Source organism: Caulobacter segnis (genome assembly GCF_023935105.1).
GTDB classification, from domain to species: domain Bacteria; phylum Pseudomonadota; class Alphaproteobacteria; order Caulobacterales; family Caulobacteraceae; genus Caulobacter; species Caulobacter segnis_B.
On sequence record NZ_CP096040.1, the window covers coordinates 2,462,446 to 2,693,131 of the forward strand.

At 67.9% G+C, this 230,686-nt stretch carries 186 protein-coding genes, 5 tRNA genes, 4 pseudogenes and 1 riboswitch (2 of these 196 running past the window's edge); of the genes and pseudogenes, 125 read left to right on the forward strand and 70 right to left on the reverse strand.

The annotated features are described in order from the left end of the window. Nucleotides 1–417, forward strand: the 3' portion of a protein-coding gene (locus tag MZV50_RS11785; RefSeq protein WP_252634815.1) for a TetR/AcrR family transcriptional regulator. Its footprint begins 192 nt before the window's first position; only the last 417 of its 609 coding nucleotides appear in the window; its start codon lies beyond the left edge, outside the window; its stop codon occupies nucleotides 415–417. Here the strand turns inward: MZV50_RS11785 and MZV50_RS11790 are convergent. From MZV50_RS11790 to MZV50_RS11815, 6 genes are all read right to left on the reverse strand, one after another. Continuing rightward, nucleotides 414–809, reverse strand: coding sequence for an NUDIX hydrolase (locus MZV50_RS11790; protein WP_252634817.1), 396 nt, complete (start codon nucleotides 807–809; stop codon nucleotides 414–416). The two genes, MZV50_RS11785 and MZV50_RS11790, sit on opposite strands and share 4 nt — an antisense overlap. Nucleotides 810–849: 40 nt before the next feature. Next, nucleotides 850–1,938, reverse strand: a complete 1,089-nt coding sequence (locus MZV50_RS11795) for a serine hydrolase domain-containing protein (RefSeq protein ID WP_252634818.1) — start codon at nucleotides 1,936–1,938, stop codon at nucleotides 850–852. A gap of 28 nt (nucleotides 1,939–1,966) precedes the next feature. Further along, the gene (locus MZV50_RS11800) at nucleotides 1,967–2,830 is read right to left on the reverse strand and encodes a helix-turn-helix transcriptional regulator (protein ID WP_252634820.1); all 864 of its coding nucleotides are present in this window, start codon (nucleotides 2,828–2,830) and stop codon (nucleotides 1,967–1,969) included. 2 nt (nucleotides 2,831–2,832) lie between these two features. Continuing rightward, nucleotides 2,833–3,834 carry a porphobilinogen synthase gene (gene hemB, locus MZV50_RS11805; protein ID WP_252634821.1) on the reverse strand — a complete coding sequence of 334 codons (1,002 nt, stop codon included), beginning with the start codon at nucleotides 3,832–3,834 and terminating at the stop codon, nucleotides 2,833–2,835. Between the two features lie 58 nt (nucleotides 3,835–3,892). Beyond that, entirely contained in the window at nucleotides 3,893–5,389 is a 1,497-nt protein-coding gene (locus MZV50_RS11810; RefSeq protein ID WP_252634823.1) for a flavin-containing monooxygenase, read from the reverse strand. Between the two features lie 136 nt (nucleotides 5,390–5,525). Then, nucleotides 5,526–5,990: a DUF2147 domain-containing protein gene (locus tag MZV50_RS11815; RefSeq protein WP_252634824.1), complete on the reverse strand. Its 465-nt coding sequence runs from the start codon at nucleotides 5,988–5,990 to the stop codon at nucleotides 5,526–5,528. 68 nt (nucleotides 5,991–6,058) lie between these two features. Here MZV50_RS11815 and MZV50_RS11820 point away from each other — a divergent pair. From MZV50_RS11820 to hemA, 8 genes and pseudogenes are all read left to right on the forward strand, one after another. Further along, nucleotides 6,059–6,127 (forward strand): annotated as a pseudogene (locus MZV50_RS11820) (hypothetical protein); the annotation flags it as partial. 93 nt (nucleotides 6,128–6,220) lie between these two features. Continuing rightward, nucleotides 6,221–7,366, forward strand: coding sequence for an isobutyryl-CoA dehydrogenase (locus MZV50_RS11825; protein WP_252634825.1), 1,146 nt, complete (start codon nucleotides 6,221–6,223; stop codon nucleotides 7,364–7,366). Then, nucleotides 7,366–7,725: a DUF6968 family protein gene (locus MZV50_RS11830; protein ID WP_252634827.1), complete on the forward strand. Its 360-nt coding sequence runs from the start codon at nucleotides 7,366–7,368 to the stop codon at nucleotides 7,723–7,725. The genes MZV50_RS11825 and MZV50_RS11830 overlap by 1 nt, the downstream gene beginning before the upstream one ends. Then, nucleotides 7,722–8,321, forward strand: coding sequence for a histidine phosphatase family protein (locus MZV50_RS11835; RefSeq protein WP_252634829.1), 600 nt, complete (start codon nucleotides 7,722–7,724; stop codon nucleotides 8,319–8,321). Before MZV50_RS11830 ends, MZV50_RS11835 begins: the two co-directional genes overlap by 4 nt. A 14-nt stretch (nucleotides 8,322–8,335) precedes the next feature. Further along, nucleotides 8,336–9,388 (forward strand): enoyl-CoA hydratase/isomerase family protein, encoded by a 1,053-nt coding sequence (locus tag MZV50_RS11840; RefSeq protein WP_252634831.1) that lies wholly within the window; start codon nucleotides 8,336–8,338, stop codon nucleotides 9,386–9,388. Nucleotides 9,389–9,445: 57 nt separating this feature from the next. After that, complete coding sequence (locus tag MZV50_RS11845) at nucleotides 9,446–10,249, forward strand: class I SAM-dependent methyltransferase (RefSeq protein ID WP_252634833.1); 804 nt, start codon at nucleotides 9,446–9,448, stop codon at nucleotides 10,247–10,249. A gap of 74 nt (nucleotides 10,250–10,323) precedes the next feature. Continuing rightward, complete coding sequence (gene mmsB, locus MZV50_RS11850) at nucleotides 10,324–11,220, forward strand: 3-hydroxyisobutyrate dehydrogenase (RefSeq protein ID WP_252634834.1); 897 nt, start codon at nucleotides 10,324–10,326, stop codon at nucleotides 11,218–11,220. A 177-nt stretch (nucleotides 11,221–11,397) separates the two neighbouring features. Then, nucleotides 11,398–12,624, forward strand: coding sequence for a 5-aminolevulinate synthase (gene hemA / locus MZV50_RS11855; protein WP_252634835.1), 1,227 nt, complete (start codon nucleotides 11,398–11,400; stop codon nucleotides 12,622–12,624). A 139-nt stretch (nucleotides 12,625–12,763) separates the two neighbouring features. On the opposite strand, the gene MZV50_RS11860 is transcribed toward hemA, so the two are convergent. Then, complete coding sequence (locus MZV50_RS11860; protein WP_252634836.1) at nucleotides 12,764–13,207, reverse strand: MucR family transcriptional regulator; 444 nt, start codon at nucleotides 13,205–13,207, stop codon at nucleotides 12,764–12,766. Nucleotides 13,208–13,371: 164 nt separating this feature from the next. Between MZV50_RS11860 and glyA the strand changes: the two genes are divergently transcribed. From glyA to MZV50_RS11895, 7 genes are all read left to right on the forward strand, one after another. Continuing rightward, the gene (gene glyA, locus MZV50_RS11865) at nucleotides 13,372–14,658 is read left to right on the forward strand and encodes a serine hydroxymethyltransferase (RefSeq protein WP_252634837.1); all 1,287 of its coding nucleotides are present in this window, start codon (nucleotides 13,372–13,374) and stop codon (nucleotides 14,656–14,658) included. Nucleotides 14,659–14,690: 32 nt separating this feature from the next. Next, nucleotides 14,691–15,164 carry a transcriptional regulator NrdR gene (gene nrdR / locus MZV50_RS11870; protein WP_252634839.1) on the forward strand — a complete coding sequence of 158 codons (474 nt, stop codon included), beginning with the start codon at nucleotides 14,691–14,693 and terminating at the stop codon, nucleotides 15,162–15,164. Nucleotides 15,165–15,228: 64 nt separating this feature from the next. Further along, nucleotides 15,229–15,693: a 6,7-dimethyl-8-ribityllumazine synthase gene (gene ribH, locus MZV50_RS11875; RefSeq protein WP_252634840.1), complete on the forward strand. Its 465-nt coding sequence runs from the start codon at nucleotides 15,229–15,231 to the stop codon at nucleotides 15,691–15,693. Then, nucleotides 15,690–16,139 carry a transcription antitermination factor NusB gene (gene nusB / locus MZV50_RS11880; RefSeq protein WP_252634842.1) on the forward strand — a complete coding sequence of 150 codons (450 nt, stop codon included), beginning with the start codon at nucleotides 15,690–15,692 and terminating at the stop codon, nucleotides 16,137–16,139. Before ribH ends, nusB begins: the two co-directional genes overlap by 4 nt. After that, complete coding sequence (gene thiL, locus MZV50_RS11885) at nucleotides 16,126–17,157, forward strand: thiamine-phosphate kinase (RefSeq protein ID WP_252634843.1); 1,032 nt, start codon at nucleotides 16,126–16,128, stop codon at nucleotides 17,155–17,157. The genes nusB and thiL overlap by 14 nt, the downstream gene beginning before the upstream one ends. Before the next feature lie 41 nt (nucleotides 17,158–17,198). After that, the gene (locus MZV50_RS11890) at nucleotides 17,199–17,693 is read left to right on the forward strand and encodes a hypothetical protein (RefSeq protein WP_252634844.1); all 495 of its coding nucleotides are present in this window, start codon (nucleotides 17,199–17,201) and stop codon (nucleotides 17,691–17,693) included. Between the two features lie 246 nt (nucleotides 17,694–17,939). Continuing rightward, nucleotides 17,940–20,078, forward strand: coding sequence for a sodium-translocating pyrophosphatase (locus tag MZV50_RS11895; protein ID WP_252634846.1), 2,139 nt, complete (start codon nucleotides 17,940–17,942; stop codon nucleotides 20,076–20,078). Nucleotides 20,079–20,164: 86 nt separating this feature from the next. On the opposite strand, the gene MZV50_RS11900 is transcribed toward MZV50_RS11895, so the two are convergent. Together MZV50_RS11900 and MZV50_RS11905 are read right to left on the reverse strand one after the other, a co-directional pair. Then, a complete protein-coding gene (locus tag MZV50_RS11900; protein WP_252634847.1) occupies nucleotides 20,165–20,707 on the reverse strand; it encodes a response regulator in 543 nt (180 codons plus the stop codon). A gap of 260 nt (nucleotides 20,708–20,967) precedes the next feature. Then, nucleotides 20,968–21,453 (reverse strand): outer membrane protein assembly factor BamE, encoded by a 486-nt coding sequence (locus MZV50_RS11905; protein WP_252634849.1) that lies wholly within the window; start codon nucleotides 21,451–21,453, stop codon nucleotides 20,968–20,970. Nucleotides 21,454–21,573: 120 nt separating this feature from the next. Here MZV50_RS11905 and MZV50_RS11910 point away from each other — a divergent pair, with 120 nt between their 5' ends. The 7 genes from MZV50_RS11910 to MZV50_RS11940 all read left to right on the forward strand — a co-directional run bounded on the left by MZV50_RS11910 (nucleotide 21,574) and on the right by MZV50_RS11940 (nucleotide 25,882). Then, nucleotides 21,574–22,104, forward strand: coding sequence for a ubiquinol-cytochrome C chaperone family protein (locus MZV50_RS11910; RefSeq protein ID WP_252634851.1), 531 nt, complete (start codon nucleotides 21,574–21,576; stop codon nucleotides 22,102–22,104). Then, on the forward strand, nucleotides 22,089–22,622 hold the full coding sequence (locus tag MZV50_RS11915) for a YceD family protein (RefSeq protein WP_252634852.1): 534 nt from the start codon (nucleotides 22,089–22,091) through the stop codon (nucleotides 22,620–22,622). The genes MZV50_RS11910 and MZV50_RS11915 overlap by 16 nt, the downstream gene beginning before the upstream one ends. Before the next feature lie 102 nt (nucleotides 22,623–22,724). Next, entirely contained in the window at nucleotides 22,725–23,795 is a 1,071-nt protein-coding gene (gene plsX / locus MZV50_RS11920; RefSeq protein ID WP_252634853.1) for a phosphate acyltransferase PlsX, read from the forward strand. Beyond that, nucleotides 23,792–24,769, forward strand: coding sequence for a beta-ketoacyl-ACP synthase III (locus MZV50_RS11925; RefSeq protein WP_252634855.1), 978 nt, complete (start codon nucleotides 23,792–23,794; stop codon nucleotides 24,767–24,769). Before plsX ends, MZV50_RS11925 begins: the two co-directional genes overlap by 4 nt. A 196-nt stretch (nucleotides 24,770–24,965) precedes the next feature. Next, nucleotides 24,966–25,268 carry an integration host factor subunit alpha gene (locus MZV50_RS11930; protein ID WP_223395127.1) on the forward strand — a complete coding sequence of 101 codons (303 nt, stop codon included), beginning with the start codon at nucleotides 24,966–24,968 and terminating at the stop codon, nucleotides 25,266–25,268. Nucleotides 25,269–25,280: 12 nt separating this feature from the next. Continuing rightward, nucleotides 25,281–25,706, forward strand: a complete 426-nt coding sequence (locus tag MZV50_RS11935; RefSeq protein WP_252634856.1) for a MerR family transcriptional regulator — start codon at nucleotides 25,281–25,283, stop codon at nucleotides 25,704–25,706. 99 nt (nucleotides 25,707–25,805) lie between these two features. Continuing rightward, nucleotides 25,806–25,882 (forward strand) — tRNA-Pro (locus MZV50_RS11940). Nucleotides 25,883–25,940: 58 nt separating this feature from the next. On the opposite strand, the gene MZV50_RS11945 is transcribed toward MZV50_RS11940, so the two are convergent. Then, nucleotides 25,941–26,192 (reverse strand): DUF2842 domain-containing protein, encoded by a 252-nt coding sequence (locus MZV50_RS11945; protein ID WP_252634857.1) that lies wholly within the window; start codon nucleotides 26,190–26,192, stop codon nucleotides 25,941–25,943. Beyond that, nucleotides 26,189–26,440: a GlsB/YeaQ/YmgE family stress response membrane protein gene (locus MZV50_RS11950; protein WP_252634858.1), complete on the reverse strand. Its 252-nt coding sequence runs from the start codon at nucleotides 26,438–26,440 to the stop codon at nucleotides 26,189–26,191. Before MZV50_RS11950 ends, MZV50_RS11945 begins: the two co-directional genes overlap by 4 nt. A 144-nt stretch (nucleotides 26,441–26,584) precedes the next feature. Between MZV50_RS11950 and MZV50_RS11955 the strand changes: the two genes are divergently transcribed. Next, on the forward strand, nucleotides 26,585–27,616 hold the full coding sequence (locus MZV50_RS11955) for a COX15/CtaA family protein (protein WP_252634859.1): 1,032 nt from the start codon (nucleotides 26,585–26,587) through the stop codon (nucleotides 27,614–27,616). A gap of 99 nt (nucleotides 27,617–27,715) precedes the next feature. Further along, nucleotides 27,716–29,212 carry an alkaline phosphatase gene (locus MZV50_RS11960; RefSeq protein ID WP_252634861.1) on the forward strand — a complete coding sequence of 499 codons (1,497 nt, stop codon included), beginning with the start codon at nucleotides 27,716–27,718 and terminating at the stop codon, nucleotides 29,210–29,212. 719 nt (nucleotides 29,213–29,931) lie between these two features. On the opposite strand, the gene MZV50_RS11965 is transcribed toward MZV50_RS11960, so the two are convergent. Next, the gene (locus MZV50_RS11965; protein ID WP_252634862.1) at nucleotides 29,932–31,332 is read right to left on the reverse strand and encodes an alkaline phosphatase PhoX; all 1,401 of its coding nucleotides are present in this window, start codon (nucleotides 31,330–31,332) and stop codon (nucleotides 29,932–29,934) included. Nucleotides 31,333–31,571: 239 nt separating this feature from the next. Between MZV50_RS11965 and rplM the strand changes: the two genes are divergently transcribed. The 3 genes from rplM to argC all read left to right on the forward strand — a co-directional run bounded on the left by rplM (nucleotide 31,572) and on the right by argC (nucleotide 33,641). Beyond that, nucleotides 31,572–32,045, forward strand: a complete 474-nt coding sequence (gene rplM, locus MZV50_RS11970; RefSeq protein ID WP_252634863.1) for a 50S ribosomal protein L13 — start codon at nucleotides 31,572–31,574, stop codon at nucleotides 32,043–32,045. Between the two features lie 3 nt (nucleotides 32,046–32,048). After that, entirely contained in the window at nucleotides 32,049–32,522 is a 474-nt protein-coding gene (gene rpsI / locus MZV50_RS11975; RefSeq protein ID WP_252634864.1) for a 30S ribosomal protein S9, read from the forward strand. Nucleotides 32,523–32,687: 165 nt separating this feature from the next. Continuing rightward, complete coding sequence (argC, locus tag MZV50_RS11980; protein WP_252634865.1) at nucleotides 32,688–33,641, forward strand: N-acetyl-gamma-glutamyl-phosphate reductase; 954 nt, start codon at nucleotides 32,688–32,690, stop codon at nucleotides 33,639–33,641. A gap of 9 nt (nucleotides 33,642–33,650) precedes the next feature. Here argC and MZV50_RS11985 read toward each other — a convergent pair whose 3' ends face one another. Together MZV50_RS11985 and phaC are read right to left on the reverse strand one after the other, a co-directional pair. Beyond that, a complete protein-coding gene (locus MZV50_RS11985) occupies nucleotides 33,651–34,286 on the reverse strand; it encodes a DUF1287 domain-containing protein (RefSeq protein ID WP_252634866.1) in 636 nt (211 codons plus the stop codon). A 68-nt stretch (nucleotides 34,287–34,354) separates the two neighbouring features. Then, on the reverse strand, nucleotides 34,355–36,343 hold the full coding sequence (phaC, locus tag MZV50_RS11990) for a class I poly(R)-hydroxyalkanoic acid synthase (protein ID WP_252634867.1): 1,989 nt from the start codon (nucleotides 36,341–36,343) through the stop codon (nucleotides 34,355–34,357). Between the two features lie 90 nt (nucleotides 36,344–36,433). Here phaC and MZV50_RS11995 point away from each other — a divergent pair, with 90 nt between their 5' ends. The 13 genes and pseudogenes from MZV50_RS11995 to MZV50_RS12055 all read left to right on the forward strand — a co-directional run bounded on the left by MZV50_RS11995 (nucleotide 36,434) and on the right by MZV50_RS12055 (nucleotide 45,690). After that, a complete protein-coding gene (locus MZV50_RS11995) occupies nucleotides 36,434–36,871 on the forward strand; it encodes a hypothetical protein (RefSeq protein WP_252634869.1) in 438 nt (145 codons plus the stop codon). A gap of 112 nt (nucleotides 36,872–36,983) precedes the next feature. Further along, nucleotides 36,984–38,204 (forward strand): LL-diaminopimelate aminotransferase, encoded by a 1,221-nt coding sequence (locus tag MZV50_RS12000; protein ID WP_223395154.1) that lies wholly within the window; start codon nucleotides 36,984–36,986, stop codon nucleotides 38,202–38,204. Nucleotides 38,205–38,230: 26 nt separating this feature from the next. Further along, nucleotides 38,231–39,520, forward strand: a complete 1,290-nt coding sequence (locus MZV50_RS12005) for a homoserine dehydrogenase (RefSeq protein ID WP_252634870.1) — start codon at nucleotides 38,231–38,233, stop codon at nucleotides 39,518–39,520. 75 nt (nucleotides 39,521–39,595) lie between these two features. Beyond that, complete coding sequence (glpX, locus tag MZV50_RS12010) at nucleotides 39,596–40,549, forward strand: class II fructose-bisphosphatase (RefSeq protein ID WP_252634872.1); 954 nt, start codon at nucleotides 39,596–39,598, stop codon at nucleotides 40,547–40,549. A gap of 61 nt (nucleotides 40,550–40,610) precedes the next feature. After that, nucleotides 40,611–41,585, forward strand: a complete 975-nt coding sequence (locus MZV50_RS12015; protein WP_252634874.1) for a class 1 fructose-bisphosphatase — start codon at nucleotides 40,611–40,613, stop codon at nucleotides 41,583–41,585. A gap of 72 nt (nucleotides 41,586–41,657) precedes the next feature. Then, a complete protein-coding gene (recJ, locus tag MZV50_RS12020; protein ID WP_252634875.1) occupies nucleotides 41,658–43,475 on the forward strand; it encodes a single-stranded-DNA-specific exonuclease RecJ in 1,818 nt (605 codons plus the stop codon). A gap of 123 nt (nucleotides 43,476–43,598) precedes the next feature. Further along, nucleotides 43,599–43,673, forward strand: a tRNA-Glu gene (locus MZV50_RS12025). Nucleotides 43,674–43,718: 45 nt separating this feature from the next. Next, a tRNA-Glu gene (locus MZV50_RS12030) sits at nucleotides 43,719–43,793 on the forward strand. Between the two features lie 172 nt (nucleotides 43,794–43,965). Beyond that, complete coding sequence (gene cspD, locus MZV50_RS12035; protein WP_252634876.1) at nucleotides 43,966–44,556, forward strand: stationary phase survival cold shock domain protein CspD; 591 nt, start codon at nucleotides 43,966–43,968, stop codon at nucleotides 44,554–44,556. 31 nt (nucleotides 44,557–44,587) lie between these two features. Continuing rightward, a pseudogene (locus MZV50_RS12040) lies at nucleotides 44,588–45,101 on the forward strand (DUF192 domain-containing protein). Between the two features lie 76 nt (nucleotides 45,102–45,177). Continuing rightward, nucleotides 45,178–45,254 (forward strand) — tRNA-Pro (locus MZV50_RS12045). Between the two features lie 25 nt (nucleotides 45,255–45,279). After that, the gene (locus tag MZV50_RS12050) at nucleotides 45,280–45,585 is read left to right on the forward strand and encodes an ETC complex I subunit (RefSeq protein ID WP_223395165.1); all 306 of its coding nucleotides are present in this window, start codon (nucleotides 45,280–45,282) and stop codon (nucleotides 45,583–45,585) included. Between the two features lie 28 nt (nucleotides 45,586–45,613). Beyond that, nucleotides 45,614–45,690 (forward strand) — tRNA-Arg (locus MZV50_RS12055). A 57-nt stretch (nucleotides 45,691–45,747) separates the two neighbouring features. Here MZV50_RS12055 and MZV50_RS12060 read toward each other — a convergent pair. From MZV50_RS12060 to mhpT, 10 genes are all read right to left on the reverse strand, one after another. Further along, nucleotides 45,748–46,737, reverse strand: a complete 990-nt coding sequence (locus MZV50_RS12060; protein ID WP_252634878.1) for an NAD(P)/FAD-dependent oxidoreductase — start codon at nucleotides 46,735–46,737, stop codon at nucleotides 45,748–45,750. 150 nt (nucleotides 46,738–46,887) lie between these two features. Then, on the reverse strand, nucleotides 46,888–48,081 hold the full coding sequence (gene pcaDC, locus MZV50_RS12065; RefSeq protein ID WP_252634880.1) for a bifunctional 3-oxoadipate enol-lactonase/4-carboxymuconolactone decarboxylase PcaDC: 1,194 nt from the start codon (nucleotides 48,079–48,081) through the stop codon (nucleotides 46,888–46,890). Then, on the reverse strand, nucleotides 48,081–49,229 hold the full coding sequence (pcaB, locus tag MZV50_RS12070) for a 3-carboxy-cis,cis-muconate cycloisomerase (protein ID WP_252634881.1): 1,149 nt from the start codon (nucleotides 49,227–49,229) through the stop codon (nucleotides 48,081–48,083). The genes pcaDC and pcaB overlap by 1 nt, the downstream gene beginning before the upstream one ends. Before the next feature lie 21 nt (nucleotides 49,230–49,250). After that, the gene (pcaG, locus tag MZV50_RS12075; RefSeq protein ID WP_252634883.1) at nucleotides 49,251–49,937 is read right to left on the reverse strand and encodes a protocatechuate 3,4-dioxygenase subunit alpha; all 687 of its coding nucleotides are present in this window, start codon (nucleotides 49,935–49,937) and stop codon (nucleotides 49,251–49,253) included. After that, complete coding sequence (pcaH, locus tag MZV50_RS12080; protein WP_436792218.1) at nucleotides 49,927–50,640, reverse strand: protocatechuate 3,4-dioxygenase subunit beta; 714 nt, start codon at nucleotides 50,638–50,640, stop codon at nucleotides 49,927–49,929. Before pcaH ends, pcaG begins: the two co-directional genes overlap by 11 nt. Beyond that, nucleotides 50,637–51,287: a CoA transferase subunit B gene (locus tag MZV50_RS12085; protein WP_252634884.1), complete on the reverse strand. Its 651-nt coding sequence runs from the start codon at nucleotides 51,285–51,287 to the stop codon at nucleotides 50,637–50,639. The genes pcaH and MZV50_RS12085 overlap by 4 nt, the downstream gene beginning before the upstream one ends. Then, nucleotides 51,287–51,997, reverse strand: coding sequence for a CoA transferase subunit A (locus MZV50_RS12090; RefSeq protein ID WP_252634886.1), 711 nt, complete (start codon nucleotides 51,995–51,997; stop codon nucleotides 51,287–51,289). The genes MZV50_RS12085 and MZV50_RS12090 overlap by 1 nt, the downstream gene beginning before the upstream one ends. A gap of 18 nt (nucleotides 51,998–52,015) precedes the next feature. Beyond that, nucleotides 52,016–53,191 (reverse strand): 4-hydroxybenzoate 3-monooxygenase, encoded by a 1,176-nt coding sequence (gene pobA / locus MZV50_RS12095; protein ID WP_252634887.1) that lies wholly within the window; start codon nucleotides 53,189–53,191, stop codon nucleotides 52,016–52,018. Then, a complete protein-coding gene (locus tag MZV50_RS12100) occupies nucleotides 53,192–54,262 on the reverse strand; it encodes an aromatic ring-hydroxylating dioxygenase subunit alpha (RefSeq protein WP_252634888.1) in 1,071 nt (356 codons plus the stop codon). It abuts the gene before it with no gap. A 16-nt stretch (nucleotides 54,263–54,278) separates the two neighbouring features. Next, entirely contained in the window at nucleotides 54,279–55,544 is a 1,266-nt protein-coding gene (mhpT, locus tag MZV50_RS12105) for a 3-(3-hydroxy-phenyl)propionate transporter MhpT (protein ID WP_252634889.1), read from the reverse strand. 131 nt (nucleotides 55,545–55,675) lie between these two features. Here mhpT and MZV50_RS12110 point away from each other — a divergent pair, with 131 nt between their 5' ends. Genes MZV50_RS12110 through MZV50_RS12130 form a run of 5 tightly spaced genes read left to right on the forward strand, consistent with a single transcriptional unit; the run spans nucleotide 55,676 to nucleotide 60,506 of the window. Next, entirely contained in the window at nucleotides 55,676–56,146 is a 471-nt protein-coding gene (locus tag MZV50_RS12110) for a MarR family winged helix-turn-helix transcriptional regulator (protein ID WP_252634890.1), read from the forward strand. An 18-nt stretch (nucleotides 56,147–56,164) separates the two neighbouring features. Next, entirely contained in the window at nucleotides 56,165–57,568 is a 1,404-nt protein-coding gene (locus tag MZV50_RS12115) for an aldehyde dehydrogenase (protein WP_252634891.1), read from the forward strand. Between the two features lie 43 nt (nucleotides 57,569–57,611). Continuing rightward, nucleotides 57,612–58,442, forward strand: coding sequence for a p-hydroxycinnamoyl CoA hydratase/lyase (locus tag MZV50_RS12120; protein ID WP_252634892.1), 831 nt, complete (start codon nucleotides 57,612–57,614; stop codon nucleotides 58,440–58,442). A 43-nt stretch (nucleotides 58,443–58,485) separates the two neighbouring features. Further along, entirely contained in the window at nucleotides 58,486–59,976 is a 1,491-nt protein-coding gene (locus MZV50_RS12125; protein ID WP_252634893.1) for an AMP-binding protein, read from the forward strand. Continuing rightward, the gene (locus MZV50_RS12130; RefSeq protein ID WP_252634894.1) at nucleotides 59,973–60,506 is read left to right on the forward strand and encodes a DUF3237 domain-containing protein; all 534 of its coding nucleotides are present in this window, start codon (nucleotides 59,973–59,975) and stop codon (nucleotides 60,504–60,506) included. Before MZV50_RS12125 ends, MZV50_RS12130 begins: the two co-directional genes overlap by 4 nt. Here MZV50_RS12130 and MZV50_RS12135 read toward each other — a convergent pair. Beyond that, nucleotides 60,478–62,031: a tannase/feruloyl esterase family alpha/beta hydrolase gene (locus MZV50_RS12135; RefSeq protein ID WP_252634895.1), complete on the reverse strand. Its 1,554-nt coding sequence runs from the start codon at nucleotides 62,029–62,031 to the stop codon at nucleotides 60,478–60,480. The genes MZV50_RS12130 and MZV50_RS12135 overlap by 29 nt on opposite strands. 613 nt (nucleotides 62,032–62,644) lie before the next feature. Between MZV50_RS12135 and MZV50_RS12140 the strand changes: the two genes are divergently transcribed. Together MZV50_RS12140 and MZV50_RS12145 are read left to right on the forward strand one after the other, a co-directional pair. Continuing rightward, a complete protein-coding gene (locus MZV50_RS12140) occupies nucleotides 62,645–65,524 on the forward strand; it encodes a TonB-dependent receptor domain-containing protein (protein ID WP_252634896.1) in 2,880 nt (959 codons plus the stop codon). A 111-nt stretch (nucleotides 65,525–65,635) separates the two neighbouring features. Continuing rightward, nucleotides 65,636–66,670, forward strand: a complete 1,035-nt coding sequence (locus tag MZV50_RS12145) for a LacI family DNA-binding transcriptional regulator (RefSeq protein WP_252634897.1) — start codon at nucleotides 65,636–65,638, stop codon at nucleotides 66,668–66,670. Here the strand turns inward: MZV50_RS12145 and MZV50_RS12150 are convergent. Beyond that, nucleotides 66,667–67,680, reverse strand: a complete 1,014-nt coding sequence (locus MZV50_RS12150) for a LacI family DNA-binding transcriptional regulator (protein ID WP_252634898.1) — start codon at nucleotides 67,678–67,680, stop codon at nucleotides 66,667–66,669. The genes MZV50_RS12145 and MZV50_RS12150 overlap by 4 nt on opposite strands. 229 nt (nucleotides 67,681–67,909) lie before the next feature. On the opposite strand from MZV50_RS12150, the gene MZV50_RS12155 reads away from it, so the two are divergent. From MZV50_RS12155 to MZV50_RS12210, 12 genes and pseudogenes are all read left to right on the forward strand, one after another. After that, nucleotides 67,910–69,517, forward strand: a complete 1,608-nt coding sequence (locus tag MZV50_RS12155) for a carboxylesterase/lipase family protein (protein WP_252634899.1) — start codon at nucleotides 67,910–67,912, stop codon at nucleotides 69,515–69,517. A gap of 30 nt (nucleotides 69,518–69,547) precedes the next feature. Next, on the forward strand, nucleotides 69,548–71,800 hold the full coding sequence (locus MZV50_RS12160; protein WP_252634900.1) for a beta-glucosidase family protein: 2,253 nt from the start codon (nucleotides 69,548–69,550) through the stop codon (nucleotides 71,798–71,800). 109 nt (nucleotides 71,801–71,909) lie between these two features. Then, nucleotides 71,910–73,109, forward strand: coding sequence for an alpha/beta hydrolase (locus MZV50_RS12165; protein WP_252634902.1), 1,200 nt, complete (start codon nucleotides 71,910–71,912; stop codon nucleotides 73,107–73,109). A 20-nt stretch (nucleotides 73,110–73,129) separates the two neighbouring features. Further along, nucleotides 73,130–74,691, forward strand: a pseudogene (locus MZV50_RS12170) (carboxylesterase/lipase family protein). 22 nt (nucleotides 74,692–74,713) lie between these two features. Beyond that, nucleotides 74,714–76,282, forward strand: a complete 1,569-nt coding sequence (locus MZV50_RS12175) for a tannase/feruloyl esterase family alpha/beta hydrolase (protein WP_252634903.1) — start codon at nucleotides 74,714–74,716, stop codon at nucleotides 76,280–76,282. A 73-nt stretch (nucleotides 76,283–76,355) separates the two neighbouring features. Further along, a complete protein-coding gene (locus tag MZV50_RS12180) occupies nucleotides 76,356–77,267 on the forward strand; it encodes a LysR family transcriptional regulator (RefSeq protein ID WP_252634904.1) in 912 nt (303 codons plus the stop codon). 99 nt (nucleotides 77,268–77,366) lie between these two features. Further along, entirely contained in the window at nucleotides 77,367–78,668 is a 1,302-nt protein-coding gene (locus MZV50_RS12185; RefSeq protein WP_252634905.1) for a CitMHS family transporter, read from the forward strand. Next, entirely contained in the window at nucleotides 78,665–80,023 is a 1,359-nt protein-coding gene (locus MZV50_RS12190; RefSeq protein WP_252634907.1) for an acyclic terpene utilization AtuA family protein, read from the forward strand. Before MZV50_RS12185 ends, MZV50_RS12190 begins: the two co-directional genes overlap by 4 nt. After that, complete coding sequence (locus MZV50_RS12195; RefSeq protein ID WP_252634908.1) at nucleotides 80,020–80,334, forward strand: AtuA-related protein; 315 nt, start codon at nucleotides 80,020–80,022, stop codon at nucleotides 80,332–80,334. The genes MZV50_RS12190 and MZV50_RS12195 overlap by 4 nt, the downstream gene beginning before the upstream one ends. Continuing rightward, nucleotides 80,331–82,319: a D-(-)-3-hydroxybutyrate oligomer hydrolase gene (locus MZV50_RS12200; RefSeq protein ID WP_252634910.1), complete on the forward strand. Its 1,989-nt coding sequence runs from the start codon at nucleotides 80,331–80,333 to the stop codon at nucleotides 82,317–82,319. Before MZV50_RS12195 ends, MZV50_RS12200 begins: the two co-directional genes overlap by 4 nt. Nucleotides 82,320–82,579: 260 nt before the next feature. Further along, a complete protein-coding gene (locus MZV50_RS12205) occupies nucleotides 82,580–85,363 on the forward strand; it encodes a TonB-dependent receptor domain-containing protein (protein WP_252634912.1) in 2,784 nt (927 codons plus the stop codon). A 331-nt stretch (nucleotides 85,364–85,694) separates the two neighbouring features. Beyond that, nucleotides 85,695–87,437, forward strand: a complete 1,743-nt coding sequence (locus MZV50_RS12210) for a PAS domain S-box protein (RefSeq protein ID WP_252634914.1) — start codon at nucleotides 85,695–85,697, stop codon at nucleotides 87,435–87,437. Between the two features lie 34 nt (nucleotides 87,438–87,471). Here MZV50_RS12210 and MZV50_RS12215 read toward each other — a convergent pair whose 3' ends face one another. Further along, entirely contained in the window at nucleotides 87,472–87,732 is a 261-nt protein-coding gene (locus tag MZV50_RS12215; protein ID WP_252634916.1) for a helix-turn-helix domain-containing protein, read from the reverse strand. A 326-nt stretch (nucleotides 87,733–88,058) separates the two neighbouring features. Between MZV50_RS12215 and MZV50_RS12220 the strand changes: the two genes are divergently transcribed. Continuing rightward, nucleotides 88,059–88,736 (forward strand): FadR/GntR family transcriptional regulator, encoded by a 678-nt coding sequence (locus tag MZV50_RS12220; RefSeq protein ID WP_252634917.1) that lies wholly within the window; start codon nucleotides 88,059–88,061, stop codon nucleotides 88,734–88,736. Here MZV50_RS12220 and MZV50_RS12225 read toward each other — a convergent pair. Further along, the gene (locus MZV50_RS12225) at nucleotides 88,707–89,321 is read right to left on the reverse strand and encodes a gluconokinase (RefSeq protein ID WP_289781919.1); all 615 of its coding nucleotides are present in this window, start codon (nucleotides 89,319–89,321) and stop codon (nucleotides 88,707–88,709) included. The genes MZV50_RS12220 and MZV50_RS12225 overlap by 30 nt on opposite strands. A gap of 193 nt (nucleotides 89,322–89,514) precedes the next feature. Here MZV50_RS12225 and MZV50_RS12230 point away from each other — a divergent pair, with 193 nt between their 5' ends. The 5 genes from MZV50_RS12230 (at nucleotide 89,515) to MZV50_RS12250 (ending at nucleotide 101,301) form a co-directional block, all read left to right on the forward strand. Next, nucleotides 89,515–92,475, forward strand: a complete 2,961-nt coding sequence (locus MZV50_RS12230) for a glycosyl hydrolase family 28-related protein (RefSeq protein WP_436792219.1) — start codon at nucleotides 89,515–89,517, stop codon at nucleotides 92,473–92,475. A 77-nt stretch (nucleotides 92,476–92,552) separates the two neighbouring features. Next, nucleotides 92,553–95,591, forward strand: coding sequence for a glycosyl hydrolase family 28-related protein (locus MZV50_RS12235; protein WP_252634920.1), 3,039 nt, complete (start codon nucleotides 92,553–92,555; stop codon nucleotides 95,589–95,591). Between the two features lie 126 nt (nucleotides 95,592–95,717). After that, nucleotides 95,718–98,705, forward strand: a complete 2,988-nt coding sequence (locus tag MZV50_RS12240; protein WP_252634922.1) for a TonB-dependent receptor plug domain-containing protein — start codon at nucleotides 95,718–95,720, stop codon at nucleotides 98,703–98,705. 264 nt (nucleotides 98,706–98,969) lie between these two features. Continuing rightward, entirely contained in the window at nucleotides 98,970–100,013 is a 1,044-nt protein-coding gene (locus tag MZV50_RS12245; RefSeq protein WP_436792220.1) for a LacI family DNA-binding transcriptional regulator, read from the forward strand. Then, nucleotides 100,006–101,301 carry an MFS transporter gene (locus MZV50_RS12250; protein ID WP_252634926.1) on the forward strand — a complete coding sequence of 432 codons (1,296 nt, stop codon included), beginning with the start codon at nucleotides 100,006–100,008 and terminating at the stop codon, nucleotides 101,299–101,301. The genes MZV50_RS12245 and MZV50_RS12250 overlap by 8 nt, the downstream gene beginning before the upstream one ends. 8 nt (nucleotides 101,302–101,309) lie before the next feature. On the opposite strand, the gene MZV50_RS12255 is transcribed toward MZV50_RS12250, so the two are convergent. Beyond that, entirely contained in the window at nucleotides 101,310–102,584 is a 1,275-nt protein-coding gene (locus MZV50_RS12255) for an aminotransferase class III-fold pyridoxal phosphate-dependent enzyme (RefSeq protein ID WP_252634928.1), read from the reverse strand. A gap of 83 nt (nucleotides 102,585–102,667) precedes the next feature. On the opposite strand from MZV50_RS12255, the gene MZV50_RS12260 reads away from it, so the two are divergent. Genes MZV50_RS12260 through MZV50_RS12270 form a run of 3 tightly spaced genes read left to right on the forward strand, consistent with a single transcriptional unit; the run spans nucleotide 102,668 to nucleotide 105,425 of the window. After that, nucleotides 102,668–103,612, forward strand: coding sequence for a carbohydrate kinase family protein (locus MZV50_RS12260; RefSeq protein ID WP_252634929.1), 945 nt, complete (start codon nucleotides 102,668–102,670; stop codon nucleotides 103,610–103,612). Next, nucleotides 103,612–104,262 carry a class II aldolase/adducin family protein gene (locus MZV50_RS12265; RefSeq protein ID WP_252634931.1) on the forward strand — a complete coding sequence of 217 codons (651 nt, stop codon included), beginning with the start codon at nucleotides 103,612–103,614 and terminating at the stop codon, nucleotides 104,260–104,262. Before MZV50_RS12260 ends, MZV50_RS12265 begins: the two co-directional genes overlap by 1 nt. Further along, complete coding sequence (locus MZV50_RS12270; protein ID WP_252634932.1) at nucleotides 104,259–105,425, forward strand: MFS transporter; 1,167 nt, start codon at nucleotides 104,259–104,261, stop codon at nucleotides 105,423–105,425. The genes MZV50_RS12265 and MZV50_RS12270 overlap by 4 nt, the downstream gene beginning before the upstream one ends. On the opposite strand, the gene MZV50_RS12275 is transcribed toward MZV50_RS12270, so the two are convergent. The 9 genes from MZV50_RS12275 to MZV50_RS12315 form a co-directional block, all read right to left on the reverse strand. Continuing rightward, the gene (locus tag MZV50_RS12275) at nucleotides 105,391–106,101 is read right to left on the reverse strand and encodes a TetR/AcrR family transcriptional regulator (RefSeq protein WP_252634933.1); all 711 of its coding nucleotides are present in this window, start codon (nucleotides 106,099–106,101) and stop codon (nucleotides 105,391–105,393) included. The two genes, MZV50_RS12270 and MZV50_RS12275, sit on opposite strands and share 35 nt — an antisense overlap. 74 nt (nucleotides 106,102–106,175) lie before the next feature. Continuing rightward, nucleotides 106,176–108,434 carry a TonB-dependent receptor gene (locus MZV50_RS12280; RefSeq protein ID WP_252634934.1) on the reverse strand — a complete coding sequence of 753 codons (2,259 nt, stop codon included), beginning with the start codon at nucleotides 108,432–108,434 and terminating at the stop codon, nucleotides 106,176–106,178. Between the two features lie 171 nt (nucleotides 108,435–108,605). After that, nucleotides 108,606–108,794: a hypothetical protein gene (locus MZV50_RS12285; RefSeq protein WP_252634935.1), complete on the reverse strand. Its 189-nt coding sequence runs from the start codon at nucleotides 108,792–108,794 to the stop codon at nucleotides 108,606–108,608. Then, nucleotides 108,791–109,879 carry a PepSY-associated TM helix domain-containing protein gene (locus MZV50_RS12290; protein WP_252634936.1) on the reverse strand — a complete coding sequence of 363 codons (1,089 nt, stop codon included), beginning with the start codon at nucleotides 109,877–109,879 and terminating at the stop codon, nucleotides 108,791–108,793. Before MZV50_RS12290 ends, MZV50_RS12285 begins: the two co-directional genes overlap by 4 nt. A 271-nt stretch (nucleotides 109,880–110,150) precedes the next feature. Continuing rightward, the gene (locus MZV50_RS12295; RefSeq protein ID WP_252634937.1) at nucleotides 110,151–111,305 is read right to left on the reverse strand and encodes a hybrid sensor histidine kinase/response regulator; all 1,155 of its coding nucleotides are present in this window, start codon (nucleotides 111,303–111,305) and stop codon (nucleotides 110,151–110,153) included. Next, nucleotides 111,302–111,877, reverse strand: coding sequence for a chemotaxis protein CheB (locus MZV50_RS12300; protein WP_252634938.1), 576 nt, complete (start codon nucleotides 111,875–111,877; stop codon nucleotides 111,302–111,304). The genes MZV50_RS12295 and MZV50_RS12300 overlap by 4 nt, the downstream gene beginning before the upstream one ends. Then, entirely contained in the window at nucleotides 111,874–112,710 is an 837-nt protein-coding gene (locus MZV50_RS12305; RefSeq protein ID WP_252634940.1) for a CheR family methyltransferase, read from the reverse strand. The genes MZV50_RS12300 and MZV50_RS12305 overlap by 4 nt, the downstream gene beginning before the upstream one ends. Beyond that, nucleotides 112,707–116,135 (reverse strand): response regulator, encoded by a 3,429-nt coding sequence (locus MZV50_RS12310; RefSeq protein ID WP_252634942.1) that lies wholly within the window; start codon nucleotides 116,133–116,135, stop codon nucleotides 112,707–112,709. The genes MZV50_RS12305 and MZV50_RS12310 overlap by 4 nt, the downstream gene beginning before the upstream one ends. Nucleotides 116,136–116,406: 271 nt before the next feature. Further along, complete coding sequence (locus tag MZV50_RS12315; RefSeq protein ID WP_252634944.1) at nucleotides 116,407–117,042, reverse strand: FMN-binding negative transcriptional regulator; 636 nt, start codon at nucleotides 117,040–117,042, stop codon at nucleotides 116,407–116,409. Between the two features lie 191 nt (nucleotides 117,043–117,233). Between MZV50_RS12315 and pdxR the strand changes: the two genes are divergently transcribed. Next, nucleotides 117,234–118,712, forward strand: a complete 1,479-nt coding sequence (pdxR, locus tag MZV50_RS12320) for a MocR-like pyridoxine biosynthesis transcription factor PdxR (RefSeq protein WP_252634945.1) — start codon at nucleotides 117,234–117,236, stop codon at nucleotides 118,710–118,712. Here pdxR and MZV50_RS12325 read toward each other — a convergent pair. After that, a complete protein-coding gene (locus MZV50_RS12325) occupies nucleotides 118,709–120,376 on the reverse strand; it encodes an amidohydrolase (RefSeq protein WP_252634947.1) in 1,668 nt (555 codons plus the stop codon). The genes pdxR and MZV50_RS12325 overlap by 4 nt on opposite strands. Nucleotides 120,377–120,674: 298 nt before the next feature. Here MZV50_RS12325 and MZV50_RS12330 point away from each other — a divergent pair, with 298 nt between their 5' ends. Together MZV50_RS12330 and MZV50_RS12335 are read left to right on the forward strand one after the other, a co-directional pair. Continuing rightward, nucleotides 120,675–122,909 (forward strand): TonB-dependent receptor, encoded by a 2,235-nt coding sequence (locus tag MZV50_RS12330; RefSeq protein WP_252634948.1) that lies wholly within the window; start codon nucleotides 120,675–120,677, stop codon nucleotides 122,907–122,909. A 172-nt stretch (nucleotides 122,910–123,081) separates the two neighbouring features. Further along, complete coding sequence (locus tag MZV50_RS12335) at nucleotides 123,082–126,183, forward strand: amidohydrolase family protein (RefSeq protein ID WP_252634949.1); 3,102 nt, start codon at nucleotides 123,082–123,084, stop codon at nucleotides 126,181–126,183. Here the strand turns inward: MZV50_RS12335 and MZV50_RS12340 are convergent, their stop codons facing one another. Further along, nucleotides 126,184–126,702 carry a glycine cleavage system protein R gene (locus MZV50_RS12340; RefSeq protein WP_252634950.1) on the reverse strand — a complete coding sequence of 173 codons (519 nt, stop codon included), beginning with the start codon at nucleotides 126,700–126,702 and terminating at the stop codon, nucleotides 126,184–126,186. Between the two features lie 46 nt (nucleotides 126,703–126,748). Next, nucleotides 126,749–127,444 (reverse strand): helix-turn-helix transcriptional regulator, encoded by a 696-nt coding sequence (locus MZV50_RS12345; RefSeq protein ID WP_252634951.1) that lies wholly within the window; start codon nucleotides 127,442–127,444, stop codon nucleotides 126,749–126,751. Nucleotides 127,445–127,728: 284 nt separating this feature from the next. Between MZV50_RS12345 and MZV50_RS12350 the strand changes: the two genes are divergently transcribed. The 5 genes from MZV50_RS12350 to MZV50_RS12370 are packed head-to-tail and all read left to right on the forward strand — an operon-like array spanning nucleotide 127,729 to nucleotide 135,566. Next, the gene (locus MZV50_RS12350; protein WP_252634952.1) at nucleotides 127,729–130,005 is read left to right on the forward strand and encodes a TonB-dependent receptor; all 2,277 of its coding nucleotides are present in this window, start codon (nucleotides 127,729–127,731) and stop codon (nucleotides 130,003–130,005) included. A gap of 2 nt (nucleotides 130,006–130,007) precedes the next feature. Beyond that, on the forward strand, nucleotides 130,008–130,949 hold the full coding sequence (locus tag MZV50_RS12355; RefSeq protein WP_289781920.1) for an ornithine cyclodeaminase family protein: 942 nt from the start codon (nucleotides 130,008–130,010) through the stop codon (nucleotides 130,947–130,949). Next, nucleotides 130,949–132,652, forward strand: coding sequence for a hypothetical protein (locus MZV50_RS12360; RefSeq protein WP_252634954.1), 1,704 nt, complete (start codon nucleotides 130,949–130,951; stop codon nucleotides 132,650–132,652). Before MZV50_RS12355 ends, MZV50_RS12360 begins: the two co-directional genes overlap by 1 nt. After that, complete coding sequence (locus MZV50_RS12365) at nucleotides 132,640–133,962, forward strand: CapA family protein (protein ID WP_252634955.1); 1,323 nt, start codon at nucleotides 132,640–132,642, stop codon at nucleotides 133,960–133,962. Before MZV50_RS12360 ends, MZV50_RS12365 begins: the two co-directional genes overlap by 13 nt. Continuing rightward, nucleotides 133,959–135,566, forward strand: coding sequence for a M20/M25/M40 family metallo-hydrolase (locus MZV50_RS12370; protein ID WP_252634956.1), 1,608 nt, complete (start codon nucleotides 133,959–133,961; stop codon nucleotides 135,564–135,566). Before MZV50_RS12365 ends, MZV50_RS12370 begins: the two co-directional genes overlap by 4 nt. Before the next feature lie 3 nt (nucleotides 135,567–135,569). Here the strand turns inward: MZV50_RS12370 and MZV50_RS12375 are convergent, their stop codons facing one another. Next, entirely contained in the window at nucleotides 135,570–136,670 is a 1,101-nt protein-coding gene (locus MZV50_RS12375; protein ID WP_252634957.1) for a sialidase family protein, read from the reverse strand. A 113-nt stretch (nucleotides 136,671–136,783) separates the two neighbouring features. On the opposite strand from MZV50_RS12375, the gene MZV50_RS12380 reads away from it, so the two are divergent. Together MZV50_RS12380 and MZV50_RS12385 are read left to right on the forward strand one after the other, a co-directional pair. Then, nucleotides 136,784–139,612, forward strand: a complete 2,829-nt coding sequence (locus MZV50_RS12380) for an alpha-L-rhamnosidase (RefSeq protein ID WP_252634958.1) — start codon at nucleotides 136,784–136,786, stop codon at nucleotides 139,610–139,612. A 33-nt stretch (nucleotides 139,613–139,645) separates the two neighbouring features. Then, nucleotides 139,646–140,431, forward strand: a complete 786-nt coding sequence (locus MZV50_RS12385; RefSeq protein WP_252634959.1) for a 3-keto-disaccharide hydrolase — start codon at nucleotides 139,646–139,648, stop codon at nucleotides 140,429–140,431. On the opposite strand, the gene MZV50_RS12390 is transcribed toward MZV50_RS12385, so the two are convergent. After that, nucleotides 140,428–141,438 carry a LacI family DNA-binding transcriptional regulator gene (locus tag MZV50_RS12390; protein ID WP_252634960.1) on the reverse strand — a complete coding sequence of 337 codons (1,011 nt, stop codon included), beginning with the start codon at nucleotides 141,436–141,438 and terminating at the stop codon, nucleotides 140,428–140,430. The two genes, MZV50_RS12385 and MZV50_RS12390, sit on opposite strands and share 4 nt — an antisense overlap. 178 nt (nucleotides 141,439–141,616) lie before the next feature. Here MZV50_RS12390 and MZV50_RS12395 point away from each other — a divergent pair, with 178 nt between their 5' ends. From MZV50_RS12395 to MZV50_RS12415, 5 genes are read left to right on the forward strand one after another with little or no spacing between them, the layout of a single operon-like run. After that, on the forward strand, nucleotides 141,617–142,873 hold the full coding sequence (locus MZV50_RS12395; RefSeq protein ID WP_252634961.1) for an MFS transporter: 1,257 nt from the start codon (nucleotides 141,617–141,619) through the stop codon (nucleotides 142,871–142,873). 26 nt (nucleotides 142,874–142,899) lie between these two features. After that, nucleotides 142,900–143,841, forward strand: a complete 942-nt coding sequence (locus tag MZV50_RS12400; RefSeq protein WP_252635233.1) for a sugar phosphate isomerase/epimerase family protein — start codon at nucleotides 142,900–142,902, stop codon at nucleotides 143,839–143,841. After that, on the forward strand, nucleotides 143,841–144,974 hold the full coding sequence (locus MZV50_RS12405) for a Gfo/Idh/MocA family protein (RefSeq protein ID WP_252634962.1): 1,134 nt from the start codon (nucleotides 143,841–143,843) through the stop codon (nucleotides 144,972–144,974). Before MZV50_RS12400 ends, MZV50_RS12405 begins: the two co-directional genes overlap by 1 nt. Beyond that, the gene (locus MZV50_RS12410; protein WP_252634963.1) at nucleotides 144,971–146,026 is read left to right on the forward strand and encodes a sugar phosphate isomerase/epimerase family protein; all 1,056 of its coding nucleotides are present in this window, start codon (nucleotides 144,971–144,973) and stop codon (nucleotides 146,024–146,026) included. The genes MZV50_RS12405 and MZV50_RS12410 overlap by 4 nt, the downstream gene beginning before the upstream one ends. Nucleotides 146,027–146,056: 30 nt before the next feature. Continuing rightward, nucleotides 146,057–146,419 (forward strand): c-type cytochrome, encoded by a 363-nt coding sequence (locus MZV50_RS12415; RefSeq protein WP_252634964.1) that lies wholly within the window; start codon nucleotides 146,057–146,059, stop codon nucleotides 146,417–146,419. 54 nt (nucleotides 146,420–146,473) lie between these two features. Here the strand turns inward: MZV50_RS12415 and MZV50_RS12420 are convergent, their stop codons facing one another. Then, nucleotides 146,474–147,319 carry a 3-keto-disaccharide hydrolase gene (locus MZV50_RS12420; RefSeq protein ID WP_252634965.1) on the reverse strand — a complete coding sequence of 282 codons (846 nt, stop codon included), beginning with the start codon at nucleotides 147,317–147,319 and terminating at the stop codon, nucleotides 146,474–146,476. Nucleotides 147,320–147,497: 178 nt separating this feature from the next. On the opposite strand from MZV50_RS12420, the gene MZV50_RS12425 reads away from it, so the two are divergent. Together MZV50_RS12425 and MZV50_RS12430 are read left to right on the forward strand one after the other, a co-directional pair. Beyond that, entirely contained in the window at nucleotides 147,498–149,246 is a 1,749-nt protein-coding gene (locus MZV50_RS12425) for a GMC oxidoreductase (protein WP_252634966.1), read from the forward strand. Beyond that, nucleotides 149,246–149,815, forward strand: coding sequence for a gluconate 2-dehydrogenase subunit 3 family protein (locus MZV50_RS12430; protein ID WP_252634967.1), 570 nt, complete (start codon nucleotides 149,246–149,248; stop codon nucleotides 149,813–149,815). The genes MZV50_RS12425 and MZV50_RS12430 overlap by 1 nt, the downstream gene beginning before the upstream one ends. Here the strand turns inward: MZV50_RS12430 and MZV50_RS12435 are convergent. Next, on the reverse strand, nucleotides 149,812–150,702 hold the full coding sequence (locus MZV50_RS12435) for a LysR family transcriptional regulator (protein WP_252634968.1): 891 nt from the start codon (nucleotides 150,700–150,702) through the stop codon (nucleotides 149,812–149,814). The two genes, MZV50_RS12430 and MZV50_RS12435, sit on opposite strands and share 4 nt — an antisense overlap. Before the next feature lie 99 nt (nucleotides 150,703–150,801). Between MZV50_RS12435 and ilvD the strand changes: the two genes are divergently transcribed. Continuing rightward, the gene (gene ilvD / locus MZV50_RS12440) at nucleotides 150,802–152,655 is read left to right on the forward strand and encodes a dihydroxy-acid dehydratase (RefSeq protein ID WP_252634969.1); all 1,854 of its coding nucleotides are present in this window, start codon (nucleotides 150,802–150,804) and stop codon (nucleotides 152,653–152,655) included. On the opposite strand, the gene MZV50_RS12445 is transcribed toward ilvD, so the two are convergent. The 12 genes from MZV50_RS12445 to MZV50_RS12500 form a co-directional block, all read right to left on the reverse strand. Beyond that, entirely contained in the window at nucleotides 152,652–153,161 is a 510-nt protein-coding gene (locus tag MZV50_RS12445; RefSeq protein WP_252634970.1) for a flavin reductase family protein, read from the reverse strand. The genes ilvD and MZV50_RS12445 overlap by 4 nt on opposite strands. Nucleotides 153,162–153,166: 5 nt before the next feature. Further along, nucleotides 153,167–154,261, reverse strand: coding sequence for an LLM class flavin-dependent oxidoreductase (locus MZV50_RS12450; protein WP_252634971.1), 1,095 nt, complete (start codon nucleotides 154,259–154,261; stop codon nucleotides 153,167–153,169). Nucleotides 154,262–154,352: 91 nt separating this feature from the next. Then, entirely contained in the window at nucleotides 154,353–154,991 is a 639-nt protein-coding gene (locus tag MZV50_RS12455) for a glutathione S-transferase family protein (RefSeq protein WP_252634972.1), read from the reverse strand. Between the two features lie 10 nt (nucleotides 154,992–155,001). Continuing rightward, the gene (locus MZV50_RS12460; RefSeq protein WP_252634973.1) at nucleotides 155,002–156,579 is read right to left on the reverse strand and encodes a rhodanese-like domain-containing protein; all 1,578 of its coding nucleotides are present in this window, start codon (nucleotides 156,577–156,579) and stop codon (nucleotides 155,002–155,004) included. Next, the gene (locus tag MZV50_RS12465) at nucleotides 156,576–157,187 is read right to left on the reverse strand and encodes a cysteine dioxygenase (RefSeq protein WP_252634974.1); all 612 of its coding nucleotides are present in this window, start codon (nucleotides 157,185–157,187) and stop codon (nucleotides 156,576–156,578) included. The genes MZV50_RS12460 and MZV50_RS12465 overlap by 4 nt, the downstream gene beginning before the upstream one ends. 4 nt (nucleotides 157,188–157,191) lie before the next feature. Then, complete coding sequence (locus tag MZV50_RS12470; protein ID WP_252634975.1) at nucleotides 157,192–159,369, reverse strand: TonB-dependent receptor; 2,178 nt, start codon at nucleotides 159,367–159,369, stop codon at nucleotides 157,192–157,194. Nucleotides 159,370–159,500: 131 nt separating this feature from the next. Next, nucleotides 159,501–160,484, reverse strand: a complete 984-nt coding sequence (locus MZV50_RS12475; RefSeq protein ID WP_252634976.1) for an ABC transporter substrate-binding protein — start codon at nucleotides 160,482–160,484, stop codon at nucleotides 159,501–159,503. After that, on the reverse strand, nucleotides 160,484–161,326 hold the full coding sequence (locus tag MZV50_RS12480) for a class II aldolase/adducin family protein (protein ID WP_252634977.1): 843 nt from the start codon (nucleotides 161,324–161,326) through the stop codon (nucleotides 160,484–160,486). The genes MZV50_RS12475 and MZV50_RS12480 overlap by 1 nt, the downstream gene beginning before the upstream one ends. A 13-nt stretch (nucleotides 161,327–161,339) precedes the next feature. After that, nucleotides 161,340–162,290, reverse strand: coding sequence for a D-isomer specific 2-hydroxyacid dehydrogenase family protein (locus MZV50_RS12485; RefSeq protein WP_252634978.1), 951 nt, complete (start codon nucleotides 162,288–162,290; stop codon nucleotides 161,340–161,342). Then, the gene (locus MZV50_RS12490) at nucleotides 162,287–163,453 is read right to left on the reverse strand and encodes an acyl-CoA dehydrogenase family protein (RefSeq protein ID WP_252634979.1); all 1,167 of its coding nucleotides are present in this window, start codon (nucleotides 163,451–163,453) and stop codon (nucleotides 162,287–162,289) included. Before MZV50_RS12490 ends, MZV50_RS12485 begins: the two co-directional genes overlap by 4 nt. Then, nucleotides 163,450–164,259: an ABC transporter ATP-binding protein gene (locus tag MZV50_RS12495; protein ID WP_252634980.1), complete on the reverse strand. Its 810-nt coding sequence runs from the start codon at nucleotides 164,257–164,259 to the stop codon at nucleotides 163,450–163,452. The genes MZV50_RS12490 and MZV50_RS12495 overlap by 4 nt, the downstream gene beginning before the upstream one ends. A 2-nt stretch (nucleotides 164,260–164,261) precedes the next feature. Next, nucleotides 164,262–165,071, reverse strand: a complete 810-nt coding sequence (locus MZV50_RS12500; RefSeq protein WP_252634981.1) for an ABC transporter permease — start codon at nucleotides 165,069–165,071, stop codon at nucleotides 164,262–164,264. A 129-nt stretch (nucleotides 165,072–165,200) separates the two neighbouring features. Here MZV50_RS12500 and MZV50_RS12505 point away from each other — a divergent pair, with 129 nt between their 5' ends. Continuing rightward, nucleotides 165,201–166,037: a LysR substrate-binding domain-containing protein gene (locus MZV50_RS12505; RefSeq protein WP_252634982.1), complete on the forward strand. Its 837-nt coding sequence runs from the start codon at nucleotides 165,201–165,203 to the stop codon at nucleotides 166,035–166,037. Here the strand turns inward: MZV50_RS12505 and MZV50_RS12510 are convergent. Then, entirely contained in the window at nucleotides 166,034–167,392 is a 1,359-nt protein-coding gene (locus MZV50_RS12510) for an FAD/NAD(P)-binding protein (RefSeq protein WP_252634983.1), read from the reverse strand. The two genes, MZV50_RS12505 and MZV50_RS12510, sit on opposite strands and share 4 nt — an antisense overlap. 268 nt (nucleotides 167,393–167,660) lie before the next feature. Between MZV50_RS12510 and MZV50_RS12515 the strand changes: the two genes are divergently transcribed. The 6 genes from MZV50_RS12515 to MZV50_RS12540 are packed head-to-tail and all read left to right on the forward strand — an operon-like array spanning nucleotide 167,661 to nucleotide 175,250. After that, on the forward strand, nucleotides 167,661–170,306 hold the full coding sequence (locus MZV50_RS12515) for a TonB-dependent receptor plug domain-containing protein (protein WP_252634984.1): 2,646 nt from the start codon (nucleotides 167,661–167,663) through the stop codon (nucleotides 170,304–170,306). Between the two features lie 11 nt (nucleotides 170,307–170,317). Continuing rightward, entirely contained in the window at nucleotides 170,318–171,259 is a 942-nt protein-coding gene (locus tag MZV50_RS12520; protein WP_252634985.1) for an ABC transporter substrate-binding protein, read from the forward strand. Further along, nucleotides 171,256–172,836 carry an FAD-dependent oxidoreductase gene (locus MZV50_RS12525; RefSeq protein WP_252634986.1) on the forward strand — a complete coding sequence of 527 codons (1,581 nt, stop codon included), beginning with the start codon at nucleotides 171,256–171,258 and terminating at the stop codon, nucleotides 172,834–172,836. The genes MZV50_RS12520 and MZV50_RS12525 overlap by 4 nt, the downstream gene beginning before the upstream one ends. Next, nucleotides 172,836–173,228 (forward strand): 4Fe-4S dicluster domain-containing protein, encoded by a 393-nt coding sequence (locus tag MZV50_RS12530; protein WP_252634987.1) that lies wholly within the window; start codon nucleotides 172,836–172,838, stop codon nucleotides 173,226–173,228. The genes MZV50_RS12525 and MZV50_RS12530 overlap by 1 nt, the downstream gene beginning before the upstream one ends. Continuing rightward, nucleotides 173,225–173,899: a peroxiredoxin-like family protein gene (locus MZV50_RS12535; protein WP_252634988.1), complete on the forward strand. Its 675-nt coding sequence runs from the start codon at nucleotides 173,225–173,227 to the stop codon at nucleotides 173,897–173,899. The genes MZV50_RS12530 and MZV50_RS12535 overlap by 4 nt, the downstream gene beginning before the upstream one ends. Nucleotides 173,900–173,915: 16 nt before the next feature. Then, a complete protein-coding gene (locus tag MZV50_RS12540) occupies nucleotides 173,916–175,250 on the forward strand; it encodes an LLM class flavin-dependent oxidoreductase (RefSeq protein ID WP_252634989.1) in 1,335 nt (444 codons plus the stop codon). A 63-nt stretch (nucleotides 175,251–175,313) separates the two neighbouring features. Here MZV50_RS12540 and MZV50_RS12545 read toward each other — a convergent pair whose 3' ends face one another. The 4 genes from MZV50_RS12545 to araD1 all read right to left on the reverse strand — a co-directional run bounded on the left by MZV50_RS12545 (nucleotide 175,314) and on the right by araD1 (nucleotide 181,383). Next, nucleotides 175,314–177,710, reverse strand: coding sequence for a TonB-dependent receptor (locus tag MZV50_RS12545; RefSeq protein ID WP_436792221.1), 2,397 nt, complete (start codon nucleotides 177,708–177,710; stop codon nucleotides 175,314–175,316). A gap of 271 nt (nucleotides 177,711–177,981) precedes the next feature. After that, nucleotides 177,982–178,094: riboswitch (glycine riboswitch) on the reverse strand. Nucleotides 178,095–178,290: 196 nt separating this feature from the next. Further along, nucleotides 178,291–179,430: an aldose epimerase family protein gene (locus MZV50_RS12550; RefSeq protein WP_252634991.1), complete on the reverse strand. Its 1,140-nt coding sequence runs from the start codon at nucleotides 179,428–179,430 to the stop codon at nucleotides 178,291–178,293. Nucleotides 179,431–179,464: 34 nt separating this feature from the next. Continuing rightward, the gene (locus MZV50_RS12555) at nucleotides 179,465–180,391 is read right to left on the reverse strand and encodes a Gfo/Idh/MocA family protein (protein WP_252634992.1); all 927 of its coding nucleotides are present in this window, start codon (nucleotides 180,389–180,391) and stop codon (nucleotides 179,465–179,467) included. After that, nucleotides 180,388–181,383 carry an AraD1 family protein gene (gene araD1 / locus MZV50_RS12560; protein WP_252634993.1) on the reverse strand — a complete coding sequence of 332 codons (996 nt, stop codon included), beginning with the start codon at nucleotides 181,381–181,383 and terminating at the stop codon, nucleotides 180,388–180,390. The genes MZV50_RS12555 and araD1 overlap by 4 nt, the downstream gene beginning before the upstream one ends. Nucleotides 181,384–181,708: 325 nt before the next feature. Between araD1 and MZV50_RS12565 the strand changes: the two genes are divergently transcribed. Both MZV50_RS12565 and MZV50_RS12570 read left to right on the forward strand, forming a co-directional pair. Continuing rightward, nucleotides 181,709–182,443 carry a FadR/GntR family transcriptional regulator gene (locus MZV50_RS12565; RefSeq protein ID WP_354668937.1) on the forward strand — a complete coding sequence of 245 codons (735 nt, stop codon included), beginning with the start codon at nucleotides 181,709–181,711 and terminating at the stop codon, nucleotides 182,441–182,443. A 240-nt stretch (nucleotides 182,444–182,683) separates the two neighbouring features. Beyond that, entirely contained in the window at nucleotides 182,684–184,486 is a 1,803-nt protein-coding gene (locus MZV50_RS12570) for an IlvD/Edd family dehydratase (protein ID WP_252634995.1), read from the forward strand. 18 nt (nucleotides 184,487–184,504) lie between these two features. Here MZV50_RS12570 and MZV50_RS12575 read toward each other — a convergent pair whose 3' ends face one another. From MZV50_RS12575 to MZV50_RS12585, 3 genes are read right to left on the reverse strand one after another with little or no spacing between them, the layout of a single operon-like run. Then, nucleotides 184,505–186,700, reverse strand: coding sequence for a glycoside hydrolase family 127 protein (locus tag MZV50_RS12575; protein ID WP_252634996.1), 2,196 nt, complete (start codon nucleotides 186,698–186,700; stop codon nucleotides 184,505–184,507). Next, complete coding sequence (locus tag MZV50_RS26585; protein ID WP_354668938.1) at nucleotides 186,691–186,903, reverse strand: twin-arginine translocation signal domain-containing protein; 213 nt, start codon at nucleotides 186,901–186,903, stop codon at nucleotides 186,691–186,693. The genes MZV50_RS12575 and MZV50_RS26585 overlap by 10 nt, the downstream gene beginning before the upstream one ends. Next, a complete protein-coding gene (locus tag MZV50_RS12585; protein WP_252634998.1) occupies nucleotides 186,836–188,140 on the reverse strand; it encodes a sugar MFS transporter in 1,305 nt (434 codons plus the stop codon). The genes MZV50_RS26585 and MZV50_RS12585 overlap by 68 nt, the downstream gene beginning before the upstream one ends. Before the next feature lie 227 nt (nucleotides 188,141–188,367). Between MZV50_RS12585 and MZV50_RS12590 the strand changes: the two genes are divergently transcribed. The 10 genes from MZV50_RS12590 to MZV50_RS12635 all read left to right on the forward strand — a co-directional run bounded on the left by MZV50_RS12590 (nucleotide 188,368) and on the right by MZV50_RS12635 (nucleotide 197,640). Continuing rightward, nucleotides 188,368–189,933 carry an alpha-N-arabinofuranosidase gene (locus tag MZV50_RS12590; protein ID WP_252634999.1) on the forward strand — a complete coding sequence of 522 codons (1,566 nt, stop codon included), beginning with the start codon at nucleotides 188,368–188,370 and terminating at the stop codon, nucleotides 189,931–189,933. Between the two features lie 118 nt (nucleotides 189,934–190,051). Then, nucleotides 190,052–191,353: an L-fucose:H+ symporter permease gene (fucP, locus tag MZV50_RS12595; protein ID WP_252635000.1), complete on the forward strand. Its 1,302-nt coding sequence runs from the start codon at nucleotides 190,052–190,054 to the stop codon at nucleotides 191,351–191,353. A 1-nt stretch (nucleotide 191,354) separates the two neighbouring features. Continuing rightward, nucleotides 191,355–192,368: a zinc-binding alcohol dehydrogenase family protein gene (locus MZV50_RS12600; RefSeq protein WP_252635001.1), complete on the forward strand. Its 1,014-nt coding sequence runs from the start codon at nucleotides 191,355–191,357 to the stop codon at nucleotides 192,366–192,368. Further along, a complete protein-coding gene (locus tag MZV50_RS12605; RefSeq protein ID WP_252635002.1) occupies nucleotides 192,362–193,174 on the forward strand; it encodes an amidohydrolase family protein in 813 nt (270 codons plus the stop codon). The genes MZV50_RS12600 and MZV50_RS12605 overlap by 7 nt, the downstream gene beginning before the upstream one ends. A gap of 5 nt (nucleotides 193,175–193,179) precedes the next feature. After that, nucleotides 193,180–193,947, forward strand: a complete 768-nt coding sequence (locus MZV50_RS12610) for an IclR family transcriptional regulator (RefSeq protein ID WP_252635003.1) — start codon at nucleotides 193,180–193,182, stop codon at nucleotides 193,945–193,947. Nucleotides 193,948–194,042: 95 nt separating this feature from the next. Next, complete coding sequence (locus tag MZV50_RS12615; protein WP_252635004.1) at nucleotides 194,043–195,056, forward strand: aldo/keto reductase; 1,014 nt, start codon at nucleotides 194,043–194,045, stop codon at nucleotides 195,054–195,056. Further along, nucleotides 195,053–195,352, forward strand: a complete 300-nt coding sequence (locus MZV50_RS12620; protein WP_252635005.1) for a UxaA family hydrolase — start codon at nucleotides 195,053–195,055, stop codon at nucleotides 195,350–195,352. The genes MZV50_RS12615 and MZV50_RS12620 overlap by 4 nt, the downstream gene beginning before the upstream one ends. Next, entirely contained in the window at nucleotides 195,349–196,554 is a 1,206-nt protein-coding gene (locus tag MZV50_RS12625; protein WP_252635006.1) for a UxaA family hydrolase, read from the forward strand. Before MZV50_RS12620 ends, MZV50_RS12625 begins: the two co-directional genes overlap by 4 nt. Nucleotides 196,555–196,565: 11 nt before the next feature. After that, nucleotides 196,566–197,294: an SDR family oxidoreductase gene (locus tag MZV50_RS12630; RefSeq protein ID WP_252635007.1), complete on the forward strand. Its 729-nt coding sequence runs from the start codon at nucleotides 196,566–196,568 to the stop codon at nucleotides 197,292–197,294. A 1-nt stretch (nucleotide 197,295) separates the two neighbouring features. After that, nucleotides 197,296–197,640 carry an L-rhamnose mutarotase gene (locus tag MZV50_RS12635; protein WP_252635008.1) on the forward strand — a complete coding sequence of 115 codons (345 nt, stop codon included), beginning with the start codon at nucleotides 197,296–197,298 and terminating at the stop codon, nucleotides 197,638–197,640. Here the strand turns inward: MZV50_RS12635 and MZV50_RS12640 are convergent. Further along, nucleotides 197,637–200,729 (reverse strand): TonB-dependent receptor, encoded by a 3,093-nt coding sequence (locus MZV50_RS12640; protein WP_252635009.1) that lies wholly within the window; start codon nucleotides 200,727–200,729, stop codon nucleotides 197,637–197,639. The genes MZV50_RS12635 and MZV50_RS12640 overlap by 4 nt on opposite strands. 428 nt (nucleotides 200,730–201,157) lie before the next feature. On the opposite strand from MZV50_RS12640, the gene MZV50_RS12645 reads away from it, so the two are divergent. From MZV50_RS12645 to MZV50_RS12670, 6 genes and pseudogenes are all read left to right on the forward strand, one after another. Continuing rightward, on the forward strand, nucleotides 201,158–202,027 hold the full coding sequence (locus MZV50_RS12645) for a rhamnogalacturonan acetylesterase (protein WP_252635010.1): 870 nt from the start codon (nucleotides 201,158–201,160) through the stop codon (nucleotides 202,025–202,027). Between the two features lie 13 nt (nucleotides 202,028–202,040). Further along, complete coding sequence (locus MZV50_RS12650) at nucleotides 202,041–204,383, forward strand: glycoside hydrolase family 95 protein (protein WP_252635011.1); 2,343 nt, start codon at nucleotides 202,041–202,043, stop codon at nucleotides 204,381–204,383. Further along, nucleotides 204,383–205,342, forward strand: coding sequence for a pectinesterase family protein (locus MZV50_RS12655; protein WP_252635012.1), 960 nt, complete (start codon nucleotides 204,383–204,385; stop codon nucleotides 205,340–205,342). Before MZV50_RS12650 ends, MZV50_RS12655 begins: the two co-directional genes overlap by 1 nt. Nucleotides 205,343–205,355: 13 nt before the next feature. After that, a complete protein-coding gene (locus MZV50_RS12660; RefSeq protein WP_252635013.1) occupies nucleotides 205,356–208,475 on the forward strand; it encodes a sugar-binding domain-containing protein in 3,120 nt (1,039 codons plus the stop codon). Nucleotides 208,476–208,501: 26 nt separating this feature from the next. Beyond that, complete coding sequence (locus MZV50_RS12665) at nucleotides 208,502–209,773, forward strand: pectate lyase family protein (RefSeq protein ID WP_252635014.1); 1,272 nt, start codon at nucleotides 208,502–208,504, stop codon at nucleotides 209,771–209,773. A 45-nt stretch (nucleotides 209,774–209,818) separates the two neighbouring features. Continuing rightward, nucleotides 209,819–211,453: pseudogene (locus tag MZV50_RS12670) on the forward strand (NAD(P)/FAD-dependent oxidoreductase); the annotation flags it as partial. A 29-nt stretch (nucleotides 211,454–211,482) separates the two neighbouring features. On the opposite strand, the gene MZV50_RS12675 reads toward MZV50_RS12670, so the two are convergent. Beyond that, nucleotides 211,483–212,556: an alkene reductase gene (locus MZV50_RS12675; RefSeq protein ID WP_252635015.1), complete on the reverse strand. Its 1,074-nt coding sequence runs from the start codon at nucleotides 212,554–212,556 to the stop codon at nucleotides 211,483–211,485. 461 nt (nucleotides 212,557–213,017) lie between these two features. Between MZV50_RS12675 and MZV50_RS12680 the strand changes: the two genes are divergently transcribed. From MZV50_RS12680 to MZV50_RS12695, 4 genes are read left to right on the forward strand one after another with little or no spacing between them, the layout of a single operon-like run. Further along, the gene (locus tag MZV50_RS12680) at nucleotides 213,018–214,418 is read left to right on the forward strand and encodes an alginate export family protein (protein WP_252635016.1); all 1,401 of its coding nucleotides are present in this window, start codon (nucleotides 213,018–213,020) and stop codon (nucleotides 214,416–214,418) included. Between the two features lie 13 nt (nucleotides 214,419–214,431). Then, entirely contained in the window at nucleotides 214,432–215,724 is a 1,293-nt protein-coding gene (locus MZV50_RS12685; RefSeq protein WP_252635017.1) for a CmpA/NrtA family ABC transporter substrate-binding protein, read from the forward strand. Nucleotides 215,725–215,738: 14 nt separating this feature from the next. Beyond that, complete coding sequence (gene ntrB / locus MZV50_RS12690) at nucleotides 215,739–216,632, forward strand: nitrate ABC transporter permease (RefSeq protein WP_252635018.1); 894 nt, start codon at nucleotides 215,739–215,741, stop codon at nucleotides 216,630–216,632. A gap of 11 nt (nucleotides 216,633–216,643) precedes the next feature. After that, on the forward strand, nucleotides 216,644–217,429 hold the full coding sequence (locus tag MZV50_RS12695) for an ABC transporter ATP-binding protein (protein WP_252635019.1): 786 nt from the start codon (nucleotides 216,644–216,646) through the stop codon (nucleotides 217,427–217,429). Here MZV50_RS12695 and MZV50_RS12700 read toward each other — a convergent pair. Then, entirely contained in the window at nucleotides 217,426–218,808 is a 1,383-nt protein-coding gene (locus tag MZV50_RS12700; protein WP_252635020.1) for an FAD-containing oxidoreductase, read from the reverse strand. The two genes, MZV50_RS12695 and MZV50_RS12700, sit on opposite strands and share 4 nt — an antisense overlap. Then, a complete protein-coding gene (locus MZV50_RS12705; protein WP_252635021.1) occupies nucleotides 218,805–219,269 on the reverse strand; it encodes a DUF4126 domain-containing protein in 465 nt (154 codons plus the stop codon). The genes MZV50_RS12700 and MZV50_RS12705 overlap by 4 nt, the downstream gene beginning before the upstream one ends. A gap of 308 nt (nucleotides 219,270–219,577) precedes the next feature. Between MZV50_RS12705 and MZV50_RS12710 the strand changes: the two genes are divergently transcribed. The 9 genes from MZV50_RS12710 to MZV50_RS12750 all read left to right on the forward strand — a co-directional run bounded on the left by MZV50_RS12710 (nucleotide 219,578) and on the right by MZV50_RS12750 (nucleotide 230,069). Continuing rightward, on the forward strand, nucleotides 219,578–220,150 hold the full coding sequence (locus tag MZV50_RS12710; protein WP_223395360.1) for an ANTAR domain-containing response regulator: 573 nt from the start codon (nucleotides 219,578–219,580) through the stop codon (nucleotides 220,148–220,150). Continuing rightward, entirely contained in the window at nucleotides 220,147–221,292 is a 1,146-nt protein-coding gene (locus tag MZV50_RS12715; RefSeq protein ID WP_252635022.1) for a CmpA/NrtA family ABC transporter substrate-binding protein, read from the forward strand. Before MZV50_RS12710 ends, MZV50_RS12715 begins: the two co-directional genes overlap by 4 nt. A gap of 236 nt (nucleotides 221,293–221,528) precedes the next feature. Further along, nucleotides 221,529–222,749, forward strand: coding sequence for a nitrate/nitrite transporter (locus MZV50_RS12720; protein ID WP_252635023.1), 1,221 nt, complete (start codon nucleotides 221,529–221,531; stop codon nucleotides 222,747–222,749). Between the two features lie 27 nt (nucleotides 222,750–222,776). Beyond that, nucleotides 222,777–225,248 carry a nitrite reductase large subunit NirB gene (nirB, locus tag MZV50_RS12725; RefSeq protein ID WP_252635024.1) on the forward strand — a complete coding sequence of 824 codons (2,472 nt, stop codon included), beginning with the start codon at nucleotides 222,777–222,779 and terminating at the stop codon, nucleotides 225,246–225,248. Further along, complete coding sequence (nirD, locus tag MZV50_RS12730) at nucleotides 225,245–225,595, forward strand: nitrite reductase small subunit NirD (protein ID WP_252635025.1); 351 nt, start codon at nucleotides 225,245–225,247, stop codon at nucleotides 225,593–225,595. The genes nirB and nirD overlap by 4 nt, the downstream gene beginning before the upstream one ends. 4 nt (nucleotides 225,596–225,599) lie before the next feature. Next, nucleotides 225,600–228,281: a nitrate reductase gene (locus MZV50_RS12735; protein ID WP_252635026.1), complete on the forward strand. Its 2,682-nt coding sequence runs from the start codon at nucleotides 225,600–225,602 to the stop codon at nucleotides 228,279–228,281. Continuing rightward, entirely contained in the window at nucleotides 228,271–229,041 is a 771-nt protein-coding gene (gene cobA / locus MZV50_RS12740; RefSeq protein WP_252635027.1) for a uroporphyrinogen-III C-methyltransferase, read from the forward strand. The genes MZV50_RS12735 and cobA overlap by 11 nt, the downstream gene beginning before the upstream one ends. A gap of 83 nt (nucleotides 229,042–229,124) precedes the next feature. Continuing rightward, nucleotides 229,125–229,535 (forward strand): GFA family protein, encoded by a 411-nt coding sequence (locus tag MZV50_RS12745; protein WP_252635028.1) that lies wholly within the window; start codon nucleotides 229,125–229,127, stop codon nucleotides 229,533–229,535. Between the two features lie 12 nt (nucleotides 229,536–229,547). After that, complete coding sequence (locus tag MZV50_RS12750; RefSeq protein ID WP_252635029.1) at nucleotides 229,548–230,069, forward strand: YdeI/OmpD-associated family protein; 522 nt, start codon at nucleotides 229,548–229,550, stop codon at nucleotides 230,067–230,069. Here MZV50_RS12750 and metC read toward each other — a convergent pair. Beyond that, on the reverse strand, nucleotides 230,066–230,686 hold the 3' portion of the coding sequence (gene metC, locus MZV50_RS12755; protein ID WP_252635030.1) for a cystathionine beta-lyase. Its footprint extends 528 nt past the window's final position; only the last 621 of its 1,149 coding nucleotides appear in the window; the start codon falls outside the window, past its right edge — the gene reads right to left on this strand; the stop codon is at nucleotides 230,066–230,068. The genes MZV50_RS12750 and metC overlap by 4 nt on opposite strands.

The following is a 230,686-nucleotide window of genomic DNA, read 5'->3' on the forward strand; positions in this document are numbered from 1 at the left end:
GGGGTCGAGACGGCGCTGATGGAGCGGATGATCCGTCAGCTGGCCGACAAGATCATCGCCGGCTTCAACGCCGAGGGAGCCGCGCCGGGTTTCGGGGCCCAGGCCCTGTTCGACGCCTTCCAGGCCAAGGGCGCGGCGCGGCTGGCCGCCTGGCTGGAGCTGACCGGCGAGGGGCGGCGGATGACCCTGGTCCGGGCGGTGGTCGACGAAGTGGTTCAGACCCGCCTGGCCCAGAACGTCGGCGTCGACCGCGACACGATCGTCGACTTCATCCTGGTCAACATCGTGCTGGCGATCGGCGTGGGCCTGTTTGGCCCGACGCTGAGCGAACTGCTGGGCCGTCCGCCCGAGCGGGCGCGCGAACTGGCGCTGGAGATGGTCCAGGGGCGGATCACCGCCTTGGGCGCGAAGGGCTAGGCGCGCGCCAGCAAGGCCGGCAGCACCTTGTCGGTCAGCAGCGGGGCCAGGCGCAGGTCGCCCGGCGCGGCCGGGTCGATCCAGGCCAGTTCCTCGATCTCGGCCCGCGCGGCGATGTCGCCCTCGACCGTGGCCAGATAGGTCGCCGACTGAACGGTGAACCCGGTCTCGTTGGCGGCCGGCGCGGCGTAGTTGCCCAGCAGCTCGGCGTGGACGAGGCGGCAGCCCAGCTCCTCATCCAGCTCGCGGGCCAGGGTGGCTAGGTCGTCCTCATCGCCGTCGCGCTTGCCGCCGGGCTTCATGAAGGTGGACGTGCCGCGCTTGCGGACCAGCAGCATGCGGCCGCCTTCGTCGCGGATCACGGCGGTGACGATGTCGAGGACGCGGGTCATCCCGGCAGGGTAGCCCCAGCCCTAGATTCGAGTCGCGACCTTACTTCTCGACCGCCGCCAGGATGTGCTCGGCCAGCAGTTTCTCCGAGATCGCGTGCGGCTGGCGGACGCTGAAGTTGGTCGTGGTGATCACGGCCACCAGGTCCAGGTCCGGCACGATCGCCACCTTCTGGCCGCCCGTGCCGCTCATCACCCAGGCCTTGTGGCCTTTGCCATCGGACCCTGGGAAGGTCTGCAGCCAGATCAGATAGCCGTAGTCGGTGTTCTCGCGGGCGTTGGCGTGCGGGGTGACCGAGGCCTTGATGAAGTCGGCCGGCAGGACCTGCTTGCCCTCCCACTGGCCGCCATTGGCGTAGAGCTGGCCCAGTTTCAGCAGGTCACGGCTGCGCAGGCCAAGGCCGCCGCCGCCCATGGCCAGGCCCCTGGGCGACATCTGCCACTTGGGCCCTTCGATGCCGAGCGGCTTGAACACGACGTCATCGGCGAAGGCGGGCAGGGGCTTCTTCACCGCGTTCTGGACGACCTGGCCCAGGGTCACGACCCCGGCCGTGCAGTAGCTGAAGCTGCGGCCGTACGGCGAGGCCTCGGGCCTGGGGCTCCAATCCGGGAAGCCGCGCACCGGAAGATCCAGGTAGAAGCCGACCCAGTCCTCGATCAGGTACATCCGCTCCTCGTTGCCGCGCGAGTACTGGTTGTCGTCGTCGCACTCGGCGATGGAGCTCATGGTCAAGAGGTCCTCGACCGTGACCTTGTCCTTGCGCGGGTCGGGATTGGCGGCGGGCGGGCGGTCCTTGAGGTAAGCCTTGATCGGGGCGTTCAGGCTGGGCAGCGCGCCGCGCGCCTGCGCCGCGCCAGCAAGCATGGCGGTGACGGTCTTGGTGACGGAGCGGGTGTTGCGGCGGGCCTCGGGGCCGTCCTTGTCGTAGTACCGTTCGAACACCAGCGCGCCGTGGCGAGCGACCAGGACGCTGGTGATCTGCTGGAACTGGCCCGCCTTGATGGCGGCGTCCATGGCCTCGAGCTTGGCGGCCGGCAGGCCCTCGGCGGCGGGCGCGGCGGTGGTCCAGTCGGCGGCTGTGGCCGTGAGCGGGGCCAGGACGAGAGCGGCGGCGAGCGCGAAGGCTTTCAAGGGGAACTCCACGGAAGACCTTCGGCGTCTAGGCCGCGCCACCGGCCTCGTCTTGGACGCTTGCAACAACCGGCCGGCGGCCGCACAGCCGCGCGAACTCGCCGGGCGTGACGCCATAGGCCTTCAGGAACTGGCGATTGAGGTGGCTCTGGTCGCAAAAGCCCGAGGCCAGGGCGATCTCGCCGATCGGGTCGCGGCCGCGCATCAGGAGGTCGGCGGCGCGCTCCAGCCGACGCGTGCGCAGGCGATCGCCGGGCGCCGCGCCCATCCAGCGGCGATAGCCGCGCGCCAGGTGGACCGGATGCACTCCGGCGACTTCGGCCAGGTCGGCGACGGTGATGGGCTGGTCGAAACGATCGGCCAGATAGGTCTCCGCGCGATCCAGCCAAGATGGACGCTTGTCGCCGTCGGCGGAAGGCGTCAGCGCCTGGGCGGCCAGTTCCAGGCTCAGGCCCTCTAGCGACAGTGTTTCCGCGTCTCGGGCCAGCAGCGAGCGGGTCAGGCGCAGGGCCGCGCGGCGGGCGACGGGACCAGTCAGCCGCAGCGCGTCGATCGCCGCCCCGCGTCCGGCGTCCGCCAAAGCGCGCCAGTCGGCGGGGGCGAAGCTGACGGCCAGGAAATAGCCGCCGCCATCGATGAAGCGGTCGCGATGCACAACGCCCGGCGGGTTGTAGACCAGCACCGGACCTTCGGTCTCGGGACCGGCGGCGGTGGTGATGTAGCGGCCGTGGGTCGCCAGCACGAAGTGGGCGTCGTCGTGGCTGTGCTCGTCGACGTGATCGGCGCGCTTGGTCGCTTGCAGATGCGCCAGGCGCACGCCCGGCAGCCGCCGCTCGACGGTGGGCGCGCCGTAGAACCGGCCTTGGCTGAAGGCGGTCCTCGGCGCGGCCATGCCTAGCCCAGCTTCTCGGCTGCCCAGGGGGCGAAGTAGGTGATGATCCCCGCCGCGCCGGCCCGCTTGAAGGCGGTCAGGCTTTCGAGGATGGCGCGATCGTGGTCGATCCAGCCGTTCTGGGCGGCGGCCATGATCATCGCGTACTCGCCCGACACCTGGAAGGCGTAGGTGGGCATGCGGAACTCGTCGACCAGGCGGCGGACGATGTCGAGATAGGGCATGCCCGGCTTGACCATGACCATGTCGGCGCCCTCGGCGATGTCCAGGGCGACCTCGCGGAGGGCTTCCTCGGTATTGGCCGGGTCCATCTGGTAGGTCTTCTTGTCCCCCTGGCCGCCGGCCAGCTTGGCCGAGCCGATGGCGTCGCGGTACGGGCCGTAGAAGGCCGAGGCGTATTTGGCCGCGTAGGACATGATCATCACGTCCTGGTGGCTGGCGCCTTCCAGCGCCGCGCGCAGCTTGCCGATGCGGCCGTCCATCATATCGGATGGAGCCAGGATGTCGGCGCCGGCCTCGGCCTGCATCAGGCCCTGTTCGATCAGGCGCTCGATGGTCGGATCGTTGAGGATCTTGCCGCCTTCGATCACCCCGTCGTGGCCGTGATCGGTGAACGGATCCAGCGCCACGTCGCACATGATCCCGACCTCGGGCGCGGCGTCCTTCATGGCCTTGACGGCGCGCGGGATCACGCCGTCCGGATCGGCGGCGATCGAGCCGGCGGCGTCCTTCCGCGACCCGTCAATGTGCGGGAAGATGGCGATGGCGGGTATGCCCAGGTCGCGGGCGCGGACGGCGGCCTTGGCGGCTTCCTTGACGCTCAGGCGCTCGACGCCCGGCATGGAGGCCACAGGGATCGTCCCTTCGCCCTCGTGCACCACCATCGACCAGATCAGGTCGGACGGCGTGACCTCGCTCTCGCGGACGAGGCGGCGGGTCCAGTCGGCCTGGCGAACGCGGCGCAGGCGGGTGTGGGGATAGGGGGCGAGGGGCGGAACGGTCATGGCGTTGATGTGGACCGCCCCGCCAGCCGAGGCAAGATCGCAGGGCCCTTAAGAGGCCTCACGCGTAGCGGAAGGCGGGGTCGTCCAGGTCAATCCGGGGAAAGATGTCCTTCTCGGTCCAATAGTCCTGGGTGTGTCGCCATTCCGGCTTGTCGCCGGCTTGAGGCAGCAGGTGCAGGCCGCGCAGCAGGTAGCCGGGGTTGAAGTCCTCCGGATCGATCCAGCCGCCCAGCGTCATGTCCTGATCCTCGGGGCGCAGGGCGACCTCGACCTGGCGGGCGCCTTTCCGCTCCATGTGCGCCAGGAGGCGGCAGACGAAGTCGCCGATCATGTCGGCCCGCAAGGTCCAGCTGGCCCGGAAATAGCCGAACACCCAGACCAGGTTCGGCAGGCCGGTGAACATCATGCCGCGATAGGTGACCGTCTTGGCGAAATCCAGCGGCGCCCCGTCGATCTCGAAGGCGATGTCGCCCAGCACGGCCAGGTCGAAGCCCGTGGCGGTGATGATGACGTCGGCGTCCAGCTTCTGGCCGGACTTGAGCAGGATGCCGGTCTCGGTGAAGCGCTCGATCTCGTCGGTGACCACCGAGGCCTTGCCCGCGGCGATGCCCTGGAACAGGTCGCCGTCGGGGACGAAGGCGATCCGCTGACGCCAGGGGCGGTAGCCGGGCGTGAAGTGTTTCTCCACCTGGTCGGCGGGCAGGAAGGCCTTCACGCCCTCCAGCAATTCGGCGGTCGCCGCCTCGGTGTCTTCCAGGCAGCGGCGGGTGAAGTCGTGCTGGTCGAACAGGGCCTTGCGGCGGACGATCTCGTGGATCCAGGTCTCGTCGACCTCCAGCTGGCGCAGGGTGTCGGCCAGGTCGTTGGCGTTGCGGCCGGGCACGAAATAGGTCGGCGAGCGCTGCAGCAGGGTGACGTGCGCGCAGTCGGCGGCGATGTTGGGGACCAGAGTCGCGGCCGTGGCGCCCGAGCCGATCACGACGACCCGCTTGCCCCTCAGGTCCAGGTCGTCGGGCCAGGTCTGCGGATGAAGGATCCGGCCCTTGTAGTCCGCCATGCCGGGCCAGTCGGGGGTGTAGCCCACCGAATGGCGATAGTAACCCTGGCACATCCACAGGAAGTTGGTGGTGTAGGTCTCGACGCCGTCGGGGCCGGCGACGTCCAGCGTCCAGAGCTTGTCCCGCGAGGACCAGCGGGCGGCCGTGATCCGGCGGCGATAGCAGATGTGAGGAGCCAGGTCGTTCTCGGCGATCACCTCGCCCATGTAGTCGAGGATCTCGGCGGCGGTGGCGATCGGCGGCCCGACCCAGGGCTTGAAGCGGTAGCCGAAGGTGTAGAGGTCGCTGTCCGAGCGGATGCCCGGATAGGTGTGGGTCAGCCAGGTGCCGCCAAAGCTCTCCAGCGCCTCGAGGACGACGAAGCGCGTCCCAGGCCGCTGGGTCGTCAGATGGTACGCCCCGCCGACGCCGGATATGCCCGCGCCCACGATGATGACGTCGAAGTGCTGCGTCGCCGCGCCTGGCGCGGTCTTGGGAAGCGTCGCCGCCTCGCTCATGCCGTTCCTCCCGTGCCGGCCGCCGCGCGGCCATGTCAAACCCGGCGCCTCTGCGGGCGCCTAGGTTATCGCTGTACACTTAGAGGTTGGCGCGTCGTTTGCGCTGGATCAAGCCGGGACGACGCGAAGGCGCGATTTAGGGGGCGGCGCGCGAGGCCAGCAGGGAGGGACCCTCGAGACGGGTCCACAGCTGCGACTTGCACAGGAAGTTGCCGAGGACGCAGCCCTTGGCGCGCATGGTGCGCGTGTCGACGATATCGGCCGAACCCACCAGGGTGACCTTCAGGGTCGGCACCCAGACGCGGCCCTTCAGCGAGCCGTCGCGCTGGGCTTCGAAGTCGCGCAGCAATTGCTTGCCGATCAGGGTGTCCGTGCCCGACTTGCGCGCATCGGCCTCGGCCTTGGCGCTGGCCCACACCACGACGCCGCAGGTGCTGGCGCCACAGTCCTTGATCTCCAGGTGGACGGAGTTCTTCGGGTTGCGCCACACGCCGTACGAGCGCGAGATATCGCCGCCGTCGGCGGCGTAGGCCGGCGCGGAGACCGCGGCCATTCCAAGGGCCACCGTCAGGGCGGCAAGGGCAAGTTTCAGGAAACGCATAGTCGTTGATGCAGATTTTATGATTGAGAACGTCCAGACTCGAAGATCGCCATTTGGAGTGAAAGGCGATGGTTATCAAGGGGGTGAGACGTCCCACCCGAGTCACACCGTGTAACGGAGGATTTCAGGTCACACTTTTGAGACGCCGAGAGTCGCGTTGACAGTCGGCCCTGGGCGCGGCACGTCAGCCGCCAAGAAGGTGAGGGCGGTTCTGCCCCGGACGGGAGGAAGTGCGCATGGATTTCGCGCTGAACGAAGATCAAGTCGCGATCCAGGACGCCGCTCGCGCTTTCGCCGAGGGACAGCTTGCCCCTCATTCGGCGGAGTGGGACGAGAAGAAGCACTTCCCGGTCGACGTGCTACGCGAGGCCGCCGAGCTGGGCTTCGCCGGCATCTATGTGAACGAAGACGTCGGCGGTTCGGGCCTGTCGCGCCTGGACGCCTCGATCATCTTCGAGGCGCTCAGCTACGGCGACGTGCCGACGGCGGCCTACCTGACCATCCACAACATGGCCTCGTGGATGATCGACCGCTTCGGTTCGGACGACCTGCGCCAGCGCTACCTGCCGCGCCTGACGACCATGCAACTGATCGCCAGCTACTGCCTGACCGAGCCGGGCTCGGGCTCGGACGCGGCCAACATGCGCACGACGGCCAGGCTGGACGGCGACCACTACGTCCTGAACGGGGGCAAGGCCTTCATCTCGGGCGGCGGCGTCTCGGACGTCTATGTCGTCATGGCCCGCACCGGCGGCGATGGCGCCAAGGGCGTCTCAGCCTTCGTGGTCGAGAAAAGGACCGAAGGTCTCAGCTTCGGCGCCAATGAGCGCAAGATGGGCTGGAACGCCCAGCCGACCGCCCAGGTCAACTTCGACGAATGCCGGGTGCCGGTCGCCAACCGTATCGGCCAGGAGGGCGAGGGCTTCCGCTTCGCCATGATGGGCCTGGATGGCGGGCGACTGAACATCGCCTCGTGTTCGCTGGGCGGGGCGCAGTTCGCCCTCGACACCGCCAAGGCCTACCTGGAGACCCGCAACCAGTTCGGGCGGCCGCTGAAGGATTTCCAGGCGCTGCAGTTCAAGCTGGCCGACATGGCCACCGAGCTGGAAGCCGCCCGCCTAATGGTGCGCCGCGCGGCCCATGCGCTGGACAACCGCCATCCCGAAGCGACCAAGCTTTGCGCCATGGCCAAGCGTTTCACGACGGACGCCGGCTTCCAGGTGGCCAATGACGCCTTGCAGCTGCATGGCGGCTACGGCTACCTCCAGGACTATCCGCTAGAGCGCATCGTGCGCGACCTGCGGGTGCACCAGATCCTGGAAGGGACCAACGAGATCATGCGCGTCATCATCGCCCGCGAGATGTTCCGCCAGTGATGACGCCCGAGATCCCGCTGCCGTCCGGCGTGAGCTGCGAGCGGACCTATCGAGTGTTGGTCGACGGAACGTCGAAGCCGCTGCCATGCCGATGGTTCGTCCCTGAGCCGCATCCCGAAGGCGATTGGGTCTGTCGCGTCGAGATGACCTGGCCTGGCGGGCGGGTCCAGAAGGCACACGCCTGCGGGATCGACTCGACCCAGGCCTTGCTTCTGGCGCTCGAGACAGTCCACACGCTGATCCTGACCAGCGACGAATCCATCGACTGGTTCGAAGAGCACGACGATCTGGGCTTGCCCTGCCGGGACTACCACGCCGAAGGGCTGGCCGAGCGGAAAGCGCGCCGCGAGGGCAAATGATCTATCTGTGTCGCCACGGCCAGACCTTCCACAATCGCGAAGGCCGCATGCAGGGCCAGACCGAATCCGACCTGACCCCGTTGGGCCGCGCCCAGGCGGCGGCGATGGGCGACCTGCTGTTCGACCTGATCCGGCGCGACCCGCCCGCGAATTGGCGCATCGTCGCCAGCCCGCTTCGCCGCGCCCGTCAGACCGCCGAGACGATCGGCGCGCGCCTGGGCCTGCCGGTGGCGTTCGAGGATCGCCTGATGGAGATCAGCGTTGGCGACTGGTCCAATCGTCTGCGCGACGAGGTCAAGCGCGAGAACCCTGAGCTGCTGAGCGATCCGGAGTGGGCGTTCAAGTCGCCGGGCGGCGAGACCTACGAGGCCATCATGGGCCGCGTGTCCGGCTGGCTGGCCGAGCAGGCGCCCGAGCCCGAGCGCAAGCTGATCGTGATCAGCCACGGCATCGCCGGCTGGATGCTGCGCGGCGCCTATGCCGGCCTGCCGCGCGAGCGGGTGATCTGCCTGGACACGCCGCAGGACGCGATCTTCCGCCTGAGCGGCGGCCAGATCGATCGCCTCGACTGCGCCCCGGTCGAAGAACCCGCCTGAACAACCGGACCGCCATGACCGACGAACCCGAAGTCCTGATCAGCGTCGAGAAGAACGTCGGCCGCATCACCCTCAATCGGCCCAAGGCCCTGCACGCCCTGACCCAGGGCATGTGCGAGACCATGATCGGCGCGCTGCTGGACTGGCGGGAAGATCCTGAGATCTACGTGGTCCTGATCGACCATGCGGGCGAGCGCGGTTTCTGCGCCGGCGGCGATATCCGCATGCTGGCGCAGAGCGGGGCCAAGGACGGGGTCGAGGCGCGGGCCTTCTTCCACACCGAGTACCAACTGAACCACCTGCTGTTCAGCTACGACATCCCGGTGGTGGCGGTGATGGACGGCGTGGTCATGGGCGGCGGCGTGGGCATCTCGATGCCGGCGCACGTGCGGATCGCCACCGAGCGCACGACCTTCGCCATGCCCGAGACCGGCATCGGCCTGTTCCCGGACGTCGGTGGCGGCTGGTACCTGCCGCGTCTGCCGGGCAAGGCGGGGCTGTGGCTGGCCCTGACCGGCGCGCGGATCAAGGGCGCGGACTGCATGCGCCTGGGCATCGCCACCCACTTCGTCGAGTTCGGCGCGATCTCGGGCCTGAAGAAGGCGATCGTCGCCGATCCGCGCCGCATCGACGAGACCCTCAAGACGTATCGCGCTGACGCCGGCAAGGCCGCGTTGCTGGGCTTCGAGCAGGACCTCAACCGCCTGTTCGTCGGCGAGAGCGTGGAAGAGATCTTCGAGTTCCTGACCCTCGATTCCAGCGACTGGGGCAAGGCCCAACTGGAGGTCCTGAAGACCAAGTCGCCTCAAACCCTGAAGGTCGCCTTCGAGCAGTTGAAGCGCGGCGCGGCCCTGACCGACTTCGCCGACAACATGGCCATGGAGTACCGCATCGGCTCGCGCGTCGTTCGCAAGCACGACTTCATCGAAGGCGTCCGGGCCGTGATCGTCGACAAGGACAACGCGCCGAAATGGGACCCGGCGACGCTTGAAGGCGTTACCGACGCCATGCTGAATGAGATTTTCGCCCCGCTTCCGCCCGGCGAAGAATGGATGCCGCTGACGTAGCCGATCGCGTGCGCTAACGTTATCGGAATAAGAACACGTCGGTTCGGAAGGATTGCCATGCGTAAGCCGTTTCTCAGTCTCGTCGCCGTGCTGGGCCTCGCCGCCTGCGCCACAGAGCCGATGCTGGGGCCGCCGCCTCCGCCGCCGTCCGGCCCGGTCGCCGTCAGTATTCCAGCCAACATCGCCGCGTCGCTGAGCGATCCGTCGCGTCCGGCCGCCGACATGGTCCGAGACAGGGACCGCCATCCGGGCGAGGTCCTGGCCTTCGCCGGCGTGCGTCCGGGCGCGAAGGTGGCCGACCTGATTCCCGGCGGCGGCTATTTCACCCGTATCTTCTCGAAGGCCGTCGGTCCGAGAGGGCGCGTCTACGCCTACGTGCCGGACGAACTCACCAAGGCGGCCAAGCGTGAGCCGACGGTGAACGCCATCGCCCGCGATCCGGCCTATCCGAACGTGACGGTGATCCTGAACACCCTGCCCAACTTCGCCACGCCGGAGAAGCTGGACCTGGTGTTCACGGCCCAGAACTATCACGACATGCACGACAAGTTCATGGGCCCGGCCAACCTGTCGGTCGTGAACCGCCAGGTCTTCAAGGCGCTGAAGCCGGGCGGCGTCTATCTGGTCATCGACCACGTGGCCGATGCCGGCTCGGGTCTGCGCGACACCGAGACCCTGCACCGCATCGATCCGGCGGTGGTCAAGGCCGAAGTGACGGCCGCCGGCTTCATCTTCGAGGGGGAGAGCCGCGTGCTGCGCAATTCGAACGATCCCCGCAAGGCCAACGTCTACGACGCCGGCATCCGGGGTAAGACCGACCAGTTCGTCTACAAGTTCCGCAAGCCGTCGACGGCGCGCTGACCGGAAACGGCCGACAATCCAACGATAAGGACCGCGCCCATGAGGCGCGGTTCGCATTTGCAGGGAGCTCTAGAATGACGCGCATCGCGTTCATCGGCCTGGGCAACATGGGCGGCGGCATGGTCGCCAACCAGGCCAAGGCCCAGCATCAGGTCCGCGCCTTCGACCTGTCGGCGGCGGCGGTCGCGCGCGCCGTGGCGGCCGGCTGCCACGCGGCGGCGTCGGTGGAGGAAGCCGTGGCGGACGCCGAGGTGGTGATCACCATGCTGCCCGCCGGCCCGCATGTCCGTTCGGTCTATGGCGAGCAGGTCTTTGCCCATGCGCCCAAATCGGCCCTGCTGATCGACTGTTCGACCATCGACGTCGAGAGCGCCCGGGCCGTGGCCAAGCAGGCGGCCGAGGCCGGCTTCCGCTTCGCCGACGCGCCGGTGTCGGGCGGGGTCATGGCCGCCGAGGCCGGGACGCTGGCCTTCATGGTCGGTTGCGACGAGGCCAACTTTCCCGCCGTCGAGGCGGCGCTGGCCCCGATGTCGCGGGCGACGATCCACGCCGGCGACCACGGTGCGGGGCAGGCGGCCAAGATCTGCAACAACATGCTGCTGGGCGTCTCGATGCTGGGGACCTGCGAGGCCTTCGCCCTGGCCGAGAAGCTGGGCCTGGCCGCCGACCGCTTCTTCGAGATCGCCAGCAAGTCGTCGGGCCAGTGCTGGTCGGTGACCTCGTACTGCCCGGTTCCCGGCGTCGGTCCCCAGACGCCGGCCGATCGCGGCTACGAAGGCGGGTTCGCCACGGCGATGATGCTGAAGGACCTGAAGCTGGCCCAGGACGCCGCCGCCAAGGCCGGCGCCAGCACGCCGATGGGCGCCCAGGCCGAGGCGCTGTACGCCCTGCTGGCGGCGAACGGCCTGGGCGGGAAGGACTTCTCCGCGGCCATCCAGTTACTTCGCGGCAAGCTGGCGGAACTGACCTGAATCGTCCAAGAGGTCGCCTTCGGGGGCTCGCGATTGACGCTGGCTATGCGTCCAATCGCGCAATTCTATTTGCTAGGTAAATGCCCCTAGATGGACACTAAAGGCGCTTGGTGCGAAAAGCCGAGGCAGGAATAAGGGGACCATCGGACGATCGTCCGGTCGGTTTGGAAGAACGTCATGGACTACAAAGCCGCGTTCCGCAGCGCCGTCGACCAGATCCGCGATGAGGGCCGCTACCGAGTCTTCGCCGACCTGAAGCGTCAGCGTGGTTCGTTCCCGCGCGCGACCTGGACCCGCCAGGACGGCTCGGAACGCGAAGTCGTGGTCTGGTGCAGCAACGACTATCTCGGCCAGGGCCAGAACCCGGTCGTGCTGGACGCCATGAAGGACGCTGTCGACCAGCATGGTTCGGGCTCGGGCGGCACCCGCAACATCTCGGGCACCAATCACGATCACGTCCGGCTCGAGCAGGAACTGGCCGATCTGCACGGCAAGGAAGCCGCGCTGCTGTTCACCTCGGGCTATGTCTCGAACGAGGCCTCGCTGTCGGTCGTGCAGAAGATCCTGCCCGGCCTGATCATCTTCTCGGATGAACTGAACCACGCCTCGATGATCGCCGGCATCCGCAACGGCGGTGGCCCGCGCAAGATCTTCAGGCACAACGACCTGGCGCACCTCGAGGAACTGCTGGCCGCCGCGCCGGCCGACGCGCCCAAGTTGATCGCCTTCGAGAGCGTCTATTCGATGGACGGCGACATCGCCGACCTGGCCGGCACCATCGCCCTGGCCAAGAAGTACGGCGCCATGACCTATCTGGACGAAGTCCACGCGGTCGGCATGTACGGCCCGCGCGGCGGCGGCGTCGCCGAGCGCGAAGGCCTGATGGGCGAGATCGACATCATCGAAGGCACGCTGGGCAAGGCGTTCGGCGTGATGGGCGGCTATATCACCGGCGACACCGAGGTGATCGACGCGATCCGCCTGATGGCCGCCGGCTTCATCTTCACCACCTCGCTGCCGCCGGCCCTGACGGCGGGAGCGCTGGCCAGCGTCCGCTGGCTGAAGGCCCACCCTGAAGTGCGCGAAATCCACCAGGAGCGCGCCGCCACCCTGAAGGCCATGTTCCGCGCCGCCGGTCTGCCGGTGATGGACAGCGCGAGCCACATCGTCCCGGTGCTGGTCGGCGATCCGATCCACTGCAAGATGATCAGCGACATGCTGCTGGCCGATCACGGCGTCTATGTGCAGCCGATCAACTATCCGACCGTGCCGCGCGGCACCGAGCGCCTGCGCTTCACGCCCACGCCGTTCCATACCGACGAGATGATGCGCAAGCTGGTCGGGGCCATGGAAAAGCTGTGGGCCCACTGCAATGTCGCCCGCATGGGCGGTCACGCCGCTTAGCCCGAAGGATACAGCGCACTTCAGCTTCGACCGAACCGACCATCTTCGAGGCGAGCAGCGTCGAAACGAAAAACGCCGCCGGAGTCCGGCGGCGTTCGCGTGCCTGGAAGGCGTCTTCCGGCAAGAGAGTCGGGCGCGATCAGCTACCGCGCCGCACGCCCTTGCCCAGGCCGATCTTCTTGGCGAAGTCCGAGCGACGCGCCGCATAGGCGGGGGCGACCATCGGATAGTCCGGCGGCAGGCCCCACTTGCGGCGATATTCCTCGGGGCTCATGTCGTAGTGCGAGCGCAGATAGCGCTTGAGCATCTTCAGCTTCTTGCCGTCCTCGAGGCAGACGATGAAGTCGTGCTGCACCGAACGGCCCACCGGCACCGCGGGCTTGGCCTTCTCGGCCGGGCGCGGCGTCTCGCCGCCGTTGTTGAGCGAGGCCAGAGCCTCGTGGACCGTGCGGATGAGTTCCGGAATGGCCGTCTGGGAGACTGTGTTCTGGCCGACATAGGCCGCCACGATCTCGGCGCTGAGCCCCAGGATGTCGACGCCATTGTCGTTCGTCGTTTCCGTGCCGCCGCCCTGAGACGCCATGAGATACCCCACTACCGTTGCTGCTGTTGTTATGTCGCAGGGGCTAGGAGCCGCCCTGCGCGACTGCAACGCACAGCTGGGCAAGTGGTTCCGAGATTGATCGCCGCGCCTATCCCGTTAAAGAGGGCGCCTCTGCTGACTCCCCGTAACGCCTGGAGAGCGTCATGACCCAAACCAACACCAGCGCCTTTTTCGGCGCGGACCTCGCCACCGCGGACGCAGACATCTTCGACCGTATCGGTCGTGAGCTGGACCGTCAGCAGAACCAGATCGAGCTGATCGCCTCGGAGAACATCGTCTCCAAGGCCGTCCTGCAAGCCCAGGGCTCGATCCTGACCAACAAGTACGCCGAGGGCTATCCCGGCAAGCGCTATTATGGCGGCTGCGAATATGTCGACGAGATCGAGACGATCGCGATCGAGCGCGCCAAGCAGCTGTTCGGCGCCGGCTTCGCCAACGTCCAGCCGCACTCGGGCTCGCAAGCCAACCAGTCTGTGTTCATGGCCCTGCTGCAGCCGGGCGACACGTTCCTGGGCATGGACCTGGCCGCCGGCGGCCACCTGACCCACGGCTCGCCCGCCAACCAGTCGGGCAAGTGGTTCAAGCCGGTCTCCTACACCGTGCGCCAGCAGGACCAGCTGATCGACTATGACGGCGTGGCCGAGATCGCCCAGCGCGAGAAGCCCAAGCTGATCATCGCCGGCGGCAGCGCCTACAGCCGCGAGATCGACTTCGCCAAGTTCCGCGAGATCGCCGACAGCATCGGCGCCTATCTGATGGTCGACATGGCCCACTTCGCGGGCCTGGTGGCCGGCGGCGTGTTCCCCAGCCCGATCCCGCACGCCCACGTCGTCACCACCACCACCCACAAGACCCTGCGCGGCCCGCGCGGCGGCATGGTGCTGACCAACGACGAGGCGATCATCAAGAAGGTCAATTCGGCCGTTTTCCCGGGCCTGCAGGGCGGTCCGCTGGAACACGTCATCGCCGCCAAGGCCGTGGCCTTCGGCGAGGCGCTGCAGCCGTCGTTCAAGGCCTACGCCCAGCAGATCATCGCCAACGCCAAGGCGCTGGCCGAGGCCTTGGGCAAGTCGGGCGTCAACATCGTCTCGGGCGGCACCGACAGCCACCTGATGCTGGTCGACCTGCGTCCCAAGGGCGTCACGGGTCGCGACGCCGAGCACAGCCTCGAGCGCGCCCACATGACCTGCAACAAGAATGGCGTGCCGTTCGACACCGCGCCGTTCACCATCACCTCGGGCATCCGCCTGGGTACGCCGGCCGGCACCACGCGCGGCTTCAAGGAAGCCGAGTTCACCCGCGTGGGCGAGCTGATCGGCGAGGTGGTCAACGGTCTGGCCGCCAACGGTCCCGAAGGCAACGCCGCCGTCGAGGCCAAGGTGCGCGAGGAAGTGCTGGCCTTGACGGCCCGCTTCCCGATCTACAACTAATTGAGTTCAGGCGCCGCGGGAGGGGCCACATCATGCGTTGCCCCTTCTGCGGCCATGCCGAAAGCCAGGTCAAGGACAGCCGCCCGTCGGAAGACGGTGCGGCCATTCGCCGCCGCCGGATGTGCCCGGAGTGCGGTGGGCGCTTCACCACCTTCGAGCGCGTGCAGCTGCGCGAGCTGATCATCCTGAAGCGTTCGGGCCGGCGTTCGCCGTTCGACCGCGACAAGCTTGTTCGTTCAATTGCTCTGGCGACGCAGAAGCGCCCGGTCGAGCCGGAACGCGTGGAACGCATGATCAACGGCATCGTCCGGCAGCTGGAAAGCATGGGCGAAACCGAGCTTCCGTCGTCGACGGTGGGCGAAATGGTCATGAAGGCGTTGAAATCGCTCGATGACGTGGCCTATGTCCGCTACGCCTCGGTCTATCGGGATTTCAAGGAAACAAGCGACTTCGCGAAGTTCCTCGGCGAAGAAGGTCTGAGCGACAGCGGCGAAGACGAGCTATAGTTCGTTAATCCCTGATGTGTGCTTTTGGTTACGCGGCGAGCGTAGCCGTGGAGATTCGAGCTAGATGGTAGACGACAACATCCGCCTGCTGATCGTGGAGGGCCGAAACCATTCGGGCGTCTCCGACGAGCTGCTGCGCGGAGCCGCCCAGGCGATCGAGGCCCAGGGCGCCGAGTACGACGTGATCACGGTCTCCAGCGCGCTGCAGATTCCGACCGCCATCGCCCTGGCCGAGGAGGCCGGACACCGGCCCGTGGGCGTGCGCTACGACGGCTATGTCGCCCTCGGCGTGGTCATCCGCGGCGAGACCTATCACTTCGAGCTGGTGGCCCATGAGACCGCACGGGGCCTGCAGGACCTGGGCGTGGGCAAGCGCCTGCCGATCGGCTTTGGCGTACTGGCCGTCGACGACGAGGCCCAGGCCTTGACGCGCGCCAAGGTCAGCGAAGGCGATCGCGGCGGCGCGGCCGCCAGGGCGTGCCTGGAAACCATCGCTCTGAAGCGTCAATTGCTGGGGCAGGCCCGATGAGCGGCAACCGTATTCAACCGCGTTCGGTGGCGCGTCTGGCCGCCGTGCAGGCCCTCTATCAGATGGAAGTTTCGGGCGCGGGCGTCGATTCGGTGATCCGCGAGTTCGGCGAGCACCGCTTCGACCGTGACGTCGAGGGTGAGCGCCTGGCCGCCGCCGACGAGACTTTCTTCGCCGAACTGACCAAGGGCGTGGTGACCAACCAGGCCAAGGTCGATCAGGGCATCGTCAAGCGCCTGGCCTCGGGCTGGCGCCTGGAGCGTCTGGACGCCACCGCCCGCGCCGTGCTGCGCGCCGGGGCCTTCGAGTTGATGTACCGACCGGACGTTCCGACCGAGGTCGTCATCAACGAATACGTCGAGATCGCGAAATCCTTTTTTGAGGGTCCTGAGTCAGGCTTCATCAATGGCGCCCTCGACGCGATAGCCCGTGATGCACGAGACTGACGAAGACGACTGGTTCGCTGAAGACGACGCTCCGCCGACGGCGGTGGCGCCCGCGACGGAATTCGACCATATCGCGCGCCTTCTGCGTCCGCTGACGCGGGGCGATCCGGTGGCGCTGGATCTGCTGGACGACGCGGCGGTGCTGCCCTCGCGTCCGGGCTATGACCTGGTCGTCACCAAGGACGCCATGGTCGCCGGCGTACATTTCCTGGCCGACGAGGCCCTGGACGTCGTCGCCCGCAAACTGATCCGCACCAATCTCTCGGATCTGGCCGCCAAGGCCGCCGAGCCGTACGGCTACTTCCTGGCCGTCGGCTGGCCCTCGGGCTCGGACGTCGCCTCGCGCGAGACGTTCGCGCGCGGGCTCGCCGAGGACGGGGCGACCTTCGACATCTCCCTGCTGGGCGGCGACACCGTCACCACGTCGGGGCCGCTCGTGGCGTCGGCGACCTTCCTGGGCTGGGTCCCGCAAGGCGGGGCGATCCTGCGTCGCGGCGCCAAGCCTGGCGACCGGCTGATGGTCTCCGGCACGATCGGCGACGGGTGGCTGGGCCTGCTGGCCCAATGGGGCGAGGTGGCCGACGCCGACGGCGCCATGCTGCGCCGCTATCGCCAGCCCGAGCCGCGCGTCACGCTGCGCGAGGCGATGCGCGTCCACGCCAAGGCCGCCGCCGACGTCTCCGACGGCCTACTGGCCGACAGCAGCCACATCGCCAAGGCCAGCGGCTGCCGCGTGCGCGTCGACCTGGAGCGTCTGCCTTTGTCGCCGGGCGCCCAGGCCTGGCTGGACCAGCAGCCCGAACAGGTCGAGGGCCGCATCTCCTTGGCCTCAGGCGGCGACGACTACGAGATCGTCTGCGCCGTCGATCCCGCGGAAGCCTGGAACTTCCGCGTCGCCGCCGCCGCCGCGGGCGTCAAGGTCAGCGAGATCGGCGAGTTCGTGGAAGGCGAGGGGGTTTCGGCCTACTACAAGGGCCGCGACGTCACGCCCTCGCGCCTGGGCTGGCTGCACGGCTGAATTAGGCCAATCGCAAGGCCTGTCGGTTATGGAAGGCTTCCATGACCGCTCGCCGCACACCCTCGCGCCGTTTCCTGCTCGCCGCCGTCGCCCTGACCCTGGCGGCCGGTCCCGCCTTGGCCAGCGCCAAGAAGGAGAAGAAGGAAGGCGAGGAGCAGGCGCTGGATCCCACCTACAAGCTGGGCTCCATGACCATCCCGATCATCGTCAACGGCCGGATCGTCAACTACGTCTTCGTGGCCCTGACCCTGAAGCTGGCCTTGGGAACCGAGATGGAGTCGTTCAAGGACAGGGAGCCCGAGCTGCGCGACGCGATCGTGCGGGCCGCCTACAAGACGCCCTTCACGCGGACGGACACTTGGAAGGAAGTCGACGGTCCGCGCCTGACCAGTTTCGTCATGGGCCAGTGCGCCGCCTTGTTCGGCAAGGGCAAGGTCGCCTCGGTGGAGATCGTCAAGCAGATCCCCCGCCAGCAGCTGATGCCGCCCCAGCCGAACGCCGCCCAGTCGGCCGACTCGGGACCTTTGAACCCCTGATCTCGCTCCAATAGCCAAGCCTTGCCCTTGAAAAGGCTTGCGCCGACGCGGGTTGCGCGCCTCTCGGCCATCTGACAGTCTCATTCGGATGACGCTGTTCAGCGTCATTTCCAGGGAGCATGTCGAGGGGGTACGAGGCCAAAAGGCCCGCCCGTCGATCCGGGCGATGGTTTGACCTGCGTCATTCCGCCGCCGACGGGACCGGCGTCCCCTCGTGATTTGAAGCGCGAAGGGGCGAAGAACCTAATGAGTCTTTGGCTTAATCTGGCTATCGGGGCCGGGCTGCTGGCGGTGCTGTACGGCGCCATACAGTCAGCCAGTCTGATGCGGGCCTCGGCCGGCAACGCACGCATGCAGGAGATCGCCGCGGCGATCCAGGAAGGGGCTCAGGCCTATCTGAACCGCCAGTACACGACGATCGGCGTCGTCGGCGTGGTGGTGATCGCCATTCTGGCGTTCTTCTTTAAATCCTGGGAGCAGCCGGTCGGCTTCGCCCTGGGCGCGCTTCTCTCGGGCGCCGCCGGTTTCGCCGGCATGCTGATCTCGGTCCGCGCCAATGTCCGCACGGCCCAGGCCTCGTCGGAGAGCCTGGCCAAGGGCCTGTCGATGGCCTTCACCTCCGGCGCCGTCACCGGCATGCTGGTGGCCGGCTTCGCCCTGCTCGGCGTGGCGGGCTACTACTACGTGCTGCTGTCGACCGGTCATGCCGGCACCGATCGCGTGGTCGTCGACTCGCTGGTGGCCCTGGGCTTCGGCGCCTCGCTGATCTCGATCTTCGCCCGCCTGGGCGGCGGCATCTTCACCAAGGGCGCCGACGTGGGCGGCGACCTGGTCGGCAAGGTCGAGGCCGGCATTCCCGAGGATGACCCCCGCAACGCCGCCACCATCGCCGACAACGTCGGCGACAACGTCGGCGACTGCGCCGGCATGGCCGCCGACCTGTTCGAGACCTATGCGGTGACCACGGTCGCCACCATGGTCCTGGCGGCGATCTTCTTCGGCGGCACCGACGTCGTCGGTTCGATGATGATCATGCCGCTGGCCATCTGCGCCGTCTGCATCGTCACCTCGATCATCGGCGCCTTCTTCGTCCGCCTGGGCAAGAAGAACAACATCATGGGCGCCCTGTACCAGGGCCTGATCGTCACCGGCCTGCTGTCGATCCCGGCGGTCTGGTGGGTGATCCATCAGCTGATGCCGGACGCGGTCGAGCTGGATGGCCGGCTGTTCACCGCCGACAACCTCTTCTATTGCGGCCTGGCCGGCTTGGCGGTCACCGCCCTGATCGTCCTGATCACCGAGTACTACACCGGCACCAACTTCCGCCCGGTGAAGTCGGTGGCCCAGGCCAGCGTCTCGGGTCACGGGACCAACGTGATCCAGGGCCTGGCCATGTCGCTGGAATCCACGGCTCTGCCGGCCCTGACCATCATCGTCGGCATCGTGGTCACCTATAACCTGGCGGGCCTGTTTGGCATCGCCATCGCCACCACGACCATGCTGTCCCTGGCCGGCTTTATCGTCGCCCTGGACGCCTTCGGTCCGGTCACCGACAACGCCGGCGGCATCGCCGAGATGGCGGGCCTGCCCCCGGAAGTCCGCGTCACCACCGACGCCCTGGACGCCGTGGGCAACACCACCAAGGCCGTCACCAAGGGCTACGCCATCGGTTCGGCCGGCCTGGGCGCCCTGGTGCTGTTCGCCGCCTATACCGAGGATCTGAAGTTCTTCTCGGCCAATGCGGCCCCGGGCAGCTTCTTCGACGGCATGGGCGCGGTGACTTTCGACCTGTCGAACCCGTATGTCGTGGTCGGCCTGTTGTTCGGCGGCCTGCTGCCGTTCCTGTTCGGCGGTCTCTCCATGACCGCCGTCGGCCGCGCGGCCGAGTCGGTCGTGGCCGAGGTACGCCGTCAGTTCCGCGAGAACCCGGGCATCATGACCGGCGAGGTCAAGCCCGAGTACGGCAAGGCCGTCGACATCCTGACCAAGGCCGCCATCCGCGAGATGATCGTGCCCAGCCTGCTGCCGGTGGTTTCGCCGGTGGTGCTGTTCTTCGTGATCCAGGCCATCGCCGGCAAGGTCGACGCCTTTGCGGCGTTGGGCGCAATGCTGATGGGCGTGATCGTCACCGGTCTGTTCGTCGCCATCTCGATGACCAGCGGCGGCGGCGCCTGGGACAACGCCAAGAAGGTCATCGAGGAAGGCTTCACCGACAAGAACGGCGTTCTGCACAAGAAGGGCGGCGACACCCACAAGGCCGCCGTCACCGGCGACACCGTCGGCGACCCCTACAAGGACACCTCGGGTCCGGCCGTGAATCCGATGATCAAGATCACCAATATCGTGGCCCTGCTGCTGCTGGCGGTGCTGGCCCACGGCGTCTGATCTCGGTCAGCGCCTGAAACTGGAACGCCCCGGAGGAGACTCCGGGGCGTTTTGTTATGGGGACGTTCGTTACGGGGGCCGAGGCCCTAGTAGACGTCCTCGAGATCCATTTCGGACAGTGCGTCCTGGATCTCGATCTGCGGCGCCCCGCGGCGCTCGACGCCCTGGAAGTCGTGGTCGATCTTCCGGCGGCGACAGGGGCCGAAATACTCACTGGCCCGCACGAAGGGACGGGGGTTGTTCACGATCTCATTGATGCGGTGCATGACCCCGCGCGCCGTCAGCGGCTTGGCCAGGAACTCGGTGACCCCGGCCATGCGGGCGTCGTTCAGCGTGCGCTGGGTGGCGTGGCCGGTCATCATGATCACCGGCACATAGGGGTTGGGGCTTGCCGTCGAGGTGCGGATCCAGCGGATGAACGCCAGGCCGTCGACCGGATGCATCATCAGGTCGGTGAAGATCAGGTCGATCTCTTGCGCCTGAAAGATCTTCAGCGCCTCCAGGCCGTCGCTGGCCTCGCGGATCTTGCGCACGCCGGCGGCCTTCAGAATCTGGCTCACGACCCTGCGCATGTTCGCGTTGTCGTCGACGAGCAGGATGGCCACGTCGCGAAGATCCATTCCCTCCACAGTGCGCCTCCCGTCTCTATGGTGAATTCACCCGCCGAAAACTTGGGTGACCAAGGTTATGAGTTTGGGCAAACTTGGGTTTATGAAATGTTTAGGCTTTGAACTTCTGTCGCGGGAAAGAAGGTCAATTTCAAATTTACTGTAAACACGGTGCGCTACACTGAATGGATGTGGCTGGTCGGCTGGATGGCGCGCACGAAAAAGCCGCCCACCTCGCGGCGGACGGCTTTGGAAGGCTGTCGAATTGTCGACGAGAGGCGCTAGCGGCGATCGCCCGGACGCTGGCCCGGCGCCTCGTCGTCCTGCGGGAGCATGCCGCCACGACCGACGTTGCCCAGCAGCTGTTCGAGGATGGTCATCTCGCGGCCGCGGGTCGGGGTCTCACGACCGTTGTAGGCGATGACCTTGCCGTCCTTCAGCGTGTAGGTGTTCACCGAGGCGACCTTTTCGTCGGCCGGGTTGAACTTGATGGCCACGACATCGCGCTTGATCACGCGCGGCATGTAGAAGGCCACCCGGTCGGTGGTCTGCGAGATGTAGTACCAGGTGTTGTTGTCGAAGGTCGAAACCGCCGACGGCGAGCCCAGCTTTTCCATCAGGGTCGACTTGCTGTCCTCGCCGACCTTCATGTCGGCGGGCTTGGCCTCGATGGCCTGAAAGCCGGAGTAGCTGGTCAGCGGCGTGCAGGCGGAAGTGGCGATCGCCAGGCCCAGAGCGGCGGCGGCGAAAACGGCGGGGCGAGACATCAAGGCTCCGAACCGGAAAAATGCAGACTTTGACCTATCGCCCGCGGGAGCTTAGTTCAATGCCCGCGTGAAAGCGGACCCCGCGTCTAGCGGGATGTCGCGGCGAAATCGAGGCGTTTCATGTTTCTGGATCGGTGGCTCAAGCCCAGGCCCGCGAAGGCGGCGGGCGCCAAGCTCTATGCTGGAGCCGTCGGCCAGGCGCGGTCCGCGACCTTTTATCGTGACTTCGGCGTTCGCGACTCGATGGAGGGGCGCTTCGAGCTGTTCAGCCTGCACGTCATTCTCCTGATCGAGCGACTGAAGGGGCAGGGCGAGGCGGCGGCCGAGACCTCGCAGGCGGTGTTCGATTCCTACGTGAAGGGCCTGGATGACGCCTTCCGCGAGATCGGCGTGTCCGACACCTCGGTCGGCAAGAAGATGAAGAAGCTGGCCGGCGCCTTCTACGGCCGCCTGAAAGCCTATGACGAAGCGGTCGCTAGCCTGCCCGAGGCGACCGGCGTGGCCGATTTCCTGGCCCGCACAGCGTTCGAGGAGCGCGGCGAGGGTGATGTGGCGGCCCTGACCGCCTATGTGATCAAGACGCGCGCGGCGCTGGCGGAACAGCCGCTGGACGCCTTGCTGCAAGGAGATGTGACGTGGCCGAACCCGTGACCGCCGCCTGGCCCTGCGAGATCCCGCTGGCTCAGGTCGACCGCGGCGCCGTGAAACTGCGGCTGGAGCCGACGGCGGATCAGCGCAAGGCGATCGCCAAGCAATTGGGTCTGGTGAGCCTGGAGGCGCTGAGCGCCGAGGTCTATCTGACCTCGTGGCTGGACGGCGCCGAGGTGTCGGGCCTGCTTCGCGCCCGCGTGATCCAGACCTGCAGCGCGACGGCCGACGATTTCGAGACCCCGATCGACGCCCGCTTCGACCTGCGCGTCCTGCCGGCCAACAGCCAGAACGCGCCGCAGGAAGAGTTCGGCGACCTGGGCGCCGATCCCGACGGCGACGATCCGCCGGACGTGCTGGAGGGCGAGAAGATCGACGTCTCGGGCTATGTGGTCGAGCATCTGGCCCTGGAGCTGGATCCGTTCCCGCGCAAGCCGGGCGCGGTGTTCGTCCAGCCGCCAGAGCCGGGCGAAATCTCTCCGTTCGCGGCGCTCAAGAGCCTGAAATCGTCGGACGAATAGGCCGAAGACGCCCGACTCGACCGCTTGCGTGATATTCACGCGGATGTATCGTCCGCCGCCTTGAGGGCGACGGATGCCGCCTGCCGGAGCTCTAAGCGCCACGTGTCCCAATCCGTAGTCATCTCGGTCGACGCCATGGGTGGCGACCACGGTCCCTCCATCGTCGTGCCCGGCGTCGCCCTGGCGGCCCAGGCCCTTCCCGGAGTGCGGTTCCTGCTGCATGGCGACGGGGCGTTGATCGAGGCGGAGCTGGCCAAGCACCCCGCCGCCAAGGCGGTGAGCGAGGTCCGCCACTGCGACAAGGCCATCGGCATGGACGAAAAGCCCGCCCAGGCCATGCGCCGTGGCAAGGGCTCGTCGATGTGGAACACCATCGAGGCCCTGCGCGAGAACCAGGCCCACGCCTGCGTCTCGGCCGGCAACACCGGCGCCCTGATGGCCATCTCCAAGCTGATCCTGCGCATGGGCGCGGACCTGGAGCGGCCGGCCATCGTCGCCAACTGGCCGACGATGAAGGGGGTGACCGCGGTGCTGGACGTCGGCGCCAATGTCGAGAGCGACGCGGACCAGCTGGTCGAGTTCGCGATTATGGGCGCGGCCTTCCACCACGCCGTGCATGGCTCCAAGCGCCCGACCGTGGGCCTGCTGAACGTCGGCTCGGAAGAGCAGAAGGGGCACGAGGAAGTGCGGGAGGCCCACGCCATCCTGCGCGAGGCCAAGCTGGACTTCGACTATCACGGGTTCGTCGAGGGCAACGACATCGCCTATGGCACGGTGGACGTGGTGGTCACCGACGGTTTCACCGGCAACGTGGCCCTGAAGACCGCCGAGGGCCTGGCGCGCTTCTTCTCCAACGAGATCAAGTCGACCCTGACCTCGACGCCGCTGGCCATGCTGGGCGCGGCGATCGCCTCGGGCGCGCTGAAGAAGATGCGCCAGCGGCTGGATCCGGGCCGGGTGAACGGCGGGCCGCTTCTGGGCCTGAACGGAATCGTGGTGAAGAGCCACGGCGGCGCGGACGCGGGCGGCTTCGCCTCGGCGATCCGGGTCGCCACCAACCTCGCGCGCAGCGATTTCCGCGCCGAGATCGACAGAAATCTGAAGCGCCTGACCGCCGCCGCGGCCAAGGACGAGGCCCCGGGGCAGGGCCAGGATCAGGGAGCGGCCGAGTGAGCGTGACTCGTAGCGTAGTGACCGGCGTAGGCGCCTATCTGCCGCCGAAGGTCGTGACCAATGACGACCTGGCCAAGTTCGTCGACACCAGCGACGAATGGATCGTCGAGCGTACGGGCATTCGCCAGCGCCACCAGGCCGCCGACGACCAGCCGGTCTCGGACCTGGCCGTCGAAGCCGCCAGGGAGGCCCTGGAGGCCGCCGGCAAGACCGCCGCCGATGTCGACCTGATCATCGTCGCCACCACCACGGCCGACCTGACCTTTCCCGCCGTCGCCACCATGGTCCAGCGCAAGCTGGGCGCGCCGGTCGGCATCGCCTTCGACGTCCAGGCCGTCTGCTCGGGCTTCGTCTACGCCCTGAGCGTCGCCGACGGCTTCGTGGCGCGGGGCCACGCCAAGTGCGCCCTGGTCATCGGGGCCGAGACCATGACGCGCCTAATGGACTGGAGCGATCGCGGCACCTGCGTGCTGTTCGGCGACGGCGCCGGCGCCGTTGTTCTCGAGCCCAAGGAAGGCGAGGGGACCACGGCCGACCAGGGCATGCTGGGCTTCGCGTTGCGCGCCGACGGGACCAAGCAGGACCTGCTGTATGTCGACGGCGGCGTCTCGACGACCGGCACGGTCGGCAAGCTGCGCATGCTGGGCAACCAGGTCTTCAAGCACGCCGTGGTCAACATCTCCGAGGCCATCCACGCGGCCGCCGCCAAGGCCGGCGTCGCGGTGGCGGACGTCGACTGGTTCATTCCGCACCAGGCCAACCAGCGCATCCTGGCCGGCGTGGCCCACCGCTGCGGCATCGACGAGGAGAAGGTGATCTCGACGGTCGCCATCCACGCCAACACCTCGGCCGCTTCGATCCCGCTGGCCTTCGCCCACGGCGTCAAGGACGGTCGAATCAAGAAGGGCGACCTCTTGCTGCTGGAAGCCATGGGCGGCGGTCTGACCTGGGGCGCCTGCGTTCTGCGCCTTTAACGATCAAGCTGCGCAGGCTTGCGCACGGGCATGAACTCCTGACGTTGAGTCTTTGACTTCATGCGATAATCGCGGCATGTGGTCGTCGGTGAAGTCGGGCGCGGCCAGTTGAGGGCGGTCGCATCAAGTTCGGGTTCGCCGCCAGTACTCCATCGTAGGCGGCCCAGGCCGCCAAGATACGCGTGAAGGGGGTTGCATGAAGGGCGCTACTTTGACCCGAGCCGACCTGTGCGAGGCGGTTCATGAAGAGGTCGGACTGACCCGTCAGGACTGCGCCGGACTTGTCGAGCGCACCCTGGATCTCGTGGCCGAGGCGCTCGAGAACAGCGAAACCGTCAAGCTTTCCGGATTCGGCGTCTTCCAGGTCCGTTCCAAGCGGGCCCGCATGGGGCGCAATCCCAAGACCGGCGAGCCGGCCGAGATCGAACCCCGTCGGGTGATCGGCTTCCGCGCTTCCCAGGTCATGAAGGCGCGAATCGATCGCGCGCTGGGCGGCTAGGGAATCAAAGCGGTGGCGAAGGGGCCGAACGCCTTCCGCACGATTTCCGAGGCAGCCGACGAGCTGGGCGTGCCGCAGCACGTCCTGCGCTTCTGGGAAACCAAGTTCTCCTTCATCCGCCCGATGAAACGGGCCGGCGGGCGACGCTTCTATCGTCCGCAGGACGTGGCCGTGCTGAACGGCGTCCGCACCCTGCTGCACAGCGAAGGCCTGACCATCAAGGGCGTGCAGAAGCTGCACCGCGACCAGGGCCTGGCCCAGGTGATCGCCGCGGGAATCGGCTCGAACGGTTCGGCCAGCCTTGATCTGGACGTGGACTATGAAGCGCCCGCCGCGGGCGCCCGACGGCTGGGCGGTGAAACACGCGATCGCCTGGCCTTCGCATTGGATGATCTGACCGCCATCAAGTCGCGTCTCGACGGACTTCTGGCGCGCTGAAACCGCCCGCGATCGCGGGCGTCTCGCTCCGCCGATTTTCGTCCGAAATCGCTGTTGCCCAACGAAGGAGCGGCGCCTATAAGGGCGCTCCTTCCGCGTCGGAGCGTGGCGCAGCCTGGTAGCGCACTTGACTGGGGGTCAAGGGGTCGCAGGTTCGAATCCTGTCGCTCCGACCATTTCCTTCGAGGAAATAGCGGAAGACGAAAGGCCGCCCTTCGGGGCGGCCTTTTTCATTTAGCGCTGCCCGACGTCCAGCGGCTTGTCGGCCTTGCCCATCCACGAGATCAGCGGGATCACGGGCAGGATCCAGCCCATGCCCAGCGCCACGAAGTAGATCAGGTGCACCAAGCGGTTCTGCGGCAAGCGATCGTAGAGGCTGGTGAACGCCCAGATCCAGGCGAACAGGACCGCCAGGACGGCGAACGAGCCGATCAGCTTGCGCCATCTCGCGGGAATCAGGCGGGGCGGGGTGCGAGGAGCGCTCACGCGGGTCTCCGGATGAGGCCGAGCACGGCCAGGAACAGGACGGCGCCCACGCTGGAGACGACGATCTCGCCAAGGAAGCCGGCGGGACGCAGCTCGACGCGCGAGGCGACGAACGCTCCGATGAACGAGCCGATCACGCCGATCAAGAGCTTGATGAACAGCGAATGGCGGCCCGCCAGTATCAGGTCGGCGATCCAGCCGGCCAGGATGCCGATCACCGCCGCCGCGAATACGCCCATGCCGCTCATCGTCTTCTCCGTCCCGGCGCGCCCGTTTTTCTCACGAACACGCCGCGCGCTCAGGGTGAGCCACAGAAACATTGATGCGCGCAAGCGGCGGGCGTAGGGAGGTCGCGCCGCATTTCGGCCCACAAGTGACGCTTTTCCGATCCCATGACGTCTTTTCTGCGTTCCGACCGTTCGCGCGCCGTCGCGATCTGGCTCTTCATCGTCGCCGCCATGGTCTTCGCCATGGTCGTCGTCGGCGGGGCGACCCGCCTGACGGACTCGGGCCTCTCGATCACCCAGTGGAAACCGATCATGGGCGCGCTGCCGCCGATGTCGGACCAGGCCTGGCGCGAGAGCTTCGAACTCTACAAGAAGATCCCCCAGTACCAGCTGGTGAACCCCGACATGACCCTCGAAGGGTACAAGGGCATCTTCTGGTGGGAGTGGGCGCACCGCCTGCTGGGGCGCACGGTGGGCATGGTGTTCGCCATTCCGTTCGTGGTCTTCCTGATCCGCCGCGATATCCCGCGCCGCCTGATCTGGCGCTGCGCCATCATGCTGGGCCTGGGCGGCCTGCAGGGCCTGGTCGGCTGGTGGATGGTGTCCAGCGGCCTTTCCGAACGCGTGTCGGTCGCGCCCGAGCGGCTGATGATCCATCTGGGCCTGGCCCTGGCCCTGTTCGTCGTCCTGATCTGGACCGCCCTGGACGCCTGGAGCGGCTCGCCGCGAGTCGAGGAGCGTTCGGCCTGGAAGGGCTGGGCGCTGGCCTTCCTGGGCGCGGTGTTCTTCCAGAGCCTGCTGGGCGCCTTGGTCGCCGGCAACCATGCGGGCTTCGTCTACAACGACTGGCCGCTGATGAACGGCCGCTTCTTCCCCGCCGACTATGTCGGCAAGAGCTTCTGGGGCACGCTGGCCCACAGCCAGGGCGCGGTGCAGCTGCACCATCGCCTGGTCGCCTACGCGTTGTTCGTGGCCGGGATCGTCATCGGCGTCCTGGCGCGTCGCGATCGGCCGCTGGCGGCCGGCAGCAAGGGCGCGGCGCTGGCGGTGATGGTCGCCGTCATCCTGCAGGCGAGCCTGGGCGTCTGGACGCTGATGGCCGGCGTGCCGATCGCCCTGGGCGTGCTGCACCAGGCCGGCGCGGCGCTGTTGCTGGCTACGGCCACGGTCTTCGCCTGGCGTGTCCGCCGGCCCTGATTTTCGCGAGGCTCGATTTTCCGGGAGGCCGTGACCAAGGGCCGGAACAACTGTCACACGCCGGGCGCAAACGGGGCCGATTCCTCATGGAGCTTGGCCTTGATCCGCTCGTTTGTTCTCGCCCCCGTTCTGGCTTTTGTCGCGTCCGTCGCCGTTCCCGCCATGGTCTTGGCCCAGGTTCCCGCCTCGGCCAGCGCCAACGACCCCTACTACAAGGCCGGCGAGGCCGCCCTGGCGCGCCAGATCGCCGTGGTCCCGAACACGGGCAAGGCCAAGAACGTCATCCTGTTTCTGGGCGACGGCATGGGCATTTCGACGGTCACGGCCGGCCGCATCTATGATGGCCAGCAAAAGGGCGTCGACGGCGAGTCCAACTCGCTGGCCTTCGAGAAGCTGTCCTATTCGGCGCTGTCCAAGACCTACAGCCACGACACCCAGGTCACCGACAGCGCCGCCGGCATCACCGCGATCATGACCGGCGTGAAGACCCGCAACAAGATCATCGGCCTGACCGGCGCGGCGATCGGCGAGAAGTGCGAGACCGAGAAGGGCCACAGCGTCGAGACCCTGGCCGAGCTGGCCAAGGCCAACGGTCGCGCGGCGGGCGTCGTCACCACCACCCGCGTCACCCACGCCACCCCGGCCGGCGCCTATGCCCACACCGCCTATCGCGACTGGGAAGGCGACAGCGATATGCCGGTCGAAGCGATCCAGGGCGGCTGCAAGGACATTGCTCGCCAGCTGATCGAGGCGCCCGACGCTCTGCGGCTGGACGTGGTCATGGGCGGCGGCCGTTCGCGCTTCCTGCCCGACGGCAAGGAGGTGGGCAAGCGCGCCGACGGCCGTGACCTGACCGCCGAATGGCTGAAGGCCGAGGGCGCGAATTCGTCCTACGTCACCACGGTCGACCAACTGAAGGCGATCCCCGCCGACACCCGGCATGTGCTGGGCCTCTTCGCTCCCGAGCATCTGCCCTACGAGGTCGAGCGGCCGGTGCTGGGGCAGGGCGTGCCGACCCTGGCGCAGATGGCCACGTCGGCCATCGACGTGCTGTCGAAGAACCCGAACGGCTACTTCCTGCTGGTCGAGGGCGGCAAGATCGACATGGGCAGCCACCTAGGCAACGCCAAGCGGACACTGACCGAGACCGTGGAGTTCTCCAAGGCGATCGAGGCCGTGCTGGCCAAGGTCGATCTGAAGGACACCCTGGTCGTCGTCACGGCCGACCACAGCCACGGCCTTGTGATTTCGGGCTACGCCGCCCGCAACGCTCCGATCCTGGGCTTGGCCGGCAACGAGGGCGAACCGATCCTGGCCGGCGACGGCAAGGCCTACACGACCCTGATGTTCGCCACCGGTCCCGGTGGTCCGGAAGGCGCCGACACGCGCCGCGATCCGGCCAAGGAGGACGTGGACGACATCGACTACCACCAGCAAGCCGTGGCGAACCTGCCCAGCGCCGCGCACTCGGGCGAAGACGTGGGCGTGTTCGCCGACGGCCCGCAGGCCTTCCTGCTGCGCGGCGTGGTCGAGGAGAGCTACATCTTCCAGGTCATGCGCCACGCGTTCGGGTTCGATGCGCCGAAGAAGCGCTGATTGTCTGGACGGGGGCTTGCAGGCTGAGACAATCCTCCCCCTAGCGGGGGAGGTGGCGCGAAGCGCCGGAGGGGGAAGTGCTGCTGACCCTGCCTCTTCCCCCTCCGTCGCCGCTTCGCGTCGACACCTCCCCCGCTAGGGGGAGGATTTACGGGGATTGAGCGGGCTGAATGATCCGTGTTCGCGAGATCGAAGCCAGCGAAATCAAGCGCTTGTCGATTTTAGACGCCGCTGAATGATCAGCGTTGAATCCTGTCGCCATACTAACTGCACCTGATGGCTTGGAAGGGACGTCCGGCCGGCGATCGAGACGGCTGTCAGGGGTGGTCGAGCGGGAAGCGCTCGCCGGGTCTCTCTCGGGAGGCTCGTCTTCGCGACGGATCCAGATGCGGGCTCCCTGAAACATCGGGACGAAGCCCCAGATCCTTCCCTTAGGGGGCGGCGAAGATCAGGCGAACGCGGCAGGTCCGGGCTGAAATCGCCCGGGCGTTCCGGGACCGGGGTCGTCGCCCTGGCCCGCCCGTCGGGGGCCTCTCGTGGGAGCGGGTTAAGACCCCGCCGCCTCGCGGGCTCACCGGATAACGAACCACGCGGAGCGTCCTGGCTTCGTCGAAACGGTATTCACTCTCCAAACCTCCGGACGGATGTCCGGCGCTCCGCGTCCCTTTCCATCCCTTCAGCGGTCAGCCGCGTGAGGACGACGACGCATGACTCCCGTTCTAAGCCCTTACGCTGGCCCAGGGCCCCGTGATCGCCAGGGTGATCCCCGGGTTCTGGACGTTGACGAACATCGTGCCGCCGTCGGGCGAGAAGCAGGCCCCGGCGAACTCGGAATTGCCGGTGAAGACGTTACGGCCCAGCGTGTAGACCTTGCCCTGGGGCGTCACCCCGCGCAGATGGTTGCGCAGGGTGTCCGAATAGCGGTCCTCGCAGACGATCACGTGGCCCCAGGGGGCGACCACAAGGTTGTCGGCATAGTCCAGCACCCGGTCGTTCTGGCTCTCGACGAACAGTTGCAGCTTGCCCGGCTGATCCTTCTCGCCGACCTGGCCTTCGGCGGGCGAGGGGGCATAGCGGAAGATCTGGCCCGAGCCGGCCGCGCCGCCGGCCGTGCAGGCGAAATAGAGCTCGCCCTGGCCGAAGAACACGCCCTCGCCCCGGCAGAACACCGCCGCGCCCTTGGCGTGGCCGCGCCGGCGCAGGTCGTCATAGGGATTGTCGACGCCGTCCAGGTCGATCCAGCGCACGGCCTTGGCGCTTCCGATCGGAAAGGTCTTCTCCTCCTGGTTGCGGGTGTCGCCGCCCTCGGGCGCGTCGACCAGGCCCAGGGCCTGCAACCGTCCGCCGGCGGCCAGGTCGCGACGGTCGTTGGGCAGGAAGCGGTAGAAGAGACCGTCGGCGACGTCCTCGGTCAGATAGACGACGCCCGTGCTGGGATCGATGCAGGCGGCCTCGTGCTTGAAGCGGCCCAGGCCCTTCAGGGCGACCGGCTGGACGAGGCCGACATGGGCGGCGGGCACTTCGAAGACCCAGCCGTGGTCCTTGCCGACCTCCAGGCCGCGTTCCAGCGTCGTCTCCTCGCAGGTCAGCCACGCGCCCCAGGGCGTGACGCCGCCGGCGCAGTTGACCAGGGTGCCGGCCAGGCTGAGGTGCTGGCGCTCGGTCTGGCGGGTCTTGAGATTGTAGAGCTGGGTCGTGGTGCCGCCGGGCAGGGGGCGCTGGCTGTTGTGGAAGTCCCAGACCTTGGCGCGGTCGATGCGGTCGACCAGGCGCTCGCTCAGACCAAAGGCGCCGTTGTGGATGTCGTTCACCGACAGTTCGTGGTTGCGGACCAGCAGCACGCGGTCGGCGTCGACGGGGAAGCACCCCATACCGTCGGCCTTGCCGGGCACGAGGAAGCCGTCGCTCATCGTCTCGCCGGCCTGGGAGATGACCTGGTAGCGAAAGCCCGCCGGCAGATCGAGCAGGCCCTTGGGATCGGGGACCAGCGGGCCGTAGCCCTCGACCTCGTTCAGATAGGTCTCGGCCTGGACCGCCTCGTCCTGGGCGCGGGCCGAGAAGGCGGTGAAGGCCAGGCTGGTGGCGGCGGCGCCGAGGAAGCGTCTACGGGAAAAGGACATGGAGCGCGCTCTTCGAAGGGGAACCTGCATGGCGGCTATGCCCGTCGTTGATGACGGTTCGAACACGGGATTGCGGTATTATGATACCGTATCACCTATCTCGTTGTATTTAATAAGTTTTGTAAGTTTTTCGCATCACTATTGTTGACAGTGCGCGAACCCTCCCGTACATGCCGCGCCTCACACGGACGAAACCGGATTTCTCGGGGTCGGACGCCTAGAAATTACGGATCAATCCCATGCAGAAGATCACGGCTTCCTTGAAGCCAGCCGAGGTCGAGAAGAAGTGGATCGTGGTCGACGCCGAGAACGCCGTTGTCGGCCGTCTGGCGACGTTCATCGCCATGCGTCTTCGCGGCAAGCACCGTCCTGACTATACCCCGCACGTCGACTGCGGCGACTTCGTCGTCGTGATCAACGCCGACAAGGTGAAGTTCACCGGCAAGAAGCTGGACGACAAGGTCTATTACCGTCACACCGGTCACCCGGGCGGCGTCAAGGAAACCACCCCCCGCAAGGTGCTGGGCGGCAAGTTCCCGGAACGCGTCCTGGAGAAGGCCGTCGAGCGCATGCTGCCCAAGGAGAGCCCGCTGGCTCGCAAGCAGCTGACCCACCTGCTCATCTACAACGCCGGTGAGCACCCGCACCAAGCGCAAAACCCCGAAGTCGTCGACTTCGCGGGCCGCAACGCCAAGAACATCCGGAGCCTCTAAGCTATGACTGACGCTCAAGGCTTTGAAGCGCTGGCCAGCCTGTCCAGCAACCCGGAAACCGCCGCTCCGGCCGAACCCAAGATCGACGCCCAAGGCCGCGCCTACGCGACCGGCAAGCGCAAGAACGCGATCGCTCGCGTCTGGATCAAGCCGGGCAAGGGCTCGATCACGATCAACGGTCGTGACCAGGAAGTCTATTTCGCCCGTCCGGTGCTGCGCATGATGATCGCCCAGCCGCTGGAAGTCACCGACCGTCTGGGTCAGTTCGACGTCATCGTGACGGTCGAAGGCTCGGGTCTGTCGGGTCAAGCCGGCGCCATCCGCCACGGCCTGTCCAAGGCCCTGACCCACTACGAGCCCGGCCTGCGCCCGGTCCTGAAGCCGCACGGCTTCCTGACCCGCGACAGCCGCGTCGTCGAGCGTAAGAAGTACGGCAAGGCCAAGGCCCGCCGCAGCTTCCAGTTCTCGAAGCGCTAAGCGCGGTTCATCCGCGTTTGGAAGAGGGCGCTTCGGGTCTCCGAAGCGCCCTTTTTCTTGGTCTTTTCTCGGGTCTGATCGGGCCCGACAGGCATGCGTCGGTCACACGACGCGGCGAAACTGGACATCCCGGGTCCCTGGCGGTCCAGGTCGAGGAGTAGGCAGATGGCGAACGCCCCCAAGGTCTTCATCGACGGCGAAGCCGGCACCACCGGCCTGCAGATCCGCGAACGCCTGGTCGGCCGCAAGGACCTGCAACTGGTCTCGATCGATCCCGACAAGCGCAAGGACGCCGACGCCCGCGCCGAGATGCTGAACGGCGCCGACGCCGTGATCCTGTGCCTGCCCGACGACGCGGCCAAGGAGGCCGTGTCGCTGGTCACCAATCCCGACACGGTGATCATCGACGCCTCCACCGCCTATCGGACCGCCGAGGACTGGGCCTACGGCTTCGCCGAGCTGGACAAGGAGCAGCGCGGCAAGATCGCCGCATCCAAGCGCATCTCCAATCCGGGCTGCTATCCGACCGGCGCCATCGCCATGACGCGGCCGCTGGTCTCGGCGGGGATCCTGCCGGCCGAGCTGCCGGTCTCGTACAACGCGGTCTCGGGCTACAGCGGCGGCGGCAAGGCCATGATCGCCGAGTTCGAGGACGAGAGCGCCAGCAACTTCACCAAGGTCCCGTACCGGATCTACGGCCTCTCCATGGCCCATAAGCACGTGCCGGAGATGCAGAAGCACGGCGGCCTGCTGAGCCGGCCGATCTTCATGCCGGCCGTCGGGCGCTACCTGCAGGGCATGATCGTCGAGATGCCGCTACACTTCGCGACCCTGAACAGCGCGCCGTCGCTGGGCGACATCCACGCCGCCCTGGCCAAGCACTACAAGGGCGAGAAGTTCGTCGAGGTCGCGTCGCTAGACGAGGCCAAGAGCCTGACGACCCTGGACCCCGAGGGGCTGAACGGCACCAACCGCTTGAAGCTCTTCGTGTTCGGCTCGGACACCAGCGGCCAGGCGCGTCTGGTGGCCCTGCTCGACAACCTGGGCAAGGGCGCCTCGGGCGCGGCGGTGCAGAACCTGAACATCGCCCTGGGCCTGAAGGAAGACGCGGGCCTCTGAGGCCTCGTTCTAGACCCGCCAGCGATAGTGGCCTGCGGGCTTGTGCAGCTTGAACATCCACAGCGGCTCCTCGCGGACGCCCTGGCCGATGTTATGCGCTATCCGCACGGTGCGTGGGCCGTCGACCACGACGCCCAGGTGCGGCCGTCCGCCGCCGGCCAACCGCCAGGTCACGATGTCGCCGGCCTGCGGCGTCGCGAAGGCGTCGCCGCCCAGCACGCCGGACGAGGGCAGGGGCAGGCGAGCCTTCTGTCTTTCCAGGAAGGTCTCGAGGTTCAGGACGCGGCGATGGTCGATATTGGCGTCCGGCTTGGTCAGGCCCCAAGCCCGGCGCGACGGATAGGCCTCGAAGGCCCGGGCCATGTCCTCGTGCACTCGCCGCTGCAGGTCGATATCCCAAGCGTCGCGAGCGGCGCGGATCAGCACGTCGGAGCAGACGCCGCTGGTGCGCAGCACGTCGCCGTTGGGATACCCGATCGAGCGATAGCTGGGATCATAATCGATCGTGACGCCGATCTGCCCACGGGCCGCCGCGGCCAGCTTCAGCCCGGCGTTCGGGATCAACGCATGGCTCACTTCGGCGTCCGCCACGAAAGGCGTGGCGGCAAGCATTCCCAGGGCTGTTCGGCGATCAAGCGTAAGCATGCGCCTAAGTTTCGTCGCGATCCGGGCGACTTTTGGGCGAACGTTGGTCTTCGGCGCGGCGAAGCGCTTTAAGTCTGCGACTTTACGAGCACGAAGCTGCCCGGCGCGTCTTCCAGGGGCTTCAGCTTGCCCTTGGCGGGATCGCGCGCCGGAACGTCGCCGCCCGACCGCGCCCTGAGCCAGGCGGCCCAGTGCGGCCACCACGAGCCCGGGTGCTCGCTTGCCCCAGTGATCCACGCGCCGACGTCGCCAGGCAGGGCCTCGTTGGTCCAGTGCTGGTACTTCCGGGCGTCCGGATGGTTGATCACTCCGGCGATGTGGCCCGAGCCGGCCATGGTGAAGGTCACCGGTCCGCCGAAAGCCTTGGCCCCGCGATAGACGCTGCGATAGGGCGCGATGTGATCGTCCTTGGACGACTGGACGTAGATCGGGATCTTGACCTTGGAGAGGTCCAGGTGCTCGCCGCCCAGGTCCAGCTTGCCCGTCGTCAGGGCGTTATCCTTGTAGAAGTTGCGCAGATAGAACAGGTGCAGCGCCTTGGGCATCCGCGTCTGGTCGGCGTTCCAGAACAGCAGGTCGAAGGGGCGGGGCTCCTTGCCCATCAGATAGTTGCTGACGAAGAACGACCAGATCAGGTCGTTGCCGCGCAGGGCGTTGAAGGTGTCGGCCATCGACTGGCTGGGCAGGAAGCCGCCCGCGGCGTCCATCTGCTGCTCGATCGACTGCAGCCACTCTTCATTGGTGAACAGCAGGAGATCGCCGGCCTCGGCGAAATCCTGCTGCGCGGCGAAGAAGGTGGCCGAGTTGATCCGCTTGTCGCCTCGCGCCGCCATGTGAGCCAAGGCGACCGACAGCAGGGTGCCGCCGATGCAGTAGCCGACCGTGTTGACCTTATCGACGCCGCACTGGGTCATGACCTGCTGGGTGGCGTCGTAGACGCCTTCCAGCATGTAGTCCTCGAAGGTCTTGGCGGCGAGCTGCTGGTCGGGATTGACCCACGAGGCGACGAACACCGTGAAGCCCTGGCCGGTCAGCCAGCGGATCATCGAATTCTCGGGGCGAAGATCGAGAATGTAGAACTTGTTGATCCAAGGCGGGAAGATCAGCAGCGGGATCTCACTGACCTTGTCCGTGGTCGGATCGAACTGCAGCAGCTGCAGGATATCGTTCTGATAGACGACCTTGCCGGGCGCGGTGGCGACGTTCTCGCCGACCTTGAACTTGGCCAGGTCCGTCTGGCTGATCGCCAACTGGCCGCCGCCACGCTCCAGGTCGGCGGCGAAGTTCTCCATGCCGCGCACCAGGCTCTGGCCTTGAGTCTGCACCACCTCGCGCAGGGCCGCGGGGTTGGACATCAGGAAGTTCGACGGCGAGAAGGCGTCGGTCAGCATCTTGGTGAAGAACTCGACCCGGCGCTTGGTGGCCGGATCCACGCCCTCGACCTCGGCGATCAGGCCGTTCAGCCAGTTCGACGACAGCAGGTAGGACTGCTTCATCAGGTCGAACATCGGGTTCGACGCCCAGTCCGGATCGTTGAAGCGCTTGTCGCCGGCGGCCGGCGCCACGACGGGCGCGACCTCCTCGCCGGCGGCGCGGCGGGCGGCCGACTGCCACAGCTCCATGTATTGGCCGAACAGATCGGCCTGGGCCCGCATCAGCCGGTCGGGCTGAGCGGCGAGGCGGGTCATCACCTCGTTCAGGGCGGGGGCGACGTGAAACGGGTCGGGCGTCAGGGCCGCTGGACGGTCCGCCTGCCGCAGCGCCGCCTCGGCGATCGCGCCCTGGGCGGTGACCGCCGCGCGAGCCAGATTGGCCGAGAGGGTCTCGACCATCTTCAGCTGGTCGGGCGAGAGCATGCCCTCGAACGGCGGGAAGGGCGGGGCGCTGGCGTCGGCGTGGGCGCCCGCCGAAGCCTGACCAGCCGATTCGGCCTTGGGCGGCGGCTCAACGGTTTCGGGTTTGGTGTTGGCCTTGGTCTTCGCCGCCTTGGGTTCGGTTGTCGCGGCCTTGGCGGAGGTCTTCTTCCGAGGCTTGGGGGCGGCCTTCGCCGTGGCCATGAGGTTTCCTCCGCTTGTCCAAAGCCAGTTCGCGAAAAGCGACGTTGAACGCCTTTCGCTCGCCGCGATCATCGCATAAGACCAGAACCAATGAACGGCGAAACCCGCAAAATCGTGCGTCTTGCTTTGATCGTCGGCCTCGCGGCCGGCGCGACCGCCTGCGCGAACCCGTTCAAGACCGCTCAAGTCGATCCCAGCTCATCGATCGCGGCCGAGGCCGCCGCGGCCGCGAAGGCCAAGGCGCCGCGCCGCAAGTTCTCGGACATTCCGGCGCTTCCGAACGACGTGCCGACCGCCGACCAGGTTCGCGCGGCCGTCGTGCAGCAGCAGCGCGCTGGCGAGGCCCTGGCCGCCGCCGTCGCGCCCAACACCTGGGAACTCAAGGACACCGACGCGTACGTCAACAAGGCCCGTCGTGACGTCAAGGCGCCGGCCTTCGAGGCGCCGACCGACGCCGACCGCGCCGACACCGCCGCCTTCGCCCGCGCAGCCCGCGGCCGAGCTAGCGCGCCTCCGTCACAGCCCTAGTCGGGCGACGGAGGCATAATCTTCCTTGAACTGGCTTGGCTTGACCCCGCGTGGGGTCTATCCATGCCCGACTTTTCGCTCCCAGAGCGCCGAAGCGGCGCACAGAGCCCTCATGAGCACCGATTTTCACCGTATCCGCCGCCTGCCGCCGTACGTTTTCGAAGAGGTCAACAAGATCAAGGCGCGTCTCCGCGCCGAGGGGACCGACATCATCGACTTCGGCATGGGCAACCCGGACATGCCCACGCCCCAGCACATCGTCGACAAGCTGATCGAGACGGCGCGTGATCCCAAGGCGGGCCGCTATTCCGCCTCGAAGGGCATCCCCGGCCTGCGCAAGGCCATGGCCAACTACTACGGCCGCCGCTTCGGCGTGAAGCTGAACCCCGACACCGAGGTGATCGCCACCCTCGGCTCCAAGGAAGGCTTCGCCAACCTGGCCCAGGCCCTGACCGGTCCTGGCGACGTGATCATCTGCCCGAACCCGGCCTATCCGATCCATGCCTTCGGCTTTATCATGGCCGGCGGCATCATCCGCCACGTGCCGGCCCTGTCGCCGGAGGAATATCTCTCCAACATCAGCCGCGCGGTGAAGCACTCGGTGCCGCCGCCCAGCGTGCTGATCCTGTCCTACCCGTCGAACCCAACCGCCCAGTGGGTGGATCTGGACTTCTACAAGGACGCCATCGCGCTGGCCAAGAAGCACGACCTGCTGGTCATCAGCGACGTGGCCTATGGCGAGATCTATTTCGACAACAACCCGCCGCCGTCGGTGCTGCAGGTCGACGGCGCCAAGGACATCGCCGTCGAGGTCAACTCGCTGTCGAAGACCTACGCCATGGCCGGCTGGCGCGTGGGCATGGTCGTCGGCAACAGCCGCATCTGCTCGGCCCTGGCCCGCGTGAAGTCGTATCTGGACTACGGCGCCTATACGCCGGTTCAGGTCGCCGCGGCCACGGCGCTGAACGGTCCGCAGGACTGCGTCGACGAGATCCGCGCCATCTACAAGAGCCGCCGCGACACCCTGATCAAGTCGATGAAGGGGGCGGGCTGGGACATCCCCAATCCGCCGGCCTCGATGTTCGCCTGGGCCAAGATCCCCGAACAGTACCGCGAGGCCGGCTCGATGCTGTTCTCGCGCCTGCTGATCGAGGAGGCCGGCGTCGCCGTCGCCCCCGGCATCGGTTTCGGCGAGTACGGCGAGGGCTATGTGCGGATCGGCCTCGTGGAGAACGAGCACCGCATCCGCCAGGCGGCGCGCAACGTGAAGAAATTCATCGCCAACGCCGACTCCATCCTGGCCAAGGCCCACAACAAGATGGAACAGGCTTAAGGCCGGTTCACCCGAGGATTCGTAAGATGACGAAGAAGACCTGGCGCATCGGCGTCGCGGGCCTGGGCACCGTCGGCGGCGGCCTGCTGCAGTTCCTGGCCGAGCGTCCGGACTTCGCGCCGGCCGGCGACCGAGCGGTGATCACCGCCGTCTCGGCCCGCAACAAGTCGCGCGCCCGCACCGTCGACATCTCGAACCTGGCCTGGTTCGACGATCCGGTGGCCCTGGCCGGCTCGCCGGACATCGACCTGTTCGTCGAACTGGTCGGCGGCAGCGACGGCCCGGCCAAGGTGGCGGTCGAGACCGCGCTGAAGGCCGGCAAGCCCGTGGTCACGGCCAACAAGGCGCTGATCGCCGTGCATGGCGCGGAGCTGGCCGCCCTGGCCGAATCCCAGGGCGTGCCGCTGTTGTTCGAAGCCGCCGTCATGGGCGGTACGCCGGCGGTCAAGATGCTGCGCGAGGCCATGGTCGGCGACGACGTGATCTCGGTGGCGGGCATCCTCAACGGCACCTGCAACTTCATCCTTTCGGAGATGGAGAAGACCGGCCGCTCGTTCGCCGACGTGCTGCGCGAGGCCCAGGGCCTGGGTTACGCCGAGGCTGATCCGACCACCGACGTCGGCGGTTTCGACGCCGGTCACAAGATCAGCATCCTGGCCGCCCTGGCCTTCGGCTGCGCGCCGAACTTCGAAGCCGCCGAGATCGAGGGCATCAGCGATGTCGAGCTGCTCGACATCAAGCTGGCCAAGGATCTGGGCTACCGCATCAAGCTGATCGCCGGCGCGGCCAAGGCAGACGGCGGCGTGGCGGTGAAGGTGCATCCGTCGCTGGTTCCGCTGGACCATCCGCTGGCCCAGGCCGGCGGCGCGCTGAACGCGCTCTTCATCGAGGGCACGCGCATCGGTCGGATCTTCATCCAGGGCGCCGGCGCCGGCGCGGGGCCGACGGCCGCCGCCGTGGCCGCCGACATCGCCGACGTCATGACCAAGGCCGTGCGTCCGGTGTTCCAGGCCCCGGCCGGCGACCTCGCGCCGTTCATCGCGATCGACCCGGCTCGCGCCGTGGGCAAGGCCTATCTGCGGGTCATGGTCCAGGACCAGCCCGGCGTGATCGCCGCGATCTCGGAAACCCTGGCCGAATGCGGTGTTTCGATCGACAGCTTCCTCCAAAAGCCCGTCGAGGGCGCGGGTGGCGTACCGATCGTGCTCGTTACTCATGCGACGCCCGAATCGAAGCTGCTGGATGCGATTAGCCGCATCGAAAAGCTGCAGACCGTGCTAGAGCGTCCCCGCCTTCTGCGCGTCGCGCGCATCTGACGACCAAGAAAACTCGGCGTTGAGGGTGACATTGGGAACAAGGCCGCCTTCTTCCGGGGCGGTCGGGAGAGACGGATGAGTTCGAACACCCTGGACCGTTCGCTGGTCCTGGACGCCGTTCGCGTTACCGAAGCCGCCGCCATCGCCTCGTGGACGATGCTGGGTCGCGGCGACGAGATGGCCGCCGACCAGGCGGCCGTCGACGCGATGCGCAATGCTCTGAATGAGCTGAACATCGACGGCGAGATCGTCATTGGCGAAGGCGAGCGCGACGAGGCGCCGATGCTCTACATCGGCGAGAAGGTCGGCAGGGGGAAAGGCCCCAAGGTCGACATCGCTCTCGACCCGCTGGAAGGCACGACCCTGGCGGCCAAGGCCCAGCCCAACGCCCTGACGGTGATGGCCTGGGCGCCCAAGGGCACGCTGCTGAACGCGCCCGACACCTATATGGACAAGATCGCCTGTGGTCCGGGCCTGCCGGCCGGCGTGATCGATCTCGACAAGTCTCCCGCCGACAACATCAAGGCCTTGGCCGAGGCCAAGGGCGTCGCTCCGACCGAGATCACGGTCTGTGTGCTGGATCGTCCGCGTCACGCCGAGATCATCGCCAAGGTCCGGGCGGCGGGCGCCCGCATCCATCTGATCACGGACGGCGACGTGGCCGGGGTGATCAACACCACCGATCCGTCGACCGGCATCGACCTCTATCTCGGCTCGGGCGGCGCGCCGGAAGGCGTCCTGGCCTGCGCGGCCTTGAAGTGCGTCGGTGGTCAGTTCCAGGGGCGCCTGCTGTTCCGCAACGGCGACGAGCGCGCCCGCGCCGCGCGCTGGGGCATCACCGACCTGGACAAGAAGTACGACCTGCACGAGATCGTCCGCGACGAGGCGATCTTCGCGGCCACGGGCGTGACGCGCGGCGGCTTGGTGGACGGCGTCGTCTATCGTGACGGCTGCGTGCACACCCACACCCTGGTCATGAACTCGTCGACGGGCACCGTCCGCGAAGTGCGCATGAAGCGGAAGGTCTGAGATCTTCCTGTCACGGCCGTCTTATAGGGCGGCCGTTCTATTCTCCGGTTTGAGGTTTCGAATGACCACCTTTGTCGACTTGGCCGCCTGGCTCGCGGCGGAGCCGGCCGACGCCGCGCTCAAGGACGTCGTCACGACCATCGCCGAGACCTGCGCCGGGATCAGCCGCGTCGTCGCCTCGGGCGCCCTGTCGGGCAGCCTGGGCGTGGCCGGCACCACCAACGTGCAGGACGAGGAGCAGAAGAAGCTCGACGTCATCACCAACGACATGCTGAGCGACGCCCTGAAGGGCTGCGCCCCTGTCGCGGGCCTGGCGTCGGAGGAGCTGGAAGAGATCGAGCCCACCGGCCGGGTCGGCGGCTATCTCGTGACCTTCGATCCGCTGGACGGCTCCAGCAACATCGACGTCAACGTCTCGGTCGGGACGATCTTCTCGGTGCTGCCCGCGCCGGCCGGTCATGCGCCGGCGGAGGCCGACTTCCTGCAGCCGGGCCGCAACCAGGTCGCCGCCGGCTATGCCGTTTACGGTCCGCAGACGATGCTGGTCCTGACCCTGGCCAGCGGCGTCAACGCCTTCACCCTCAGCGCCGACGGGCAATGGCTGCTGACCCATCCGGCCGTGACCGTGAAGGCCGATACCGCTGAATTCGCGATCAACATGTCGAACCAGCGCCACTGGGCCGCGCCGGTGCAGCGCTATATCGACGGCTGCCTGCAGGGCAAGGACGGCCCGCGCGGCAAGAACTTCAACATGCGCTGGATCGCGTCGATGGTGGCCGACGTGCACCGCATCATGATGCGTGGCGGCGTCTTCATGTATCCGTGGGACAGCCGCGAGCCCGGCAAGCCGGGCAAGTTGCGCCTGATGTACGAGGCCAACCCGATGGGCCTGGTCGTCGAGCGGGCCGGGGGCAAGGCCACCGACGGCGTGACCGACATCCTCGATATCCAGCCGGCCAAGCTGCACCAGCGCGTGCCGGTGGTGCTGGGCTCGGCCAACGAGGTCGAGGTCGTGCGGGCGGAGATGCGCGCCTAGCGTTCGTTGCGTCCGGGATTGTCGCGGCGGCGTCGCATGGAGCGAATCCATACGAACGAGTAGTCTGCCGCGATGGCCGATGGTGTTTCCAATATCGTCTCCGACGCCTTCCTGGGCGTCGAGCGCTCGCTGAGCGGCCGCGCTTGGCGCGAGCGTCCCGCCGACATGGCGGTGGTGCGTGATATCCAGCAACGTCACGGCCTGACCGAGCCGCTGGCCCGGGCTCTGGCCTCGCGCGGCGTGTCGCTGGAGCAGGCCGAGCACTATCTGCGTCCGACCCTGAAGGCGCTGTTCCCCGACCCGTCCAGCTTCACCGACATGGACCGGGCCGCCGAGATCCTGATCGACGCCCTGGAGCAAGGGCGGCCGACCATGGTCTTCGCCGACTACGACGTCGACGGCGCCACCAGCGCCGCCCAGCTGGTCCGCTGGTATCGCCACATGGGCGTCGAGCTGCCCATCTACATTCCCGACCGCTTGACCGAGGGCTATGGCCCCAGCCCGGCGGCGTTCCGCAAGATCCGCGAGGGCGGGGCCGAACTGGTCGTGACCCTGGACTGCGGCGCGGCGGCCTATGATGCCATCGCCAGCGCCGCCGAGATCGGCCTGGAGGTCGTGGTCATCGACCACCACCTGATGCGCGAGGATCCGCCTGCGGCCGCCGCCGTGGTCAATCCGAACCGTCCAGGCTGCCAGAGCGGGCAGGGCGTCCTGGCCGCCGCCGGCGTCACCTTCGTTCTGCTGGCCGCCCTGAACCGCGAGGCGCGCAAGCGCGGCCTGTTCACTAAAGAGCGCCCGCAGCCGGACCCGCGCCAGTGGCTCGACCTGGTGGCCCTGGGCGAGGTCTGCGACGTCACCCAGCTGGTCGGCTTCAATCGGGCCCTGACGACCTTGGGTCTGCGCACCATGGGCGCTTGGGCCAATCCGGGGCTGAAGGCGCTGTTCGAGGTCGGCAAGGGCTCGGGTGAGCCGTCCGTGTTCCACGCGGGCTTCATCCTGGGCCCGCGCATCAACGCCGGCGGCCGCATCGGTCGTTCCGATCTCGGCGCCAAGCTGCTGGCCACGGACGACCCGCTGGAGGCCCGCGCCCTGGCCGAGGAGCTGGACGGCCTCAACACCGAACGCAAGGCCGTCGAGGCCGCCGTGGTGGAGGAAGCCGCGGCGATGCTGGAACGCGGCAGCAACTTCAATCCCGATGCGCCGGTGATCGTGGTCGCGGGCGAGGACTGGCATCCGGGCGTCATCGGCATCGTCGCCGGTCGCCTGCGCGAGCGTTATCGCAAGCCCGTTGTGGTGATCGGCGTCGACCGCGCCGCCAATGTCGGCAAGGGCTCGGGCCGTTCTCAGCCCGGCGTGAACCTGGGCAGGGCGATCCAGGCGGCGTTCGAGACGGGATTGCTGATGGCTGGCGGCGGTCACGCCATGGCCGCGGGCCTGTCGATCCGTCCCGACGCGATTCCCGAGTTCCGGGCTTTCCTCGAGGAGCGCCTGGCCGGCGAAATGGAGGCGGTCGGGATCGAGGCGGTCGAGATCGACGCGCTGGTCCAGCCGCGCGCGGCGAATCGCGCGTTGCTCGACGACTTCCAGCGGCTGGCGCCGTTCGGTCCCGGCAATCCCGAGCCGCTGTTCGCCCTGACCCAGGTGCGGCCAGATCGGATGTCGGCCCTGAAGGGCGGCCATGTGCGGCTGGATCTCGTCGGGCCCACGGGCGACCGCATCAAGGCGATCAGCTGGCGCAGCGCCGAGACGCCGCTGGGCCAGCGCCTGCTGGCCGGGGGCGGGGCGCTGGACGTCGTCGGCAAGCTGAAGCCGGACGATTACATGGGGCGCAACGGCGTCCAACTGGAGATCGAGGACGCCCACGATCCCAGAGCCCGGTACGGATCCTGACTCTCCGATCCGCGCGCCAAACCCTGTTTGGCGAAGGCGGTGTAGGCGGACTGAAAAAATGACTTTCGGCGGCTTGCGCACCCCAGAGGTCGCGGCTATACACCCGCTTCCTCGCGGGGCCGTGGTCCCTTCGTCTATCGGTTAGGACGCCAGATTTTCAATCTGGAGAGAGGGGTTCGACTCCCCTAGGGACTGCCACCCGCGAGGCCATATATCGACGATGTTCCGCTCCGGCGGCGACGTGGTCCCTTCGTCTATCGGTTAGGACGCCAGATTTTCAATCTGGAGAGAGGGGTTCGACTCCCCTAGGGACTGCCATCCTCGGCTGTATTTCAGAATTGTTTCCGTCCTGTAGCTGCGGCGAAATGTCGCGGATCGCGTTCGCGCGCGGTTTTGACGCGATTTCGTCATTGACGGTTCTCGTTACGCGAGAACACTGTTCGCGTAGTGCTCGCTCCGATGGGCTGATTGGGCGAGCCAGAGGGGTGGGATGTCTGGTTATGATTTCGAGGACGCTGCGGCGCACGAAGAGTTCGTGCGCATCAGCGGGAGGGTGAAGTGGTTCGACGCCGGCAAGGGCTATGGGTTCATCGTCCCCGATGATCCCGGCCAGACCGGGCTGAAGGACGTGCTTCTGCATGTGACGTCGCTGCGCAACTGTGGTCGCGAAACGGCCATGGAGGGGGCAATGATCGTGTGTGACGTGGTCCGAAGGCCCAAAGGCTGGCAGGTCAGCGAGGTCGTCAATCTCGACGAGACCTCAGCGCCGGCGCCGCTCGAGCGCCAGAGACGCACATTCGCCGAGGGACCGCCGCGCCGCGATGTCTTGCGGGAAGGCCACGGGCGTCATGCCCTGGAGCCCGAGGGACCGCCTGAACACGCCAAGGTCAAGTGGTTCAACCGCACCAAGGGCTATGGCTTCGTGATCCGCGACGCCGAGCCGGGCGACATCTTCGTGCATATCGAGACGCTCCGCCGGGGTGGGCTCGAGGACCTGCAGCCGGGCGACGACGTCCTGGTGCGGTTCGCGCGGGGGCCCAAGGGCCTGGTGGTCGCGGAGATCACGGCCGGCGACGCCTGACTTTCGCCGCCTCGGCGCGGAAGCTAGTCTCCTGAAGGGGCTGGCTTTCGGCGAGGTGTCGCGTGGCGGAACGGATGATCGAGAGGCGGGCCTTGCTCGCCGCGCTGGTGCTCGGCTCGTGCGCCGGGGGCGTTGGCGTGAGTCGCGCCGTATTGGCCGCGCCCAGGCTGGAGACGGTCGAGATCGTCACCACTCGCGGTCGACCGCGCTTCCTGGTCGAGATCGCCGCCACGCGCGCCGAGCAGGCGCGTGGGCTGATGTTCCGCAAGTCCCTGGCCCCCGATCGGGGAATGCTTTTCATCTACAAGCAGCCGCAGCCTGCCGCCTATTGGATGAAGAACACGCTCGTTCCGTTGGATATTCTCTACATCCAGCCGAATGGCAGAATCCTCTCGATCGTCCGCAACGCGCGACCCCACGACGAGACGCCGCTGCCGTCGGGCGGCTTGGTGCTGGGCGTGCTGGAGCTGGCGGGCGGTCGCGCGGCCCAACTGGGCGTCCTTCCAGGCGACCGCGTCTTGCATCGAATCTTCCCGAAAGAATGATTGGCGCTCAAGATGATTGAGGCCAGTCGTTGATCCGCGCTTCGAACCCCTGTAGAGCACGCGCCTGCCGATGTTTCGGAGCGTAGCGCAGCCTGGTAGCGCATCTGTTTTGGGAGCAGAGGGTCGCAGGTTCGAATCCTGCCGCTCCGACCATCGGTAAGGTACTTTGGAGAGGTCCATGCTGGCCCGCATCTATCGCCCCGCCAAGAACGCCATGCAGTCCGGCAAGGCCAAGACCAAGGATTGGGTGCTGGAGTTCGAACCGGCCTCGGCTCGCAAGCCCGACCCGCTGATGGGCTGGACCCAATCCAGTGACATGAATGGCCAGGTCCGCCTGACGTTCGAAACCCGCGATGAAGCCGTGGCCTACGCTCAGCGCCACGAGATTTCGTTCCAACTGTTCGAGCCCAAGACGCCTAAGCGGATCATTAAGGCCTACGCCGACAACTTCGCCGCCAACCGCAAGCAGCCCTGGACGCACTAGGGCCTTCGCGGGCTAGGTCGGCCAGCGCGCGCCCTTAGCTCAGCTGGATAGAGCACTCGCCTTCTAAGCGAGCGGTCGCAGGTTCGAATCCTGCAGGGCGCGCCAGCGGCTTCGCAAGTCGCTGACGGCTGCTGGCGCAGAAACCTCTAGCACCCAGAACGCTTAGCGTGACCGTCCGCGGGCATCGCGTTTTGACGCTGCCGTGTGGTCCGCCTCGCGCAGCCGGCGATGGATGTCGGTCGCGGCGATAGCCGCCTCGGCCGTCGCCACGGCGATTTGATTGAGACCCCTCACTACATCGCCCGCGGCGTAGACGTCATCGATCGAGGTGCGCTGGTGAGCATCGACCACGAGATTTCCTTCCGCGTCGTGCCTTGCGCCCCATCGCAGGGCCAGCCGGCTCTGCATCTCACAGCCGAGCGCCAAGTAGACGCAGTCGAAAGCCCGCGCGTCCGAGGCGGTGCGGAGCACCACTCTGTCCTCGAGAGAAAGATCCCCCAAATCGATCCGCGCAACCTCGACCCCACTGACGCGCAGGGCGTCTAGATCTAAATCATCCGACGAGCCCATGTGCAGGAGCGTGACCCGGTCGGAATAGGTCCGGAGGAACATCGCCTCGCGCGCGCCCAGCGGTCCGTCGCCAAGCACGGCGATCGCCTTGTCGATGGCTTCGAAGGCGTCACAGATCGGGCATATGCGGACCAACGCCCGGCGGATTGCGTCATCGAGACCGGCGAGGTCGGGCTTTCTATCCACCACACCCGTGGCCAACAAGACGTAAGGCGCTTGGATGGCCACCGACTGCTCCCCGGCAAGCTTGAAGGTGAAGAGCTCACCCTGTCGCACCAGCTCCTCGGCTTGGGCCGGAAGGAACTGGGCGCCATAGAGACTTGCTTGCGCGCGCATTCGCTCCAGCAGGGCCGGGCCAGAGACGCCTTGCGGAAAACCCGGGGTGTTGTGACTTTCGGGAATCCAGCTCGCGCGTGGCACGCCGCCATCAAGCACCAGGACGCGGCGGCGGAACCGGCCAAGATAAGTCGCCGCGGTGAGACCGGCCGGACCCGCGCCGACAATGACCGCATCAAAAGTCCGGGCTTGCCCATCCGGGGTTGGAGCCGCGCCGGGCGCGAGTTTAGGGTCGCTGATGGTCATGCGCTCAACAACACCTTCGCGCGCTGGAAAGTTCGCCCTGCTTTCACGAACGGCCGGGGAGGGGCGCTCGAAACTCCGCGCGGAGGGGTGTTACGTCCCCGGCCGATCGCGTCTTGGGGCCGTCGGACAGCGTCGGTTGGGCGATCGCGATCAGCCTGGCGCGACGCCGAGATCGGCCATGACCTCGGAGGCCTCGGCGAAGGCCGTGTTGGCGGCCGGCACACCGGCGTAGATCGCCGTCTGCATCAGCGTCTCCTTGAGCTCGTCGACGGTGAAGCCGCCTTGCTCCAGTCCCGCGCGAACATGCAGGCGGAACTCTTCCCAGCGCGCCAGGGATGCGCAGATGGCCAGCACCAGCAGGCGCCGGGTGCGGTGATCCAGGCCCGGCCGTCGCCAGATCTCGTTCCAGGCATAGCGCGTGATCATGGCTTGATAGTCGGCCGTGAAAGCCGTTCGTCCGGCGAGAGACTTTTCCACCCAGGCGTCGCCCAGCACCGCCCGCCGGGTGACGAGGCCGGCCTCGAACAGCGTGTCCCGAGCTTCGCGCGCGGCGGATCCGTTCAGGACTTCGCCGATGAATGTCCGCACCGCGCCGGCGAGGGCGGCCGGAGCCTCCAGGCTGGGCAGGTGGGCCCCGCCGATCTGGAGGTGGCGCGCGCCGGTCACGGCGGCGACGATGCGTTCGCCATGACCTTCGTAGGGTGTCGCGGCGTCCTGGGCGCCGGTGACGACCAGGGTCGGGGCGGTGATGGCGGACAGACGCTCCAGCAAGGCCATGTCGCGGATCGCCGCGCCGCAGCCAGCATAGCCGTCCGGATTTTGGGCCAGCATGCCGGCGCGCACGGTCTCGACGACCTCGGGATGCCGGACGCGAAAGCCTTCGGAGAAGAAACGCGCCATCACGGGTTCGACCAGCGGCGCCATGCCTTCGGCACGGATCAGGGCCAGCCGCTGGTCCCAGACCGACGGGTCCATGGCGGGGGAGGTGCAGGCCAGAACCAGCGCTTCGATCCGCTCGGGCGCCTTGGGGGCCAGGGCCATGGCGATCATCGCGCCCAGCGACGTCCCGACCAGGCTGGCCTTGGCGACGTTCGCGGCATCCATCACCGCCAGCACGTCTTCGGCCAGCAGATCCAGGCTGTAGTCGCCGGCCGGCGCGTCGGAAGCGCCATGGCCGCGCGTGTCCATCCGCAGCACGCGGAAGTCCGGCGTCAGCAACGGCACGACCGGGTCGTACAGGGACAGGTCCGTGCCGATCGAGGTCAGCAGCACGACCGCCGGCTTGTCGGCCGCGCCGTCGGCCCGCCAGTAGATCCTGGCGCCGTGCGAGGTGGCGAAGGGCATTAGCGGTCCTTTCGATGGTGGGCGAGGGCGCGCGTCACCAGCGCCTCGGACTCCCCGGTGTCGGTTCCGACACCCGCCGCGGTCAGGTTCCGGGCCATGCGATCGGTGTCGACATCCAGGCCCTCGACGACCGGCGCCATGGCGGACAGGGCGCCGTGGGCCAGCTGGAAAAGGTCGGCCAGCACCGGCGCTTCGGCCTGCCAGCCGCCTAGTCCGCGCTCGTGCGCTTGTGGCAGGGTGGAGACGATGGTGGCGGCCAGGTGCGGCGCGCGTGTCGCGGCGGTCAGGGCGACTTGGCAACCGGTCGGATTGCGCTTGTGCGCCATCGCCGAGGAGCCGCCGCGCCCGGCGACCCGCGGCTCGAAGGCCTCGGCGACCTCGTTCTGGGCCAGCAGGGCGATGTCGCCGGCGATCTTGCCGACCGCGCCGGTCAGGATGGCGAGACTGGAGGCCAGGCCCGCCAAACCCTCGCGCCGCGAATGCCAAGGGGTCTCGGCTGCCGGTAGGTCCAGTAGGGCGGCCAGGTGTTCGGTCACGGCGCGGGCCTGGCCGCCCAGCCCGGCCAGCGACCCGGTCGCCCCGCCGAGTTGCAGCTGGATGGCGGCGGTCTCGCGCCGGAACCGGGACAGGGCGCCGTCTATCCCCTGCAGCCAGCCGGCGACCTTCAGGCCGAACGTGATCGGCAGGGCGCCTTGCAGCAGGGTGCGGCCCAGCATGGGCGCGGCCACGTGGCGCTCGGCCAGGGCGACCAGGGCGCTGGTGAGGCGCAGGGTCTCCTCGACGACCAGGGCTGCGCCGGCCTTGGCCTGCAGCATCAGGGCCGTATCGGCCAGATCCTGGCTGGTCGCGCCTTTGTGGACGTGTAGGTTGATCTCTGGGTCGTTGATCCGCTCACGGATCATGGCGACCAGCGGAATGGCCAAGGTTCCGGCGTGGGCGGCTTCGTCGGCCAGGATCTCGATGTCCGGAAGCTCGACGCAGGCGGCGGCGATCGCGTCCGCGGCCGAGGCGGGGATCAGCCCGATCTCGGCTTGCGCGCGGGCCAGCATGGCCTCGAAGGTCAGGGCCGCGCGCAGCAGGGCCTCGTCGCCGAACACGGCCAGCATTGCTGGCGTGGAGGTCGCGCGGTCGCGGATCAGTGACGGCAAGCGGCGACTCCCGGCTTGAGTTCAGACATCGAAGAAGACGGTTTCCGCGGCGCCTTGCAAGACGATGTCGAACCTCCAGGCGCCGTCGACCTCGCGGGCCATCAGGGTCTCGCGCCGTTCGGCCGGGACCAGCGCCAGGATCGGATCCGCGGCGTTCTCGGGGGCGCCTTCGAAATAGATCCGCGTGACCAGCCGTTTGATCAGGCCGCGCCCGAAGACGCCGACGGCGATGTGGGGCGCTTGCCGACTGTCGCCAGGGCCAGGCACGGGACCCGGGCGCACGGTCCTGAAGCGATAGAGGCCGTCTTCGCTGGTCGAGGCGCGGCCGAAGCCGATGAAGCCCTCGTCTAGCGGGATCTGGGTTCGGTCGTCGTCGGGACTGGCGTAGCGTCCGGCGGCGTTCGCCTGCCAGATCTCGATCATGGCGTCGGGCACGGGCTTGCCGTCGGCGTCATAGACCACGCCCTCCAGGGTGATCACCTGGCCGGCGACCGCGCCCTTCGGCGGCGACAGGTTCAGGACGTAGTGCTCTTCCGGGAACAGCTCGGGGCGCGCGCCCATGTCGGATTGGCCGACCAGGTCCGCGCCGCCCTTCCAGGGCAGGCCGTAGTGGAAGAACGGGCCCACCGTCTGGGACGGGGTCTGGCCGAATAGTCCCGGATCCTGATTGTCCAGGCGCGGCGCGGGATTGGCGGGCTCAGTGGTCATGCGGATCCTCTGTCGGGGTCTGCTCGCGGCCGCGCAGCACGATGTCGAACAGATAGCCCAGCGCCCAGTTGGGCCGGGTCGTCTGGATATCGAAGCGCGACACCATCCGCTGGCGGTAGGGCAGGGGTGTGGCGTTGGCGATAGGGTCGATCTCGATCAGCGGATCATCGGGGAAGTACATCTGGGTGACGATGCGGGTGGCGAAGGCCGGACCCAGCAGCGACAGGTGGATGTGCGACGGCCGCCAGGCGTTGTGGTGGTTGCCCCACGGATAGGCTCCGGGCCGAACGGTGACGTATTGGTAGCGGCCCTCCGTGTCGGTGATCACCCGACCAGCGCCGGTGAAGTTGGGGTCGAGCGGGGCGTCCCACTGGTCCTTCTTATGGATGTAACGGCCAGCGGCGTTGGCCTGCCAGATCTCCATCACGGTGTTGGGAACGGGGCGGCCGTTCTCGTCCAGCACGCGGCCGGAGACGATGATCCGCTGGCCCTGCGGCATGGCCTTGTGCTGGGTGGTAAGGTCGGCCAGCGAGGACCCCATAAGGTTCTCCCAGCAACCGGCCGGGCCTGTGGTCTCGGTCAGGGTGTGAGGAATCCTGACCAGCGGCTGACGCGGCGAGCGGGCCACGGTCGAGGCGTAGGGCGCGTGCAGCGACGGCGGCTGGCCGGCGTCCTCGCGGCTATACGGCAGGATCAGGCTCATGACGTGAAGGCTCCCGCGTCGAAATCTGCCTCGGTCTTGGCCTTGATCTCGTCCAGCGTGACGCCCGGCGCCAGTTCGACGAGCTTCAAGCCGCCACCCTTTCGATCCAGGTCGAACACGCAGAGGTCGGTGATCACCATGTCGACACAGGCCGCGCCGGTCAGAGGCAGGGCGCATCGCTTGAGCACCTTGCTCTGGCCGGCCTTGTTGGCGTGGTCCATGACGACGATGACGCGCTTGACGCCGGCGACCAGGTCCATGGCCCCGCCCATGCCCTTCACCATCTTGCCGGGGATCGTCCAGTTGGCGATGTCGCCGTTCTGGGCCACCTCCATGGCGCCCAGTACCGTCAGGTCGATGTGGCCGCCACGGATCATGGCGAAACTCTGGGCGCTGTCGAAGAAGCTGGAGGTCGGCAGCTTGGTGATGGTCTGCTTGCCAGCGTTGATCAGGTCCGGGTCCGCCTCGCCTTCATAGGGGAAGGGGCCCATGCCCAGCATGCCGTTCTCGCTTTGCAGGGTAACGTGGACGCCCTCGGGAATGTGGTTGGCGACCAGGGTCGGGATGCCGATGCCCAGATTGACGTAGAAACCGTCCTTCAGCTCGCGGGCGGCGCGGGCCGCCATCTCATCGCGGGTCCAGGCCATTACACAGTCTCCCGAGGACGCGTGGTCAGCTTCTCGATCCGCTTTTCGTTGATCGTCGAGCGGATGATGCGATCGACATAGATGCCCGGCGTGTGAATGGCGTTGGCGTCGAGTTCGCCGGCCTCGACGATCTCCTCGACCTCGACGATGGTGACCTTGCCAGCCGCGGCCATCACCGGATTGAAGTTGCGGGCGGTCATCCGGAACATCAGGTTGCCCTCGGGATCGGCCTTCCAGGCCTTGATGATCGCCACGTCGGCGCGCAACCAGGTCTCGCGGACATAGGGCTCACCCTCGAAGGTCTCGACTGGCTTGCCCTCGGCCACCACCGTCCCGACGCCGGTCTTGGTATAGAAGGCCGGGATGCCGGCGCCGCCCGCCCGGATGCGCTCGGCCAATGTGCCCTGCGGGTTCAGTTCCAGCTCCAGTTCGCCGGACAGATAGAGCTGCTCGAACAGCTTGTTCTCGCCGACATAGCTGGAGATCATCTTCTTGATCTGACCGTTGTTCAGCAGCATCCACAGTCCGAAGCCGTCGGCCCCGCAATTGTTGCTGATTACCGTCAGGCCCTTCACGCCCGTGTCCTTGACGGCCGGGATCAAGGTCTCGGGATTGCCCGAGAGGCCAAAGCCCCCGGACATCAAGGTCATGCCGTCGAAGACGACGCCCTCCAGCGCCGCGGCGGCGCTCTCGTAGATCTTGCTCTTCATGGGACGCTCCTGGACCTCCTAGACCAGCGGGAGGCCGACATAGTTCTCGGCGAGGGTGAGCTGGGCGGCGCGGGAGCCGCGGATGTAGGCGAGTTCGGCGACCTGCATCTTGCGGTCGAAGCCGTCGCGATCGGGAAAGCGGTGGGTCAGGCCGGTGAACCACCAAGAAAAGCGCTCGGCCTTCCACACCCGGGCCAGGGCGCGGGCCGAATAGCCGTCGATCCCAGCGTCGGAGCCGTCGAGATAGTGCTCGGTCAGGGCCTCGGCCAGCATGACGACGTCCGAGACGGCCAGGTTCATGCCCTTGGCGCCGGTGGGCGGCACGATGTGGGCGGCGTCGCCGGCCAGGAACAGGCGTCCATGGCGCATCGGCTCCCCGACGAAGCTGCGCAGAGGCGCGATCGATTTCTCGAACGACGCGCCGCGCGTGACGCGCCCGGCGGCCTCGTCGCCTAGGCGTAGACACAGCTCGTCCCAGAAGCGATCGTCGCTCCAGTCCTCGATACGCTCGCCCAGGCCGCACTGAACATAGTAGCGGCTGCGGGTGGGCGAGCGCATCGAGGCCAAAGCGAAGCCGCGCTCGTGGTTGGAATAGATCAGTTCGTGATCGCAGGGCGGCACGTCAGCCAGCACGCCCAGCCAGCCGAACGGATAGACCCGCTCGAAGGTCTTCAGCACGTCGGCCGGGATCGCCGCGCGGCTGATCCCGTGATAGCCGTCGCAGCCGGCGATGAAATCGCAGTCCAGCCGCCGCTCGACGCCGTCCTGGCGCCAGGTGACGTAGGGCCGCGCGCTGTCGATGTCGTGCGGGGCGACGTCCTCGGCGTCGAAGATCACCGTCACGCCGCGCGGTTCGGCGGCGTCAAACAGGTCCTTCATCACCTCCTGCTGGCCGTAGACCGTGACGGTCGAGCCGCCGGTCAGCTCGGCCATGTCGATGCGGAACAGCTGGCCGTCGGCGACGATGTTCGTGCCGGTGTGGACCATGCCCTCGGCGCGCAGGCGTCCGCCCAGGTCCAGCCGATGCATCAGATCGACGGTGACCTGCTCGAGGACGCCCGCCCGCACGCGACCCTCGACATAGGCGCGGTCGCGGCGCTCCAGTACGACGGCGTCGACGCCCGCGCGCCGCAGCAGGTGGGCCAGGAACAGGCCGGCCGGTCCCGCGCCGATGATGGCGACTTGCGTCCGCATCTAGCCGGGCCTCCGCTCTCGCGTCGCGATTTGCTCGGCCGCCACGGCGCGTTCGATTATGCGCCGCGAATGGACGCCGCCCGCGTCGATGTTCAGCTTCAGCAGGCCGCGGTCGGGATGGCGCAGCAGATTGGCTTGCTGCGCCTCCAGCACGGCCAGATCCTCGCTGAAGATGCCGCGCTGGCCGTCACGGATCGAGGCGGTCAGAGCCTCGTCATCCGGGGCGAAGCCGCGCGCCATGCCCCAGAAGTACCAGTGGGAGGTCTCGGTCTCGGGCGTCATGAAGTCGACGACGATGCTGGAGGCCTTCAGCGCGGCCGGCGCGTCGTAGCCGCCATGGCCGGCCAGGGCGACGCCGACCTCGATCATCACGTGTCCCGGCGGCGAGAAGCGGCAGATCTGCCAGCGGTCGACGAGAGCGTTCTCGTCCAGGCCGGCCCCGCGCAAGGCCATGCGCCAGAAAGGCGGCGCGTGGATGCCGGTCATGCGCCGGCTGGTCACCACCTCGCCGCCGTCCAGATGGGTCTCGACCGGGGCCTCGTCGATTTCCTTCTGGCCGATGCTGCCCGCGTGGACATAGGTCTCGTGGGTGAGATCCATCAGGTTGTCGATCATCAGGCGGTAGTCGCTGCGCACATGGAAGAAGCCGCCGCCATAGGCCCAGTTCGGATCCTCGGCCCAGGCCAGGCGCGGCGGCTCGGTTCCCTGGGCCGCCTCGGCGTCGCCCGGCCAGACCCAGATGAAACCGTGGCGCTCGACGACCGGGAAGGCGCGGATGCGGGGAAAGCGCTCGACGTTCTGACTGGGCATGCCGACGGCGCGACCGTCGCAGCCCATGGCCAGGCCGTGATAGCCGCAGACCAGGTGACCATCGCGCAGAAAGCCCAGGGACAGGCGCGCGCCGCGATGCGGACAGAAGTCCTCGACCGCGTGAGCCTGGCCGGCCGCATCTCGGAAGAAGGCCATCGGCTCGCCGCAGATCTGGCGACCCAGCGGCTTGTCGGTCAATTCGTCGGGCGTGGCGGCGACGTACCAGGCGTTCCGAATCCACGAGGACGGGGGCGCGGACATGAGATCCTCCCGGGGTCTAGGCGTGGAGCGCGCGCTGGGCGCGAGCCATCAGGGCGGCCAGCAGCACGATCGCCAGGGCCGAGAGCAACATGGTGGGCGCCATGAACGTCAGCACCTCGCTGGGCGTGCGACCCACGCCCAGCAGGGCGCCGGCCAACAGCGGCCCGGCGGCCGAGCCCAGGCGGCCCACGGCGACGGCCGCGCCGACGCCGGTGCCGCGAATAGCGGTCGGATAGTTGGCCGGGGTCACCGCGTAGAGCAGGGCCTGGGTCGCCGACATGGTGCCGCCCACGATGGCCCCGCTGATCAGGCAGGCGACCAGATGGGGCGGCGTGACGGCCAGCAGCACCAGACCGCCGATGGCGAGCAGGAAGGTCGCCGTGGTCATGGTCCGCAGGTTGGTCCGGTCCATCAGGTTGCCCGTGACGATGCTGGCCAGGGCGCCCATGACGTTGAACGCCACCTGCACCAGGGCCGCGTCCGGGCGGGGCAGGCCGCGGCCGATCAGCAGGGTGGGAAGCCAGTTGAGCAGCAGGTAGAAGGTCAGCAGCGCCAGGAAGAAACCCAGCCATAGCAGCAGTGTCCGCGCCGCCCGGCCTTCGCCCAGCAGGGTGAAGGCCACGCCTGCGGGACGCAGCGCGCCCTCGGCCGCCTTGGCGTCGGCCTGCTGGCGCGAGTCCGGCAGCAGCAGGGCCAGCACCGGCGCGGCGACCAGAGGGGCTACGCCGCCGACGATGAAGATCTCCTGCCAGTTGTCGTGGCGGCCCAGCAGGCTGATCAGGCTGGCCGTGGCGCCGCCGGTGGGCAGGCCGGCATAGAGCAGGCCGACGGCGGCGTTCTTGCGCTCGGGTGGGGCGTTCTCAACCACCAGGGCGACCAGGTTGGGCAGGGCGCCGCCGAGGCCGACGCCGGTCAGGAACCGGGTCAGCACCAGAATCTCCAAGTTTGGCGAGAAGGCTGTGGCCAGCGACAGCAGGCCGAAGACGACGACCGACGCCACCAGCACGGCCTTGCGGCCAAAGCGATCCGAAAGCCGGCCGCCGATCGCCGCGCCCAGCATCAGGCCAAAGGTGCTGGCCGAGAAGAACCAACCCAGTTGATCCGATGACAGACCCATGGCCGGCGCCAGCTTTGGCGCCGCGACCCCCGCCGCCTGCAGGTCCAGGCCCTCGAGGGCGGCGACTAGATAGCAGAGGGCCGCGGTCAGGACGGTTGTGCGCCTGGCCGACGTGCGTTGGGCGCTCGCCTCTCTAATGGTCGGGCCGCGTGCCGGATCGGACATGGAGTTCCTTCGGGTTTCCTCGGGGCGCGGCGGCTTATGCTGCTCGCTTGATGGGCCGTCCTGGAGTGTATGTTGACGACACTGTTTATGATGCATACAGTTTTTGAGAAAACAAGACCTGGGAGGTCCGCTTGGACGAGCTATCAGCCTTTGGCGAACTGGGCGCGCGGCTGGGCTTTCTTCTGCATTACGCCGACGTCGCCGCGATGGCGGGGCTATATGAGCGGCTCGCCGATCTCGACATGACCCCCGTCCGCGCGACCGCTGTCGTCTATGTCGGTCTGCACGAGGGCTGCGATCAGATGGCGTTGGGCCGAGCCCTGGGCGTCAACCGGGCCCGGGCCATGAAGGTCGTCGACGAGCTGGAGGCGCGGGGCGCGGTGGAGCGCCGCAGTGGCCGCGACCGCCGCAGCAACGCCCTGCACCTGACCCCAGCCGGTGCGGCCCTGCGCGTCCGCATCGAGGATGCCACCCTAAAGCACGACGAAGTGTTCTTCGGCGCCCTGACGGTCAAGGAACGCGACGACCTTCGCGCGCTGCTGGCCAAGTTGCGCGACGCGGCGCCGGACGTTGTCGAGCGCGATCTGGCGACGACCCTGTAGGCCATTCGAGGACGACCCATGACAGACACATTCACGCGCCTCGATCCCATCACCGGCGAGGTCGCCAGCACCAGCGCGGCGATGACGATCACCCAGGTCAACGCCGTCGCCGACAAGGCCCAGGCCGCGCTGCCGGGCTGGAGCGCCCTGGGTCCCAACGCCCGCCGCGCCTTGCTGTCCAAGGCCGCTGACGCCTTGGAGGCCCGGGCCGACGCCTTCGTCGACGCCATGCAGCGCGAGATCGGCGCCACCGAGGGCTGGGCGCGCTTCAACATCATGCTGTCGGCCTCGATGATCCGCGAGGCGGCCGCCCTGACCACCCAGATCGGCGGGGAGGTGATCCCCTCGGACAAGCCCGGCTGCCTGGCCATGGCCGTGCGCGAGCCGGCGGGCGTTGTCCTGGGCGTCGCGCCCTGGAACGCGCCGATCATCCTGGGCGTAAGGGCCGTGGCGACGCCCTTGGCGTGCGGCAACACCGTGATCCTCAAGGCGTCCGAGACCTGCCCGCGCACCCATGGCCTGATCGTCGAGGCCTTCGCCGCTGCTGGCCTGCCGGAGGGCGTGGTCAATGTGGTCACCAACGCGCCCGCCGACGCCGGCGAGATCGTCGGCGCGCTGATCGACCATCCGGCTGTGCGCCGCATCAGCTTCACCGGTTCGACGGCGGTGGGACGGATCATCGCCCGCCGCGCGGCCGACAATCTGAAGCCCGTGCTGCTGGAACTGGGCGGCAAGGCGCCGCTGATCGTGCTGGAGGACGCCGATCTGGACGAAGCCGTGAAGGCCGCCGCCTTCGGCGCCTTCATGAACCAGGGCCAGATCTGCATGTCGACCGAGCGGATCATCGTGGTCGACGCCGTGGGCGACGCCTTCGTCGAGAAGTTCCGCGCCAAGACCGCGACTCTGGCCGTTGGCGATCCGCGCGAGGGCAAGACGCCTCTTGGCGCGGTGGTCGATCCCAAGGCGGTAGCTCATGTCGAGGCCCTGGTCGCCGAGGCCCTCGCGGCCGGCGCCGTCCAGGTCAATGGCGGCCCCGCCGACGGCGTGCTGATGCCGGCCACGGTGATCGACAAGGTCACGCCGACCATGAAGCTGTTCCGTGACGAGAGCTTCGGTCCCGTGGTCGGCGTCGTCCGCGCCCGCGACGAGGCTCACGCGATCGCACTGGCCAACGACACCGAATACGGCCTGTCGGCTTCGGTCTTCACCCGCGACATCGCGCGAGGCCTCAAGGTAGCGCGTCAGATCAAGTCGGGCATCTGCCACGTCAACGGTCCCACGGTGCACGACGAGGCCCAGATGCCGTTCGGCGGGGTCAAGGCCTCGGGCTACGGCCGTTTCGGCGGCAAGGCCGGGATCGACGCCTTCACAGAGCTGCGCTGGATCACCGTCGAGACGCAGTCCGGCCACTACCCCATCTGACCCGGCCCTGAGCCGGCTCCCGAGTTTCCACGAAAGATCAAGAATGACCGAGGTCAACAACACCGCCACCTACGTCGTCGAGAACCGCATCGCCTGGGTGAAGTTCAATCGGCCCGAGAAGCGCAACTGCATGAGCCCGCGCCTGAACCAGCGGATGATGGAGGTGCTGGACGAACTGGAATATCGCGACGACGTCGGCGTCCTCATCCTGACGGGCGAGGGCACGGCCTGGTCAGCCGGCATGGACCTGAAGGAATACTTCCGCGAGACCGAGGCCAAGGGCCTGGGCGCGGTGCGCCAGGCCCAGCGCGAGTCCTACGGCTGGTGGCGGCGCCTGCGCTGGTACAACAAGCCGACGATCGCCATGGTCAACGGCTGGTGCTTCGGCGGCGGCTACGGCCCGCTGTTCGCTTGCGACCTGGCCTTCGCGGCCGAAGAGGCGCAGTTCGGCCTTTCCGAGATCAACTGGGGCATCCTGCCGGGCGGCGGGGCGACCAAGGTGGCCGTCGAGCTGCTGTCGATGCGCGATGCGATGTACCACGCGCTGATGGGCGAGAACATCGACGGCAAGAAGGCCGCCGAGTGGAAGCTGGTCAACGAGGCCGTGCCGCTTGAGCGCCTGAAGGACCGTGTCACCGAGGTGGCCAACGTCCTGCTCAAGAAGAACCCCGTGGCGCTGAAGGCGACCAAGGACGCCGTCCGCCGCGTGGGCGAGATGACCTACGACAATGCCGAGGACTACCTGGTCCGGGCGCAGGAAGCGGCCAACTCGTTCGACAACGACGGTCGCAAGGAAGGCATCAAGCAGTTCATCGACGACAAGACCTACAAGCCCGGCCTGGGCAGCTACGACGTGGCCGCCAGCCCGGGCTAGGACCCCTTCGACCGTCAGCGCCAACCATAAAAAAGGGGAGGACATGAGCGCTTCAGTCGACCATCTGGGCCTTCAGGCCCGTCTTCAGCCGACCCGCCTGGCCGCTGTCGATTTGGCCAGCGGGCGGCGCTGGACCTATGCGGCCCTGGACCTGGCCGTGGGCCGCTGCGTGCGGTTGCTAACCGACTACGGCTGCCAGCCAGGCGACCGGGTGGCCAGCCTGGCGCGCAACAGTGTCGACCTGGCCGTCCTGCATCTGGCCTGTGCGCGGACGGGCCTGATCTATGTTCCGCTGAACTGGCGTCTGAGCCCGGCCGAGATCCGGGACCTGATCGACGACGCCGAGCCGCGCCTGGTCTTTGGCGACGCCGAGCTGGCGCGGGCGGGAGTCAACGGCCTGTCGATCACCGAACTAGCGGAGGCGCTAGAGCGGGGCGAGCCGCGCGCGACCGACCCGATCGATCGCGGCCGTCCATCGTTGATCCTCTACACCTCGGGCACCTCGGGCCGGCCCAAGGGCGTTCTGCTCAGCGAGCGCAACCTCGATCAGACCGCGCTCAATTTCGGCCGCCTGGGACGGGTAACGCACGACAGCGTGTTCCTGAACGACGCGCCGATGTTCCACGTCATCGGCCTGATCACCTCCATCCGGCCGCCGCTGCTGCACGGTGGGGCGTTCCTGGTCTCGGACGGCTTCGACCCGGCCCGGACGCTGAGGCGCATGGAGGATACGACCCTGGCGGTCAGCCACTATTTCTGCGTCCCGCAGATGGCCGCGGCCCTGCGGAGCCAACCGAGCTTCGCGCCCGAGAAACTGGGTGGGCTGACGGCGATCTTCACTGGCGGCGCACCGCATCCCGCGGCTGACATCCGCGCCTGGCTGGACGATGGCTTGGCTATCGTCGACGGCTTCGGCATGAGCGAGGCGGGCACGGTGTTCGGCATGCCGATCGATCGCGAGGCGATCGCCGCTCGCGCCGGTTCGGCGGGGGTGGCCATGCCTGGCGTGGCCTCGCGCATCGTCGACGGCGAGGGCGGAGACTGTTCGCCCGGCCAGGCCGGCGAGCTGCTGCTGAAGGGCGAGAACGTCTTCTCGGCCTATTGGCGCCGTCCGGCCGAGACCCAGTCGGCCTTCACCGAGGATGGCTGGTTCCACACCGGCGACATCGCCGTACGCGACGAAGACGGCTTCCATTGGCTGATCGATCGCAAGAAGGACATGTTCATCTCGGGTGGTGAGAACGTCTATCCGGCCGAGATCGAAGCGGCGTTGGCCGGCCATCCCCTGATCGCCGAATGCGCCGTCGTCGGCATGCCCGACGCGCGCTGGGGCGAGGTGGGCTGTCTGGTCATCGTGCCGAGACCGGGCGCCCTGGTCGTCCACGCCGAGATCATCGCCCACCTGGAGCCGCGCCTGGCCCGCTACAAGCTGCCCAAGGAGACCTGCCTGGTCGCGGCCCTGCCGCGCACCGGGACGGGCAAAATCCAGAAGGGCCAATTGAAGGACATGCTGCTCCAGAGGGCCGCGTCGTGAGCGGGCCCAGCCGCCGCGCGCTGGGAACCGGAGCGCTGGGCCTGCTGGCGACGAGCCCGGCGCTGGCGGGCGGGCTCGCCGCGCCACCGCTGACCCACGTCTTCGACCTTGAGGTGCTGGTTGGGTCGGATCAGGAGTTGGGCGAGATCGGCGGTGGTCGTCGACGGGACATTCCCATCACCGGCGGGACGCTGTCGGGACCCGGCCTGACGGGGCAGGTGCTGGCCGGCGGCGCCGACTGGCAGACCCTGCGAGCGGACGGCGTGACGCTGCTGCAGGCGCGCTACACGATCCGGATGAGCGACGGCGCTGTGATCGGGATCGTCAACACCGGGGTCCGCCGCGCTTCGCCCGAAATCGCGCGACGCCTGACGGCCGGGGAGACGGTGGATCCCACCCTCTACTATTTCCGGGCCACACCGGTGTTCGAGGCCTCGGGTCCGCACCAGTGGCTGACCGAGAGCGTGTTCGTCAGCGCCGGCGAACGGTTGCCGGACCGGGTCAGGCTGCGGGTCTATCGGTTCGACTAGCCGGCCGGCGGCACTGGAAGCTCTCGGCGCGGTCCGGCGGTCCGACCCCGTCGTGGACGGCGACCTGCGGGAACGGACACAACGGACGGCCGAAGCCGACGCCAGCCACGCCGCCGGTCGCGCGTCGGGCCTCCAGGCGCGCGGGCGGCACATCCTGCTCGACCCAGGCCTCAATGCGGGTCTGGAGGTCGATGGGGGCCGGTCCCAGGCCGCCTTGGCAGTGTTCCACGCCCGGCGCGAGGAACAGGCGATAGAAGGTCTCGGCCTCGTGGCCGCGCTTCGCCTGATCTGCGGCGGCGCGCTGGTAGTAGGCGATCGAGTCCTCGAACGGTACGACGGGATCGGCCGCGCCGTGCCACTGGATCAGCTTGCCGCCGCGCCGGCGGAAGACCTCCAGATCTGGATCGACGGCGTCGATCGTCTTCGACAGCCGCGCCAGGGCCCGGGTCGCGTCACGGTCGAAGTCGAAGGTCCGCCAGTCCCAGGCCGAGCCGAAACCGGCCCAGTCCCGCCAGAAGTCCGACCGCGCCGGCTCGCTGGGTTTCGCCGGATCGGCCCAGTAGAGGTTCCAGCCGCCAAAGCCGCCGGCCGAGGCCTCGCTGCCGCGCGGCCAGCCGACATAAAGCTGTGCGCCGGTGCGAGGATCGCGCGCGCCAGCGTACATCGCCTTCAGCGCCGCGACGTGATCCTGCGTCAGGCAGTCGGGGCGGTCCTGGTCCGGACATCTCAGCGCGACCGGATCGAAGCCGCAGGCCAGGGGCGCGTTCAGGTACGGATCCGATGGCAAGCCGCCGACGTCCGGATCGCCGTTGCGTCCACGACAGGCGGCGAGTGCCGCGTCGCGGATCATCGGCAGCTTGCTCGCTGGCAGGATCAGGCGCGGATCGGCGTCGCGGGTGTGGTTCTGAACGAACTGCCACAGGAAGCCGATGTTGAGCCGGGTCCGATTGGCTCCAGGCGCGCCGGCCACGACGCCGTCGAAGTCGTCGGGATGGCGTTGGACCTCCGTAAGGGCCTGATGACCGCCGGTCGAGCAGCCCTGGAAATAGGCATGGGCGGCTGGGCGACCGTAGTAGGCGGCGGTGATCGCCTTGGCCCTGACGACCGACTCGTGGACCGCGTGCTCGGCCCAGTCGGCGATGGCCTGGGGGCGCTCGCGGGCGAAGTCGGGGCCGTCACCGTCGTGGCCGGTGTCGGTGGCGACGACCACGTAGCCCAAGGCGGCGAAGTGTTTCATCGGACCCAGGGGGAGGGCGGAGCTGTAGCCGCCATTACCCAGCATCAGGATGCGGCCGTTCCAGGCGGCGCGGGGCGTCCATACCTCGAAGCCGATCCGCGAGCCTTCGCGCGGCTCCGACCGGCCGACGATGCGGCATGCGACAGGATCGCCCGGCTCGGCCGCCGTTGTCTTCAGCGTGGTGCGGTTCAGGGGCGGTGGCGCGAAGTTGTCGCAGGATGCGGCGGCGGCAGGGACGGCGGCGAAGGCGGCGATGGCCAGAGCGCTGGCGCCCCACAGAAGTCTCAAGCTGAACACTGCCGTCTCCCCGATCTTAAGCCGGATTGAGCCAGCCGCCGCGCGGCCGCGCCAATCGAGAAAGCTGATCGTCTGATAGCGCCAATGAATGGATTGCGCGGTCAGTCGATGTAAGCGCGCCGCCGGAAACCGATGGAGGCCGCCAGTTCCGTTTCGGAATAGCGGGCGGAGAAAGCGTCTTCGTAGGCCAAGACCTTGGCCTTCATGGCCATCTCGCGATCATACTGTTTTCGTTCGTTCTTTTGACGAGTGCGGATCGTGCGCCCAGCCCTCGACGGCCCGGGTGATCGCGCTGTTTCCAAAACTGTATACCTCGCAAATTGTTCTTGACTTGACGCATTGTCGCGCGGAAGTCTGTGATAACGTTGTCATCTAGAATGCCGCCTTCATGGAGGTGTCCATTCCGAGATGTTAGCGTTGTCATTTCGCGATGGCGAAGTGATCGCCGAGGGCTCGTCAGAAGCTCCGGCGCCTAGGGAGTGAGAAAGTCCAGGAGCTTTCCACGCCAACCAGACTGCGTCGGGTCCCCCTGGGGCCCGCGACGGCGGCCGTGCGCCTGAACGTCGGCCGCGGGGTGAGAAACAAAAGGAAGGGGAGTGGAATGGTGTTTTTCTCAGATCGGCGTGGCGTCGCGCGACGCCTGACGGCGGGCGCTTCGGTGCTCGCGATTGGTCTCGCGACCGCGGGCCAGGCCTTCGCCCAGGCCGAAAAAACCAAGGAAAGCAACGACAGCACCGTGGAGGAGGTCGTCGTCGTCGCCACCGGCACGAATATCGCCGGCGTGAAGGCTGTCGGCAGCGAGACGGTCACCATGACCGCCGACGACATCAAGGCTACCGGCCTGACCGACATCCATCAGGTGCTGAAATCGATCCCGCAGATCCAGAGCACGCCGAACGCGGGCGGAGCGGGCCAGAACTATCGCGAGGGCGGCACCACCGGTTACGGCGGCAACTCCACCCAGGGCACGGCGGTCAACATCCGCGGCATCGGCTACGGCGCCACCCTGACTCTTGTCGACGGTCGGCGGATCGCGCCCAGCGGCGCTTCGGACGCCTATACTGAAGCAATTCAGGTGCCGATCGCGGCGCTGGAGCGGGTCGACGTCATCGCCGACGGCGCGTCGGCCATCTATGGCGCGGATGCGGTCAGCGGCGTCATCAACTACGTCTTGCGCAAGAACTTCGACGGCGCCGAGGCCACCGCCCGCGCCACCACCCACCGCTTCTCGACCGAGGTCGGCGGCTCGTTCACCATCGGCCGGCAGTGGGACAACCGACTGGGCCACGGCAACGTCATCCTGACCGCCGACGTCATGCATCGTACGCGCGGCAAGCGCTCGGAAAGCCCGTTGCTGATGCAGGACCTGCGGCGCTTCGGCGGCGAGGACAATCGCCAGCTGAACGGGGCGATCTCGTCGGGCGGGGTGGGCAATCTGGTGGTCAGTGCGAACGGCGCGTCTGGCACGACCTATACCTACTACGGGCTGCCGACCAACGCGGGCGTGAACCCCACGGCCAGTCAGCTAACCGGGACCAACCTGGTCGATACGGCCAACTACAACGACTATCTGCCGGATGTGAAGCGTCGCCAGCTGGCGCTGTTCTTCAACCAGGAGCTCAACGACTGGCTGTCGGTCTACTACGAGGGTTTCTACACCCATCGAAAGACCTCGACCTACCAGTACGACCCCAATACCGGCAGCAGTATCAACGTCTGCGCGGGCACGCCGTACTATGTCTCGGGCGTGGCGGGCACGCCAGGTTCGGCCTCGACGACCTGCCCCGGCGGCGGCGAGACCTTCGACCTCAACTTCCACCGCTATATCGGCCTGACCGAGACGACCAATCCCGACAAGGCCTTCACCCAGACCATCGGTCTATCGGCCAACCTGCCGGTCGCCGGCTGGAGGGGCGAGGCCTACTATACCAACGGCGCGGACCGGACCTGCGGCATTTGCAATATCGGCAAGAATGTCAACCTGGACGCCGTCGCGGCCCAGGTGAACGCCGGCACGCTGAATCCCTTCAGCACGGCGGGGCTCGGCCAGTCGCAGATCGCCAGCTTCACCGGCTCGAACGTCCAGTACAGCCGCAACATCATGGACGACGCGGTCATCAAGTTTAACGGCCCGCTGTTCAGCCTGCCGGGCGGCACGGTTCGCGCGGCCTTCGGCGGCGAGTACTCGCGCCAGCACGAGACCCTGACCAACGGGGCCAACCGCGGCGCGACCAATGTGTTCGGCATCGACAACGTCTCCGACGAGCGCCGCAAGGTGAAGTCGCTGTTCGCCGAGCTCTACGTGCCGATCTTCGGGTCGGGCAACGCTCTGCCGCTGGTCCAATCCCTGGCGGTCGACGTGGCCGCCCGCTACGACGACTATTCGGACTTCGGCGACACCACCAACCCCAAGATCGGCTTGACCTGGGCCGTCAACGACGCCTTGTCGTTCCGAGGCTCGGCGGGCAAGTCGTTCCGCGCCCCGACCCTGACCGACAAGAGCCCGGTGGTGTTCTCGGCCGAACTGGTCGGCGTGCCCACGGCCAACAACTCCGGCGACAGCAACATCGGCAACCTGTTCCCGGGCTTCACCAGCGCGCTGGTCGCCCTGGGCAACAATCAGGACCTGCAGCCGGAGACCGCCGACACCCTGTCGGTGGGCTTCGACTTCTCGCCGCCGTCCGTGCGCGGTCTGAAGATCTCGGGCACCTACTACAAGATCGACTACCAGAACCAGATCTCGAGCCCAAACCGCGATCTCTATCTGGCCAGCGCCGCCAATCGCGCGGCGTTCGCCAACTACATCACGCCGATCCACAACCCGGCGACCTGCGTACCGGGCAACACCGCGACCTACGACCCGGTGCTGCGCGACTATCTGGCCGGCCGCATCGCCGACTACGTCGTGCCGGTGGTGGGCACCTACTGCCAGGTCAATGTGATCCTGGACGCGCGGAAGACCAACCTGGCCTCGACGGTCCAGGATGGCGTCGACCTGCAGGCCAGCTACTTGTTCGAGACCCCCGCGGGTCGCTGGAACGTGGGTGGGTCGGTGACCAAGATCCTGCACAACAAGGTGCAGGCCTCGCCGAACGTCGCCGAGGTGGATCGCCTGGATCAGCTATACTATCCGGTCAGTCTGCGTGGTCGCGCGAACCTGGGCTGGAGCAAGGGTCCGTGGAGCGCCAATCTGTTCGTCAACTATACGGGCGACTACACCAACACCATCCCGCTCACCGTCGGCGGGGTCGTGGTGGGCAAGAGCAAGGTGCCCAGCTGGACCACTTTCGACCTGGGCCTGAGCTACATGGTTCCGGCGATGACCGGGCCCGCGTGGTTGAAGGGCGTCCGCGCCTCGCTCAATGTCCAGAACGTCGCCGACAAGGATCCGCCGGTGGTGCTGACCACGGGCAGCGCCTTCGACGGCAATGTCCACAACGTGCTCGGCCGTGTCTGGTCGCTGCAGGTCACGAAGTCGTTCTGATCCCTCGAACGGCTTTAACCGCAACCCGCCGCCGGCTCTTCGGGCTGGCGGCGGGCATGCCCTCGACGCGGCGACGTGGACGGATCGTTCACGCCGCCGTAACAGAGGGGCATGTCCGTTCGTCCGCCGACCATCAAGGATGTGGCGCTCGCCGCCGAGGTCTCGTTCAAGACCGTGGCGCGCGTGCTCAACAATGAACCGGGTGTCCGCGAGGCCCTCAAGGTTCGGGTGCAGGCGGCCGTCGAGAAACTCGGCTACACACCGAATATCTCGGCGCGAGGGCTCAGCGGGGCCGGCTCGCGGATGATCGTGCTGATCAGCAACGCCCCCCCGGAGCCGTTTCGCCAGAACTACGACTACATGGCCACGGTTCAGGCGGCGGTCGTGCGCGCGTGCCGCCTGCACGGGTATCACGTCGCCATCGAGGTCGCGCCCGACGGCGCGGGGCTGGCCAAGGCGATCGACGCGGCCCGAGCCCTGGCCCCTGAAGGGGTGCTGGTCATCCCGCCGATCTGCGACAACCCCGCGCTGCTGGACGCCATCGTCCGGGGCGAGGTGGCCGCTGTGCGGATCGCGCCCACGATCCAGACCGATCTTGGCTGGTCCGTGCGCATGGACGACAAGGCCGCGGCGGTCGCCATGACCCGTCATCTTCTCGACCTGGGCCACACCGACATCGCCTTCATCGAAGGTCACCCCGGACACGGCGCCAGCGTGTTGCGCCTGGAGGGCTTCCGTCAGGCGATGGCCGAGGCGGGGCTGGGGGGAAAGGCTCTTCGCGTCGAATCCGGCAACTTCACCTTCGCGTCGGGGCGCGCGGCGGGATTGCGTCTGCTGGCGCGGGCCGAGCAGCGCCCGACGGCGATCTTCGCCGCCAACGATCTGACCGCGCTGGGCGTGATCGGCGCGGCGGCGGAGTTGGGGCTCAAGCCGCCGGAGGATGTCTCGGTCGCGGGCTTCGACGACACCAACGCCGCGCGCATGGTCTGGCCGGACCTGACCAGTATTCGCCAGCCGCTGGAGGGGTTCGCCGAGGCCGCGGTCGAGCTGGTGATCGCCGGCGGGAAGGGCGAAACCGAGCGCTGGATCGGGTTCGAGTTGATGGCGCGGGGCTCGACCGCGCCGCCGCGTCGCGCGCCGGTCTAGATCGGCGGCGCGACGGTGCTGCGCGAGACCAGCTCGAAGCCGAAGGTCCGGCCCAGGGGCGCGTAGGCGGTCTTGGGCGGATTGATCAGGAAGCCGATCGTCGCGGCGGCCATCGCGGTCATCGAATAGCGGATGCTGGTCAGCGGTGGGAACGACATCGACGCGGCGTCGCTGTCGCCGAACCCGGCCATCGACAGGTCGGTGGGGACCTTCAGGCCCAGGCCGCGCGCGGCGTCCAGGGCCGCCAGGGCGATCTCGTCCGTGGCCGCCACCAGGGCGGTGGGGCGGTTCGGCGTCTCCATCAATGTCCAGACGCACTGGCGCGCCGCCGCAAAGCCTTTCGCCGTCGAGGTGATGGCGGCCGGCGCCAGACCCCTGGCGTCCAAGGCGGAGTGGAAACCTTCCAGCCGAAGCGCCGATAGGCCGTCGGTAGCGCCCACGAAGGCGACCCGGCGGTGGCCGGCCGCCAGGATATGGTCGGTGATCGCGCGGGCCGCGCCGATCTCATCGGCTCCGACGCGCGGGCCTTCGCCCATCCGTGACGGCGAGAACCGCACGAACGGCGCGCCAAGCTGTTCCAGCAGCGCCAGGATCTCGGGCGAGTCGCAGAGGGGCGGACAGACGATGACGCCGTCTGGCCGCAGGGCGGCCAGGCGCGCGGCGATGGCCCGCAGGGCGTCATCGTCGCCGTCCGCCGGCGTGCTGTCGACCACCAGGTGATAGCCGGCCTCGCGGCAATGCTCGATCATGCAACGCTGGAGCTCGGCCGTGGCGGCCGACGCCGTGTCGTCGATCAGGGTCGCGACCAGGAATGACCGGGCGCCGGGGAGGGCGCGGGCGAAGACGTTGGGTCGATAGCCGAGGGCGGTCGCGGCGGCCTCGACGCGTTCCCGCGCCTCGTCGCTGGCGTAACCCGTGCGATTGAGGACGCGCGAGACGGTCATCAGCGACACGCCCGCTCGCGTGGCGACGTCCTTGATCGTGGCCCTGTCGGCTGCCTTCGCGCGCATCAGAACGAAGTGAAGGGGCGCGGCGAAGACGTCAATCGCTGTTTGCCGGACGCGTGTCGGTCAAGAAGGTCCGATACAAACTGTATGCATTAAAAACAATTAAGGAAGCGGGTGGTGATTGGAATTGACAACGTTATCACATCGGACTGGTATGCACTTGCTCGCGACCGGCATGATCGGCGCGTCGAATAATCCAGAAGATCGCCGGGATACGGCGGGGGAGGAAACGATGAAGAGATCGCTATGGCTCGCCACGGCGTGCGCCTTGCTGCTGGGCGCCGGTAGCGCCGTCGCCGCGCCGGCCGCCGACACCGCCACCCTGGCCTCTGGCAAGATCCAGGGCACCGTCACCGATGGCGTCCTGTCGTTCAAGGGTGTGCCGTTCGCCCGGCCGCCGGTAGGCGAGCTGCGCTGGCGCGCGCCCCAGCCGGCCAAGCCGTGGACGGGCGTGCGCCCGGCCAAGGCGTACGGCCACGACTGCATGCAGAAGCCGTTCCCCAGTGACGCCGCGCCCCTGGGCACGGAGCCCGCCGAGGACTGTCTGGTCGCCAATGTCTGGCGGCCGGCCGAGGCCTCAGCCAAGAAACTGCCGGTGATGGTCTGGATCTACGGCGGCGGCTTCGTCAACGGCGGCTCGTCGCCCGCTGTTTACGCCGGCGACCAGTTCGCCAAGCAGGGCATCGTCTTCGTCAGCTTCAACTATCGGGTCGGCCGTTTCGGCTTCTTTGGCCATCCGGCTCTGACCGCCGCCAACGCCGATGGCGGACGCCTGGGCAACTACGGCTACATGGACCAGATCGCCGCCCTGAAGTGGGTGAAGGAGAACGCCGCGGCGTTCGGTGGCGACCCGGACAACATCACCGTCTTCGGCGAGTCGGCCGGCGGTGGCTCGGTGCACATGCTGCTGACCTCGCCCGAGTCCAAGGGCCTGTTCCAGAAGGCCGCCATCATGTCCGGCGGCGGCCGCGGCAGCCTGATGGGGCCGCGTCGCCTCAGCCAGGACCAGCCGGGCGCGCCGTCGGCCGAGTCCATCGGTGTCAACTTCGCCAAGTCGGTCGGCATCGAAGGGACGGGTCCCGAAGCCCTGAAGGCTCTGCGCGCCCTGAGCGCCGAGCAGGTCACCGCCGGTCTTAACATGGCGGCGATGTTCAATCCCTCGGGCCCGCAGACCTACGGCGGTCCGATGCTGGACGGCAAGATCGTGGTCGCCGATCCCGAGGTCGCCTATCGCGCCGGGACCCAGGTGAAGGGGCCGGTCATGGTCGGCGCCACCAGCGCCGACATCGGTTTCGGCTTCGCGCAGAACAAGGATCAGGTGTTCGACCCGTTTGGCCCGCTGAAGGCCCAGGCCCAGGCCGCCTATGATCCCAAGGGGGACGCCGATGTCCGCTTGGTCGCCTACACCGTGGCCATGGACAAGATGATGGTCGAACCCGCCCGCTTCGTGGCGCAGGTGATCTCGGCCCAGGGCGTTCCGGCCTACGAGTACCGTTTTTCCTACGTCGCGGACTCCATGCAGGGCGAATGGAAGATGGGCGCGCCGCACGCGACAGACATCCCCTACGTCTTCGACACCGTGAAGGCCAAGTATGGCGACGCCCTGACGGCCAAGGACGCCGCGATCGCCAAGGCGGCCAACGCCTATTTCGCCAACTTCGCCAAGACCGGAAACCCGAATGGTCCGGGCCTGCCGCAATGGCCGGCCTACGACGCCAAGGCCGACGTGCTGATGGACTTTGGCGCCGACGGCGCGGCGCTGGCCAAGCCCGAACCCTGGAAGGCCCGCATGGAGGTCACGGCCGCCTCGGCCAAGCCGTCCGGCGGTGGGGCTCAGTAGGCATCAACGACAGGAACAGGAGGGGGCGTCATGTTTCGTAGGACCCTGATGAACGGCGCGATCGCGTTCGCGGTCGTCGCCTTGGCCGGCGCCGTCCAGGCCCAGACCGCGCCAGCCGATCGGCCGTGGATGAACACCAAGCTTTCGGCCGACGAGCGTGCCAAGCTGCTGGACCAGGCCCTGACCGACGACGAGCGTTACGGCCTGCTGCACGGGATCATGCCGATCCCGTTCTTCCCCAACGCCAAGATCCCCGAGGAGGCCATTCCCGGGGCGGGTTACGTCGCCGGCATTCCGCGCCTCGGCGTGCCGGCGCTGTACGAGACCGACGCCAGCCTGGGGGTGACCAACCCGATGAACGTCCGCAAGGGCGACATCGCCACGGCCCTTCCATCGGGCCTGGCGCTGGGCGCGACCTGGAACCCGGCCCTGGCCTACATGGGTGGGGCGGTCGTCGGCGAGGAGGCGGCCAAGAAGGGCTTCAACGTCCTGCTGGGCGGCGGCATGAACCTGACCGCCGAGCCGCGCAACGGCCGCAACTTCGAGTATCTGGCCGAGGATCCGCTGCTGGCCGGCGTCCTCGCCGGCGAGGCCGTGCGCGGCACGCAGGACCAGAAGGTCATCTCGACGGTCAAGCACTTCGCCCTCAACGACCAGGAGACCGGTCGCAACGTCGTCGACGCCACGATCGGTGAGCAGGGCTTCCGCCAGGGTGAACTGCTGGCCTTCCAGTTCGCGATCGAGAAGGGCAAGCCCGGCTCGGTGATGTGCGCCTACAACAAGATCAACGGTCACTACGCCTGCGACAACGACTTCCTACTGAACAAGGTGTTGAAGGGCGACTGGGCCTGGCCGGGCTGGGTGATGTCCGACTGGGGCGCGGTCCCTGGCGTCAGCGCCGCAGTCAACGGCCTTGATCAGCAGTCGGGCGCGCAGCTGGACCGCCAGGTCTGGTTCGACAAGCCGCTGAAGGAAGCCGTGGCCAAGGGCGAGGTCCAGCAGGCCCGGGTCAACGACATGTCGCGCCGCATCCTGCGCTCGATGTTCGCGGTCGGCGTGTTCGACACGCCCTTGCGCAAGGGCCAGGCGATCGACTACGACGCCGGCGCGGCCGCCTCCAAGACGGTGGCCCAGCAAGGCATCGTCCTGCTGAAGAACGACAAGAACCTCCTGCCGCTGCTGAAGACCGCCAAGTCGATCGTGGTGGTCGGTGGTTATGCCGACAAGGGCGTCCTGTCGGGCGGCGGCTCGTCGCAGGTGACCACGGGAACCGGCCATGCCGCATCCATTCCCGTGGGCGGCGACGGCCCGATGGTGGCCTGGGCCAGCCAAGTCTATCACCCGTCCTCGCCGCTCAAGGCGATCAAGGACAAGGCTCCGGGCGCGAACGTGCGGTTCTCCGACGGTCGCTATCCGTCGGAGGCCGCGGCCCTGGCCAAGGACGCCGAGGTGGCGGTGGTGTTCGCCACGCAATGGAACATGGAGAGCATCGACGCGGGCGACATGTCCCTGCCGCAAGGCCAGGATCAGTTGATCGCCGCCGTCGCCGCCGCCAACCCGAATACGATCGTGGTCCTGGAGACTGGCAACCCCGTGCTGATGCCGTGGCTGACCTCCGTGCCGGCCGTGGTCGAGGCCTGGTATTCCGGGGCCAAGGGCGGTGAGGCGATCGCCGACGTGCTGTTCGGCGACGTCAACCCGTCGGGCCGCCTGCCCATCACCTTCCCAGCCTCCGAGGACCAGCTTCACGACCGCCAGATCGCGGGCTTTGGCTATGTCGGTCCGGGCTTCGGTGACTCACCCGAGGTGCTGGCCGAGAAGGGCAAGGGCTTCGAGGCCAGCCATCCGGAGGGCTCGGACATCGGCTACCGCTGGTATGCGCGCAAGGGCTTCAGGCCGCTGTTCCCGTTCGGTTACGGCCTGTCCTACACCAGCTTCAAGTACGGAGGCTTGAAGGTCTCTGGCGGCGACACGATCACGGCCAGCTTCGACGTGACCAACACAGGCGCCAAGGCCGGGGCGGATGTGCCGCAGGTCTATTTGACCGCCCGCTCGGGCGCGCCGGAACTGCGCCTGCTGGGCTGGAACCGGGTCGAGCTGGCGCCGGGCGAGACCAAGCGCGTGACCGTCACCGCCGACCGCCGCCTGTTGGCTGATTTCGACGTCAAGGCCCGCAAGTGGCGGATCGACGCCGGGACCTACGACGTCGCTGTCGGCGCCTCGGCGACGGCGCTGGACGCCAAGGCCTCGGCCAAGGTCAAGGCCGGCGCGCTTAAACCGTAGAAGAGACAAGTCCTTGGGGGAGGGCTTGGGCCTTCGACCGCGTCCGCGTGGGGCGCGCGCGGTCGAAGGCCATCCCCCAGACTATAAAAGAATCGGACGGGAGGCCGACATGACCCTCAAGCGTGACCTGATCGGAGCGGCCGCGGCCGCCTTGCTGCTGGCGCCGTTCGCGGCCCAAGCCCAAACGCCGCCGGCTCAGGGACAGGCGGCCAGCTGCCTGCCGCGCGGCTTCTTCGCCGGCCCGGCGGCCTACAAGTCGGTGGAGCAGCTGCCCGACGGCCGCGTCACCTTCCGCCTGTGCGCGCCGGAGGCCCAGGCCGCCATGGTGACCAGCACCGACAACGCCGATGTCATCCCGATGGGCTTCGGCGGCGGGCCGCGCGGCCTGGCCATGACCAAGGACGCCTCGGGCCTGTGGAGCGTCACGACCGACAAGCCGGTCGCGGCCGACACCTACCGCTTCAACTTCAACGTCGATGGCGCGCGCGTGCCTGATCCGCAGGGGACGCGGTTCTCTGAAGAGCGCGTCGGGGTCAACAGCACCTTCGAGGTCATGGGCCCGGCCGGCGCCTTCCAGACCTTCGACAAGGCCGTGCCGCATGGCGTGGTCTCGACGGTGGAGTACTGGTCTGGATCGCTGAACGTGCGCCGCCGCGCCCACGTCTACACGCCGCCCGGCTACGAGAAGGGCAAGGGCGTCTATCCGGTGCTCTATCTGGTCCACGGCGCCGGCGACAGCGACGACAGCTGGACCTCGGTCGGCCACGCCCAATACATCCTCGACAACCTGATCGCGGCCGGGAAGGCCAAGCCGATGATCATCGTCATGCCCGCCGGCCATACGCCTGATCGGCCTGGCGCGAACATGCTGGTCAACACCGACTTCGGCGACGATTTCCTCAAGGACCTGATCCCGTACGTCGACGCCCGTTACCGCACGAGCGCCAAGGCCGACGCACGGGCGATGGCCGGCCTGTCGATGGGCGGCGCGCACACCATTCAGAACGGCCTGACCCATCCGGAGCTCTTCCACTACATCGGGATCTTCAGCATGGGCTTGCAATCGTCCGAGCAGGCGACCGAGTACGCGACCCGCAATGACGCGGCGCTGACGCAGGGCGCCAAGGCGTTCAAGCTGGTCTACTACGCCATGGGCAAGGACGACTTCCTGCACGGGACCGTCGCCTCGACCCGCGCGACGCTGGACAAGTACGGGATCGCCCACGTCTATAACGAGAGCGGCGGAGGCCACACCTGGATCAACTGGCGCCGCTACCTGGCCGATTTCGCGCCGCGCCTGTTCAAGTAGGAGCGCCAGCCATGGCTCGAATGCTTCCGGCCTTCGCCCTCGCGCTAGGTCTGCTGTCCCTGAGCCAGCCCGCTAGCGCCCAGCTCCTGAACACCGCCAGGGTGACGCAGGGCGTGTTGGAAGCCGGGCCGCCCGAAAAGGGCGTGGCCGTCTTCAAAGGCGTGCCGTTCGCCGCGCCGCCCGAAGGCGACCTGCGCTGGCGCGCCCCAAGGCGCCCGCCGCCTGGAGCGGCGTGCGAAAGGCCGGCCACTTCGGCGCCAACTGCATGCAAACGGGCGGAGGCGGCAAGGGCTTCGGGCCCTGGACCACCGAGTATATCATCCAGGACCCGGTCGCCGAGGACTGCCTCTATCTGAACGTCTGGACCCCGGCCAGGACGGTGGGCGACAAGCTGCCGGTGCTGGTGTGGATCCACGGCGGCGGCTTCAGCAGCGGCTCGGGCTCGGTGCCGATCTACGACGGCGCGGCCTTCGCCGCGCGCGGTGTCGTGATGGTGACCCTCAACTATCGCGTCGGCGTGTTCGGCTTCCTGGCGCATCCGGCTTTCACGGCCGAGGCGGGGACCTCGGGCAATTACGGCCTGATGGATCAGGTCGAGGCCCTGAAGTGGATCAAGGCGAACATCGCCGCATTCGGTGGCGACCCGGCCAAGGTCACCATCGCCGGCCAGTCGGCGGGCGCGGCCTCGGTGCACGAACTGATCGCCGCACCCTCGGCCAAGGGCCTGTTCGCTCGCGCCATCGCCCAGAGTGGTTCGGGCATGGGGCTTGGGACCACGCCGCGTGCGGCGGCCGAGGTCGACGGCGTCCGCTTCGCGAGCCAGGCCGGCGCCGCCTCCCTCTCGGACCTGCGGGCCATGCCGGCCGAGACACTGTTGGCGGTGCGCGGCGAGGGCGGTGGCCTGCGCTTCGCCCCGATCATTGATGGCGTGTTCATCCCCGGCGACCCGAACGATCCTGCCAAGGTCGCGTCCAACGTACCGATGCTGACCGGCCTTACCGCCGACGAGGCTAGCGGCATGGTCCCCAACTACGGCCGCGCCAGCGCCGCCGAGCTGAAGGGGCAGCTGTCTCGCGCGTTCGGCGCCTTGAGCGACCGCGCGACGGCGCTCTATCCGGCCGCCGACGACGCAGAGGCGGGCTTGGTCAACTGCCGCTGGGCGCGCGAGCGCGGCCTGGCCTCGACCGTGCTGTGGGCGGCGCAGCGGCAGAAGGCCGGCGGTCAGCCGACCTTCGTCTACCAGTTCACCCACGTCGAGCCCGGCCCCGACGCGCCGCGCTACGGCGCGTTCCATTCGTCCGAGATCCCCTACGTCTTCCAGACGCTGGACAAGTCGCCGGATCGACCATTCACCGCCGCCGACCGAGCGCTGTCAGAACAGATGGCGACCTATTGGGTCAACTTCGTGAAGGCTGGCGATCCCAACGGCTCGGGCCTGCCGGCCTGGCCGCGCTTCGACGCCACCGAAGGGCGGATCCTGGAAATCGGCGAGCACACCGGTGCGCGCGAGGCTTTGCCGCCGGCCACCCTGTCGCTCTATCGCGACCTGGCGGCGCAGGGCGGCCGGATGAGCATCTTCTAGGCCAGAGACAGGGGAGCGGGACTTGATCGAGGCAATGGTGGCCCTGGCGATGGCGGCCACGCCCGCGGGGCAGTCGCCCAAGACCGCGTGCGGCGACCTGGCCGGCTTCACGGTCGAAGCGGCGCGGATCGGCTTGCCGACCACCGGCGCGAAGGTCACCAGCGCCTCGGCCGATCCGGCTGGAGTCTGCGTGGTCAAAGGCGCGATCGCCCCCGTCGACCCCGCGGCGCCGCCGATAAACTTCCAGATCAACCTGCCGGCCGCCTGGAATGGCAAGGCGGTGCAGATCGGCGGCGGCGGCTATGACGGCTTCCTGGTCTCCGGCCGCAGCCCAAGTTTCCTGCCCAAGGACAAGGAGCGGGTCGCGACGGGCTATGCGACCTTCGGCTCGGATTCCGGTCACCAGGGCGGCGGTGGGGACCCGCGGCTAGCGGTGGGCGACGCGTCCTTCGCGATGAACGAGGAAGCCTGGATCAACTTCGGCCACGCCCAGATCAAGAAGACGCGCGACGTCGCCGTGGCGGTCATGGGCCGTTTCTACGGGACGGGACCGCGTCGGCTCTATTTCTACGGCAACTCGCAGGGCGGCCATGAAGGTCTGATCGCCGCCCAGCGTTTCCCGGCCGACTACGATGGCGTGGTGGCCATCCACCCGGCCTACAATTTCACGGCCCTGCAGCTGTCGGGCCTGAACCTGGCGAAACATCTCTACGCGCCGGGCGCCTGGATCAGCCCGGCCAAGACGCGGCTGATCGGCGACGCGGTCGTGGCCAAGTGCGATGGCCTCGACGGATTGATGGACGGCGTGGTCTCGAACGTCGCCGCCTGCCGCGCCGCCTTCGACGTGCGGACCCTGCGGTGCCCTGGCGACTCCGAGAGCGACGGATGCCTGACGAGCGCCCAGGTGAAGGCGGCCATCGCCATCTCGCAACCCACACGGTTCGGCATGGTGATCAGCGGTGGCGACACGTTCGGCGGCTGGCCGATCCTGGAAGGCGCGTTCGGCAAGGGCAGCTTCTTCGGCCTGGGCTTCCGGTCCGTCCCGGGCAAGCCGCCGACCGGTCAGGACGCGTTCGGTTTCCTGATGGCCGACCAGGGCGTGCGCTACATGATGGTCCGCGATCCGGCCTACGACTCGCTGGCCTTCGAGCCCACCCAGCACCGCGCGGCGGTGGCGCGCTCGGCCGAGCTGGTCGACGCCAGCAGCACCGACCTGGATCCCTTCCGGGCGCGGGGCGGCAAGCTGCTGCTGATGCACGGCACGGTCGACATGGCCATCCCACCCAGCAACTCGATCGCCTACTACCAGCGCCTGAGCGCGCGGTACGGAACGGCCCTGCCGGGCTTCCTTCGATTCTATATCGCGCCTGGCTTCGGCCATGGCGACGGACCGTTCCCGGTGTCGTGGAATTCGCTGGAGGCGCTCGACCATTGGGTCGAGGCCGGACAGGCGCCGGGTCCGCAGACGATCGCCGACACCTCGCCGGATGGCGGCGGACGCGCGCGGCCATTGTGCGAGTTTCCGCGCTGGCCACGCTACGACGGCAAGGGCGATCCGAACCGCGCCGACAGCTTCGCCTGCGTGAACTGAGCCCGGACCGGCTTGCGGGGCGCCGGCCAGCCGGCTTTAAGGTCCGGAGCGCCTGGGGAGGTCGCGTCACGTCATGCACATCACGCTGGGTCAGATCCGCGCCTTCGTCACGGTTGCCTCGACGAACAGCTTCACGCGCGCGGCCGAGGTCCTGGCGCTGTCGCAGCCGGCCCTGACCAACCGCGTTCGTCAGTTCGAGGAGGCGCTGGGCCTGCGCCTGTTCGACCGTAACACCCGCTCGGTCGAGCTGACCCATGTTGGCCGGGAGCTGCTGCCGATTTTCCTGCGCACGATCACCGAGTTCGAGGGGGCGGTGGTCAACGCCCGCGATTTCGTCTCCAAGACCAAGGGGTTGGTCCGCCTGGCCTGCCTGCCGTCGTGCGCGGCGACCATGCTCCCCGAGCTGATCGCCCGCTTCCAGCTCGACCACCCCAACGTCACGTTTGAGGTCGAGGACGCGTTGAACAGCGCCATCGCCACTCTGGTGCGCGAGGACCGCGTCGACTTCGGCATCGGCATGGCCGACGCCAACGACGACGACCTCGAGCAGATCAAGCTGTTCGACGACGCCATGATGCTGGTTCATCCCGAGGGACACCCGGTCGCCGACGCGCCGACGATTTCGGTCGAAACTCTGGCGACCTATCCGCTGATCCTGATGAACCGAGGCAGCAGCGTGCGCGACCTCGTCGACGGAGCCTTCATCGCGGCCGGCCGCACGGCGACGCCGGCCTGCCAGGTTCGCTACATGTCGACGGCTGTGGCCCTGGTCCGGGCCGGGCTGGGTTTGGCGATCCTGCCGTCGACCGCCGTCGAGTTCCGCAGCCAGGCCAATGTTCGGGCCCGGCGGATTCAGGACCCGGCCTTTACCCGCACGATTGTGCTGATGCGGCGCCGGCATTCGCCCGTCCGACCGGTCGTGCAAACGTTTATCGATAGTATCTGCGTGGCTGCTGGATCCGTTTCATGCGGATTTATCGAGTAAGGCTATTAATCGATCCAAACTTCCGTTTTGTGCGCGGGCTTCGGGGATCGGCATATACGCCTGACAAGCTGACACAGCGTCCAGGAAGAAACGCCCCTCATGCTCGCTCTCATAGGCGTCTTGGCGATCCTCGCACTGACCGCGGCGATCCTGTCCAATCGCGCCTCGCCCGTCGCGGCGTTGATCCTCATACCTTTGGCGGCCGCGATCGCGATCGGCCAGGGCGCCCAGGCCCCGGCCATGATGGTGGCGGGCATCGGCAAGATCGCGCCGGTGGCGGCGATGTTCGTCTTCGCCATCCTGTTCTTCGGCGTGATGACCGACGCGGGCCTCTTGGATCCGATCGTTCGCCGCATCCTCAAGGCCGTGGGCCGCCGTCCCAGCCGGATCACAGTGGGCACGGCGCTGCTGGCCCTGATCATCCACCTCGACGGTTCGGGCGCGGTTTGTTTCCTGGTGGCGATCCCGGCCATGCGGCCGCTGTACGACACCCTGGGCATGGACCGCCGGATCCTGGCCTGCGTGGCGTCGCTGGCGGCCGGGGTGAACTTCCTGCCGTGGACGGGCCCGACGGTGCGCGCGGCCTCGGCGCTGCACATCCCGGTGCTGGACATCTTCAAGCCGATGATCGGGGTGCAACTGGCGGGCCTGGCTTTCGTCTTCGTCGTCAGCTGGTGGCTAGGCAAGCGCGAGGAGAAGCGTCTCGGCCTGGTGGAGGCCGCCGCCGATGGCGCGCCGACGCTGGACATTCCCGAGCACGGCGCCGAGCCGGGCTTGGCGCGGCCCGGTCTGTTCTGGCTGAACCTGGCCTTGACCCTGGTAGCCATGGGTATGCTGGTCGCGGGTGTGGCCCCGCCGGCCGTGGTGTTCATGGTCGCCTTCGCCGCGGCCCTGCTGATCAACTATCCCAAGGTGGCGGACCAGCGGGCCCGGATCGACGCCCACGCCCGTTCGGCGCTGCTGATGGCCTCGGTGCTGATCGCGGCCGGCGCCTTTACCGGTGTGATGGGCGGGGCGGGTTTCCTGAAGGCCATGGCCGACGCGGCGGTCGCCAATGTCCATCCCGACAGCGGCCGGCACATTCCGTTCGTCCTGTCGCTGCTGGCCATGCCGCTGAGCATGGTCTTCGATCCGGACTCCTTCTATTTCGGCGTCCTGCCGGTGATCGCCGAGACCCACGCCCGCCTGGGCGGCGCGCCGGTCCAGGTGGCCCAGGCCGCTCTCGTCGGCCAGATGACGGCGGGCTTCCCCGTCAGCCCGCTGACGCCGGCGACTTTCCTGGTGGCGGGCCTGGCCGGGGTCGAGCTGTCGGCCCACCAGAAGTTCGCCTTCCCGTTCCTCTACGGCGCGTCGCTGGTCATGGCGGTCGCTTGCCTGCTGCTGGGGTTGTTTCCGCTTTGACGTCCTCTCCTGAACCTCGTGTCGTTCGCATCGGCGCCGGCGCCGGTTTCGCCGGCGACCGCATCGAGCCGGCCATCGAACTGGTCCGCGAAGGGCGGCTCGACTACCTGGTGTTCGAGTGCCTGGCCGAGCGCACCATCGCCTTGGCCCAGCGCGCGCGCCTGGGGGATCCGAGCGGCGGCTACGACCCGCTGCTGGAGTCGCGGATGCGCGCGGTGCTGCCGCTGTGCGTCGAGAAAGGCGTGCGCATCGTTTCGAACATGGGCGCGGCCAATCCGGCCGCCGCCGCCGCCCGCATCGCCGAGTTGGCCGCTGACCTGCGGCTTCCAGGCTTGAAGATCGCCGCCGTCGTTGGCGACGACGTGCTGGATGTAGTGGCGGGATCGACCCGGCCCCTGCTGGAGGTTGGCGGTGACGTCGCCAGCCTGGGCGACAGCCTGATCTCGGCCAACGCCTATCTGGGCTGTGAGCCGATCGTCCAGGCCTTGGCCGGCGGCGCTCAGGTCGTGGTCACCGGTCGCGTCGCCGATCCGTCCCTTTTTCTGGCGCCCCTGGTCCATGAGTTCGGCTGGGCGCCGGACGACTGGGAGCGCCTGGGACGAGGCACCGTCGTGGGCCATCTGCTGGAATGCGCCGGCCAGGTCACCGGCGGCTATTTCGCCGACCCCGACGTCAAGATGGTGCCTGACCTGGCGCGACTGGGTTTCCCGCTGGCCGAGGTGTCCGCCGACGGCTCGGCGGTGATCACCAAGGTCGAGGGCTCGGGCGGTCGCGTCGACGTGGCCACCTGCACCGAGCAACTGCTGTACGAGCTGCACGACCCCACGCAGTACTTGACGCCCGACGTCACCGCCGACTTCTCGACCGTGCGGTTCGAGGCTGTCGGTCCGGACCGCGTCGCCGTGCGCGGCGGGGGCGGCCGGCCGCGTCCCGCCCAGCTGAAGGTCTCGCTGGGTCGCAAGGAAGGCTTCATCGGCGAGGGGGCGATTTCGTACGCCGGCTCCAGCGCCGTCGCGCGCGGACGCCTGGCCCTGGACATCATAGCCGAGCGCTTCCGCCTGACCGGCCTGGCGCCCGAGGAAACGCGGTTCGAGTTGATCGGCGTCGACGCCGTGGCGCCCGAGAGCCTGGTGTCGGCCTTCGCGCCGATGGAGGTCCGGGCCCGGGTCGTGGCCCGCACGCGCACGCTGGGCGAAGCCGAACGCATCGGCCGCGAGGTCGAAGCCCTCTATACCAACGGACCGGCCGGCGGCGGCGGGGCCACGCGACTGGTGACCCCGGTCATCGGCGTGGTCTCGACCCTGATCGAGCGCGAGCTGGTCCAGCCCCACGTGATCTTCGAGGCAGCGTTATGAAGCTGCGCGACCTGGCGCATGCCCGCAGCGGCGACAAGGGTGATGTCTCCAACATCTCAGTCATCGCCTACGGTCCAGACGCCTATGACCGCGTGCGGCGGGCCCTGACGCCCGAACGGGTCAAGACGCACCTGCGCGACATCGTGCGCGGCGAGGTTCGCCGTTACGACCTGCCGGACCTGATGGCTCTGAACTTCGTGTTGAACGGGGCTCTGGGCGGCGGCGTGACGCGGTCGCTGGCGCTGGACGCTCATGGCAAGTGCCTGAGCGGGCTGCTGCTGGAGCTGGATATCGAGGAGACGTCGGTATGACCCTGCGCAAGGCGCTTTGCCTGGGCGCGGCCCTGGCCTCGACACTGGCTGCTCCGGCGGTCGCGGCGCAGGCGCCCAAGGGCGTCACGGTGCTGCGCCATCTGAGCTTCGATGGCGTCACCGACGACCTGGTCGGTCTGGCCGCCAAGCCCGCTGCCTACGCCGATCCGCTGCATCCGAACGCCGCCGAACTGCGTCGGGCGACCATGGCGGTCCGGCCGGACCCTGCCTCGGGCTGGGGACGTCTGTTCGGGCCGACGATCGACGCGGCGACGGGCCAGCCCTATCCGGACGGCGGCCGCGTGGCCGGCGAAGAGTACCTGGCCTATACGCACGGTCCCGGCGGCGGGAAGAGCGCTGTCCTGCTGCAAGTCCCCGCCAAGCTGTCGCGCGTGCAGCGCTGCATCCTGGCCGTGCCGCAGGCGGGCTCGTTCGGGATCTATCATGACATCTCCACGACCGGCTTCTGGGGCCTGCAGCGCGGCTGCGCGGTGGTCTACAGCGACAAAGGCCACGGCACGGGCGCGCACGACCTTTCGAGCGACACCGTCACCCTGATCGATGGGACCACCGCCAAGGCCTCCGAGGCCGGAGCGCTGTCGCATTTCACCGCGCCACTGTCGGCCAAGGCCCGCGCCGCCTTTCTAGCCCGTTGGCCGCACCGCATCGCCTTCAAGGCCGCCCATTCGCGGCTCAATCCCGAGAGCCAGTGGGGCGAGGACGTGCTGCGCGCCATCCGCTACGCCTTCTGGCAGCTGAACGATCGCGACGGCGGCGGCTGGACCTCGGACAACACGATCGTCATCGTCGCCGGTAACTCCAACGGCGGCGGCGCGACACTTTACGCGGGCGAAAAGGACCACGAAGGTCTGATCGACGGACTGGTGGCGGGCGAGCCTCAGGTCCAGGTGCGCGGCGATCCCGAGATCCGGGTGCTGCGCGGCGACAAGGCGCGGGCCAATGGCGCGCGCACGCTGCTGGACTACTTCACCTTCGCCAACCTTTACGAGCCCTGCGCGGTGCTAGCCATGACGGACGCGCCATGGGCCGACCGTGTGACCCACGCCGCCGACCGCTGCGCCTCGCTGAAGCAGACCGGCCTGCTGGATGCTGGCGACCTGACCGGTCAGGCGCGTGAGTCCCAGGACAAGCTGCTGGCCTATGGCTTCGATCCCGAGACCGAAGTGCTCAACGCCGCCGGCTACCTGATCGGCCCCGACGCCACCGCCGCCAAGTACGCCAGCGACCACGGCCGCTTCGGCGTCGAGCGACGGATCTGCGGCTACAGCTACGCCTCGGTCGACGCCGAGGGCAGGCCGCGCGTGGTTCCGCCCGCCGAGTTCGCCGAAATCTTCGCCAAGGCCTCGGGCGGCGCTCCCACGGGCAGCATCGACCTGATCAACGACAACGACCCGCGTGGCCCGCGTCGCAACGACCTGTCAATCTCGCCCAGCACGGGGCGGACCGACTACAATCTGGATGGGGCTCGCTGCCTGCGCGAGCTGGCGATTGGCCACTCGTCCGACGCTCGCCGGGTCCAGGCCGGGATCGCCGAATTCCTGGCCGACGGGAACCTGCACGGCAAGCCGGCGATCATCGTGCACGGTCGGGCCGACAATCGCGTGCCGCCGGCCTTCAGTTCACGGCCCTATCTCGCGGCCAACAGCCTGAAGGAGGGCGCGGCCAGTCGGCTGCGCTACATGGAGGTGGAGAACGCCGAGCACTTCGGTTTCGCCATGCCTGGCTTCGACACGCGCTTCGTGCCGCTGGCCTACTACAATCTGCGCGCTCTGGACCTGGTCTGGGAGACCCTGACCACCGGCGCGCCGCTGCCAGGCAATCAGATCATCCGCACTCGGCCGCGCGGTGGAACGCCCGGCAAGGCGCCCGCCCTGACCCCGGACAACATCCCGCCGATCGCGATCGTCCCACGCGCGGCCGACCGGATCCGGGTCCAGTTGGGCGTGGTCGCGCTGCCGGATTGAGCTTGGGAATATTGATAACGACGCCTGATTAATCGATCAGGAAATGCCATTTCCCAAGCGTCCGGCTTATCGCGTAACAACGGTTTCACACGCTGGCGTGCGACCGGCGACAGGAGGAGACATCAGAGTGGATCACATTCTGACCTAGCGGCCCATTCGCCGCTCAAGCCCGAAAACCGCTTCCACATCAACCGGTCGTGTCCCCACGCGCGACCGATCGGCGCCCTGCGTCAAAAAACAAAAAAGGGGAGGGAAACATCATGCGTAATTCCATTCGGCGTCGTCTTCTGGCCGGCCTCGGCGGCGTATCGGCCGCGGCCCTGCTGGCGGGCGGGGCCTGCGCCCAGGATCAGGCGGGCCAGAATCCGTCGAGCCAGAATTCGTCAGGGGAGGCCACTCAGGTCGACGCCGTGGTCGTCACGGGCAGCTTCCTGCGCAACATCAAGCAGGAGGATGTGGCCTCGCCCGTCGTGACGGTCGACCAGAAGGCCCTGACCAAGACCGGCGTCGTCTCGATCGGCGACCTGCTGCGCTACGTCCCGCAGAACATCGGCAGCATGGGCGGCGTCCAGGACCTCGCCAAGGGCGGCCAGGACAGCAAGGACACCCGCTCGGCCAACCTGCGCGGCCTGGGCTCGGGCGCGACCCTGGTGCTGATGAACGGCCGCCGGGTCGTGAAGTCGGATGGCTACGTCAACCTCAACAGCCTGACCCCGCCGATCGCCGTCGCGCGCGTCGAGACGGTGCTGGATGGCGCCTCGGCCACCTACGGCGCGGACGCCGTGGCCGGCGTGTTCAACATCATCACCGACGGTCGCTTCGAGGGCTTCAAGACTAGCGCCCAGTACACCTATATCGAGGACTCGCCGGCCTGGCAGGTCCAGGCGATGTGGGGCGCCAAGGGCGACCGTTCGCGGCTGGTGGTCTCTGCCTCGTACACCGACATCGAGCGGCTGCAGAACGCCGACCGAGCGGTGACCAACATCTACAACCCCTCGTCGGGCGCCGGGGCCAACCCCGGATCCTTCACCCTGACGGCCCGTCCGCGCACCGCCGGCGGCGGCGACGTGGTCATCAACGGGGTGAACTATTCCACCCTGTACGACAGCTACAAGAACACGGCCGGCACGTTGGCGGTGGTCGATCCCAACTGCGGCTCGACGGTGACCAAGAGCGTCTTCACGCCCTCGGCCAGCGGTCCCGGCTACGCGATCGGGTCGTGCGCCTTCAGCTTCCAGGCCCAGAACCCGATCCGCGGCGCCAGCCAGAGCGGCCTGATCCACGTCGAGGGCGAGTACGACCTGACCGACCAGCACACCCTGTTCCTGGAATCGGCGATCTACCACCAGGACTCGCAGCGCTACGGCGTGCCGTCCTACGCCCAGAACCACAACGGCGCGACGCCGCCGATCGTGCCGGCCTCGAACCCCTACAACCCGTTTGGCGTGGCCGTGTATTATGTGGGACGGCCCATCGGCTCGCAGGGGCTGGCGGGGCTGAACTACAACGTCCAACGCAACGAGGCGAACCAGTTCCACAACGTGGTCGGCGCCAAGGGCCCGCTGTTCGGCGACTGGAACTACGCCGCCACCCTGACCTCGTCGTGGTCCAGCAACGTGTTCCGCGACCACGACACCGACATGAACCTGTTCCAGGCCGCGCTGAACGGCTACGGCGGCCAGAACTGCAACTACCGCTGGAACGGCGCGGGCGTCGGCGCGGTCGCGGGGCAGGGCAACTGCTACTATCTGAGCCCCTTCGCCAAGGACAACACGACCAACAATCCGGCGGTCCTGTTCAACATCCAGTCCGAGGTGTTCACCCGCACGGTTCGTGACATGGAGATCGCCGACCTGGTGATCGACGGCACGCTGGGCAAGCTGCGCCTGCCGGCCGGCGACATCTCCGGCGCCGTCGGCCTGCAATGGCGGCGGGAAGGGGAGTCGATCCACTATTCCGATCTGCTGCGCAGCGGCTACGCCGCGTTCGGCGGCCCGTCGGTGGACCGCGACGCCGACCGCACGATCAAGAGCATCTTCACCGAGTGGAACCTGCCGATCATCGACGGCATGAATCTCGATCTGGCCGTGCGCCACGAGGACTACGGTGGCTTCAAGACGACCAATCCCAAGGCCTCGCTGATCTGGCGGCCGAACGAGAGCCTGTCGTTGCGCGCCTCGGCCAGCACGGCCTTCCAGGCCCCGGGCCTGGAGAACGCGACCAACGGTCCGATCAGCAACAACGTCGTCAACATCACCGACCCGGTGCTGGGCACCACCAATTTCCGGACAGTGACCACGATCGGCAACGCCGACCTCAAGCCGCAGACCTCCAAGGTGCATAACCTGGGCGTCACCTGGCTGCCGGTGCGTCGCGCCTCGCTGTCACTGGATTGGTGGACTTTCAAGTACGACAACCAGATCGCCGTGCAGAACGGCCAGGCCGTGATCAACGCCGCGCCCAATGGGCCGCAGGTGGTGCGCGACCAGAGCGGCGTGGCCCAGACGATCTACGTCACCAGCTACAACGCCAAGAGCGGCACCCAGACCTCCGGTCTGGACATCGCGGGCAGTTGGTCGTTCGACGTGGGCGACAGCACCTTCACTCTGCGTGACAACCTCAGCTATCTGCTGAAGTACGACATCGACACCGGTTCGCTGGTCTATGACGGGATCGGTCGCCGCAACAACACGACCACCTCGCCCTCGACCGCGGCGGCCGCGCCCAAGTACCGGAACCTGACCTCGGTCGACTGGTCGATGGGGCCGCACTTCGCCAGCGCCACCGTTCGCTACGTCTCGGGCGTGGTCGACGACTACGCGATCGCCATCACCGCCTCGACCACGGCGCGGGTGAAGTCGTGGACCGTGCTGGATCTGCAGTACGCCTACGCGTTCGGCCAGGACGAGCGCTATCGCGTGACGGTCGGCGCGATCAACGTCTTCGACCGCGCGGCGCCGTCGGCCAAGTACACGGGCTATCTGAGTTCGGTGGCGGATCCGTTCGGCCGCCAGTCCTACGTCCGTCTCGACGCACGCTTCTAACCCCGGACCACCTCGGCTCCTGCGCGCCCTCCGATCGACATGATCGGAGGGCTTTTTTTCGACAAGCCTGGCAATCGCGTCGGCGCCGCACGTCGGCGAACCGAAGCGGGTCAAGGTCCGTTCCTGATCCCAAGTAGACTTGACGCCGAAGATCTTCGCTGACGCCGTCGCTTGACGGGCCGTATTCCGTCCGGGTTCCCATAAGCCAGCTCTTGACCGCGAACGAGTGGAGCGACCTATGATTTCGCGAACGTTTGACTGATCAAGGGCGGCGTGCGCCCGCCCGGGCAAACTTACTCGCTGGTAGGGACATTCGTTAGTGGAGCAACAGTTGTCCGACCTCGACAAGTTGCAGCCCATTCTCAATACCGCGATCGACGCCGTCGTCGTCATGGATGCGCGTGGATTGATCGTGGACTGGAGCCGCCGCGCCCAGGCGATGTTCGGTTGGGCGAGATCCGAGGTTCTGGGACGACCGTTGGGCGACGTCATCATACCGCCGCCTCTTCGCCAGGCCCATCAGCGGGGGCTTGACCGTTTCGTCGCGACGAAGATCAGCAGCGTGCAGGGCCAGCTTCTGGAACTGAGCGCGCTTCGTCGGGATGGCGAGGCGTTTCCTGTCGAACTGTCGATCACCACCTGGGGATCGGACGAAGATCCGCTCTTTTTGGGTTTCCTCCGCGACATTTCCGAACGCCGCGACGCGGTCGTCAAGCTCGCCGCCAGCGAGGCGCGATTTCGCGCGGCGGTGGATGCGGTGGAGGGCGTGCTGTGGACCAACAACGCCGCCGGGGAGATGATCGGCGCGCAGCCGGGCTGGGAGAAGCTGACAGGGCAATCTCAGGCCGAATATCAGGGTTTCGGTTGGGCCCAGACGGTTCACCCCGATGATGCGCAGCCGACCATCGAGGCGTGGCTGGCCGCGGTCGCCGAACGGCGGCCGTTTATCTTCGAGCACCGCGTACGGCGTCATGACGGCGCCTGGCGGACATTCCAGATCCGCGCGGTCCCCGTCCTGGAAGCCGACGATACGGTCCGCGAATGGGTCGGGGTTCATACCGACGTCACCGAGCAGAAGACTACCGAAGCGCGACTGCGGGTCAGCGAAGCGCGCTTCCGGGCCATGGCCGACGCGGCGCCGTCCCCGGTTTGGATGACCACCGCCGAGGGTGGCGTCGAGTTCGTCAACCAAGCGTTCGCGGAATTCGCGGGCCTCGACCGCGACGGTCTGCTTGGCAATGTCTGGATCAATCTGATCCATCCCGACGACATCGGCGAGGTTCTTGCTCGGCGAATTGAAGCGCGCGCGACCCTTGCGTCCTACAGCTTCGAAGCCCGTTTTCGCGCCGCCGATACGGGAAGCTACAGGTGGATGCTGGCCAATGCGCGCCCACGCTTCGACGAGGTCGGGCAGTTCATCGGCTATCTGGGCATGGCCATGGATCTGACGGCGATCAAGGAAGCTCAGATTCATCAGCGGCTGCTGATCAACGAGCTCAATCATCGGGTCAAGAACACCCTGGCGGCGATACAGTCGATCGTCCGGCAGACACTGAAGCCGGGCGAAACCCCGCCGCAGGTCCGCGAGAAACTCTTCGAGCGCTTGATGGCGATGTCGGCCGCCCACGATGTCCTGACCCGGGAGAACTGGTCGAGCGCTGGTGTCGAGGAAGTCGTGCGCCAGGCCGTGCGGCCGTTCATCGACAACGGCGACACCGCGCGGATCATGCTGGCCGGACCACCCCTGAGGGTTGGGCCCAGCGCGGCTCTGGCCTTGGCCTTGGCGCTCCACGAACTGGGCACGAACGCGGTCAAGTACGGCGCACTATCGGTCCCGGCGGGCGTCGTGAGGATCGAATGGTCGTGGACGGCGTCGGGACAGGCTCAGTTGCTATGGCGGGAGACCGGCGGGCCGGGGGTGGCGCCGCCCGCGCACAGAGGGTTTGGCGCGCGATTGCTGAGCGGCGGCCTGGCGTCCGACCTGGGCGGGAGACCGGAACTGATCTTCGCGCCCGAAGGCGTGGAGGCGCGACTGACTCTACGGGTCGAGGGCGCGGGGAGCGAATACGGGTAAGGGCTTGCCGCGCGCGTTCAGGCGCGGTGAAAGCCTATCGGGTGGCGGAGCGCAGCCCTTGGACCAGGGACTGCGCCGCGATCGCGGCCTGAGTGCGGTTGTGCACGTTGAGCTTGCGCATCAGCGCGGTCATGTGGGCCTTGACCGTGGCCTCGGCGATGCCGAGGTCGAAAGCGATCTGCTTGTTGAGCAGGCCCAGATTGACGCCCTCGAGGACCTTCATCTGGGTCGGCGTGAGCCCACCAAGCGCCGCCTGCAGATCCTGGTCGGTAACGCGGACTTGCGTCGTAGTCATGCCTGAACCCCTCTGTCTCGTCCCTGCGCATCCGTTTCGAGCCGGCGCGGCGCCCGTTTGTCTCTCCGCCGATCTGAGTCGGTCGGTGCGGGTCACGTGTCAGGATGGTAGCGCTATCTGTAGGACAGGTTCAAGATATTTTCGCGATGTGAGCGCGAACATTGTGACGATAACATCGCAATAACGAAATCTGTCATACAGGTTTGGCGAATTGGCGCATCGTGGGCCTGGCCATCGCGGCCGGTTGGCCACAAGCTGGGCCACGAGTGCTTCCAGTCCGCCGCGAATGGTCCGATGCTGGCGGCGGTCGAACGGGAGATCGATGGATGAGCGAGGGCCGTCTGGCCGACCGGGCCTATACGGGCATCGTCGAAATGATCAACAGCGACGGCCTGGAGGTGGGTGATCGCCTGCCGTCCGAGTCGCGTCTGGCGGAGATCTTCGGCATGTCACGCACGGTCGTGCGCGAGGCGCTCGTCCGGCTGGCGGCCGATAGCATCACCGAAGCTCGCCGCGGCGCCGGCTCGTACGTGAAGAACCGTCCGTCCGACAAGCTGGGCGCTTACATGCCGTTGTCCGAGCTGCCGTCGACCATGGGCAGCTATGAGGTGCGGTTCGTGCTCGAGGCCGAGGCCGCGCGGCTGGCGGCGATGCGACGCTCAGCCGAGGAGATGGCCAGTATCGAGGACGCGCTGTCGAAGTTGCGCTCGGCGCTGCTGTCCAGCGCGCCGGCCCACGCCGAGGACATGGAGCTGCATCGCCAGATCGTGCTGGCGACCGCCAATCCCGCCTTCCTCGTCGCGTTCGAGGCGCTGGAGGCGGATGTCGACAAGATCATGCGCGCCGGGGTCGACATCTCGCGGTCGCGTCCGCCGGAAGCGATCGAGGCGATGATGCGCGAGCACGAGATGATCGTGGAGGCGATCCGGGCGCAGGACGGCGACGGCGCGGCGCTGGCCATGCGCTGGCACCTGTCATGCGGACGAAAGCGGCTGATGCCCTAGGTTCGCGAGAGGCGTCGGCGTCCGAAGCCAGGCATGGGCGATGTCGCACAGGCGTTCCGGTGGCTCGACGGCGTCGAGCGTGAAGACCATCTCATCGGCGTCTGGTCGCTCGAGGGTGGCCAGTTGGCTATCCAACAGGCTGGTTGGCATGTAGTGGCCCGAACGCTGGCTGAGCCGCCTCAGGAGTTCGTCATAGCCCGCGTCCAGCAAGACGAAGCGCGTGGGAACCGGAATGGCCTCGCGCAGACGCTGGCGGTAGCGGAGGCGCAGCGCCGAGCACGCCGCCACGACCGCGCCGCCTGACGCGAGGGTCTCGCCGATGGCGGCGCCCAGGCGATCCAGCCATGGCCAGCGGTCGTCATCGTCCAGGGGCTTGCCGGCCCGCATCTTGGCGACCGCGCGGGCGTCATGAAAGTCGTCGCCTTCCAGGAACGGGCAGTCCAGTCTTTGGGCCAGCAACGCGCCCAGCGTCGACTTTCCGCTTCCGCTAACGCCCATGGCGATCACGGCGAGGCCGGTTGGGCGTGCGAGTCTGGCTGACGATGGCAAGCGATGTCCCCGAGGCTGGCGGACGGGCAGACGCATCGAGGGATCGACACGGCAGGATTGGGCTCGGGTTCTAGCGGGGCGTCGGCGAGGCGTAACTACGACCATGGTCGAGGATGGTGGCCGCCGCCCCGCCTTCTAGTCTGCCGCCAAAGTAGATTTGGGGAGTGGCATGCGAGCGATCCTGTTGTCGGCGGTGTTGTCGGGGATTTGGGCGGCTTCGAGCCCCGCCATGGCGGCGGTCCCCATCGGTTCGGCTCTGCCGATGACGCCGGACGATCCTCGCGCGATCACGGTCAAGGCCGCGGGCGACGGCCGCGCCGACGACACCGACGCGGTCCAGCAGGCGATCGACGCTGCGCGAGACAAGGCGGGCCATGGCCTGGTCTTCCTGCCGTCAGGTCGCTACCGCCTCAGCCGCAGCATCCTGGTGCCGCCGGGCGTGCGGGTCTTCGGCGTGGGCAAGACCCGGCCAGTCTTCGTGCTGGGCGCCAATACCCCCGGCTTCCAGGAGGGCGTGGGCACGATGATCGTGTTCACGGGCGGCGACCAGTATCAGGTCGGCGACATCCCCGTGCCGGTCCCGACCGTGCGCCCCGCGACCGCCAAGGTCCGCGACGCCAATTCCGGCACCTTCTATTCGTCGATGGCCAATATCGACATCGAGATCGGCGACGGCAATCCGGCGGCGGCGGGCGTCCGATTCCGGATGGCCCAGCACGCCTTCCTCCGTCACATGGACTTCCGCCTGGGCTCGGGGTTCGCCGGTGTCTATCAGGCCGGCAACGTCATGGAGGATGTCCACTTCCATGGCGGCCGCTACGGCATCGTCACCGAGAAGACCTCGCCCGCCTGGCAGTTCACATTGATAGACTCGAGTTTCGACGGCCAGCGCGACGCGGCGATCCGCGAGCACGAGGTCGATCTGACCCTGGTCAACGTGGCCATCAAGAACACCCCGGTCGGGATCGAGATCGATCGGGGCTACAGCGACAGCCTGTGGGGCAAGAACGTCCGCTTCGAGAACGTCTCCAAGGCGGGCGTCGTCATCTCGGCCGAGGACAGCGTCTTCACGCAGATCGGCTTCGACAACGCCGTGGCGTCCAACACTCCGGTGTTCGCCCGCTTCCGCGACAGCGGCAAGACGGTGCCAGGAAAGGGCAAGGCCTATCGCGTGGGTTCGTTCACCTACGGCCTGACCCTGCCGGGCCTGGGCCAGATGGGCCAATACGAGACGCGCTCGGACATCACGCCGCTGAAGACCTTGCCGGCGACCACGGCGCCGGCGCTGCGGTCCTTACCGCCGATGAGCGCGTGGACCAACGTCAAGACCCTGGGGGTGAAGGGCGACGGGACCAGCGACGACACCGCTGCGCTGCAGAAAGCGATCGACACCCATCGGGTGCTGTACCTGCCGACCGGCTTCTACATGGTCTCCGACACCCTGAAGCTTCGGCCCGACACGGTGCTGATCGGGCTGCATCCGGCGCGGGCCCAGTTGGTCATTCCTGATGGCAGTCCGGGCTACGTCGGGGTCGGGACGGTGAAACCGATCCTGGAGACCCCGCGCGGCGGCGACAACATCGTGTCGGGCATCGGCCTGTTCACCGGCCGCGTGAACCCGCGCGCCTCGGCGCTGCTGTGGCGATCGGGCGAGAATTCCCTGGTCACCGACGTCAAGATCATGGGCGGCGGCGGCACGCCGACCTCGGACGGCAAGCCGCTCTTCGTCGCCCAGGCCCGCAGCGGCGATCCGGTGGCCGACGGCCGCTGGGACGCGCAATATCCCAGCATCTGGGTGACCGATGGCGGTGGCGGCACGTTCGCCAATGTCTGGAGTCCCAACACCTTCGCCTCTGCCGGCTTCTACATCAGCGATACCAAGACGCCGGGCCACATCTACGAGGTCTCGGTCGAGCACCACGTGCGCAACGAGTTCGTGCTCGATAATGTCGAGAACTGGGAGTTCCTGGCCCCTCAGACCGAGCAGGAGGTCGGCGATGGCCCCGACGCGGTGTCGCTGGAGATCCGCAACTCGAAGAACATCCTGTTCGCGAACTATCACGGCTACCGGGTCACGCGCACGTATCACCCGGCCGAGACGGCGGTGAAGCTGTTCAACTCGTCGGACATCCGCTTCCGCAACGTCCACATCAACGCCGAGAGCGGCGTGGCCCTGTGCGACAAGATCGGCTGCGGCACCTATCTGCGGGCGAGCAAATATCCGTTCGAGAACGCCATCCAGGACAAGACCAGCAAGCTGGAGGTCCGCGAACGAGAGTTCGCGGTGTTGGACGTCAAGGGTGAGCAGCCGCCGCCGGCGGCGGCAGATCCAAAGGTCCGGAAGCTGGAAACCGGCTTCTGGTCGATCTCGGGCGCGACGGCGGGCGCCGATGGCGCGCTCTATTTCGTCGAGAAGCGATTCCAGCGGATCTATCGCTGGACGGCGGCCAAGGGGCTGGAGATCGTGCGCGACAGTTCTCTGGATCCCACCAACCTGGCGGTCGACCGCTCGGGCAATCTTCTGGTGGTGTCGTCGCTGGGACCGCAGGGCGCGGTCTATTCTATAGATCCAAATGGGCCGAAGGACGCCCTCACCGTGATCGCGCCGACGACCGTCGCGCCGCGCGCCGGGGCCAAGACGCTGCTGCCGGTCAACTGGTGGAACAACGGCGAGTTCAAGGATCAGTACGACCCGGCCACGGGCCAGTTCACCACCCTGGCCGAGATGTTCGCCCGCGACGTCGGCGCGCCCAAGGCGCAGGAATATGTCTCGCCCGACGGCAGCGTGTCGCTGCCCGCTTTCCGGGTGTGGCAACAGGGACCGCCGGACCACGTCGGTTGGCGTTGGGCCGACAGCCTGCAGGCCAACGGCCTGATCGGCGGCGCGGTCGGCGAGCGGGTGTTTGTCACCAATGGATCCGAAAACCGGACCTACAGCGGTCAGGTCGGCCCCGGCGGGACGCTGACCGATCTCAAGGTCTTCGCCAATCGGGGCGGGGAGAGCGTCGCGGTCGACGGGCAGGGGAATGTGTTCGTCGCCAACGGTCAGATCTTCCAGTACGCGCCGGATGGCCGCCTGGCGGGCCGGATCGACGTGCCGGAGCGCCCGCTGCAGCTGATCTTCGGCGGCGAGGGCGGCAAGACCCTGTTCGTCCTGACCCATCGCTCGCTCTACGCGGTGACGCCCTAGGGCGAAGGCGACCAATCCAAGACTTGCGTTTGTCCACGGCGGGGCCGAGATCCCGCCGTGGGGTAGGGGAGTACGGTATGAAGACCTGGCTTGGCGCGGTGAGCGCGGCTTCGATCGCGTTGGCTCTGGCGGCGAGCGGGCCTGCCTGGGCGTCGGTTTCGGTCTTCGCGACGGCGCCTGACGATCCCGCCGCCGTCGTGGTGAAGGGCAAGGGCGACGGCCGCGCCGACGACAGCGCCGCGCTGCAAGCCGCGATCGACGCCGCCGCGGCCAAGCCCGGCGGCGGTCTCGTCTTCCTACCCTCGGGTCGTTACCGGATCAGCAAGACCCTTTTCCTGTGGCCGGGCGTGCGGGTGTTCGGCGTCGGGGCGACGCGTCCCGAGATCGTGCTGGGCGACGCCACGCCTGGCTTCCAGAAGGGTCTGGCCAACATGGTGATCGTCGCCGGGGCCAAGCCGGATCCGGCGCGCCGCGTGGCCTTCCCGCCGCCCGGCAGCGTGCCGTTCAACAAGGACATCCCGGACGCCAACTCCGGCACCTTCTACACGGCGATGAGCAATATCGACTTCAAGATCGGGCGCGGTAATCCGGCCGCGACGGCGATCCGTTTCCACGCCGCCCAGCACGCCTTCCTCAGCCACATGACGTTCGACATCGGTTCGGGCCTGGCTGGGCTCTATCAGATCGGCAACGAGGCCGAGGACCTGCACTTCAAGGGCGGGCGCTATGGCATCCTGACCGAGAAGCCGTCGCCGGCCTGGGGCTTCGTGCTGCTGGACTCCACCTTCGAGGGGCAGCGCGACGCGGCGATCCGCGAGCACGAGGCGGGCCTGACCCTGGTCAACGTCACCTTGCGTGACACCCCGGTGGGGATCGACATCGACCGGGGCTACGGTGACTGGCTGTGGGGCAAGGACGTCCGCTTCGAGAACGTCTCCAAGGCGGGCGTCATCATCTCCAACGAGCGCAACGTCTATACCCAGGTCGGCTTCGAGAACGCGGTGGCCGCCAACACCCCGGTGTTCGCCCGCTTTCGCGACAGCGGCAAGACCACGCCGGGCCAGGGCAAGACCTACAAGGTCGCCGCCTTCAACCACGGTCTGACCTTGCCCGGCCTGGGCCAGATGGGCGACTACAAGACCACCGCGAAGACCGAGGCTCTCACGACCTTGCCGAAGGCGCGTGCTCCGGCGATCCGGGCCCTGCCGCCGACATCAGACTGGACGAACGTCCGGGCGCTCGGGGCCAAGGGCGACAACGTCACCGACGACACCGCCGCCATTCAGAAGGTGATCGACGCGCATCGCGTGGTCTATTTCCCGACCGGCTTCTACCGGGTCACCGACACGCTGAAGCTGCGGCCGGACAGCGTGCTGATCGGCCTGCATCCCAGCCTGACCCAGATCGTGCTGCCCCACGGAACCCCCGCCTATCAGGGCGTTGGCGCGGCCAAGGCGCTGGTCCAGTCGGCGGATGGTGGCGACGCCATTGTTTCGGGCCTGGGGCTCTATACCGATGGCCAGAACCCGCGCGCCACGGCCCTGCTCTGGACGGCGGGCGCGAACTCGCTGGTCAGCGACGTCAAGTTCCAGGGTGGTCACGGCACCAACCTCTACGACGGGACCCGCTTCAATCCCTACAACGCCAACGCGTCGGCGGACGCCGACCCGGCCAAGCGCTGGGGCGGCCAATATCCCAGTTTGTGGGTCACCAACGGCGGGGGCGGCACGTTTTCGAACCTCTGGAGCCCGAGCACCTACGCCTATTCGGGCATCTACGTCTCCGACACCCAGACGCCCGGCCATGTCTATCAGGCCTCGGTCGAGCATCACCTGCGCTCGGAGATCAGCCTGAATCGCGTGGCGAACTGGGAGTTCCTGGCCCCGCAGACCGAGGAAGAGGCGGGCGAGGGCGAGGAGACGGTGTCGCTGGAGATCCGCGACTCGCACGACATCCTGGTGGCCAACTACCATGGCTATCGGGTCACTCGGACGCGTCGGCCCGCGCCGGCGGCGGTCAAGGTCTACAACTCGCGCGACATCCGCTTCCGCAACGTGGCGGTCAACGGCGAGAGCGGGTTCTCGACTTGCGACGAGAACGGCTGCGCGGCCTTCCTGCGCCTGACCAAATATCCGTACGAGAACGCGATCCAGGACGTGACCCGCGGCCTGGAGGTGCGCGAGCGCCAGTTCGCGGTGCTGGATCTGCCTGCCGCGCCGCCGCCCGTCACGCCCTCGATCTTCCCCGTCGAGGCAAAGGTGGAGAAACTGGCGGGAGACTTCTATTCGCTGGGCGGCGGGGCCGTCGACGCAGCAGGCACGCTCTACTTCACCGACCGCCGCCATCAGCGCATCTACAGCTGGTCGGAGGCGCGCAAGCTTTCGATCGTGCGCGACAACACGCTGGATCCGATCAACCTGGCCGTCGACGCCTCCGGAAACCTGCTGGTGCTGTCGTCGGATGGCCGCGACGGCTCGGTCTACAGCTTCAAGCCGGGCGCGCCCGACACCGAGGTCGAGGTGATCACGGCGACGCCGGCGGCCGATCACCCCGGCGCGGCCACCGTTCTGCCGGTCAACTGGTGGAACAATGGTGAGTTCAAGGACCAACTGGACCTCGAGACCTACCAGTTCACGACCCTGGCCGAGATGTTCGCGCGCGACATGGCCTTGGCCAAACCCAAGGAATACGTCTCGCCCGACGGTAGTCTGGTCCTGCCGGCCTATCGTGTTTTCCAGCAGGGGCCGTCCGACCACCGAGGCTTGCGCTTCTCGGACGCGCTCGACACCTACGGCTTCACCACGGCCAAGCCTGGCCAGCGGGTGTTCCTCGCCAACAGCTCCGAGAACAAGACCTATAGCGGCCTTGTCGGGCCGCGCGGCGCGATCACGGACTTGAAGCCCTTCGCCGAGCGAGGCGGCGAGAGCGTCGCCGCGGACGCGGAGGGACGCGTATACGTCGCCAATGGACAGGTGTTCGTCTATGCGCCGGACGGTCGGGAACTGGGGCGTATCGACATGCCCGAACGCCCCCTGCAACTGGTGTTCGGCGGCCCGGACAAGCTGACCCTGTTCGTCCTCACGCACCACGCGCTCTACGCGGTGCGGACCAAGTAGTCCCACAAGAGGAAATAGGGTCGCAGGCGCCTACGACCATGGTCGTATAGTTAGCGGTCCCAACGTCTGACAAGTTCCTCCCAAGCCGTCGCAGATGGTCTGAAAGAAGAATGGGAGGGTTGTAGGATGAGTGCTGTCGGTAGCACACGAGGGGTGGCGTCCTTTTCGAGCGCATTGCTCGCGAGCAGCGCGGTCGCGATGATCTTGGCGGCCGGGGCGGCGCAAGCGCAGACGCAGACCCCGCCTGACAATACGAGCGTCGTGACCGAGATCGTGGTCACGGGCTCGCGTATCCGGTCCGAAGGCTTCACCGCGCCGACGCCGACCCAAATGCTGGGGCAGGCCGATCTTGAGCGCGCGGCTCAGCCGAACATCTTCACCGCCATAACTCAGCTGCCGTCCTTACAGGGCTCGAGCGGCGCGACGACGGGGACGTTCAGCACGTCCAGCGGTCAGCAGGGCCTCAGCTCGTTCTCGCTGCGCGGCCTGGGCACCATCCGCACCCTGACCCTGCTGGACGGCCAGCGAGTCGTGCCTGCCAATGTCACCGGCGTTCCCGACATCAGCCTGTTCCCGCAACTGCTGGTCGAACGGGTCGATGTGGTGACGGGCGGCGCCTCAGCCTCCTACGGCTCCGACGCCGTTGGCGGTGTGGTCAACTTCATCACCAACAAGAAGTTCGTGGGCTTCAAAGCCAACGTCCAGACTGGTGTCACGACTTACGGCGACAACCATCAGTGGCTAGCCCAGGTCGCCGCCGGCAAGAACTTCATGGACGACCGCCTGCACGTCCAGGTGAGCGGCGAATACGACTGGGAAGAGGGCGTTCCGGCGGGCGGCTTCGGCGAGGATGCGCCAGGCAGCCGCGATTGGTACACCACCGCCACCCTGGTCAATCGCGGCATCACCAACGACGGCTCGCCGCAATATCTCTATCGCGAGCACGCCCAAGCCTATCAGTACACCAAGTACGGCCTGATCAGCAGCGGCCCGCTGCAAGGCACGGCCTTCGACATCAGCGGCAACCCCTTCCAGTTCCAGTATGGCGGCGGCGGCGTGCCTTCGAAAGCCGCCAACGGCGCGGTGAGCGGCTGCTATACGAATGGCGGCTTCTGCGTCGGCGGCGATCTGTCGGGCAATGTCGGCGTCGGCACCTCGCTGCAGTCGCGCATCAAGCGCATGAACACCTACACTCGCGTGGGCTTCGATCTCGACGCCAACAATGAGATCTACGCGACCTTCAACGCCGCCCGTGTGGAGAGCAGCAACCAGCCTAACCCGGGTGCGGCCACGACGGGCCTGACGATGTCGTGCTCGAATCCATACCTGCCGGCGTCGATCGTGGCGGCTTGCGCCGCCAACGGCATCACCCAGTTCAACTTCGGCACCAGCAACGCTCTACTGCCGCGCAATATCACGGTGCACCCGACGCGCACCCAGTATCGCGGCGTGATCGGCGCGGACGGCAAGTTCAATGCCTTGGGCAAGGAATGGCGCTACGACGCCTATTACGAGCACGGTGAGAACACGACGAACATCCACGTTCGCGACATCCTGCTGATGCCGCGCTACCGCGCGGCCATCCAGGCGACGACAGTCAATGGCCAGATCGTCTGCGCCGATCCGGTCGCCCGCGCTAATGGCTGCGTGCCAATCAACATCTTCGGCGGTCAGCGTCCCAGCGACGCGGCCCTGGCCTACATCACGCCGAAGAATGGACCCTACCAGCACTCGGTTCAGAAACAGGACGTCGCCAGCATCAACTTCAGCGGCGAGCCCTTCTCGTTGTGGGCCGGCCCGGTGTCCCTGGCGTTCGGCGGGGAGTGGCGCAAGGAACAATATCACGTCCAAGGCGACCCCTACGGCGACGGCAATACGGACTCCCCGAACACCACCGACTACCCGGCCGATCCGGTCCTGAACGCGGCGGGCTCCAACTGGTTTGCGGGCAACTATCACTCTGGCGCCGGCAAGTACTCGGTGAAGGAAGCCTATGCCGAAGTGAATATCCCGCTGGTGAACTCAGACGCGGCGGGCCGGGCCAACCTCAACATGGCCGGCCGCTGGACCGATTACAGCACCTCGGGCACTGTCTACACTTGGAAGGTCGGCGCCACCTGGGACACGCCGATCGACGGCGTCCGTCTGCGGGCCGTCACCTCGCGTGACGTCCGCGCGCCGAACCTGTCGGAGCTGTTCGCCGCGCCGGTGACGACCACGCTGCCGAACTTCACAATCCCCACGACCACCAATCCCCCGCCAGGCCAGCCTTCCGGAGGCGCGGTGACGGCTTTGCAGAATGTGGTGGGCAACCCGGACCTGAAGCCGGAAATCGCCAAGAACGTGACCATCGGCGCGGTGCTCTCGAACCCACAATGGCTGCCGGGCTTCAGCATCTCGGTCGACTGGTACAACATCGTCCTCAATGGCGGCATCTCCAGTCTCGGCGCCCAGCAGATCGTCAACTTCTGCTATCAGGGCCTCACCCAGTTCTGCGGCGCCTTCAATCTCGCCCCGTCGGGCGGCGTGACGCCTTTCATCAACTCCCAGACGTTCAACCTGGCCTCGATCAAGACTAGCGGTTTCGACATCGAGAGCAGCTACCGCTTCGAGCTGCCCAGCGTACCCGGTCGCTTCACGATCCGCGGCTTGGCGACGAACACCCACAAGTTCGTGACCAATCCCGGCATCCCCGGGGCGGTCGCCATCGACTCGGCCGGCCAGAACTCCGGGGCGACTCCGGACTGGAAGGTCCTGGCCATCCAGTCCTGGGACACCGACCGCTTCGCCTTCAGCGTCCAAGAGCGCTGGTTCAGCGATGGCCGCTTCGGTGGCACCACCACCGAGTACGTCGAGTGCAAGCCCGGCAGCTGCCCGGTCTCGACCAGCAGCCGGCCGACCATCGACTACAACCACATGAGCGGCGCGACCTATGTCGACATCAGCGCTTCGTACAAGTTCGGCAACGGCCTGCAGCTCTACGGCAAGGTCGACAATCTGCTGAACCGCGACCCGACTCCGTCGCCGCAGACCAACACGGGCCTGGACGCCAACCCGGCGCTCTACGACCTGTTGGGCCGGTTCTACCACGTGGGCCTGCGCTACAGCTTCTAGCGCCAGGGCTCTTTCAAGTCCCGGGCCGCCCGTCTCCACCTCCCCCTGGGCGGCCTCGCCCGGGTCCGGATCGGCAAGCGTCGGTTCGTGGCCCGGGCGTCTTTCTTCGTATCACGGGTCCGTCCGTCGGGTCCGTGCTACAGCGTTTCGCGCCGCTGGCGCTTGTCGTCCGAACGGTCATGCCGGGAGACTCAATTGAATGACGTTGGCGGACGCGAGAGGGGGCGCCCATTGAGTAGGTTGGACCGCGCCCGGGACGCCACCATGGCCGATGTCGCGCAACTGGCGGGCGTCTCGCGCATGACGGTGTCGCGTGTCATCAACGACGGCGCCAAGGTTCGAGAAGAAACTCGCCAGGCCGTCCTGGCCGCAATCCGTGAGCTGAACTTCGAGCCGAACCAGACGGCCCGCAACCTGGTCATGGCCGGCGAACTGCGGATCGGGGTGGTCTATTCCAATCCCAGCGCAGCCTTCATGAGTGACTTCCTGATCGGCGTTTTCGAGGAAGCGACCAGCGCTGGCGCGCGGCTGATCCTGGTGCGGGGCGAGGATGGTCACGCCCCGTCGACACGGCAGCTGCGAGAGCTGCTGGGCGCGGGCGTCCATGGCGTGGTCCTGGCGCCGCCGCTTGGGGAGTCCGCCGCGGCGTGTGACATCCTTCGCGCCGCCAATCTGCCCGTCGCGGTAGTCGCCGGCGGAAAGCCGCAGACCGATGCGATCAACGTCCGCATCGACGACCGCCAGGCCAGCTACGCCATGGCCCGCCATCTTCTCAACCTGGGTCACAGGCGGATCGGCTTCATCACCGGCAATCCCGATCAGACCGCCAGCGCCGTACGCCTGGAAGGCGCGCGCGCGGCGATCGCGCAGGTCGAGGAGGCCGAACTCATCGTGGCGCAAGGCGCCTTCACCTATGCTTCGGGCCTGAGCGCGGCCGAGCAATTGCTCGACGCCGACCCGCCACCCACCGCGATCTTCGCCAGCAACGACGACATGGCCGCGGCGGCCGTGTCGGTGGCGCACCGCCGGCATCTGGACGTGCCGGGCGACCTGACCGTGGTCGGGTTCGACGACACCACCGTGGCCACCACGCTGTGGCCGCCGCTGACCACCGTCCGCCAGCCCGTGCGACAGATGGCGGCCGTGGCCCTGGATCGGCTGCTGCGCGCCCTGCGGTCGGCCGAGCCGTCGGTGGAAACCTTCGCGGACTACGTCCTCGACCACGCCTTGGTCGAGCGTCAGTCCACCGCGCCGCCCCAGCACGTCATGCCGAGCGCGAAAGTCGACAAGAGGTCATCGCATGCCTGATCCGTCCCTCGACATGGAACGCGCCACGGTCGGGCGGGTGACGCGGCGGCTGATGCCGCTGTTCTGCCTGATGTACCTGATCGCCTATATCGACCGGCAGAACGTCTCGTACGCCAAGCTGGAGATGGTGCAGGCCCTGGGCCTCAGCGAGGCCGCCTACGGCCTGGGCGCGTCGCTGTTCTTCATCGGCTACTTCCTGTTCGAGGCACCGTCGAACCTGATCCTGGCCCGCGTGGGCGCGCGGGTCTGGTTCGCGCGGATCATGTTCACCTGGGGGCTGGTCACGCTGGCGCTGGGCTTCACCCAGAACGCGACAATGTTCTACATCCTGCGCTTCCTGCTGGGCGCGACCGAGGCGGGATTCTTCCCGGGCGTTCTATACGTCCTGACCCTCTGGTATCCGCAGGCGCACCGCGCGCGGATGGTGGGTCTGTTCATGATCGCCAGCGCCGTCGCCAATGCCGTCGGCGCCGTGGTGGGCGGCCTGCTGCTGGACCTGGACGGCCTGATGAACTTGGCCGGCTGGCAATGGGTGTTCCTGGTCACCGGCGCGCCGGCCGTGCTGCTGGCTCCGTACGTGCTGTGGCGGCTGCCCAACGGACCGGCCCAGGCCCGATGGCTGCCGGACGCCGAGAAGACTTGGCTGGCCGGCGTTCTGTCGGCGGAGCGGGGCGGCGAGGTTGACGACCATCGCGGGGCCTGGAAGGCGATCTTCGACCCTCGCGTGTTGCTGCTGGCGGGCCTCTATATCGGCATGCCGCTGGGCGCTTACGGCCTGAGCTACTGGTTGCCGACGATTGTCAAATCGTTCGGCGTCTCCAACAGCGTCAACGGGCTGATCAACGTAATCCCCTGGGTCATGGTCGCGGTGGCGCTGTGGTTCGTGCCGCGCCACGCCGCGCGCCACGGCGCGAGCGCCTGGCATATCGCCGGGCCGTGTCTGCTGGGCGCGCTGGCCCTGGTGCTTAGCGTCGTCGTACCCGGCGCGGCGCTGAAATTCGCCATGCTGTGCATCGCCGCGCCGGCCATCTTCGCCGCCCAGCCGGTGTTCTGGAGTCTGCCGCCCAGCTTCCTGACCGGACCCCGGGCGGCGGCCGGCATCGCGGCGATCAACGCCATCGGCAATCTGGGCGGCTTCATCGCCCAGAACCTAGTGCCTCTGGTCCGCGATGCGACGGGCAGCAACCTGGCGCCGATGCTGGCCCTGGCCGCCGTGCTGGTGGTGACCAGCGGGCTGATCTTCTACGCCATGAACCGGCTGGACAGGGCGCGCGCCCAGGCCGGTTGACACGGCCGCTAGCCGGCGACCGAGTGCAGGAACTCCAGCTTGGCGACCGCCTCCAGCGGGCCGGCGGCCTTCAGCAGCTTGAAGGCGTCGTCGGCGGCCTCGACCGTGTGATCGATGTCGGCGTCGGTCATGGCCGTGGTCATGAACATGTTGTGCCAGGGGTGGAAGTAGACGCCGCGCTTCAGCAGGGCGTTGTTCCAGAAGTAGCCCTTGGCCCCGGTCGGATCGTCGTCGATCATGATCAGCGGCAACTGAGCCGGACCGGTCTGGCGCAAGCCGAAGCCGTGACGGCCGGCGACCTCGTCCAGGCCCGTGCGCAGGCGCTCGCCCAGCGCGATGGTGCGCTCCAGATAGTCGGTCTCGCGGATCAGCTTCAGCGTCGCCAGCGAGGCGGCCATGGGCGCGGCCGAGAACCAGAACGAGCCGGTGGCGTAGATGGTCGCGGCGGCGAAGCGGGCGATGTCGGCGCCCAGCAGGGCCGAGATGGGATGACCGTTGGCGATCGCCTTGCCCCAGGTCGACAGGTCCGGCTTCACCCCGACCAGCGACCAGCTGCTGTCTCGGGCCAGGCGGAAGCCAGCGCGGACGTCGTCGACGATCAGCAGGGCGCCGTGCTCGTCGCACAGCTCGCGAGCTCGGCGGGCGTATTCAGGATCGGGCAGTTCCTGGTCGACGAAGGTGTCGTGCTTGATCGGCGAGGCGAAGATCGCCGCCAGGTCCGAGCCGGCCTCGCGCACGGCGGCCTCCAGGCTCTCGACGTCGTTGTATTCGTAGAACACCTGGTTGGCGCGGTCGGCGGGCGTCACGCCGTTCTTCAGCGGCGTGCACCAGGGCGCGGCCCCGTGATAGGCGCCCTTGGCCAGGACGATGGTCTTCTTCTGGGTGAAGTTGCGGGCGATCATCATCGCCATGGTCGTGGCGTCCGTGCCGTTCTTGCAGAACATCGCCCAGTCGGCGTGGCTGACTTGGGCGGTCAGGGCCTCGGCCAGCTCGACCATGGCCGGACCTGGACCCGTCATGGTGTCGCCGCGCTTCAACTGGTCGATGTAGGCATGGTCGATGGCGGCGTGCCTGTAGCCGAACAGGTTGGGGCCGTAGCCGCACAGGAAGTCGACATAGCGGTTGCCATCGGCATCCCAGAGATAAGCCCCTTCCGCGCGGTCGAAGAACTGCGGATAGTCGTCGGGCAGCAGCATGACCGACTGGTGGCCGTACATGCCGTTGGGGATCACGGCCATGGCGCGCTCGCGCAGCGCGGCGTCCTTGCTGTTCGTCCAGGTCATGTCGAGCGCTCCGCCAATAAGATAGTTTTGACTATCATAATGGCTGAGGCATAGTGACTGTCAACGCATTGGGGAGAACGGCGATGAAGACCGGCTTGGCGTGCATCGGGCTGACAACCTTGGACGTGGTGGCGCGCGCGATCGACGTCTTGCCGGAGGGCGAGGGCACTACCCTGATCGAAGGGATCGCCTGCGCCCCGGCCGGTACGGCGGCGGGCGCGGCGCTGGTCGCCGCGAAGCTGGGCATGCCGGTCAAGCTGGCCTCGGCCGTTGGCGACGACCTGATCGGCCGCTTTATCCGTATGGCGCTGGAGGAGGCTGGCGTGGATCTCACCGCGCTCGAGACCCTGCCGGGCTTGCCCAGTTCGATCACCGTGCTGGCGGTGGACTCGGCGGGGCGGCGGCCGAACTTCCACGCGCTGGGGGCGGGCATGCTGGCCAAGGCCACGCCGGAGGCGCTCGAGGCGGCGACCTCGGCGCGCTTTCTGCACTATGCCGGGATCGGCGGTCCGATGCTGGACGGCGGCGCGGGCGCGGAACTCGTGAAGGCGGCCCACGAGGCAGGGGCGATCGTCACCTGTGATCTGATCTCGCCTCAAGCCACGGCGATGGATGAGCTGAAGCGGCTTCTGCCTCACGTGGACTATTTCCTGCCCAGCGCGGCCGAGGCCGTGATGCTGACGGGCCAGGACGACCTGTTCGCCGCCGCGGATGTGTTCCGGGAGTTGGGCGCGGGGAACTGCCTGATCAAGAACGGAAGCCGAGGATCGGTGGTCGTGCTGGACGGCGTCCGGACGACCCTGCCGGCCTATGTCATCAAGCCGGTCGATACGACCAGTTGCGGCGACTCCTACTGCGCCGGGTTCATCGCCGCGCTGGATCGCGGATGGGCGCCGCTGGACGCCGCGCGTTTCGCCACCGCCACCGCGGCGCTGGTGGCGCAGGGGCTGGCGACCCTGGGCAAGCTGGAGAGCTTCGAGGCCACCGAGGCGTCCATGGGCCAGATGACCCTCGGCGAGGCCGCGTGATGGCTGGCATGGATGAGGGCGCGCTGCGCCAGCGCATGGCCGAGGTGATGAAGGCCATGGACGACAAGGGTCTTAATCGCGGTACGTCGGGCAATGTCTCGGCGCGCTGCGGCGAGGCGATGCTGGTGACGCCCAGCGGCGTGCCGGCCTCGCGCTTGACCGGCGACCAGATGGTGCTGGTCCAGCCCGACGGCTCGACCGTCGCCGGCTCCTTGAAGCCGTCCAGCGAGTGGCGGATGCATCAAGGCCTGCTGGATCGCCGTCCCGACGTCGGGGCGGTCGTGCACTGCCATTCGCGCCACGCCACAATCCTGGCCTGCGCCAACAGGCCGATCCCGGCCGTGCACTACATGGTCGCCGTCAGCGGCGGGACCAGCGTGCCGGTCGCGCCGTACGCCACCTTCGGTTCCAGCGAGCTGGCGCGGATCGTGGTCGAGACCCTGGCTGGCCGCTACGCCGCCCTGATGGCCAATCACGGCCAGATCGTCGTGGCGCCCAACCTGGATTTCGCCCTCGCCATCGCCGAGGAGATCGAGGAACAGGCGGCGGTCTACTGGGGAACGCTGGCGATCGGCGGTCCCACCCTGCTGGCGGACGAGGAGATGAATCTCATCCTTCAGCGCTTCAAATCCTATGGGCAGGGTCGATGAGCGCTTCCGAAGCCGTCGCGGACGCCGCGCCCGCTATCGTGACCTCGCCGCCAAGGCAGGCCACCGCCGTTGGCCAGGCGGTCGGCGTGGTGGCGCTGCTGATCGCCGGGTTGCAGCCGGTGATCCTGGGCGCGATGGAACGGGAAGGGCGGCTCAGCACCGCTCAGATCGGCCTGGCCGCGACGGTCGAGCTGATGGCCCTAGGCGTGGCCTGCGGCGTCGCGGCGGCGGTGCTCAAGCCCACCCGCATCCGGCTGAAGATCGGCCTGGCCTGCCTGCTGCACGCGGCGGCCATGCTGGCCACCACCCTGACCACCGGCGTTGGCGTTATCGTCACCCGCGCCGCCGCCGGGGCCTGCGCTGGCGTGATGCTGTGGTTGGCGATCGGCGTCATCGCGCGGTCGTCGCGGCCGGAGCGGACCTCCGGCGTCTTTGTCACCGTCCAGACCTTCGCCCAGTTGGTGCTGGCCGCCATATTGCCCGCCACCGTGATGGAGCCTTGGGGCGTCAATGGCGCCCTGGTGACCTTGGCGGTGGTCTCCGTGCTGGTCGCCCTGGCCGCCCTGGCGGGCCCGGACAGCCTGGCGCCGTTGCCCAAGTCCGAGGACGGGGGGAGGCTGGATCGCCGGTCCCTCGGTGGGCTGGCGGCGGTGTTCCTGTGGATGGCCTTCATCGTCGCCCTATGGGTCTACCTCGAGCCCTTGTCCGCCCAGGCGGGTCTGTCGCCGCGTGAAGCGGGGCTGGCGATCGCGCTCGCACTGGGCCTGCAGGTCCTGGGCGGCGCGGCGGCCACCTTCGTCGGGGATCGCGTGCCGCCAACGCGGATGCTGCTTGGCGTCGGGGCGATGAACACCCTGATCCTGGCGACACTGTGGAGCGGTCCGGGACGTGGCTTGTTCATCGCCTGTGTCGCGGCGTTCGGCTTCCTGTGGCTGTTCGCCTTGCCGTTCCAGACCTTGCTGCTGATCCGCATCGACCCCACTCGCCGTGCGTCGATGCAATTGGGGGCGGCCCAACTTCTGGGCAGCAGCGCGGGACCTCTGGCGGCGTCTCTGGTCGTGGGGGAGGGGCCTGTACGGCGCGCCCTGGCCTTGTCCGGCGTCTGTCTGGCGGTGTCCCTAGCGCTGATCAGCCTGCTCGGGATGCGCCGCCAGACGTCGTGAGGTGCTGGTAGTACAGGGCCACCATCCAGCAGATCTCCTCGTTGATCTGGTCCTCGTCCTGGCCGGGTTCCTCCAGGACCATTTCGGTGGCGGCGTACATCATCTGGGTCGTCAGGCGGGTGGCCGTGCGCAGGCGGTCCTCGGCGACGCCGGGATTGGCCGTCTTCAGCATGTCGAACAGCGTCTGGGCGACCATGTCGCGCGAGGTCGTCTGGACCTCCTGCAACACCGGTAGAGCCCTGAGCGCGCGCAGGATCCAATCGCCGCCGGGAAATTCGCGGGTGATGGCGTTGATCCGCTTCTGCAGGTCGCGGTTCTTGGCCACCGACTCCTCGATCGAGGCCGCGTTCGTGCCGCCGGCTTCCAGCCAGGCCAGCACGGCCTTGTCCTGGGCTTCCATCAGGCGTTGCGCCAGCTCCTTCAGCAGAGCGTACTTGTTGGGAAAGTAGCGATAGAGCGCCGGCGGCGTCAGGCCGGCGCGTTCGCAGACCAGGTTGGTCGTCAGGCGCTCGAAGCCGACCTCGGCCAACAGCTCGCCGGCGGTGGTCAGGATGATCTCGAACGTGTCCTTGCCGCGCCGTCGCGAGGGACGCGACTTGGTGTCGAGCGAAGGCGCTCCGGTCTTGGCGACAGGGGTCTTGGCGGTAGTCGTCTTGGCGGCTGTGCGTCTTGCCATGGGGTCCTGATAACAAGATTGCCCGCGCCGGACGAGGCGGCAAACCCCGTACGGGTCCGCCGCCGCTTTGCCCGCTAGTAGTGATAGCGCAGGAAGACACCCAGGCTGCGCGGGCGGTTCATGCTGAGCAGGTCCTCGCCCAGGCTGTCGATATTGGAGATCGACACGACATAGGTCTTGTCGAACAGGTTGCGGGCGAAGGCTCCGGCCTCGATCTTCTGGTCGGGCGAACGCCAGCTGACCTGGGCGCCGGCGATCCACACCGAGTCCTGCGACAGGCGCTCGGCGTTGGAATTGTCAAAATAGACCTTGGACGAGTAGTTGGCGTCGATATTGGCCACGATCGACGACCCATTTGCCAGCGGCGCCACATAGGTCGCCGCCGTGTTGAACGTCACCTTCGGTGACTGGGGCAGTCGGTTGCCGGTGAAGTCCTGGCCTTCGCTGAAATACTCGCCGAACTTGGCGTGCAGCAGCGAGACGCCCGCCGTCAGGGTCAGCGGCTGAATGGGTCGCGCGGTGATCTCGGCCTCGCCGCCGTAGACCTTGGAATTGGCGGCGTTATCCAGCACCAGCACGGTCAGGCCGTTACGCAGCGCCTGGGCGAAGACCTGCTGGTTTTTGTAGTCGTAGTAGAAGCCCGACACGTTCAGGCGCACCCGGTGGTCCAGGAATTCGGACTTCAGGCCGACTTCGTAAGCGTCCAGGGTCTCGTTGTCGTAGGGCTCGACCTCCTCGGGCGTCGTGGCCAGGCCGCCGAAGAAGCCGCCGCTCTTATAGCCTCGGTTGTAGGTGGCGTAGACGTTGGTGTCGTCATTCACCGCGTAGCGCAGGCCCAGACGCCCTGACCAGGCCGAGAACGTCTTCTTCTGGTCCGAGGTCAGAAGGACGATCAGCCCGTCCTCGATCTGGCTCTTGTAGTTCATGTGCTTGTCGTCGGCCGACCAGCGCAGGCCGACCGTGCCGGTCAGCTTGTCGGTGATCTTGTAGTCGGCCTGGCCGAAGACGGCGTAGCCCTTGGTCTTCTGGGTGTAGGGCCAGCCGAACACCGCCACGCTGTTTTCGGGGCTGAGGCCGGTGGGATTATCGGGCGTGACGAACAGCGGACGCAGGTCGCGCAGGGTGTCCTGGCGGGTGTTGTCCTGGACGGTTTCGTCCATGAAGTAGCCGCCGATCACCCAGTTCAGGCGGCCCGACGGCGTGTCGGACTGCAGGCGCAGCTCCTGGGTGAACTGATGCTGGCGGGAGCGATAGTTGATCTCCAGCATCTGGGCCGGGCTAGCGTCGGTGTTCTCCATGTCGTTGCGGTGGGCCCATTGCCACGCCGTGACCGAGACAAGCTGCATGCCCTTGAAGGTCCAGGTCGCCTGATTGGAGGCGCCGAACAGGTCGACCTTGTCCTTGCCTTCCAGATTGGCGTCGATGGCGCGACTGTTGTTGTCGGTGTCGGCGTAGCCCAGGAGGTCCGCGCAGGCTCCGCTGGCATAGGCGTTGGGCGCGCACAGGCCGTTCGGACCGGTCGCGGCGGCCGTCGACGGGAAGAGGGCGCGATGCTGCGGGGCGATGGCGTCGCCGCGGTTCACGTAGCGATTGACCTGGGTGAGCATCTCGAAATTGTCGGTCGGCGTGAACAGCAGCGACAGACGGCCGGCCCAGTGGTCGGCGGCGTTGACGTTGTTGCCGGTCGTCCGGTTGTAGGTGTAGCCGTCGTCCTTGACCCATTGGCCGGCCGCCCGGAAGGCGAGTTTGTCAGCGATGATCGGCCCGCCGACGGCGGCTTCCGCAGTGACCGCGTTGAACGTCGCGTATTCCAGAGCGGCGTCGGCGGTATAGGTCTGGGTCGGCCGCTTGGTGGTGATGTTGATCGCGCCGCCGTTGGTGTTGCGGCCGTAGAGCGTGCCTTGCGGGCCGCGCAGCACCTCGACCTGGCCCAGGTCGAAGAAGCCGGCCATCTGGGCCAGGGGCGAGCCGATATAGACGCCGTCGACATAGACGCCGACGCCGCTGGAGGCGTTGGGGTTGAAATCGCTGAGGCCCACGCCGCGGATATAGATCTTGGGATTGGCGGCCGCGTCATTGGCGCTGATCCGCATGCCCGGCGCCAGGTTGTTCAGGGCCAGGACGTTGTCGACGCCCCGCGCGGCCAAGGCGTCGGCGGTCAGGGCGGTCACCGAGACCGGCACATCCTGCAGGTTCTCCGCGCGCTTCTGGGCGGTGACGACGATTTCGGCGATCGCCGTGTCGTCCGACGCCGGCGTGGACGCCGTCTGGGCCGTCGCGACGCCGGACGACAACGCCAACGCGGCGCACCCCAAGAACAGAACCGCCTTCATCTCACGCTCCCTCAAATCCAGCACTTCGACCGGTTGGTCAGCATTACGATAATAAAAACTATCTCAATGCAAGGGGCGCGAGCGCAAGCGGTCGGCGGGAGACTGGGGAGGCGGCGCGAGGGGCGCCCGCTTTGAAGGCGGATGTGGCGCGAAAGCGGACTTGAGGCGGCGCTATCGTCGCCGGGTCGCGAGCGCCCAGAGCGTCGCGGCCACCGAGGACGCCAGGGCGAGCTCGCCGACCACATCCCAGGCGCCGTCGCCCAACAGGGCGGCGACCAGACCGAACAGGCTGAGCGCGGCGATCAGGATCGGCGCGCGAAAGACCTGCCAGAGCGTGAATTGCTGGACGGGCTTCTTCATCGCGTAGGCCTGCGCTTGGCCAGCCACAGATAGAGGCCCGATCCCAGGACGACGATCGTGGCCAGGTCGAGCAGCCCCCACAGGATCTTCAGCGCCAGGCCGCCGTAGTCGCCGAAGTGCAGCGGTTGCGACAGGGACAGGACCTTCACGTACCAGGACGTCGGCGCGACGGCGGCCAGCTGGCCGGTGCGGGCGTCGATCAGGGCCGGAGTCGTCAGGTGCGCGGTCAGTGGCGTGTCGCCGTGGAAGAACACCGCGTAGTGATGGTCGGTCGAATAGGTCGAGCCGGGGAAGGCCACGAACTGCAGCTGCATGCCGGGCAGGGCGACCTTGGCGCGATCGACTGCGGCCTGCAGGGAGCTGCGATGGGCGGCGGGCGCGGGCGTGTCGTAGGCGCGCGTCAGCTCCTTCAGCGCCGTGTCCTTCCAATAGGCCAGGATCGGCGTGGCCAGGGTGTTGACGACGCCGGTGGTCCCGACCACCAGCAGCCAGGCCAGGGTCACCGCGCCCAGCAGGTTGTGGTAGTCCAGCCAGCGTGTGCGGGCCTGCTTGCTGGCCCGCACCGTTCCGAACGGCAAGCGACGCATGAACGGCGCGTAGAGCACCACGCCCGAGACCAGGGCGGTGATCAGCAGCAGGCCCATCGCGCCCAGGAACAGCATGCCGGGCAAGCCCAGGAACATGTCGGTGTGCAGCTTGAGCAGGAACTCCATCGCCGGATGGCCGGCGACGGACGGGGCGGGGTCACCGCTGGTCTGATCAATCGGCTGGAAACTGTAGGCCCCCGCCTTGCCACCGGATTTCACGCTGGTGACGTTCACCACCGGCCGGTCCTCGTCGAAGCTCATGAAGGCCGCGACCTCGCCTGGCTTTCGCGCGAGCGCCACCGACAGCACCTGGTCGAGGTTCAGCTTCGGACCATTCGGATGGGCCGGCGCCCAGGCCTGGCGCATCGCCACCTGCTCGATCTCGTGGGTGAACACCAAGGGCAGGCCCGTGACGCAAAGCATCAGCAGGAAGGCGGTCGAGATCAGGCTCGACCATTTGTGGACCCATGACCAGGCGCGGAGCGTCGAGGCCTTCATGCGATGGACGCGCTGACGCGGGAGGTAGCGGCGGAACGCAAGAACGCGGAGCGGTGCGACATCATCAACCTGGATCCGGACACCGTTGCGGTACCGCCAGAGGCTTGAAGTGGCAATGGGCCACCCCTGCGGTTCCGTGGGGACCAGCTGGAGGCCCGATCGCTATTACGATTGCTCGCAGGGCGCGCGGGTCCGCTCCATTTCCATCCTGGTCCGGCCGAGATCGAAAGGCGGCAGTCCGCCGAAGATGTGCATCACCTCCGGCGAGCGCCTAGGCGAGGTCCCCGTCGGCAATGGCCGGGATGCGGACGGTGAAGGTGCTGCCCATGTTCTCGCCCGCGCTCTCGACGGAGATCGCGCCGCCGTGCAGGGCGACCAACTGCTTGACCAGCGCCAGCCCGATGCCGAGACCGCCCTGGGCCTTGGCCAGGTGATCCTCGACCTGGGCGAAGATCTCGAAGATCCGCGATTGCATCTCCGGCGGGATGCCGATTCCGGTATCGGTCACCTTGATCTCGGCGACGCCGTCGCGCGCTTGCGCGGACAGAGTGACCACGCCACCCGACGGCGTGTACTTGGCGGCGTTGTTGAGCAGGTTGGAGACCACCTGGGCCAGGCGTGTATGGTCCGCGTCCAGCCAGATGGCCTGACCGGGCGGCTCGAACACGAACCGGTGGCCCGCCGCGTCCAGGTTATGCTGGCTGGCCTCGATCGCTGAGCGCAAGATCTCGCGCAGTTCGATCCGTTCCCGCTTCAGCGAGATCTTGCCCTGGCTGACCCGCGAGACGTCCAACAGATCGTCGACCAGATGCGACAGGTGGGTCAGCATGCGATCCATGCGCACGCGGATGTCCTGGCTGCGCTCGGGCGAGATGTCCTTGTTCAGCAGGTGCAGGCCGCCGCTGAGGGCGGCGACGGGATTGCGCAGCTCGTGCGCCAGCACCGCCAGGAAGCTGTCCTTGTGCCGATCCGCTCGCCTCAGCGCCTGGGCCGCGGCCTCCAGCTCGTCACGCTGGGCCTGGATCTGCAGGCGTTGGCGGTGAAGATCGAAGAAGACGTTAGCCTTGCTGCGCAGAGCTGTCGGCTCGATAGGCTTCTGGATGAAGTCGACGGCGCCGGCCTCGTAGCCGCGGAAGCGACGTTGCAGGTCGGCGCTGCCGGCCGTGACGAAGATGATCGGGATGTGGCGCGCGCGCTCGCTGCCGCGCATGAACTCGGCCAGCTCGAAGCCGTCCATGCCGGGCATCTGCACGTCCAGCAGCGCCAGGGCGACCTCGTGCGCCAGCAGCAGCTCCAGCGCCTCCTCGCCCGAGCGCGCCTTCAGGCAGGTCAGGCCTTCGCGCTGGAGCAGGGCTTCCAGCGCCAGGAGGTTTTCTTCCAGGTCGTCGACCAGGAGGAAGTTGATCGGCTTATCGGCCATCGTCATGCGGGCCCCAGACTCGACAGGTACGATGCGATCGCATCGATATTCATGATGGTTGCGGTTGGGCAGGCCTCGAGGGCCGCCAGAGGCATGGCGGCGGCGTAGGCCCCGGTCGGATCTTCCACGATCGCGACGCCGCCGGCGTCGCGAATGGCTTTCAGTCCCGCCGCGCCGTCGTGATTGGCGCCGGTGAGGATGACGCCCAGCAATTCCGGGCCATAGGCGTCCGCCGCGCTCTGGAACAACACGTCGATCGAGGGGCGCGAATAGTTCACCAGCTCGTCCGTGGACAGCGCCAGCGTGCGGTCCGTCTCGACCAGCAGGTGATAGTCCGACGGCGCGAGATAGATCGCGCCGCCTTCGATCGGCTCCTTGTCCTCGGCCTCCTTGACCAGCACCTTGCACTTGGACTGCAGCAGCGGCGCCAGCGCGTTGTCGCGATCCGGCGGCACGTGCACGACCACCAGGACGGGCAGGGGAAAGCGCGCCGGCAGCTTGGGCAGTATGGCCAGCAGCGCCTGGACAGCGCCGGCCGACGCACCGATCGCGACGGCCTTGACGGGCGTCTCGGTCATCGTTCGCGCCTCTGGTAGATCTTCTCGCCCGCCACGAACTCGGAGAAGGCCGGGGCGTGCGCGGAGAAGCGCAGGCTCTCTTTCGAGCCGAGGCCAAGGAAGCCGTTGCGGGTCAGGGACTCGCGGAACAGCCCGACGGCGCGGTCCTGCAGCGGACGATCGAAATAGATCATCACGTTGCGGCACGAGATCAGGTGCATCTCGGCGAAGACGGCGTCGGTGACCAGGCTGTGGTCGGAAAACACGGCCCGGCTGCGCAGGCTCTTGTCGAAGGCCGCGCGGCCATAGGCGGCGGTGTAGTAGTCCGAGAGCGATGACTTTCCGCCCGACTTGCGGTGGTTCTCGGTGAACTTGCGGATGCGGTCCAGCGGGAAGACGCCGGCCTCGGCGGCGGCCAGGGCCTCGGGATTGATGTCGGTCGCGTAGAAGATCGTCCGGTCGTAGAGGCCTTCCTCCTTGAAAAGGATGGCCAGCGAATAGACCTCCTCGCCGGCGCTGCATCCGGCGATCCAGACCTTCAGCGACGGATAGGTCCGAAGATGCGGCAGCACCTTCTCGCGCAGCGCCTTGAAGTAGGACGGGTCGCGGAACATGTCGCTGACCTGCACCGTCAGGAAGTCCAGCAGGCGCGGCAGCATCGCCGGGTCGTGCAGCACCCGGTCCTGGATCGCCGAGATGGTCGGGAAGCCGAGCTGGCTGCGCGCGTGGATCATGCGGCGCTTGATCGACGCGCGGGCATAGTGGCGGAAGTCATAGTGATAGCGCTGGTACAGAGCTTCCAGCAGAAGCTCGATCTCCAGGTCCTCGGTCGTGGCGGTCACGGTATCGTTCACCGGGGCATCCAGACCCGGACCAGCGAGAGCAGCTTGTCCACATCGATGGGCTTGGCCATGTAGTCGTTGGCGCCGGCGGCGATACAGCGTTCCTGGTCGTCGGGCATGGCCTTGGCGGTCAGCATCAGGATCGGCAGCTTCTCCCACCGACCGTCTTCGCGGATCCGCTGGGCGGCCGTCAGGCCGTCCATCACGGGCATCATCACGTCCATCAGCACGAGGTCGATGGCGCGTGAAGGATCCTCGGCGGAACGGTCCAGCGCCTCGATGGCCTCCTGGCCGTTACGGGCGATTTCGACAACGGCGCCGCGCGGCTCCAGCACGTTGGTCAGCGAATAGACGTTGCGGATGTCGTCCTCGACGATCAGCACGCGACGCCCCTCCAGCACGGCGTCACGGTTGCGGGCCTTCTGGATCATCTTCTGCTGCTCGGCCGGCAGCTCCGACACCACCTGGTGCAGGAACAGCGAGACCTCGTCCAGCAGGCGCTCGGGCGACTTGGCGCCCTTGATGATGATCGAGCTGGAATAGCGGCGCAGGCGCTGCTCGTCGTCGGCCGACAGGTCGTGGCCCGTATAGACGATGACCGGTGGGAAGGCGTGATCGCCCTCTTGGCTAAGCGTCTCCAGCAGCGAATAGCCCGAGGCGTCGGGCAGAGACAGGTCCAGCACCATGCAGTCGAAGGTCTGGCGGCGCAGTTGCTCCAGACATTCGGCCGCCGTGCCGACGCCGACCGTCTCGACGTCGCCGGACGACAGCAGCTTGCCGACGGCGTCGCGCTGCACGGGGTCGTCCTCGACGATCAGGACGCGCCTGACGGTGCTGTCGAGTTTGGCCTCCAGGGTCTTGAGCACACTCGCCAAGTCGTCGCGCTTGACCGGTTTGACCAGGTAGCCGATGGCGCCCAATGACAGGGCGGTCTGGCTGTGGTCGGCGGCCGAGACGACGTGGATCGGGATGTGGCGGGTGGCGTCATCGCGCTTCAGGCGATCCAGGACCATCAGGCCCGATTCATCCGGCAGGCCCACGTCCAGGACCACGGCGCTGGGCTTGAACTGGCGGGCCAGCCTCAGGGCCTCCTCGGCGGTGGAGGCGACGAGGCACTGGAAGCCCATCTCGCGCGAGAGGTCGCGGACGATGCCCGCGAACTTGTCGTCGTCCTCGACGACCAGCAGCACGCGTCGTGTATCTGTCAGCTGTTCGCGGTCGTCCTCCACCGCCTTGGGAAGGGGCGAGGCGCGCGGGGCGCGGGGTTGGACGGCGGGGGCGACCGGTTCCGCGCGTGTCGGCTGCTCGCGTGACGCCACCTTGGCGGGGTCGTAGGCGAGGGGGATGGTGATCGAGAAGGTGCTGCCTTCGCCCGCCCGGCTTTCCAGCGTGATCGCGCCGCCCAGCAGGCGCGACAGTTCACGCGAGATCGACAGCCCAAGACCCGTGCCGCCGTAGCGGCGGCTGATGGTGCCGTCGGCCTGGCGGAAGGCCTCGAAGATGCTTTCTTGCTGCTCGGGCGGCACGCCGATGCCGGTGTCCTTGACCGCGAAGACCAGGCGACCCGCGTCAACAGGGCGAATGTCCAACCGGACGCCGCCGGTCTCGGTAAACTTGAAGGCGTTGGACAGCAGGTTCTTGAGGATCTGCTCCAGGCGCTGACGGTCGGTCTCGATCACGGCCGGGCTGGCCTCGGCGACGTGGATCTCGAAGTCCAGCCTGCGGGCGTCGGCGACCGGCTGGAACAGCTGCTTCAGGTCGCCGGTCAGGCGCTGCAGGGGCAAGCTCTCCGGTCGCACCTCGAGATGACCCGCCTCGATCTTCGACAGGTCCAGGATGTCGTTGATCAGGGTCAGGAGATCATTGCCCGAGGACTCGATGGTCTGCGCGAACTTGACCTGCTCACCGGTCAGGTTGCCGTTGGGATTGTCGCTGAGCAGCTTGGACAGGATCAGCAGCGAGTTCAGCGGCGTCCGCAGTTCATGGGACATGTTGGCCAAGAAGTCGGACTTGTACTGGCTGGCCTGTTCCAATTCGCGGGCCTTCAGGGCGATCGCGGCGCTGGTGCGCTCCAGCTCGTCGCGCTGGGTTTCCAGCGTCTGGGCCTGTTCCTCCAACTGGCTGTTGGTCTGTTCCAGCTCGACCTGCTGCTGTTCGAGGCGCGTCTGCGACTCCTTGAGCGCGCGGCCCTGTTCCTCGAGTTCTTCGTTGGAGACCCGCAGCTCCTCGCTTTGGACCTGAAGCTCCTCCGACTGGCGCTGGGTTTCCTCCAAGGCGTCCTGCAGTTGCGAGCGATAGCGGGCCGAGCGCAGAGCGATGCCGATCGAGGCCGACGCCTGGGTCAGCAGTTCCAGGGCGCGCTCGTCGACCGCATGCAGGAAGCCCAGTTCGATGACGGCGTTGACCACGCCGTCGGCGCGGGTGGGCACCAGCACCAGGTGGCGGGGCTTGTCCTGACCCAGGGCCGAGCTGATGGTCATGTAGCCTTCGGGCACGTCGTGGATGACGGTGGGTTCGCCTTCGGCGGCGACCTTGCCCAGCAGCCCCTCCTTGAGATTGAAGCGCACGGGCGTGCTGGCGTCGGCTGGAACGCCCAGAGCCGCGACGCGATTGAAGCGGCCCCCTTCGCCCTTGAAGACCGCGCCGGCCTGGAAGCCCAGATACTGCGCCAGGAAGGTCAGAATGCTGTCGGCCAGCCCCTCCACGGACTGATCGCCCATCATGGCGGACCCCAGGCCCACCTGGCCCGCCTGCAACCACTCGCCCCGCACGTGAGCGCGGGCGGCGCGGCGGACCAGATAGAACACCAGGACGGTCAGGGCCGCGCCCAGCAGGCTGGAAAGCACGCCGCTGAACAGGGCCGTTCGATAGGCGCCATCCATTTCCGCCAGGCGGATGTCGCGCAGGCGGTTTTCCTCCTGCTGCATGACACCGAGTTGGCGGCGGACGGCGTCCATCTCGATCTTGCCGCGGTCGGCGGCGACGATGGCCAGCGCCGCCTGAAACTTGTTGTCGCGGCGTAGAGCCACGGTCTGGTCGAGCTCGGCCAACTTGGCGTTGATGTGGCGCTTGAGCAGGTCGAGGTTGTCCTGTTGGACGGGGTTGTCTCGCGTCAGAGCGCCGACGGTCTCGACCTTCGTGGTCACGTCGGCGACGGCGACCTGATAGGGCTCCAGGTATTTGTCGTTGCCCGTCAGCAGATAGCCGCGCTGCCCGGTCTCGGCGTCCTGCATCGTCGACAACAGTTCGTCGATCGCGATCAGCACGTCGTGCGTATGCCAGATCTTCTGGCTATTGCCGCGCAGGCTCTCGACGTTGCGATAGGCGATCAAGCCGCTGACCACGAAGAAGGCCAGAACCACGCCCAGCCCCAGCGCGGACCAGAGTTCGACCCTCGACCGTGAAGAGGACGCGCGGTGAGGTTTGTTCAACGACATGGGGGACTCGAAAGCGAAGACGCTGGAGGAGATGAGGGATGTCTATCGGGCGGCTGGCGGTTCGTGCAGCGAAAATCGACGGTCGGCGGCAATGATCGGGCCTTGTCGACATATGCACGTCGCGCCGGAATCCAGCGTGATGGTCGTCAGCGGTGAATACACGATGCCCCCGTACGCGCTCCGGCGCGTGGGGCTCAAACGCCGCGATACGGCATAGGTTCCGAGATGGTCATTTTTGAACGATGATCCGAGTTCGGACGGTCTGGCGCGGTCAGACTTGGCGTCCCGCGTTCATCCGGCGCATCCAACGGGCGAGCACCGGATCGGGGTGGCTGGCAAGGATTTCCCTCAAGGACAGGTCGGTCTCGTCCTGGCCTAGCTTGAACTTGGCGGTGATGCCGGTGACGCGCGCCTCGAAAGCGATGATCGCCCGCTCCATGGCCTCATAGCGGGGGCCGACATCGCGCGGCGACCAGCCCGTCTGGTCGCCGGTGTCCATGAACCGTGTCAGTCGCTCCAGCGCTTCATGGCCCAGGTCGGCGCGGAAGCGGATCTCGGCCTCTATGCGAACCTGGGCGTAGTTCCAGGTCGGCGCCCAGGTCGGCGTCGAGACCAGGGCCGGTGAAACGTAGGCCTGGGGACCGGTGAACAAGATCGTCGCCGAGGGCGTGGCCTCAAGAGCGGCGTATAGCGGATTGCGCTTGGCCATGTGGCCCAGCAGCGAGACGACCTGGCCTTCGACGTCGATGTCGGCCAGCAGCGGCAGCAGGGTCGCGACCCGTGCGGCCTGGTCGTCGCGCGGCGCGACCCAGGCCAGGGGAAACTCGTTGATCAACGCGATCACGTCGTCCGGCCCGCCGCGAAAGGGGTCGGGAGAGGGGACGTCGGACCGCGTCGACTCGGGCATGCGCTCTGTTCTCTCGGCGGCGCGCCGGACGCGGGCGCCGCTGCTTTCCTGGGCACAATCGGAAAGCGGCTGGCGCCGAACAAGCACCAAGACTGAGAGCGTCACGGGTCCAGCCCGACGATTGCCGTCGCGCTGGCAAGGGCGCATGTTGGACCCATAAGAAGAAGGAAGGTAATGCGTGGAGGGGGCCAATGGCGCGTCCGTGGAACATGGCGCTTGGCGAGGTCGTCGATGCTTCGAAGCCGACGCCGCTCTATTTGCAGATCGTCCATGGTCTGATCCACGAGATCGAGCGCGGGCGGCTGACCTCGGGGGCCTACCTGCCCAGCAGCCGGGGTCTGGCGACCATGCTGGGCGTCAATCGCAAGACCGTAGTGCTGGCCTATGAGGATCTGATCGCCCAGGGCTGGCTGACGTCACACGGCACGCGCGGCACCATGGTCTCGGACGTCCTGCCCAAGTCCGCGCCGGCGCGCTCGGTCCAACCCGAGCTGACGGTGGAGAGCGTCGACGCCAAGGCGCCCGCCTACGCCTTCCACGCGCCGCCGGCCCGGCCCCTGGCCCTGCCCAGCGACACCCGTACGCGCCTTGACGAGGGTTCGCCCGACGGCCGGCTCTTTCCGGAAGAAGTCCTGGGGCGCGCCTATCGTTCGGCGATCCAGCGGGCCGCGCGGCACAACCGCATGCTCTATGGCGATCCGCGTGGCTCTGCGAGCTTGCGGGACGGGATCGCCGCCATGCTGCGCACCGAGCGCGGATTGGCGGTGGGACCCGAGAACATCTGCATCACGCGCGGCAGCCAGAACGCCATCTTCCTGGCGGCTCGCACCCTGATCTCGCCCGGCGACACGGTGCTGGTCGAGAGCCTGACCTACGAACCGGCTGTGGCCGCCTTCCGCGCCTGCGGGGCCAGGGTCGAGGCGGTTGGTCTGGACGACCAGGGCGTCGATGTCGAAGACGTCGAGCGCAGATGCCGGGAAGGGGGCGTGAAGGCCATCTTCCTGACCCCGCACCACCAGTTTCCGACCACCGTCGCCCTGCGACCCGAGCGCCGGCTGCGTCTCTTGTTGCTGGCTCGGCAGTTCAACTTCGCGATCATCGAGGACGACTACGACCACGAGTTCCACTTCGAGTCGCAACCGCTATTGCCGATCGCCAGCTACGCGCCGTCCTACGTGATCTATGCAGGCTCGCTGTCCAAGCTGCTGCTGCCGGCCTTGCGGATCGGCTACATCGCCGCGCCCAAGGCCTTCATCGACGCGGTGGCGCACACCGTGTCGCTGACCGACGGCATGGGCAACGCCCTGACCGAGGACGCCGCCGCGGAGCTGATCGAGAGCGGCGAGTTGCGCCGCCATGCCCGCAAGGCCACCCAAGTCTACGCCGCCCGCCGCCTGGCCTTCGCCGAGGCGGCCGCGGAGGCTTTCGGCGACCGCGTCCGGTTCAAGACCCCCGATGGCGGGCTGGCCTTCTGGCTGACCTTCCCGGACGAGAACGATCTTGACCGCATCGAGGCCCATGCGCCGGACCTGGGCGTGCGCCTGGCCTCGTCGCGCTCGTTCGCGACTCGCGAGGACGCGGGCCGGGGCTTGCGCATCGGCTTCGCCAGCCTGCGCGAGGACGAGGCCCGCAGGGCGCTGCGGACCCTCGCCAAGGCAGCCGGGATCTAGGCGGAGTACCGCGCCTTGCCGCCCACGAAGGTGTGCAGGACCTTTACGTCGGGGATCTTCAGCGGATCGATCGTGGTCAGGTCCGCGTCCAGCACCGTCAGGTCGGCGTAGTAGCCGGGCGCGATCTTGCCGACGCGATCGTCCATGAAGCCGGCGAAGGCGTTGTTGATGGTGTAGGCGGTCAGGGCCTGTTCCATGCTGACCTTCTGCTCGGGTAGCCAGCCGTTCGGATTGGCCCCGTCGATCGTCCGGCGGGTCACCGCGCCGTAGAGACCGGTCAGCGGATCCAGCGGCGCCACCGGCCAGTCAGACCCGAAGGTCACCGTCGCGCCCGTGTCCATCAGCGACTTGAAAGCATAGGTGCCCTTTAGGCGTTCGGCGCCGATGCGCTTGATGGCCCAGCGGCCATCGTCGATAGCGTGATAGGGCTGGACCGAGGCGATGACCTTCTGCTTGGCGAAGCGCTGGATAGCGGCCTGGCTAAGATGCTGGGCGTGCTCGATGCGAAAGCGGCGGTCTCTGACGCCATTCACCTTCTCGACCTCGGCATAGATGTCCAGGACATCGTCATTGGCCTGATCGCCGATGGCGTGGGTGGTCACATGCAGGCCGATCTTGTCGGCCGCCGTGATCCATTCGCGCAGGTTGGCCAAGGTGGTGACGCGTACGCCAGTCTGGTCGGGCGCGTCGTCATAGTGGTCGTGGAACACCGCCGTGCGCGAGCCCAGCGAGCCGTCGGCCAGGGCCTTCAGCCCGCCCCAGCGCACCCAGTCGTCGCCCCGGCCTTCCTGGGCGACGATGGCCGCCATCTTCTCCCAGTCGGGCAGGGGGACGAAGGCGTAGAAGCGCGCGTCCGTCTCGCCCTTGGCGCGCAGGCGGCGCAACGAGTCGTAGGTGCGCCAGTCCAGTTCCGGATTGTGGATCTGGGCCACGCCCTTGCTCAGCGCGTGGGCGATGCCCTGGCGCATGATGGCGTCGGTGTCGGCGTCGCTCAGCGCCGGTATCACGCGCTCGACCAGCGCCTTGGCGTTGTCCTTGATCACGCCCGTCGGCTCGCCCTTGGCGTCGCGCACGATGACCCCGCCCGGCGGATCGGGGGTGTCACGGGTGATGCCGGCCAGCTTCAGCGCGACCGTGTTCAGCAGGTACATGTGCAGGTCGGTGCGGGGCACGGCGACCGGCGTGTCCGGTGTCACCGCATCGATCCACTCGTGAGTCGGAAGAGCGCCGCCCAGTCGCTGTTCGTCCCATGACCCGCCCAAGATCCACTTGCCGGGCCGGGCCTTCGCCACCGCCCCAATACGGGCGGCGAAATCGGCGCGGTCCTTGGCGCTGAGCAGATCGGCCTGCGACAGGGTGGTCGAGCCGATCAGGAAGTGAGTGTGGTTGTCGGTGAAGGCCGGCATCAGGAACGCGCCGTTCAGGTCGATGACCTTGGTCCTGGGGCTGGTCAGCGCCTTAACCTGATCGGCCCCGACGGCGGCGATCCGTTCGCCCACGATCCCGACGGCCGACATCCTGGTCCCGCCCGCGCCCGGCGTCCACACGCGCGCGTTCACCAGGGCCACGTCCAGGCCGCGCTCGGCTGCCAGGGCCCGCAGCGGCGTCAGCGTCATGAGGCCCGCGCCCAGGCCCGTGCAAAGAAGGCTGCGTCGATCGATCATGGACCCCTCGTCGTCTCACTTGGTCGGGCCAGCCTGCACCGCTTCGCTCTGAGGCCGGAACATCCAATCCGCGTCCGCTTACGGGTCCAGTCGATGCGGCTTGGTCCCCTCGGCCTGCCGTTTTTGGATGTTTTTGCTCCGCCATGAAAGGGCAAGCCTCAGTCTCGCGGAAGCCGTGAGGACCGGTCGAGCCATCGCGAACAGGCGAGCCGGCCGTCGAGCATCCGCGGGGCGAGGGATTTCAAGCACAGGGGCGTCGGTCATCTCGCCGGCGACCTCGAACTCAGGGGATCGAGATATGCGTAAGACCACTCTCATGAGCGCGGCGTCGTTGTCGGCGTGCGCGATCGCCGCCGGCCTATCGCTGGGCGTCACCACCAGCGTCAGCGCCCAGACCGTCGCCACGCCGGTGACCGAGCTGGACGCCCTGATCGTCACGGCGACCAAGCGGAACGAGAGCGTGCGCGACGTCGCCATCCCGATCAGCGCGGTCAGCGGCGCCGACCTGCAGAAGGTCAACGCCAACAGCCTGGCCGACTATATCGTTCGCCTGCCGGGCGTGACCTTCAACGACTACCAGCCCGGCATCTCCGAGGTCGTGGTGCGCGGCATCGCGGCGACGACCTATCACGAGCAGGGCCAGACCACGACGGGCTACTACCTGAACGAAGTGGTGGTGGTGGAGCCGGGCTTCCCGATCGGCATCCCCGACGTCGACACCTTCGACCTTGATCGCGTCGAGGTGCTGCGTGGTCCGCAGGGCACGCTGTTCGGCTCCTCGACCCTGGGTGGTCTGGTCAACTACGTGGCCAAGATGGCCAACACCAGCCAATACCAGGCGGCGGCCTCGGGGCTGGTGGGGACGACCAAGAACGCCGGCCAGGCCAACTACGCCATCAAGGCGATGGTCAATATCCCGATCATCGAGGACAAGCTGGGTGTGCGACTGACCGGTCTTCAGCGCTTCGACGCCGGCTTCCTGGACAATCCGGGCACGAAGGAAGACGGGGTCAACGACTTCCGCACGCGCGGCCTGCGCGGCTCGCTGGTGTTCACCCCAGCCGAAGGGACCAAGCTGACCTTCCTGTCGGCCTATCAGGACAGCCTGCTGGACGACCAGACCTACCTGTCGCACGATTACGTCCGCAACTCCGCGCGGGCCGAACCGCAGGAGACCGATTTCTGGCTCAACAGCCTGCGCCTGGACCAGGACGTCGGCTTCGCGGACCTGACCCTGCTCGGCTCGACCAACCACAAGACCAACAGCACGACCTATTCCTACCCGTACGCCTACGTGACCGGCGTCACGACCGGTTCGGGTTCTGCCTACAGCCTCGGCGCGGCCAAGGCCGACATCGACACCTTCGAGGGGCGCCTGGCCTCCAAGGAGGACGACCGCCTGAAGTGGCTGATCGGCGCCAGCTACATGCGCGCCAAGAAGTCCAGCGCCGACCGCATCTATCAACCCGGCGCGGCCGCCTACATCACCGCCCACCCTGGCGACTTCGGCGGCTACAGCGGGTCGGTCCTGGCGCCCGGCGACGCGATCTACGGCTACATCTCCGACACCGTGAACAAGGACTTCGGGATCTTCGGCGAGGTGTCCTACAAGTTCAATCCGCAGTGGGAGATCACGGTCGGCGGCCGCTACTACGACACCAAGAACACGGCCACGATCACCAACGCCGCCGGCAGCCTGGGTGCGGGCAGCTACTCGCCGACCGCCTCCACCTTCGGCACGTCGCAGAAGGAAGACGGCTTCACGCCGAAGGTGACCCTGGCCTTCAGGCCGCAGAAGGGCGTCATGGCCTACGCCACCTATTCGCGCGGCTTCCGCGTCGGCGGCCCGAACCCGAACGCGGCGATCCTGCCGGGCATCCCGACCAGCTATGGCAGCGACACGGTCGACAATTACGAGGCCGGCCTGAAGACCACGCTGCTGGAGAACCGCCTGTCCCTGGACATCTCGGTCTTCCATCTGAAGTGGAAGGACATCCAGGCCCGTCTGTTCACCGCCGCGCCGTACTTCTATTCGTACGTGACCAACGCCGGCTCGGCCAAGGTCGACGGCGTCGAGTTCGCTGGCCAGTTCAAGGTCAGCCAGCACATCACCTTCAGCAACAGCACGACCTATCAGGAGGCCAAGCTGACGACGATGCTGCCTGACAGCTTCGCGGTCGGCGGCGGCTACGCGGCCGGAACGACCCTGCCGGGTTCGTCCAAGTGGTCGACCTCGAACACCCTGTCGTTTGAGTTCCCCGAGGTCTCGCTACAGCCGACCTTCGAGGTCGCCCACCGCTACCTCTCGAAGGCCCCTGTGGCGTTCGGCAATCCGAACACGCGCGGCGACTTCAACATCTTCGACCTGCGCGCCTCGATCGCCCCGACCGACAAGGTGCGGGTGCTGGGTTTCGTCAACAACTTCACCAACGAGTACGGGATCCTCAATGCGCCCTTCACGGACCAGGCCGCTCCGGCCTATTCGATCGTGCGGCCGCGGACGGCGGGCGTTCGGGTGGACGTGACCTTCTAGAGGCCGAGTAGCGAGTAACATGCGGCGAACCCTTCAAGCCTCGCAAGCGGTTCGCCGCGCCCTTCTTCTGACGACGGCCATGCTCGCTGCAGCGGGAATGGGGACCCGGTCGTCAGCAGCGTCGCCGGCGCTCGGGCTCAGCCTGACGCCGACGCGCACGCTGGATCTGTCGTTGAGCGAAGCGACCTGGATGCAGCCGGACGTTTCGCCCGACGGCAAGACGATCCTGTTCAACCTGCTGGGCGACATCTACGCGCTCGACGCCAAAGGCGGTGAAGCGCGCCCGGTGCTGACCGGCCAAGCGTTCGAGACGGCGCCGGTCTTTTCGCCGGACGGCAAGTCGATCGCCTTCATCAGTGATCGGTCGGGCGTCACCAACCTGTGGGTCGCCGACGCCGACGGCTCCAATCCGCGCCAGATCAGCCGCGAGGACAAGCTCACCGTCTTCGCGACGCCCGTCTGGGCGCCCGGCGGCGCGGCCATCTACGTCTCGCGCATGAAGCACCCGGTGCTGGCCTTCGAGCTCTGGCGGTTTCCGTTGGACGGGACCGAGGGCAAGGTCGTGGTCAAGGCCCAGCCGAACGGTGAGGACTGGGACAACCGCGTCAACGCCATGGGCGCGGCGATCTCGGCCGATGGCCGCTACGTCTACTATGCCCGCAAGACCGGCCACACCTGGACCGAGAAGGCGCCGCCCAACTGGTCGATCGCCCGGCGCGATCTCCAGACCGACGTCGAGGACGTGATCATCCAGGGACAGGGCGGGGCGATGAGTCCGGCCCTGTCGCACGACGGCCGCTTCATCGCCTATGCCAGCCGCTGGCGGAACCAGACCGGCCTGCGCCTGCGCGAACTGGCGACCGGCGGCGACCGCTGGCTGGCCTTTCCGATCGACCACGACGGCCAGGAGCAGGGCTACTATGCCGGCCTGACGCCGCGCTTCACCTTCACCGCCGACGACAAGGCCTTGATCGCCAGCGTCGACGGCAAGTTGCGTCGCATCGAGATCGCCACCGGCGCGGCGACGCCGATCCCGTTCACGGTCCACGCCAAGCTTGGCCTGGGGCCCCTGACCCGCGTCAGCCAGGTCGAGGAGACCGGCCCAGTCCGCGTCCGCCTGATTCAGGCTCCCAGCGTCTCGCCGGACGGCAAACGCTTCGCGTTCACGGCCTTGGGCGGCCTGTATGTCCAGGACCTGAAACCGGGGAGCAAGCCGGACAAGGTAAAGGGGGCGCCGGACAAGGCGTTTCAGCCGCGTTGGTCGCCAGACGGCAAGGCGCTGGTCTTCGTCACCTGGGATCCCCGCGAGGGCGGCGCGATCTGGCGTGTCCCGGCGGCGGGCGGCAAGGCCGCGCGCCTGACCAACGACGGCGCCTTCTACACCGAGCCGACCTTCTCGCCGGACGGCGCGGTGGTCGTGGCCTTGAAGTCCAGCCAGTACGACCGCCTGCGCCGCGCCAGCGAGGCCTCGCCTGAATGGCCGACCGACATCGTGCGCCTGTCCTCGGCCGGCGGCGCCCAGCAGATGGTCGCCCACACGTCCTCCGCGCGCCTGCTGGCGTTCGGCGCCGACCCGGCGCGCGTGCGATTCTACTCGGGCGCCGGCGTCCAGTCTGTCGCCCTCGACGGAAGCGACGCCAAGCCGAAGGCCGAGTTCGTCGGCAAGGCCCGAGCCTGGTCGCAATATGTCGGCGTCCAGGTTCCGGCCGAGGAGATCAAGCTCAGCCCCGTCGGCGACAAGGCCCTCGTCCGCACGGCCTCGGAGCTCTATCTGGTCGACGTTCCGGCCGCCGCCGACGGCAAGACGCCCGAGGTCAATCTGGAGACGGCGACGTCCGGCTTCGTGAAGCTGACGAAGATCGGCGCGGACTTCTTCGACTGGGCCGACGGCGGCAAGTCGATCGTCTGGACGGTCGGCGCGACCCTGCGGAAGATCGCCTTGGCCGACGTCGATCACGCCGCGCCCGGGGCCAGCGAGGCCAAGGCCCTGGCGGTCCGCGCGCCGGTCGAGGTTCCGCGCGACACGCCGGACGGTGTGATCGTCCTGCGGGGCGCTACGGTCGTCACCATGCGCGGCGACGAAGTGATCCAGAACGCCGACGTGGTCGTGTCCGGCGGCCGCATCGTCTCGGTCGGCAAGGCGGGCGCGACGCCACTGCCCAAGGGCGCGGTGGTCCGCGACGTCGCCGGCAGGGTGATCACCCCCGGCTTTATCGACGCCCACGCCCACTGGTTCGACATCCGCCGCCAGATCCAGGATCCGCAGCCCTGGTCGTTCCTGGTCAGCCTGTCGTTCGGAATCACCAGCAGCCTGGACCCGCAGACCTTCACCAACGACCAGTTCGTCTACCAGGACATGGCCGACGCCGGCGTGACGCTGGGGCCGCGCCTCTATTCGACCGGGCCAGGGGTGTTCACCGCCAGCCGGATCGACTCCGAAGTGGAGGCCGAGGACGTGCTCAAGCGCTATCGCGATGAGTACCGGACGCGGAACATCAAGTCGTACATGGTCGGCGACCGCGCCCAGCGGCAGTACATGGTCGAGGCCGCCAAGGCGCTGGGCATGATGCCGACCACCGAGGGCGCATCCGACCTGAACCTCAACCTGACCCACGCCCTGGACGGTTTCTCGGGCAACGAGCACGCTCTGCCGGTGTCGCCGTTGCGCGAGGACGTGGTGCAGCTGTTCGCCCAGTCGCGCACCAGTCTGGTGCCGACCCTGAACGTGCTCTACGGCGGCGAGCCGCCGCTGTTCGACCTGATCATCACCCGCCGGCCGCAGGACGAGCCGCGTCTGAAGCGCTTCATGCCGCCGGGCGTCATGGGCGCCAAGCTGGGCGACCGCCATTGGACGCCGCCGGAGAACATGTCCTACGCCAGCTTCGCCAGGGACGCCCTGAAGATCCAGCGCGCCGGCGGCGTGGTGGGTCTGGGCAGCCACAGCGAGGTGCAGGGCTTGGGCTTCGCCTGGGAGATGCAGCTGTTCGCCTCGGGCGGAGCGACGCCGCTGGAGACGATCCGCGCGGCGACGATGGGCTCGGCCGAAGCCATCGGTCGGACCCACGACATCGGCAGCCTGGAGCCCGGCAAGTTCGCCGACCTCTTGATCTTCGACGCCGACCCGCTGGCCGACATCGCCAATGTCGAGAAACTGGGCCAGGTGATGAAGAACGGCCGGCTCTATGACGCCGCGACCTTGGATGAGGTCTGGCCGGTCAACCGTTCGCTGCCGGCGCAATGGTTCGCCGACGAGGCGCCGCCGAGCGCGAAGTAGCTATCCAGCCGGGGTCAGCGAGATGTCGACCATGATCTCGGCCGAGATCGCCTCCAGTGCGGTCTGGACGGCGTCGGCCTTGAGGTGGGCCGGCAGGCGCAGAACCGCGTCCATGTGGAATAGCGGCGCCCCGGAGTGGGGTTCGACGCTGAGGTGGGTCTCGAAGGCCTCGATATTGGCGTCTAGGCCGCTGAGGGTTCCCGTCACCTGGTGGACGATGCCAGGCCGATCCTGGCCGACCAGGCTCAAGCGCACGGTGTCACCGGTCGTGTCCGCCGTCTCGACCGTGGGCGCGATCCGCACTTCCAGGCCCTGGGCGTCCACCTCGGCGACGGCCGCGTGCAGGCGGTCGACGTCGCCGGCCTCCACCTCGACCAGCACCGAGCCGACATAGAGGCCGCCCAGCCGGCTGAGATGGCTTTCCAGCCAGTTGCCGCCGGCCGACAGCACCGCGCGCGCCAAGGCCTGTGTCAGGCCGGGTCGGTCGCTTCCGATAACGCTCAGGATCATGATCGCCATGGGCGCGAACGAGCCATGCTCGCCGCCGCCCGTCAATGCCCCGTGGTCAGGACCGCTTGGCGCCGATCTCGTCGAGATAGTTGTAGATGGTGAACTTGGTGACCCCCAGGCGCGCGGCCACGCGCTCGACCGAGCCCCGGATCACGAACAGGCCGCGTTCGTGCATGATCGAGACGGCGGTCTTCTTCTCGGCCTTGGACATGCGCTCGACCGGCACGCCGGCGCCATCGAGGGCCGTAACGATGATCTCCTCGATCAGGTCCTCGATATTGGTCTCGGCGCGAGGGGCGGGCAGGGGCGGCAGCACGGTCGGGATCAACGCGCCCTGGATGTCGCGCTGGAGGCGTTCTATCGCGCCGATGTCGACGTTCACGCACAGGGCGGCGGCCGGCACGCCGTCGGCGTCGAACATCACCACCGATGAAGACCGGAGCGACCGTCCGTCGCTGGCCTTGGACGTATAGTTCGCGACGACGCGCACCTCGTTGGGATGGGCGGCGGCCTTGCTGGCCACAAGGGTGTCGAAAGCCTTGTCCTCGGCGGGGCCGGCGATGATCGCCGAGCCTACGTGGCGACCGCTGACGTGGCCGTTTATGATCTCGATGATCGAGGACTCGGGCTGCCGCAGATTGTGAACCACCACCTCGGTGTGCTGGTTCACGGCGCACTCCAGCGCCTTGGCCACGCCTTGGAGGACGCCCAGCAGGGCCTGTTCGTCATGCACGGCGGTTGAATCTTTCATGCGAGCGTGTGGTCGAGGCGCCTAGCGCTGTCTTTCAACGAAACGTTGATATTCAAACCTTGGTGTGGGGTTAACACGATCGTCGACGTTCGTCGATCGCCGGTGAATTGCTCGCGACTTGGTCGCTAGTGACCGGATTCTCAGCGAAAAATGGCCGACATCAAAGCTTTGTCTTGGTGGTCAACAAAATGTTGAATCTGTCTTCGTTCTGTTGCAAGGCTCTGGCGAACATTGGTCTCGGGGAGGCGGCGTCCGCGCCATCCTCCACGCCTAGGGGGATTGTGATGCGCAACGGTTTGAAGGTTCTGCTGCTGGCGGGTTCGGGTGGCGCGTGCCTGTTGGCCGCCTCGGCGGTTCAGGCTCAGGACGCCGCGAGCGACCAGACGACGATGAGCGAGATCGTCGTCACCGCCCAGAAGAAGTCCGAGCGCCTGCTGGATGTGCCGGTGTCGGTGGCGGCGGTGACTGGCGACACCTTGGTGCGGCAGAACCTCGTGCAGCTGCGGGACTTCTACAATCGCGTCCCGGGTATTTCGCTGACCGGCGGCGGAACCGAGCAGCGCGCCAGCAATGTCGCCATTCGCGGCGTCACCACCGGCGGCGGCACGGCCGCCACCGTCGCCTTCGTCGTCGATGACGTGCCGCTGACGTCCGGCGCGGCGTCGGCCCAGTCGCCGCTCGTCGACATCGATCCGTCCGACCTGCAGCGCATCGAAGTTCTGCGCGGCCCGCAGGGGACGCTGTACGGCGCCTCCAGCCTGGGCGGGCTGGTGAAGTATGTCACCACGTCTCCCAACACCGAGGAGTTCAGCGGTCGCGTCGAAATTGGCGGCAACAACATCGCCGGCGGCGGTCAAGGTTATTCGTTGCGGGGCGCGGTGAACGTGCCCGTGGTCAAGGACAAGCTGGCGCTTCGTGTCAGCGCCTTCGACCGCCGCGATCCGGCCTATCTCGACAACATCAACGCCACCGCCCAGGGTGTGGACGTCAACAAGAACCGCGTGAAGGGCGGGCGGGCCGTGGTCCTGTTCAAGCCGACCGAGACCTTCTCCATCGACGCGTCGGCCGTGCGCCAGCGCGCGAAGTTCTTCGGCAGCCCCAGCATCCGCGTCTGTCCGTCGTGCGGCACTGGCGCATTCACGGGCCCGGTGGACTTCACGCCGTACTTCGGCGATCTGACGCTGAATATCGCGCCGACCAAGCGCGACGTCAGTCTCGACCTCTATCAGGCGCGCGCTAATGTGGATCTCGGCTTCGCCGACCTCACCGCGATCAGCGCCTGGAACAAGGTTCGCTCCAAGTCCGACCTCGATCAGACCAATGCGTTCCGCTTCTTGCTGTCGCCGTTCTCGGCCGCGGGCGGTTCCGTCTCGCTGATCAACGCCGACCGGACCAAGAAATTCAGCCAGGAAATCCGCCTGGCCTCGAAGTCCGACGGGCCGCTGGAATGGCTGGTCGGCGGCTTCTACACGGACGAGAAGATTTCCGTCGACCAGACGCTGATCGTCCATTCGGCGGGCGGTGGCGGAGCGACGACCGCCTACAACTCGGTCGGGCCCGCGTCGCTGAAGGAAAAGGCAATCTTCGCCGACGCCACCTATCACTTCACGCCGAAGTTCGACCTGCAGGTCGGCGCGCGATACTCGTCCAACGATCAGGACGGCCGGTCCACGACCACGATCGCCAAGCCCGCCGAGCGGTTCTTTGGTCCGACCAGCAGCGTCGACCAGTCCAAGTCCTCGGACGATGCGATCACGTGGCTGTTCACGCCTAGCTACAAGATCTCGCCGGACACGATGGCCTATCTGCGGGTCGCCACCGGTTATCGCCCGGGCGGTCCCAACAGCGCCGGGATCGGCAGTGTCCCGCTGTCGTTCGGTTCCGACACCGTGACCAGCTACGAGGTCGGTCTGAAGGGCGTGGTCCCGAACCTGCGGTTCACCTACGAGGCGGCGCTTTTCCAGATCGACTGGGACGATATCCAGCTCCTGACGACCGACACGCTCTCGCAGCTGACCTATTACACCAACGGCTCGACCGCCCGCAGCCGCGGCGCGGAGTTCTCCGGGCGCTGGTCGCCGGTTCGCGGCTTCGTGTTCGAAGGCGCCATGACCTATCTCGACGCCAAGCTGACCGATGGCCTGCGTCCGCCGGCGGGCGCGTCGCCGATCTACGGGGCCAAGGGCGATCGTCTGCCGGGCTCGGCCAAGATCTCGGGCAGCCTGTCGGCGGACTATGATTGGTCCGTCGGGGGCGGATTCTCGGGCTTCGTCGGCGCCAGCCTGGCCTATGTCGGGAGTCGCTATGGCGACTTCGCCAACATCCTGCCGACCGCGACCGCCAACGAGGCCTATGGGCCCCGCGTGAAGCTGCCGTCCTATACGACGGTCGATCTTCGCGCCGGCGTGCGCAACGAGGACTGGACCCTGGTGGCCTATCTCAAGAACGTCGGCGACAAGCGAGGTGTCCTGGAGGCCAATACGCGTGGCGGCACCAGCCCGCCCACGGCCGTCTTCCTGCAGCCGCGCACCGTGGGTGTCTCCGTGTCCCGCAGCTTCTAGGCATGAAGATCCTCGACGAAGCCGCTGTTCTGCGACGCCTCGATATCGAGGGATGCCGGACAGCGGTGCGGGGGGCGATGATCGCCCTGTCCGCCGGCGAGACCCGGCAGCTGCCGCGCACGATCATTCCGATCGGCGCGGGGCGGCTGTTCGGCCAGATGCCGGGCGCGCTGCTCTCGGAGGGCTATTTCGGGGCCAAGCTGGTCAGCGTGTTCGCCGAGCCGGATCGTCCAGGGCGCACCGCGCATCTGGGCGTGGTGGTGCTGTTCGACGCCGAGAGCGGCCAGGCGGTTTGCGTCGCCGACGCCGGCGCGATCACCCTGATCCGTACGGCCGCTGGTACGGCCGTTGCGACCGACGCCCTGGCGGTTCCGGACGCCGAACGGCTGACCGTCATGGGCTACGGCCATCAGGCCAGCGCCCATATCGAGGCCCTGGCGCGCGTACGGCCGTTGCGCGAGGTCAAGGTTTGGGGCCGTTCGATCGAGCGAGCCCGCGCCTTCTGCGTGACGATGGCCGAGAAGACGGGCCTTGCAATGCTGCCGGTCGCCGATCCTCGCGAGGCGGTGACGGACGCCCAGATCGTCTGCACTGTCACTGGCGCGGTCGAGCCGATCCTGTTCGCCGACTGGCTGACGCCCGGGACCCACGTCAATCTGGTCGGGGCCAGCGTCGCCTCGGCGGCCGAGGCCGAGGCCGCCGTGGTCTCGGTCGGGCGCTACTTCGTCGAGAGCCGGGAGTCGGCCCGCAACGGCGCCGGCGAGTTCCTGCGCGCCGTCGCCGCCGGCCTGGTCACCGAGGACTGTATCCAGGCCGAGATCGGCGAGGTGCTGGCCGGCATGCGTCCGGGCCGCCAGTCGGCCTCGGAGATCACCATCTACAAGTCGATCGGCCATGCCGTGCAGGACCTGGCGGCGACGGCTTACCTGTACGAGCAAAGCTGATGACCCTGGCGCAACGTCTTGGCGGCCTGGCCGCGGCCCTCCTGTCGAGCGCTTCGGGCGTGGCCCTGGCCAACCCATCGCTGGCGGTGCTGCTGAAGCCCAGCCACATGGACGAGGCCAAGGGGCAGGGCACCCTCGAGGTCGAGCTGCGCTTTTCGGAGCTGCCCGCCAAGGCCGGCGCACCGCTGCTGACCTTGCCGCTCGTCATCGCCAACACCGCCACCGTCGCCGAGACCCTGACGAGGCTTACGGCGACCGACGCCGAGGGCGAGATCCCGCTGGCCGTGCAGGATGATCCCGCCAGAGGCCTGGTCTGGTCGCGCCACTGGCTGGCCGGTCGCGCCACCCGCGGGGCGGTGGTGGTTCGCTACACCGCGCCGGTCGACAATACCCCGCCCAAGCGCGGCTCGGGCCCGCCCTATGCTTTGCGCACCGAGGGCGGCGGCGTTTCGGGCGTCGGCAACACCTTCATCCTGCTGCCGGAGGAAGAGAAGACAGTCCGGAAGATCACCCTGCGCTGGGACCTCGCGGCGCTGCCCAAGGGCTCGACCGCGACCTCCAGCTTCGGCGAAGGCGATGTCGCCCTGCCGGATGGTCCCGCCGACCAGCTGGCCTCGACCGTGTTCATGGCCGGCCCGATGAAGCGCGAGCCAGCGGCCGTGTCGCCCACGGGCTTCTCGTCGGCCTGGATGGGGCAGCCGCCGTTCGACTCCGCGCCGCTGATGGCCTGGACCAACCGCCTGCACGGCTGGATGAGCGGTTTCTTCCAGGACAAAAGTGTCCCGCCCTACCGGGTGTTCCTGCGCTACAATCCGATCAACGCGGGCGGCGGCACGGCCCTGACCCGGTCTTTCCTGACCACCTATGGCGCGGCCACCAAGGGCGACAGCCTGAAGGGCACGCTCTCGCATGAGATGGTCCACACCTGGACGGACTCGAACGCCGGCCAGTGGTACGGCGAGGGCGTGGCGGTCCACTATCAAGGCCTGCTGCCGTTCCGCGCCGGCCTGCTGTCGCCCGAGGCGTTCCTGGAAGATCTCAACGACACCGCGCGCCGTTACTACGCCAATCCGCTGAACGACACGCCTGACCAGGAGATCGCGCCGCGCTTCTGGGAGGACACGCGTATCCGTGTGCTGCCCTATGACCGGGGGGGGCTCTATTTCGCGGTGCTGGACGGCCGCATCCGCCGCGCGACCGCCCGCAAGCGCTCGGTCGACGACCTCGTGCTGGAGATGAATCGTCGCTACGCCGCCGGCCAGAGCACCGACGACGCGGCCTGGATCGAACTGGTCGTGAAAGACCTGGGCGAGGACGGCCGCAAGCTGCACCAGGCCATGCTGTCCGGCGGCCTGATGCTGCCCGAGCCGGATGACTTCGGTCCGTGCTTCACCCGAACGACGGCTAAAGCCCGTCGCTTTGAACTGGGCTTCGAGCCCAAGTCGTTGGTCGGGACCACCAAGACCATCCGGGGTCTGATCCCGGGCTCGGAGGCCGCCAAGGCCGGGCTGAAGGACAGCGACGTCGTCACCTACGCTGTGGCTCTGGACGGTGTGCAGGGCGATCCGGCCGCCGCCCTGACGCTGAAGGTCACCCGTGATGGCAAGACCTTCCCGCTGACCTATCTGCCGCGTGGCGAGGCGGTCTCGGTGTACCAGTGGATGCGTAAGCCGGGGACGGAGAGCCTGAAATGCGTCTACTGACCGCCGCCATCCTGGCCGCCTTGCTGGCTGGATCCGCGTCCGCCCAGACCCAGGCGACCGTGAGGAACGGCTTCTCGCTGGCGGTGACCGGCGACCTAATCGGGCCCGAGAAGCCGATCACCGGCCATGGCGATCCGGGCACGCTGCGGATCCAGAAGCTGCTGTCGAGCGCCGACGCCGCGTTCGGCAATCAGGAAGGCGCGATCTTCGATCTCGACAGGTTCCCGGGCTATCCGGCGGCGCAAAACGGTGGCGGTACGCCGATAAACGACGCGGCCGTGGCCTTCGACCTGAAGGCCATGGGCTTCAAGATCATGTCGATGGCCAACAACCACGCCACGGACTTCGGGGTCGATGGCATGCTCGAGACCCAGCGCTCGCTGGACGCCGCCGGCGTGGTCCACGCCGGCACGGGCGACAGCCTGACGGCGGCGCGCGAGCCGGCCTACGCCAACACGCCGAAGGGCACGGTCGCCCTGGTCTCGTTCGCCGGCACCTATACCGATATCTCCCTGGCCGCCGACGCCAATCCGGCGCGAGGCTTCCGCGCTCGCCCGGGCCTTAGCCCGCTGCGCTCACGCGAGCTGCAATTGGTGACGCCGGAGCAGATGGCCACCCTGCGCGCCATCGCCGCGCGCTCGGAGACGCCCGACGCCGCCAAGAACCCCGAGGTCTTCACCGCCGCCAAGACCGGTGAGGAGCTGACCATCGGCCGCACGACCTTCCGCGTCGAGGATCGGTCGGGCTTGAGCTACGACGTCAATGCCGATGATCGCGCCGCCGCCCTGGCCAGCGTCAGGGAAGCGCGCGGCAAGGCCGACCTGGTGGTGTTCTCGATCCACGCCCACGAGACGGCCTCGTCCGATCCGGAGGACGTCCGCCCGGCCGACTACATGACACCGCTCTTCCACGCGCTGGTCGACGCCGGCGCGGACGCCATCGTGCGTCATGGCCCGCACGCGCTGCTGGGCATCGAGATCTACAAGGGGCGGCCGATCTTCTACGGCATGGGCAGCCTGATGTTCCAGGTTGGCGACAAGCACCGCCAGTTCCGGGGCTTCACCCTGCCAGAGGCCTGGTACGATGGCGCGGTGGCGGTCAGCGAGTACCAGAACGGCCGCGTGGCCGTGATCCGCATCCATCCGTTCGTCCAGAACCTGGAGGACGATCGGCTGATCGGCACACCCCGGTCGCCGTCTCACGAAGAGGCCCGACGGATCCTCAACCGCATCCAGGCGGCCTCGGTTCAGTTCGGCACGAAGATCGACATCGAGGGCGACACCGGCGTGATCCGCGTGGCGGCGAAATGAAGCTGGCGCGGCGACAGGCGCTGGTCGCCCTTGGCGCTCTGGCGTTCGCCCGCCCCGCCTTAGCGCGCGCCGCGCCGGACCTCGCGCTCTACCGGGCGATCCGCGACGAGGGCCTGAAGCGTGGCCGGGCCATGACCTACGCAACCAGCCTGACCGACAGGATCGGCGCGCGGCTGATGGGGTCCCCGAATATGCGCCGGGCCTATGACTGGGCGCTGGCGCGGCTGCGCGAGCTGGGACTGAGCGATCCTCGGCTGGAGCCGATCGGCCCGTTCGGCCTGTCCTGGCGGCAGGTTCGCGCCTGGGCCCGGATGACCGAGCCAGGCGACGCCGCGCTCGCCGCCGTGGCCGCGCCCTGGTCGGTGGCGACCGAGGGAACAGTCCAGGCCGAGGTGATCGCCGTGCGTCTGGACACCGACCAGGATCTGCAACGCGCCGAGGGACGGCTCGGCGGCAAGATCGTGCTGCTGGGATCTCCGAAAACCGCATCGACCGCCGACCCTGCCGTGGTCCGCTACACCGACGAGCAGGTTCTGAAGGGCGACGCCGCCGAGGCCGTGCGCGCCTACTATCGCACGGTCGCGGACCGTCGCGCGAGGCAGGGACGGGAAGGGCTGTTCAAGGCGCGTCGCAACGCTTTCCTGGCGGCCGAGGGCGTGGCGGCGGTGGTTCTGGACGGCGGTGGCGGCGAACCCGGCGTCATGACCGTCGACGGCTCCGATCTCGGCGGTCGGCCCTGGTTGGCCGCCGAGCGCCCGGTGTTCCCCGCGTTGTATCTAGGCCACGAGGCGTACGCCCGTTGCTGGCGCCTGGCGGAAGGCGGCGCTCCGCCTCGCCTGGCGCTTGAGATCGTCACCGAGGAGGGCGATCCCGCCGAGCCGGGCTACAACGTCGTCGCCGAACTGCCGGGGACGGATCCGGCGCTGAAGTCTCAGGTGGTGCTGGCCGGTGCGCACCTCGACAGCTGGGCTGCCGGCGCCGGAGCGGCCGACAACGGCGCGGGCGTGGGCGCCATCCTGGAGGCTGTCCGCATTCTGCGCGCTCTGGACCTGAAACCCCGCCGCACGATCCGCGTCGTGCTCTATGGCGGTGAGGAACAAGGCCTCTACGGCTCGGAAGCCTATGCCCGTCAACGCTTGGGCCATATCCCGCGCTCGACCGCGCCCGAGCAACTGGCTCTCTCGGTCGAGGGCCGTCGCGCCAAGGTCGGGCCGCTGGTCAAGGGACCGGAGTACGAGGACTTTTCCGTCGCCTTCAATCTGGATGGCGGCTCTGGTCGCATTCGAGGCGTGTTCACTGGCGAGAATCCAGCCCTGGCCGCGCTCTATCGCGACTGGATCGCGCCGCTGAGCGATCTGGGCGTGCTGGCGGTCTATGACGGACCGCACTGGCCCGCCGACCAGTCGACCTTCACTGAAATCGGCCTGCCGGGTATTTCCTTCCTGCAGGATCCGCTCGACTACGACAGCCGGGCGCACCACACGAACCTCGACACCCTGGAGCGCCTGTCGCCGGACGACTTGGCGCAAGCGGCGACGGTGCTGGCGATCTTTCTGATCAACAGCGCCAACGCCGACGTCAGGGCGCCGCGGCCTGGCCTCTGACGTCTATTTCAGGGCGGCCGGATCGATCTCGACGTGGCGGATGCCGCGACGGTTGACGGTGTAGGTGACATGCACCTTGCCGTCCCGGGTCTGGATGATGGCAGGATAGGCGTAGCCGTCTGGAACCGGCTGGCTTTCCAGCGTCAGCACCTCGCGCCAACGCACCCCATCGTCCGAGATCGCCAGGTTCAACGGGACGCGCGGCCCCTTGCCAGGCGTTTCCGGCCGCTGGCCGGCGTGGTTGTAGACCAGCAGTTGACGACCGTCGGCCAGGGTCACGGCGTCCGTGCCGGAATTCGGATTGGGCAGGTCGATCGTCGCCAGCGGGCTCCAGGTTCTGCCGCCGTCCTTCGACCAGGTTTGCGCCAGCGCGCCCTGGCGGGTGCGGGCCACGGCCTCCAGCGCGCCGCTGGGATGGAAAAGGATGCTGGGCTGGATCGCGTCGATCTTCAGCGGCGAGGCGACCGGCGCGGTCCTGGTCCACGTCTGGCCGCCATCCTCGCTGCGCTCGAAATAGAGGCTCCAGCCGCCGCCGTCCTCCTGGGTGACGCCCTCCGACTGTTCCAGGCTGACGGGCGAGAGCCATGCGCCGTCGGCCAGGACCACCGGCTTGTTCTTGATCGGCCCCAGGATGCCGTCGGGCAGGCGGCGGGGCGGGCTCCAGGTCTGGCCATCGTCGCAGGAGGTGATGACCATGCCCCACCAGGCCTGCGGACTGGGCCCGACCTTGTAGAACAGGAAGAGGTCGCCCTTCGGGGCCTGGAACAGCACCGGGTTCCAGGTCGGCAGGCGCGGGCGCCCGTCCGCCTGGACGCCATTGGCCACCTCGCGGGCTTCTCGCCACTGACCATCGACGCGGCGGGCGAACCATATGCCGACGTCGGGATTGCGCTCGTGCGTGCCGCCAAACCAGGCCGCCGCCAGCGTGCCGGCAGCTGTCTCCACGATCGTCGAGGCGTGCGACTGCGGATAGGGGGCGTTCACATAGACCGGCTCGACTTTGAGGATCGCTTTCGGCGCGGCCAGGGCGGGCCCGGCGAGCAGGCAGACGCCGATCAGGGCGAGCATCGATCCCGGCAGGCGCGGGGACGAGAAAGCGGCCATGGTCGTGTTCCTCCTCTTCGCGCAAAGCGGCTTGCGCTGGGCGGCGAAGCCCTCTGCTATCGGTAACGCGCATGGCCGCCTAGGTCCGAAGTAAGCGTCGCGAGGGAAGAGACATGGCCAGGCTGAACCGCAGGACCGTCGTGGGGTTGGCCTTGGGCGCGGCCGGCGCGGGCCTGTCGCCGGGCGGAGCGATGGCCCTGGACGCGGGTCTCGGGATCACGGATTTGCGCGTCGAATGGCTGACCCAGCCGGTCGGGGTCGATACGCGCCGTCCGCGTTTCCGTTGGCTGCTGGCCGCGGATAAGCCGCGGCGAGACGTTTCGGTTCTAGGCGCGCGCGTTATCGTCGCCAGCTCACCAAGCCGCCTGGCCGCTCGCCAGGGTGATGTCTGGGACAGCGGGCCTCGGAAGGGCGGGCGCCTGACGCTGAGCCCGAACAGAGACCTGCCGCTGGTGTCGCATCGTCCGTACTGGTGGGCCGTGGAGATCGTCGACGCATCCGGCGCACGATGCTGGAGCCCGCCCGCGCGGTTCGTCACCGGAATCCTCGACGCTACCGAATGGCGGGCGCGCTGGATCATGGCGCGGCCCGAGAAGGTGCGTGGAAACCACGTGCGCGGGGTAGACAAGACGCTGGCCGATCCGGAAGACACGGCCTTGCCGTTGCTTCGCAAGGGTTTCCAGCTTGAGCGCCTGCCCGAGCGGGCGGTGGTCTCGGTCATCGGTCTGGGTCATTTCGAGCTGTCGGTGAATGGCAAGCCCGTGACCGCCAGCGTCTTCAATCCGGGTTGGACGGCTTACGACCGTACGGCGCTCTACACGACCTACGAGGTTCAGGAGCTTCTGCGGCCGGGCGCGAATGTGCTGGGCGTGATGCTGGGCGGCGGCATGTACGACGTCGAGAAGATCCCAGGGCGAAAGTCCAAGTTCGTCGACAGCTTCGGCCGCCCCAAGCTGCTCCTGCAACTCAGCCTGCACTATCCGGACGGGCGCGTGGAGCATGTGGTCAGCGACACCGATTGGCGGGTCACCGAAGGGCCGATCGTCTTCGCCTCGATGTTCGGCGGCGAGGATGTCGACGCGCGGCGCGAGCGGACCGGCTGGAACCTGCCGGGCGCCGACGAAGCGGGCTGGCGACCGGCGCTGGCCGCTCCGCCGCAAAAAGCGCGACTGAAGGCCCAGGGCGTCCCGCCGATCGTCGTCCATCGCCGTTTCAAGCCGGTGGCGATCACCGAGCCCAAGCCGGGCGTCTTCGTCTATGACCTGGGCGAGAACTTCTCCGGGCGTCCGGACCTGGTGGTGCGCGGACCGGCCGGCGCCAAGGTGACCTTGACCCCCGCCGAGGTGCTGGGCGAGGACGGCTTGGCCTGGCAGCGCAGCTTCAACGCCGGTCCGGACCGCTGGGTGCTCTACAACTACATCCTGGCCGGCCAGGGCGACGAACGCTTCACGCCGCGCTTCAACTATCACGGCTTTCGCTACCTGCAGGTCGAGGGCGCGGCCCCCGCGGGGCGTGGTCGCGCCGGCGTGCCGGAGGTCGTGTCGCTGACCGGCGAGTTCCTGCATGCGGACCTGCCCCAGGTCGGAACCTTCGACTGCGACGATCCGCTGTTCGTCCGCATCCACGGTCTGATCGAGCGGGCGGTGGTCAGCAACGCCTTCAGCGTCCTGACCGATTGCCCCCATCGCGAGAAGCTGGGCTGGCTGGAACAGACCCATCTCAATGCGGCGACGATCTTCTACAATCGCGACGCCACGACCCTGTATGAGAAGATGATCGGCGATATCGTCGACACCCAGCAGGCCGACGGCATGGTCCCCGGCATCGCGCCGGAATATGTCGCCTTCCTCGAGCCCGACGGTCGCGACCAGGACGCGCGCAATTCGCCCGAATGGGGCGCGGCGGTGGTGCTTAGCCCCTGGGCGGCCTATCGTACCTATGGCGACACCAGGGCCATGGTCGACGGCTATCCGGCGATGTGGCGCTATGTCGATTACCTGGCCTCGCGCGCCGCCGGACACATCGTCGATTTCGGCCTGGGCGACTGGTACGACGTCGGGCCGGGCAAGCTGGGCGCCTCGCAGCTGACCAGTCGGGCGCTGACGGGCACGGCCACATGGTATCAGGCGCTGGACGCCCTGGCGCGGATCGCGCGCGTGCTGGGACGGCCGGAGAGCGAGGCCGACGAGGCGCGGCGTCGAGCCGACGTGGTCAAGGCGGCGTTCAACCAGCGCTTTTTCGATGCAGCAACGGGCTCGTACGATCGCGGCAGCCAGACCGCCACCGCCATGCCGCTGGCGCTGGGCATGGTTCCGACCGGGCAGGAAGGGCGGGTGCTGGACGCCCTGGTGAAGGCCGTGCGGGCCAGCCAGGACGGTATCACCGCCGGGGACGTCGGTTTCCACTACGTGGTGCGAGCCTTGACCGAGAATGGCCGCGACGACGTGCTGTTCGATATGATGTCGGTGAAGGACCGGCCCAGCTACGGCTATCAGCTGGCCCAGGGCGGCACCGCCCTGGCCGAGGCCTGGAACGCCGATCCGACCAAGTCGCTGAACCACTTCATGCTCGGCCATGGCGAGGGCTGGCTGTTCGGCTCTCTAGCGGGGATCACCGTGGATTTCGCCGCCGAGCCCGATCGCGTGATCACCATTGCGCCCAAGCCGGTCGGGACCGTCAACGCGGCGTCCGCGACCTATCGCTCGACCCTGGGCGAGGTGAAGACCGCCTGGCGGCGCGAGGGCGGATTGATCCGGCTGGATGTCGATGTGCCGGCTGGCGCGCGGGCGACGGTGCTGCTGCCCACCACGCGACCGAACGCGGTGCTGGAAACGGGACGGCCGGTGGTGGGCGCGAAGGGCGTCCGCGCGACGCGGGCCGTGGCGCGGGGGCTGGAAATGGTCGTAGGATCCGGAGCTTACAGTTTCTCTGCGTCGCTCTGACGCCATGCCCCTTCCGAAGGAGCAACGAACGACATGAAGATCAAGAACGTGATCGCCGCTTCCACGGCCGGCCTGGTCTTGCTGGCCGGGCTGGCGGCCTTGGCCCAGAGCAAGCCCGAGGAGACCGAAGTCTGGGCGCCGACGCCGGCCAAGGTCACGCCGGCCCAGACCGCGGGCGGCGCGCCGTCGGACGCGGTGGTCCTGTTCGATGGCCACGATCTGGATCAGTGGGTCGCTTCGCAAGACAAGTCGCCGGCCGGCTGGACGGTGGCGGACGGCGTCATCACCGTGAACAAGGCGCGCGGCAACATCGAGACCAAGCGCGCCTTCCGCGACTATCAGCTACATCTGGAATGGCGCGTGCCGGCGGACATTACCGGGACCGGCCAGGCGCGGGGCAACAGCGGGGTCTTCCTGGCGTCGACGGGCCCGCGCGATCAGGGCTACGAGGTGCAGATCCTCGACAGCTACGAGAACGCGACGTACGTGAACGGCCAGGCGGGCAGCGTCTACAAGCAGCATCCGCCGCTGGTCAACGCCAGTCGCGCGCCGGGCCAGTGGCAGACCTATGACATCGTCTGGCGCGCGCCGCTGTTCGCTGCGGATGGCGCATTGGCCAAGCCCGCCACCGTGACGGTGATCCACAACGGCGTGCTGGTGCAGGACAACGCCGTGCTGGCTGGCGAGACGGTCTATATCGGCAAGCCCAGCTACAATGCCCATGGAGCCACGCCCATCAAGCTGCAGGCGCATGGGGATCCCAGCGAGCCGATCAGCTTCCGCAACATCTGGGTCCGGGAGCTGGCGCCGCGCCCCTAGGCCTGCGCCGGCGGCGCCGTGCTGGCCCGGACGATCAGGCGGTGGGGCAGGGTGACGTTCTGCAGGGTGCTGGCGCGGTCGCTCAGGATGTCCAGCAGCAGGCGCACCACCTCGTGGCCGATCTGCTCCTTGGGCTGACTGACCGTGGTCAGCTGCGGATGCAGATACTGCGCGAAGCGAATGTCATCGAAGCCGACGAGCGAGACGTCCTCCGGACAGCGCAGGCCCCGTTGGCGGATCGCCTCGATGGCGCCCATGGCCATCTCGTCGCTGAAGCAGAAGATCGCGGTCGGGCGGCCGGGCTCGTCCAGCAGCTCGCCCGCCTGGCGCACGCCCGACTCGATCGAGAAGTCGCCGATGGAGATGCGCAAGGCGCTGGCTCGGCCGTGGCGTTGGGCGGCCGACAATACGCCGGCCAGGCGGTCGCTGCTGATCGGGCTGGCCAGCGGACCGGTCACAACCCCGATCCGAGTATGGCCCAGGCCGTAGAGGTAGTCGACGACCTCGGCGGCGGCGCGCTCGTTGTCGATATGAGCGCTGGAGACCGCCAGTCCCGGCCGGAACTCGCAGCCGTTGACGATCGGCGTCTTGGGCCCCTTGGCCGCGACCATCTCGGCCAGGACGTCGGGCAGGCGGTGACCCAGGAAGATCAGGCCGTCGGCCTCCTTGCGCCGAAACATGGCCGCGTACTGCTCCTCGCGAGCCTCTTCGTGGCGGGTGTCGCCCAACAACACCGAGTAGCCGGCGGCCAGGGCGGCTTCCTCCACGCCGCGGATCACCTGCGAGAAGAATGGGTTCGAGATGTCCGGCACGGTGACCAGAATCTTCTCGGTGCGCAGGGTGCGCAGGCTCTTGGCCGCGAAGTTCGGCTCGTAGCCCAGACGCGCGACCGCTTCCATCACCTTGGCGCGGGTCGCCTCCAGCACCAGTTCGGGCGCGCTGAACACCCGTGAAACCGTCGCGGTGGACACCCCCGCGTCGCGCGCAACATCTTGAATGGTCGCCATCGGCCGGACACTGGCGACTAGCCGACAGCTTGGCAAGGCGCGGCTGTCGCGCCGGAACAGCCTTTAGCCGGTTGCCCGCTTAGCGGACCCCTGTTATCGATGATTTCGATTACATCGGAGCGGAGGCGGTCCAAACGGGCCGAAATCACCGCCCAAGCTGGTCGGGGAGGGCCAGACCATGAAGACGAGCTTCCGGCTCTTCCTGATGATGGTGCTGCAACTGGCGATCTGGGGCGCCTGGGCGCCGAAGATCTTTCCCTACATGGGCATGCTGGGCTTCGAGCCCTGGCAGCAGTCGCTGGTCGGCAGCTCGTGGGGCGTGGCCGCCCTGGTCGGCATCTTCTTTTCCAACCAGTTCGCCGACCGGAACTTCTCGGCCGAGCGGTTTCTGGCGGTCAGCCACTTGATCGGCGGTCTGGCCCTGGTCGGCACGGCGTTCGCGACCAGCTTCTGGCCGTTCTTCGCCTGCTACCTGATCTTCAGCCTAGTCTATGTGCCGACCCTGTCGGTCACCAACTCGATCGCCTTCGCCAACCTGAAGGACCCTGCCGCCGACTTCGGCGCGGTGCGCATGGGCGGAACGGTCGGTTGGGTGCTGGTCAGCTGGCCCTTCGTCTTCCTGCTGGGCGCGCATTCGTCTGCCGAGCAGGTGCGCTGGATCTTCCTGGTCGCAGCGATCCTGTCGTTTGTCTTCGCCGCCTATTCGTTGACCCTGCCGCATACGCCGGCCCGCAAGGACGCCCCGGGGATCGACAACCTGGCCTGGCGACGCGCCTTAAAGCTCTTGGCCGCGCCGTTCGTGCTGGTGCTGTTCCTGGTCACCTTCATCGATTCCGTGATCCACAACGGCTACTTCGTGATGGCCGACGCCTTCCTGACCAACCGCGTCGGCATCGCCGGCAACCTCTCGATGGTGGTGCTGAGCCTGGGTCAGGTGGCCGAGATCCTGACCATGTTCTTCCTGGGTCGCGTGCTGGCCAGGCTGGGCTGGAAGGTGACGATGATCATCGGCGTCCTGGGCCACGCCGCGCGCTTCGCGGTCTTCGCCTTCTTCGCCGACAGCATCCCGGTGATCGTGGCCGTGCAGCTGCTGCACGGGATCTGCTACGCGTTCTTCTTCGCCACCGTGTACATCTTCGTCGACGCGGTGTTCCCCAAGGACGTCCGCTCCAGCGCCCAGGGCCTGTTCAACCTGCTGATCCTGGGCGTCGGCAACGTGGTGGCCAGCTTCCTCTTCCCGTCGCTGATCAGCCGCCTCAGCCAGACCGGCGCCGATGGCGTCGCCAGCGTCGACTACACCAGTCTGTTCCTGGTTCCGGCCGGCATGGCCCTGGCGGCCGTGCTGCTGCTGGCCCTGTTCTTCCGTCCGCCGTCGCGCGGCCCAGTCGCCGAGACCGACGAGGTTCCCGCGACCGCCAGCCCGGCCCAAGTCTAAGCCCAGAAAAGGAAAGCCTCGTGCGCATGATCGCCAACGAACCCCGAGCGGCCGACCTTTCGCGGCGCGGACTGCTGGCCGCCGGCGCGGCGACCTTCGGCGCGGCCTTCGCCGGCGCCGCCAGCGCGGCGGAGACACCGTTCTTCCAGCGCCGCAAGCTGCCCGTCGGCATCCAGCTCTACAGCCTGGGCCCGGATCTGGCGAAGGAGCTGGACGCCCAACTGGCCACGGTCGCCAAGATCGGCTTCAAGTCGGTGGAGCTGGCCGGCTACCTCGGCCGTACGCCGGCCGAACTGCGCGCCGCCTTCGACAAGGCCGGCCTTGTCTGCCCCAGCGCCCATATCGCGCCCAAGGGCCCCAACGGCTTCAGCGGCGATCTCAGCAAGCTGGCCGACGAACTGCATGTGATCGGTGTGAAGTCGGCGATCATGCCGATCCTCTACATTCCCGACCGCCTGGGTAATGATCTGCGCCAGGCCGGCGTCCAGATGACGGCCGACGACTGGAAGTGGAACGCCGACTTCCTGAACGAGAAGGCCGCCGTGCTGAAGAAGGCCGGCATTGTCAGCGGCTATCACAACCACAATTTCGAGTTCGCGCCGCTGGGGGATACCAACGGCATGGAGATCCTGCTGAAGGGCACCGATCCCAACCTGGTGACCTTCGAAATGGACGCCGGCTGGGTCACGGCCGCCGGCCAGGACCCGTTCGCCCTGCTGAAGGCCTACTCGGGTCGTTTCACCCAGATGCACGTCAAGGATGTCAAACCCTCGACCAAGTTCAATTTCGAGCTGAAGCAGGATCCGACCGAGGTCGGCGCCGGCATGATCGACTGGAAGAAGCTGCTGCCCGCCGCCTATGCGGAGGGCGTGCGGGGCTTCTACTACGAGCAGGAGCCGCCGTTCGCCCACGCGCGCCTGGAGTCGGCCAAGATCAGCTATGATTACCTGGCCAAGGTGGTCGCCTGATGGCCTTGCGACTGGCCATGGTTGGTGGCGGTCCGGGCTCGTTCATCGGGCCCGTGCACCGCATGGCGGCCGAGCTGGACGGCCGCATCCGGCTGGTCGCCGGCGTGTTCAGTCGCGATCCCGCCAAGAACGCCAAGGCCGCCGCCGACTGGGGTGTCGCGCCCGATCGGGTCTATCCGGACCATCACGCGATGATCGCGGCCGAGCGAGCACGGGACGATGGTGTCGATCTCGTTTCGGTGGTGACGCCCAACCATCTGCACTTCGACGTCTCGGCCGCCGCGTTGAAGGGCGGGTTGCACGTGATCAGCGACAAGCCCGCGACCCTGAACCTGGCACAGGCCCAGGAACTGGCGGAGATCGTCGCCGCCTCGGGCAAGCGGTACGGCCTGACCTACACCTACACCGGCTATCCGATGGTCCGCGAGGCGCGTGAGATCGTGGCGCGTGGCGACCTGGGCTCGGTGCGCAAGGTGGTCGTCGAGTATTCCCAAGGCTGGCTGTCGAAACCGCTAGAGCGCGACGGCGACAACAAGCAGGCCAGCTGGCGCGCCGACCCCTCCCAGTCGGGCGTCGGCGGCTGCATCGGCGACATCGGCGTGCATGCCTTCAACATCGCCGAGTTCGTGACCGGGGTGCGTGTCGAGCGCCTGTGCGCTGACGTCTCGACCGTTGTGCCGGGGCGCGGTCTGGACGACGATTGCAACGTGCTGCTGCGGTTCGAGGGGGGCGCGCGCGGCGTGCTGATCGCCTCGCAGATTTCGGCCGGCGCGCGCAACGGCCTGACGCTCAGCGTCTATGGCGAGAAGGGCGGCCTGACCTGGTCGCACGAGGATCCCAACGTCCTGACCCTGGACTGGCTGGACGGTCCAAGCCAGGTGTTTCACGCCGGTTCGGGTTATCTGGGCGCGGCCGCTCGCGCGGTCACACGGCTGCCGACGGGGCATCCGGAAGGCTTCATCGAGGCCTTCGCCAACATCTATCGCGACTTCGCTGACGCTATCGACGGACACGGCGGCGGCTTCGTGCCCGACATCGCCGAGGGCGTACGCGGCATGGCCTTCGTCGAGCGCGCCGTGGCGGCCAGCCGGGACGACGCCGGCTGGGTCAAGCTGGAAGGAGAGGGGCGATGAAGACGCTCAAGGGACCAGCCATCTTCCTGGCCCAGTTCATCGGTAGCGAGCCGCCGTTCGACAAGCTGGAGACCATGGCCAAGTGGGTCGCGGACCTCGGCTATGTCGGCGTGCAGATGCCGACCGGCGGCGCGGACTCGTTCTTCGACTTGGCCCTGGCGGCCGAAAGCCAGACCTATTGCGACGACATCGCTGGATTGCTGGCCGGTCACGGCCTGCAGATCACCGAGCTGTCGACCCACCTGCAAGGCCAGCTGGTCGCCGTGCATCCGGCCTATGACGAACTGTTCGACGGCTTCGCGCCGCCCGAGCTGCGCGGCAAGCCCAAGGAACGCCAGGAATGGGCCGTCGGTCAGGTCAAGGCCGCCGCCGTCGCCAGCCGGCGTCTGGGTCTGAAGGCGCACGCCACCTTCTCGGGCGCCCTGGCCTGGCCGTACTTCTACCCCTGGCCGCAGCGGCCGGCCGGTCTGGTCGAGGAAGCCTTCGCTGAGCTGGGGCGTCGCTGGAAGCCGATCCTGGACGTCTTCGAGAACGAGGGCGTCGACTGCTGCTATGAGATCCATCCCGGCGAGGATCTGCACGACGGCGCGACCTTCGAGCGATTTCTGGACGAGGTCGGCGGCCACGCGCGCGCCAACATCCTGTACGACCCCAGCCACTTCGTCCTGCAGCAGCTGGATTATCTGGCCTACATCGATCGTTACCACGAGCGCATCAAGGCCTTCCACGTCAAGGACGCCGAGTTCCGCCCCACGGCCCAGTCGGGCGTCTATGGCGGCTACCAGGGCTGGGTCGATCGGCCAGGCCGCTTCCGCTCGCTGGGCGACGGCCAGGTGGACTTCAAGGCGATCTTCTCCAAGCTGGCCCAATATGACTACGACGGCTGGGCGGTGCTGGAGTGGGAGTGCGCCCTCAAGCACCCGGAGCAGGGCGCTGCTGAAGGGGCGCCGTTTATCCGCGACCACATCATTCGCGTGACGGACAAGGCGTTCGACGATTTCGCCGGCAGCGCGCCGGACGCTGGCCGCAATCGTCGGCTATTGGGCCTGTAGGCCGCCGCCAACCTCTGACGGAGTTCCTTGATGAAGTTCCAGCTTACGCTCGCTGCCATTCTGGCCGGGATGGCGACCAGCGCCATCGCCGCGCCGCCTTCGGGGCAGCAGGTTTTCGAGCAGCGCTGCACGGTCTGCCATTCGTTGCAGCCCGCGCCGGGCAAGATGGGGCCGCCGCTGGCCGGGGTCGTCGGCCGTAAGGCCGGAACCGCGCCCGGCTTCGCTTACAGCAACGCGATGAAGGCTTCTGGCATTACCTGGACGCCGGACAAGCTGGACGCCTTCATCAAGGCCCCGGGCAAGACCGTACCTGGCACCAAGATGCTACTGGGCGCGCCGGACCCCGAACAGCGCGCCGCGGTGATCCAGTATCTGACCTCGCTGAAGAAGTGATGGGTCCTGACGACGCTAGGCGTCGTCAGTTCCTGGCTCCGGCTTGGGCGGCGCTCAGCGCGCCGTCAATTCCTGGATCTCGATGTCCTTGAACTCGATCGGATGGCCTTCGCTCTGCAGGGCGATGTAGCCCTCGGTCACCGGCTGAGCGCCCCGCGCCAGAATGTAGGGCTTGGCGCCGTCCGCCACGGTGTCTTCTGGATCCAGAGTCACGTCCGCATAGTGGTGGACGGTCACGCCATTGATCTTTTGCGTGATTTCGCCGTTCGGCAGCACATCCAACTCGGCCTTGACCCAGGTCCCGTTGGGAACCGTGGGCGCGTTCGCCGGCGGGGTGCAGTGCTCTTTGACCTTGGCGCCGTCGATGGTGATCGTGACGCCGGGCGTGCAGACCGCGCCGGTGGGACGAGGCGCGTCGCCCTCCTTGCCCAGCAATTGGAACTCGACCGAGACCGGGAACGACTGATCGACCGTCATGCTCTCGGGGCTCTGGCTGGCGAACATGATGCCGCTGTTGCTGCGCGCCCACGCCGGCGTGTCAGGCAGGCCGCCTTCGGTGAGGAAGCGGTAGGTCAGGCGCAGGCGGTAGGCCTTGAACGGGGTCTTGTAGAACAGATGCCCGAACTGGCCGTTCATCTTGTCGTATCCGGCGTAGGAGACCCGGATCGCGCCGTGGTCGACCACGAAGGTGTCGCGGTAGTTCTCGCCGGCGGGATGCTTGGCGACCTTTGGCGTCCAGCCATTCAGGGTCTTGCCGTCGAACAAGGAGCGCCACGGCCCGGCCTTGGGTTCTGGCGCCTTGGGTTCCTGGGCGCTGGCGGCGAGGCCCACGCACAGCGCCAGGCCGCTGGCCAGCAATCCGGCGACGAGGCGGCGAGTCCGAACGGTCGATGTGGTCATGGCGTCCCTTGTTCCTCCTTGTGACTCGACAATTTGACGTGAAATGCCGAGCTTTCTTGCAATGTAACCCATTTCATGGAAGCCTCCAGGCAAGAATGAAGGGTATCGCCGAGGTCGGGGCGTCGCGTTGCTTAGGGCTTCCGGCGTGGTCCATCGAGCGGCCGCAAAGGGAGCGAACATGGCCAATCTGAACGGCCGAGCGCGTCGGAAGAACACGTACGACGCTATCGTGGTGGGCAGCGGTATCACCGGCGGCATGGCCGCCAAGGAGCTGACCCAGAAGGGGCTGAAGGTCCTGGTGCTGGAGCGGGGGCGCATGGTCCGCCACCTCGAGGACTATCCGACCGCTGTCCTTGATCCCTGGCAGACCAAGTATCCTCAGGGGCAGTTGCCGCAGGCCGAACTGGCCGCGCACTATCCGGTGCAGCGTCGCACCAACTACACGATGACGGAGTACACTCAGCACTTCTTCGTCCGTGACGACGAAAACCCGTATTCCGAGGAAAACCGCTTCGACTGGATTCGCGGCTATCACGTCGGCGGCCGGTCGCTGACCTGGGGGCGGCAGAGCTATCGTCATAGCCCGATCGATTTCGAGGCCAACGGCCGCGAAGGGATCGGGGTTGACTGGCCTATCCGCTACGAGGACCTGGCCCCCTGGTACGAACATGTCGAGCGCTTCATCGGCGTTTCCGGCCAGCATGAGGGCTTGGCCCATTTTCCCGACGGCCACTACCAGCCGCCGATGGAGATGAACTGTGTCGAAAAGGCGTTCAAGGCCAAGTCCGAGGCGCGGTTCCCTGAGCGCCGAGTCTCGATCGGCCGTGCGGCGCACCTGACCGAGCCGACCGAGGAGCAACTGAGCCTGGGCCGCACCAAGTGCCAGTTCCGCAACATGTGCATTCGAGGCTGCCCGTTTGGCGGCTATTACAGCTCCAACTCCGGCGGCCTGGTGGCGGCCGAGCGCACCGGCAATCTGGTGATCCGCCCCAACTCGATCGTCACCGAGCTGATCTATGACGAGAAGGCCGGCAAGGCGACCGGGGTGCGGATCCTGGACGCCGAGACGAAGAAGGACGAGGAGTTCCACGCCGACGTCATCTTCCTGTGCGCCTCGGCCTTCAACTCGACCTGGATCATGATGAACTCGACCAGTTCGCGGTTCCCCAATGGTTTCGGCAACGCCAGCGACCAGCTGGGCCGCAATGTCATGGACCACCACCTGGGCGTCGGGGCCAGCGGCGAGGCGCCCGAGTTCGCCGACATGTATTATTCTGGTCGCCGTCCGAACGGCATCTACGTGCCGCGCTTTCGCAACCTCGGCGACGCGGCGACCAAGCGCAGCGACTACCTGCGTGGCTTCGGCTATCAGGGCGGCGCCTCTCGCGCGGGCTGGGATCGGGACCTGGGCAACCGCGCCCAGGGCGCCAAGGGCTTCGGCGCGGGACGCAAGGGCGCGCTCACCCAGCCCGGTCCGTGGACCATGGGCCTGGGCGGTTTCGGCGAGATTCTTCCCTACGAGGACAACCGCATCACCCTGAACCGCGAGATGAAGGACGCCTTCGGTCTGCCGACCCTGACGTTCAATGTCACCATCCGCGAGAACGAGATCGCCATGCGGCGCGACATGCAGACCGCGGCGGCCGAGATGCTGGAAGCCGCGGGCTTCAAGAACGTCCAGGGCAGGGACAGCGGCTACGCGCCGGGCCTAGGCATCCACGAGATGGGCACCGCCCGTATGGGGCGCGATCCCAAGACCTCGGTGCTGAACGCGCACAACCAGGTTCACGAGTGCAAGAACGTCTATGTCACCGATGGCGCGGCAATGACCTCGGCGTCGTGCGTGAACCCGTCCCTGACATATATGGCGCTGACGGCGCGGGCCGCCGATCATGCGGTCCAGGCCCGCAAGCGGGGAGACCTGTGATGCTGAATCGACGCGACGCGATCCGCGGCCTGGCTCTGGCGGTCGGGGTGGGGGCCTCCGGATGGGCCGAGCGCGCCCTGGCCGCCGCCGGGCCGGCCCCGGCGCTGACCTGGACGCCCACCGCCCTGACGCAGGACCAGGCGCGCCTGTTGGACGTGGTCGCCGAGCTGATCATCCCCGCGACGGACACCCCGGGCGCCCGCGCGGCTGGCGTGCCGCAGTTCATCGACCGCGCCGTGGGCGACTATTACGAAAAGGGCCAGGTGGAGCAGCTGCTGGGCGGATTCGCGCGCATGGACGCCGACGCGCGCGCGGCCCACGGCGATGTCTTCGTCGCGCTCGCGCCCGAGCATCAGGTCGCGCTGCTGACGGCCTATGACCAAGAGGCCGGGGTCGCGCGCGGCCAGAACCAGTCGCACTTCTTCACGGCGCTGGAGGACATGGTGACGGTCGGTTACTTCACCTCCGAGGCCGGCGCGACCGAGGCGCTGAAGTACGATCCCGTCCCTGGCGCCTATCATGGCTGCGTGCCCTTGGCCGAAGTCGGGCGGGCCTGGGCGACCCGCTAGTCCAGCAGCTGCAGGAAATTGGCCAGCGGCGGGGCGATGTCGCCGCCGCGCCAGGCTAGGCCGGTCTCCAGCTCTGGCGCCTGGCCGGCCAGCGGGACGTAGCGCACACCCGTGCGCGCCAGGTTGCGCAGCGACGCCGGCACCAGGGCTATGCCCAGGCCGCTGGACACTAGGCTGATGATCGTCTGCATCTGAATGGCCTCCTGGACGATGCGCGCCCGTCCGCCCAGGGCGGTGAAATAGCCAGTGACCAGGTCGTGGAAGGCCGGCGCCACCTGCCGGGGAAACAGGATCAGGGGCGAGGCCAGCACCTCTTCGCGCGACAGCGCCTCGGCGTCCCCGATCTGCCCGGTGTCGATCCAGGCGCTGGGCACGGCGGCGACCAGTGGCTCGCGCAGCAGGCGGCGGTAGCTCAGCGACGGCGGCAAGGGCTGTTCCGCCGACGGGATGATGATGCCCGCATGCCGTTCACCGTTCACCAGGGCCGGCAGCTGCACGTCGCTGGTGGCCTCGAACAGCTGGATCTCGACGTTCGGAAAGGCCTGGGAATAGCGCCGCACCAATGACGGGAGGAGGCTGTAATCGGCCGTGCTGACGAACGACAGCGACAGCCGCCCGGTCTGGCCGTCGCGGATGCCGCGCGCGATGATTGGCAGCTCGTTCAGACCGGCGAGGACGTCCAGCACACGCGGCAACCATTCCTCGCCCAGGGACGTCAGGCGAACATTGCGCTTGGTGCGGGCGAACAGCGGCGCGCCCAGTTCACGTTCCAGCCCCATGATCGACTGGCTGAGCGGCGGCTGGGTCATACGCAGCCGTTCGGCCGCCCTCCCGAAGTGCAGTGTGTCGGCGACGGCGGCGAAGTGGCGAAGCTGGCGAACGTCCATTTGATATGTATAGCGACCTAATCGGCGCTTATTAATATATTTTGTCGGCGCAAAGAACGGCTCTAAAAGACCACGCAGCCGACATTGAGATTGACCGACATGCCTCCCTATCGCTCTCGCACCTCCACCCACGGCCGCAATATGGCGGGCGCCCGGGGCCTCTGGCGCGCCACCGGCATGAAGGACGAGGACTTCGGCAAGCCGATCATCGCGGTGGCCAACAGCTTCACTCAGTTCGTCCCGGGCCACGTGCACCTGAAGGACCTGGGCCAGCTGGTCGCGCGCGAGATCGAGGCCGCCGGGGGCGTGGCCAAGGAATTCAACACCATCGCTGTGGACGACGGCATCGCCATGGGCCACGGCGGCATGCTGTATTCGCTGCCCAGCCGTGAGCTGATCGCCGACAGCGTCGAGTACATGGTCAACGCGCACTGCGCCGACGCCATCGTCTGCATCTCCAATTGCGACAAGATCACCCCTGGCATGCTGATGGCCGCCATGCGGCTCAACATCCCGGTCGTCTTCGTCTCGGGCGGCCCGATGGAGGCTGGCAAGGTGCAGGTGAAGGGCGCGATCCGCGCGCTGGACCTGGTCGACGCCATGGTCGTCGCCGCCGACGACAAGTACACCGACGAGGAAGTGACCGCGATCGAGAAGGCCGCGTGCCCAACCTGCGGCTCGTGCTCAGGGATGTTCACCGCCAATTCGATGAACTGCCTGACCGAGGCCCTGGGTCTGTCGCTGCCGGGCAACGGCTCGGTCCTGGCCACCCACGCCGACCGCGAAGCGCTGTTCAAGGAAGCTGGCCGGCTGATCGTCGACCTCTGCCAGCGCTGGTACGAGCAGGAAGACCCGACGGCCCTGCCGCGCGGCATCGCCACCCGGGCGGCGTTCGAGAACGCCATGAGCCTGGACATCGCCATGGGCGGCTCGACCAATACGGTGCTGCACCTGCTGGCCGCCGCCAGCGAGGGCGGGGTCGACTTCGGCATGGCCGACATCGACCGCCTGTCGCGCCGCGTGCCGTGTCTGTCCAAGGTCGCTCCGGCCAAGGCCGATGTGCACATGGAAGACGTCCACCGCGCCGGCGGGGTGATGGCCATCCTGGGTGAGCTGGAACGCGGCGGCCTGATCGACGCCAGCCAGCCGACCGTCCACGCGACGACGATGGCGGAAGCTTTGGCCCGCTGGGACATAGGCCGGACCAACAGCGCTGTCGCTGCTGAATTTTTCCGCGCCGCGCCGGGCGGCAAGCCGACCCAGATCGCCTTCAGCCAGGCCGCCCGCTGGGAGAACCTGGACCTGGACCGCGAGAAAGGCGTCATCCGTTCGGTCGAGCACCCCTTCTCGAAGGACGGCGGCCTGGCCGTGCTGTTCGGCAATCTGGCCCCCGAGGGCTGCATCGTGAAGACGGCCGGGGTCGACGACTCGATCCTGACCTTCAAGGGAACGGCGCGGGTGTTCGAGAGCCAGGAGACCGCCGTCAGCGGCATCCTGGGCGGCCAGGTCAAGGCCGGCGAGGTCGTGGTCATCCGCTACGAAGGCCCCAAGGGCGGACCGGGCATGCAGGAGATGCTGTACCCGACCACCTATCTGAAATCGAAGGGCCTGGGCGCGGCCTGCGCACTGATCACCGACGGTCGCTTCTCGGGGGGCACCTCGGGCCTCTCGATCGGCCACGTCTCGCCGGAAGCCGGCGAGGGCGGTCTGATCGCCCTGGTCGAGACCGGCGACTCCATCCTGATCGACATTCCCAACCGGGGTATCACCCTGGAGGTTTCGGACGACATCCTGGCTCAACGCCGCGCCGCTCAGTTGGCGCGCGGCAAGGACGCCTGGAAGCCCGCCGATCGCAAGCGCGAGGTCAGCCCGGCGCTGCGCGCCTACGCCGCCATGACCACCAACGCCGCGCGCGGCGCGGTGCGGGACGTGTCGCAGGTCGAGCGGGGCTAACCCAGACGGGAGAGCGCCCGGTTCCAGGACACCAACGCCGGACCGGGCGCGAACGCCACCTCGCTGGCGGTGACGATGAAGATCGAATGGGTGGCGGCGTCGACGACCTGCTCCACCTCGCACACGGCGCTGGCCAGCCCGCCGCGATAGACGGGCGCGCTCGCGGCGCGGCGCCAGCGTTCGAGCGTGAAGCGCTCGCCCGCTCGGTGGCTGCTGGCGAACCGCAGCGCCTCATCCTCGTCGGTGGACCCCAGCAGGGCGACGCCGAGGTGAGAGCGGGTCAGCAGGGCGTCGTGGCAGCCGGCTTCCTTGCGGACGCAGAACAGAAAGCGCGGCGGCTCGACCGACAGGCCGGTGATCGAGCTGACCAGCAAGCCGCGCGGCGTATCGCCATCCCAGCAGGAGACGATGGCGACGCCGCTCGCCAGGTGCGCGAGCACCTCCTTGAAATCGACGGGAGATGTCGAGATCGACGGCGAGGGCGGAGCGGCGTCGTACGGAGCCATGGGGCTCAGCTCGCGGCCTTGGCCAGGCGAAGATCGCGTTCGGCGACCAATTGACGGACCAGGGGGATCAGGTCGCGACCATAGGCGACCGCGTCCTCGACCGGATCGAAGCCCCGGATCAGGAAGGTCGAAACCCCCAAGTCGTAGTAGTCCAGCAGGCTCTCGGCGACCTGTTCTGGCGTGCCGACCAAACCCGTGGAGTTGCCCTGGGCGCCGGTGACGGCGGCGACGCCCGTCCACAGGCGCTTGTCCAGGCGCGAGCCTTCGGCGGCGGCGTCCAGCAGGCGCTGCGAGCCGGCATTGGGCGGGCGGTGACCGGCGGTGGCCAGACCGGTGGCCTCGCGCAAGGCCTTAGCGCGGCCGACGATATCGTCGGCGCGCTTCCAGGCGGCCTCCTCGGTGTCGGCGATCACGGGGCGCAGCGACAGCGAGAACCGCACCTGGCGACCGTGCTTGGCGGCCGCCGCGCGCACGCGGGCGATGGTCTCGCGCACCTGGGCCTGGGTCTCGCCCCAGAGGGCGTAGATGTCGGCGTGCTTGCCGGCCACCGGGATCGCCGCGTCGGACGAGCCGCCGAAATAGATCGGGATGTGCGGCGCCTGCAGCGGCTTCACCGCGCCGAAGCCCTGGTCGACCTTGTAGTACTTGCCTTCGTAGTCGAAGGGCTTGTCGCCGGTCCATTCGGCGCGGACGATGTCCAGATACTCGCTGGTCCGGGCGTAGCGCTCGTCCTTGGTCAGGTGATCGCCGTCCTTGGCCAGTTCCTCGTCCGAGCCCCCGGTGATGATGTGCACGGCCACGCGGCCGCCGGTGAAGTGATCCAGCGTCGCCAGCTGGCGAGCGGCCAAGGTCGGCTGGGTGAAGCCCGGGCGGTGGGCGATCATGAAGTTCAGCTTTTGGGTCACCGAGGCGGCGTGGGCCACGACCAACTGGCTTTCCGGGCCGGTCGAGTGGAAGGCCACGAGGGCGCGGTCGAAGCCGCCTTCCTCATGCACGCGCGCGGTCTTCTCGACGTACGAGACGTCGATCGCGGGGCCGGTGGGCGGATGAATCTCGGACGCGTGCTGCGTGCCGATGAAACCGATGAATTCGACGCTCATGGCGGGCTCCAGTCTTGTCGGATTGAACCTTAGAGGCGGCCTCGCCCGGAAATGAGCGAGGAGTTTTCAAGCGGGTTATGCGGACGGCTCATCAGGCCGTGACGGGTATCGCTTCCTTGCGAAGGGCGCGGACGACCGAGGGGCGAGCGAAGGCGCGGGCGGCCTTGGCGCTCCAGGCGGGATAGCTGGTGGTGTCGATCTGGCGACGCTCGGCCCAGCGCCAGATGACCAGGGCGTAGGCGTCGACGGCGCTGAAGCTCTCGCCCAGCAGCCATGGGCCGGGCCCCTGGGCCAGGCGCTCGATGTCGGTCAAGGTGCGGGCGAAGCGGGCCTCGCCGGGCGTGGCCAAGGCGGCCTTCACCGCCTCGTCGTCAGCGTAGCGCTCGGGGCGGGCGATCTGGGCGAAGGCCACGTGCACCGTGCTGGCGAACCAGCTCATCACCTCATAGGCCTTGGCCAGCTTCAGCGGGTCGGCCAGCGGCAGCAGTTCGCTGTGCGGGTAGCGGTGGGCCAGGTAGGTCAGGATGGCCAGCACCTCGGTCACCGGCTGGCCGTCGACCACCAGGGTCGGCACGCGGCCGCGCGGATTGACCTTCAGGTACTCGGGCTTGCGCTGGTCGCCCGCCGCCAGGTCCAGGCGATGGGCGGCGTAGGGCAGGTCGATCTCCTCCAGCGCCACCAACGGGGCCAGGGACGAGGATCCGGGGGCGAAATAGAGCTTCAGGGTCATCGTTTCGGCCTCAGATCACGTAGAAGCCGTGCGTGCCGTCGCGGGCCAGTTGGTCGACCAGGCCAAACTCCCAGTCGAGGTAGGCCTGCATCGCCTCGGCGGCGTTGTCGGTGCCCTCGTAGGGACGCTTGTAGACGTCGGTCGGGGCGTTGGCGGCGCGGGTCAGGCCGGCCTCGACGGCCCGGCCGGCGGCGATCCAGCCGTCGGCGCCGCCGGCCAGGACACGGATGGGACGGTCGGTCAGCGCCTCCAGTTCCGGCGCGGCGAGGGCGGCCAGGGCGCCGTCGGGGGATGTCAGGACGATGGCCTTGTCCTTGGGCAGCTTATCCAGCGCCTCTGGCAGCTGGGCGCGGATGGCGAACCAGGCGCCGGGCACGTGGGCCTTGCGGTGACGCGGGCTGGGGGCCAGGTCGACCACCACCACGGCCTCGTCGGCGATGGCCTGGGCCAGGTCGCGGGGCGACAGGGTCTCGACGCTGGGCAGGGCAGGCAGTCGCGACGTCCAGGCGCCGGTTTCCAGCGCGCCGTCGAAGCCGCCGTCCAGCACGTAGACCTCCCAGCCCAGTTGGGCCAGCCACGAGGCGGTCATGTCGGCGCGCGGCCCCAGGTCGTCGGCCAGTACGATGCGACCGCCGCGCACCGGGGCGAAGACGTCGGTTTCCTGCACCAACTGGCCGCCGGGCGCGGAACGGAAGCCGGGCGGGTGGCCCGCCGCATATTCCTCGGGTGTGCGGACATCGAAGCGGTAGAGCGTGCGATCCTGGTCCTTGGCCAGATCGGCCAGGCCCTGGCCGTCGAGGCGGCGGACGCCGGCGCGGTAGGCGACATCGCGAGCGCGGGCGCGAGCCTCGGACAGGGTCTGCTCGCGTACGTCCGGGAACTTGCGCGACTGGCCGTGCTCCAGTGTCTGCTGGGCCAGGGTCCAGCCGATGGTGCCGTTGCGCAGGGCGAAGACGGGATTGGGCAGGCCGGCGTTGACCAGCGACTGGGCGCCGATGAGGCTGCGCGTCCGGCCGGCGCAGTTGACGATGATGGTGGTGGCCGGATCGGGGGCCAGTTCGCGGGCCCGCAGGACAAGTTCCGCGCCGGGCGTGCTGACGCCGCCGGGGATGCTCATCACGGCGTATTCCTCGAACCGGCGGGCGTCCAGGATCACCTGGTCGGCCTTGGCGTCGATGCGGGCCTGGACCTCCTGGGCGGGCAGGGACGGAGTGTGTCGCCGCGCCTCGACCAGTTCGCCGAACGCCTTGCTGTAGGAATTGACGTCCTGGAACAGTTCGTAGCCGGCCGCCCGCCAGCCGCCGAGGCCGCCCTTCAGGGCGTGGACGTTCGTATAGCCTAGCGCCGCCAGCCGTTCGCCCGCCGGCGTGACCAGGCCCTCGCCGTCGTCATAGAGCACGATCTTGGTCTCCTGGCGCGGGACGCGGTCCAGGATCTCGACCTCCAAACGGCTGAGCGGCAGCTGCGAGGCGAACAGAGGGTGGGCCCTGGCGAACGGATCCTCCTCGCGCAGGTCCAGCAGGGCGATCTCGCGCCGGGCGATCAGGTCGCGGCGGACCTCTTCGGGGGAGATGACGGACAGGGTCATTCGGCGGCTCCGTAAGCCAGGGCGCTGGCGCGATCGAACAGAAGGGGCGGCGGGACGTCGGCGTAGCCGGAGACGAAAGGCTTCGGGCGGCCTTCGGCGTCGTAGGTCGAGCGCTTCACCGTGCCGATGTCGGCTCCGTAGACGTGGATGCTGATCGAGGTCCGGTCGTCGAAGGCGTTGGCGACGCGGTGGATGTCGCCGACCGTGGGCGAGACCGCCTCGACCTGGCCAGGTTCCAGGCGGTGGACCTCGCCGACGGCGGCCAGGGCCTCGCCGCGTCGCTCATAGGCCTGTGAAAGCTCGGCCCCGCGCAGGACGCCAACCAGACCCCAAACGGTGTGGTCGTGGACTGGCGTGGCCTGGCCCGGACCCCAGACGAAGCTGACCACCGAGAACCGCCCGGCCGGGTCCCGGTGCAGCAGGTACTGCTGGTAGCGCGCGGGATCCGGCCGGGTCTGCGGTTCGGGCAACCAATCGTCCTGGGCGACCAGTTGCGCGAGCAGCGCGCCGCCCTCGCGCAGGATCACGGCTTCGTCGCCGGTCTGGTCCAGCAGGGCGAAGAGGTCGGCGACGAAGTCCGAGAGACGGTGAGGGCGATGCTGGCTCATGGGATCACAGCGCGTATTTGAGGGTGACCAGGACGGTCCGGGGATCGGGGAAGTTCAGGTAGTAGACCGCCGTCGACGGCGTGTAGGTCGAGCTGACCGGCTTCTGGGAATTGAGGATGTTGCGGACCGAGACGCTGACGGCCCAGCGCGGATCGGGCGTCGTCCAGGTCGCGACCCCGTTCAGGAAGCCTTGCGAGGGGATGTTGTTTTGGCCGCCGGCGGCCGGGGTGGCGCTGGTGACGATGCCGCTCTGCCACTGGGCGTTCAGACCCAGGCGCAGCGAGCCCGGGATATCGATCGGCGGGTCGTAGGTGATCCCGCCCGCCAGGCTCCAGCGCGGCGAGTTCAGCAGGCGGTTGCCGTCGGCGTTGACGCCCGCGCCGCCGGCGCCCTTGTAGTCGTCATAGACCGCGTACAGCCAGCCGACGTTGAACTGGGCGCTCAGGCGCTCGGTCGGCCGCGCCTCGGTCTCCAGCTCGACGCCGTAGGTGCGGGCCTTGCCGGCGTTGCCGCGGCGGCTGCCGACATAGGCCGGGTCGTAGAACGAGACCTGCAGGTCCTGGTAGTCGTTGTAGAAGGCCGCCAGGTTGGCCCGCAGGCGCTGGTCCAGCAGCTGGGTCTTCAGGCCTGTCTCGTAGGTGGTAACGTCCTCGGGCGCGAAGGGCAGGGTGGCCAGGTCCAGCCGCGTGGCGCGATTGTCGAAGCCGCCCGACTTGAAGCCCTTCGAATAGCTGACGTACTGCAGGACGTCTGGCGTCCACTGGTACTGGACCGACAGCTTGGGCGTGATTGCCGACCAGGTCTTTTCGGCCTGGCCCTTGATCGACTGGCCCGTCACCTGGCCGGCCAGGTTCAGCACCTTGTTGTCGAAGGCGAAGTCCTTCTCCTCGTTGGTCCAGCGCAGGCCGGCGGTCAGGGAGAGGCGCTCGTTCGCCTTCCAGGTCGCCTCGCCGAACACGGCGTAGGCGTCGGTGTTGGTGATGTTGTGGGCGCGGGCGAAGTTGTAGTTGCCGGGCGTCACGGCCGGATCCGTCGCCAGCGCGTTGCGGCGGCTGTAGCCGTCGCGCTGCACGAAGAACCGCTCGTGCAGATAGAACAGGCCGCTGGTGAAGGTGACGTCGCCGAAGTCGCCGTTCAGCTGGACTTCTTGGGTGACGTACTGATCGTTGTAGTGGATCAGGTTCTTCTGGATCAGCGCCGCCTCGCCGTCGTTGTCATAGTTGACCGGATTGAGGTTGAAGCCGCCATAGGCGGTGATCGACTTCAGCTTAAGGCGCTCGGACAGTTCGTACTGGACGCGCAGCGAGCCGCTGATCTGGTCCAGGTCCTGGGTCGGCTCGACCTCGGAGTAGGAGCGGTCCTTGCGGAACACGCCGCCAGGCTGGCTCACCGGGATATAGCTGCGGGTGTCGCTGCGATCGCACAGAGCGTTCACCGTCAGCAGAACGTCCAGGCGCTCGGTCGGCGTCCAGCGCAGCTTGGCGCGGAAGGCGTCCAGGTCGATGCGGTTGACGTCGTGGTTCAGCGTCGGGTCGAAGGCGGTCCCGTCGCGCTTGTGGTGAATGTAGGACAGGCTGCCCGACAGCTTGTCGGCGACCAGCGGGCCTTCGATCAGGGCGCGGACGTCGACGGCGCCGTAGTTGCCCAGGCCGACCTCGGCCTTGGCGCGCAAGGTCTGGCCCGGATCGCGGGTGATGATCCGCAGGGCGCCGGCGCTGGAATTGCGGCCGTACAGCGTGCCCTGCGGGCCGCGCAGCACCTCGATGCGCTCCAGGTCGTTGAACTCGACCATCGAGCCGATCTGGCGAGGGATGTAGACGTCGTCGACATAGACGGCCAGCACCGGCTCCTGGATTGGATCGGCCTCGCCGACGCCGCGCAGGGCGTAGGTCTGGGTGGTGTGGCTGATCGTGACCCGGCTGATCGACAGGTTCGGGATCTGGCCCGACAGGTCGCGGATGTTGTCGATCTTGCGATCGGCCAGGACCTGCTGGCCGAAGGCCGAGATGGCGATGGCGGTCTTTTGCAGGTCGGTTGCGCGGCGCTCGGCGGTGACGATGACTTGCTCGACGGCCGGAGCGGCGCCATCGGCCGAGGCGGTGGGCTCGGCGGCCTGAGCCGCGCCGGTGATCGCCAGAGTGGAGCCGAAGAGCAGCAGGTCGCGCAGATGAAGTTTAGACATTCGATCTATCCCCGATTTATTTTGTAGGGATTTGTCATCCGTGCGATCTGTGCTCAATGAATATAAAGTTCAGAAATCGATAGATTTGCTCATATCGTGAGATATGGATTTCTATATTTAAATCCCGAATATCATTTGAGATAAGGCGTCAGTCGGTCGTCCCAGAGCGGTTTAACCTGAACGGCGCTTGGAATAAGCTTGGCGGCTGCGAACGTATCGGCCACGGCCTGCTGGGAGGCGATCGCCGCGTTGCTGATCGGCCCCAGGATCGAGGGCGAGCTGCGCTCTCGGAACTCCTGCTCGTAATAGGCCTGTTTGACCCCCGTGGCGGCGGCGCGGACCTGGGCCCAGCGCACCCCGTCGGCGTTGAGCCAGTCGAAGACCTTGCGGTAGCGCTGAACGTAGTCGCCGATCGCCTTCAGGCGCGCCGGGTCGTCCAGCGCTTCCCGCGAGGCGGTGATCAGATAGTTGCCCGACAGGATGCCCTGGGCCGTGGTCAGCACCCGCGCTCCGGCCTCGCGGGCCTGGTAGACGATGACGCCGTAGATGATCCACGCGTCCAGCGATCCGCTCTGGAAGGCGGCCAGGCCATCCTGCGGACTGAGCGCCACCGGCGTGATGTCGGCCCAGGTCAAACCGGCCTTTTCCAGCAGGCGCAGCAGGATGTAGTGCGAGGTCGTCGCCTTCACATAGCCAACGCGCTTGCCCTTCAGCTGGCCGAAGTCCTGGACGGTCGAGCCCTTGGGCACGAGCACGACCTGATTGTTCACGTCGCCCTGCAGCACGCCGACGATGCGGACCAGATTGCCCGGATGACCCGCGATGAAGATCGGCGGGATCTCGCTCATCCCGCCGAAGTCGAGGGCGCGGGCGTTGATCGCCTCGGCGATCAGATTGCCGCCGGCGAACTGGGTGCGGGCCAGCTTGTACGGTGGCTCGCCCACGCCGGCTTCCTTGAAGAAGCTCTCGGGATTGCCGCGATAGGTCGCCACCCGCAGGGTCAGGTCCGACAGATCGCCGGACGCGGCGGGAGTCTTCGGCGAGCAGGCGGCGAGGCCGGCGATCGAAAGGCCGCCCAGCATCAGGCTTCGGCGGGAGAAGGAAAGGCCGGTCATCAGTCGAACAGGTCCGGCTCTTCTTCAGTGACGACGTCCCAGTAGGGTTGGAAGGCCCACAGCCCGCCGATCTCGGAGCCGACCTGGCTGGCTGTGTGCTTGGCGACTTCGGTCGGCATAGGCTTGGTCGGACCGGCTGCTTCGGCCAGCAGTTGGGTCTGGCAGGCGTTCTCGAGCGCCAGATAGCGCCAAACCGCCGCCTCGACCGACTGGCCGACGGTCAGGATGCCGTGGTTCTGCAGGATCACCGCCTTCTTCGAACCCAGGGCCCTGGCGATCTTCTGGCCCTCGCTGGTGTCCAGCACGACGCCGGAGAATTCCTCGAACAGGGCATGATCCTCATAGAAGGCCGCCGAGTCCTGGGTCAGGGGATCGAGCAGCCGGCCGAGGGCCGACCAGGCCTTGCCGTACAGCGAGTGCGAGTGGGCGGCGGCCACGACGTCGGGCCGGGCCTCGTGCAGCTGGCTGTGGATGGCGAAGGCGGCGCGGTTCAGGCGCGGGGGGACCTTGGCCGGCGGCTGGACGATCTGGCCGTCATGGCTGACCAGCATCAGGTCCGAGACCTTGATCCGGCTGAAGTGCACGCCGAACGGATTGACCCAGAAGTGGTCGGTCAGCTCCGGGTCGCGGGCGGTGATATGGCCGGCGCCACCCATGTCGAAGCCATGGCGGCCAAACAGGCGGTACGAGGCGGCCAGGCGCTGCTTGCGATAGAGCCGCTCGGCCTCGAGCGTCGGCTGGCGCGGGATCTCGCGCGAGCCGAACTCGGGCAGTACGGTCTCGATCTTGGCGGGATGCGGCGCGGCGGACGCGAAGTCCTTGGCCGAGGGGATGGCGGTCATCGCTGGATGTCCTTCAGTAGCCGCGCGACAGGTCGACGACGCCGGCCAGGGGCGCGCCGGAGCGGAAGCGGGCCAGGTTCTCGGCGAACTGGGTCGCCAGGTTGATGCGGGTGTCGGGCGTGTGCACCGAGGTGTGCGGCGACAGGCGCACCTTGGGGTGGCCGTAGAACGGATGGGCGTCCGGCAGCGGCTCGGGATAGGTGACGTCCAGGCTGGCGCGGCCGACCCGGCCTTCGTCCAGCGCCGCCAGCAGGGCCTCGTCGTCGATCAGGGCGCCGCGGGCGATGTTGATCAGGTGCAGGCCGGGCTTGGCGTGCAGCAGCAGGTCGCGGTTGACGATCCGCTCGGTCTGGGGCGTGGCCGGGGCGGCGAGGACGACGTGGTCGCCGCGCTCGAACAGGGTCTTGAGGTCGGCGACCCGCTCGACGCCCGGCACGGGGATGGGCGCGTCCGAGCGGCGGACGGCCAGGACGTTGATCCCCAGCGCCTGGGCGCGCGGGGCCAGGGCTTCGCCGATGGCCCCGAAGCCGACCAGGCCCAGCGTCGAGCCGGCGACCAGCTTCAGTTGCTGGGGGACCCAGCGGTGGGCGGTGTCGATCCAGATGTCGGGCAGGCGCTTGGCCTCGGCCAGGATCGCGGCCAGGGCGAATTCGGCCAGGGCCACGGCTGACGAGCCGCGCGCCGAGGTGACGACCGGCCCGTCGAACAGCCAGTCCGGATAGAAGTCGATGCCCACCGAGACCAGTTGCACCCAGCGCACGTCGAACGGCCAACCGGGTGGGGCGTGTTCGGGCAGGACGCCGCCGGCCTTGCGGAACGGCGCGGCGACCAGCACCTTGGCCTGCGGCGGCAGGGGCGTGGTCAGGCCCGGCGGGACGGGAACGATGTCGGCGTTGTCCACGTGCTGGGCGAAGACGCTGTTGAACACCTCGGGCAGCTGGCTGGCGACGACGATGCGGCTCATGACGTGAGGCTCGCGAAGGCGGCGCGGCCGGCGCTGGTCAGCACGACGTCGGCCTGGGGCGTGTGGACCCGGCCGCACAGGACGTCGCGATGGTGGCGCTCCAGCGGGTTCAGGCGGGTCAGGCCGGGATTGCCGGTCAGCTTCAGGGCTTTCTCGACGACGGTGATGGCGTTCTCGGTGACCAGGTGCTTGACCAGGCTGGCCTCGACGCCGTCGACTTCGCCGCGCGCGGCGGTGTCCAGCAGGACGCGGTTGGACAGCAGCAGGCCGTCGATCTCGCCGACCGCCTCCTGGAAGCGGGGCAAGGTCGACAGGGCCGCGCCCAGATTGGCGGGTTTGCGATTGGCCAGGAACTCGACCAGCCAGTCGCGGGCCGCACGGGCGACGGCGTCGTAGATGGCCGAGGTCAGCACCGCCGACCAGGCGGCGAAGCTGGCCGGGTAGGGCGGCGGCGCGCCGACGGGCTGCGGATCCAGGGCCTGGTCCAGCGGGACCAGGACGTTCTCGAACACCACGTCGTGGCTGGCGCTGGCGCGCAGCCCCAGGTGGTCCCAGGTTTCCTCGATGACGACGCCGGGCGTGTCGGCGCGGACCAGCCAGCCGCCGACCAGGGGCTCGGCGTCGTCGCTGCGGGCCCAGACCACGAACCAGGTCAGGTTGGTCGAACCGGTGGAGTAGATCTTGCGGCCGCTGATCCGCCAGCCTTCCGGCGTCCGGCGGGCGATCGTGGCCGGCAGGCCGCCTCGGGCCGGCGTGCCGAGGTCGGGCTCGACCCGCAGGGCGTTGATCAGGGCGCCATGCGTGATCGCCTCGCCGATCACCCGCTGCTTCAGGTGCTCGGGCCAGCCCGAACGGCCCTCGACCGAGGCGTGGAACAGGTACTGCATGACCAGAACGAGCGCCGTCGCCGGCTCGCCCCGGGCCACGGCCGAGATCACTTTCAGCGCGGTCGGCAGATCGGCCTCCAGGCCGCCCAGGCGCGCGGGCGCGGTCAGGGCCAAGAGGTTCGCGTCGTGCAGGCGGCGGAAGTTCTCGGCTGGGAAGCTGGCCTCGCGGTCGTGCTGGGCGGCCGTCTCGGCGAAGGCCTCGGTCAGACCCGGCAGGATCGCGTCGAGGTCGGGCAGTCGGGCCTGCGTCTCGAAGCGGTGGACCGGTGCATTCACAGCACGACCTCACCGGTCGGAAAGGCGACCAGATGGCCTTCGCCGTGTGTCGGGGCGCTCTCGACGCCGAGGTGGCCCAGCAGTCGGCGACGGATGGCCTGGAAGCGGACGTCCGGCGCACGCGGGCGCTCAAGGTCGATGCGCTCCTCGGCCGCGATGCGCCCCTTGTCGAGCACCAGCACGCGGTCGGCCAGGGTTATGGCCTCGTCGACGTCGTGGGTGACCAGCAGGACGGCTGGCGCGTGCTCGCGCCACAGGGTCAGGACCAGTTGGTGCATCTTCAGGCGGGTCAGGGCGTCCAGGGCCGCGAAAGGCTCGTCCAGCAGCAGGAGATCAGGTTCGCGGACCAGGGCGCGGGCTAGGGCCGTGCGTTGGGCCTCGCCGCCCGAGAGGGTGCCCGGCCAGGCGTCGAGGCGATGGCCCAGGCCCACCTCCTTCAGCGCCGCTTCGGCGCGTGGCCGGACGTCGTTGCCCGACAGACCCAGCGCGACGTTGCGCCAAACCTTCTTCCACGGCAGCAGGCGGGCGTCCTGGAACACGACCGCGCGGGCGTCGGGCGTCCTCACGTCCTGACCCGCGGCGGAGTCCAGGCCGGCCAGGGTGCGCAGCAAGGTGGTCTTGCCCGAACCGCTGGCGCCCAGCAGGGCGACGAACTCGCCAGGCGCGATCGACAGGTCGAGTCCGTCGATGACGGTGTTGTCGCCAAAGCGACGGACGAAGTTCTTCAGCCGTACGGCGGGCTGAGCGGCCTGTTCGACCGAACGGGATACGGCGGGACGGCGCAGGCGCGGTTGCGGGGTGGCCATGGTCATTGCTCCACGAGGCTGGGGCGCCACGCCAGCGCCTTGCGCTCCAGCGTGCGGACGAGGGCGTCGGCGCCGAGGCCGAGCAGGGCGTAGACGACCAGGCAGACGACGATGATGTCGGTTCGCATGAAGTCGCGGGCGTTGTTGACCAGGTAACCGAGGCCGGCCTGGGCGTTGATCTGTTCGGAGATCACCAGCACCAACACCGAGACGCCCAATGCATAGCGCAGGCCGACGAAGAACGAGGGCAGGGCGCCGGGCAGGATCACCTCGCGCACCAGGCTCCAGCCGGAGAGGCCGAAGCTGCGGGCGGCCTCGACCAGGCGCACGTCGACGCCCCGGATGCCTGCGAACAGGTTCAGATACAGCGGGAAGGTCGCCGAAACGGTGATCAGCAGGATCTTCGGCGTCTCGCCGATGCCAAACCAGACGATGAACAGCGGCGTCAGGGCCAGGACCGGGATGGTCCGCTTGATCTGCATCAGGGGGTCGACCAGCGTCTCGCCCCAGCGCGACAGGCCCGAGACCAGACCCAGCGTGGTGGCCAGGACCAGGGCGATACCGAGCCCCGCGCCGGCCCGGGCCAGCGACACCGCCAGATTCTTCGGCAACTCGCCCGAGGCGGTCAGGGTCCAGAAGGTCTCCAGCACCGTGGAGGGGGCGGCCAGGACCCGCGGCGGGATCACGCCGGCGCGCGCGCCCAGCTCCCACAAGACCAGCAACAGGACGGGAGAGAGCCAGCGGGCTCGGGCCAGATCGGGCCATCGCCACGGCCTAGCTTCAGAAATTCTGTAGGTCGTCGCCAGAGACACTGCGGTCCTCTCTCGTCGGAAACCGTTGCGACGCAAGCGCCGCGGGTCCACAGAGAAGGACGTTGAATTCCTACTTGATCAATAGACTTATCCTCACATAGCTTATTAGCAATTCTCAAGGGGCCGCCGATGGTGACCAACCTGCCGACCGAACTGCTGCGGAGCTTCGTGGCCATCGTCGACTCCGGCTCGATGCTGCGTGCGACCGAGCGGGTGTTCGTCACCCAGTCGGCGTTGAGCCTGCAGATGAAGCGCCTGGAGGAGACGGTGCTGACGCCGCTGTTCCATCGCGAAGGGCGGCGGCTGGTGCTAACTCCTGCCGGCCAAACGCTTCTGCCCAGGGCGCGGGAGATCCTGGCCCTGAACGATCGCGCCGTCGTGGCATTGACCGGCGACGCCTTGGCCGGGCCGGCGCGGGTCGGGGTGGTGCAGGACTTCGCCGAGACCCTGCTGTCGGGCGTCTTGGCCAGGTTCACCCAGCTCAACCCCGACACCCAGCTGCAGGTGCGGGTGGCCGGTTCGCCCGAACTCTTGGGGCTGCTGGAGGCCGACCGTCTGGACGTGGTGCTGTGCATGGGCGCGGCCGACGATCCGCACGCGGCCCGCGTGGTCCCGATGGTCTGGCACGGCGAGTCCGCCCTGGCCGAGAGCGACGTCCTGCCGATCGCCATCCTGGAAGCGCCGTGCCGCTTCCGCGACGCGGCCCTGGCGGCGCTGGAGCGCGACGGGCGGCCGTTCCGGGTGGTGGTGGAGACGCCCAGCCTGTCGGCGTTGCGCGCGGCGGTGCAGGCGGGTCTGGCCGTGACCTGCCGCACCTCGCTGTTCCTGCCCGACCGCGCGCCCCTGGCCAGCAACCGCCTGCCGCCTCTGCCGGATGTGGCCTATGTCCAGCGGACCAATGATACGCCCCACGCCTCGATCACCAAGCTGGCGCAATTGATCCACGCCGCGGCGCTGGATCTCTAGGCTCCGACGGCGGCCAGGATGTGCTGGGCGACCGCGCCCGTCTGGCTGCGGATGTCGGGCACGGCGGTGATCTCCCACGCGGCGCCGCGCGTGGCTGGACCGACCGCCATGAGGGTAGCCGACGCTTGGCCTGACACATCGCGCAGCCGGCCATCGGCGTCGACGTCGAAACCTAGCCGCAGCGGGTCCGGGCGCGCCAGACCCCGGCGAACCAGATCCTGAATCAGGGGATCGGTCGAGGCCAGCACGTCGCCGGTCGGGCCGGTGCAGTTGATCACCGTGGCGGCGCGGAAGGCGTAACCCCCTTGCTCGCCGCGCCCGCGCCATCGGCACAGGGCGAAGCCGTCCGGCTGCAAGGAAAGGTCGCGGATCTTCCCCGCCGCCAGGGTCAGCTGGCCAGTGGCGCGCATCGCGGCGATGCGGCGGGCCACCAGAGGCGCCAGGCGATGGCGATGGATCTCCCAGAAGGGCCGGGCGTGTCGCAGGAAGGCCTGCTTTTCGTCGATGCTCCAGTGACGCCACAGCGTGCGGGTCACCGGTCGGGTGGCGTCGATGGCGGTGCGCCAGCCGTGCCGAGCCGCCGCCGTCCTCAGCCAGGCGAAGACTTGCAGCGGCGAGAGGGTCTCGCGCGGTGGGGCGGGCAGGGTGAGCGGCGGCGCGCCGTCGTGCTCCAGCGGGGTCAGGCCACGCCGCGACAGCGCCAGCATGGGCCTTCCATGCTGGGCGTCGTTCAGCGACAGGGCCACGTCGACCATGGTCAAGCCCGTGCCGATCAGCAGCACCGGTCCTGGCGGCAGGTCGGCGGCGCTCCAGCGCCAGGGATCGGCGACATAGGCATCCGACGTGGCGAAGGCGGCGCTGACGCCGGGCGGACGCGCCGGTGGCGGATTGCCCAGGGCCAGCACGACCGCGTGAGCCGTGACCGAGCGGCCCATGGCGCATCGCAGCCGCCAGCCGTCGCCGCCGGGCTCGATCCCGACGACCGCGTCGGGTGTCACCACCAGGCGCCCGGCCCCGGCGGGCCCTTCGGCGATCTCGGAGACCTGGCCCTGGATGTAGCGTCCATAGTCGGCGCGGGTGGCGAAGTCGGCCGGGCCCAGGCCGAACTTCTCGCGGCTGAGCCAGCGGACGAAGTGCCCCGGATCGTCGGGCCAGGCGCTCATATTGCCCGCCCGCACGTTCAGCCGGTGGCCCGGATTGTGGGTGGAGTAGGCCGCGCCGAGCCCGACGGGCGTGCGCCGCTCGAACAGGATCACCTTCGCGTCCGCTGATCGGCGCAGGATGTTGAGGGCCGTCATGACGCCGCTGAACCCCGCGCCGACGACGGCGATGACAGGCGCTGGCTTTGGGGGCATGCGCAAACTCTATGAAATCGATAGGATTTTCTGGGCGATCGTTCGCCAAGTTGCAAGCCGCGTTGGCGATATGCGTTCCGCAAATGCCGCTTATTGTGCTGCGCGATATATAAATCTCTGAATTTATTCAAAGAAATACTCGGTCGCGGTTAGGCGGCCGCGCCGCCATGGTCCCGTCGTCCGATCCAAACCGCCCCAGGGCCGGGGGCTTCCGACATTCGAGTTCCATGAAACGACGCCCATCTGCATTGGGCGCGGGGGTAGATCTTTGACCTTGCTGCGAGAGCGGACGGCTGTCCGACAGAGTCCCTTCAAGCTGAACTTCCAGGCCGCTTTGCTGACCTGCGCCTCGGTTATGGCGCTGAGCGGCGGCGTGGCCCGCGCGGCCGATGCGACGCCCGTGTCGGCAGCTGACGTCGAGGGGGCCACGTCCGTGGACAGCGTCATCGTCACCGGCGTGCGCGGCGCCCGCCGGACCGTCGCCGACAGTCCCGCGCCCGTCGACGTGATCGGCGGCGATCAGCTCCTGGCCACCGGCAAGGTCGGCCTGAAGGAGGTGCTCAACACCCTTATCCCGTCCTTCAATCTGCCGGGCATCAATGGCGGCGGCACGTCGTGGACGGTGCGGGCCATCACCCTGCGCGGCTTGAACGGCGACCAGGCGCTGTTCCTGGTCAACGGCAAGCGCCGACACACCACCTCGCTGATCAACAACCTGGCGCGGGTCGGCCGCGGCGGCGCGCCCGTCGACCTGGACTTCATTCCAGCCTCGGCCATCGAACGCATCGAGGTGCTGCGCGATGGAGCCTCGGCCCAATACGGCTCGGACGCCATCGCTGGCGTGGTCAACATCATCCTGAAGGATGACTCCGAAGGTGGTTCGTTCAGCTACACCGGCGGCCAGAACTATCTGGGCGACGGCGATACCCGCGCCGCGACGATCAACTGGGGTCGGCCGCTGGGCGACCAGGGCGGCTTCATCCACCTGGCCCTGAACTGGAAGAACAACGAGGCCGCCACGCGCGCGGTCCCCTCGCGCGCCCAGTACATTTACCAGCCGACCGTCACGACGGTTGGCGGCGTCACGACCGTCACGCCCGATCCGCGCGACGCCACGGTCGATCGCTACGCCTGGGGGCTGAGCTACGGGCCGGGCGAAGAAGACATCCTGGCCGCCTCCTACAATGCCGAGCTGCCGTGGCGCGACCTGACGCTCTATTCGTCGGGCACGCTGAGCCATCGCTCCTCCAGGAAGAACACCGGCAGTTTCCTGCCAAACCTGGCGCCAGTCGCGGGCGTGACCGCCGGCCGGCCGCTGAACCGCAACTCGCTGCCCGAGGTTTATCCTGACGGTTTCAATGCCTATCGCCGGATCTTCGAGCTGGACTTCCAGACCAGCTTTGGCGCGCGCGGCGAAAAGGCCGGCTGGGCGTGGGATCTCTCCACGACCCTGGCCCAAGACCACGCCCAACTGGACGGCGAGAACACGCTGAACGCCACGCTGGGGCCGTCCAGTCCCACGTACTTCCACCTGTCGACCCACGAGTTCCGGCGGTGGACGAACAATTTCGATGTCACCCGAGAGGTCACGGGCTGGCTGAAGAACCCGCTGCAAGTCTCGTGGGGACTTGAACATCGCTACGAGCGCTTCTTGATCGACGCGGGCGACGAGGCCTCCTATGTCGTCGGCGACTACGTCATTCCGGCGGGACAGCCTTTCGCCGGACTGCGGCCCAATCCAGGCTTGGCCTCCTACGCCGGCACCGCGCCGGAGGACGCCGGCGCGATCCATCGCCATAGCGGCGCGGCCTATGTCGACCTGGGAACCGATATCGCCAGCAACTGGTATGTCGGCGTCGCCGGCCGCTACGAGAAATACGGCAAGGGCGTGGGTGACACCGCCAGCGGTAAGCTGACCACGCGCTGGGAGTTCCTGCCGGGCTACGCGGTGCGCGCCACGGTCAGCAACGGCTTCCGCGCGCCGTCGCTGGGCCAGACCCTGTTCGCGACCTCGACCATCAACGGCAGCCTGTGCCCGGCCGCGCCGAACAACCTCTTCCGCGGCGCGCCGTGCACGCCCGGTGAATACCTGACCTTCCCGACCAAGGTTCTGCGCACCGACAGCGTCGAGGCGAAAGCGCTGGGCGCGGAAACACTTAAGCCGGAAACCTCGGTCAACTACAGTTTCGGCGTCACCGCCGAGCCGGTCGCCGGCCTGCGCCTGACCCTGGACGCCTACGAGATCCAGATCGACGACCGCATCGTCGACACCAGCAACCTCGACCTGTCGGTGGCGCAGCTGGCCTCGCGGGCGGAGCTGGCGCCGCTGCTGGCGCGCTTTCCGCAGGGCCTGACTGCGACCTATTACACCAATGCCGTTTCGACGCGGACCACCGGGATCGACTTCGTCGGTGAGTACGCCTTCAGTCTCGGAGACCTGGGCCGGCTGAATCTCAATGCGGCCTACGCCTTCAACAAGACCAAGATCACCAAGCTCAAGGACACGCCGGCGGTCCTCAAGGCGGTGAACCCCAGTCTGGTGCTGTTCGACCGCCAGAAGATCGCCGACCTGACCATCGGCACGCCGCGCGAGAAGATCATCGTCGGGACGCAGTGGGCGCGCGGCGGCTGGAGCGCCAGCCTGCGCAACACGCGTTATGGCCGCTATACCGAGGCCGGGACCTCGGCGAGCTTGGACCGAACCTACAGTCCCAAGTGGATCACCGACCTCGACATCGCCTGGCAGGTCCGGCCGTCGACCAACATCGCCATCGGGGCCAACAACCTGTTCGACAAGCATCCCGACAGGATCGGGATCCTCAACGCCGACCAGGGTACGGGCCAGTTCGGCATCTTCTCGCCCTTCGGCATCACCGGCGGCTACTACTACGCCCGCCTGACCCAGAACTTCTGAGGGAGGGCGCGATGGACCGACGCCAGCTTCTCGTCACCAGCCTGGCCTTCGTGGGTCTGGCCGCCTGTTCCAGGGCCGGGGGCGGCGCGTCGGTCCTGAAGGTCGGCAGCCAGCGCGGCGGCACCAAGGCCGTTCTGATCGCTTCAGGCGCTCTCGAAGGCGCGCCCTACAGGATCGAGTGGAGCGAATTCCCCGCCGCCGCGCCGCTGCTGGAGGCGGTCAGCGCCGGGGCGGTGGACCTGGGCGAGGCCGGTGACGCGCCGTTTCTGTACGCCTATGCCGGAGGAGCCAAGATCAAGGCCGTTCAGGCGGGGCGCAGCGGCGGCTCATCGACGGCCATCCTGGTTCCCAACGGCTCGTCGATCCACGCGCCGTCCGATCTGCGCGGCAAGAAGATCGCCACCGGCAGGGGCTCCATCGGCCACTACCTGCTGCTGCGGGTGTTGGAAAGCGCCGGCCTGAAGCCGACCGATGTCTCCATCGTCTATCTGACGCCGGGCGACGCCAAGGCGGCGTTTACGGCGGGATCGATCGACGCTTGGGTGACCTGGGGCTCGTACGTCGCCCTGGCGCGGCTGCATGACGCGGCGCGGATCCTGGCCGACGGCGAGGGGCTGCTGGGCGGCTTCGGCTACGAGGCGGCCAGCGAGAAGGCGATCGCCGAGAAGCGGCCGCAGATCGAGGATTTCCTGCGCCGCCTGGCCAGGGCTCGCCGCTGGGCGGCTGACAATCCTGACGCCTTTGGCCGGGTGCTGGCCAAGGAGACGGGGCTTTCAGAAGAGGTGGCCCTCTACACGGTCCGGCAGTACCGCATCCTGCCGGCGCCACTGGGCGAGGCGTCGGTCGAGGAAGCCAGGGCCTTGCTTGACCGCTTTCGGGCGGCCGGGGCAGTGGGCGCCACGCGCGATCCGGCCGGCGCCTTCGACGCCTCTTTTAACGGCGCGCTGACGTGAACGCACCGCTGACCCTGACGGCCGACGTGCTGGTCATCGGCGGCGGCCTGGCCGGCGCTTGGGCGGCCGTGGCGGCGGCGCGTGAAGGCGCGGACGTCGTCCTGGTCGACAAGGGGCGTTGCGGGACCAGCGGGGTCACCGCCACGGCCGGCCCTGGCCACTGGTGGGTCCCGCCGGAACGGCGCGAGGCGGCGGTGGCCGATCGCTTCCAGCGGTCCCTGGGCCTGGGCGATCCGGACTGGATGCGGCGCATCCTGGACCTGACCTGGACCAGCCTGCCGGGGTTGCGGGACCACTATGCCTTCTCGCGCGACGACCGGGGCGAGGTCCAGTATCGAGCCCTGCGCGGGCCGGAATACATGCGGGCCATGCGCGCCTACGCCCTGGCGGCGGGCGCGCGGATCCTGGACTACCATCCGGCGCTGCAGCTGCTGCGCCACGGCGACGGTTCGATCGCGGGCGCGGCCGGTGTCGCCTTGCGTGGCGAACAACCCTGGACGATCCGCGCGGGCGCCGTCGTGCTGGCCGCCGGCGGCACGGCCTTCGCTTCCCGCCTGCTGGGCTCGGCGACCAACACGGGCGATGGCCTGCTGATGGGCGTCGAGGCTGGGGCCGACCTCTCCGGCATGGAGTTCACCAACTACTACACGCCATCTCTGGCCGGCACGAACATGGCCCGGTCGATGGCCTACAGCTTTGCCCGCTGGTTCGACGCCGACGACAATGAGCTCGACATTCCGAACGGTCCGGACGTCACCCCGCATCTGGCCCGCGCGCTGATGAAGGGGCCGCTGTTCTGCCGGCTGGACAGGGTCCCCGAGGACATCCGGGCGATCATGCCTGAGGTGCAGCCCAATTTTATCTTGCCGTTCAAGAGGCTTGGGCTGGAAACCTATCGCGATCGCTTCGAGGTGACGCTGCACGCCGAGGGCTCCGTCCGCGGCATTGGCGGCCTGCGCGTCGACGATGCGGACTGTCAGACCGCCGTGCCTGGCCTCTATGTCGCCGGCGACAACGCCAGTCGCGAGCTGGTCACGGGCGCGATCTCGGGCGGCGGGGCGGTCAACTCTTCATGGGCCTTGTCGTCAGGCCAGTGGGCCGGCGCGGCGGCGGCGCGCGGGGCGCGCTCGACCGGCGTGCGCGAGGCGGATCTGGTGATCGCCACGGGCCAGGCCGGCCTTGCGCCACGCCGCAACGCCGCCGCGTTCGACACCGTCGCCGCGGTCCAGGCGGTGCGTGAGGAATTGAACGCCTACGACAAGAACATCTTCCGCCGAGGCGACGTCCTGGCGGCCTCGCTGGCGCGGCTGGATGGGATCTGGCGCGAACTGGCCGATCATGGCCGCGCCCAGGGGCGGGCGGGCTTGCGCCTGCGCGAGGTCGCCGCTCTGGTCGCTGCCGGACGCTGGAGCAAGGCCGCCGCCCTGACGCGGCGCGAAAGCCGGGGCATGCATCGCCGCGAGGATGCGCCGAGCCTGGATCCGCGCCTGGCCAGCCGCCAACGCGTCCAGGGCCTGAGCAGGATCCTCACCCGCTTCGAGCCGCTTGCGGATCAAGACCAGGCGGAGGTCGCCTGATGATCGAGGTCGTTCTCGAGAATCGCTGCGGCGGCTGTGGCGACTGCGTCGACGCCTGTCCCAGCGATGTGCTGCGGCTGGGCGCGGGCGGCAAGGTGGTGATCGCCGCCCAGGCCGACTGTCAGACCTGCTTCCTATGCGAACTCTACTGCCCGGCCGACGCCCTGTTCGTCTGGCCGGAGGTGGAGCGGATCGCCGGGATCACGGCCGCACAAGCGCTGGCCTCGGGCCAGGTGGGCGCCTTCCGCCGTGACCACGGCTGGGACGAGCACGCGGCCACCCACACCAATCAACATTGGCGGATGGGGGCGATCTTCGAGCGCGCTCGCCTGCAGGCGATCGAGCTCGCCGCCGCCAGGACCGCTCGACCCGAGGAAGGACGCTCGTCATGAGCCTCAAGAGTCTGAAGGACCGTCTCGCCGACCTGCACGCCGAGCGCGAACGCACGTGGGATCCGGCCCAGCTGAAGATCAATATCGACCAGCAACGAACGCTTGTGGAGACCGCTGACCCGTCGCGATGGGTCAAGGTGGGCGAGCGCCTGGAGCCGTTCACGCTGCCGGACGTCGAGGGCGGAGCGCTGTCGCTGGAGGCGCTGATCCAGCGTGGCCCAGCGGTGCTGGTGTTCTTCCGCTTCGCCGGCTGCCCGGCCTGCAACATCGCCCTGCCTTACTATGACGAGGCGCTGGCGCCCGACCTGCGGGACCTGGGCGCGACCCTGGTGGCGGTCAGCCCGCAGGTTCCCGAACGGCTTGGAGAGATCCGCGCTCGCCATGGCCTGTCGTTCAAGGTCGCGTCGGACACGGACAACGCCCTCGGCCGACGGTTCGGCATCCTCTACACCGCCGACGACGCCAGCCAGGCCGCGCAACGCGCCAAGGGCGCCTTCATCGGCGACACGACCGGCACGGGAACCTGGGAGCTACCCCAGCCCGCTGTCGTCGTCATCGACCACGAGCGCGTCGTTCGCTTCGTCGACGTCAGTCCCGACTGGCTGGTCCGCACCGAGGCCGAAGCCGTCCTCGCGGCCGTCCGCGACATCACCCTGGTTCCCGCCGAATAGGATCGGAGATTTTCCCATGACCGCTCAGCGCCAACTGAAGCTCGGCTTCATCCTGCACGGCGTCGGCCCCGGCTGGGGCGACTGGCGTCACCCCAACGCCCAGCCGAACGCCAGCACCGACTTCCAGTTCTACAAGCGCCAGGCCCAGGTGGCCGAGGCTGGCAAGTTCGATTTCCTGTTCGTGGCCGACAGCGTCTACATCACCGAGAAGTCCAGCCCGCATTATCTGAACCGCTTCGAGCCGCTGACCATTCTGTCGGCCCTGGCTGGCGCCACGAACAACATCGGCCTCGTGGCCACCCTGACGGTCAGCTACAGCGAGCCGTTCAACGTCGCCCGCCAGTTCGCCTCGCTGGACCATATCAGCGGCGGCCGCGCCGGCTGGAACGTCGTCACCTCGTGGCTCGAGGGCAGCGCCGCCAACTACAGCCGCGAGAAGCACTACGCCCACGATGTCCGCTACCGTCTGGCCGGCGAGTATCTGGACGTGGTCCAGGGGCTGTGGGACTCGTGGGAGGATGACGCCCTGACCTTCGACAAGAAAGGCGGGCAATTCTTTGATCCGGCGAAGCTTCACACCCTGAACCACAAGGGCGAGTTCTTCTCGGTGAAGGGACCGCTGAACATCAGCCGCTCGCCGCAGGGACAGCCGGTGATCTTCCAGGCCGGGGCGTCCGAGGACGGCAAGGCCTTCGCCGCCAAGCGGGCCGACGCGATCTTCGTCTCTCACGAGGAAATTGACGCGGCAAAGACCTACTACCAGGACATCAAGGCTCGCGCCGCCGGGTTCGGTCGCGATCCGGATCAACTGCACGTGTTGCCCGCGGCTCGCCCGGTGGTCGGTCGCACGCCCGAGGCGGCGGAGGCGCTGTACAAGGAACTGACCGAACTGGTCTCGCTGGACAATGCTCTGTCGATGCTGGCCAGGCCGTTCAACGAATACGATTTCAGCCAGCACGATCCCGACGGCCCTTTCCCGCTTGAGGCCGCCGCGTTCGGCGCCAACTCCAACCAGAGCGCGGTGAACCGCATCGTCGCGGCGGTGAAGGCGGAGAACCTGACCCTGCGCCAGACGGCCCTGCGTTTCGCCACGCCGCGCGGTCACTTCGTCGGGACGCCCGAACAGGTCGCCGACAGTCTGCAGCAATGGTTCGAAGAGCGGGCGTCCGACGGCTTCGTGCTGTTCGAAAGCCTGCCGGGCCAGCTGGAGGCCTTCGTCGAACTGGTCGTGCCGATCCTGCAGGCGCGAGGTCTGTATCGCACCGAATACGAAGGCTCGACCTTCCGCGAGAGCCTGGGCTTGGACTTCCCGGTCAACAGGTACGCGGGGGCGCTGGCGGCGGCCGAATAGCGCTGCCTGGGGGTTCGAAGGCTGGAGCCGGTCGGTCCTCGCGGGCCGACCGGCTTCGTCGTTCTAGAAGTCCGCCGAGATCGTGAACTGGATCGTGCGCGGCGGGGCCGGGCGGAAGCTGGCGGCGGTGTTCACCGTCGTGCTGATCGTGCCCAGATAGTCCTTGTCGAAGATGTTATCGACATTGACCCGCGCCTTGACCTGGCTGAACGGGCCGGCCGCGAAGCCGTCGCCGATGTCGACATAGGCGTTGACGATGGTGTAGCCGCCGACCTTCTCGCTGTTGACGAAGTTGGTGAAGCGGCTCTCCAGGTGACGGGCCGAGACGTTGACGAGCAGGCCGTCGAACGGCTCGACCGTGACGCCGGTCGTGAAGACCCAGTCGGGGAAGTCCGGCACCTTCTTGCCGGCGATCGCCAGGGTGACCGGCGCGGCCGTGGTGCTGGCTCGGTAGTTCAGGACATCGTCCTGGAACACAGCGTCATTGTACGAGACGTTGGCGTTGAAATAGGCCTTGCCGGCGAAGATCTCGGGCTTCCACTGGCCGCTGAACTCGACACCCTTGGCCTTCACCGCGCCGACGTTCTGGTAGAAGGTTTCGGTCACGCCGCCGCCGCCGGGCACCAGCGAGGCAAAGGCCTGCAGACGATTCTTGAACTCGGTCTGGTAGGCCACGATCGAGGCGTTGAACGTGCGGTGGTTGGCCCGGTAACCGAACTCCCAGTTGGTCGAGGTCTCGGGGAGGGGGCTGGCGATCGTGGGGCTGGCGGCCGAGAAAATGTCGTCCGCGCCGCGCGGCAGGGCCATGTTCTCGGAGTAAGAGGCGAACACCTGGTCGCGGCCGGTCAGGCTGTAGACCGCCCCGACCTGCGGCAGGAAGCTGTCTTTCCAGTTGGCCTTCAGGATCGGGTGGCGAAGGTTGATGTAATCGTTCGGGTTGCGGTAGCCGGCGATCTTGTAGTCGATATCTGTGGCCTTGAAGCCCAGCTCGACCTTCAGCTTGGCCTCCAGCAAGGTCAGGGTGTCCTTGACGAAGAACTGCTTGGTCTCGCGCAGCGACTTGTAGTCCCGCTGGGCGTGGACCCGCTCGTTGAACAGCGGCGCGCCGTCGGGGTTGCCGTTCTCGACGTTGTAGCGGTTCTGGGTGCGGTGATAGTCGTCGTTCTCGAGCCAGAGGCCGGCTTCGATCTTGTTGAAGCCCAGATGCCAGGCGACCTTGGCGGTCACGCCCTTGCGAATGCCGTCGACGCCGGACAGGCCGTACTGGATGCCCTTTGGCGCGACGATGCCCGCCACTTTGCCGATCTCGGCGGTGTAGCTGGTCAGCGAGGTGGCATAGGCCTCGGGCGAGACGCCATAGCCGCCCTTGTCCTCGTAGTAGGCGGTGGTGGTGAGGTCGACGGTGTCGGTGATCGGCGTATTCAGCGTCAGGCCGTACAGGTGGTCCTTCCGCTTGTTGACCGCGAACTTGTAGTACTGGGCATAGTTGGCGTTGGAGTAGGTGGGGCCGCCCGACACCGCCGGCAGGTTGGTGGCGGTCTGGGTGCTGCCCGCCGGACCCGGGTTCGGCACGATGCCCAGATAAGCGAAATAGCGACCCGAGCGGCCGAACACGTCGCCAGCCGTCCCGTTGTACTGGGCCAGGGTGATCGAGGGGCTGTCGTAGTCGAAATAGTCATTGTGGACAGTCTGGAAGCTGACGTCGCCGCCATTGGGCAGGGCGTAACGCAGCTTGCCCTCGTAGTGCTTGCGATCGATCGTGCCCGGGCCGCGCCACAGGTCGCCCTTGATCCACGAACCGCTGGCATAGCCCGAAAGGCCACCGTGCTCGCCCATCTCTAGGCGCAGGAAGGTGCGGCGCAGGTCGTCGCTGCCCAGGGTGCCGCTGATTGCGCCGCCGGCCGTCTTGGACGGGGCTTGGGTGAAGTAGTCGACGATGGGGCCCAGCGAGGCGTAGCTGGGCAGGGCGACATCGCCCGCGCCGGCTGAGGCGGTGACCCGTAGCAGGTTCTCGTTGTCGACATAGCGGTAGATCGGGCTGCCGCCGAACTGGTCGCTGCGGCCCATCGGGATGTTGTCCAGCAGGAAGCCGATCTGCTGGAAGTTGAAGGCCCGCACCGAGACCGAGTTGCCGAACTCGTACATGCCCAGGGCATCGTTGGCCTGGACGTTGAAGCCGGGGAGGGACTCCAGCATCTTCAGGCCGGTGATGCCCGCCGGCGCGGACAGCAGCGCCTCGCGGGTGATCGAGACCGTGGCGGTGGCGTGGTCGGTGCCGATCGCGACGCTGGCTTCGGACAGGCGCTTGCCGGTCACGACGACGGTGTCGACCTCGGAGGTCTTGTCGACTTCCTGCGCCAGGACGGGCGTTGCGCCGCCAAGGATCGAAGCGGTGAGAAGAAGCACTCGCAGGCGGTGGCGCGCGGGCGAGATGTTACGGTCGGTCATCGTTATCCCCAATCACTTTTGACTGAGGGGAGCGTCGCTATGTGTTCTCGCGAGGTAAATTCAGAATTTCTCTGTCTGTGTCGATATAATGACTAAGTTGAGATGTTGCGCATATTTGTTCAATATATGAACAGTGAAAATATTGACCTACTCATAAGCGACATTTATTTCGCGAAAGTCGGTAGACGATCGCGTTCGTGCATTTTCAGTCGGGGCGGTGGAGCGGGTTCTTTAGTTTCGCATGACGCACGCAGGGGCTGGGCGCGCCGGCATGGCGCGCCTACTCACCCCCGCTGTCCTTGGCGCCTGAGAGATTCAGCGGGCCCATGCCGTTGGCGGGGCCGCCTTGCTCCTTCGGCGAGGGCGTCTGGCGCCCTGCTTTCCAGCGTTCAGAAGCCCGCGCGGTCCTTTTGCTTGAGCGTTTCCGGGGCGGTTTCGCCTTCAGCGCCGGGCCGGGGCCCGATCTCTCCCGCGAGAGCCCGGCCAGCAGGCGGCAGCAAAAACCCCGGGTCAAACGGATTGACCCGGGGCTGCTGGAGTTCGTAGCGATTGCGAACGAACGTGGCGCGCGGCGCCCGCGAACGAGGCGCGGCTACTTCGTGACGGTCAGCTTGAAGACCATCGTGTTGCTGTACTTCTGGCCCGGATCCAGGCGGACCGACGCGAACTGCGGCTTGTTCGGCGCGTCGGGGAAGTGCTGCGGCTCGAGCGCGATACCGTCGCCTTGGCGATAGATCTTGCCGCTCTTGCCGATGGTCGTGCCATCGATGAAGTTGCCGGCATAGAACTGGATGCCCGGCTGGTCGCTGAGGATCTCCAGCACGCGGCCGCTCTTGGGGTCGGCCAGGCGCGCGGCCAGGCGTGGGGCGCCGCCAGCCTTGCCGTTCAGCACGTAGTTATGGTCATAGCCGCGGCCGACGACGATCTGCGGATCCCGGGCGTCGCGGACCCGGGTCTCGACCGCGGTCGGCTTGCGGAAGTCGAACGGCGTGCCCGCCACCGGGGTGATCGCACCCGTCGGGATCAGCTCGTTGTCGACCGGGGTGTATCCGTCGGCCGGGATGGTCAGCACGTTGCCCATCGCGCCTTCCGGAACGCCTTCGCCGGCCACGTTGAACAGAGCGTGGTTGGTCATGTTGACGATGGTCGGCTTGTCGGTTGTCGCGCCGTAGGTGATCGTCAGGTTGTTCTGCTCGTCCAGGGCGTAGGTCGCCGTGGCGGTCAGGGTTCCGGGATAGCCTTCCTCGCCATCGGGGCTGACATAGCCGAAGGTCACCGAGGCGGTCGGGCCGGACTTGGCGTTCAGCACCTTCCAGACGACCTTGTCGAAGCCCTTCACACCGCCATGCAGCGCGGCGACCTTGTTGTTGTTCAGCGCCAGTTGGTAGGTCTTGCCATCCAGGCTGAAGCGGCCTTTACCGATACGGTTGGCGAACCGCCCGACCGAGGCGCCGAAATAGCTGGCGTTCTTCTCGTAGGTGGCCGCGTCGGCGAAGCCCAGGGCGATGTCGGCCTTCTTGCCCGTGCGGTCGGGCGCGATCAGCGACTGCAGGGTCGCGCCATAGGTGATGATCGTGGCGCTGACGCCCTTGGCGTTGGTCAGGGTGATGGCCTCGACGGCCTCGCCCGAGGCGATGGCGCCGAACGGCTTGCGCGACAGCTCGACGGCGTTGGCCGACGAGACGGCGACCAGGGCGAGCGCACTGCTCAGGACAATGGTCTTCAGCTTCATGTTTCTCTCCCTTTGTCGTTCTTTCTTGGCGCGCCTATTCCACGAAGGCCGGCGCCGTGACCCGCTCGCTGAGCAGGAAGGCGTCGGCGACATGGCGCAGTGGGCTGACGTCGACGTCGCTGGCGCCGTCGGCGATCAACTTGGCGAAGGCGTCATACAGTCCTGGATATTCCTGGTCGGGGCCTTCCCGCATCAGTTGGCCATCGATGTAGAGCTTGGCGCCGCCGTGGGTCAGCTTGAGCTGGCCGTCTTCGGTGTCGACCTCGATGTCCCAGCTTTGCGGGCCGGTCTGCAGGAAGTCCAGTTCAGCGCGGATCGGGGCGCCGGCTGCGTCGCGGAAATCGAGCTCGGCCTGGATCGGCGACTGCTTGTTCTCCGGCACGTGCAGCACGCCCTTCGACAGGAAGAACGGGCGCGGCAGGATGCGGGTGACGATGGACAGGGCGTTGATGGCCGGGTCGAAGACCCCCAAGCCGCCAGCGTCCCAGATCCAGTCCTGGCCCGGATGCCAGACGCGCACGTCTTCCTTCCAGTTGATGCGCACGGCCTTGATCGCGCGCTCGGCCAGCCATTCGCGGGCTGGTTCGACGCCGATGGCGTAACGCGAGTGCCAGGTGGTCTGAAGGGTCAGGCTGCGCTCGGCGGCGGCCTGGCGCAGGTCCTCGACCTCGCTGAGCGTTGCGCCGGGGGGTTTTTCCAGCATGACGTGCTTGCCGGCCGCCAAAGCCAGGTGCGCCAGGGCGTGGCGTGGCTGGGGCGGGGTGCACAGGGCCACCGCGTCCACCGTCACGTCGCTGGTCAGGAGGTCGGCAAGGGCGGTGAAGTGGGCCACGCCATCCAGCTCGGCGTTGCGGCTGACGATGGCGACCAGTTCGAAGCGCGGGTCGGCGGCGATGGACGGCAGGTGCTGGTCGCGAGCGATCTTGCCCAGACCAACGAGCGCGAGACGGATCGGCGTCACAGTGACTTCACCGCGACCGGGCGTTCGGCCGCCTGGGCCAGCGGGTTGCGGACCGGATAGCGGAACGGCGCGGCCTCGATCTCGAACACGTCGCCGATCTGGGTTTGGAAGCCCTCCGAGAACGACAGGGTGGCGGTGCCGAAGAAGTGGACGTGCACGTCGCCCGGGCGGCGGAAGATGTCGTACTTGAAGTGGTGGTGCTCGAGATTGGCGATCGTGTGGGACATGTTCGCCTCGCCCGACAGGAAGGGCTTTTCCCAGACGGTTGCGCCGTCGCGCACGATCCGGCTGGAGCCGCGCACGTCGGCCGGCAGTTCGCCGGTCAGCAACTCCGGACCCAAGGCCGCCTGGCGCAGCTTGGAGTGGGCCAGCCACAGATAGTTGCCGCGCTCGATCACGTGGTCCGAGAACTCGTTGGCCAGGCAGAAGCCCAGGCGGTGCGGCGTGCCGTCGGGACCGATCAGATAGACGCCGGCGATCTCGGGTTCCTCGCCGCCGTCCTTGGCGAAGCTGGGCGAGGTGAGGGGCTGGCCCGGCGCGGCCAGTTGGCCGCCGTCGCCCTTGTAGAACCATTCGGGCTGCACGCCTTCCTGGCCCGGCGCGGGCTTGCCGCCCTCGACGCCCATCAGGAACATGCGCATGGAGTCGGTCAGATGCTCGCCCGATTGGGCGGCCTTGTGCATCTTATCTCTGCCCTCGGCCGAGCCGAGGTGGGTCAGGCCCGTACCGGTCATTTGCAGGTGGGCGGGATCGGGATGGTCGATCGGCGCCAGAACCCGGCCCTCGGCGAGGGCGGCGGCGATGTCGATCTCTTCGCCTAGCGGGTGGGCCTGGGCGGCCTCGGCCAGGGTCGCGTTCACCTTCAGGGCGGCCTGGGCCAAGTCGTAGAGGGTGTCGGCGACGTCAACCTTGCGGGCGCGACCCGAGTCGTCGACCGCCGCCAGCTGTCGCGCGCCGCTGGGGGTCTTCAATTGCACAAATCGGAACACCACGGCGGACGACCTTCTGAAGCTCTATAATAGTCTGACAAATAGCGTGGAGTGACGCCCTGTCAAACGGCGTTTCACAATGACGAGGATCAAGCTGTACCGGAAAATCGTGTCCTGATGGGTGCGAAGCGTCCTTCTTCGACGTTCGGGGGCGGCAATTCTCGTACTTATAGGCTGATGTGGCGGCTTGAGACGACACCGCCGCGCGGGCGAATTCGCTTGTTCTCCGACAATTGGTCTCGCTAGAGTCGCCGGCGGGGCATTCGACGTCGCCTCGATGGATTGCAACGGGAGCGAAGGACGCGTGTCGAGGGCCAAGGAAGCGGGCGTGGGCGCCGATACCGCGCACGAAGAGGGCTTTTCCGGCCGCATCCACGGGTCGATCGCGCGGGCGCTCGGGATCGCCATCGTCTCGGGGCAGCACCAGCCGGGCGACGTACTGAACAACGAGATCGACGCCAGCGAGCAACTGCAGGTCTCGCGCAGCGCCTATCGCGAAGCCATCCGGATTCTGGCCGCCAAGGGGCTGGTGGAGAGCCGTCCCAAGACCGGCACGCGGGTCAGCCCGCGCGCACGTTGGAGTCTGCTTGATCCCGAGGTCCTGGCCTGGTTCTTCGAATCGGAGCCCAGCGATGACTTCCTGCGGGAGCTCTACGAACTGCGGATGATCGTCGAACCCGCCGCCGCCGCCCTGGCCGCCGAGCGCCGCAACGACGCTCAGCTCGAACGGATGCGCGCGGCCCTGGTGGCTATGCAGCACGAGACCCTGGCCACCGAAGCGGGCCAGGCCGCGGACCGCGACTTCCACGACACCGTGCTGGAGGCCACCGGCAACGCACCGCTGTTCACGCTGAGCAGCAGCATTGGTGCGGCCGTGCGGTGGACGACGATCTTCAAGCAGCGCGACCGCGAGTTGCCTCGCGACCCGGTGCCAGACCACTGGAAGGTGTTCGACGCCATCGCCGCCGGCCGCGCCGACCAGGCCAGGCAGGCCATGGAGCGTCTGGTCCACCTGGCGCTCGATGACACCCGCGCGGCGATGGAGCGTAACGCCGAGCGGTAGGCGCCGTCGGACGGTCGCTTGCTGGTGAGGCGATGGAAGGCGCGAGCGGAGAAGCTCGGCTTTTGTGACGCACTCTCAATGCGGCCCACCCTGATTGACGCTCACTACGGCGCGGTATAGTCAGACAAATACGATTTTAGCGAAGCCGTGAACGGGCGAGCGCGCAATTCCGCGCCTGTCCAGGTTCGTGGCCCACGCGTCTCCCGTCGTCGTCAAGGCCCATCGCCTTCAAGGATTGTCATGAGCGTTCCTCCCGTTTCGCCCCGCGCCCTGCGTTCGCGCGCCTGGTTCGACAATCCGGACAATATCGACATGACCGCGCTCTATCTGGAGCGTTACCTGAATTTCGGCCTGACGCTGGAAGAGCTGCAGTCGGGCAAGCCGATCATCGGCATCGCCCAGACCGGCTCGGACCTGTCGCCTTGCAACCGTCACCACCTGGTGCTGGCCGAGCGCCTGCGCGAAGGCATTCGCAGCGCCGGCGGCATTGTGCTGGAGTTCCCGGTGCACCCGATCCAGGAGACCGGCAAGCGCCCGACGGCCGGCCTGGACCGCAACCTGTCTTACCTGGGCCTGGTCGAGCTGCTGTACGGCTATCCGCTGGACGGCGTGGTGCTGACCATCGGCTGCGACAAGACCACGCCCGCTTGCCTGATGGCGGCGGCGACGGTGAACATTCCGGCCATCGCCCTGTCGGTCGGCCCGATGCTGAACGGCTGGCACAAGGGCCAGCGCACGGGCTCGGGCACGATCGTCTGGAAGGCCCGCGAGCTGCTGGCGGCCGGCGAGATCGACAACGCCGGCTTCATCAAGCTGGTGGCCAGCTCGGCCCCGTCGACCGGCTACTGCAACACCATGGGCACGGCCACGACCATGAACTCGTTGACCGAGGCCCTGGGCATGTCGCTGCCCGGCTCGGCCGCGATCCCGGCGCCGTACCGCGACCGCCAGGAAAACGCCTATCGCACCGGTCTGCGCATCGTCGACATGGTGCATGAGGACCTCAAGCCCTCGGACATCCTGACCCGTGAGGCGTTCCTCAACGCCGTCGTCGTCAACTCGGCCATCGGCGGCTCGACCAACGCCCCGATCCACCTGAACGCCCTGGCCCGCCACGTCGGCGTCGAGCTCTCCATCGACGACTGGCAGCAGAAGGGTGAGAACGTGCCGCTGCTGGTCAACCTGCAGCCTGCCGGCGAATATCTGGGCGAGGACTATTACCGCGCCGGCGGCGTGCCCGCCGTGTTCGGCCAGCTGATCGAGCAGAACCTGATCCATGAGGACGTGAAGACCGTCTCGGGTCAGACGATCGGCGAGCAGTACCGCGGCGCCCAGATCGAGGACGAGGACGTCATCCGTCCGTTCTCGCGTCCGCTGGTCGAGCGGGCCGGCTTCGTCGTCATGCGCGGCAACCTGTTCAACTCGGCGATCATGAAGACCAGCGTGATCAGCCAGGAGTTCCGCGACCGCTACCTGTCGAACCCGGATGATCCCGACGCCTTCGAGGGCGAGGCCATCGTGTTCGACGGTCCCGAGGACTATCACCACCGGATCGACGATCCGTCGGTCGGCATCACCGCCAACTCGATTTTGTTCATGCGCGGCGCCGGCCCGGTCGGCTATCCGGGCGCGGCCGAGGTCGTGAACATGCGGGCCCCCAACTACCTGATCAAGCAGGGCGTCCACCAGCTGCCGTGCATCGGCGACGGTCGCCAGTCGGGCACCTCGGGCTCGCCGTCGATCCTGAACGCTTCGCCGGAAGCGGCGGCGGGCGGCGGCCTGGCCCTGCTGAAGAGCGGCGACAAGGTGCGCTTCGACCTGCGCAAGTCGCGTGTCGACGTGCTGGTCTCACCGTCCGAGATCGTCGAGCGTCGCAAGGCCCTGGAAGCGGCCGGCGGCTTCAAATATCCGGAAAGCCAGACGCCGTGGCAGGAAATGCAGCGCGCCGTCGTCGGTCAGATGGAGACCGGCGCGGTGCTCGAGCCCGCCGTGAAGTACCAGCGCATCGCCCAGACCAAGGGCCTGCCGCGCGACAACCACTAGAGGCGGGATAGGCGGCGCTTAGCGCGCCGCCTTGAACACCCGGGCCTCGAACACCGCCGCCCACTGGTTGGCGGCCATCTCGAAGCTGATCGTCACCTTGCTCTTTCCCTCCGTGAGGGCCTGGGGCAGGGGGTAGGTCTTGACGTTCAGGGGCGAGGTGCGCTCGCCAGGCAGCGTCTCGTGCGCCACCTCCTGGCCCTCGACTAGGATTCGGAAGTCCTTGTTCCTGGGCGAGCCGTCATAGGTGACCTCCAGGATCAGCGGTCCCGGCGCGGCGGCCATCTGGAAGGTGATCGAGCCCTTGTTCAGGACACGGCTGCGAACCGTCAGGTTGCCGCTGTCCTGGGTGCCGGGGCTGGCCTTCAGGGCATGGTCGGTTTCGGGCTGCTGCTCGCCGAAGCGGAGGATGTCGACGGTGCGGTCGCGGATGTCGGCGCGGGCCTTGGCCTCGGCCACCAGGCGCGGCTCGGCCTGAGTCCACTGGGCCGGGGTCAGGTTCCGGAAGTAGACGGCCGTGCGATTGTGGTGCTGCTCGAAGTAGGGGCGCAGCGTCAGGTCCTGCGGGCGGCTATGGTCGGCGAGGGAGAACCGCTGGGGAGCATCGGCCGGCGTCAGGGCCGCCGTCCCCACCACCACTGGATCGAAGCTGTCCCATGGCTGGTCGGGCGGCCCCAGGTCGGCGGCCAGCACCAGGGGGCCATTCACGAAGGCGACCAGGTCCGGCGCGTCCGGCATGCTCTCGGTGCGCACCGTCATCGGCAGGGTCAGGGCGACCTTGTCGCCAGCGCGCAAGGTCAGGTCGATGTAGCCGTTCTTCACCGTGACGGCGTGGGCGCGGCCGTTGAGCTTCACCGACGGCGCAGCGCACCACCCTGGAACGCGCAGCGAGACGGGTGTCGGCGTCTTGGCCTTGCTCAGGGTCAGGGTGATCTGGTCGCTGTAGGGGAAGTCGGTGTCGATCTCGAGCTTCGCGCCCTTCTCCGACCAGTCCAGGGTCGACGGGTAGTAGAGATTGACGCGGATCCGCTCGCCGTCGCGCCAGAAGATGCTGTCGCCCAGCTTCGAATAGTTCTCCATGCCGCTGCCGACGCAGCACCAGAACGAGTCGGTCGGGGACGAGTGGCCGCGCGCGTAGCCCGAGGCCAGCGGCGAGAAGTAGGTGAACATCCCCGTGTCGGGATCCTGTTGCGACAGGATGTGGTTCAGGTGGGCGCGCTCGTAGAAGTCGAAATAGCGGCTCTCGCCCGACCAGGCATGGAGATGCCGGGTGAGCTTCAGCATGTTGTAGCTGTTGCAGCACTCGCAGGTCTGCTGGCCCAGGCGCGTCGACAGCTGGCGCGGCTTGCCGAAGTGCTCGAACTCGGAATTGCCGCCGATGACGTAGGAGTGGTCGTGGACGACCGTCTCCCAGAAGAACATCGCCGCCTTGGCGGCGCGGGCGTCGCCGCCGGTCTCGTAGAGGCGGGCCTCGCCGATCAGCTTGGGGATCTGGGTGTTGGCGTGTTTTCCGGCCAGGTCATCGCGCCCTTCGGCCAGCGGGCCGACGATATCCTCGTGCTGGACGCGGCGGGCCAGGTCCAGCCAGCGTTGCTGGCCGGTGCGCGCATGCAGTTCGGCGAAGCTCTCGACGATGCCGCCATGTTCGGCGCGCAGCACGGTCTGGACCTGCTGAGCGTCCAGCGCCTCGAACATCCGGCCCAGATAGTCGGCCAGGCCGATGGCGACGGCCAGAGCCTTGGGATCGTCGCACAGGGCGTGGGCGTCGAGCGTCCCGGCCAGGACCTTGTGATAGGTGTAGATCGGCACCCAGCCGCCGTTCAGGCCAAAGCCGGCGGTGTCGATCTTGCCGGCGCGGACCTCCTCGTAGACGACCTTGCCGTCGAGGGTCTTGCCGTCGCGGTCGACCGTCGTGCCGCCGGCGTAGCCGTCGCCGTTCGCGCCCTGGCAGGCGGCGAGTTCCTCGACGATGTACGCGGCGCGCCGCTTGAACTCGGGCTGGCCGGTCTGAGCCCAGGTCAGGGAGACCGCCGACAGGTAGTGGCCCAGGCTGTGACCGGCGATGCCCCGGCTCTCCCAGCCGCCATAGACCTCGCCTTTGGGAGGCAGTCCCGCGCCGGCGCGGAAGTTGTGCAGCAGGCGGTCGGGCTCCAGCGACAGGAGATAGCGCTGGTTGGTCTGCGTCGCGGTCAGGAAGCGCGAGGGCTTCAGCCGCACCTGCGAGAGCGGGAAGGGGGCCAGCCCAGCCTTGCGGGTCGGCTGGGCCAGGGCGGGGAAGCCAGGGCGGCCGCGCCGAGCGCGGCGCCGGACTTGAGGGCAGTGCGGCGCGACGGTCCGGTCATGGGCGGTTCCCTATTCGACGTGCTGGTCGGGCAGGGCGTTCGTCGCCTTCGAGCCCCACAGCGCATAGAACAGCACATAGATCTCGCAAGCCGCCGTCAGCAGGAACGACCACTGCAGGCCGAAGGTGTCGGCCAGCCAGCCCTGGACGATGACCAGCGCGCCGCCGGCGATGGCCATGATCAAGAGGCCCGAGCCTTCCTCGGTCAGCGGACCCAGGCCCTTGATGCCCAGGGTGAAGATGGTCGGGAACATGATCGAGTGGAAGAAGCCGACGGCGATCAGCGACCACATGGCGACCGGACCGTGGGCGAAGGTGGTGATCAGCATCACGACAAAGGCGCCGATCGAGAAGGCGGCCAGCACGTGCTCGGCGGGGAACCGGCGCATCAGCACGCTGCCCAGGAACCGGCCCACCATCATGCCGCCCCACAGGATGGCCAGATAGCGCGAGGCCTCCTCGTGGGTGATGGCGGCGATGGTCGGCTGCGAGACGAAGTTGATGAACAGGTTGGCCACCCCGATCTCGGCGATCAGGTAGATGAAGATCGCCGGCACGCCGAACACCAGGTTGCGGTGCGACCATAGGGACAGCTTCTTGCGCTCCTCGCGCGAGGAGCGCTGGGTAGCCTGGCCGATGGCGGGCAGCTTCACCCGGCCCATGACCAGGGCCAGCAAGACGAGGGCGATGGCCACGATGACATAGGGCAGGATCACCGACTGGGCGTCGGCGTAGCGCTCCGCCTGGGTCAGCACGACATCGGTTCCGGCCGTGCCGCTCTTGGAGCGGCCCAGGATCAGATAGCCGGCGAACAGCGGGGCCAGGGTGGTGCCCAGAGAATTGAAGGCCTGCACCAGGTTCAGGCGGGCCGAGCCGGTCTCGGGCGGGCCGATCACGGCGACATAGGGATTGGCCGCCACCTGCAGCAGGGTGATGCCGCTGGCGATCACGAACAGGGCCGTCAGGACCAGGGGGTAGGAGGTCAGCATAGCGGCGGGGACCATCATGGCCGCCCCGACCGCCATGCCCAGCAGGCCGACCACGATGGCCTTCTGATAGCCGATCCGCTCGATCAGCTTGGCAGACGGGATCGAGGCCACGAAATAGGCGATGAACCACACCGACTCGATCAGGGTGGTGCGGGTGTAGTCGAGCACGAACACGCTGCGCAGGTGCGGCAGCAGCGTGTTGTTGATGACCGTGATGAAGCCCCACATGAAGAACAGGCTGGCCAGCAGGCTCAGGGCCGAGCCGTAGCGCTGTCGCGGGGCGTCGGCGGACGCCGCAGGCGGCGCGCTTTGGGGAAGGGCGGGCATCGTTTCCTCTTTCGTCGGCGCGGACTTTGGCGGCTGGTCGCTGCTCTGAATGTTTTGTCCGAGTATATTGTCGCCGGCAAGCCGTCAACGCGAGAGCCGAACCAGCGCTTCGAGCGCTCGGCGCTGAAAGCGCTACCGGTTATTGTAGGACAAAAATAAGCCTGCTACCAAGCTGGCCGATGATTTCCAGGGAGCGGCGTACAGCTCCCGTCGATAGGGAGAAGAGCATGGGCAAGAGGTTCCTGGGCGCGGCGGTCGCGCTTCTGGCGATGGCGGCGGCGGGTGCGCCCGTGGGCGTCCAGGCCGCTGAATTGGCCGCCACGGCGACGCTGAAGGCCGACCAGCCCGGCGCGCCGATCTCTCGCTACATCTATGGCCAGTTCTCCGAACATCTGGGCGCGGGCATCTATGACGGCGTCTGGGTCGGGACCAATTCGAAGATCCCCAACGTCCGCGGCGTCCGCACCGACGTCGTCACGGCCCTGAAGGAGGCGCACGTGCCGGTGATCCGCTGGCCCGGCGGCTGCTTCGCCGACGAGTATCGCTGGCGCGACGGCATCGGTCCGCGCGACAAGCGCCCCTCGCGCAAGAACAACTGGTGGGGCGGCTCGCCCGAGACCAACGCCTTCGGCACCCATGAATTCATGGACTTCGCCGAGCAGGTCGGCGCCGATCCATACGTCTCGATCAATGTCGGTTCGTCGGATCCGACCGAAATGCGCGAGTGGATCGAGTACATGACCTCGCCGGGCGACGACACCTTGGCCCAGGAACGCCGCGCCAACGGTCGCGACAAGCCGTTCAAGGTGCCGTTCATCGGCATCGGCAACGAGAGCTGGGGCTGCGGCGGCGAGATGACGCCGGAGTACTACGCCAACGAATACCGCCGCTTCTCGGCGTTCTTCCACAAGAACGACGACAATCCGGCCGTGCGCGTGGCGTCCGGCGCCAATGCGTTCAACACCAACTGGACCGATGTGCTGACCAAGAACGCCGGCAAGTTCATGGACGCCATCTCGCTGCACTACTACACGCTGCCGACAGGCAACTGGGACAAGAAGGGCGCGGCCACCGGCTTCGACAAGGCGGCTTGGGGCAAGACCATGGCCCAGACCCTGCGCATGGACGACCTGATCAAGCAGCACGTCGCGGTCATGGACAAGAACGACCCGTCCAAGCGGATCGGTCTCTATGTCGATGAGTGGGGCACCTGGTACGATGTCGAGCCGGGCACCAATCCGGGGCACCTCTATCAGCTGAACACCCTGCGCGACGGTGTCGTGGCGGCGGCCAACTTCAACATCTTCCACCACTATACCGACCGCGTGAAGATGACGAACATCGCCCAGACCATCAACGTTCTGCAGGCGATGATCCTGACCAAGGGCGATCAGATCGTCCTGACCCCGACCTACTACGCCTACAAGATGTACGTGCCGTTCCAGGACTCGACGGCGATCCCGCTGGACGTCACCGCGCCCGAGATCGACGTGGCGGGAACCAAGATCCCAGCCTTCAACGCCTCGGCGGCCAAGGGCAAGGATGGCAAGACCTACATCGCCGTGGCCAACATGTCGCCGGACGATGGCGTGAAGCTTTCCGTGACCCTGGGGACGCTCAAGGCCAAGGCCGTGTCCGGCCAGGTGCTGACCGCCGACAAGATGGACGCGATGAACGCCTTCGGCGCCAAGCCGGCCGTTGCGCCGGTCGCGTTCAAGGGCGCCAAACTCTCGGGCGACAAGCTGACCCTGGACGTTCCGTCCAAGTCGGTGGTCGTCGTCGCGGTCGAATAGAGCTCGCGGGAGCGCCGTCGTCGGCGGCGCTCCCGTCATTTCATATTTGACGATCTAATTCATATATGATGTCCATGCCTTCACGTGCTCCGTCAGAGAGCCGCCGGAGGAAACATCCATGTCCCAAGGCTCGAGCCAGCGTACGGGCTGGGCGCCACTGGTGCTCATCGTCGCCCTGTTCTTTCTCTGGGGCGTCGCCAACAACCTCAACGACGTCCTCATTCCCCACTTGAAGAAGGCCTTCTTCCTGACCGACCTGCGGTCGGGCCTGGTGCAGTCGGCGTTCTATCTGGGCTACTTCTTCCTGGCCTTGCCCGCGGGGCTGCTGATGCGCCGCTACGGCTACAAGGCCGCGGTGATCGTGGGGCTGGTGCTGTTCGCCGTCGGGGCGCTCCTGTTCTGGCCGGCGGCCGAGCTGCGCCGTTATGAATTCTTCCTGTCCGCGCTGTTCGTCATCGCCTCGGGCCTGGCGTTCCTGGAGACCTCGGCCAATCCGCTGATCACCGTGCTGGGCGACCCGGCCAAGGCCGAGCAGCGGCTGAACCTGGCCCAGGCCTTCAACCCGCTGGGCTCGATCACCGCCGTGGTGGTCGGCCGCCAGTTCATCCTGTCGGGCGTCGAGCCGACCAAGGCGCAGTTCGCCGCCATGACGCCGGCTCAACTGTCGGCCTTCCAGGCGGCCGAGGCTAAGTCGACCCAGCTGCCGTACCTGATCATCGCCGCCGTGGTGCTGCTGTGGGTGGTGCTGGTGGCGATCACCAAGTTCCCACCGCAGGTCGGCCGTCCCACCGAGGCGGATCAGCACGAGGAGCGCGTGGACAAGCCGATCCTTGGCCTGTTCGCGCGCCCGCGCTTCCTGTTCGGTGTCGCCGCCCAGTTCTTTTATGTCGGCGCCCAGGTCGGGGTGTGGAGCTACATGATCCGCTACGCCCAGGATCAGGTTCCTGGCATGGGCGAGAAGACCGCCGCGGCGTACCTGTCGTGGTCGCTGGTCGGCTTCATGGTGGGACGCTTCGCCGGTACGGCGCTGATGAGCCGCGTCGATCCTTCGCGCCTGATGGCCCTGTTCGCCGTCGCCAATGTCGGCCTGACCCTGGTCGCGGTGGCGGTTGGCGGACACCTGGGCCTGCTGGCCCTGGCCGCGACCAGCTTCTTCATGTCGATCATGTTCCCGACCATCTTCGCCAGCTCGATCAAGGGCCTGGGCCCGCTGACCAAGACCGGCTCGTCGTTCCTGGTCATGAGCATCATCGGCGGGGCCATCCTGACGGTGGTGATGGGGGCGGTGTCCGACGCCAGCGCCATTCGCTTCGCCATCCTGGTGCCGTGCGCCTGCTTCGCGGTGGTCGGCCTGTTCGGCCTGACCGCCAAGCGTCGCGAGGTCACCGCCCACGACGCGGTCCTGGCCGGAGGACACTAGAATGATGGACGTGCTGGTCTGCGCCGCGCCCGGCGACTTGCGAATAGAGCGCCGGTCCGCGCCGACGCCGGGCCCCGGCGAGGTGCTGCTGCGCGTGCGTCGGGTCGGCATCTGCGGCACCGACATGCACATCTATCGCGGGACCCAGCCTTATCTCAGCTATCCGCGCGTGATGGGCCACGAACTGTCGGGCGAGGTGGTGTCGGCGCCGGACGGCGGCGGCCTGCAGGCGGGCGACCATGTCTACGTCATGCCCTATTTGTCGTGCGGGACGTGCCCGGCCTGCGCCAAGGGCAAGCCGAACTGCTGCATGAACATCCGTGTGCTGGGCGTCCATATCGACGGCGGGCTCTGCGAATACCTCGCCGTGCCGGCCGGCTTCGTGCGCAAGGTCGAGGGTGTCGGCCTGGACGAGGCGGCCATGATCGAGTTCCTGGCCATCGGCGCCCACGCCGTCCGCCGCGCCCGGATCCAGCCCGGGCAGTCGGTGCTGGTGGTCGGGGCAGGGCCGATCGGCATCGCCGCGGTCCTGTTCGCCAAGCTGGCGGGCGCCGAGGTGACCGTGGTGGACGGCCGCGCCGACCGGCTGGCCTTCGCGCGCGAGCACCTGGGCGCCGACCGGATCGTCACGCTCTCCGACGAGACGCCGCGCGCCCTGTCCGAGATGACCGACGGCGTCTTCTTCGACGTGGTGTTCGACGCCACGGGCAGCGCGGCGGCCATGCAGCAGGGCTTCGCCTATGTCGCCCACGGCGGAAGCTATGTGCTGATCTCGGTGGTATCGGCCGACATCACCTTCTCGGATCCCGAGTTCCACAAGCGCGAGATGTCGCTGCTGGCGAGCCGCAACGCCACGATCGAGGACTTCGACCACGTGCTGGCGGCGATCAAGGCGGGACGGGTGCCGACGGCGGCGCTCAACACCCACAAGGCGGCGCTGAAGGACCTGTCGGAAGTCCTGCCAGGCTGGATGGAGCCATCGGCCGGCGTCATCAAGGCCATCGTGTCGTGCTGATCGACGCCCACTGCCATGTCTGGCGGATCGGCGAGAACGACCACGAATGGCCGACGCCCGACCTGGCGGCGATTCATCGAAACTTCGACCTGAACGATCTGGCCCGAGCGGCGGGCGGACCGGGACTTTCCGGCGCGGTTCTCGTGCAGTCGCAGCCCAGCGCGCGCGACACCGAATGGCTGTTGACGATGGCCGCCGGCCAGCCGCTGGTGCTGGGCGTGGTCGGGTGGATCGACTTGACCGCGCCCGATGCGCCCGCCCGGATCGCGGCCCTGGCCGAGAATCCGCTGCTGAAGGGTCTGCGGCCGATGCTGCAGGACCTGGCCGACGACTGGATCCTCGATCCGACCTTGGAGCCTGCCCTCGCGGCGATGGTCGACGCGGATCTGTCGTTCGACGCCCTGGTCAAGCCGCGTCATCTTCCGGCGATCCTCGAGCTGGTCAGCCGATGGCCGCTGCTGCGGGTGGTGATCGATCACGGCGCCAAGCCCGATATCGCCGCCGGAGCCCTGGATCCCTGGCGTGACCAGATGGCGGCGCTGGCCGCCCGGCCTGGCGTGTATTGCAAGCTTTCAGGTCTGCTGACCGAGGCCGGCGACACGCCCACCGTCGAGGCGATCGCGCCGTTCGCCGCGCACCTGATCGAAATCTTCGGACCCGATCGCCTGATGTGGGGCAGCGACTGGCCGGTCTTGAACCTGGCAAGCGACTACGGCGCCTGGCGGGCGATGTGCGCGGCCTGGGTCCGGCCGGAGCGCCAAGCGGCGCTATTCGGCGAGACGGCGCGCCGATTCTATCGCTTATAGAAGGTATGTCCGACGTGTCCGCCAAGAAGCGAGAATACCGCGCGCCCGCCCTGGAAAAGGGCCTCGACGTGCTGGAATTGCTGGCCGCCCATCGCGGCGGTCTGACCCTTGCCCAGATCTCCAACGCGCTCGACCGTTCGTCCAGCGAGCTGTTCCGCATGGTCCAGGTGCTGGAGGCGCGGGGCTATGTCGGCCGCGCCGCCGACGAGGACGGTCTGATCCTGACCAACAAGCTGTTCGCCCTGGGCATGACGCGCGCTCCGGCCAAGGACCTGCTGGACGCGGCCCTGCCGGTCATGCGCGCCGTCGCCCAGAAGATCGGGCAGTCCTGCCATCTGGCCATGGCCAGCGGCGACCAGATGGTCGTCGTCGCCCGTATCGAGGCGCCGGGCGACCAGGGCTTTTCGGTGCGCGTCGGCTATCGCCGCAAGATCGTCGAGGCGACCTCCGGTCTGGTGCTCTACGCCTTCCAGCCGGAAGGCGTCCGTCAGCGTTGGGGCGAGGCGCTGAAGCCCGGGATCGCGGCGGCCGCCTGGAAGACCTTCGAGGCCAGCGCCGCCCACGCCCGCGAGGACGGCTTCGTGCGCGCGGCCAGCTACGTGACCAAGGCCGTGACCGACTTGTCGGTGCCGATCTACGGCCCCGAGGGCGTCGCGGCGGCCCTGACCTGCCCGTATGTCGACATGCCCACCGCCATTTCGATGGAGGAGACGGTCGCCGGCTTGAAGCAGGCCGCGGCCGAGATCACCGGCGAGATCCGACCGACCGCCTAGGCCCGGCGCGGAGTGGCGGTCGATTGACTTGCCGTGGCCGGAATGGGATTTTATCAGCAACATCGATTTTATAAATGAACGGGATGGAAGCGGGAATGGCAGGCGGCGAAGAGCGCTCGGAGACCTTGGCGCGCTTGCCGCGTCTGGGGTTCGGCGGCGCGGCCGTCGGCAACCTCTACGCCCCGTTGTCGGACGCCGCCGCGCGCGGCGTGATCGAGGCCGCCCTAGTTGCCGGGATCGGCTATTTCGACACCGCGCCGCACTACGGCTTCGGACTCAGTGAGACCCGTTTGGGCGAAGCGCTGGCCGGGCGGGACGCGATGGTCTCGACCAAGGTTGGCCGCCGCCTGGAGCCGGTCGCGACGTCCGCGCGCGAGCGCCATGGCTTCGTCGACGCCGCGCCGTTCGAGCCGGTCTTCGACTACACACGCGACGGCGTCATGCGGTCGTTCGAGGACAGCCTTCGCCGCTTGCGGCGCGATCGGGTCGACGTTCTGCTGGCCCACGATCTGGGGCAGGCGACCCACGGCGAGGCTCATGTCCGTCACATGCGCGATTTCCTGGAGGGCGGCTACCGCGCCATGCGCGAGCTCCGGGACGCTGGGGTGGTCGGCGCCATCGGCCTGGGGGTCAACGAGCAGGCGGTCTGCGAGGAGATCCTGGACCACGCCGACGTGGACGTCTTCCTGCTGGCCGGCCGCTACACGCTGCTGGAGCAGACCGCTTTGGAAAGCTTCCTGCCGCGTTGCGCCGCGCGGAACGTGGGGATCGTCATCGGCGGTCCGTTCAACTCCGGCGCCCTGGTCGAGACCGGCGGGACGCTGCACTACAACTACGAGGCCGCGCCGACGGCGATCGTCGAGCGGGTGGCGCGCCTGCGCCGGGTCTGCGCCGCTCACGACGTGCCGCTGGCCGCGGCGGCCCTGCGATTTCCGCTGGCGCATCCAGCGGTGCTGAGCGTCATTCCCGGCATGGCGACGCTGGATCAGGTCGCCGATGCAATGCGCTGGTTAAGCTTGGCTATTCCGGATGCATTGTGGTCGGATCTCAAGAGCGAGGGTCTGGTCCGCGCCGACGCGCCCGTTCCCGTCACGCGAGCCGCCGCATGAAGCCGATCCTGCTGCATCCCGACGATAACGTCCTGGTGCTGGCCGCGCCCATCCGCGCCGGCCAGGCGATCGAGATCGACGGCCGGGTTCTGCTCGCGCCCGGCGACGTTGCGGTCGGCCACAAGATCGCTCGCCATCCGCTGGTCATCGGCGAAAAGGTGCTGAAGTACGGCGCGCCGATCGGCTCGATGACCGCCGCCGCCGAGGCTGGCGCGCACGTCCACATGCACAATATGAAGAGCGACTACATCGCCAGCCACACCCGGTTGGCGACGGGCGAGGATCAGGCGGGATGAGCATCCAAGGCTTCCAGCGCGCCGACGGTCGCAAGGGCATCCGCAACGTCGTGGCCGTGGCCTATCTGGTGGAGTGCGCCCACCATGTGGCCCGAACCATCGTGACCCGCAGCGACGATCCGGACGTTCACCTGATCGGCTTTCCGGGTTGTTATCCAAATGCTTACGCCCTGAAGGTCATGCAGGCGATCGGGACGCATCCCAACATCGGCGGGGTGCTGCTGATCTCGCTGGGCTGCGAGAGCTTCAACCGCGAGGCCCTGCGTGCGGCGATCGCCGCCAGCGGTCGGCCGGTCGAGACCCTGATCATTCAGGAAAGCGGCGGCACCGCCGAGACGATCCGCAAGGGCGTCGAGGCCGTGGCCCGCCTCAAGGCGATCGCCGACCAGACGCCGCGCGTGCCGATGGACGTCTCCGAGCTGGTCATCGGCACCATCTGCGGCGGCTCGGACGGAACCTCGGGCATCACCGCCAATCCTGCCGTCGGTCGGGCCTTCGACCGCCTGGGCGCGGCCGGGGCGGCTTGCGTTTTCGAGGAGACAGGCGAACTGGTCGGCTGCGAGAAGATCATGGCCGACCGCGCCATCACGCCCGAGCTGGGCGCGGCGCTGGAAGCCAGCGTCCGCAAGGCCGAGGCCTACTATACCGTCATGGGCTACGGCAGCTTCGCGCCCGGCAACGCCGAGGGCGGGCTGACGACCCAGGAAGAAAAGTCGATGGGGGCCTATTCCAAGTCCGGCTCGGCCCCGATCGTCGGCATCCTCAAGCCCGGCGACCTGCCGCCGTCGGGCGGGCTCTACCTGCTGGACGTGGTGCCCGACGGCGAGGTGCGGTTTGGCTTTCCCAACATCTCGGACAACGCCGAGATCGTCGAGCTGATCGCCTGCGGGGCGCACCTGACCCTGTTCACTACTGGGCGGGGCTCGGTGGTCGGCTCGGCCGTCTCGCCGGTGATCAAGGTCTGCGCCAATCCCGAGACCTACCGTAAGCTGTCGGGCGACATGGATGTCGACGCCGGCCGGATCATGGAGGGGCGGGGCACGCTGGATGAGGTCGGCGACGAGATCTTCGACCTGGTCCTCGCCGTCGCCGGTGGCCAGCGGACAGTGTCCGAGGCCCTGGGCCATCAGGAATTCATCCTCACCTACAAGGCCTTCGACCCGATCGGTCCGGCCTGCCTGCCGCTGCGGCGCGCGAGTTAAGGGGCGTATCCATGGGTAGACTGTCGGGCAAGACCGCGCTGGTGACGGCGGCGGCGCAGGGCATCGGCAAGGCCAGCGCGGAGCTGTTCGCTCGCGAAGGCGCGCGGGTCATCGCGACCGACCTCAACGAAGACCTGCTGGCCAAGGTCGAGGGCTGCGAGCCGCGCCGCCTGGACGTGCTGGACCTCGACGCCATCAACACCCTGGCCGCCGAGCTGGGCGCGATCGACGTGTTGTTCAACTGCGCCGGCCATGTCCACGCCGGCACGATCCTGGACTGTGACGAGAAGGCCTGGGCGTTCTCGAACGACATCAACGTCACGGCCCAGTACCGCACGATCCGCGCCTTCCTGCCGGCCATGCTGGAGGCGGGGCGGGGCTCGATCGTCAATATGGCCTCGGTGGCCAGCTCGATCAAAGGCGTGCCCAACCGTTTCGCCTATGGCGCCACCAAGGCGGCGGTGATCGGCCTGACCAAGGCCGTGGCAGCCGACTTCGTGGGGCAGGGGATCCGCTGCAACGCCATCTGTCCTGGCACGGTCGACACCCCGTCGCTAAACCAGCGCCTGGCCGACACTGGCGACTACGAGGCCGCCCACAAGGCTTTCACCGCCCGACAGCCGATGGGCCGCCTGGGCAAGCCCGAGGAACTGGCCCAACTGGCCCTCTACCTGGCCAGCGACGAGTCGGCCTTCACGACCGGCCAGATCCACATCATCGACGGCGGCTGGATCAACTGACATGCGCCATTGCCTGGCCCTGGACCTCGCTGACGACCCGGCGCTGATCGCGCGCTACGAGGCCTGGCACGCGCCGGGCGCCGTGCCGGCGGCGGTGATCGCCTCGATCCGCGCCGCCGACATCCGCGACATGCAGATCTGGCGGATCGGCAGCCGCCTGTTCATGATCATGGAGACCGGCCCGGCCTTTTCGTCCGAGGCCAAGGCCGCCGCCGACATGGCGTCCGAGGACGTCCAGGCCTGGGAGCGGCTGATGTGGGAGTTCCAGCGGCCGTTGCCTGGCGCGGCGATAGGGGAAAAGTGGCTGCCGATGCAGCGGATCTTCGCCCTTGATGAGCAGCCCTAGAGATACCGGTAGCGCAGACCCAGCCGGAATTCCCGCCCGGTGCGGTGCTGATAGTTGGGAATCTCGCTGCGATCGATGAACTGGCGCTGCACGGAGTCGGTCAGGTTGATGGCGTCGGCCGTCAGGGTCAGCCCCGGCAACAGGCGATAGCGCACAGAGATGTCCGCCGTGGTCCTGCCCCCGACGCCTTCCGCGTCGCCGCCGCTTTGAGCGGGAACGGACGCCAGGTAGCTGTCGCTGTGACTGACGGCGGCGCGTGCGTCGAGGCGACGGCCGTCATAGACCAGCGCCAGATTGCCGACCAGGCGCGGTCCGCCCAGGGCGTCCTCGATCGCCTCGATGTCGCCGCTGGGCATCCGATAACGAATTTCCGAGCGCGTATAGGCCACGGAGCCCTGCAGTCGCCACGGCCCTAGGGGCGAACCGGGCGCGCCCAGCGGCGTGACCGCCGAGATTTCCAGACCGCTCAGCCTGCCCTTGCCGGTATTGGCCGGGCGGACGAACTGCCAGATGGGCAGGGCCGGATCGCAGCCGGCCGCGCCGCCGCAGGCCAGGCTTGCGGCGCTGTCGGGCAGACCATAGGGATTGGCCGAGAAGGGCGCCGGCTGGGTGATCGTCATCTGAACCACCGACTGAATCGACTTGTGATAGGCCGCGACGGTGATCGCCCCGCCGTTCGGCGCGAACCATTCGACGGCGAGGTCGAGATTGGTCGCGCGGGTTGGGGTGAGGGTGGGATCCCCCGCGGAAACCGTCTTCAGGCTGGTCGTTGAAATGGTGAAGCCCGGCCGCAGGCTGCGCAGGTCCGGACGCACCATGACGCGGGCCGCGCCGAGGCGGACGGTCAGGTCGTCGGCGGGCTCCCAGACCAGGTTCGCCGACGGCAGGACGTCGCTATAGCTGCGCCGGGCGCGGACGGGTCTTAGCGCGCCATCGGCCTGGACTTGCGAGCCCGTCGCGTTCTGCGCCGTGCGCGCCAGGCGAAGCCCGGCGTCGCCCCAAAGTCGGCGTCCCGTCCGGCGCGGGCGAGAGACCAGAACATAGGCCGCGTCGTCCCGCTCGCTGATCGCGTAGTTGGTCGCGGCGACCGGTTCCGGTCCCAGGCGAAAGGCGCCGCAGCTGGTCAGGGCGCAGGCCTGCCGCAGAAGGCCAAGGCCGCGAGGGACGTCGGGCGTCAGCCAGCCGGCGGGCGGATCGACGGCGCCGAACGACGCGCCCGCGCCGACCATTCGCGCGTAGTCGGCGACCGGTATCGCGGCCAGCGCCGACGGCAGCACATTGTTCAGATTGGCGATCGTGCCATTCGAGCGCGACAGGGTGACCGCCTCGGTGCGGTAGTCCTTGTGCAGCACGCCGGCGCGCCACTCGACGCCGCCCGTGTCGCCCTTCAGGTCTAGACCGGCCGTCTTGTAGCTGTTGTCGACCCAGTTCGGATCGTCGCGGAACTCCGACAGCGTCCAGGCGGAAGACCGGTCCAGGACCGCGTCGCCGTAGCCGACGAAGGGATGGGCGCGGTCGCGGAAGTCGTAGGCGAAGCCGTTCACGCCGTACTGGTTCAGGTGCAAGGTGTTCTGAACCGGGTTGCTGAAGTCCGAGCGCGAGAAGCCCAGTAGGGCGGTGGCCTCGATATCGCCCGGAAGCCTTCGCGTGGCCGACAGGGTCGCCTGGCGGAAGATGGTGTCGAGCTCGTCGTAGCGGGCCTCGGACTTGACGTCGACGCCGTCGAACGTGCCGGCGATCAACACGTCCGGGCCACCGCCCGCGCGGAGCACGGGATTGATCGCGGTCACGCCGTTCAGCCCGCAGGCCGGCGACGCGTCGGGTCCACAAGCGCCGGCGGTGCGGAAGGTGAAGCTCTCCAGCAGGTACTCGTTCCGCCTGGATTTCAGCGTGGCGTACAGCAGGTCCAACGCCACGCGGGTCCCGTCTGCCGGGCGCCATTCCAGCGCCGCGGTCAGGCCCAGGCGCGACTGTTCGGCGGTCATCAATTCCAGGCGCGGGATGCGGGCGTGCAGGGCGGCGTTGATCTTGGCCAGGTCCGCGCCGCCGGTGGTCGCGCCGAAGCCGGGATAGAGCGCATCGCCCGTCTGCCAGCCACCGGCCGTGCTGCCCGCGTCGACGGCGTAGCGACGCGACCAGGCCGCCGAGACCAGGACGCCCCACCGGTCGTCCGCGAGGCGCCGTGACAGCACGATCGAGCCGCGCGGCGCCAGGCGGTCGGCGCGGCTGTTCCAGGTCTGCTCGCCGTACAGCAGGACGCTCTTGTCGCGCAGGTCGAACGGCGAGCGGGTGCTGATATCGATCGTCGCGCCCAGCGAGCCTTCGTCGATGTCGGCGGTCGCGGTCTTCTGCAGGCGGATCTGTCGGAAGAGGTCGGCGGCGAAGACGTTGTAGTCGAAGGCCCGGCCCCGGTTGGTGCCGCCGCCGGCGTTGGCGCCGCCGAACGTCGCCAGGGTCTCCATGCCGTTGATGCGCACGCGGGTGAAGCGGCTGGCGACGCCCCGGATGGCGATCTGGCGCGTCTCGCCGCCGTCGCTGATCGCAGCCGCGCCCGGCAGTTCGCGCAGGGCGTCGCCCAGGCTGAGCGCGCCGGAGCGGGCGATCTCGTCCTCGGTCAGGATGTCGATGGGTGAGGGCGTCCGACGTTTCAGAAGGGCTGGCTGAGCCGCCAGGGCGGCGGCGGTCACCTTGACGGGGTCCACCTCGGCCGGGATCTCGTCGGTCCGGCGCGGCGTCGGCGAAGATGAGGGGCGCGCCTTCGACGCCGGGCGCAGGTTCGACGGCGCAGGCGCGATGGTGACCACGCCGTCCGCGCCGATCACGAAGGTCAGGCGCGCGCCGGCCAGCAGCGTCCCCAGCGCGGCCGGCAGCGACATCGTTCCTCGCAACGCCGGGGCCTGGCGTCCGGCCATCAGCGGGGCGGGCGCCAGCACGACCGCACCGGTTCGCTCCGACAGGGCCAGCAGCGCGCCGGCCAAGGGTTGGGCCGGCTGATCGAAGGTGAAGGTCACCGGGCGCCGGGCCGCCAGGGCCGGCGCGCTCGCCAGCGCTAGGACCAGCGCAGTGGCCGACAGCGGAGCGGGCCTCATCGCGCCCCGATCAAGGACACGCCAGGATTTTCGGGCGATCCAGATGTTTTTCGTGCGGATCGACGGGCTGAAAGCGTTGTTATGGCCAAGCTCCTCCAGCGCGGCGAAAATCCAGGAATTTCCGAAAGTTACCGGTAACTTTCCGCTTTTATCGGCCCTCGGGCCATGCTTATCTCAAATGACACCGGTAACAGCAATCCGGTGAACGACGGTCCGAAGGGGCCGCGCAAAAATGGGGAGTGTCACGATGTTCACGCCGTCGAACCGCACCGCCTGGAGCGCATCCGGCGAGCCGATCGCCGTCGATGCTCCGGCCCACGTCTTTCCGAACATTTCGCCGCTCTAGGCGCCGGACCGTCTCCCCCGAGACGCCAACTGGGCGGCGCCGGTCCTTTCACCGCGTCGCCCATCCTTCCTTGGAGTAGCCCATGCGTTTGAAGGCCCTGGCCCTGGCGACGACCCTTGTGCTGACGCCGCTGGTGGCGCACGCCCAGACGGCGAGCCTGGCGGAGGAACCCGCGCCGGCCAGGTTCAAGGCGATCAAGATCGTGCTGGTCGGCGATTCCACCACCGCCGTGCTTGGCGGCTGGGGGCCTAGCTTCTGCGGCTGGCACGTGACCTCTTTCGCGGCCTGCATCAACCTGGCGCGCGGCGGTCGCTCCAGCGGCAACTACCGGGCCGAGGGCTCGTGGGCTCTGGCCGTGGACGAGATCAGGTCCGGCGGCTTCACCGACACCTATGTGCTGATCCAGTTCGGCCATAACGACCAGCCGGGCAAGCCAGGCCGTTCGACCGATCTCGCCACCGAGTTTCCGGCCAATATGAAGCGCTATGTCGACGAGGTGCGGGCCGCTGGCGGCAAGCCGATCCTGGTCACCCCCCTGACGCGCCGGCAGTTCAAGGACGGCAAGCTGATCGATGATCTGGGCCCTTGGGCCGACGCCGTCCGCAAGATCGCCGCCCAGACCAATACCCCGCTGGTCGACCTGCACGCCCGCAGCCAGGCCGCGGTCCAGGCCATGGGGCCGGTCGAGGCCATGAAGTTCGCCCAGCGCCCGCCGTCGGCCGAGGTGATCGAGGCCGCCGCCAAGACCGGCACGACCATCGCCGCCAGCACGGGCGTCCCGGCCGCGCCGGGCGCCCCGCAGAACAACGCCGCCGTCGAGCCGATGGGCCAGGCCAGGTTGTCGTTCGACTACACGCATCTGGGCGTCGTCGGCGCGGACTATTTCTCGGCCATCGTCACCGACGAACTGTCAAAGTCCGTTCCGGCCCTGCGCCGCTACCTGATCCGTTGAACTAGGTTCCGCCATGACCCTGACCCGCCGGTCGACACTCGCCGTCCTGGGGGCCGCCTCGGCCCTGACCGCCGCACCCGCGCGCGCCCAGGCCAAGGCTTCGCCGTTGCGCCTCTGGTATCGCCAGCCCGCCAAGGAGTGGGTCGAGGCCCTGCCGGTCGGCTCGGGCAAGCTGGGAGCGATGATCTTCGGCGGCGTCGCGGTCGAGCGGCTGCAGCTGAACGAAGACACCCTGTGGGCGGGCGGCCCTTACGAGCCGATCAATCCGGAGGCCAAGACGGCCTTGCCGGAGATCCGCCGCCTGATCGACGCGGGCGAATACGCCAAGGCCACCGAGCTGGCCGACGCCAAGTTCATGGGCGTTCCCAAGCGTCAGATGTCATACCAGACGATCGGTGACCTGAAGCTGGATTTCCCGGGCCTGGCCGAAGCCGGCGCCGACTATGTCCGCGACCTCGACATCGACGGCGCGATCGCCACGACCCGCTTCACGGCCGGCGGCGTGCGCTACCTTCGCGAAGTGATCGGCAGCGCGCCGGACGGCGTCATCGCCGTGCGGCTGACAGCCAGCAGGAAGAGCGCGATCAGCGTCGACCTGTCGTTCGCCAGTCCCCTGAAGTCCAAGCCGGTCTCCACGGTCGAGGGCGCGCAGCTGGTCCTGACCGGGGTCAACGAACCCTCGCAGGGCGTCGACGCCAAGCTGAGGTTCGAGTGCCGCGTCGATGTGCGCGCCAAGGGCGGCAAGGTCACGGGGCAGGGGGGCGTGCTGTCGGTGAAAGGCGCCGACGAGGTGGTGCTGCTGATCGCGGCGGCGACCAGCTACCGCCACTATGACGACGTCTCGGGTGATCCGACGGCGCTCAATAAGGCGACCCTGGCCAAGCTGGCCGGCAAGCCGTGGACAAGGATGCTGGCGGACCATCAGGCCGATCATCGGGCCTTGTTCCGCCGTGTCGGAGTCGATTTCGGCCGCACCCGCGCCGACCTGTCGCCAACCGACGAGCGGATCAAGCAATCGCCGACCACCGACGACCCGTCGCTGTCGGCGCTGTACTACCAGTACGGCCGCTATCTTTTGATCGCCTGTTCGCGTCCGGGCAGCCAGCCGGCAAACCTGCAGGGGATCTGGAACGACAAGACGTTCGCGCCCTGGGGCGGCAAGTACACGATCAATATCAACACCGAGATGAACTACTGGCCGGCCGAGCCGACCAGCTTGCCGGAACTGGTCGAACCGCTGATCGCCCTGGTTCAGGACATCTCGGAGACCGGCGCGCGGATGGCCAAGGCCATGTACGGCGCGCGCGGCTGGGTTACCCACCACAACACCGACCTGTGGCGGGCTACCGCTCCGATCGACGGCGCCAAGTTCGGGGTCTGGCCGACGGGCGGCGCCTGGCTTTGCAAGCACGTCTGGGACCACTACGACTACAACCGCGACCAAGTCTATTTGGCGCGTGTCTATCCGCTGATGAAGGGCTCGGCGCGGTTCTTCCTCGACACCCTGGTGGTCGATCCGAAGTTCGGGGTGCTGGTCACCAACCCGTCGATTTCGCCGGAGAATGACCACGGCCACGGCTCCTCCATCGTCGCTGGCCCGACCATGGACCAAGCCATCGTCCGCGACCTGTTCGACAACTGCCTGAAGGCCGAAGCCATTCTGGGCGCCGACCAGGCCTTCGTCGCCGAGCTGAAGGCGGCGCGTGACAAGCTGGCCCCGTACAAGATCGGCAAGAACGGCCAGCTGCAGGAATGGCAGGAGGACTGGGACGCCGACGCCCAGGACATCCACCACCGTCACGTCTCGCACCTCTACGGCCTGTTCCCCTCGGACCAGATCTCGATCGACACCACGCCCAAGTTGGCGGCGGCGGCCAAGCAGACCCTGGTGACGCGTGGAGACCTCTCGACCGGCTGGGCCATCGCCTGGCGCCTGAACCTGTGGTCGCGGTTGGGCGAGGGCGATCACGCCCACGGCATCCTGAAGCTGTTGCTGGGCCCCGAGCGGACCTATCCGAACATGTTCGACGCCCACCCGCCGTTCCAGATCGACGGCAATTTCGGCGGGACCTCGGGCATGACCGAGATGGTCCTGCAGAGCCGCAACGACCGCATCCACCTGCTGCCGGCCCTGCCGTCGGCCTGGCCGACCGGCCATATCACCGGCCTGCGGGCGCGTGGCGCGGTCGGCGTCGACGTTCGCTGGGCGGGTGGCAAGCTGACCGAAGCGGTGCTGACCGCCAATGCCGACGGTAAGCACACCGTGGTCCATGCCGGCTCGACGTTGCAGCTCGACCTCAAGACGGGCCAGAGCGCGCGTCTGACGTTGCGAAACGGCGCCTTGGTGAAAGCCTGATGATCGGCAAGCGCCTCTTCCTGGCCGTGCTGCTGTCCACGGTCCTGGCGGATGTCGCCGGGGCCGAGACCCTGCGGGTCGGCCCGAAAGCGACCTACAGGACCCTGACCGCCGCCGTGGAGGCGCTGCCGGACGACGGCGGGACGATCGAGCTGGCGCCCGGCGAGTACCGGGAGAAGGTGACGATCGCCAAGCCGAACGTCCGTCTCATCGGCAAGGGCGCGAAGCCCCAGGATGTGGTCATCGTCTGGAGCGATGGCGCGCGCACGGCCGGGGGCACCTTCAAGTCGTTCACGATGAACGTTTCGGGCGACGGCTTCCGGGCCAAGAACCTGACGATCCAGAACGACTACCACCTGAAGGACCCGAACCCGTCCCAGGCCGTGGCCCTGGCCATCACCGCCGATCGCGCCGTCTTGGAGAGGGTGCGGCTGCTGGGCGCCCAGGACACGCTGTACGCCGCCTCCAAGAAGGACAAGCCCAGCCGGCAGTACTTCAAGGACTGCTATGTCGAGGGCCATGTCGACTTCATCTTCGGCGACGCCAAGGCCTTCTTCGACCGCTGCCACATCCACGGAATCGCCCACCCGACGGTGATGATCACCGCCCAGAGCAAGGTGCGGCCCGATCAGGATAGCGCCTACGTCTTCGATCGCTGCCTGATCACAGCCGACAAGGACGCCAAGGAGATCTGGTTCGGGCGAGCCTGGCGGCCGCTGGCGACGGTGGTCTTCATGCGCTCGCGCATCGAGGCGCCGCTGGAGAAGGCCGGCTGGCGTGAATGGACGCCGGGCAAGACCGAGACCCTGAGCACCGCGACCTTCGCCGAATACGCCTCGACCGGTCCGGGGGCGAGCCCGACGACCCGCGAGCCGCGCAGCAAGCAGCTGACCGCCGACCAGGCCAGGGCCTGGGACCGCAAGACCTTCCTGGCCGGCCCCGACGGCTGGGTTCCCTAGAGTAGAGCATCCCATGCGTATCGATCGCCGCGGTTTCCTGACCACCAGCCTGGGCGCCGCCGCCGTCACGGGCCTGGCGCCAGCCGTGTGCGTGGCGGCCGAACCCTCGCTCGCCATCCCCGACGACGGCTGGTCGTTGTGGATCGACCGGGACGCGGCCTGGAAGGACGACGTCATCCACCTGCCGGGGACGTTCGAGCTGGCCAAGCTGCCGGTGAACCCACCGACCGGCGGCTGGGACGCGCTGGCGTCGGGCGAGGCGATCAAGGTCACGCTGCCGACCACGGTCGAGCAGCACTTCTGGGGCGCGTTCGGCACACGGCCCTATGGCGCGGACGAATACCGCTATGCCGAAGACGACGACGTGCCGCGCTACGGCGCCTACAAGGGCGTGTCGTGGTGGAGCCGGACCATCGACATCCCGGCCTCGGCCAAGGGCCAGCGCGTGATGCTGAACATCCGCGGCGCGCGCATGCGGGCCGAGGTGTTCCTGAACGAGCGGCTGGTCGGCTATTCGATCATGTCGGAGCTGCCGATCGTCTGCGATCTCAGCGACGCCATGAAGCCTGGCGAGGCCAACCGCCTGTCGATCCGCATCACCAATCCCGGCGGCCGCTTCGACTGGCGCGACTCCACGACCATGATGTGGGGCAAGCTGAAGTTCTTTGCCTCGCACGGCTTCGGGGGGCTGGATCGCGGCGTCACCCTCAGCGTCCATCCGCGCGCGGCGCGGATCGACGACGCCTGGGTGCTGAACACGCCCAATCCGCGCCAGATCACCGGCTTCATGGAGGTCGTGCTCGACAAGCCGCCAACCAAGGCCAGCCTGGACAAGCTGAAGGCCAAGGCCACCGTCGAGTTGGTCGACGACGCTGGCGCGCCGGTCGTGGCCGCCGTCGCGGTCGAGGCCGTCGAGGTGGTCGATCCGCAGCGACTGCGCGTGCGCTTCATGGTGTCGGCGCCGAGCGCCAGGATCTGGGACCTGAAGACGCCCGTCCTACACCGCCTGCGCTTTCGCTGGACGCAGGCCAAGGGCGCGGTCGACACACGCGAGGTCCGCTTCGGCTTCCGTTGGTTCGGCGTCGACGGCGTCGGCACGGACGCGCTGCTGCGGCTGAATGGCCGCCGGGTGCGGCTCTATTCGGCGATCTCGTGGGGCTATTGGGGCTTCAACGGCCTGTGGCCAACGCCGGAACTGGCCAAGCGCGAGGTCACCTCGGCCCACACCCTGGGTCTGAACGCGCTGCACTTCCACCGCAACGTCGGCAAGCCCGAGGTGTTCGACGCGATGGATGAGATGGGCCTGCTGCGGGTCATGGAGCCCGGCGGCGGCCGTCACGCCATCGGCCACGACCTCAAGCCCGGCGAAAAGCTCTCCGAAGCCGACGCGTTCAGCCGCGCCTTCCTGGTCGAGAAGTGCAAGACCATGGTCCGCGCGTTCCGCTCGCGGCCGTCGCTAGTGCAGTACACCCTGCAGAACGAGATCGGCGCGAACCTGGCCAATCCCGATGTCCAGGCGGTGCTGAAGGCCATGCACGATCTGGACCCCAGCCGCGCGGTCATCCTGAACGATGGCTTCGTCAAGCGCGGCGCGGCCCAGGCCATGTACCTGCCGTACGACGACCACTACTACCGCTCGGACGTTGAGGCATGGGGCGGCTGGTGGGTCGAGCACCAGGGCGCGGGCGACCAGTGGTACGACAAGTTCTACCGGTCCAAGGACGACTACATCCACATGCAGAAGGGCAAGCCCTTCATCGTCGAGTTCGGAGAGATGCAAGGGTGCGCCACGGCCGACAACCACGAGGCCATGGTCGTCGAGATCCTGGCCAAGGGCGGCAAGAGCTACGACCTGCAAGACCACAAGGACATCGTCGCGGCGACCAACAGCTATATCGAACGCTGGGGTTTCAAGACGGTCTTCCCGACCAGCGAGGCATTGTTCCTGTCGGTAGGTCGCAAGGTCTACGAGTCCTGGCGCAACTATCTGGAGAACATCCGCCTGGGCGAGACCGTCGATGTCGCGGCGATCTCGGGTTGGGAGAGCACCTCGATCGAGAACCACTCGGGCGTCGTCGACGTGCTGCGCGGTTTCAAGGCCGATCCGACCCTGATGAGCCAAGCCCTGCGGTCGGTCATGGCGATCGCCAAGCCGCGAGCCCTGGCCTATGCCGCCGGCGACACCGCCGAGCTGGACATCTGGGTCTTCAACGACAGCGGCGAGGCCGTGACCGGTGAGGTCGTGCTGAGCCTGGTGGACGAGGGCGGCGCGACGCGGGAGCTGGGTCGCTGGCCGGCGCCGACCCAGACGCCGGACCAGCTGAGCTATCTACTGGCCGAGAGCTTCCGCACGCCGGCCCTGACCCGCGCGGGGCTGAACATCCTGCGCGTGACGTTCGGCGACGTGGTCTCCGACCGCGAGATCTGGGTGACGGCGCCGGCGGCCAAACCCGCCAAGCCGATCAAGCTGGGTGTCTCGGGCGTCGCCAAGAGCCTGCGCGAGCAACTGGCCGCGCTGCCAAACGTGGTGGTCGAGGATTTCAAGCCGAACGGCCGCTACGCCGGCATCGTCGCCTCGGGTTTGAAGACCGACGAGATCATCCACCGCCAGGTCGGCGAGCAAACCGGCCTCGAGGCTCAGCCCAAGAAGGGCGAGAAGCCCGTCGTCGTCCTGGGCGAGCTGCCGCCCGAGGTACTGGCCGCCGTCAAGGCCGGGACGCCGCTGCTGGCCATGGTCCAGGAAGACGGTCTTGCCGATGGCGTCGCCAAGCAGCTGTCGGGACTGGGGCTGTTCGACTACGCCGGCCAGGTCGGCGGCCTGCGGGCGCCGTGGATGGGCAACTGGAACTATGTCCGCAGCCACGCGACCTTTGCCGGGCTGCCGTCAGATATGGCGATGAGCGTGCTGCATCAGGTGGAGGGGCAACCCTCCAACGGTCTCGTTATCGAGGGCGATGGGATCGAGGTCATCGCCGCCTACAGCCGCGACCACGACCGCAGGAACGGCGCGGCCAGTTTCACGGTGCGCAAGGACAAGGCGCGGGTCCTGGTCCATCGCCTGCCGGACATGGTCCGGCCGCTGCAGCAGCGATGGCTGGCCAACGCGATCAGCTGGCTGGCGACCGGCGCTTGAGAAACAAGAAAAGAGGGAGGGCTACCATGATCACCCGTCGCGACACCCTACTGGCCGCCGCCCTGGCGGCGACGCCCGGCCTGGTCATGGCCGCGCCTCGCAAGGCGCCGTTCGAGCGCCTGGGCTGGGCCAGTAAGACGCCCGGCGGCGACGGCGGCCAGGTGATCCGGGTCAAGACCCTGGCCGGCGGTGGTCCGGGCTCGCTGCGCGAAGCCATCGCCGCCAAGGGGCCGCGCACGATCGTCTTCGACGTCGGCGGGGTCATCGACCTGGCCCGTCACAGCCTCAAGGTCACCGAGCCCTTCCTGACCATCGCCGGCGAGACCGCGCCGTCGCCGGGGATCACCCTGATTAAGGGCAGCCTGGCCATCGAGAGCCACGACGTCATCGTCCGCCACATTCGGGTGCGCGCCGGCCGCGACGGCGAGCCCAGCAAGAGCGGCTGGGAGGTCGACGGCATCACCTGCTGGAAGGCCCACGACGTCATCGTCGACCACTGCTCGACCAGTTGGGCCACCGACGAGAACCTGTCGGCCTCGGGCCCGCGCTTCAGCGGTGGCGAAGATCCGACCGGCTGGCGCGACGGCACTTCGCACCGGATCACCTTCAGCAACAACATCGTCGCCGAAGGTCTGTCGAACGCCAGCCACGTGAAGGGCGAGCACTCCAAGGGCAGCCTGATCCACGACAACGCCTACGAGGTGCTGATCGCCCGCAACCTCTACGCCCACAACCGCGAGCGCAACCAGCTGTTCAAGGGCGGGGTCGAGGCGGTGAGCGTCAATAATCTGATCTACGACCCGGGCACGCGCTGCATGCACTACGCCCTGAACGCCAGCGAATGGGTCGGCCACCAATGGCGCGTCGGCCAACTGGCCATCGCTGGTAACGTGGTGAAAGGGGGCGCCTCGACGCGGCCGGACCTGCCGTTCCTGATCGTCGAGGGGCAGGGGGACCTGGAGCTCTACGCCTCCGACAATCCGGCCCGTTATGCCGACGGGACCGAGATGTCGCCGGTGCGGATCCTCAACACCGACCCGTTCCCCGAGATGTCGCCGGTGCGGATCCTCAACACCGACCCGTTCCCCAAGATCAAGCTCCTGACCAAGCCGCCATTCTGGCCGGAAGGGCTGAAGCTGATGCCGTCCAGCCAGGTCGAGGCCTATGTTCTGGCCAACGCAGGCGCTCGCCCGTGGGATCGCGACGCGACCGACCGCCGGATCATCCGTGAGTACAAAGCCGGGACCGGGCGCGTGATCGACGACGAGCAGGAGGTGGGCGGCTACCCGAAGGCGTAAGCGGCGAGTAGCGCGCGGGGCGGCTTTTCGGTTAAGACCCGCGACATGCTGCGTATTTCGGAACTGAAGCTGCCGCTCGGCCACCCGCCGGAGGCCATGGCGCCCGCCATTGTCGAGCGTCTCGGGATCGCACCCGAGGACCTGCTGAGCCACGTCGTGGCGCGCCGCGCCCACGACGCGCGCCGCAAGTCGGCGATCCTGATGGTCTATTCGGTCGACGTGACCTTGCGCGACGAGGCCGCCGTGCTGGCGCGCTTCGAGGGCGACCACCATGTCCGCGTCACGCCCGACACGGCGTACCGGTTCGTGGCCAAGGCCCCGGAGGGCTTCGACGGACCGCGTCCCGTCGTTATCGGCGCCGGTCCCTGCGGCCTGTTCGCCGGCCTGATCCTGGCCCAGATGGGTCTGAAGCCGATCATTGTCGACCGCGGCAAGGTCGTGCGCGAGCGGACCAAGGACACCTGGGGGCTGTGGCGCAAGAGCGAGCTGAACCCGGAATCCAACGTCCAGTTCGGCGAGGGCGGGGCGGGGACCTTCTCGGACGGCAAGCTCTACAGCCAGATCAAGGATCCGCGTTTCCTGGGGCGCAAGGTGCTGGAGGAGTTCGTCGCCGCTGGCGCGCCGGAAGAGATCCTGACCGAGGCTCATCCGCACATCGGCACCTTCCGCCTGGTGCACATGGTCGAGCAGATGCGGGCGCTGATCGAGAGCCTGGGCGGCGAGTATCGCTGGCAGAACAAGGTCGAGGACTTCGACATCGAGGTCGGCGCCGACGGCGCGCGGCGGCTGAAGGGCCTGCGCATCGCCGGCGGCGACGACCTGCCGGCGACCCACGTGGTCATGGCCCTAGGCCACAGCGCCCGCGACACCTTCCAGGTGTTGTACGATCGTGGCGTCCACATCGAGGCCAAGCCGTTCTCGATCGGCGTACGGATCGAGCATCCGCAGTCATGGATGGACAAGGCCCGCTTCGGCGACTGCGCCGGTCACCCGGACCTGGGCGCGGCCGACTACAGCCTGTCGCACCACTGCAAGAACGGCCGCACGGTCTACAGCTTCTGCATGTGCCCAGGCGGCACGGTGGTGGCGGCGACGTCCGAGCCGGGGCGCGTCGTCACCAACGGCATGAGCCAGTATTCGCGCAACGAACGGAACGCCAATTCCGGCTTCGTGGTCGGCATCGATCCCGAGCGCGACTATCCGGGCCATCCGCTGGCGGGGATCGAGTTCCAGCGCAAGTGGGAGAGCCTGGCCTATGTGGCGGGCGGCTCAAGCTACAAGGCGCCGGGCCAGAAGGTCGGCGACTTCATGGCCGGCCAGCCGTCGAGCGAATTTGGCGAGGTGCTGCCGTCCTACAAGCCGGGTGTGACCCTGACGGACTTGTCGGCCTGCCTGCCGGACTTCGTGATCGAGGCGATGCGTGAGGCGCTGCCGGTGTTCGGCCGCCAGATCGCCGGCTACGACCACCCCGACGTGATCCTGACGGGCGTCGAGACCCGGACGTCCTCGCCGATCCGCATCACGCGCGGCAAGGACTTCCAGAGCTTGAACACCGCCGGCCTGTTTCCGGCCGGCGAAGGCGCGGGCTATGCCGGCGGCATCCTTTCGGCGGCCGTCGACGGCATCAAGGTCGCCGAGGCGGTCGCGCTGGCCTATGTGGCCGAGGGACTGATCCCCGCGACGGCCGCACGGCCGTCGCGGGCCGGCGATCATTCGGCCGGTTCGCTGACCTGGGCCAGCGTCGGGTAGTCGGTGTAGCCCTTGGCGTCAGGACCATAGAAGGTCGTGAAGTCGGGCGCGTTGAGCGGCGCGCGCTTTCGTAGGCGATCCACCAGGTCCGGATTGGCGATGTAGGCCTTGCCGAACATCACCGCGTCGGCCTTGCCGGCGTCGATCGCGGCGTTGGCGCTGTCGAGGTCGAACTTCTCGTTGGCGAAATAGACCCCGCCGAACGCGGCCTTCAGCACCGGGCCCAGACTGTCGGCGCCTTCATATTCGCGGGTCGAGACGAAGGCGATCTCGCGCTCGCCCAGGGCCTTGGCGACATAGCCGAAAGTGGCGGCCAGGTCGCTGTCGCCCATCGAGTGGCTGTCGGCGCGCGGCGCCAGGTGCACGCCCACGCGGCCCGCGCCCCAAACGGAGACCACCGCGTCGACGACCTCCAGCAGCAGACGGGCGCGGTTCTCGATCGAGCCGCCGTACTGGTCGGTGCGGGTGTTGGAGCCGTCCTGCAGGAACTGGTCCAGCAGATAGCCATTGGCGCCGTGGATCTGCACGCCGTCGAAGCCGGCGGCCTTGGCGTTCGCCGCGCCTTGGCGGAAGGCCTCGACGACACCGGCGACTTCCTCGGTCGAGAGGGCGCGCGGCGTGGGATAGGGGCGCTCGGGGCGCAGCAGGCTGACGTGGCCCTGGGCGGCGATGGCGCTGGGCGCGACGGGCAGTTCGCCGTTCAGGTGCGACGGGTCGGAGATTCGGCCGACGTGCCAGATCTGCATGAAGATGCGGCCGCCCTTGTCGTGCACGGCCGTGGTGACCTGCTTCCAGGCCTCGGCCTGGTCCTTGGACCAGATGCCCGGCACGCCGGCGTAGCCGACGCCTTGAGGCGTGACCGGCACGCCCTCGGTGATCAAGAGGCCCGCCAAGGCGCGTTGGCCGTAGTACTCGGCCATCAGGGCGTTGGGCGTATGGGTCGGACCAGCGCGGAGGCGAGTCAGCGGCGCCATGACGACGCGGTTGGGCAGGGTAAGCTCGCCGACGCGGAGCGGGTCGAACAGATTGGGCATAAAGGAGATGTCCCTCGAACAGGGGCGCCGACCCTCCGTCGGCGTCTGCGCAGCTATCTGGGGGCCGCGCGCCCTATCGCAACCGCAACAGGATCTATTTCGTCTGAAAGCGAGGCGGTGAAAATCTGAAGACCCCAAGGTCCGGAATCGCGGATGGGTCGGGTTCTGACGGTTGAAACGCGGAATTAGCGTGCAGAGCGCTGTCGGGAGCTGCTTTGCTGCTGTGCAAAACGGCACTGTTTTCGGGTCGGAACCACTGAGAACGCGGTTTTGCGATTGCCGGTTCGAGGCATCGGCCGCCTCCTGATCACGACACGGGGGACAACGACGTTTCCCGTTGGCCTGCAAGGGCCGCCGTCGGCGCCGTAGCCGTCTGGCAAGCTTGGACAACGACGTCCGGAGAGACCACTGCGCGTGGTCTCGCCGGGCGTCTTTTTGTTTTGGCCTTAGGGGATGAAGGCATGAAATCCGTTCGACTTTTGCTGCACTGCGGTGCGGCCGTGATGGCGCTCGCCTGTAGCACTGCCGCCTGGGGCCAGACTGCTCTCGATCCGACGCCCAAGCCGGCCGAGAAACCGGCGGCCCAGCCGGCCGCCGAGGCCGCGCCGGAACCGGCGGCTGAACCGCCGCCGCCCCCCGCGCCGCCGCCGACGATCAGCGACCAGATCGGGGCAGGCAAGCTGATCCTGGAGGTCCGGGCCCGTTACGAAACGGTCGATCAGACCCACACCGCCACGCTGCTGGACAAGGCCGACGCCTTCACCGTCCGCACGCGCCTTGGCTGGGAAACCGCCGAGTTCAACGGCTTCAAGGGCCTGGTCGAGTTCGAGGACGTCCGCCAGGTCGGCAACGAGCACTACGCCGTCAACGTGCCGGGCGCGACCACGCCGCCGCTGAACGGCGCCGACAAGGCCCGCTATCCGATCATCAACGACCCCGATGTCACCGAGCTGAACCGCGCCCAGCTGACCTGGACGCCCAGCGCGGCCTTGCAGGTCACCGCCGGTCGCCAGCGGATCCTGCTGGACGACCAGCGCTTCGTCGGCAATGTCGGCTGGCGCCAGGACGAGCAGACCTTCGACGCTGTCCGCGCCGACATGTCCTTCGGCCGTTTCAAGGCGACCTACGCCTACGTCACCCACATCAACCGCATCCTGGGCGAGTTGCGCGACTGGGACAGCGACAGCCACCTCCTCAACGCCACCTGGTCGCCGGCCGAGGCGCTGCGTCTGCAAGGCTTCGTCTACGCCCTGGATTTCGGCAATTCGGCAATCAACTCGTCGATCACCAAAGGCGTGAAGGCCTCGGGCAAGACGTGGCTGGGCCTGTACCAGCTGGCCTACAACGCGACTTACGCCCGGCAGTCGGACTACCGCCACAACACGGCGAAGTTCGATCTCGACTATTTCAGCGCCGACCTGGCCGGGACCTTCGACATCTATACGGCCAAGGTCGCCTACGAGAGCCTCGAGGGCGACGGGACGCGCGGCTTCACCACGCCTCTGGCCACGGTTCACGCCTTCAACGGCTGGTCCGACGCCTTCGTCTCGCCGGGCGGCAACAAGAGCTTCGTCGACGGGATCGATGACCTCAATTTCAGCCTGAACGTCAAGCCGCGCTTCCGGGCGACCTACTTCTTCAACACCGACATCGTGGCCCGATACCACGACTTCGACGATCAGCGGACCGGCGCGGATCTGGGCCACGAGTGGGACCTGCAGTTCACCGCCGCGATCACCGCCAAGCTCTCCGTCCAGCTCAAATACGCCGACTTCCAGCGCGTGAAGACCGTGCCCGTTGGCACGGCCACGCCGCCGGCCTCGCGGACCAAGACCTGGCTCACCCTCGAATACAAGTTCTAGCCCCACAGGACGCATGACCATGAGCAAGACCGACACCAAGACGTCCGGCCTGACCCGTCGCCACGTCCTGATAGGCGCGGCCGCCACGGTCGCCGCCGCCAAGGCCGCCTTCCCGGCCGGGGCTCACGCCGCCGGCGCGGGTCCGGAGGTCGCCAAGGCCCGCCTGGGCTTCATCGCCCTGACCGACAGCTCGCCGCTGATCATCGCCAAGGAGCGCGGTCTGTTCGCCAAGTATGGCCTGCCCGACATCGAGGTGGTCAAGCAGGCCTCGTGGGCCGCCACGCGGGATAACCTAGTGCTGGGCGCTGAGCGCGGCGGCATCGACGGGGCGCACATCCTGTCGCCGATGCCCTACCTGATGACCACGGGGGCGATCACCAACGGCGTCCCGACGCCGATGTACATCCTGGCCCGCCTGAACACGAACGGGCAGGGGATCTCGGTCGGCAACGACCTGAAGGCGGTCAAGGTCGGGTTGAACAGCGCCGGGGCCAAGGCCAAGTTCCAACAACTGAAGGCGGCGGGAAACATCGCCAAGGTCGCCATGACCTTCCGGGGCGGCACCCACGACCTGTGGGTCCGCTACTGGCTGGCGGCTGGCGGCATCAATCCGGACGTCGACGTCGCCACCATCGTGATCCCGCCGCCGCAGATGGTGGCCAATATGAAGGCCGGCACTCAGGACGCCTTCTGCGTGGGCGAGCCCTGGAACGGCCAGCTGGTCAACCAGCACGTCGGCTACACGGCCTGCCTGACGTCCGAGCTCTGGATGAACCACCCGGAGAAGGCCCTGGGCATGCGCGCGGCCTGGGTCGACAAGTACCCCCGCGCCGCCCAGGCGATCACCGCCGCCGTGCAGGAGGCGCAGCTGTGGTGCGACAAGGCCGCGAACCTGCCGGCCATGTGCTCGATCGTCTCGGGGCGCCAGTACATCAACGTGCCGATGGGCGACATCCTGCCGCGCCTGCAGGGCACGGTGGACTATGGCGACGGCCGGACCCTGAAGAACTCGCCGCACCGCATGAAGTTCTGGGCCGACAACGCCAGCTTCCCGTTCAAGTCCCACGACCTGTGGTTCCTGACCGAGGACATCCGCTGGGGTGTGCTGCCGCAGAAGACCAACACCAAGGCCCTGGTCGACAAGGTCAACCGCTCGGACATCTGGCGCGCGGCGGCCAAGAGCATCGGCCAGGCCGGTCCGACCGGCGACAGCCGCGGCGTCGAGCGCTTCTTCGACGGCAAGGTGTTCGACCCGGCCAATCCGGGCGCGTACCTCGCCAGCCAGCCGATCAAGAAACTGGTCTGAGGGGAGGGCGCGCCATGACCTATCCCAAACCCTTGTTCACGTCCGCGACCCCGACGCCCGCCCCGGCGGTCACCGCCGTCGCGGTCCCGCCGGCCAGGCCGCCGCTGCTCCCGGAACTGGGGCGGCGGGCCAAGGCCGTCGCCGGCGTTGTGATCCCGCCGGTCCTGACCCTGTTGGTCGTGCTTGTGGCCTGGCAGGCGATCGTCGGCGACTCCTACACCGGCCTGCCGTCGCCCAAGCAGGTGTGGCTGGAGTCCAAGGATCTGATCCTGCATCCGTTCTATGACCACGGCGGCGTCGACAAGGGGCTGTTCTGGCACGTCTTCACCAGCCTGAAGCGCGTGGGGATCGGTTTCTCGATCTCGGCCGTCTGCGGGATCCTGCTGGGCGTGTTCGTCGGTTCGAACCGTTGGGCGCACCGGGGGCTGGACCCGATCTTCCAGGTCCTGCGCACCGTGCCGCCGCTGGCTTGGCTGCCGATCTCGCTGGCGGCCTTCCACCAGGCCAATCCGTCGGCCCTGTTCGTGATCTTCATCACCGCGATCTGGCCGATCATCATCAACACCGCCGTGGGCGTGCGGAACATTCCCAGCGATTACGTCAACGTCGCCAAGGTGCTGCGCCTGTCGCCGGTCGAGTACTTCTTCAAGATCCTGCTGCCGGCGACCACGCCCTACATCTTCACGGGCCTGCGGATCGGCATCGGCATGAGCTGGCTGGCCATCGTCGCCTCGGAGATGCTGCTGGGCGGCGTCGGTATCGGCTTCTTCATCTGGGACCAGTACAACGCCTCGCGCATCGCCGACATCATCGTGGCCCTGGCCTGGGTCGGCGTGACGGGCTTCTTCCTCGACCGCCTGGTGGCCCTGATCGGCCATTTCGTCTCGCGCGGCAACGCCGCCAGCTAGGAGCCACGACCATGGCCAAGGCCTATCTTTCCATCGAGAACGTCGGCGTCACCTTCACCAAGGGCGCGGCCCGCACCGAGGTGCTCACGGGCGTTGATCTGAAGGTCGAGAAGGGCGAGTTCGTCTCGATCATCGGCCATTCCGGCTGCGGCAAGTCCACCCTGCTGAACGTGGTGGCGGGCCTGACGCCCGTCACGACGGGGGCGGTGATTCTGGACAAGCAAGAGGTCAACGCGCCCGGTCCCGACCGCGCCGTGGTCTTCCAGAACCACTCGCTGCTACCGTGGCTGTCGGTGCGCGAGAACGTCTCGCTGGCCGTGGACAAGGTGTTCGGCGGAAGCAAGTCCGCCGCCGAGCGCCGCGACTGGACGCTGCACAATCTGGAGCTGGTCAAGATGACCCACGCCCTGGACAAGCGGCCGTCCGAGATCTCCGGCGGCATGAAGCAGCGGGTCGGCATCGCCCGGGCGCTCGCCATGGAGCCCAAGGTTCTGCTGCTGGACGAGCCGTTCGGGGCCCTGGACGCCCTGACCCGCGCCCACCTGCAGGACAGCGTCATGGAGATCCACGCCGCCCTGAACAACACCGTGCTGATGATCACCCACGACGTGGACGAGGCCACCTTGCTGTCGGACCGCATCGTGATGATGACCAACGGTCCGCGCGCCAATGTGGGTCAGGTGCTGGACGTGCCGCTGGCCCGTCCCAGGGATCGCCTGGCCGTGGCCGAGCATCCGACCTACGTCCACGCGCGGGCGGCGGTGATCGAGTTTCTGTACGCCAGGCGCGCGGCTTAGGCCGGCTTCAGTTCCTGCAGCATCGTCGGGATCAGTTCGGACACCGTCGGATGGATGTGCACCGCTCGCGAAATCACGGTGTAGGGCGCCTTGGCGTACATCAGGTCGATCATGCCATGGATGACCTCGTCGCCGTTCAGGCCCAGGATGGCGGCGCCGAGGATCTGTTTGGTCTCGGCGTCGACCACCACCTTCATGAAGCCCTGGGTCTCGCCCTTCTCGACGGCGCGGCCGACGCGGGTCATCGGGCGCTGGCCGATCAGCAGCGGCCGGCCGGTGGCCCGGGCCTCGGCCTCGGTCATGCCCACGCGGCCCAGCGGCGGATCGACGAACAGGCCGTAGCAGCTGATGCGGTCGCTGACCTTGCGCGGGTCATCGTCCAGCAGGTTCGCCGCGATGATCTCGAAGTCGTTGTAGGCCGTGTGGGTGAAGGCGCCCTTGCCGTTGCAGTCGCCCATCGCCCAGACGCCCGGGACAGTGGTGCGCAACTGGTCGTCGACGACGATGTAGCCGCGCTTGTCGGTCTCGATCCCGGCCTTGTCGAGGCCCAGGTCGTCGGTGTTGGGTTTGCGGCCGACGGCCAGAAGCACGTTCGAACCGACGACCTGCGGCGCGCCGGCCTCGCAGGTGACATGCACGCAGACGCCATTCTCGGCGGGCGCGAAGCTGATGCATTCGGCGTTGAGTCGGACGGTGATCCCCTCGGCCTCGAGGATCTCGCGGATCGCGTCCGAGACCTCTGGGTCCTCGCGGCCGATCAGGCGCGGACCCATCTCGACCACCGTCACCTGGCTGCCGAAGCGGCGGAACATCTGGGCGAACTCCAGCCCGATATAGCTGCCGCCGACGATGACCAGGTGCTCGGGCGGCGTATCCAGTTGCATCATCCCGGCATTGGTCAGGAAGGGGATGTCGCCCACGCCCGGCATGTCGGGGACGTTGGCGCGGCCGCCGACGTTCAGGAAGATCCTGGGCGCGGTCAGCAGGTCATCGCCGACGCGGACGGTGTTCGCGCTCTCGAAGCGGGCGTGACCGTGGATGACCGTCATGCCGGGCATGCCGCGCAGCCACTTTTCGATATTGCCGCGGGCGTTGCGCACGACGGTCTGCTGGCGGTCCTTGACGCGCTTCATGTCGACGCCGACCGGACCATCCAGAACGACGCCATAGTCCGCCGCGCGGCGGGCCAGATGCGCGGCGTAGGCGCTGGCCACCAGAGTCTTGGTCGGCATGCAGCCGGTGTTGACGCAGGTTCCGCCGAAGTCCTTGCGCTCGATCAGGGCCACGGTCTGGCCAGCGGCGGTAAGGCGGTCGGCCAGCGAAGGGCCGGCCTGGCCGGCGCCGATGATGATCGCGTCGAAGGACCTCGTGGTCGTCACAGGGCCACCGCGAAGATCGCGAAGGCGGCGATCACGGCGATCGCGTCCTCGATCAGGGCGGCCGGGCGATCCTGGCCGAACCGAGCGGCCAAGCGGGCGCGGAACTCGGCGCCGCCCAGCGTGCCGATCACCGCGCCGACCGCGCCCAGCGCCGCGCCGCGCACCCAGTGGGTGGCCGGCATCATCAGCACCGCGCCGCTGAAGGCGCCGGCGATCACGCGGGTGATGAACTGATGCGGAACCTTGCGGCTGGGGGTCTTGGGATGCTGGTCGGCGACCAGCTCGAGCGCGGCCAGCAGGCTGAAGACGATCACCGGGATCCAGCCGCCCAGCCAGGCCAGCGGATAGCCCGCCAGCGGCACCCAGCCCAGGCGCGCGCCCCAGGCGGCCGCGGCGACGGGAGTCAGGGCGCGCAGGCCGGCGACGACGCCGATCAGCAGGGCCAGCAGGTAAAGGGTCATCGAGAAGGCTCCGCTCAAGCTCTAGGTCGTCGGATCTGGCGCCGTCGCATGGGACAACGCAAGGTGGATTCCGGATCTTGTACGTTTTGGTTGCATCGGGACCGCGCCGACGCAACGGGCGGCAAGGCCTTGCGGGTCTCGACGGTGTCACGGCACGGGCGCGCGGGGCAAGGCCCCGGATCGGCAGGGCTTGCCGATTTGCTCAAGGAATGGTCGGCGGCGCCTGCATTCCGCGCAATCCGCGGCGTCGGCGCTTCGGACGGGGGAAAGTTCCCCCGCGCGGCGCGGCGCCGCTTAGGACGAAGCCGATGCGGGTGCTCGTCATTGATCCAGATACCGCGCGCGCCGCGCTCGTGGCCCAGGGGCTGGAGGGCGTGCAGCCGCTCGAGGTGCGCCGTTCGGCCGTCTATGACGAGGCCGAGGTCCTGGCCTTCGCGCCGGACGTGGTGGTCATCGCCGCCGAAAGCCCCGATCGCGACACCCTCGACAGCCTCAAGGAGTCCAGCGCCGGGCATGCGGTCGTGATGTTCGTCGATCGCTCCGAGCCCGGCCTGGCCGAGCAGGCCGTGCGCGCGGGCGTGGCGGCCTATGTGGTGGACGGCCTGGCCCCCAATCGCGTGCGTTCGATCCTCGACGTCGCCATGAGCCGTTTCGCCCTGACCCAGCAGTTGCGCGGCGATCTGGCCAAGGCCAAGGCCGACCTCGAGTCGCGCAAGACCGTCGAAAGGGCCAAGGGCCTCTTGATGAAGGAGCGTGGTCTGGACGAGGACGGCGCCTATCGCCTGCTGCGCAAGTTGGCCATGGACCGGGGCAAGCCGATTGGCGCGGTCGCAGCCGACCTGCTGGCCTTCGCCGGCGTGCTGAAGGGGGATGGGCAATGAGCGGCCTCTCCGACCTGCGCCTGGGTTTCATCCCGCTGACCGACTGCGCGCCGCTGGCCGTGGCGCATGCTCTGGGCTTCTTCGAGGAAGAGGGCCTGAACGTCACGCTGGAGCGCGAGGCCTCGTGGGCCACGATCCGCGACAAGGTCGCCGTCGGCGCCCTGGACGGCGCCCACATGTTGGCGCCGATGGCCCTGGCTGCCACGGCCAGCGGTGAGGGCGAGATCCTCGCGCCGATGGCCCTGAACCAGAACGGCAGCGCCGTGACGGTCTCCACCGCCCTGGCGGACGAGATCGGCGCCGTCGCCCTGACCGATTTCTCCGCACCGCCCGTCACCGCTGTCGCCCTGGCCAAGGTCGTCGCGGCCCGGCGCGCGCGGGGGCAGGGACCTCTGACCTTCGCCGTGGTCTTTCCACACTCGATGCACAACTACCTGCTGCGCTACTGGCTGGCGCAGGGTGGTGTGGACCCGGACGGCGACGTGCGGCTGGTCGTCATTCCGCCGCCGCGCATGGTCGAGCGGATGCGCGCGGGCGAGATCGACGGCTTCTGCGTCGGGGCGCCGTGGAATGCGGTGGCCGAGGCCGACGGCGTCGGTCGCATCCTGGTCGCGGCCTCGCAATTCTGGCCCGGCGGGCCGGACAAGGTGCTGGGCGTGCCGGCGGCCCTGGCAGAGCGCCGGCCTGACGAGTTGCGGGCCTGCCTGCGAGCGGTGATGCGCGGCGCGGCCTGGGCCGACGCCCACGAGAACCGCGAGACCCTGGTCGAGCTTCTGGCGCGTCCAGATCGCGTCGGCGCGTCGCCCGCCGCGATTACTCGGGCGCTGGGAGGCGAGATCGTCTTCCATCGCGACGCCGCGGGCCTGCCGCGCCGCGAGCACGGTCTGTGGTTTCTGTCTCAGATGATCCGCTGGGGGCAGATTGGCCCCGGACAGGACCTTCAGGCGCTGGTCGATCAAGTCTACCGTCCCGACCTCTACCGCGACGCGGCCCTGTCGCTGGGGCCGATTCTGGAGCCGGCCCTGGCCTTCGCCGACGCCGCTGGACCCGTTGAGGCGCGGCTGTTCGACGGTCGGGCGTTCGATCCCAAGGCCGTGGGCGACTACGCCGCCGGCTTCGCCATCGGTCGATCGCTGGCCTGATCTGCACGCTTCGTGGGCGCCGCTCGTGCACAGATGCTGAGCAATCGTGCGCCGCAAACCTTGCCGGCGCCGCAACGCGGCATGAACGGTGACATGAAGCCCGTCACCTGTCTCCCATAGCCTCAAGGCCAACGAACAACGGCGTTCGCGGCTGCCAGAGGACCGCTCGGATGCGGTCAGCCACCCGGGGCGACGACGCCCCGCTCTTGCAGACACGCAATCCGTCGAGGCCGACCATGATCTCCCGCGATTTCCTGAAGGCCGGCCATGCGCCGACCCTGTTCGCCGCCTTCCTCTATTTCGACCTCAGCTTCATGGTCTGGGTGATCCTGGGCCCGCTGGGCGTCGCCATCGCCAAGGACTTCCATCTCGACCCGGCCCAGAAGGGCCTGATGGTCGCCATTCCCGTGCTGGCTGGCGCGGTGCTGCGCCTGGTCAACGGCGTGCTGGTCGACCGGATCGGCCCGAAGAAGACCGGCATGATCGGCCAGCTGATCGTCCTGGCCGGCCTGGTGTTGGCCTGGCTGGTCGGCATCCACAACTATCATCAGGTTCTGGCGCTGGGCGTCATCCTGGGCGTGGCCGGCGCCTCGTTCGCCGTCGCCCTGCCGCTGGCCTCGCGCTGGTATCCGCAGGAGCATCAGGGCCTGGCCCTGGGCATCGCCGGCGCCGGCAACTCCGGCACCGCCCTGGCGGCCCTGTTCGCCCCGGCCCTGGCCAAGGCGTTCGGCTGGCAGACCGTGATCGGCCTGGCCGCCATCCCGCTGGCCGTCGCCTTCGTCGTCTACATGCTGTTGGCCAAGGACGCGCCCGAGCAGCCGGCGCCCAAGAAGCTGGCCGAGTACATGGACGTCCTGAAGGTCCCGGACGCCTGGTGGCTGATGCTGCTGTACGGCGTGACCTTCGGCGGCTTCGTCGGCCTGGCCTCGTCGCTGACCATGTACTTCAACTCGGAGTACGGCCTGGATCCGGTCATCGCCGGCTTCTTCACCGCCGCCTGCGTCTTCGCCGGCTCGTTCATTCGTCCGGTGGGCGGCGCCCTGGCCGACCGCTTCGGCGGCGTACGCACCTTGAGCTTCGTCTATCTCCTGGCCGCCTTGGGCCTGACCGTCGCCAGCTTCCAGCTGCCGTCGGCCTATCTGGCCCTGGCGGTGCTTCTGTTCTCGATGCTGGCGCTGGGCGCGGGCAACGGGGCGGTGTTCCAGCTGGCGCCGCAGCGTTTCCGCAAGGAGATCGGCGTGATGACCGGCCTGATCGGCATGACCGGCGGCATCGGCGGCTTCTACCTGGCCTCCACCCTGGGCATGGCCAAGAAGATGAGCGGCTCCTACCAGCCCGGCTTCATCGGCTTCGCCCTGCTGGCGCTGTTCGCCTTCTTCGCCCTCCACGGCCTCAAGGCCCGCTGGCGCGCCATCTGGCCGACCCTGCACGGCGACGCCGCCAGCGTTCGCGTCTGATCCCCCGCTTCGACGAACGAGATAGCCATGACCCAACTCAAGGAACGTCTGGTCGTCATCGGCAACGGCATGGCCGGTTGCCGGGCGGTCGAGGAAGTGCTGAAGCGCGATCCCGCCCGCTACGACGTCACCATCTTCGGCGCCGAGCCGCGGGTGAACTACAACCGCATCATGCTGTCGCCGGTTCTGGCGGGCGAGAAGACCTTCGACGACATCGTCATCAACGACGAGGCCTGGTACCGCGACAACGCCATCACCCTGCACGCCGGCCGCGCCGTCACGGCGGTGGACCTGGAAGGCCACAAGGTGGTCGCCGAGGGCGGCCTGGAGGTCGCCTACGACAAGCTGATCCTGGCCACCGGCTCGGATCCGTTCCGCCTGCCGCTGCCGGGCGCGGACCTGAAGGGCGTGGTCACCTTCCGTGACCTGGACGATGTCGAGGCCATGGTCGAGGCGTCCGGCAAGCCCGGCGCCCGCGCCGTGGTGATCGGCGGGGGCCTGCTGGGCCTGGAAGCGGCCTATGGCCTGGCCCGTCGCGGCATGGCCGCCACGGTCGTCCACCTAATGGATGTGCTGATGGAGCGCCAGCTGGACGAGAGCGCCGGCTACCTGCTGCGCGAAGCCCTGGCCGAACGCGGCGTCGAGACGGTGCTGGGCGCCCATTCCGATGAGATCGTTGGCGAGGACGGCAAGGTCGCCGGCCTGAAGCTTAAGGACGGTCGCGTCCTGCCCTGCGACTTGCTGGTCATGGCCGTCGGCATCCGCCCGAACGCCACCCTGGGTAAGGCCGCCGGCCTTCAGGTCAATCGCGGCATCATCGTCGACGACGCCATGCGCACCTCGGATCCGGCCGTGTTCTCGGTCGGCGAGTGCGTCGAGCACCGCGGCAACTGCTACGGCCTGGTCGCGCCCATCTGGGACATGTGCCGGACGCTGGCCGAGGCCCTGACCGACGGCGAGAGCGTCTATCAGGGCTCGGTGCTGTCGACGCGCCTGAAGGTCTCGGGCGTCGACGTCTTCTCGGCCGGCAAGTTCGCCGGTGGCGACGGCTGCGAGGACATCGTGTTCCGTGACGCCGCGCGCGGGGTCTACAAGCGCGTGGTCATCGAGGACGGCAAGGTCGCCGGCGCGGTGCTGTTCGGCGACGCGGCCGACGGCGGCTGGTACTTCGACCTGATGAAGGCGGGGACCGATGTCGCGGAGATCCGCGAGACCCTGATCTTCGGGCAAGCGATCACGGAGGGCCTCTCGGGCCTGGACCCTAGCGCGGCCGTTGCGGCCATGCCCGACACGCAGGAAATCTGCGGCTGCAACGGCGTCTGCAAGGGTGCGATCACCTCGGCCATCACCTCGCAAGGCCTGACCACGCTGGACGACGTCCGCGCGGTGACCAAGGCCTCGGCCTCGTGCGGTTCCTGTACGCCGCTGGTCGAGCAGGTCATCCGCCTGACCCTCGGTGACGGCTTCAAGGCCCAGACGGGTCCCAAGCCGATGTGCAAGTGCACGCACCATCCGCACGGCGACGTGCGCAAGGCGATCGTCGAGCTCGAGCTGAAGTCGATGCCGGCCGTCTTCCAGGCCATGGAATGGACCACGCCCGACGGCTGCGCCTCGTGCCGGCCGGCCCTGAACTACTACCTGCTGTGCGCTTGGCCGGGCGAGTACGTGGACGACAGCCAGTCGCGCTACATCAACGAGCGCGTCCACGCCAACATCCAGAAGGACGGCACCTATTCGGTCGTACCGCGCATGTGGGGCGGCATGACGACGCCCGACGAGCTGCGCGCCATCGCCGACGTCGCCGACAAGTACGACATCCCGTCGGTCAAGGTGACGGGCGGTCAGCGCATCGATCTGCTGGGCGTGAAGAAGGACGACCTGCCGGCGGTGTGGGCCGATCTGAACGCGGCGGGCATGGTCAGCGGCCACGCCTACGCCAAGGGCCTGCGCACGGTGAAGACCTGCGTCGGCAGCGACTGGTGCCGCTTCGGCACCCAGGACTCCACCGGCCTGGGCATCAAGCTTGAGAAGTTCATGTGGGGTTCGTGGGCGCCGGCCAAGGTCAAGCTGGCCGTGTCGGGGTGTCCCCGGAACTGCGCGGAGTCGACTTGCAAGGACATCGGCGTGATCTGCGTCGACAGCGGCTACGAGATCCATGTCGGCGGCGCCGCGGGACTGCACATCCAAGGCACCGAGTTCCTGACCAAAGTCGCGACCGAGGACGAGGCCATCCAGCTGATCTCGGCGGTCATGCAGATGTACCGCGAAGGCGGCTGGTACCTGGAGCGGATCTACAAGTGGATGGCCCGTATCGGCCTCGACACGATCCGCGCCGCGACCGTGGACGACCTCGACAACCGCGCGGCGCTGTTCGCCCGCTTCGTGAAGTCGCAGGAAACCGCCCAGATCGACCCGTGGGCCGAGCGCGCCACCGGCGGCGTTGCGGCCGGCGAGTTCAAACCCATGGCGACCCTTCCCTTGGAGATGGCGGCCGAATGACCCTTCAAACCCATATCGATCCTGATTGGCGTGATGTCGGCGCCGTGACCGACATCCCCGAGCGCGGCGCGCGTCGGGTGGCCACGGCCCAGGGCGACGTTGCCGTGTTCCGCACCGGCGACGGCCAGGTCTTCGCCCTGGTCGACCGCTGCCCGCACAAGCACGGTCCCTTGAGCCAGGGCATCGTCCACGGCCATGGCGTGACCTGTCCGCTGCACAGTTGGGTCATCGACCTGGCCACCGGCCATCCGACGGGCGCCGACGCCGGCAAGGGCTGCACGCCCGTGGTGCCGGTGCTGGTCAGGGACGGTCGTGTTCTGCTGGCTCAGCCGGTGATGGCGGACTGAGCGCATGGCCGACGGTTCCGCAGCTCTGAAGACCGTCAAGACGACCTGCGCCTACTGTGGCGTCGGCTGCGGCGTGACGGGGGCGGTCGGGCAGGGGCGATCGGTGTCGGTCGCCGGCGACGTGGTCCACCCGGCCAATCTGGGCCGACTGTGTTCCAAGGGCTCGGCTCTCGGCGCGACGGTCGGGCTGGAAGGGCGGCTGCTGGAGCCGACGATCAACGGCAAGACCGCGACCTGGGCCGAGGCCACCGCCTTGGTGGCCAAGCGCTTCAAGGAGACCATCGCGCGCCATGGCCGCGACAGCGTCGCCTTCTACGTCTCGGGCCAGTTGCTGACCGAGGACTATTACGTCGCCAACAAGCTGATGAAGGGGTTCATCGGCTCGGGCAACATCGACACCAACAGCCGCCTGTGCATGGCCTCGGCCGTCGCCGCCCACAAGCAGGCCTTCGGCGCCGACCTGGTGCCCGGCTGCTACGAGGACCTTGATGTCGCCGACCTCGTGGTGTTCAGCGGTCACAACGCCGCCTGGACCCATCCGGTGCTGTTCCGTCGCATGGAGGCGGCGAGGGCGCGCGGCCAGAAACACGTGGTCATCGACCCGCGTCGCACCGACACCGCCGAGGGCGCGGACCTGCATCTGGCCATCGCGCCGCAAAGCGACGTGCGGCTTTGGAACGGCCTTTTGGCCGACCTGGTCCGGCGCGGCGCGATCGATCGCGATTACATCGCTGGTCACGTGAACAATTTCGAGCAAGTGGTCGCCATGCTTGCGGAAGTGGATCAATCGGTCGAAGCCGTCGCCGCCGACTGCGGCGTGGCAGTCGAGGATCTTCAGACCTTCTACGACCTGTTCGCCGCCAACGCGCGGACGGTCAGCCTGTTCTCGATGGGCGCCAACCAGTCGGCCCAGGGCGTGGCCAAGGGCTTGTCCATCATCAACGCCCACCTGGCCACCGGCCGGATCGGCAAGCCGGGCGCCTGTCCGTTCTCGATCACCGGCCAGCCCAACGCCATGGGCGGCCGCGAGACCGGCGGCATGGCCAACACCCTGGCCGGCCACATGGACTTCGCGCCGGAAGATCGCGACCGGGTCGCTCGCTTCTGGGGCGCGCCCGACACCGCTCGCGCGCCGGGCCTGAAGGCGGTCGAGATGTTCGAGGCGGTCCGCGACGGGCGGATCAAGGCGATATGGGTGATGGCCACCAATCCGGCGGTCAGCCTGCCTGACAGCGGCGCGATCCGCGAGGCCCTGGCCAAGTGCCCGTTCGTGGTGGTCTCGGACTGCGTCGAGACCGACACCACCGCCTTCGCCGACGTCAAGCTGCCGGCCCTGGGTTGGGGCGAGAAGGACGGCACGGTCACCAACTCCGAGCGCCGGATCTCGCGCCAGCGGGCCCTGTTCCCGGCGCCGGGCCAGGCGAGGGCCGACTGGAAGATCATGGCCGACGTCGCCGTGGCCATGGGCTTCGACGGCTTCGGCTGGTCCAACAACGCCAGCGTCTTCCGTGAATGGGCCCGCCTGACGGCGTACGAAAACCAAGGTCGCTTACTGAATCTGTCCGGCCTTTCGGCTTTGACGCCAGAGGCTTATGGGGAACTCCTGCCGATCCAGTGGCCCGTGAAGGCTGATGGCAAGGGCACGCCGCGCCTGTTCGTCGACGGCCGCTTCCAGACGCCCGACGGCCGGGCTCGGATGGTCCCGGTCAAGCCGCGCGGCCCGGCCGAGGCCACCGGCGACGCCTTTCCAATGTCGCTGAACACGGGCCGTATCCGTGACCAGTGGCACACCATGACCCGCACGGGCCTGGCGCCGGACCTGTGTCGCCACGCGCCCGAGCCCTATGTCGAGATCCATCCGGAGGACGCCGAGGCCCTGGGCCTGAAGGATGGGGCCCTGGCGCGGGTGACGACGTCGCGCGCCGAGGCCGTGGCCGTGGCCAAGGTCAGCGATCGCCAGCGGCGCGGCTCGCTGTTCATGCCGATGCACTGGACCGACGCCTTCGCGCCGTCGGGCCGCGCCAACACGCTGGTCGCGCCGCGCGTCGACCCGACCTCGGGTCAGCCGGAATTCAAGCACACGCCCGCCCGCGTCCGCGCCTATCGCGAGACCTGGAAAGGTTTCTTCCTGAGCCGGTCCGTCCTGAGTCCCCCGGTCGGGACGGACCTGGTCTGGCGGCGTATTCCCCAAGACGCCTGCCAGCAGCACGAGTTCGCCGGTCGGGGCGACGCGGTCGAGCGCGACGCCCTCCGCAAGGCCCTGACCAAGGGCCTGGCCGGCGAACTCGTCACCTACGAGGACCCCGCGACCGGCGCCCGCCGCCAGGCCTGGGTCGAGGACGGGCGCCTGGTCGCCGTGCTCTACATGACCACCACCGGCCGCCTGCCGCCGCGCGACTGGCTGGCCGAGCTGTTCGCCGAGGAGACCCTGCCGGCCGAGGCGCGGTCGGCCTTGCTGTTCGGCCGCCCGCCAGGGGCGCCGGTCGACAAGGGGTCGATGGTCTGCGCCTGCCTGAAGGTCGGCGCCAAGGCCGTCAACGCCGCCATCGCCGCCGGAGCCGACACGCCGGACGCCGTCGGCGCCGTCACGGGCGCTGGGACCAACTGCGGGTCCTGCCGCCCTGAAATCGCACGCATGATCAAAGCCTTGGCTGTGACTTCTAAGGAGCCCGCCCATGTCGGTTGAGACTACGTTCGGCAAGGTGATGCTGGTCGGCGCCGGTCCCGGTCCCGTGGACCTGATGACCGTCCGCGCCGTCCGCGCCGTCGAGAGCGCGGGCGCGCTGCTCTACGACGCCCTATGCTCGGAAGAGGCCATCGCCCTGGCGCCGCCCGGTTGCGTGCGGATCCAGACCGGCAAGCGGGCCGGCAAGCCCAGCATGAAGCAGGACGAGATCAATCGGCTGATGCTGCGTCTGGCGCGCAAGGGATTGAAGGTCGTCCGGCTAAAGGGCGGGGATCCGTCGATCTTCGGCCGTGTCGGGGAAGAGGCCGCGTTCCTGAACGGCTTCGGCGTTGAGACCGAGGTCGTCCCGGGCGTCACCGCCGCCTGCGCCGCCGCCGCCCAGTTCGGCTTTCCGCTGACCCACCGTGGCGAGGCCCGCCGGGTGGTCTTCACCACCGCGCGGCTGGAGGCCGGCAAGCTGTCGGGCGACTGGAGCGCCGCGGCCGATCCCGAGGCGACCCTGGCGGTCTATATGGGCGGCGAGGTCGCGGGCGACCTGGCCCAGCGGATGATCGCCGCCGGCCGCCCCGCCAATACCCCTGCCGTGGCCGTCGAGAAGGCGGGCGGTGCGGACGCACGGCTCTATCCGGCGACCCTGGCCACCTTGGCCGAGCGCGTGGCCGAGGCCGGCGATGGCCCGCTTCTGATCGTGGTCGGCGAGGTCGCCGCCCAGGCCAACGCGGTGGCCGAGATCGTCGAACATTCGCGTCGTACGGCCTGACCGCGAGGCTAATACTGACAGTAGGGTGGCGGTAGGGTTTCTCTAGAACGGTGTTCGACAACGCTCATCGAGAGGGACGCCCGATGCTGAAGACCTACACCGGCAGCTGCCATTGCGGCGCGGTCCGCTATGAAGCCGACATCGACCTGGCGGCCGGGACCGGCCGCTGCAACTGCTCGATCTGCGCCAAGACCCGCAATTGGGGCGCGCTGATCAAGCCGGACGCCTTCCGCCTGCTGGCGGGCGAGGACGCCCAGACCGACTATCAGTTCGGCACGTTCAGCGGCCATATCCCATTCTGCAGCACGTGCGGCGTGCGCACCTTCAGCCATGGCTATGTCGAGCAGATCGGCGGCGCCTTTGTGTCCATCCGCGTCAATACGCTGGATGGCGTCACGCCGGAGGAACTGGCCGCGGCGCCGGTCAACTACGGCAACGGCCGTGACAATCTCTGGTGGGAACAGCCCTGCGAGGCGGAACGGCGCTATCTATAGGGGCCCCGGGCCATGACCAGCCTTCGCTTTCAGGCCAGGATCGATATCAACGGCGTCAACCCGTTCGTGCCGGTCGAGCCCGACCAGGCCGCGCGTCTGCGCGAAGGCTGGCGCAAGCCGATGCCGGTGCGGGTCCAGATCAATGGCGCGCCGGCCGAGCCGTGGCGGATCAACATGATGCCGCGCGGCGACGGCGGCTTCTTCCTCTATCTGCACGGTCTCGTCCGCGAGGCGGCGGCGGGTGTCGGCGTGGGCGACACGGTCGAGGTGTCCGTGGCCTTCGACGAGGACTATCGCGGCGGCCCCGCCCATTCGATGCCCGAGGCGTTCGCCGAAGGCCTGGCGCGCGATCCGGCCGCTGCCAAGGCTTGGGCTGCGCTCCCGCCCAGTCTCCGGAAAGAGGCCTTGCGCCGCTTCGCCAGTGTGAAATCCGCCGAGGCCAAGGCGCGGAATATCGAGGCCGCCTTGGCCGTGCTGGGCGGCGTCGAGGGCCGGTTCATGGCCCGCGACTGGAGGGACGGGGCGGTCGTCTAGACCAGCTTCTCGAAGGCCTGGTCCAGGTCGGCCTTCAGGTCCTCGACCGCCTCCAGGCCGATGTGCAGGCGCAGCAGCGGGCCTTCCAGGTTCACCGGAACCGATCGGTTCTTGAGCTGGGGATCGCAAGGAATGGCCAGGCTCTCGTAGCCGCCCCACGAGAAGCCCAGGCCGAACAGCTGCAAAGCGTCGAGGAAGGCGTGGACGGCGCGTTGGCTGCACGGCTTCAGCATCACGCCGAACAGGCCGCAGGCGCCGGTGAAGTCACGCTTCCAGATCGCATGGCCCGGATCGCCGGGTAGGGCGGGATGCAGCACCCGGGCCACTTCAGGCCTGTCCTGCAGCCAGCGCGCGATCTCGAGGCCGCTTTCCTGGTGGCGCGGCAGGCGCGTGGCCAGGGTCCGCAGGCCCCGCAGCATGGTGTAGGCGTCATCGGGCGACACCGACCAGCCGATGTCCCACATGGCGTCGCCCAGCTGATTTCCGATCACCGTGTCCATGGTCGTGGCCGAGCCCATGAAGCAGTCCGAGTGGCCGCCGACATATTTGGTCAGGGCCTGGACGCTGATCGTCACCCCATGCGCCAGCGGCTTGAACAGGAAGCCGGCGGCCCAAGT

Coding starts and splice junctions, on each gene's coding strand:
- MZV50_RS11790 (WP_252634817.1), bottom strand. CDS start 809: ATGACCCGCGTCCTCGACATCGTCACCGCCGTGATCCGCGACGAAGGC.
- MZV50_RS11800 (WP_252634820.1), bottom strand. CDS start 2,830: ATGGCCGCGCCGAGGACCGCCTTCAGCCAAGGCCGGTTCTACGGCGCG.
- hemB (WP_252634821.1), bottom strand. CDS start 3,834: ATGACCGTTCCGCCCCTCGCCCCCTATCCCCACACCCGCCTGCGCCGC.
- MZV50_RS11810 (WP_252634823.1), bottom strand. CDS start 5,389: ATGAGCGAGGCGGCGACGCTTCCCAAGACCGCGCCAGGCGCGGCGACG.
- MZV50_RS11815 (WP_252634824.1), bottom strand. CDS start 5,990: ATGCGTTTCCTGAAACTTGCCCTTGCCGCCCTGACGGTGGCCCTTGGA.
- MZV50_RS11830 (WP_252634827.1), top strand. CDS start 7,366: ATGACGCCCGAGATCCCGCTGCCGTCCGGCGTGAGCTGCGAGCGGACC.
- MZV50_RS11835 (WP_252634829.1), top strand. CDS start 7,722: ATGATCTATCTGTGTCGCCACGGCCAGACCTTCCACAATCGCGAAGGC.
- MZV50_RS11840 (WP_252634831.1), top strand. CDS start 8,336: ATGACCGACGAACCCGAAGTCCTGATCAGCGTCGAGAAGAACGTCGGC.
- MZV50_RS11845 (WP_252634833.1), top strand. CDS start 9,446: ATGCGTAAGCCGTTTCTCAGTCTCGTCGCCGTGCTGGGCCTCGCCGCC.
- mmsB (WP_252634834.1), top strand. CDS start 10,324: ATGACGCGCATCGCGTTCATCGGCCTGGGCAACATGGGCGGCGGCATG.
- hemA (WP_252634835.1), top strand. CDS start 11,398: ATGGACTACAAAGCCGCGTTCCGCAGCGCCGTCGACCAGATCCGCGAT.
- MZV50_RS11860 (WP_252634836.1), bottom strand. CDS start 13,207: ATGGCGTCTCAGGGCGGCGGCACGGAAACGACGAACGACAATGGCGTC.
- glyA (WP_252634837.1), top strand. CDS start 13,372: ATGACCCAAACCAACACCAGCGCCTTTTTCGGCGCGGACCTCGCCACC.
- nrdR (WP_252634839.1), top strand. CDS start 14,691: ATGCGTTGCCCCTTCTGCGGCCATGCCGAAAGCCAGGTCAAGGACAGC.
- ribH (WP_252634840.1), top strand. CDS start 15,229: ATGGTAGACGACAACATCCGCCTGCTGATCGTGGAGGGCCGAAACCAT.
- nusB (WP_252634842.1), top strand. CDS start 15,690: ATGAGCGGCAACCGTATTCAACCGCGTTCGGTGGCGCGTCTGGCCGCC.
- thiL (WP_252634843.1), top strand. CDS start 16,126: ATGCACGAGACTGACGAAGACGACTGGTTCGCTGAAGACGACGCTCCG.
- MZV50_RS11890 (WP_252634844.1), top strand. CDS start 17,199: ATGACCGCTCGCCGCACACCCTCGCGCCGTTTCCTGCTCGCCGCCGTC.
- MZV50_RS11895 (WP_252634846.1), top strand. CDS start 17,940: ATGAGTCTTTGGCTTAATCTGGCTATCGGGGCCGGGCTGCTGGCGGTG.
- MZV50_RS11905 (WP_252634849.1), bottom strand. CDS start 21,453: ATGTCTCGCCCCGCCGTTTTCGCCGCCGCCGCTCTGGGCCTGGCGATC.
- MZV50_RS11910 (WP_252634851.1), top strand. CDS start 21,574: ATGTTTCTGGATCGGTGGCTCAAGCCCAGGCCCGCGAAGGCGGCGGGC.
- MZV50_RS11930 (WP_223395127.1), top strand. CDS start 24,966: ATGAAGGGCGCTACTTTGACCCGAGCCGACCTGTGCGAGGCGGTTCAT.
- MZV50_RS11950 (WP_252634858.1), bottom strand. CDS start 26,440: ATGAGCGGCATGGGCGTATTCGCGGCGGCGGTGATCGGCATCCTGGCC.
- MZV50_RS11955 (WP_252634859.1), top strand. CDS start 26,585: ATGACGTCTTTTCTGCGTTCCGACCGTTCGCGCGCCGTCGCGATCTGG.
- MZV50_RS11965 (WP_252634862.1), bottom strand. CDS start 31,332: ATGTCCTTTTCCCGTAGACGCTTCCTCGGCGCCGCCGCCACCAGCCTG.
- rplM (WP_252634863.1), top strand. CDS start 31,572: ATGCAGAAGATCACGGCTTCCTTGAAGCCAGCCGAGGTCGAGAAGAAG.
- rpsI (WP_252634864.1), top strand. CDS start 32,049: ATGACTGACGCTCAAGGCTTTGAAGCGCTGGCCAGCCTGTCCAGCAAC.
- argC (WP_252634865.1), top strand. CDS start 32,688: ATGGCGAACGCCCCCAAGGTCTTCATCGACGGCGAAGCCGGCACCACC.
- MZV50_RS11985 (WP_252634866.1), bottom strand. CDS start 34,286: ATGCTTACGCTTGATCGCCGAACAGCCCTGGGAATGCTTGCCGCCACG.
- phaC (WP_252634867.1), bottom strand. CDS start 36,343: ATGGCCACGGCGAAGGCCGCCCCCAAGCCTCGGAAGAAGACCTCCGCC.
- MZV50_RS11995 (WP_252634869.1), top strand. CDS start 36,434: ATGAACGGCGAAACCCGCAAAATCGTGCGTCTTGCTTTGATCGTCGGC.
- MZV50_RS12000 (WP_223395154.1), top strand. CDS start 36,984: ATGAGCACCGATTTTCACCGTATCCGCCGCCTGCCGCCGTACGTTTTC.
- MZV50_RS12005 (WP_252634870.1), top strand. CDS start 38,231: ATGACGAAGAAGACCTGGCGCATCGGCGTCGCGGGCCTGGGCACCGTC.
- glpX (WP_252634872.1), top strand. CDS start 39,596: ATGAGTTCGAACACCCTGGACCGTTCGCTGGTCCTGGACGCCGTTCGC.
- MZV50_RS12015 (WP_252634874.1), top strand. CDS start 40,611: ATGACCACCTTTGTCGACTTGGCCGCCTGGCTCGCGGCGGAGCCGGCC.
- recJ (WP_252634875.1), top strand. CDS start 41,658: ATGGCCGATGGTGTTTCCAATATCGTCTCCGACGCCTTCCTGGGCGTC.
- cspD (WP_252634876.1), top strand. CDS start 43,966: ATGTCTGGTTATGATTTCGAGGACGCTGCGGCGCACGAAGAGTTCGTG.
- MZV50_RS12050 (WP_223395165.1), top strand. CDS start 45,280: ATGCTGGCCCGCATCTATCGCCCCGCCAAGAACGCCATGCAGTCCGGC.
- MZV50_RS12060 (WP_252634878.1), bottom strand. CDS start 46,737: ATGACCATCAGCGACCCTAAACTCGCGCCCGGCGCGGCTCCAACCCCG.
- pcaDC (WP_252634880.1), bottom strand. CDS start 48,081: ATGCCCTTCGCCACCTCGCACGGCGCCAGGATCTACTGGCGGGCCGAC.
- pcaG (WP_252634883.1), bottom strand. CDS start 49,937: ATGACCACTGAGCCCGCCAATCCCGCGCCGCGCCTGGACAATCAGGAT.
- pcaH (WP_436792218.1), bottom strand. CDS start 50,640: ATGAGCCTGATCCTGCCGTATAGCCGCGAGGACGCCGGCCAGCCGCCG.
- MZV50_RS12085 (WP_252634884.1), bottom strand. CDS start 51,287: ATGGCCTGGACCCGCGATGAGATGGCGGCCCGCGCCGCCCGCGAGCTG.
- MZV50_RS12090 (WP_252634886.1), bottom strand. CDS start 51,997: ATGAAGAGCAAGATCTACGAGAGCGCCGCCGCGGCGCTGGAGGGCGTC.
- pobA (WP_252634887.1), bottom strand. CDS start 53,191: ATGCGGACGCAAGTCGCCATCATCGGCGCGGGACCGGCCGGCCTGTTC.
- MZV50_RS12100 (WP_252634888.1), bottom strand. CDS start 54,262: ATGTCCGCGCCCCCGTCCTCGTGGATTCGGAACGCCTGGTACGTCGCC.
- mhpT (WP_252634889.1), bottom strand. CDS start 55,544: ATGTCCGATCCGGCACGCGGCCCGACCATTAGAGAGGCGAGCGCCCAA.
- MZV50_RS12115 (WP_252634891.1), top strand. CDS start 56,165: ATGACAGACACATTCACGCGCCTCGATCCCATCACCGGCGAGGTCGCC.
- MZV50_RS12120 (WP_252634892.1), top strand. CDS start 57,612: ATGACCGAGGTCAACAACACCGCCACCTACGTCGTCGAGAACCGCATC.
- MZV50_RS12125 (WP_252634893.1), top strand. CDS start 58,486: ATGAGCGCTTCAGTCGACCATCTGGGCCTTCAGGCCCGTCTTCAGCCG.
- MZV50_RS12145 (WP_252634897.1), top strand. CDS start 65,636: ATGTCCGTTCGTCCGCCGACCATCAAGGATGTGGCGCTCGCCGCCGAG.
- MZV50_RS12150 (WP_252634898.1), bottom strand. CDS start 67,680: ATGCGCGCGAAGGCAGCCGACAGGGCCACGATCAAGGACGTCGCCACG.
- MZV50_RS12155 (WP_252634899.1), top strand. CDS start 67,910: ATGAAGAGATCGCTATGGCTCGCCACGGCGTGCGCCTTGCTGCTGGGC.
- MZV50_RS12160 (WP_252634900.1), top strand. CDS start 69,548: ATGTTTCGTAGGACCCTGATGAACGGCGCGATCGCGTTCGCGGTCGTC.
- MZV50_RS12165 (WP_252634902.1), top strand. CDS start 71,910: ATGACCCTCAAGCGTGACCTGATCGGAGCGGCCGCGGCCGCCTTGCTG.
- MZV50_RS12180 (WP_252634904.1), top strand. CDS start 76,356: ATGCACATCACGCTGGGTCAGATCCGCGCCTTCGTCACGGTTGCCTCG.
- MZV50_RS12185 (WP_252634905.1), top strand. CDS start 77,367: ATGCTCGCTCTCATAGGCGTCTTGGCGATCCTCGCACTGACCGCGGCG.
- MZV50_RS12195 (WP_252634908.1), top strand. CDS start 80,020: ATGAAGCTGCGCGACCTGGCGCATGCCCGCAGCGGCGACAAGGGTGAT.
- MZV50_RS12200 (WP_252634910.1), top strand. CDS start 80,331: ATGACCCTGCGCAAGGCGCTTTGCCTGGGCGCGGCCCTGGCCTCGACA.
- MZV50_RS12205 (WP_252634912.1), top strand. CDS start 82,580: ATGCGTAATTCCATTCGGCGTCGTCTTCTGGCCGGCCTCGGCGGCGTA.
- MZV50_RS12215 (WP_252634916.1), bottom strand. CDS start 87,732: ATGACTACGACGCAAGTCCGCGTTACCGACCAGGATCTGCAGGCGGCG.
- MZV50_RS12220 (WP_252634917.1), top strand. CDS start 88,059: ATGAGCGAGGGCCGTCTGGCCGACCGGGCCTATACGGGCATCGTCGAA.
- MZV50_RS12225 (WP_289781919.1), bottom strand. CDS start 89,321: ATGCGTCTGCCCGTCCGCCAGCCTCGGGGACATCGCTTGCCATCGTCA.
- MZV50_RS12230 (WP_436792219.1), top strand. CDS start 89,515: ATGGCGGCGGTCCCCATCGGTTCGGCTCTGCCGATGACGCCGGACGAT.
- MZV50_RS12235 (WP_252634920.1), top strand. CDS start 92,553: ATGAAGACCTGGCTTGGCGCGGTGAGCGCGGCTTCGATCGCGTTGGCT.
- MZV50_RS12240 (WP_252634922.1), top strand. CDS start 95,718: ATGAGTGCTGTCGGTAGCACACGAGGGGTGGCGTCCTTTTCGAGCGCA.
- MZV50_RS12245 (WP_436792220.1), top strand. CDS start 98,970: ATGGCCGATGTCGCGCAACTGGCGGGCGTCTCGCGCATGACGGTGTCG.
- MZV50_RS12250 (WP_252634926.1), top strand. CDS start 100,006: ATGCCTGATCCGTCCCTCGACATGGAACGCGCCACGGTCGGGCGGGTG.
- MZV50_RS12255 (WP_252634928.1), bottom strand. CDS start 102,584: ATGACCTGGACGAACAGCAAGGACGCCGCGCTGCGCGAGCGCGCCATG.
- MZV50_RS12260 (WP_252634929.1), top strand. CDS start 102,668: ATGAAGACCGGCTTGGCGTGCATCGGGCTGACAACCTTGGACGTGGTG.
- MZV50_RS12265 (WP_252634931.1), top strand. CDS start 103,612: ATGGCTGGCATGGATGAGGGCGCGCTGCGCCAGCGCATGGCCGAGGTG.
- MZV50_RS12270 (WP_252634932.1), top strand. CDS start 104,259: ATGAGCGCTTCCGAAGCCGTCGCGGACGCCGCGCCCGCTATCGTGACC.
- MZV50_RS12275 (WP_252634933.1), bottom strand. CDS start 106,101: ATGGCAAGACGCACAGCCGCCAAGACGACTACCGCCAAGACCCCTGTC.
- MZV50_RS12280 (WP_252634934.1), bottom strand. CDS start 108,434: ATGAAGGCGGTTCTGTTCTTGGGGTGCGCCGCGTTGGCGTTGTCGTCC.
- MZV50_RS12285 (WP_252634935.1), bottom strand. CDS start 108,794: ATGAAGAAGCCCGTCCAGCAATTCACGCTCTGGCAGGTCTTTCGCGCG.
- MZV50_RS12290 (WP_252634936.1), bottom strand. CDS start 109,879: ATGAAGGCCTCGACGCTCCGCGCCTGGTCATGGGTCCACAAATGGTCG.
- MZV50_RS12295 (WP_252634937.1), bottom strand. CDS start 111,305: ATGACGATGGCCGATAAGCCGATCAACTTCCTCCTGGTCGACGACCTG.
- MZV50_RS12300 (WP_252634938.1), bottom strand. CDS start 111,877: ATGACCGAGACGCCCGTCAAGGCCGTCGCGATCGGTGCGTCGGCCGGC.
- MZV50_RS12310 (WP_252634942.1), bottom strand. CDS start 116,135: ATGTCGTTGAACAAACCTCACCGCGCGTCCTCTTCACGGTCGAGGGTC.
- MZV50_RS12315 (WP_252634944.1), bottom strand. CDS start 117,042: ATGCCCGAGTCGACGCGGTCCGACGTCCCCTCTCCCGACCCCTTTCGC.
- pdxR (WP_252634945.1), top strand. CDS start 117,234: ATGGCGCGTCCGTGGAACATGGCGCTTGGCGAGGTCGTCGATGCTTCG.
- MZV50_RS12325 (WP_252634947.1), bottom strand. CDS start 120,376: ATGATCGATCGACGCAGCCTTCTTTGCACGGGCCTGGGCGCGGGCCTC.
- MZV50_RS12330 (WP_252634948.1), top strand. CDS start 120,675: ATGCGTAAGACCACTCTCATGAGCGCGGCGTCGTTGTCGGCGTGCGCG.
- MZV50_RS12340 (WP_252634950.1), bottom strand. CDS start 126,702: ATGGCGATCATGATCCTGAGCGTTATCGGAAGCGACCGACCCGGCCTG.
- MZV50_RS12345 (WP_252634951.1), bottom strand. CDS start 127,444: ATGAAAGATTCAACCGCCGTGCATGACGAACAGGCCCTGCTGGGCGTC.
- MZV50_RS12350 (WP_252634952.1), top strand. CDS start 127,729: ATGCGCAACGGTTTGAAGGTTCTGCTGCTGGCGGGTTCGGGTGGCGCG.
- MZV50_RS12355 (WP_289781920.1), top strand. CDS start 130,008: ATGAAGATCCTCGACGAAGCCGCTGTTCTGCGACGCCTCGATATCGAG.
- MZV50_RS12360 (WP_252634954.1), top strand. CDS start 130,949: ATGACCCTGGCGCAACGTCTTGGCGGCCTGGCCGCGGCCCTCCTGTCG.
- MZV50_RS12365 (WP_252634955.1), top strand. CDS start 132,640: ATGCGTCTACTGACCGCCGCCATCCTGGCCGCCTTGCTGGCTGGATCC.
- MZV50_RS12370 (WP_252634956.1), top strand. CDS start 133,959: ATGAAGCTGGCGCGGCGACAGGCGCTGGTCGCCCTTGGCGCTCTGGCG.
- MZV50_RS12375 (WP_252634957.1), bottom strand. CDS start 136,670: ATGGCCGCTTTCTCGTCCCCGCGCCTGCCGGGATCGATGCTCGCCCTG.
- MZV50_RS12380 (WP_252634958.1), top strand. CDS start 136,784: ATGGCCAGGCTGAACCGCAGGACCGTCGTGGGGTTGGCCTTGGGCGCG.
- MZV50_RS12385 (WP_252634959.1), top strand. CDS start 139,646: ATGAAGATCAAGAACGTGATCGCCGCTTCCACGGCCGGCCTGGTCTTG.
- MZV50_RS12390 (WP_252634960.1), bottom strand. CDS start 141,438: ATGGCGACCATTCAAGATGTTGCGCGCGACGCGGGGGTGTCCACCGCG.
- MZV50_RS12395 (WP_252634961.1), top strand. CDS start 141,617: ATGAAGACGAGCTTCCGGCTCTTCCTGATGATGGTGCTGCAACTGGCG.
- MZV50_RS12400 (WP_252635233.1), top strand. CDS start 142,900: ATGATCGCCAACGAACCCCGAGCGGCCGACCTTTCGCGGCGCGGACTG.
- MZV50_RS12405 (WP_252634962.1), top strand. CDS start 143,841: ATGGCCTTGCGACTGGCCATGGTTGGTGGCGGTCCGGGCTCGTTCATC.
- MZV50_RS12410 (WP_252634963.1), top strand. CDS start 144,971: ATGAAGACGCTCAAGGGACCAGCCATCTTCCTGGCCCAGTTCATCGGT.
- MZV50_RS12415 (WP_252634964.1), top strand. CDS start 146,057: ATGAAGTTCCAGCTTACGCTCGCTGCCATTCTGGCCGGGATGGCGACC.
- MZV50_RS12420 (WP_252634965.1), bottom strand. CDS start 147,319: ATGACCACATCGACCGTTCGGACTCGCCGCCTCGTCGCCGGATTGCTG.
- MZV50_RS12425 (WP_252634966.1), top strand. CDS start 147,498: ATGGCCAATCTGAACGGCCGAGCGCGTCGGAAGAACACGTACGACGCT.
- MZV50_RS12430 (WP_252634967.1), top strand. CDS start 149,246: ATGCTGAATCGACGCGACGCGATCCGCGGCCTGGCTCTGGCGGTCGGG.
- MZV50_RS12435 (WP_252634968.1), bottom strand. CDS start 150,702: ATGGACGTTCGCCAGCTTCGCCACTTCGCCGCCGTCGCCGACACACTG.
- ilvD (WP_252634969.1), top strand. CDS start 150,802: ATGCCTCCCTATCGCTCTCGCACCTCCACCCACGGCCGCAATATGGCG.
- MZV50_RS12445 (WP_252634970.1), bottom strand. CDS start 153,161: ATGGCTCCGTACGACGCCGCTCCGCCCTCGCCGTCGATCTCGACATCT.
- MZV50_RS12450 (WP_252634971.1), bottom strand. CDS start 154,261: ATGAGCGTCGAATTCATCGGTTTCATCGGCACGCAGCACGCGTCCGAG.
- MZV50_RS12455 (WP_252634972.1), bottom strand. CDS start 154,991: ATGACCCTGAAGCTCTATTTCGCCCCCGGATCCTCGTCCCTGGCCCCG.
- MZV50_RS12460 (WP_252634973.1), bottom strand. CDS start 156,579: ATGACCCTGTCCGTCATCTCCCCCGAAGAGGTCCGCCGCGACCTGATC.
- MZV50_RS12465 (WP_252634974.1), bottom strand. CDS start 157,187: ATGAGCCAGCATCGCCCTCACCGTCTCTCGGACTTCGTCGCCGACCTC.
- MZV50_RS12470 (WP_252634975.1), bottom strand. CDS start 159,369: ATGTCTAAACTTCATCTGCGCGACCTGCTGCTCTTCGGCTCCACTCTG.
- MZV50_RS12475 (WP_252634976.1), bottom strand. CDS start 160,484: ATGACCGGCCTTTCCTTCTCCCGCCGAAGCCTGATGCTGGGCGGCCTT.
- MZV50_RS12480 (WP_252634977.1), bottom strand. CDS start 161,326: ATGACCGCCATCCCCTCGGCCAAGGACTTCGCGTCCGCCGCGCCGCAT.
- MZV50_RS12485 (WP_252634978.1), bottom strand. CDS start 162,290: ATGAGCCGCATCGTCGTCGCCAGCCAGCTGCCCGAGGTGTTCAACAGC.
- MZV50_RS12495 (WP_252634980.1), bottom strand. CDS start 164,259: ATGGCCACCCCGCAACCGCGCCTGCGCCGTCCCGCCGTATCCCGTTCG.
- MZV50_RS12505 (WP_252634982.1), top strand. CDS start 165,201: ATGGTGACCAACCTGCCGACCGAACTGCTGCGGAGCTTCGTGGCCATC.
- MZV50_RS12510 (WP_252634983.1), bottom strand. CDS start 167,392: ATGCCCCCAAAGCCAGCGCCTGTCATCGCCGTCGTCGGCGCGGGGTTC.
- MZV50_RS12520 (WP_252634985.1), top strand. CDS start 170,318: ATGGACCGACGCCAGCTTCTCGTCACCAGCCTGGCCTTCGTGGGTCTG.
- MZV50_RS12530 (WP_252634987.1), top strand. CDS start 172,836: ATGATCGAGGTCGTTCTCGAGAATCGCTGCGGCGGCTGTGGCGACTGC.
- MZV50_RS12535 (WP_252634988.1), top strand. CDS start 173,225: ATGAGCCTCAAGAGTCTGAAGGACCGTCTCGCCGACCTGCACGCCGAG.
- MZV50_RS12540 (WP_252634989.1), top strand. CDS start 173,916: ATGACCGCTCAGCGCCAACTGAAGCTCGGCTTCATCCTGCACGGCGTC.
- MZV50_RS12550 (WP_252634991.1), bottom strand. CDS start 179,430: ATGAAGCTGAAGACCATTGTCCTGAGCAGTGCGCTCGCCCTGGTCGCC.
- MZV50_RS12570 (WP_252634995.1), top strand. CDS start 182,684: ATGAGCGTTCCTCCCGTTTCGCCCCGCGCCCTGCGTTCGCGCGCCTGG.
- MZV50_RS26585 (WP_354668938.1), bottom strand. CDS start 186,903: ATGTGCTGTTCTATGCGCTGTGGGGCTCGAAGGCGACGAACGCCCTGC.
- MZV50_RS12585 (WP_252634998.1), bottom strand. CDS start 188,140: ATGCCCGCCCTTCCCCAAAGCGCGCCGCCTGCGGCGTCCGCCGACGCC.
- MZV50_RS12590 (WP_252634999.1), top strand. CDS start 188,368: ATGGGCAAGAGGTTCCTGGGCGCGGCGGTCGCGCTTCTGGCGATGGCG.
- fucP (WP_252635000.1), top strand. CDS start 190,052: ATGTCCCAAGGCTCGAGCCAGCGTACGGGCTGGGCGCCACTGGTGCTC.
- MZV50_RS12600 (WP_252635001.1), top strand. CDS start 191,355: ATGATGGACGTGCTGGTCTGCGCCGCGCCCGGCGACTTGCGAATAGAG.
- MZV50_RS12610 (WP_252635003.1), top strand. CDS start 193,180: ATGTCCGACGTGTCCGCCAAGAAGCGAGAATACCGCGCGCCCGCCCTG.
- MZV50_RS12615 (WP_252635004.1), top strand. CDS start 194,043: ATGGCAGGCGGCGAAGAGCGCTCGGAGACCTTGGCGCGCTTGCCGCGT.
- MZV50_RS12620 (WP_252635005.1), top strand. CDS start 195,053: ATGAAGCCGATCCTGCTGCATCCCGACGATAACGTCCTGGTGCTGGCC.
- MZV50_RS12625 (WP_252635006.1), top strand. CDS start 195,349: ATGAGCATCCAAGGCTTCCAGCGCGCCGACGGTCGCAAGGGCATCCGC.
- MZV50_RS12630 (WP_252635007.1), top strand. CDS start 196,566: ATGGGTAGACTGTCGGGCAAGACCGCGCTGGTGACGGCGGCGGCGCAG.
- MZV50_RS12635 (WP_252635008.1), top strand. CDS start 197,296: ATGCGCCATTGCCTGGCCCTGGACCTCGCTGACGACCCGGCGCTGATC.
- MZV50_RS12640 (WP_252635009.1), bottom strand. CDS start 200,729: ATGAGGCCCGCTCCGCTGTCGGCCACTGCGCTGGTCCTAGCGCTGGCG.
- MZV50_RS12645 (WP_252635010.1), top strand. CDS start 201,158: ATGCGTTTGAAGGCCCTGGCCCTGGCGACGACCCTTGTGCTGACGCCG.
- MZV50_RS12650 (WP_252635011.1), top strand. CDS start 202,041: ATGACCCTGACCCGCCGGTCGACACTCGCCGTCCTGGGGGCCGCCTCG.
- MZV50_RS12655 (WP_252635012.1), top strand. CDS start 204,383: ATGATCGGCAAGCGCCTCTTCCTGGCCGTGCTGCTGTCCACGGTCCTG.
- MZV50_RS12660 (WP_252635013.1), top strand. CDS start 205,356: ATGCGTATCGATCGCCGCGGTTTCCTGACCACCAGCCTGGGCGCCGCC.
- MZV50_RS12665 (WP_252635014.1), top strand. CDS start 208,502: ATGATCACCCGTCGCGACACCCTACTGGCCGCCGCCCTGGCGGCGACG.
- MZV50_RS12675 (WP_252635015.1), bottom strand. CDS start 212,556: ATGCCCAATCTGTTCGACCCGCTCCGCGTCGGCGAGCTTACCCTGCCC.
- MZV50_RS12680 (WP_252635016.1), top strand. CDS start 213,018: ATGAAATCCGTTCGACTTTTGCTGCACTGCGGTGCGGCCGTGATGGCG.
- MZV50_RS12685 (WP_252635017.1), top strand. CDS start 214,432: ATGACCATGAGCAAGACCGACACCAAGACGTCCGGCCTGACCCGTCGC.
- ntrB (WP_252635018.1), top strand. CDS start 215,739: ATGACCTATCCCAAACCCTTGTTCACGTCCGCGACCCCGACGCCCGCC.
- MZV50_RS12695 (WP_252635019.1), top strand. CDS start 216,644: ATGGCCAAGGCCTATCTTTCCATCGAGAACGTCGGCGTCACCTTCACC.
- MZV50_RS12705 (WP_252635021.1), bottom strand. CDS start 219,269: ATGACCCTTTACCTGCTGGCCCTGCTGATCGGCGTCGTCGCCGGCCTG.
- MZV50_RS12710 (WP_223395360.1), top strand. CDS start 219,578: ATGCGGGTGCTCGTCATTGATCCAGATACCGCGCGCGCCGCGCTCGTG.
- MZV50_RS12715 (WP_252635022.1), top strand. CDS start 220,147: ATGAGCGGCCTCTCCGACCTGCGCCTGGGTTTCATCCCGCTGACCGAC.
- MZV50_RS12720 (WP_252635023.1), top strand. CDS start 221,529: ATGATCTCCCGCGATTTCCTGAAGGCCGGCCATGCGCCGACCCTGTTC.
- nirB (WP_252635024.1), top strand. CDS start 222,777: ATGACCCAACTCAAGGAACGTCTGGTCGTCATCGGCAACGGCATGGCC.
- nirD (WP_252635025.1), top strand. CDS start 225,245: ATGACCCTTCAAACCCATATCGATCCTGATTGGCGTGATGTCGGCGCC.
- MZV50_RS12735 (WP_252635026.1), top strand. CDS start 225,600: ATGGCCGACGGTTCCGCAGCTCTGAAGACCGTCAAGACGACCTGCGCC.
- cobA (WP_252635027.1), top strand. CDS start 228,271: ATGTCGGTTGAGACTACGTTCGGCAAGGTGATGCTGGTCGGCGCCGGT.
- MZV50_RS12745 (WP_252635028.1), top strand. CDS start 229,125: ATGCTGAAGACCTACACCGGCAGCTGCCATTGCGGCGCGGTCCGCTAT.
- MZV50_RS12750 (WP_252635029.1), top strand. CDS start 229,548: ATGACCAGCCTTCGCTTTCAGGCCAGGATCGATATCAACGGCGTCAAC.